The sequence below is a fragment of the Flavobacterium sp. genome, from assembly GCF_044357305.1.
Lineage (GTDB): Bacteria > Bacteroidota > Bacteroidia > Flavobacteriales > Flavobacteriaceae > Flavobacterium.
The window spans coordinates 115,344-346,029 of record NZ_JBIKPS010000001.1; the positions used below are offsets into that span (position 1 = coordinate 115,344).

Genomic DNA, 230,686 nt, shown 5'->3' on the forward strand with positions numbered 1-230,686 from the left:
CAATATGAAATTCTAAACAGACTTTATATTTATGGTTTCGGATGTTATTTTCGGTTAAATCGTAGTTGCAAGTTCGCAGTGGATACAACTCTTTAATCAATTCTAAAATGGTATTCACCGTCTTGAAACTGGTGTAAGGCCCGAAGTATTCCGACCCGTCTTTTACCATTCTTCTGGTTGGGAAAATTCTTGAAAAAGGTTCTTTTTTGATGCAAATCCAAGGATAGGTTTTATCATCACGCAACAAGACATTATAACGTGGTTGTAGTTTTTTTATCAGATTGTTTTCCAACAACAAGGCATCCTGCTCAGAGGAAACTACAATGTGTTTTATCTCGACTATTTTGCGAACCAGCACATTGGTTTTGGCGTTGTCATGGACTTTATTGAAATAAGAAGAGACTCGTTTCTTTAGATTTTTGGCTTTTCCTACATATAAAATTTTTCCCTCTTTATCATAATACTGGTACACCCCGGGATTATCGGGTAAGGTTTGTATTTGAAGTTCGAGAGAAGGGTTGTTCATTAAGGTTCTGGGTTTTAGGTTCTGGGTTCTGGGTACACCCGATAGCGCTATCTATGTCCCTAGGAATCCCAATAAACTTTCTGTAATAAATGAGTTTCCTATGGACTGAAAAGTTTAAAAATTAGTAGTATCCCGTTTCACTTTTTGTTTCCAATTAAAATAACCCAAAACAAAAATCCCCATCAGGATAAATCCAATGGCTCTTATGTAAAAATTAGAAGTAGCAATTTGTTGCATAAAAGGCTTTTCTTTTATTTCAAAAAGCACATTGAAAGCCGTCATAAAAACACCCCAAAGGCCACCCGATTTTATCTGGTATTTCCATCTTTCACTCATCTTAATCCAGTTTGTCCGTTAGTTTTTTAAATACAGCTTTAGCATCTTTTCCTTCGTATAAAATGGCATAAACAGCATCTATAATTGGGGTTTGTGCTTTGTACTCTTGGTTTAATTTATAAGCACTTTTCACGGCATAATATCCTTCGGCAACCATGCTCATTTCCATCATGGCTGATTTTACTGTATAGCCTTTCCCAATCATATTTCCAAACATTCTATTTCTAGAAAAAACAGAATAACCCGTAACCAATAAATCGCCTAAATAAGCCGAATTATTAATGTTACGCTTCATTTTATGCACTTTTCGGATGAACTTTTTCATCTCCCGGATGGCATTACTCATAATCACCGACTGGAAGTTGTCTCCATAACCCAATCCGTGAGCAATTCCGGCTGCAATAGCATAAATGTTTTTCAACATCGCAGCATATTCGGTGCCGATAATGTCATCGGATATTTTAGTTTTAATGTAATTTCCGGCAAGAACTTTAGCTACTACTTTCGCTTTTGCTGAATCTCCACAAGCAATGGTTAGATACGAAAGTCGTTCCAAAGCCACTTCTTCGGCATGGCAAGGACCCGTAATTACTCCGATATTTTCAAAAGGAATATCAAATTTTTTATTAAAATGTTCGCCAACAATTAGGAATGTTTCAGGTACAATTCCTTTAATGGCGGAGAAAATCACTTTGTCTTGTAAACTAACGGTTAGTTTTTCTAATTCAGCACTCAGGAAGGCGGATGGAATCGCGAAAATGAGGTAATCGGCATACGCCACTGCTTCATTAATATCGGCAGTAAGCCTAAGTTTGTTAGTATCAAATTCTACCGAACTCAAATAATTAGGATTGTGTTTTTGTGTTTTTATATGGTCAATAGCCGATTGGTTTCGCATGTACCAGGCAATTTCGTCAAGGTTCACACACAGCATTTTGGCAATTGCAGTAGCCCAACTTCCTCCACCTATTACGGCAAACTTTGGAATAGTATTCATTTCTATATTGTTTGAAAAATCAAAAATACTCTTTTTTTATGGCATTCCCAAAAGCGAGTGGGTTCTTAATGTAATATTAGGACAAAATCATTTTAACTTAAATTTATGACAATCAACACAATAACAAAAAGCATTGTCCGTTATTATTACAGAAAGATTGTTAGATTGTCTTTCTAAAAAGGGTTTAATACATTTGTTTTAAAAAAGGCGTTCCAGAAATAATTTCCGGAACGCCTTTTGATTTTTTGATTCTAATCACTAAAAACTAATAACTCATCTCTACAATTTCTCTAACCTTTTCTAAAGTGATATTTTGTTTTTCGCCCATTGCCAACCAGCCTCTTTCTTGGAATCGATTTACAATAAAATCGGCAGTTTCTTTATAGTTTTCTGTGTTTTCAGATAACTTGGTTTTCATTCCCATAGTATGGAAAAATTCGACTGTTTTTTCAATGGCTTGGTTCGCAATAGCGTCTGTAGAATCTCCTGTAAGGTTCCAAACACGTTGTCCGTATTGTGCTAGTTTTTCTTTTTTAGTTTCAAAAAGCACTCTATATAAATTTGGCCCTATAATTGCCAGGGTTCTCGCATGGTCAATTTCGTACAAAGCCGTCAATTCGTGACCAATCATGTGGGTTGCCCAATCACTCGGAACTCCTTTTTGAATCAATCCGTTTAACGCCATGGTAGCACTCCAAACAAAATTGGAAGCCAATTTATAATCGGAAGGATTTTCAACCACACTTGGTCCAACTTCAATTAGGGTTTGCAAAATGCTTTCTGCCAATCGGTCTTGCAACAAGGCATCGTGCTTGTAAGTCATGTATTGTTCCATTACATGGGTAAAGGCATCAACCACGCCGTTTTGCAATTGTCTTTTTGGTAAAGAAACAATTACGGTTGGATCTACAATAGAGAATTTAGGAAACAAGGCACTTCCGCCAAGGGTAAGTTTTTCTTGAGTTGCTCCAATAGTTACTACCGCACCCGAGTTCATTTCGGATCCAGTTGCTGGCAAGGTTAGTACTGTTCCAAACGGAATAACTTTGGATAAATCGGTGAATAGAATTCGTTTTTTAAGAATATCGACTTCTTCTCCTTCAAAGTTAACGGCAGCCGAAATAAATTTCACGCCATCAATAACGCTTCCACCACCAACGGCTATAATGAAAGTAATTTTTTGTTCGCGAATAATTTGTATGGCTTTCATCAAGGTTTCAAATCTTGGATTTGGCTCAATACCTCCAAATTCTATAAAATCAAATCCTGCTAAAGCCGTTTTAACTTGGTCGTAAACACTATTTTTAAAGATACTTCCGCCACCATATGCCACTAAAATTTTGGCATCTTTGGGTACTAAAGTAGTTAGTTTTTCTGTTTGTCCTTTGCCAAAAATATAATTGACTGGATTGTATAATTCGAAGTTGTTCATTGTAATTTATTTTAGAATACAAAATTACAAAAGGTTTATTGGAACGAGTGGTAAAGGAATGTTAAGTTTACTTCTTATAAAAATTATTGTGATCTACATATTCCCAAACTTTTTCAGACAATAGCGGACGAATATTTTTCTTGTTTTTGATGTTTTCCCGAATAAAAGTAGAAGATATTTCTACAATAGGTGCATCAACTTTATGAATTCGAGGATGATTTTTCAAATCTAAATTTTCACCTTCTTCTGAAATTCTTGGGTAAATATAAATATCGTGATTTTCAAGTATGTAATCGTGATTTTTCCATTTATGTAACGATTTCAAGTTGTCTTCACCCATAATTAAGGAAAATTCGTGCTGCGGATAATTATCTTTTAAATGCGCTAACGTATTTACAGTATAATTGGGCTGTGGCAATTTGAATTCAATATCCGAAGGTTTAATTTTAGGATACTCTTCAGTTGCTAATCGCACCAAATGCAAGCGATGGTAATCGTCTAACAAGGTGTTTTTTTGCTTGTGCGGATTGTGTGGAGTAACCACCATCCAAATTTGTTCCAAATCAGAATATTCCGCCAGATGATTAGCAATAATCAGGTGGCCCACATGAATGGGGTTAAAGGTTCCAAAATAGAGTCCGATTTTCATGGATTGAGTATTTATTGACTAGTAAAAGTAATACATAAATAGTGATTGGTGTGAAAATAATCGATGGTATTGTGAAATTAAAAACTGATTAGTGATCTCTGACCATTGAACAATATTACAACTCCTTTAAAGCATCCTCACTTATCCAACCTGTGGTTTCATCGGTTAGTTGGATTTTTTTCCAATTGGCGATGCTTTCTAAAACATATACTTTCGTTCCTTCGTGAAGTAAAATAGTTTCTGGGCTAGTTGCTTTGGGCTCTCCTTTAACCGAAGCGGTTTCTGCAAAAATGATTGCTGGTTTTTCAGAGGAAATTCTGTTTTTTTCGTAAATTCCAGATGCAACGCTTATTACAATTCCAAGAAAAATAAAAAACATTCCAGAGAAGAAAATTCGTTTTTTAAAGGCCGTTCCCGATAAGTAATATCCTGCAAAAAAGGTTAAAAATACGAATGCCAAAACCACGGCTATCCAGGCCCAAGTATCGTAATAATAACTGGAAGTAAAGTCTTCTATCCATTTGCTAAAGCCAACTTTAGGAACCACTTTTATGTCGTCAATAGTCATTTTTCGCGCAAAATCGAGATTGGTTCTTATTTCATCGTCGTTCGGATTTAATTGTACTGCCTTTTCGTAATTATAAACCGCAGGGGCCACTTTATGCAATTTATAATAGCAGTTTCCGAGGTTGAAATACAGGTCGGCAGAATGTTTTCCGGAAGCAAGAACACTTTCGTAATTGTTGATGGCTTCGGTATAGTTTTCTTTTTGATATAATTGATTTCCTTTTTCAAAAGCCGTTTGAGCGGATGAAAATTGGAAGATTAAAATTAAGATAATAATATATTTTTTCATTTTTTAAACCATTAAGGAATTAAGATGCATTAAGTTTTATCTTTTGTCTAAGAAATTTGCTTTTCCAAACTGGATATAATTTCGACGGCCTTATCGTAATCTTGCTGAATGGCAACGCTTGTAGAAGGCGCATATCGAGCCAATTCGCAACTTTCGGTAAGGGTGATAAATTCTTTTACAGTAGCGGCATCGGCATTTCGCGTAAGCAAAATTTCAGATATTTTATCCTTACTCATTTCCGAAGTTTCAATGCTTAATTTGGCTTTTAAGAAATTGTGCATTGCTTTTTCAAGTGCAATATAAAATGGCTCTTTGTGTTGGATTTGTTTTTGGGCTTCCGATAAATATTTCTTGGCCAACGCATTGGTTTTTCTTTTCTTGTTTCCAACCACATCGGCATCTTCTGCTTCTTTTCTTTTTCTAAAAAGAATTAAAGCCGGAATTCCTAAAAATGGCAAAATTAGTAAAGTATAAAACAATCCCGAACCTAAGAAATCCTCCGATTGTATTGGCTTTAAGGTGGTTTTTTGTTTAATATAAGCAAATGCTTTGTTGGCGGTAACTGCCACTTTGGAAGATCCAGATGGTGTAGTTGCAGCAGAATTAGCAATTCCTGGACCGTCTAAAACATTCAACACGATTTCGGGAGAGGAAATGGTTTTATAACTTCTAGTACCTAAATCAAAATAGGTGAAACGCATCGATTTTATTGGAAAATTGCCTTTCGCTTGCGGAATAATAGTGTATTTATCGGCTATGCTTCCAGTCATTCCAGAAAGTGGAGTCGTAACATTTTCACTGTGTTGTGGATCGTACATTTCTAATGTGGAAGGCACCACAGGTTTTGGCAAACTAAATAATTTTAGATTCCCAGTTCCTGTAACGGAAACATCCAAATCAAGAGATTCTCCAAATTTTAATCCGGTTCTAGAAGGCGTAACTTTAAAATTAAATTTCCCTACTGCGCCCGAAAAATCTTCTGGTTTTCCTGCTTCTGGCAAGGCCTTTACGGTAATCACATTACTTCCTGCAGAAACACGTTTGCTGTCTTCTACTAACTGCACTTGCCCAAAAAAGTTAGGTCTTCCTTTTGGAACTTGGCAATCAATATCTAAAGAAAGTGGTTCAATCTCTAGTTTACCTGATTTTTGAGGATACAGAACGGTTTTTCGCAATACAACATAGCGATATCGTTGACCTTTAAACATTCCTTCTTCGGCAACTAATTGTTTAATGTCGATGTTCTGACTCCAAAAATCGTTGTATTTAGGTTTGTTCAATTCGCGCCAATTGGTAATTCCGATGTTGAAACTAAAATACAATTTGTACACCACCGTAATGGGTTCGTTTACATAGGGATTGGTTTTAGAAATATCGGCAACCAAATACAGATTATCATCCGCCTTTACCGCTGCTGGCTCATTAGGATCATTCGGTTGTTGGACTGCATTGGTTACGTTGATTTTAATAGGCAATGTTTTGTAAATTTGCCCGTTAATTTCAATTACCGCTTGACGGATAACCAAATTTCCTTTCTGCAAAGGCAATAAAATATAGGTGTACGATTTTTGAAAGGAACTTCTACCATTAATCCAAGATTGGCTGATGGATTGACTTGGCCCGCCGACCACTCTAAAACCAGAGGCTTCAAAATTAGGTGGCACAAAATTATCGCCATCTTCGTTCATAGAAAATTCGATGCGCACTCGTTCATTTAATCCCAAGGTGTTTTTACTCACGTTGGCTTCAAATTTTACTTGAGCAAACAGAGAGTTGGCGGCTATTAATAATAAGATTAAATATCGTTTCATTTTTGTACTTCGTAATTTTTTATTCGTAATTAATTACCAGTCTTTCTCTGGTTTTTTAGGATTGGCTTGCACTTTTTGGGCGTTTACCTTTTGTTGCACTTTTTTCTCTTCATTGTTCACCGCATCCAAAAGATTGTCAATTCGTTGTTTAGATGCTCCGCTTGGCTTTGGTTGTGGTTTATCGCCATCGCCTTTGTCTTGCTTATCTTTTTTGTCGTTGCCGTCTTTGTTATCCTTGTCTTTGTTATCGCCTTTATCTTTTTTGTCGTCTTTTTTATCTTTGTTCGGATCTTTCTTATCGTCCTTTTTATCCTTGTCTTTGTTCTTATCTTTATTTTTGTCCTTGTCTTTATCCTTGTTTTTGTCTTTTGGTGGCGGATTATCCTTCAGCATTTTTTTTGCTAAAGCATAATTGTAACGCGTTTCCTCATCGGATGGATCGTTTCGCAAGGCATTTTTATAGGCTTCTATTGCATTAGTGTAATCCTTTTCTTTCATCAAAGAATTGCCAATATTGTGGTACGCCTGGTGTTTCTCAGGTTTGGTTTTAGCGTCTTTTATTGCTTTTTCAAATTGGTATTTTGCCTCGGCGGGTTGGTTTTGTTTGTAAATGGTGGTTCCTAAATTATAGGAAGCAATAGATTTCTTTTTGAACTTGGCTTGCGACAAACGGTAGTCCGCTTCCGCATCCACGTAGTTTTTGTCGGCAAATTTTTCATTGCCTTGTGGCAAAAATTTATCCTTCTCTTGGGCTTTCACCACAAAAGAAATTAGAATTAAACAATAGGTTATAAATTTTTTCATTTTATATTTTATTCTAGACGCGATGAATCGCGTCTCTACGAATTATTTTTTTTCTTCATTAAACAAATTCATTTTTCGAACCCATTTGGTTTTTCTTTCGGTTAAGAAAATGTCCAAAAACAAGCAGAAAAATCCAAACCCTAAAAACCATTGGAATTGCGATTTATAATCGGCCATCATCGTTCCTTCAAATTCGGTTTTTTGGGTGTTATCCAATACTTTTTTTACGTAATCTAAAACGGTTTTGGTAGAATTTCCATCTACATAACCACCCCCTTTAGTGCTTTTGGCAATAGCCGCCAAAACGGAAGCATTTCTTTTGGTAATCACCACTTGGTTGTCTTGGTCTTTTTGAAAACTTTCTACAACGCCATTTCTTTTTAATGGAATCGGACCGCCATTTTCGGTTCCAACACCAACGGTAATTATTTTTAATCCTAATTTTTGCGCGTCTTCCGCAGCGTTTTGCGCATTATCCGAATGGTCTTCCCCATCGGATATAATCACTAACAACTTATTGGTTTTGTCTTTTTTATCAAAGAAATTATTGGCTGCCAAATCAATTGCTTGATCAATAGAAGTCCCTTGGGAAGATATCATTCCGGGATTCATCGTTTGCAAAAACATCTTAGCCACAGCATAATCGGAAGTCATTGGCAATACCGGAAAAGCACTCCCCGAATAGGCAATAATTCCTATTCTGTCGCTTCCCAATTGGTTGATTAATTGCGAAACGATCTGTTTACTTTTTTCTAAACGGTTGGGCGCAACGTCTTCGGCCAACATACTTTTAGAAACGTCAATGGCAAAAACAATATCAATTCCCTGACGTTTTACTTTTTCCATTTTGGTTCCCATTTTTGGGTTAACCAATGCCAAAATTAAAAAGGTCAATCCCAATACAACCAATGCAAATTTTAAGGTTGGCTTGAACAACGATTTCTCCGGACTTAATTTTTTAATCAAATCCAAATCGCCAAATGCTGCCTGTTTTTTACGTTTCCAATATTGTACATACAGAAACAGTAGCGCCAATAGTGGCACAACAAATAACAGATACAAATATCCTTTTTCTTCTAACTCGTACATAATTAAATTCCAATATTTTAAATTCCAAATTCCAATATTTTTATTCCATCATTTTGGAATTTGGAATTTTATTTTTGGTATTTCCCCCTTTATATAAAACTTCTAAAAATGGTGTTTCGCAATACAACTTCCAATAACAATAAAATCCCTGCAATCCATACAAATAGTCTAAATTTTTCATCGTAATCGTAGAATTTAAGCTCCTCTATTTCGGTGGTTTCTAATTTGTTTATTTCGTTGTAAATACTTTCTAACTTGCTGTTGCTATTGGCTCTAAAATATTTCCCGCCAGTATTTCTAGCGATGGTTTTCATTAATTTTTCGTCAATTTCAACGGGCATCATTTTGTATAAAAAATCCCTTCCGTTAGGTGCATACGCATACGGAAACTGGGCCATCCCGTTAGTTCCTATTCCGATAGTGTATACTTTAATGCCGTATTCTTTTGCAATTTCCGAGGCAGTTTCTGGTTCAATAAATCCCGAATTATTTACACCATCCGTAAGCAAAATGATAATCTTGCTTTTGGCTTTACTATCTTTTAATCGGTTTACGGCAGTGGTCAATCCCATACCAATTCCGGTTCCGTCTTGCAGCACATTGTCGTATTTAATATCTCGAATAGCCTCTTTAACAATGGCTTTATCGCTGGTCACAGGAGTTTTGGTATAGGCTTCGGCAGCATAAACTACAACACCTATCCTATCATTTGGTCTAGCATCCACAAAATTAGAAGCCACTTCCTTCAAGGCTTCCATGCGGTTTGGTCGTAAATCTTTGGCCAACATACTGCTGGAAAGGTCAATTGCCATCACAATATCAATTCCTTTGGTGGTTTTAGTTTGGTTGCTAATATCCACCGTTCTTGGACGTGCTAAGGCAATTATCAAGGAGCTTAAAGCCACAATTCTTAAAACATTTAAATAAGGTTTTAATTTTGCCAAAGTCGATTTGGAGGTTTTAAAACCGCTAACCGAACTTATTTTTAAGGTTGCCGATTGTTGCTTGCGTTTGAAGAAAAGCCATGCTATTGCAAATGGAAGGACCAAAAACAACCAAAAAAATTCTGGATTTAAAAAAGTTACTTTATCCATTATTCCCTGTCGTTTTTAAGTTCCACCGAATTGATAATTCGCTCCAGAATCTTTTTCCCATACTCGTCGCCTTCTTTATATGAAATCACTATTTCCTGCAACCCGCCATCTTGTTTGAACAACAAAATTTCGTAATACAATTTTTGACTTTTATTTTGGATTTTATCCAACATCACCATCGTGCCGTATGCTTTAACTCCGGTAATGCCTTTTACCGTATTGAAATCTTCTTGTTTGAAGATGATATTTTGACCACCCATTGCTTCCCAAGATTTGGTGTTTCCTTCTAAAACGGTGTCAAAATTTACTTCCGTTTCCGTTTTATATTTTACTGTGGAAACTACTATATTAAAGGATTCCATCATACTTCCGTAGCCAAACATTTGCATTTCTTTCAAAACGGCATAAGCATCTTTAGGAAGGATTTTTGTAGCATCCATTCGTTTCAAAACTTTAGGCGTTTCAATTTTCACTCCTGGATTTCCGTATTCGCTAAACACCCATTCGCCTTCCGCCAATTCTTTTGTAGGATGACCAATAAAATTGTTTTTTACATAATCCCATCCTTTAAAATAAATTAAAGCCAACAACGACAGCAATACTACGGTGATAACAATTCCAATCGTGGTAATAATTCGAACTTGTTTTTGTTTTTTTAACTTTTGAATTCTAGCCAATTCGCGCTGTTGTTCGTTCCATGCTTCCAATTCATCGTTTTGTTCCACCACCGTTGGAATGGCTTTATGAATAGTAACTATAGAACTAGAAATACGTTTTTTGTCTTCTTCAATTTCAAAATCTAATGGTTTTACTTTTGCAAATTTTACTAAATCGGCTTGCATCAAAACCTTTTCTAGATTCTCAAGAGTTTCCTTGGAAAGTTTCAGTTTTTTTTGATTTGCTACTCTTCGCAAACCTGCAATAAGTTCGGAAGTTGTGCTTTCCATTGCGGGAATTTCAATTTCTTCTTCGATATAATTTCGAGCGATATTGGTAAGTTCTGAATAATAGGATTTCACTTCTCCTTTTTGCCAAAGTTCTTTCGTTTCTAATAGTTGCAACAGCGAAGTCGCTTTTTCAATTGGCGATGTGTAAATTGGTTCTTCTTCTTGTGGGCGGTTTTGGTATTTTTTAATTAACCAATACGCCAAGGCTGCAATTCCTACTAAAAGTAAAATTCCTAATAGATATTTCCACCAATTGCTAGACGTTTCTACTTGTGCAACGTCTTTTATATCGTACATTTTTTGCTTTAAAGTATCCACTTTTACATTGAAAACCTCCACTTTTAAACTATCCGAAAAAGTTGGTTTCCCATTGATTAGTATGGCAATTCTAGGAATAGTGAATTTACCAGAATCGAATTGGGTTACCCCGTATTTCTTAATCAACTCCCATCGATTGTTGGTTTTTACCGTGTCGATTGTATAGGAATTTATTACTTCTAGAGCCCCAAAGTTTTTTGCTTTCGGAAAAACCACTTTGTCTTTATTTGTAACCGATGCTTTCAAGGTTATCTTGAACTCGGCTCCAATTTTATTTCGAGTCGTATCAATAGAAGTCGTGACTTTTTGGGCAAAAAGCGACGTTGTTATCAGAAAGAATACTATGTATAATTTGAATTTCATTTTTGTTTTTCTTAACCGCAAGGAACGCAAAGGTTTCCGCAATGGCCGCAAGGTTTATTTTAATTTTACTTGTCTTTTTCTTAAGCGCTTGAAACGCTAGTTTAAATTTGATTCTAATGCTTTGCTAACGTAGCGCCTTCTTAGCGTGCTTTGCGGTTAACTATTATCTTGATTTAAAATATCCCAATAATTTGGTTACATAACTTTCGTCCACACGAGTATTTACAGTTCCTGAACCACATTTAGAAAATATCTCTTTGAAATACGTTACTTTTTCGTGGTAGTTTTTTTCATAGTTCATTCGAACACTTTTGGAACTCGTATCTACCACTAGAATTTCACCCGTTTCGGCATCTTCCATTTCTACCATCCCTATGTTTGGCATTTTTTCTTCACGAATATCGTACACTCGAATTCCGGTGATGTCGTGTTTTTTACCTGCAATTTTCAATGTTTTCTCATAATCTTCTTCCACCATAAAATCGGAAATCAGAAATACAATTGCTTTTTTCTTTTGCGTTGCCGATAAAAATTTAAGGGCTTGCGTTAAATCGGTTTTCTTGCTTTTTGGTTGGAATTCAATCAATTCGCGGATGATTCGCAACACGTGGGATTTTCCTTTTTTGGGCGGAATATACAATTCGATGCCATCGGAAAACAAAATCAAACCTATTTTATCGTTGTTTTGGGTTGCCGAAAATGCCATTGTTGCAGCAATTTCAGTAACTATTTCGCTTTTGAGTTGGTTTTTAGTTCCGAAACTTTCCGATCCCGAAATATCTACCATTAACATCATGGTAAGTTCGCGTTCTTCTTCAAAAACTTTTACGTGGGCTTCGTTATAGCGTGCCGTAACATTCCAATCGATAGCACGAATATCATCTCCAAACTGGTATTGGCGCACTTCCGAAAAGGTCATACCGCGTCCTTTAAAAGATGTGTGGTATTCCCCCGAGAAGATGTGATCGCTCAATCGTCGGGTTTTGATTTCTATTTTACGAACTTTACTAAGTAGGTCTTTCGTCTCCATTTTTATGAGTGCTCAGTGTTCAGTATTCGGTGCTCAGTCTGATTACTGAACACGGAACACTGCCAACTAAATTTAAGGAACCTCTATTTCGTTTACGATTTTGTTGATAATATCAACCGAAGTGATGTTTTCGGCTTCAGCTTCATAAGTGATTCCGATTCTATGACGTAAAACATCGTGCACGACAGCACGAACATCTTCTGGAATTACATACCCACGACGTTTAATAAAGGCATAACATTTAGCAGCAGTTGCTAAGTTGATGCTTCCACGTGGAGAAGATCCAAAACTTATTAAAGGTTTAAGACTTTCCAATTTGTATTTTTCTGGATAACGCGTTGCGAAAATAATATCTAAAATATATTTTTCAATTTTTTCATCCATATAAACTTCACGTACGGCTTCTTGCGCGCGTAAGATTTGATCTACTGAAACTACTTGGTTTACTTTTTCGTAGGCACCTTTCAGGTTTTGACGAACCACCATTCGTTCTTCTTCCATTTTAGGATAGTCGATAACGGTTTTTAGCATGAAACGATCCACTTGGGCTTCTGGTAAAGGATAAGTCCCTTCTTGCTCAATTGGATTTTGAGTTGCCAATACTAAAAATGGTCGATCTAATTTAAAAGTAGTGTCGCCAATAGTGACTTGTTTTTCTTGCATGGCTTCCAACAAAGCCGATTGTACTTTGGCTGGCGCACGATTGATCTCATCGGCAAGGACGAAATTTGCAAAAATTGGTCCTTTTTTTATAGAGAATTCATTGGCTTTAATATTGTAAATCATCGTACCAATAACATCGGCAGGCAATAAATCGGGAGTAAATTGGATTCTACTAAAACTTCCGTGGATGGCCTGCGACAAGGTGTTTATGGCTAAGGTCTTTGCTAGTCCGGGAACTCCTTCCAGCAGTATATGTCCTTGACCTAAAAGCCCAATTAACAATCGTTCTACCATGTGTTTTTGACCCACAATTACTTTGTTCATTTCCATGGTAAGTAAGTCGATAAAAGCACTTTCTCTTTCAATTTTTTCATTGATTGCTCTAATGTCTAAAGCAGCAACATTTTCTTCCATAAATTCTATTTTTATAGTATTTTAAAGGTCCTAAATTTTAACATTTCAAAATTGAAAATTTTTATAGTAAGACAATGTTAATAATGCGTTAAAACTTACTTTGAAATGTTAGTTTTAAGGATGATTTATGATTTTCTTTTAGTAATTTTAAACTTTTTAATAGAAACCCCAGAAAGAATCTTCTTACAAGTTGAGGGTTTTAAAAAAATAAAAGAACTTACTTTTTTAATCACCAAGAAATAAAATAGCAATGGACAAAATGACAAATCCTACAAGCACCAACCAAAAACTCTCTCCTATAATTGCCGGAACAATGAATTGGGGCGTTTGGGATAAAAAATTAAGTACTACCGAAATGGTGCATTTGATAAACATTTGTATCGAAAATAAAATCACCACTTTTGACCATGCCGATATTTATGGCGATTATACTACCGAAGCGCAATTTGGAAAAGCATTTGGCGAAAGCAAAATCGCAAGAGATCGATTGCAATTAATTTCCAAATGTGGCATCCAACATACCAATGGAAGAGCGAACACTATCAAACATTATGATTATTCGAAAGAATATATCATTTGGTCGGTGGAAAATTCACTTAAAAATCTTCAAACCGATTATTTGGATGTTTTGCTTTTGCACCGCCCAAGTCCTTTGATGGTTGCCGATGAAATTGCCGAAGCAGTAGAAAAACTTAAACAAGAAGGGAAAATTAAGTCGTTTGGATTATCCAATTTTACCGCATCGCAAAGCGAATTAATTCGAAGTAAAACCGAAATTAGTTACAATCAAATTCAGTTTTCAGCAACGCACCACGAGGCGATGTTGGACGGCAGTTTAGATTATATGCAACTACACAACATTACACCAATGTCATGGAATCCGCTAGGAACTGTTTTTAGAGAAGATATTGACCAAACCCGAAGATTGAAAAAACTTTTGGTACAATTGGTAGAAAAATATGGCGTAGGCTCGGATACTATTCTTTTAGCGTGGATTTTAAAACATCCTTCTCACGTGCATCCGGTTGCAGGAACGGTAAATATTGCTCGAATTCAATCGTTGATGAAAGCAGTAGAATTACCGCTTGACAATTTGGATTGGTTTGCAATTTGGTCGGAAAGTATGGGGAATAGAGTTCCTTAAATAAGTAGGCAGTGTTCGGTGTTCAGTAGGCAGTTACTGAAAACCGGGCACTGAAAACTGAACACTAAAATTATGCTCAACAAACGCCTTCTTATTAAAAACTTACTTGCTCACAATGATGAGAGCAGTTTTTATGATAAGAAACGGCAGTTGAATTTGCATTCTAAAGAAGGTAAAGCCAAGTTTTTGAAACACATTTGTGCCTTATCCAATTCCAATCCTTCTAACAATTCTTATATTGTGGTTGGGGTGGAAGATCAGGATAACGAAATTACGGGCGATGATTTTTTTGACGACAGTCGCATTCAGAATTTAGTGAATGCCTATTTAGAAAATCCACCTAAGATTCAATACGAAAATGTGCCTTTTCCTAATTTGCCAAAGGATAAAGTGGTTGGCTTGGTAACTATCAAACCCAAATCGAAAACTTCTTCTTTCAAGAAAAACATTCATACCATTCTTGCCCATACGGTTTTTGTTCGTCGGGGCAGCAATTCTACTCCCACAGAAGATAAAATTCCGTATTCCAAACAAAATATTGAAACGGTAATTAGCATTGAAAATAACTCTCGGAATAGCATTGCTCATACGTTGGACGGTGTTATTGATTTTGTAAATAATCGGCACAAAGACATGCCGTCAAAATATAAAGTTTTCAAAGAATTATTTGTGATTTGTTGGTCGGGAATTCCTAAAAAAGTACGCGATAAAACCTTCTTTTCCAGAGTAGATATCGAACTCATCAACGAGCAAGTAAAACTGTTTTATTCGGCACAAGATGAAGTAGAAATATTTTATGATGAAAATACATTTACCATTATTGAATACGTGCCACTAGGGTTGAACGACAAAACAAGTTATTACCCATTAGAGCAACAAAAGATTTCTTTTTATGATAATGGTTATTATAAAATTGAGACCGAAATGCTCTTTGAGCCTCCGCAATACAACCGAAAAGTATTGTTTCATATTTATAATTCTACTTTGAGTTTGCTAAATAAATTACAAAAAGGATTTGAACTTACAGATCGGGAAGAACTAGATTTGGTAAATGTTGCGTCCACCTTAATGCTCTGCTACCTCAACGGATTTGAAGATGCCAAACAAAAATTAATTGATGCCAAATCTTTATTAAAACAGCATGAAAATAGAACAGTTTATGTCAATTTCAAAGAAGTGATGCGCGTTTTAAGGAAAATGAAGTATGGTGGAAAATAATAATTGATGCTATTTGAGTTACTTTTGCAACAGATTTTAAAATAAAAATGAACAGAACATTAGTAATAGGCGACATTCATGGCGGTTTGCGGGCAATACACCAAATTATGGAGCGCGCAATTGTAACTAGCAAGGATACTTTAATCTTTCTAGGAGATTATGTAGATGGTTGGAGTCAATCGCCACAAGTGCTAGATTTTTTAATGGATATAGGAACGAAACAAAATTGCATCTTCCTTCGGGGTAATCACGATGAATTGTTGTTGGATTGGTTAACTGGAAATACCGAAAATATTAACGAAACCATGTGGTTTAAACATGGTGGGGAAGCAACAGTAACTGCATATGCAACTGTTTCGGAAGCCAAGAAAAAAGAACATATTATTTTTTTAAAATCCTTGCAAAATTATTATCACGACGAGCAAAACCGCTTGTTTATTCATGCTGGTTTTACCAATATGAATGGTGTTACGTATGAATATTTTCCGAAATTGTTTTATTGGGATCGAACCTTGTGGGAAACTGCTTTGGCATTAAACGAAGATTTAGATAAAGACAGTTTCTTTTATCCAAAACGATTTACTTTATACGATGAAATTTATATTGGGCATACTCCTGTAACCAGAATAGAACAAGTAACACCAATAAAAAAAGCATGTATCTGGAATATAGATACTGGTGCTGCATTTAAAGGCCCATTGACCATTATGGATATTGAAACTAAAGAATTTTGGCAAAGCGAACCGCTTCCTCAGTTATATCCAACGGAAAAAGGGAGAAATTAATGGGGTTCTAGGTCTTAGGTTCTAGGTCTTGGGTTCTAGGTCTTGGGTTCTGGGTTTTGGGTATTGAGGTTTTGTTTTTAATATTGAGATTGATTTTTAATATTGAGATTGATATTGAATTGAATTTCTATATTTGTATTATTAAAATTAAAAAAAAATGAAAAAAATTATTATTCTATCGTTTATCTTAATTTCCTCTTTTGCCAATGCTCAAGCTTATAAGGGTAAAGGAGATGTAAAATTTCAGGTTGGAGCCAATCTTCAAAAATGGGGTTCTGGTATTTCGGTTTCTACCGATTTTGGAATAGGTGAAAACATGTCTTATGGATTTTTGGCATCCTATTTATTAAATACCACCGATATTTATGGAACGCCTAAATTTGGCGACAGAGTGGATATAAAAGCACGTTTTAATGCCAATTTAGGTAATGTCTTTAAAATTAGTGATAAGGCAGATATTTACCCTGGTTTGGATTTAGGATTGCGTAATTTTGGTGCACATCTTGGTGCGCGCTATTTCTTTACCGATGGTTTTGGCGTTTATTCTGAAGCTGGATTTCCTATCGCAAAATATAATACAAATCCAAGTGGATACGATTATTTAAACAATCAATTTGTTTTTACTATTGGTGCTTCCTTTAATTTATAATTAAATAAAAAAACAAAATGAGTGTGGTTACAGAAAAAAGATTGAAAGACAGAAGTGGTTCTAAATGTGAAATCAGCGGAAGCGATGAAAATTTGGTACTTTATATAGTGGCTCCAAAAACCGAAGCAACTCCAGAAAACTGTATTTTGATTACAAAGTCGTTAAAAGATCAAATTGAAAATCCAGAAACTACTTTTGCCAATGACTGGCGTGGTTTGAGTGACAGCATGTGGAATGAGAATCTTCCGGTGCAAATTGTTTCTTGGAGAATGCATGCTCGATTGAAAAATATGGATATGTTAGAAATGATGTATCTGGATGAAGATGCTTTGGAATGGGCAAAAGCCACTGGTGAAGCAGATGATGATGAAGGAAAAATTGTTCACAAAGATTCTAACGGAAACACTCTTTTAGACGGGGATTCTGTGGTATTAATTAAAGATTTAGATGTTAAAGGCGCTACTTTCACTGCTAAACGTGGTGCTGCCGTTCATAATATTAAATTAGTTTGGGACGATGCTACTCTTATTGAAGGACGCGTGGAAGGACAACATATTTTTATTTTAACGCAATACGTTAAGAAAACGAAGTAAGGTTTAGACACGAATTGCACGAATTTTCACAAATGGAAATAGGTTGTGATTACACAAATAAAAAGCGTCCTGAGATTCAGGACGCTTTTTCTATACACTATGTTCTTATAAGTTTTAGACACGAATTGCACGAATTTTCACAAATGGAAATAGGTTGTGATTACACAAATAAAAAGCGTCCTGAGATTCAGGACGCTTTTTCTATACTCTATTTTCTATACTCTATTTTCTCTAAAATCTACAAATCAAATTTTATTCCTTGTGCTAAAGGTAAACTTGTAGTATAATTAATCGTGTTGGTTTGTCTTCTCATATAGGCTTTCCAAGCATCTGAACCGGACTCACGGCCACCACCAGTTTCTTTTTCGCCACCAAAAGCACCACCAATTTCAGCACCAGAAGTTCCGATGTTTACGTTTGCAATTCCACAATCAGATCCTGCAACTGATAAAAAGGCTTCTGCTTCCCGCAAATTGTTGGTCATAATTGCAGAAGATAAGCCTTGTGCAACACCGTTTTGAATGGCAATAGCATCGTGCACATCACCAGAATATTTTATGAAATATAATACCGGTGCAAAAGTTTCGTGTTGTACGATTTCGAAGTCATTTTTTGCTTCGGCAATGGCTGGTTTTACATAACAACCACTTTCGTATCCTGCTCCCGAAAGAACGCCACCTTCTACAAGGATTTTTCCACCTTCAGCAACTACTTTTTCTAATGCTTGATTGTACATTGCAACGGCATGGGTATCAATAAGTGGTCCAACGTGGTTGTTTTGATCTAACGGGTTTCCAATTCGTAACTGTCCGTAAGCGCCAACAATAGCGTCTCTTACTTTATCGTATATACTTTCGTGAATGATTAATCTTCGGGTTGAAGTACAACGTTGTCCTGCAGTTCCTACTGCTCCAAATACTGCTCCGATAACCGTCATTTTAATGTCGGCATCTGGGGTTACAATAATAGCGTTGTTTCCACCTAATTCTAACAGGGAGTTTCCTAAACGAGCCGCACATGCTTGGGCTACAATTTTACCCATTCGGGTAGAACCTGTAGCAGAAACTAAAGGAACACGCTTATCGTTAGTCATTAATTCTCCTACTTTATAATCGCCATTGATTAGGCAAGAAATTCCTTCTGGAAGGTTGTTTTCTTTTAATACTTCGGCAATAATATTTTGACAGGCAATTCCGCAAAGAGGTGTTTTTTCGGATGGTTTCCAAACGCAAACATCTCCACAAATCCAAGCCAATGCAGTGTTCCAAGCCCAAACGGCTACTGGGAAGTTAAATGCCGAAATAATTCCGACTACTCCTAACGAATGGTATTGTTCGTACATACGGTGTCCTGGGCGCTCCGAGTGCATGGTTAAACCGTGCAATTGACGCGAAAGACCTACTGCGAAATCGCAGATGTCGATCATTTCTTGTACTTCACCATAGCCTTCTTGAAGGGATTTACCCATTTCGTAAGAAACAAGTTTTCCTAGGGCTTCTTTGTTTTTACGTAATTTATCTCCAAACTGACGCACAATTTCTCCACGTTGTGGCGCTGGCATTAGTTTGAAGGTTTTAAATGCTTCGGTAGCGGTTTGCATTACTTTTTCGTAATCTTCGGGTGTAGTAGTTTTTACTTTTCCTATTAATTGACCGTCTACTGGAGAGTAACTTTCAATAATAGGGCCATTAGAAAAATGATTGTTTCCGGTTGAAGTTCCTTCGTTAATGGCTTTTACGCCTAAAGTTGCTAGTGCTTCCACCATTCCGAATTGTTGTGCAATTGTTGCCATTGTATATTTTTTTAGTTTTGTTCTTTAGATTTTAAGCAAAAATAGTAGATTATTTTGAATAATTGATAATTTAGGTGGTATCTTGATTAAGTAAACGTTTAGACACTAATTGCACGAATTTGCACGAATTGGGTTGGTGGTGAAATTTCACAAATTGTGTCTAGGCAAGGTAAGATTGGGGTTTTCATTTCTATTCTTCTCCTGCAAGGTCTTTTTTGGACCTTGTAGGTGTTAGAATACTTTGAAATTATATACCTACAAGGTTTTGGAAACCTTGCAGGAATTACAAAGGCATTTCTCTTTTCATAGATAATAATGGGGATGTTTTGATAAAAAAAGTTGACACGAATGGCACTAATTTGCACTAATTGGGTTGGTGGTGAAATTTCACAAATTGTGTCTAGGCAAGCTAAGATTGGGGTTTTCATTTCTATTCTTCTCCTGCAAGGTCTTTTTTGGACCTTGTAGGTGTTAGAATACTTTGAAATTATATACCTACAAGGTTTTGGAAACCTTGCAGGAATTACAAAGACATTTCTCTTTTCATAGATAATAATGGAGATGTTTTGAAAAAAAAGTTGACACGAATGGCACTAATTTGCACTAATTGGGTTAGTGGTGAAATTTCACAAATTGTGTCTAGGCAAGGTAAGATTGGGGTTTTCATTTCTATTCTTCTCCTGCAAGGTCTTTTTTGGACCTTGTAGGTGTTAGAATACTTTAAAATTATATACCTACAAGGTTTTGGAAACCTTGCAGGAATTGGAAAACTATTAAGATTTATGGTTGTTTTATTTCGAATGGTTGTTTTAGCCCAGATGGAAATGGAAAGCCCGGAACAAAAAAAGCAAGGATTTCTTGTTTTAAAAAAGCGACCAACGGAAGCTCTTTTTACAACAATAGAAATACTGCTTTTTTTGTGAGGACTTGGAATGTACAGCTGGATTGGCTTCTAAAAACTATCTTTATCTACAAATTTTGGGTTGGTTTCCATGATGGTGCCGCAACTTTTGCAGGTTCGTTTTTCAAGGGAATTATAGTATTCTTTGAAATGAGGAAGGAAATCTGTTTCTATATCGTGCAATTCAAAGTAGGCTTCGTGGAGTTTGTGGTTGCAGTTTTCGCAAAACCACAATAAGCCATCGGTGAATCCTTTTCCGGCTCGCTTTCTTTCTATGACTAGGCCAATGGAGTTTTCGGTTCTACTTGGTGAATGGGGGACTTTGGCAGGTAAGAGAAACATATCACCCGCAGATAAGTGTATGGCTTTTTTTTGTCCGTCTTCTTGTATATAAACGGTAATGTCACCTTCGAGTTGGTAGAATAATTCTTCCGTTTCATTGTAATGGTAGTCTTTTCGGGCATTAGGACCTGCAACGACCATAACGATGTAATCGCCTGAATCCACATAAAGATTTTTGTTTCCAACTGGGGGAAGCAACAGATGACGGTTTTGTTCTATCCATTGGGGTAGGTTGAACGGTTTTGGAATTGCCATGCTTATTATTTTTTTACGAATTTACTAAAAATAAAAAAGGTTAGCTTGCACTAACCTTTAAAATATTTTTTATTTTGTTTGTTTTATAAGGTAGATATATACCGGAAAGTGGTCGCTAAAACCCACCTCATTAATGGAGTGTCGCAGCGGATAGCCTTTATACTGCCCGGTGGTTTGTATCATATAGGGTTTGTTGTAAATTCCGGCTTTCCAATATCTAAAAGAGGAATAATCTGGATTAACAAATTGTTGGGAAACCATGATTTGATCGAATATATCTCCGGCATCTCTATAAAACAAAGAGGCATTTCCTTCTTTTGCCATTTGTTCAAATGGGTTGTAGATGTCGCCTGCTTCTTTTAATTCGGTTTTTTTAAGCTTAGCTCCAATGCCAACTTTAACGCTTCGGTTGTAAGACCCGTCGTTCAAGTCGCCCATAGTAAGAATTTTAGCATTTGGGTTAATTTTTACTAAGGAATCAATGATTTTTCTATTTAAAGCTCCGGCGGCTTCACGAAAAGGAGAACTTCTCTTCTCACCACCTGAACGAGAAGGCCAATGGTTTACAATTATATTAATTTCTTCGCCGTCTAGAAAACCAGTAACTAATAATTGGTCGCGGGTGTATACCCTTTCGGAAGTAAGTTCAACTTCGGATTTGTCATCTGAAGCATCGTCGGTTTCGTGCTTTCTTTTTGCTGTAGCATCTAGCTGTTTTCTATAAATAATCAGAGGAACATTTATAGAACTAGTTACTTTAAAATGTTTTTTTTGGTATAACAACGCCACATCAATACCTCTTTTATCTGGAGAGTCAAAATGCACAATACCATAATCATTGAGGAGCATTTTTGGTTGTTTTACTAAATCTTCAAGAACGCCACGATTTTCAATTTCGCAGCCTGCAATTAATACTGGGGCTTTTGGATTATCGGTAGTTCCTATTTCAGTAAGTACTCTGGATAAATTTTCTAGTTTTTGGTGGTATTTATTGGACGTCCAGTTTTGAGCACCGTCAGGCAGCCATTCTTCATCAATATTTGCATTATTGATGGTGTCAAACAAATTCTCAAAATTATAAAAAGCTACTGTGTGCACAATATAGCTTTTTGTTTGTGCATTAATCTTAGTTATTGCTATTAAAGTAAGGAAAAGAAGAATTAGGTTTTTAATTTTCATAGGTTGTATATTATTTTAATATCAAGTTTTTACAAACTTTGCACCAAAAGTAGTATTTTTATTAAAATAATGTACATTTGCAGGCTGTTAAGTTTTTATTAACATTTCAGTAATACGAAAAATTAATTTAAATCAATTTATGAAAAAGCATGTCATTAGTTTGTTATTTATGATGCAAGTTTGTTTTGTTTTTGCACAAACGGGAACTGGTTTCTCTGGGAAAGTGGTAGATTCAAAGACACAAAAACCATTACAAAATGTTGTCGCATCGTTACAAAACAGTAATTTAACTCAAATTACAGATGTCGAAGGTAAATTTATTTTTAATTCTGTTGCTGTAGGAAGCCAATTGTTGGTTGTGAAAAGCACGGGATTTAAAGATTTATTATTGTCCGTAGAAGTTACAAATGGAAAAATCTTAGATTTAGGGGTAGTTGTTTTAGAAGAAGACATTACCCAAGAACAACAATTAAGTTTAATTACCATTACCGATAATGATCTTGGTGATGACAATAGTGGTTCCGAGAGTACCTCGGGATTATTACAAGCGTCTAGAGATGCTTTTCAACAAGCTGCAGCTTTCAATTGGGGGCAAGCAAGATTTAGAATTCGTGGTTTAGATAATGAATATGGTACTACGATGCTGAACGGTATTTCGATGAATAAAATTTATGATGGAAGACCTCAATGGGGAAACTGGGGTGGATTAAACGATGCCACACGTAACCAGGAGTTCACAATGGGTTCTGCCGCTTCTGATTATACTTTCGGTGGAATACTTGGAACACAAGAAATCAATACAAGAGCTTCTATTTATAGAAAAGGTTCTAGAATTTCATTTTCTGGAACTAATACCAATTACAATTGGAGAACAATGGGAACTCATGTTTCGGGAATCAATTCTAAAGGATGGGCATTTGTGGTTTCAGCTTCAAGAAGATGGGCACAAGAAGGCTATTTTGAAGGAACAGACTACTCTGCAAACTCTTTGTTTGCTAGTGTTGAGAAAAAAATTAATGAGCACCATTCGTTAAATTTTACTTCTATTTATGCACAAAATTATAGAGGTAAAAATTCGCCAAACACACAAGAGGTTACCGATATTGCAGGTATAAAATATAATTCCTATTGGGGTTATCAAGATGGAGAACAAAGAAATTCAAGAGTTAAAAATCTAGTAGAGCCTATCAATATGTTAAGCCATTACTGGAAAATTACTCCTAAAACTAATTTAAATACTAATGTTGCTTATCAAACTGGTTCTATTGGAAATAGTCGTTTAGATTATCAAGGTCAAGACAATCCAGATCCAACTTATTATAGAAGTTTACCAAGTTACTACACTACCCTATTTGACGATAATGGGGTTTATATTGGAAATAGCCCATTAAATATTACAGAATCTAAACAAGCGAAATTCCTTACAAACAGACAGTTAAACTGGAATGAATTGTACGACATCAATAGAAATAGTACTAATGGAAATAGCTATTATACTTTGTATGAAGATAGAACTGACGACAAACTTTTCACTGCCAACTCTATTTTATCTTCGCAATTAGCCGATAATATTATTGTGAATGCAAGTGTGAATTTCAAAAAGTTAAATTCTCATAATTTTCAAAATTTATTAGATTTATTAGGTGGTAACTACTTTTTAGATATTGATACTTTTGGAGCTGGTAGCCAACAACAAACCGACTTAAACAATCCTAACAGAACTGTTGGAGAAGGAGATAAATTTGGATACAATTACAAACTATTAGCTACTACTTTAGACGCATTTACACAATTTAAATTTACTTATAAAAAAGTTGATTTTTATGTAGCGCAAAGCTATACTCGAACAGATTATCAAAGAGATGGATTGTATAAAAATGGATATTACCCAACTAATTCATTTGGAAAAAGTAATAAAGTGGAATTTGATAACTTCGGTTTTAAAGGAGGTTTAACTTACAAAATAACTGGTAGAAATTTTATTGACTTTAATGGTTATTATGCTACTAAAGCTCCAAGTATGAAAAATACCTTTCCTAATGCTAGAATCAACAACAATGTATTCCCTTCATTAAAAAGTGAAACCATTGCAAGTTTAGATGCAAGTTACATCATTAAAACGCCAAACTTAAAAGCTAGAATTACAGGATTTTATTCTTATATAACTGGATCAACAGAAACTTCATTTTTCTTTGCAGACGCAATTGACGATGGAGACGCTACTAATTTAGACAGTTCCTTTGTTGCAGAAACAATTAACGGTTTAAACAAGAAAAACCTTGGTTTAGAAATTGGATTAGAATACCAAGTTACTAAAACCATTAAAGCAACATTTGCAGGTTCTTATGGAGAATATACTTATGATAGCAACCCAACAGTTCAATTAAATATTGATAGCCAAGCTAGTGCAACCAATACTTTTCCAGTAAGAGATTATGGTGTTGCTAACTTGAAAAATTACAAACAACCTGGAATGCCACAAACTGCTGCTGCAGTAGGAATTGAATATAGAGATCCAAAATATTGGTGGATTGGTGCAAATGCAAATTATTTAGGAAATAGTTATATTGATGTTGCGCCAATTTTAAGAACACAAGCGTTTTTAGTTGACCAATCTTTTGGGAATGGTTCAACTCCTTTTTATGAAGCAACTCAAGAAAGAGTGGATGCATTGTTAAAACAAGAAAAATTTGACCCTTTCACACTAATTAATTTAACGGGAGGAAAATCTTGGAAAGTAGGCGATCAAACTTTTGGCTTCTTTGCAAGTGTTAATAATGTATTTGATGTAACCTATAAAACAGGAGGTTTTGAACAAGCAAGAAACTCAAGTTTCCGACAGTTGAATCAAGACTCAGGACATATTGACACTACAACTAATCAGTATGTATCGCATACACCTTCCTTTGGACCTAAATATTTTTATGGTTTTGGAAGAACTTATTTCTTAAACTTATACATTAACTTTTAATTTAAAAACATGAAAAAAACAGCATTATATACGTTTTTAGTTATTGCAGGTCTTACAACTTTAACAAATTGTACGAGTGATAACGATGTTGAAAACGCAAGAGTTAAAACTACATTATTTGTAGAAAACTTTACAGACAATACCGACGGGACAATATTGAATACTACTGGCTGGACTAATTTTGCTCAAGTAGGAACTAAAAAATTCACCGAAGAAGTGTACTCAGGAAATGGTTATGCTGAATTTACTTCCTATGGATCAAGTCAAGCCTCTAATATTGCTTGGCTAATTTCCCCAGGATTTGATATGAATAAACAAGATGGTGAAAAATTAGTTTTTCAAGCAGCTCATGCTTATTTAACTTCTGTAGATAATTCTTTAGAGTTAATGGTTTCAACCGATTATGATGGAAACATAGCCAACTTTAACCAATCCAACTGGTTGAGTTTGCCTGTTACTACTCCAACACCAAGTAATGATTTTTACGAATATGTAAATTCTGGAGAAGTTGATTTATCAAAATACAACGGAACTCTATACTTTGCATTTAAAGTTAAAGGTTCTGGAACTAACACGGCACTAGACGCAACCTATCAAATTGATAACATAAGACTTTATTACTAAAACTATGAAAAAAATAATCTCCTCAGTAGCCATCCTTGCGCTTGTATTTAGTTTTACAAGTTGTGTAGAAGATGACACCAATATGGACAACACCGATACTGGTATTGTTACTTATGAACTTACTGCAACCAAAACAGTTCAGCAAATTGTAACCTTTAACAACACTTCTTTACCAGTTGCTTATACTGCAGATGATGTAATTGAAGCTTATGTTACCTCTTCAGATGAAACAGGTTCTTTTTATAACACAATTTGCTTTCAAGACATTGCAACTAACACATCGCAAGCTGTTGGCTTAAGTGTAAGTGCTAATTTTTCTTCTTATGCTAAAGGATTTACGCCAGGAAGAAAAGCTTACATAAAACTAAAAGGTTTGTATACCGCTGTAGTGGATGGTTCCCTAAAAATAGGAACGTTATACAATGGATCCATCGGTAGAATTTCGGAAAACGAATGGCAAAACTACCTTTTCCCTTCGGCTACTAAAGTTTCGGAAAACAATATGGCAAGAACAGTTTCATTAACAACTGCTGCAACTAATGCAAACTTGAATACATTAATTGAAGTTGATAATGTACAATTTGCTGATGGTTCATTAGCTCGCACTTATTTTGATGTTGATTCAGGTGGAGGCGCAACTAACCACAATATTATTGATATCACTGGAGGTACCACAAGATATTTTAGAGTTAGTAAATATGCTCTTTTTGCTTACCAAAATGTCCCATCCGGAAGAGGTAAAATTAGAGGTGTAATGACAAAATATGGTGCCGATTTTCAGTTTGTTGTAAGACATCAAAATGATGTTAAATTAACTGGTGCGAGAAGTTATACTCACGTTGGAAGTTTATCAGAAAATTTTGAAAGTGCTGCTGTAAACCAAAAAGGTTTTGCAAACTATTTAAATTTTGCGACTTCTGGAACTAAAGATTGGATTGTTAAATCGGTAAACGGAAGTAAATGTATACAAATGTCTGCTTATGGTGGCGCACAAGAAAGCAATAAATCCTATTTTATTGTTCCAGTAGATTTCACAGCCGCTAATGCTTTGACATTTCAAGTTGATGCTGATTTCTTTAGTACTGCTTTTGGTTTAAAAGTTTACAGAACAACTAATTATGTTCCTGGAGAAAAACTTTCCAATGCAACCTTATATGAAATTTCATCTAGCTTTACTTTTCCAACAGCTAGTACTACGTCTTTCACATCTGCAGGAACTTACACTATTCCAACAACTGTTCAAGGAAATGGTTATTTCGTTTTTGAATATACCGGAAGTAACATAGCTGGTTCTAGTTTACAAACTACTAATTGTAATATTGATACTATTGTAATTAACTAGTACTAATTACTTTATTCGATTATAAAAAAGGGCTTCTAATATTGGAAGCCCTTTTTATGTTTTTTATAAATTAACAAACACCTTTATTGTGATGAAAAACTAAAAAATACGATTGGATTTATTGAAAAATTAAACCAATTATATTCAAAAAACTAACGTTTACTAATCCTATAAGTACGTTTACTAATTCATTACAATTTAATTAATTTCAATTGTGTACTTTTATCCTATGATAAAAACCATTATAGTTGATGATGAGTATAATGCTCGAGAGTTTTTAGAACAACTTTTGCTGCGGTATTTCCCGGGGAAATTTTTAGTACTAGAAAAATGCGAAAGCGTAGATGCTGCAGAAATAGCAATTGAAAATTTCAATCCTGAGTTGGTTTTCTTAGATATTCAAATGCCTAATAAAAATGGCTTTGAGTTATTAAAATCCTTAAAAAATATAAATTTTGAAGTGATATTCACAACAGCACATTCCGAGTTTGGAATCCAAGCTGTAAAAGCAAGTGCTTTAGATTATCTTTTAAAACCCATTGGACACCTTGATTTGTTAGAATCAGTAAAAAAATACGAAAACAAGCTAAATAAAGCTTCCCAACAAGATCGATTATTATTACTTATAGAGAACATAGGTTTTGGAAGTTCGGAGTACCATAAAATAGCTTTCCCTACAGACAAAGGGTTTGAATTTGTAAAGGTAAACTCTATTCTATATTGTGAAGCCGAAAGCAATTATACCAAAGTTGTACTTTTAGAAGGAAACATAATTACACTCTCCAAAACCCTAAAAGCGGTTGAAGAACTTTTACCTACTACTATTTTTAATAGAATTCATAGAAGTTACTTAGTGAACAAAAACTACATAAAGCGATTTAATAAAACAAATGATTATTTTGTAGAATTAACCAATGGCGAATCGTTACCTGTTTCGGTCCGAAAAAAAGAAGACTTCATTCATGATATTACCCAAAAAAAATAGTTTTCTTTTTGTTGTACTATTTATTATTACTACAGCAATTGCTCAAAACATTCCAAGTAAGAACATTACTATAAATCATGGTTTGCCAAGCAATGGAATAAAATGTTTTTTTAAGGATAGCCGAGGATTGATGTGGATAGGAACCGAAGCAGGATTGTGTTGCTTTGATGGAACAAATTATAAGATATACAACGAAACCAACGGATTAAAATATAGTGAGGTTTGGGCTATTGCCGAAGATAATGAAAACAACTTATGGTTATCTATTTACGGAAATGGACTTGCCAAATTTGATGGAAAAAAGTTCACCTACTACGATAAAAAGGACGGGTTAATTAATAACTGCATCCGAAAAATTGTCTATTCTAAAAAACATAATTGTTTAATTTTAGGAACCGAAAACGGACTAAGTCTTTTTGATGGTAAACACTTTAAATCTTTTCTTAAAAAAACAAAAAAAGATAATACCCAATTTCAAGTAGTTGGAATAACAGAGGTGGATGATAAAATTCTAATAACTACTTCATTCGATAATGCATATCGCATCTGTTTCAATAAAAATATCCAAAAGGCAAGTTTAAAGTTGGAATTTAAACCAGTTGCAACTTACTCTGCTTTTTATTTTAATAAGGGTTTTTACGGAGGTATTGGGCAATTTAATATAAAAAATTTAAATACTACTACTGAAAAAAGTTATCCTTGCCCCGTTATTTGGGATTATGCCAAAGACGACACAAATACTATATATGCAGCTACTTGGAATGTAACCGACCCAAGCGGGGGCTTGTTTCAATTTTACAATAATCAGTTAACCGATATTACCCAACGAGCCAATATAACCTCCACTGGTTTATGGTGTTTGTATTATGACAAACAAACCAAGCAACTATGGGTTGGCTCTATTGATAAAGGAATTTTTATAGTAGATTTAAGTAGGCAAAAAATGACCTTGGAGCCTAATTTTTTTGGATTAAAAAACCTTGAAATTCAATGTTTTTTCAACGATTCTTTAAATAATACTTGGATTGGAGCTAGAGACAACATCATCATCTTACATAAAGATTTAAGCTTTACTAAATTTAATTCCAAACAACTTTGGAATAAAATCGATACCTATTTCCAGCATTACGGACTTGCTCCCCTTACCATAGAATACTATAATCGCTATAGAAAAAGGAATAGTTTTACCTGTTTTAATATTGTTTCCGATAGGGAAGGATATATTTGGGTAACCTCCACCTTTGGAATATTCTGTTTCGACAAAAATTACACCCTTCGCTATTTTAATTTTACCGATGGAGGACACATTGCTTTTGACGCAAAAGACCAACTCATCTATGGGCGAATGTATACCGACATTTATTTAATTCCTAAAAAATTTGATAAATTAAATTATTTACAGCTATCCATTAAAGATGAAAACATACCAACGGATATTATCAAAATTGTTAGAGATGGTGAAAAATTATGGTATGCCTCCTATTCTAGCGGTGTCTTTCTTTATGAGAGGGATACGTTTTATTCGTTAAACCTTCATAAGCAATTTGATGAAAAATGTATTAAAGACATTAGTATTAATGATAAAGGAGAGTTAGTTATTGGCACCAACAGTGGCAGGGTTTACATTTGCAAATGGGCAAACCAAAAATTACAAATTCTTCACAGTTACCAACCAATTAAAGACCTCTACGGAACCTCTATTTCATTTATAGAACAATCTAATGGGTGTTATTTTATCGGAACCAATAAGGGCATAAATATTATCAAAGATCATAAATTCATAAAACTCATCAACCAGTCAGAAGGAATTAACGACATACAATTTATAGATTGTAACAAAGATAAAAATGGCGATTTATACATTGCAACTAGCAACAGTTTGCTTTTTTTAAAGGTAAAAGAATTACTTGCGAAAGAAAACACACCGACGTCTATTACAATAACCAACATCAAAGTAAACGGGACAAATTACCGCAACAATACTACCGATTATATTTGGGGAAATTACATTCCAAATAAACTAAAACTAGATTATGATCAAAATGATGTAGAACTGATATTCAATAATTACAATCTACTAAATGCAGGTAAAAATGTATTTCGGTATAAAATTGTAGGGCTAGCTGATTATTGGAGTAACTTTGATAGTGCTAATAAAATTCAATTAAGGGGAATTCCAAATGGAAAATTCCAACTACTTATTACAGGCAAAAACACTGGTACTGGAGTACAGTTTCAAACCAAAACACTTACCATAATTATTACACCACCCTTCTGGAAAACGTGGTGGTTCAGTATTAGCTGCATCCTAATAACTCTAATCCTAGGTTTTATAAGTTATAAAAAAAGGATTCAATACATTGCGCAACAAGAGCATAATAAAAGTGAAGTTCAAAGACGTTTGTCTGAAACTAAAATGGAAGCTCTGCAAAGCCAAATGAATCCGCATTTTATATTCAATGCAATGAATTCGATTCAGAATTTTATCATAAAAAACAATGTAGATGAAGCCTTGAGTTATATGTCTGAATTTTCTAAATTAATCCGACAAACATTAGACAATTCATCCCAACCCCGAATTAGCCTTGAGAAAGAAATACACTATTTAAAAACCTACATCCAATTAGAAAACATGCGATTTAAGGTAGCTATTGCATTCCGTCTTAATATAGCTGAAGAAATAGACACTTACGCTATAAAAATTTCCCCAATGCTATTACAGCCCTTTATAGAAAATGTATTTGTACATGCTTTCGATTCATATTCAAAAAACCCAACTTTAGAGGTCACTTTTCAAATAAAAGACACCCTATTACTTTGTGAAATTAAAGACAATGGAAAAGGAATCTCCAAAGAAAACCTAAACCTCCTTCATGCTTCCAAAGGCATAGCATTGGTAAAAGAACGCTTGGGTTTATTGCAACACAATGCGACAGAACCTATCACTATTAGTTCCACTCCAAACCAAGGAACTATCATTATCCTAAAGTTAGAATTAGATAATTAATTACGCTTACTTGCCAAATTACTACGCTAACTAATTCATGGATTTGAATTGTTTTATTTGATTTAGTTTTGGGGTTAATCTTACAAACTAAATCAAAAATGAAAAATAAACATTTATCATTTCTAGTTATAACACTAATTATACTAATGTCATTTACAAGAATTAGTACTACTTATCAAACCGAATGTGTTTCAATACAATCCGATGGGTATATCACTATAAAGATTTGGGATACTAAAGCTGGGAAATCCTACAAACCAGAACAATCAAGAAAAGATGCTGTTCATGCACTATTATTTTCAGGAATTTCAGGAAGTAAAGGCTGTACTACACAAGAACCTTTATTGAAAAAATCAGATGATATTGAAAATTTTCAAAAAATTGAAAAAGAGTTTTTTAGCAAAAATGGCATATGGGTACTATACACAAGAAGTTCCTCAACCGAAACAACATTGCCTGAAGTCATTGGCGAAAAAAACTGGAAAGTATTTCAAGTAGCTATTTCTAGAGATGCATTAAAAAAATATCTTGAAGAACAAAAAATAATTAAATCACTAAATACTGGATTTTAAAATGAAAAAAAATATAACCCTTTTAGCTATTATTTGCTTTTGCGTAAATTCATTTAACACTCATGCGCAAGCAAAAAAACCAACATTAATCATTCTTCCTAGTGATAACTGGTGCACACAACGTTATTTCATGACTGAATTTGATAACCAAGGAACAAAACAAAAAGTTCCAAATTACAAACAAGCTTTCCAAGAGGATACTGAGATTGGACAAGTAATTTCTAAAATTGGTGGTCTTCTTGCAAAAGATTTTCCCTTAAAAAAAGCGGAGGATGAACTAAGTAATATTGAATCTAGGGCTGCCGAAGACAATATGACTACCAATAAATCAACTGGTTCCTATATAGCAGAAAGCCAATATGATAAACTTCGAAAAAAAGCAAAAGCAGATATTATTATAAAAATTTGGTGGAAAGTAAATCCATCTAGTTCTGGAAAAATTATTGCTTTTGATATTGAAGCCATTGACGCATACACTAGTAAACAAATAGCGGCATCATCAGGATTTAGCGAACCTAATAGTACCGATATAGTTCCAGTAATATTAGAAAAGGCAATCTTAAATCATATTGAGCCTTTTAAAGCGCAGTTGCAAAACCATTTTGATGACATGTTTGCCAATGGAAGAGAAATTTTAATTACTATTAAACGTTGGAATTCTTGGGATAAAACTTTAGAAACAGAAATAGATGGAGAAGAGATTACAGACTATATTAATAAATGGATGCACAAAAATACAGTGCAAGATAGATTTAATATGTCGGATGCTACTGAAGATGAAATCCGTTTTGAACAAGTGAGAATCCCTCTTTATAATACAGAAAATCAATCTATAGATGCAAGAGAATTCACTAAAGCATTACAAAAATATTTGAAAGCATCACCATTTAACTTTGAAGTCAAATTGATGACAAGAGGATTAGGAGAAGCAATATTAGTTCTTGGAGAAAAATAAAAATCGAATTATGAAAAAATTATTGTTTACGATATTAATTGCTTTACATATAACAAATAGTAACGCTCAAGAAGTTATTAAATTAGATGATTTCGGTAGAATTGCATTAAATACATATGTAAGTAATGATCTAAAAATTCCGCTTGAAGCAAAAAACCAATTAGAAATAAAATTAAAACAAATTGCTAGTAAATACGGTATGGCAGGAACTGCCGCTAATCCTCGTTTTATCTTAACAGCATCTGTTTCAATTACAACCAAAGACATTGTTGCTGGTCCTCCACAAATGATTGCTCAAAATATGGACATAACATTATTTGTAGGTGATGCCATTGAAAATAAAGTTTTTGCTAATACCATAATTACTTCAAAAGGAGTTGGTACAAATGAGAACAAAGCTTTTATAGATGCTATAAAACAGATTAATGTTCAAAGTAAAGACCTCAAAGCTTTTTTAGAAGAAGCAAAAACAAAAATTGTTTCTTACTATGCAACACAATGTGATTTTATAATTAACAAAGCGGAAGCTTTAAAAGGGCAAGAAGCCTATAATGAAGCTTTATACAATTTAGCGTTAGTACCAGATATTTGTAAAGATTGTTATTTTAAATGCTTAAATGAAATGAGCATTGTCTACGACTTAAAAATTAATAGTGAAGGCAAAAAACTGTTAGATAAAGCTATAACAACTTGGGCTGCAAACCCAAATCAAGAAGGAGCAAATGAAGCTACCGAATTTATAAAACAAATTAACCCCAAATCGAAATGTATTCCTGATGCTTCTAAACTACTCAAAAGCATTAATTCCAAACTAATTGCAGATGAAAAAGAAAGAGTAAGAAAACAAGAAGAATACGAAAAACGCCAACAAAAAATTGATGCAGAAAACGCAAAACTACAAGCTGCTTTAGAAAAAGAAAGAATCAATGCCTACCGCCAAATTGCAGTGGAATATGCTAAAAACCAACCAGCAGTTATTTATAGAAATATTTATTGGTATTAAATAAAATAATAAAATATGAAAACACTACAACAAAAAAAAGACTGCATCAAAAACGTGTTAAGTACTTATCAAAATCAATTGTCAGAACAAATTGAAAGCTTAAACGAAGTTTCAGACCAAGATGAATATGACAATTTTATTACAGAAATAACTACGCTACTAGCTAAATCGCATAAGGATTTATTAGCAAAAATACAGCTGTGTCAAAACACAAATGGCCCTTCTGAAATTCAAGAGTCAAACATTAATTAAAAATCAACAATGAGAAAAATTATTTATATACTATTATTGCTATCTTTTTTCACCTATGCAAAAGCAGGTGATAACAAAACCGTTACATTGATTGTATCCGGTCAAGGAAAAACTCAAGACCAAGCAAAACAAAGTGCATTACGCAATGCTATTGAACAAGCTTTTGGAGCGTTTATTTCATCTCACACAGAAATCGTTAATGACAATTTGATTAAGGATGAAATTATATCTGTTAGCAATGGCAATATTCAAAAGTATGAAATTATTTCAGAAGCAGAATTACCTGATAATTTGGGTTATACTTCAACTCTAAAAGCAACAGTTTCTATTTCTAAATTAACCAGTTTTTGTGAAAGCAAAGGAATGCAAATTGAAATAAAAGGTTCACTATTTGCTTTTAATATAATTCAAAAACAACTTTCCGCCTCTAACGAAGCTAAAACATTGGATGAATTAGTCTCAATTGCTATAAATATTGCTCCTAAAATGTTTGATTATTCTATAGTATCTTTTGAACCATATAAGATAAAAAACCCTTATAATTCATATGAAAGAAGATATTTCGAATTTGAAGAAAACAAAAAACAATATTGTTTGCCAATAAAGATAAATGTTTCAATAAATAAGAATTGGGATGAGTATTGTAAATTATTAGAAAAAACTTTATTGGGTTTGGCTATGAGTAAATCAGAATTAGAGGATTGTAAGAAATTAAATATTTCTTATTACCCTTTCGATATATTAATAAATAAAAAAAATTATGCTGGGAAATATACATTTTATAATAATGTAATATTAGAAGATAATAGCCAAGATAAATTATCACAGGATGTCTATGATGGAATTGTTTGGGAAGAATTAAACGAAGCGAATACTCGTGATTATGATAATTTTTACAAAAGTAACCGTTATGCTATTTTAGCTAATGGATTTGAAAAGGGTAATTATGATCTAAACCAAGCATATTTTAGAACTAATATTAAAGACATATTAAATAGAATTAATCGTTTTATTAATAGTGAGGCATTTAATTACATTATTCACAACCAAACATCTAATAAAATAAATGCAAAAAATTGGAAAGTTCTATTTTCTCCAATAAGCTTAATAAATTTAAATGAAATGGGGTACAATAAATTAGTTGATAAATTCATTTCGTATGATAATAAAGATTTTAGAAAAAGGCGTGATATGTATGCTCCTGTTTCTTATGTTAATATACTAAACGAAAATTCAATTATTATACAACATATAAAACCAGATACTATTATTGGTTTTGCGTATTGCAGTCCTTTGTTTAATTTAGATGAAATAAAAGAATTAAATAAATTAGAAGTAAAACATAAATAATTTGACAAGATTAAAAAATATAAATTCTTAAATAATTACAGAACATGTGTGAAAAGCTAATATTAATCTTAAAAGACAAACTAGAAAATTTAACTATTGAATTGTATGGTCACGTAACAATTGTCGAAAGTGTTAGGATGATTTCTGCCAGTTTAGATAATCTTTTAATAAGATTAATCCAAAACAATTGTTTGACTGATGAACAAGAAAATGAGTTAAGATTACTAATTAATGAACTAAATAGAGCAGTTTTTCTTGAAAATTTCTCTACAATTAATTTCACAGAACAACAAATTAGAAAAATACTATAAATTTTAAAAACCAGAATTAATATGAAAAAAATATTGATTATTACTATATTTTCTATTTGCAACTTAATTGTTTATGGGCAAAAAGAAAAACAGAACGAGATTTCATTAACAGTTATAGGTGAAGGCAAAACAAAAGAAGATGCAAAAATGAATGGTTTAAGAAATGCTATTGAGGGAGCGTTTGGTACTTTTATTTCATCAAATACAAGTGTATTAAATGATGAGCTGATGAAAGATGAAATATCTTCGATTTCAAGTGGAAATATAAAAAAATATGATATAATTTCAGAAACTCAAATGCCAAATGGATATTATAATAGTGTTATAAAAGCAATTGTTTCTTTAAATAAACTAAACACTTTTTGTAAAAATAAAGGGATAGAAGTTGAATTTAATGGTAATTTATTTAATTCAAATGTTAAGATTCGTGAATTAAATAAAAAAAATGAAGAACATGTTATTGAAAATTTATGTGAAATAATAAGTAACGCATCAAATAAAATTTTCGACTTTAGTATTGATGTTTCTGAACCAATAAAATATAATAAAACTTCAGGACGTGATCCAGATGATCTATGGATAGTTCCGATGTTAGTTACTTGCAAGGCAAATAAAAATATTCTTAACGTTGAAAAACTTTTATATAAAACAATACAAGAAATTTCTTTAACCGAGGATGAAGCATCTGATATTAAAAAACAAGGTTTAGATGTTAAAGCAATAATGTTAGGCAAAGAAAGTAACGCTTATTACTTAAGAAGTGAACATTCTTTTACACTACTCCAGAATTTATTTACTAAAATTATTCCTGTAAAATCACTTAATTTTCAAATATCAAATGGAATTAGAAATTATAGTGCATTAGAAATTCTTAGCTCTTTAAAAACTAAGACTACCTATTCTCAAAGGAATGATTTTAATACCACAAATAAATTTCAATCAAATCCCAATAATGATAATTTTATGGATATAAATTATCCAATTTTTAATATAATACCCATTGGCAATTTGGAGTTCTCAAGTGGTGTTTATAAAAGCCATCTAGAACAAGAACAAAGATCTTTGTTGTATAGTATACAGAGCAGTATTAAAAATATTACAAATAAAGATATATCAATGCTTCCAAGCTCAATTGATGATAGCCATGAAAGTGAATATGCTAAACATATTTTAATAATTGATTTTAAAGATGCTTTAAAAACAGAGTATAAATTTGGATTGAACAATAGATTAACTATTGAACAATTAGGTAAAATCACAAAATATAAAATTGAACCAGTAAATCAAAAAAAAAATGAATAACATTGATGTATTTAATAGTTTTTGGAATGATTATGAAATTTTATTTAGAGATATTTGGAATCGAAATTCTGATGATGAAATTTTAGAAAAATTAATATATGATTCAAAAGATATTTTTATTAAAAATACGATACAGATAACAGGTGTAGAATTTACATTAGTAGAAGTAGAAGAGATTAACGAAATAGTCGAAGAATTTTTTAAATCTTAAAACTGTATGAAATCAATTTCTAAATTAATTGTCTTTATTTTATTTCTAAATATTTCTTTTCATTCCTATGCACAAGGATATAATGAAGACAAAACTTCAATGACAAATTTTTTAAAAAGGATGTACACTAATGCTCCATTTGAAGGAGTTAAAGTTGTAGAAGATTATGATAATAAATATTTCATATCAGTTATTTCTTTAGAAAAAGCAAAATATACCAGTCAAAGCATTATGATGAGAGTAGCACAGGTAAAAGGGCAATCTCAGGCAAATACATTTTTTAATGGTTCCACTATTTCATCTGATTTGGTTATTAAAACCACAGAAGAAAAGCAAAAAGGAGCTACCGAGTCAAAATCAACTGTAGAAACAATTGAAACCATAAAAGAAAACTCAATTGGATTTGTTAGAGCCATGGAATTACTCACAAACTTTGAAATAGAAGATGGGAAAAGGGTTCTTTTTATTTATTTTAAAGAATTGAAAAATGAATGATTAACATTTATTTTATTGTCCCAGATTACTATAAAATTATTTAAATACTATAACGTCGGATTAATTTATTTTATTCGGAATTAATTCTTCATAAATTTACTACCCGCTGTTCCTTTATCCGAAGTAACTTTTATAAAATAAGTTCCTGTTTTTAAACTCGAAACATCTATTGAATTGTTGTTTCCAGTAGCTATCAATACCAATTGACCTAGCGTATTATAGATGCTTATAGAACTTATAGCGCTTCCCTTTTTGGATTTAATGTTTATTATTCCGTTAGTTGGGTTAGGGTACAAACTAAAATAATCCTTAAAATCAAAGTCGTTAGTTGCCAATGACTGAATAGTTGTAGATGCAGTATTGGTTATTATAGGAAAATTATAATCAAAATAGATATTGGCCTTGTTGGTAAAGGTATCCCCAAGAACTAAACTAGGTAACGTCTTAATTTTATACGCTACATACCCATCGTTAGAATTGTTTTCAAATGGCAAATTGATGTTTTCAAATATAAATTCTACTTTGTTATTTGCCGATATTCTGGTTACAAATGGATGGCTGGCAGTAACAGGTGTTAAACTGCTAACATCAAATTTAGATAAATCAATTAGATCTTTTACCACTACATTTTCTGCAGGAAAGGTTCCTGTATTTTCAAATCGGATGATGTAATGTACATACTTTCCGATGGCAGCTGGTTCCACCGCAGGGCCCTCAGCACAGATTTTATCATTTGGATCTAAAGAATTGACTACTAATTGTTTTAAGTCTTGATTATTATCATAAGGAAGTTCGTCGTTTACAATAGGAAAAACAGTAGCTCTATAACCTAAATAATCCCCAGAATTAATTGGCGGGGTTTGTATTGGTGAATTTATTTGTACGACAAAAACTATAGATCTAGATTCCGAAGGTAGTAAATTAACATAATTCCAAGTGATAAGACTGGAAGCTTGATTGGAAAAATCGGGCACTGAAGCAACAAAATTGGATTTATTATCGTCAAATGCCATTTCTACATATCCCGATTGCGGTGTAGTTCCTTTGTTTTTATAAATTATTTTATAGCTGGCGTTAAACCCAGGTCTTGCTGGAGTTATCGGAAAAATACTGACCTCTATATCGGTATGACTTCCGTTTGCTGTAGTGCAAAAGTTTTGAAGGAACGGACTAGTTGCATCCGGAAATATTACAGAACTACTTGTAGGAGAAATGTTGAAATAACTCGAGTTTTCAACCAATGGTGTTATAGTGTAAGTCCCTTCAATAACAGGCAAAGAATAATCTCCTAAATTATTAGATATCACAATACTTGTATTGGTTCCATCGGTGATTGAAAAGGATTTAAAAGCACTGTTTAAATCGTTGGTGCCACAACCATTTGCATCCGCATCATATTTACTATTTCCTTGAATGGAGAAGAAATTTCCTCCTGGACTGAACGAGCAATACGAATTTAGATTGCAGTTAGTATAACTATATTGGGTGATTTGATTTTGAATGCTGTTGATCATTCCTTCATCGGCACAGATGAAACGTAAATTAGGACAACTTCCAAAAACCAAGCTACTGTTGGGAGCACTATTTTTTAAATTCAAGAAAGTAAGTTGCGGACAATTGTAACAATTAAAAGACCCTAATGCTGGAAATTCAGAAACATCCAAACTCGTTATTAGATTTCCATAGCAAGAAAAAGTGTTAACTTCGTTGTGTCCTGATAGATTCATCGAAGTAATGTCGTTGCCTCCTATATATACGTCTCGAATACTGATTGCGCCATAAAAATCAAAGGTACTTAAGGCATTATCACTGATGTATAAACCAAAAAGGTATAAGCCGGTTAAATTTATAGCATTGGATGTAATCTGATTACTATTTAAGTTCAAATTATTCAGATAAATATTGCTTGTAAAATTGACAGAGGTCAACTGATTACTAAGCGCTCTGAGCACTCTTAATTCTGTAAAAGCTTCAATACCCGTAAGATTCGTGATGCCACAATTGGATAGTTCTAATCCTCCAACAGCTGCAGCTTCGTTCACTTCAATTTCACCATTAAGATTAGTATCTATTTTAATATAACTCCCACTAATGTTTGTAGCAACATTTACATATTGAGAAGCCTGAAGTAGCCTGTTTTTAAACTGCACATCGGGAATGGCAACAATTTGAGAATAACCAATATTAAAAAGGAAACTTAATGCAATTAGAAAATAAATTTTTTTCATTAGTTTATTATTTGAGGTAAAATGTAATATTTCTTTTTGGGTGTTAATTTTAAGTTGTTTATTCAAAAGAGTATTGTTTTTTCAATTCAATTTTTTTCAATTGAATTGAAAAAGCATCTATTAGTTTTTAATAAACTTGCTACTAGTAGTTCCAATATTGGATACAATTTTTATAAAATAACTCCCTGTTTTTAAGCTAGAGACATCTATAGAATTGCGATCGCCCGTTGAAATAAGTACCAATTGTCCTATAGTATTATAAATGCTTGTGGAACTAATTGCAATATCTTTTTGGGTTTTAATATTCAAAACGCTATCCGTTGGATTCGGATACAAACTAAAATAATCCTTAAAATCAAAATCGGAAGTTGCCAAAGCTTGTATCGTGGTAGAGGCCAAATTGGTTATGATTGGAAAATTATAATCAAAATAAATATTGGCTTTATTGGTAAAGGTGTCCCCCAAAACCAAACTTGGCAATGTTTTTATTTTAAATGCTACATAGCCATCATTAGTAGCATCTAAAAAAGGCAAATTGATGTTTTCAAATATGAATTCTACGTTATTATTTGCTGAGATTCGAGTCACAAATGGATGGCTGGAACTTACAGGTGTTAAAGTTGTAATATCAAATTTAGATAGGTCTATTAGGTCTTTTACCACTACATTTTCTGCTGGATAGGTTCCAGTATTTTCAAATCGGATGATGTAATGCACATACTTTCCGACACTTTCTGGTCCAACGAAAGGTCCTTCTGCACAGGTTTTGTCATTTGGATCTAAAGAATTAACCACTATTTGTTTTAAATCTTGATTATTGTCATAAGGAAGCTCATCGTTTACAACAGGAAAAACAGTTGCTCTATAACCTAAATAATCACCAGAATTAATTGGCGGGGTTTGTGTAGGTGAATTTACCTGTACCACAAAAACAATTTCACGCGATTCAAGAGGCAACAAATTGGAGTAATTCCAAGTTATAAAACCGTTACTCTGACTTGAAAGTAATGGAAATGAAGTGACAAAATTGGATTTATTATCGTCAAATGTCATTTCTAAATGTCCAGATTGTGTGGTTGTCCCTTTGTTTTTATATACTATTTTATAACTAGCATTAAACCCTGGTCTTGCAGGACTGATTGGAAAAAGGCTAACTTCCAAATCGTTGTGGATTCCATTTGGAGCAAGACAAAAATTTTGAACGAACGGACTTGCAGTTGCAGGAAAACTAACCTGAACCATTGGGGGTGTACTATTGAAATAGGCTGCGTTTTCTAATACAGGAGTTACTGTATGGGTTCCTTCTGCCATATATATAGAATAATTGCCGGAAGCATCAGGAATAATGATTGAAGAAATACTGCCATTGGATATAATAAATTTCTGATTTGGAAATGCCATATCGGATGCATCACAACCATTAGCATTTTCATCAAAAGTATTGGTGCCTTGAATAACATAAGATACGCCGCCCGGACTAAAACTACAATAAGCATTTACATGACAATCCGTATAGCCATATTGAGTGATTTTATTTTGAACAGAAACCGCTTCACTTTCATCAGAACAAATATATTTCAAAAGTGGTGTGTTAGAAAAATCAAGATTGCTCTCAAAAGCACCATTTTTTAAATTTATAGTATTCAAATTAGGATTGTTACTACAATTTAAGGTCCCCAATGCTCCATATGCGCTTACATCTAAAGTAGTTATCAAATTATTGGAACAATTTAAATTCATAATCCCTACTATATTGGTCAAATTTAAAGTTGTTATTTGATTGTTTTGTAGCGATAAAAGATTTACAAAAGTTAACCCAAACTGACTAATATTAGTAATAAAATTGCTATTTAATCCCAACCCTGTAAGGTGTAAACCAGAAAGATTTAACGAATTGGAAGTAATTAAATTATTCGTTAGAGATAAATTTCTTAAAAACAATAAATCACTAAAATCAGCAGTACTAATTTGATTTCCAGTTGCACTAAAGGTATTGATATTGGTAAAACTTTTTATGCCAGTTACATCCAAAATGGATGAATTACTGACATTTAAAGAATACACAGCGTTGGCTTCGCTTTGTTGAATTTGTCCATCTTGGTTTGCATCTACCCTTATATAGCTGCCACTGCTATTAGTTGCAATACTTACAAACGGAGTGGAACTAAGTATTTTATTTTTAAATTGCACATCGGGTATGGTAACAATTTGCGAATAAGCGCTAGTAAACAGAAAGCTTAGCACAAATAAGAAGTATTTTTTTTTCATAATGTTGAAATTCGAGGTCAAATGTAAGAATTTCAAGATAATAATAGGTTTATTTCACTTCATAACTATTATTCTCCGGCTTTACATCGGCCATTAAACCGCTTGGATCAATAATAATTTTCTTGATTTTATCTTTCGATTTATTAATTTCAAAAGTATAATTTGGATTTCCCCAGGCCCAATCTTTCAATACAGTTCTTGCAATTTCGGGGGTTGGGTTTTCTTTTTCAAAACTCATCATCCGCAACGGAATGTAAAAACTTTCTTTGCTGCCATCAGTATATTCCACCAAAATATCTATTGGCATGGGGGTTCTTCCGATGCGCTCTAAAGAAATCCCTGTTTTCGGAACACCATCGGTTGCGCCTTCTACGGCTTTAATGCCATAATCAATTGTATTTAGGGTTTCCGTCCAATCGGTTAAATACCAATCGAGATTTGCTCCTGAAACACGTTCTGCCGTGCGTTTAATGTCATTTGGAGTTGGATGTTTGAATCTGAATTCAGAATAATAACGTTTTACTGTTTTCATTAAATTTTCTTTTCCGATGAGGTACTGTATTTGTGCCAAAAATACTTCACCTTTACTGTAAGAAGCTATGCTATAACTTCTGTTTTCGTCATATCGATCAGCATGAGTAGAAAGAGGTTGTTCTTTTCCTGAATTAGCCAAATTAATGTATGATTTATAAGAACCTGCAAATGGATTTTCAGCTTTTTTATCAGCTAATTCGTTTAATCCTAAATCTTCAATAAATGATGTAAAGCCTTCGTCCATCCATGAATGTTTGCTTTCGTTAGTGGCTAAAATGTGTTGGAACCAAGAATGTCCCATTTCATGAGCAATTACACCAACCAATCCATCAAATGTTCCTTCTCCTAGAATTAAGGTACACATGGCATATTCCATTCCGCCATCGCCCCCTTGAATAACCGAATACTGTTGGTAAGGATATTTGCCTACAATTTTATTGTAGTATTCCATCAACTGCACCGTTTTAGGTTCGGCTTGTTTCCAGTTTTCAATGATCTTTGGATTGTTTTTGTAGATAAAATGCAAAGTCGTCCCAAAATTGGTAGGAACCACATCGTGAAGATAATTTTTATCGGCAGCCCAAGTAAAATCGTGCACATTTGGTGCAATAAAATGCCAAGTCAAGGTCTTTTGCTTTTTAGGAACGGTTACCACCACGTCTTTATCTTGGTAGTTAAATCCGATTTCGTTGCCATTTTGCAAATAGCCAGATCCGCCCAAAAGGTAGTTTTTATCGATGGTGATTTTTACATCAAAATTTCCCCAAACGCCATGAAATTCTCTAGCAATATAAGCATCAGCATGCCATCCTTCAAAATCAAATTCGGCCATTTTTGGATACCATTGCGCCATAGAAAGCTCTACCCCTTCTTTGTTATTTCTCCCCGATCTACGAATTTGAACCGGAACTTGCCCAGCAAAATCCAATGTAAAAGTGGTTGATTTTCCTGGAAGAATTGGTTTAGCAAGCGTAACTTCTAGAATGGTTTCTACTTCTTTTGCAACGGCAGTAACGTCATCTTGCTTGAAATTAGAAACGTGTAAATACCCAATTTCGTTAGGTTGCAATTTGGCAATTCTACTTTCTTTTATTTCTTTATCGCCAACTTTGGTTTTGGTAACCATACGGCCATCAGGATCTTTTATGGTTTGCAAACGCATATCCATTTCACTTCCGGGTTGGAAGGCATTGTTATACAAATGGTAAAAAACACGACGCAAGGTATCGGCAGAATTGTTGGTATAAACCAATTCTTGTTTGCCATGGTATTGGTAGGTTTTTACATCCATAGTAACCTCCATTTTATAGTCAACATGTTGCTGCCAATAGCCGGTGCTTTGTGCTACTAGTTTAGGAGTTCCTATTCCGATAAGGAGAAATAAAAGAGTCTTTTTCATATTTTTAAAAGAAAAAAGGAAGGGGTTAACCTTCCTTTCGGTGTGAATTAGTATTATTTTTTGCCTTTTTTAACTTTCGTTTTCACAGACATCTTTTCGGCCATAAGTAAAGCGTTGTAGGCATTTACAATTTTACCAGAAACACACGTAGTAGCAAATGGCATGGAGATTTTGGTTTCATCCACCGTTACGGTTTCCGTAATAGTAGTTCCAGAATCCATCAAAATGTGTTTCACTTGAGAGGCGGTAAGTTTTGGATAATACGAACGAACTAATGCTGCAACACCTGCTGCATTTGGAGCTGCCATAGAAGTTCCTTGCTCGTATTTGTAATCGTTGTTGGGAACCGTAGCATAAATTTCTACTCCAGGAGCAAAAACATCTACATTCTTAGCACCATAATTAGAAAAATCGGCTACTAATTCACTGCCATATTTATTATTTAAGGCTCCAATTGTTAGTAAATTATCAGAGATTTCTTTTCCGTTCATTTCATCCGTTGGAAAGTTTGGTTTGGCATCTACACTTTTAGCATCGTTTCCTGCTGCGTGAACAATTAAAACGTCTTTGCTAGCCGCATATTTAATAGCATCCCAAACCCATTCTTTGTGAGGAGAATAATCTTTACCGAAACTTCCGTTGATTACTTTAGCACCATTATCTACCGCATAACGAATAGCAAGAGCAATATCTTTGTCGTATTCATCGCCATTTGGCACCGCACGAACGGCCAAGATTTCTACATTATCCGCCACTACACCATCGCCACCTTTATCGTTTCCACGAATTTGAGCAATAATTCCCGCAACGTGGGTTCCGTGAAGGGCATCTTCTACATTTGGACCTTTCACATTTCCGTTTCCGTAATGGGTTTCTTTCATGTCTTCTGGATTATCACCTACTTTTCTACCTGAAAAATCTACATTCAAATTGAAATTTAATTGGTCATAAACATAATCCGAATAGGATTTTATTTCGTCTTGAAAACCTTCCCCCGCTTGAGAAGCAATACTCGACATAATCATTTTACTTCGAGACAAACCAGCATCGGTAGTAACAATCGCTTTAAGTTCCTCTATACTGTATTTGTCTTTTTTCAATTCTTCGCGAATGGCTTTGTCTGCCGCAACAATCATATCCACTTGCTTTTTCTGAGGCGTTAAACCCTCTAATTTTTTGTCTAATTCTGCTTTCGCAGATTTGTAAATTTCTGATCCGTCGTCCCCTTTTTTCACGATACGAGTCAACTCTAAATTTTCGTTAGTTGCTTCGCCAAGAAAGTTCCATCCGTGAACGTCGTCTACAAATCCATTTTTGTCATCGTCAATATTATTACCCGGAATTTCTTTGGTATTGGTCCAGATTTTACCTTTTAAATCTTCGTGATCAATATCCAATCCGGAATCTACAACACCCACAATAATTTTGGTTCCTTTTTTGTTTTTCAAAAGCTCCGCATAAGCTTTATCCACACTCATTCCAGGGATGGAGTCTTTTTTTAAATCCAAATCACTCCAACGTTGCTTTTGAAGTTCGGTTAATTCGGTTTTTTTAGCAATAAAAGTGTTGGTGCTTTGTTGTGCATTTATAGACGCACTGGCCATAAGGGCTATAGCCGAAATGTAGAATGGGTTAAGTTTCATTTTGTTAATTTTATTTGATAATTGCGATAAAAATATTGTCTTTAAATAGAATTTCCGAAAGGATTAACACTAAATTAAGAGGTCTTCACAACGGAAAACTTCTTTTAGTCGAACCCCTTTTTCTGTTTTTTCTACAGTAATGATTTCGTTATGGGCATCGTGTTCTAGAAAAAGATAGAAATTTAGCTCTGCTGCTTGGGTAAGAAATTTTGTTTTTTCGGGCATGGTTAGCAAGGGTCTTGTGTCGTATCCCATTACATAAGGAATTGGCACATGCCCTGCAGTGGGCAATAAATCGGCTGGGAAACAAATGGTTTTCCCTTGGAAATCAATGTAAGGCACCATCATTTTTTCGGTATGCCCGTCTACAAAGAAAATACCAAAACCTAATTCTGATTTTTCTACAAAATCGCCTTCGGTTCTTTTGATAAAATTAAGATGTCCGCTTTCTTGCATCGGAATAATATTCTCGTGCAAAAACGATGCTTTTTCCCTTGGGTTTGGTTTGGTTGCCCATTCCCAATGGTTTTCGTTGGTCCAATAGTTAGCATTTTTAAAAGCGACTTCGTAACCGGTTTTGTCTTTATTCCAATTTACGCTACCGCCACAATGGTCGAAATGCAAATGGGTCATAAAAACATCAGTAACATCGTCCCGATGGAAACCATATTTAGCCAAAGATTTGTCTAACGAATTCGTTCCCCACAACGAATAATAGCTAAAAAATTTATCCGACTGTTTGTTCCCCATTCCAGTATCAATAAGGATTAAACGGTTCCCCTCTTCAATTAAAAGGCAACGCGCAGCAATATCGATAAGGTTATTTTCGTCTGCCGGATTGGTTTTATTCCAGATGGTTTTTGGCACCACACCAAACATTGCTCCACCATCTAATTTAAAATTTCCTGCTTCTATTGGGTATAGTTTCATTTGTTAAAAAGTTTTGTTTATGTGTAAAATGCCTTCGATTATTCTTTTTTTAATTTTAGATAATGCAATTGGTTTTTTTAGAATTGGAGGATCTATATTGGGATCAATATCGCCAAAATATTCTAAGCCTTTTAAAGCAATTAATTTATTACTATTAGGGTATTTTATTTGATAAAAGTTTAGCATTTGGTTTACCGAAAAATGTTCTAGAAGATAATAAATATCAATAAAATCTTTTAATCTTTTGCCCGATCCAACTATTGCATTTAATTTCATGGCTGCAATATCTTCAAGTGAAAGATAGGTTATTCCTTCTTCGGTAATAGGCTCTTTAACAAATGGATAATCGTGTTTAATAAAATCTGTTTTAATCGTGTTTATAAAACACATCAAAGTGTTTTTTCTTTCGAAAGATTTGCTAAAAGTATTGTTTGGAGATACTATTTCTTCAATTTCTTGAGTTGAAAAATCATTTTGGGTAAACAAATCAATATCGATAGAATTTCGATGACCTAATTTCAAAGCAAGAGCGGTTCCTCCAACCAAATAAAACTCTTTCAAAACATCCAAAGATTGTAATTCTTGAATTAAGGTAAAAGTTTCAGGTTTAATAATAAAGGGATCTTTACACAGCATTGAAATAATCGGATTTTAAAAACAATTTGCTAAAATTTTTATCTCTTTCTTGAAGTTGAGCAGACCAATCAATAGTTTCTAAAATTTTTTCGATGGGGTAGTAAGAAACAATTTCTTTCCAATTTTCCATAGTCCCTCTTTCTAATACCCTTTCAATAACAATCTTATAGGACTTGTCATAGTTGAAGGTTTTTAAATCGTATTCCCAAAGGAGAAAGGCTGGAATGTTGGGTTTATGCTTCATGGTTTTTCAAAATTGCAATAAAAATACAAAAAATGTGACATAAATCAATTTTTTCTATCGAATCATACGTTATAAAAATGTTATTGCTTGTGGGAAAAAAGGATATTTGTAGTAACTTTGTCCTTTATTTAGACAAAATCAAAATAAGGAACCAAAAGAGTTTTCAAAGAAACCATAATTAAATAGAGTGTTTCTTTGCGAATTTCAGAACTCCTTTTAAAATAAATAACAATAATGTTATGATAAAAGTATCCGATACTGCAAGCAAAAAAATTATCGATATGATGCAAGACGACGGTTTTAACCCATCTCAAGATTACGTTCGTGTGGGCGTAAAAAGCGGTGGTTGTTCGGGCTTGTCTTACGAATTGAAATTCGATAAAGAATTGGGTGAAAACGATAAGGTTTTTGAAGATAATCACGTAAAAATTGCTGTTGAAAAAAAATCGTTTTTGTATTTAGCCGGAACGGTTTTAGAATTTTCTGGCGGTTTGAACGGAAAAGGATTTGTATTTAATAATCCTAACGCAAGCAGAACTTGCGGCTGTGGGGAAAGTTTTTCACTATAAAAATTCCAGAAATTAATTATTTGAACCATTAAGAAATTAAGAAAATTAAGACTTAATGAAACTTAATATCTTAATGGTTTTAAAAAAAATATAATGTCAAAATATACAGAAGACGATTTAAAAATCGAATTGGAAACTAAAGAATACGAATACGGATTCTACACCGAATTAGATTCGGAGACCTTTCCTATTGGGTTAAATGAAGATATTGTTCGTGCTATTTCTTTGAAAAAAGAAGAGCCGCAATGGATGACCGATTGGCGTATTGAGGCTTTTCGGGCTTGGGAGCAAATGATTGAGCCAGAATGGGCAAACGTGCATTATGAAAAACCAGATTTTCAGGCGATTTCCTATTATTCAGCACCTAAAAAAGCAGATCCAAATAAAACATTGGACGATGTTGATCCAGACCTTTTGGAAATGTACAAAAAACTAGGAATATCGATCGACGAACAAAAAATGATGAACAATGTCGCAATGGATATTGTAGTCGATTCGGTTTCGGTTGCTACTACTTTCAAAAAAACATTGGCTGAAAAAGGTATTATTTTCATGAGTATTTCGGAAGCGATTCGCGAATATCCAGAATTGGTTCAGAAATATTTAGGAACAGTCGTTCCGCAAAAAGATAATTTTTATGCCGCATTAAATTCGGCTGTTTTCTCTGACGGAAGTTTCTGTTACATTCCTAAAGGCGTTCGTTGCCCAATGGAATTATCTACGTATTTCCGAATCAATCAAGCCGGTACAGGTCAATTTGAAAGAACGCTTTTAATTGCGGATGCTGGTAGTTATGTTTCGTATCTTGAAGGTTGTACTGCGCCAAGCAGAGATGAAAATCAATTGCATGCTGCCGTGGTAGAATTAGTTGCCATGGAAGATGCAGAAATTAAATATTCAACGGTACAAAACTGGTACCCAGGAAATAAAGAAGGTAAAGGCGGAGTTTTTAATTTCGTTACTAAAAGAGGAATTTGCGAAAAAAATGCAAAAATATCTTGGACGCAAGTCGAAACTGGGTCTGCAGTAACCTGGAAATATCCATCGGTTGTTTTGAAAGGCGATAATTCTATTGGCGAATTTTACTCGATTGCGGTAACCAATAATTTCCAACAAGCCGACACCGGAACCAAGATGGTACATTTGGGAAAAAATACCAGATCAACTATTATTTCTAAAGGAATTTCGGCAGGAAGATCGCAAAATAGTTATAGAGGTTTGGTTCGAATTAGTGCCAATGCCGAAAACGCCCGTAATTTTTCGCAATGCGATTCGCTTTTAATGGGAAATAATTGTGGCGCACACACGTTTCCGTACATCGAAAGTAAAAATGCTTCCGCAAAAATTGAGCACGAAGCCACAACTTCTAAAATTGGAGAAGACCAAGTTTTTTATTGCAACCAACGAGGCATTCCAACTGAAAAAGCTATTGCTTTAATCGTAAACGGTTTTAGTAAAGAAGTATTGAATAAATTACCAATGGAATTTGCTGTAGAGGCTCAGAAATTATTGGAAATTTCGTTGGAAGGAAGTGTTGGGTAAAGTTTGTATATTTGAATTAAAATTTATAAAATGAGAGCAATTGAAATAAAAACGCACACCAATCAATTTGGTGATCTAAAACTTAATTACTCATTGAAACAAAAAAATCAAAATGTCCGTGTGATAATTTTGGTGGAAGAAGAAAATAAAGAAAAATTGTGGATGGAAGGTATTGCTTCAAATCCTGCTTTTAATTTTTTGAAGGAAGAAGCAGAAATATATTCAATAAACGACGGAGAACCTATTAAAAATGAAAAATAGTATCGTTTTAGTCCCTTTTCCATTTGATGATTTTTCATCTGTAAAAGTTAGACCAGCGCTTTTTAATGCTAGAATTGTTGAGAAAAAACTTTTAAAATTGTTCGAAATAAAGCATGCAGAATAAATAAATTATAATTTCAAACATTAATATTATGGAATTAATTTTAAAAAACGTTAAGAAAAAAGATTTTCCATTGTTGAAATCATTGGCAAAATCATTGGGTTTTGAAATCGTTAAAGACGAAGAAAAACCATATAATCCGGAGTTTGTAAAAGAAATTTTGGAGGCAGAGCAAAGCATTAAGGAAGGGAAAGGAGTAAAAATAAAATTGGAAGATTTGTGGAAGTAATTTATTCTGAAAAAGCCCAAAGAGACAGGGAATACTGGAAAAAATCTGGCAATAAAGCAATTATGAATAAAATTACTGCTTTAATTAATGATATCCAATTGCACCCATTTGAAGGAATTGGAAAACCAGAACCTTTAAAATATAGTTTATCTGGCCGATGGTCTAGAAGAATAAATCAAGAACACCGAATAATTTATAGAGTTACAGAAGAAGAAACCATAGAAATATTAAATATTTTGTCTTTAAAAGGGCATTACGAATAAAAAGAACCATAAATGTTATCAATAAAAAACTTACACGCTTCCATCGAAGATAAAGAAATATTAAAAGGAATCAACCTGCAAGTAAATGCTGGAGAAGTTCATGCCATAATGGGACCAAATGGTGCTGGAAAAAGCACACTTTCTTCCATTATTGCCGGAAATGAAAATTATACGGTTACTCAAGGTGAAATCCTTTTGGAAGGGGATGACATTTCTGAATTGGCTCCTGAGGAAAGAGCACATAAAGGGGTTTTCTTGTCGTTTCAATATCCCGTAGAAATTCCTGGAGTTTCGGTTACCAATTTCATTAAAACAGCCATTAATGAAAAACGTAAGGCCAACAAGCAAGAAGAAATGCCGGCCAACGAAATGCTGAAATTAATTCGTGAAAAATCGGAATTGTTAGAAATGGATCGTAAGTTTTTATCCCGTTCGTTAAACGAAGGTTTCTCAGGTGGTGAAAAAAAACGTAACGAAATTTTTCAAATGGCAATGTTAGAACCAAAATTAGCCATCCTAGACGAAACCGATTCTGGTTTGGATATTGATGCGCTTCGTATCGTTGCTAACGGCGTAAACAAACTTAAAAACGAAAATAACGCGGTGTTAGTAATCACGCACTACCAACGTTTGTTAGATTATATTATTCCGGACTTTGTTCACGTTTTGATGGATGGAAAAATAGTAAAATCAGGCGGAAAAGAATTGGCTTACGAGTTGGAAGAAAAAGGATACGATTGGATTAAAAGTGAATTAGTCTAACTGTTTGTAGTTTATTGTTTATGGTTCTTACAACCATAAACTAAAAACCATAAACCATAAACAAATAAAATGGATTTAAAAGAAAAATTAGTATCGTCTTTCATGGCATTTGAAGAGCAAATTGATGTGACTTCTCAGTTGCATGATGTTCGTACTTTAGCAATAAAAAACTTCGAAAATAAAGGCTTTCCAAGCAAAAAAGAGGAGGCTTGGAAATATACTTCGCTGAATTCCATTTTGAAAAATGATTATTCGGTGTTTCCAAAACACGAAAATTCTATTGAATTTGCAGAAGTAAAAAAATACTTTTTGCACGAAATAGATACTTTTAAAGTGATTTTTGTGGATGGAAAATTCTCTTCGTTTTTATCCTCTACTTCCCACGATGGATTGGATGTTTGCTTAATGTCTTCGGCATTGACCAAACCAAAATACAAGATGATTATTGATGAATATTTCAACAAAATTGCCAGCAAAGAAGAGAGTTTAACTTCACTAAATACCGCTTTCGCAAATGAAGGAGCCTATATAAATATCCCAAAAAGCAAGGTAGTTGAAAAACCAATTGAGATCATTTATTTTTCTACCGGAGTGGAAGATGCCTTGATGGTGCAACCACGAAACTTGGTAATTGTGGGAGAAAATGCTCATGTTCAAATTATAGAAAGACATCAAAGTTTGAATGAAAATCCTGTGTTGACGAATTCCGTTACCGAGATTTTTGCTCAAAAACGCGCTATCGTAGATTACTATAAAATTCAAAATGATTTGCAATCGGCAAACTTGGTGGATAACACCTATATTTCTCAAAAACAAGAAAGTAGAGTTTCGGTTCATACGTTTTCTTTTGGTGGAAACATCACTCGAAACAACCTGAATTTCTATCATTTTGGCGAACGAATTGATTCGACTTTAAAAGGAATTACCATCATTGGTGACAAGCAACACGTAGATCATTACACTTTGGTAAATCACGCTACACCCAATTGTGAAAGCCATCAAAACTATAAAACGATTCTTGCCGATAATTCTACAGGGGTTTTCAACGGAAAAATTTATGTTGAAAGAGAAGCCCAAAAAACGAATGCTTTTCAAAAAAATAATAACATTTTATTAGGTGATAAAGCAACTATAAATGCAAAACCACAATTGGAAATCTTTGCAGATGATGTAAAATGTTCGCACGGTTGCACTATCGGTCAATTGGACGAAAGCGCTATGTTTTATATGCAACAACGCGGAATTCCGAAGAAAGAAGCCAAGGCATTATTGATGTATGCCTTTTCTAACGAAGTCATCGAAAGCATTAAAATACCCGAATTAAAACAACGAATTACTAAAATTATTGCTACTAAATTAGGGGTTAGTTTAGGATTTGATTTATAAAATAAGACCGATAAATTTATCAAAAGAGCGCAAGATTTTATTCTTTGCGCTCTTTTTTGTTTTTATCTTAGTTCTTTTTTGATAAACTTCCAGTAACCCCACTTAAAAACCTATTGAAGTCAAATTTTTCACTCAAGCCAAGATGTACAATTACTAAATCCCGACTTGGGAAAATTGCAACCATTTGCCCTTGGTATCCGCTGGCATAATACATTTCTCTTGGTACATCTGGAAAATGACCTCCTGCGTTTAACCAAAATTGTGCGCCATATCTCCCATTGGAAGTATTGGTAGGTGTTGCCACATAGTTAGCCCAACTTTCGTCAAACAATTGCTCGCCATTCCAGTTGCCTTTATGGAGGTATAATAAACCAAATTTTCCCCAATCTCTCGCAGTTGCCCATCCATAAGAGGAACCTACAAAATTTCCAGCCATATCGGTTTCAACCAGCGCCGAATTCATCCCGATTTTGTCTAACAAATTAGTGTACCAAAAATCTAAATATTCTTGATGGGTTTTGAATTGATTTCTTAAAATCCCAGATAATAAATTGGTAGTTCCCGAGGAATAATTCCAATGGGTGTTGGGTGCGAATGCAAGGGGTTTTTCCAATTGTGCTCGGCTCATGTTTTCGGCTTGAAAAAGCATTTTGGTAGCATCACAAATTTTATCGTATTTCTCTTCCCATTCCAAGCCAGAGTTCATGTGCAGTAAATCATTTAGAGTGATTTTAGCACGATTATCCTTTTTCCATTCGGTAATTGGCGCAGGTTTTGTAACATCTATTTTACCTTGTTTTTGCAAAATACCAAACATAGTAGCCGTGATACTTTTAGTCATCGACCAGCCTAAAAGTCTAGAATTTTTATTGAAATTAGTGTCGTATTTTTCGGCAATAATTTTGTCTTTATATATTACTAAAATAGCCCGAGTTCGCTTTGATTTTTCACCTTTTTTATCAAATGCATTTGCTACAGTAGCATTTAATTTTTTGTAATCGATATTGGTAAAAACCGTGTCTTTTGGCTCGTTATTTCCATACGGAAAAGGTAAATTGTTCTCTAATTTTTTTCTTTTTGGAACATTATAAGGTTTTGAAACGTCAAAATCGTCGTTGATTAAAGTTGCGCCAAGTCCTTCACGATATATGGCTTTACGTTCTTTTAAACCATAAACTGTTGCTGTTACATATTTTTCAGTAGCATCAATTGTGTTTTTTGCCCAATCAATTTTCGGAATATCGTTATCTCCCTGTTGGATGGTTTCCAATGATCGATTATCCAAAAAATGACCCGAAGCCACGCTTTTGGATGCAAATCCAGATATTAAATCGAGTTGTGGATAAATTGCTGTTCGAAGATAAACTAAAAGCAAGAAAAGTAAAACAGCAAAGATTTTAAAGAATTTTTTCATTTGAAACATTTTTCATGCAATTTATAAAAAAAAGCGAAACTATTTACTTTACACTTGTGTCAGATTAAGTTCAATAAGCTTTTAAAGCTTGATTTTTTATAATTCTTTCACGGTTTAATTTATTAACAAACGTTTGAGAAAATTCAACTTCAAAATGTGTACTTTTGTATTTAGAATTTTTATAAATAAGGATGTTAGATATAAATAAAATAAGAGCCGATTTTCCGATACTTTCACAAAAAGTAAACGGAAAACCCTTGGTATATTTCGATAACGGTGCTACTTCACAAAAACCAAAAGTTGTGATTGACGCCATTACAAAGTATTACGAAGAAATTAATGCCAACATTCATCGTGGCGTTCACACATTAAGCCAATTAGCTACAGATGCTTACGAAATTTCTCGTGGTAAAATTCAAACTCATATTAGCGCAAAATTTCCTTATGAAGTGATTTTCACATCGGGAACAACCCACGGAATTAATGCTATTGCCAATGGTTTTGCTTCGATATTAAAATCGGGCGATGAGGTATTGGTTTCGGCTTTAGAACACCACAGTAATATTGTTCCTTGGCAAATGTTGTGCGAACGAACAGGTGCTGTTTTGAAGGTAATTCCGATGAACGAAAATGGGGAATTAATCCTTTCTGAATTTGATAAATTACTTTCTGATAAAACTAAAATTGTTACTGTCAATCATATTTCTAATGCGTTAGGAACTTTAAATCCAGTAAAATATATTATTGACAAAGCACATCAAGTTGGAGCAGCTGTTTTAATCGATGGTGCCCAAGCTGTACCACATTTAAAACCAAATGTTCAAGAACTGGATTGCGATTTTTATGTGTTTTCTGGTCACAAAATATGCGGTCCAACAGGAGTTGGAATTTTGTACGGAAAAGAAGAATGGCTTAGAAAATTACCTCCTTATCAAGGTGGTGGAGAAATGATAGCAACGGTTTCGTTCGAGAAAACTACCTATGCCGATTTACCACATAAATTTGAAGCAGGTACTCCAAATATAGAAGCAGGAATTGTGCTTGGAACTGCAATAGATTATCTTAATGAAATTGGTTTTGATGACATTGCTGCACACGAACATGAATTGTTGGTTTATGCAACTGAAAAATTACTACAAATAGAAGGTTTAAAAATCTTCGGAACCGCTAAAGAAAAAACATCGGTAATTTCGTTTAACATTGATGGAATTCATCCGTATGATATTGGCACGATTATCGATAAATTAGGAATAGCAGTACGAACCGGACATCATTGCGCGCAACCAATCATGGATTACTTTAAAATTCCGGGAACGATAAGAGCAAGTTTTGCCTTTTATAATACCAAAGAAGAAATTGATATCTTTGTAGAAGGAGTAAAAAAAGCTCAAATGATGTTGTCTTAAAAAATAAATTTATGAAAACAATTGCACTATTATTTATCACTCTTTTTATGGCAAAAGGGTGTTCGCAAGAATCTCAAAATGACCTTGCTACTGCGGAAATTGTATACACCGCTAATACTAGAGGTTTTTATCAAAAAATAACGATTCAAAATCACGAAGTATTTATCAATAAAACTCGTGGAGAGGAAAGCAAAGGAAATGCAACTAAGATTTCAGATGCCGATTGGAATGCGTTAGTTGGTCTTTTTAAATTAGTGAAATTAGATAGCTTAGCAACCTTTAAAGACCCTACACAAAAACGATTTTACGATGGCGCTGCTATTGCCAACTTAAAAGTTTCCTATAAAGAAAAAGAGTACCAAACCTTAGATTTTGATCATGGAGTTCCTCCAGTAGAAATAGAAAAAATTGTAAATAAAATAGTGTTGTTGGCTAATCCAAAATAATTCCAAATATCCCCAGATGACCATTACAGAATTAAAAGCAGAAATAGTTGACGAATTTTCATTATTTGACGATTGGATGCAACGCTACGAATATATTATCGACTTAGGGAAATCGTTGCCATTGATCGACGAACAATACAAAACGGAAGATAATATCATTAAAGGATGCCAATCTAAAGTGTGGGTTCATGGCCAATTAATGGAAGACAAAATAGTCTTTACTGCCGATAGTGATGCCATACTTACCAAAGGAATTATTGCTATATTGATACGTGTTTTTTCTAACCAAAAAGCCACTGATATTTTAGATGCTAATACCGATTTTATTGATGCCATTGGTTTGAAAGAACACCTTTCTCCAACACGTGCCAACGGATTAGTCTCGATGATCAAACAAATAAAAATGTACGCTTTGGCATTTAATGCTAAAAATTAAAAACAAAAACTAACGTGAGATTTTTAAGGTCTCGCAATGCAATAATTATGGAAGAATTTAAAGACGAAATTAATTTAGGAGAATCGGTTGTAAAAGTTTTAAAAAGCATTTACGATCCAGAGATTCCAGTAGATATTTACGAATTAGGATTGATTTACGATGTAATGATTAATGAAGAAAATGAAGTAAAAGTTTTGATGACCTTAACTTCTCCTAATTGTCCAGTTGCTGAAACTTTGCCACGTGAAGTGGAAGAAAAAGTAACTAAAATAGACACTATTAAATCTTGCGAAGTGGAGATTACTTTTGATCCACCTTGGAGCAAAGATTTAATGAGCGAAGAAGCAAAGTTGGAGTTAGGGATGCTTTAAAAAAGTGTTCAGTGTTCAGAAAGCAGAAAGCAGAATTTAGTGCTCAGTATTCTGCAATCCGTCTATAAGACCAAAAAATGAAAATTGAGTCTAAAAGACTGAAAATTGTGGTAACAAGAGTGAAATTTCAGGTTAATAACATGAATTTTCACTCTTTTAATATGAATTTTGAGGCTCCGAATCTGAGCACTGACGGGACAGATCACTGAGCACTGCTCACTGCTCACTGACCACTAAAAACTAAACCTTCTTCTTCAAATCCATAAACCAATTCGATAAAACCGGCAGCATAAACTCCGAGGTTTTTAAAATCGGATTAAAAAACATAGATTTAGCCTGTGTTTCTTTGGAAACTAAAGTATTGTTGATGTTTACTTTTTGAAATAAACTCAAAATCACGCCCAAGAACAAAGCTGTTCTTAAAGTTCCAAAAACAGCACCGCCTATTTTGTTTAATCCTCCCAACAACATAGCGCTAGCAATTTTAGAAAGGGCCTTTGCTAGTAAGTGAATTCCAATAATGACGACTATTAATATGATTACAAAAGCAGTTACTTTAGCCGTTTTGCTATCTCCAAGTACCGAAGAAAATTTTACTGCTAAATAAATTCCTACGAAAAACGAAATCAACGAAGCAAATTCCACAATAAGTCCGTTTCGTAAACCACGAATCAATCCAAAAACCAATAATGCACCTAAAACAATATCTATAAAGCCCATAATTTCTCTAAAAATGAATTGCAAAGATAACAGAAAAGAATATAGATAATAGAACAAAGAGAAAAGACTCTAAATGTGATATATTTGCAATCTAATAGAAATTTTTAGGGAAACGATCTATTTTAGCTTCGCTCTGTTCGGCAAGCCTAGGGTCTTTTCTCTATTTTCTTTCCTCTAAAAAATAAAAATGTCAAGAGATATACAACTAAAAGAACGCTGGGAAAATGTCGTGTCCATCCTTTCCAATCAATTTTCGCAAGGCGAGGATTTAGATTTGGATGCCATAATTTACCTTATCGGAGTGCAAGAATTTGGCAGGTTCCAACAATTATTTAAAAAAGACGAAAAACTAAACCTCATGCACATCGCCATTTGCCGATTGCTAGAGCCTTATGGCTATTACCAATTTGATTATGTAGATAAAGAAGGCTGGCCCCATTACATCATAAAAGAGGAACTTCCGCCTTTAAAAGCAGGAGAACAATCGGTTTTAATGAAAGAAGCCATTGTGAATTATTTTATCGAAAAAGAACTAATTGATTAACGATTGTGGATTAATGATGGTTGATTGTAGAATATTTTAAAAAAACCTACAACCTACAGCCTACAACCTACAACCTTTTTACTTAAATTTGCACCTTCAAAGAAATCCCGATGATAGACAAGATTAAACAACATATCGAAGAGGCTAAAGCATTCAATGACAAAAACAAAGAATCTTTAGAGCAATTCCGCATCAAATATTTAGGAAGTAAAGGCTTGCTGAAAGAACTTTTCACCGAGTTCAAAAACATTCCTAACGACCAGAAAAAAGACTTCGGGCAAGTAATCAATACCCTAAAAGCGGTTGCCGAAGAAAAAGTAAAATCCATTCAGGAAGAACTAGAAAGCAAAGAAGAAATAAAAGGATTCTATGGCGATTTAACCCGCCCGAGCGAACCTATTTCTATTGGCTCTCGTCACCCTATTTCTATAGTTAAAAACCAAATCATCGACATATTTTCTACCATCGGATTCAACGTTTCCGAAGGACCAGAAATTGAAGACGATTGGCATAATTTCACCGCATTAAACCTGCCAGAATACCATCCGGCACGCGACATGCAAGACACTTTTTTCATCCAAACCAATCCCGACGTTTTGTTGCGCACCCACACCTCATCCGTGCAAGTACGTTACATGGAAAACAACAAACCGCCTATCCGAACCATTTCTCCAGGAAGAGTATTCCGCAACGAAGCGGTTTCCTCGCGGTCGCACTGTATTTTCCACCAAGTCGAAGGTTTGTATATTGACAAAGACGTTTCTTTTGCCGATTTAAAACAAACTCTTTTGTATTTTACCAAAGAAATGTTCGGAAAATCTAAAATTCGTTTGCGCCCAAGTTATTTCCCTTTCACCGAGCCAAGTGCCGAAATTGATATTTACTGGGGACTAAAAACCGAAACCGATTACCGCATCACCAAAGGTACCGGTTGGTTAGAAATTGGCGGTTGCGGCATGGTAGATCCAAACGTATTGAAAAACTGCGGCATCAACCCCGAAGACTACAACGGATTTGCATTCGGAATGGGAATTGAACGCATCGCAATGTTATTATACCAAATTGGCGACATCCGTATGTTCTACGAAAATGACATCCGATTCTTAGAGCAATTCAAAGCGTCAATCTAGTCATTACGAGGCACTAATCAATCTAGTAATTTTCAGAAGCGAAAGTTTCGGGCATTTTAGTAAAGGTAATTCCTGCTTTCCGTTTCAATCTGTCATTGCGAGGAACGAAGCAATCCAATACCACTTTAGTTTATCGCAATGCCAGGATTTCCTCTCCAATCAGGGCTATTTGGCAATGATTGTCGAGTGAAAATAATACTACTAAGCAACACCATCTTAATAAACCACGGCTGAGTTAAGAAAAAAACCTTCGAGACTTAGTGTATTAGTGGCAAAACAACAACAATCATGAAAGCAGACATCACCATCCCCGAAGTAGAAAACGTATTCCTAGCAGCCATTTCCGAATGGAGCGATGACTTTATGGAAAAAGTTTGGAACGTCTATCTAGTTAACGACTCCGACTTCAATTTAGACGGCGTAATGGTCGTTTCCAAAGCCTTTGGCACATTAGATGGCGAAATGAAAAAAACGGCACTCTTGCGTCACGCCTACGTGCAAGTGCCATCGGTTTCAGTAGTAAAAGTAGAAATGATAGAAAAGAGTGTGCTAGCACTCAACAATGAGTTTATGGTGACCTACTTCATAGGAAACACCTTATACGACAAAAAATTCATCTTCCGAAAAAATACCATTAACGAAGAAACCACCGAAGAAGTGCCAATTTTGTTTGTTGAAGGTGTTATAGTAAGGTAGTTCCCGCCCAGTTTGTAATTCCGTAGGACACGAGCGAGCGCGTTGGTGTTTGTGGCTACGAGGCCATAGAATGCAGAGCGTAAAGTTACTGAAGAACTCTTCGGGGAGCGGGTATTTAGTAATAAATTTTCTATTATTTTTCGGTTTGATAGCCGTATTTATTTCCTTAAATTCATTATTAAATTCTGCATTTCTACTTTATTTTTAACAAAGGCATTATGACCTAAATAACCTAATTTATTTTCATTTCTTATAATATTTAAGTCATTAAAATTAGTAATATTTGAATTTAGTTCTTTGTTGATTTGTTCAATATTAAACGTTATTCTTATTCCTTTTTCAATATTTGATTCAAATGGCCAAATTCCAAAAATTGTTTTATTAAGTTTAACGTTTAAGTTTGTGATATTAAAAGATATATTTGCTCCAATTTGTTTGCAGTATTTAATAAACATTTCAAACTCTTCTGATTTATTAATGGTTTTAAAAATCCCTTCAACTTCTTTTAAATTTAACTTGTCTTTTCTTTTAGGTGCTGTATTTTTAAATTCTGGAAATTCAATTTGTGAGTCAGGTTTAGTCTTAATGTTAACAGACTTGTTTTTATATAAAGTTTTACCATTTTTATTTTTCCAAACAATAATTTCAGCATTAAAAAACCATTCTTTTTGTCTTTCTTCGATTACTTTAATTAATAATTTTAAAGCATTTTCAGAAATTCTATTTGCAACTATTAATGCGTTTGGGATTTTATCTTTGGTATAAAAACTTGAAATAGAGTTATAAATTCTTGCATCCTCTTTTCTGTAAATTTGCTTTAAAACTTGACCTATTTTTTTCTCAATAGACGAACCTTTACTATTCTTATACAAGACCATACCTTTACTTATATTGTCTTTGAACTCAATTAAAATAAGTTCGTTTTCAATGTATCCTGCACTATCAAAAGGGTCACTTCCTGAAGTGTCGGAATCTTCAAAAAGTTCAATATAGTTTCTCGTTTTTATTAACCAATGAATAAACTCATTAGTTAATAATATTTCCTTATGTGAGATATTGTCATTCATTCTTATATGGCTACCAAATCTTATATGTATGATAAAGTTGGACCAATCTACCCAATATAGGGTGGCTTTGTATGACAACAGTTCAACTTTATTTCTTTTCAAATATAGATTTTAAATGAATAAATACTACTATCCTGGCTAAATTTATAATCAACAAGGTTACAGCCGCCATAAAATTACTTTTTGCTGCCATCTACAAACTTATTGCTACTCTAATTATCTAATTATATGCTAACGTAATATATATATTTGCCATAAAATTAGATGTAGATGCCATCTACAATGTTGCCGATGGCATAATTATGTATGAATATGCCATCTACAACTTTGACGATGGCATAATTATGTCTGACGATGCCATCTACAACAATGACGATGGCATAATCATTTACTATTAGTTGGCCAAAAGACAAATCGGGAACCTAACAATTATCATATTTTAAGCACTTGTCTTCGAGTAGTTTTGAGGAAATTTTCAAACTATGATTTACTGGAAAAAATTATCCAAAGAAGAACGAAATAACAAGGTACAAAAGGCATTGAACGCTAACGTGAATTTTGCCAAAGACACCTCTTTGGGTTATCCTGCCTCCAAATTGGACGATAAAGTATTTTATGATGCTGATTTTTTAAAGGATGCTCCCGTTTTACAAACGTTTGTTGCCAACCCCAATCACATTGGATGCCACACTTTAGGCGATTCGGAAAGTGCTTTTAAAGGAACGCACGTATTGGAAAAAGAAGTGTTGGATGTTTTGGCTGTAGATGTTTTTAAAGCAAATCCCAACGGATATGATGGTTATATTTCTCCGGGTGGAACCGAAGCCAACATTCAAGCCATTTGGATGTATCGGAATTTATTCCAATATAAAAACCAAGCAATGCTGGCAGAAATTGTAATTCTGACATCGGAAGACACGCATTATTCTATACCAAAAGCGGCAAATGTATTGCAATTGGATTGGTTGAAAATTCCGGTGGCATTTGAAAACAGAGAAATTAATGCACTGGCATTAGAAGCAATTATTGTTACTGCCAAAGAAAACGGAAAAAAATACTTTATCGTGGTTTCCAATATGGGAACGACCATGTTTGGCTCGGTAGACAATCCCGAAGTTTATACCACTATTTTAGAAAAATACAATTTAGAATATAAACTCCACATTGATGGTGCTTATGGCGGATTTGTATATCCGTTTAGCAATGAAAAATCGATAATCAATTTCAGTAATCCGAAAATTAGTTCGATTACTATTGACGCGCATAAAATGCTGCAAGCACCTTATGGCACTGGCGTTTTCATTTGCCGCAAAGGCTTAATTGAAAATGTACTAACCAAAGAAGCGCAATATGTAGAAGGAATGGATTTAACCCTTTGCGGAAGTCGCTCTGGTGCTAATGCGGTTGCCGTTTGGATGATTTTATTTACTTACGGACCACACGAGTGGTTTGAAAAAGTGAGTGTTTTGCAAATGCGAACCCAATATTTATGCTCCGAATTGGATAATTTAGGCATCCGCTATTTTAGAGAACCGCACATGAATATTGTAACTATTCACTCCGAATTTATTCCGAAAAGCATAGCCGAAAAATACGATTTAGTTCCAGAAACCCACAATGCGGAAAATAAATGGTATAAAATTGTGCTGATGAATCACGTTGAAGTCCAACATTTGACTATTTTTATAGACGAATTGAAGGAAACACTTTTATGTTTAAAAGAGAACTAAGAAAAAAATATAAAGAATTACGGCACGAATTATCTTCAGAAGAAGTGGAAGAATGGAGTTTGGCAATTGCCAATCGGTTGCTTTCATTGGATATTTGGGATAAATCCTACTATCATTTATTTGTAACTATTGCCGAACAAAAAGAAATTGATACCGAGTTCCTCCTGCATATTTTAGCGGGAAAAGATAAAGAAATTGTAGTTTCCAAAAGTGATTTTGCAACATTGGGAATGACACATTACATTTTAACGGACAATACCAAATTCCAAAAAAACGCTTATAATATTCCAGAACCTATTGATGGCTTGGAAGTTCCTGTGGTTAAAATAGAGGTGGTTTTTGTGCCGCTTTTAGCATTTGATGTAAAAGGAAATCGAGTGGGTTATGGGAAAGGATTTTACGATATATTTTTATCGGAATGCAAGCCCGAAACCATAAAAATAGGGTTATCTTTCTTTGATGCAGAAGAAATCATAGAAGATGCTTCTGAAAAGGACATCCAACTAGATTATTGCGTAACTCCAAATAGGATTTATAAATTCTAAAGTGTTGTATTAATTAGAATGTGCGAAAGCTTTTTTGTTGAAGAAAATCAAGATTCCAACTCCGGTAGAAATAGCAAAATCGGCAACATTAAAAATAGCATTGAAGAACGTAATTTGTTTTCCGCCAAGAAAAGGAACCCAACTAGGCATTAAATAATCTTCAATAAAAGGGAAGTAAAACATATCTACCACTTTACCATGAAACAAAGTTCCGTAAGGAGTTTTTGGGAAAAATGTGGCTAGATGGTGGTGGCTATCGTCAAACATTACGCCATAAAAAACCGAATCAATAATGTTTCCGAATGCTCCTGCAAAAATCAAACAAATAGCAACTATTAAATAGCGCGATCTGTTTTTTCTAGTAGCATCCCAAAGCCAATATCCGATGGCACCAACAGCGAAAATTCGGAAAATCGTTAAAAACAACTTGCCATATTCCCCAGGAATAACAGTTCCCCAAGCCATTCCTTCATTTTCAATAAACAAAATTTTAAACCATCTAAAAACTTCTACTTGTTCGCCTAAAACAAAATTCGTTTTTACAAACATCTTTGAATATTGATCTATAACTAATATCAAAAAGATAATAAATGCCGAATTGCGTAGTTTCATGTTTTTCTGGATTTGCTGACTGCAAAAGTAGTATTATTTTTCTAAAAAAAACGCCCCTAAAAAGGAGCGTTTTGAATTGTATATAAAAAGAGGTTTTATCGTTGCAAGTTTTTCGCTTCGATACTCATAGTTGCATGAGGAACGATTTTCAATCGTTCTTTACCAATTAACTTTCCAGTTACTTTACAAACCCCGTAGGTTTTGTTTTCTACACGGAAAAGCGCATTTTTTAAATCGCGAATGAACTTCTCTTGACGAATTGCCAATTGCGAGTTTGCCTCTTTACTCATGGTTTCGCTTCCTTCTTCAAATGCTTTAAAAGTAGGCGATGTATCGTCGGTACCATTATTTAAATCATTCATATAAGCACTTTTGATTAATTCTAAATCGGTTTGTGCTTTTTCAATTTTGTTAAGGATAATTTCTTTGAACTCGGCTAAATCAGCTTCGGAGTATTTCATTATTTCATCAATCATCTGTATTCTATTTTGAGATTAATATTTTAGTTTTTATATCGTCGAACTCAATTTCTATGCCATTTGGTACTTCTTCTACAAAAAGTAATTCCTTGGTTAAGGTTTCCGACATAATATATTCTTCATTATTTTTTATTGCTGGTTCCAATTCCACATGGTGTTGAATTTGAACTTTTATTTTGTCTGTAACTTCAAATCCAGAATCTTTACGAATGTTTTGAATTCTATTTACCAGTTCTCTTGCTATTCCTTCCTGCTTTAATTCTTCAGAAATGTTTATGTCTAAAGCCACTGTAATTCCGTTGGCACTTGCAACTAACCATCCCGGTATATCCTGTGAAGTAATTTCTACATCTTGGGAGGTTAAAATTACACTATTTCCTGAAATAACAAGTGACAGTTCACCTTTGGCTTCCAACTCATTGATTTGTTCCGCCGTTAAACCTTGTATCTCTTTAGCAATCAGATTCATATCTTTCCCAAATCGAGGTCCGAGGGCTTTGAAATTAGGCTTAATTTGCTTCACTAATACTCCCGATGCATCGTCTAAAAGTTCAATTTCTTTGACGTTTACTTCTGCTTTTATCAACTCAGAAACTGCCTCAATTTCAGCACGTTGGTTCTCGTCAAGTATCGGAATCATTACCCTTTGCAAAGGTTGTCGCACCTTAATCATTTCCTTTTTTCGAAGGGATAATACTAATGAAGAAACCGTCTGAGCTTTCATCATTCTGCTCTCCAACGATTTATCAACAAAGTTTTCAACCGAACTTGGAAACTTTGCCAAATGTACACTGTCAAATTCTTCTGATTGTGTTGCCTGCGTTAAATCTCTGTAAAGTTTGTCCATGAAAAAAGGAGCAATTGGTGCCGAAAGTTTCGCTACGTTTAACAAACACGTGTATAATGTTTGGTAGGCAGCAATTTTATCGGTGCCATATTCGCCTTTCCAGAAACGTCTTCTGCACAGTCTAACGTACCAGTTACTAAGGTTTTCTTGCACAAAATTAGATATGGCTCTTGCTGCTTTAGTTGGCTCGTATTCTTCATAAAAATCATCTACTTCTTGTATTAAAGTATGCAATTCGGATAAAATCCAACGGTCAATTTCTGGTCTTTCGTTTAACGGAATTTCTGCTTCAGCATAGGTAAAACCATCGATATTAGCATACAAACTAAAGAACGAATAGGTGTTGTATAAAGTTCCGAAGAATTTTCTACGAACCTCAGCAATTCCTTCTAAATCAAATTTTAAATTGTCCCACGGATTGGCATTAGAAATCATGTACCAACGTGTAGCATCCGGACCATATTCTGCTAAAGTTTCAAATGGATCTGCAGCATTTCCTAGACGTTTGGACATTTTTTGTCCGTTTTTATCCAATACTAATCCATTAGAAACTACATTTTTATAAGCAATTTTATCAAAAACCAACGTTGCAATAGCGTGTAAAGTATAGAACCATCCACGAGTTTGATCCACTCCTTCCGCAATAAAATCGGCTGGGAATGCTTTATTTTCGTCAATTAAATCTTTGTTTTCAAATGGATAATGCCATTGCGCATAAGGCATCGCACCCGAATCGAACCAAACATCAATCAAATCGGATTCCCGTTTCATTTCCTTTCCGGAAGGGGAAATCAACACAATTCCATCGACTACATTTTTATGTAAATCGACTAAATCGTAGTTTTCTTCGCTCATGTTTCCAACTTCAAACCCTTGAAACGGATTTTCTTTTTGGAAACCTGCTGCGATAGATTTCTCAATTTCCGAACATAATTCTGCAACCGATCCAACTAATAATTCTTCCGTTCCGTCTTCGGTTCTCCATATTGGCAATGGAATTCCCCAATATCTGGAACGCGATAAGTTCCAATCGTTGGCATTTTTTAACCAATTTCCAAAACGTCCTTCACCAGTTGCTTTTGGCTTCCAGTTGATGGTATCGTTCAGGTCGAACATTCTATCTTTGATTTCGGTTACTTTGATGAACCAAGAATCTAACGGATAATATAATATTGGCTTGTCGGTTCTCCAACAATGTGGGTAACTATGTACGTATTTTTCGACTTTAAAAGCCTTGTTTTCTTCTTTTAATTGGATGGCAATTTCCACATCGGCAGAACGTTCGGGGGCTTCCCCATCGTTGTAATATTCGTTTTTAACGTATTTGCCAGAATATTCTCCCAAACCTTGAATAAATTTACCTTGTAAATCTACTAAAGGAACTGGATTTCCGTTTTCATCCAAAACTAACATTGGCGGCACTTCTGGAGTTGCTTCTTTGGCAACTTTAGCATCATCTGCTCCAAAAGTTGGTGCAGTATGTACAATTCCAGTTCCGTCTTCGGTGGTAACAAAATCTCCAGCAATTACTCTAAACGCATTTTCTGGATTTTGATACGGCAACGCTAATGGCATCAATTGCTCGTAACGAATTCCAACTAAATCAGCGCCTTTGCATTCGGCTAGAATTTGAAATGGAATCTTTTTATCTCCTTCTTTAAAATTTTCAAAATCAGAAGGTTCGTTAGATTCAAAAAATCCTTTTCCGAATTGTTTTCCAACAAGGTTTTTAGCCAAAATAACTTTCGCAGGACGGAAGGTATATTGGTTGAACGTTTCTACCAAAACATAATCAATTCTTGGTCCAACGGTTAATGCTGTATTACTTGGTAAAGTCCAAGGTGTGGTGGTCCAAGCAAGGAAATATAAATCCCCTCCCCGACCCTCCCCAAAGGGGAGGGAGGAAAGACGAAATGCTTTTAAGACATCGTTTGCAGTTCCCCCTTCGGGGGTTAGGGGGCTTTTAAATTGTGCGACTACGGTGGTATCCGTTACATCTCTATAACTTCCGGGTTGGTTTACTTCGTGAGAAGATAATCCTGTTCCGGCTTTTGGAGAATAGGGTTGTATTGTGTAGCCTTTGTATAGTAAATCTTTGTTGTAAATTTGCTTTAGCAACCACCAAACGGTTTCCATGTATTTGGATTTGTAGGTCACATACGGATCTTCCATATCTACCCAATAACCCATTTTTTCGGTAAGGTCGTTCCAAACATCCGTATAGCGCATTACGGTTTTCTTACACGCTTCGTTGTATTCTTCTACCGAAATGGTTTTCCCGATGTCTTCTTTAGTGATGCCTAATTCTTTCTCGGTTCCTAATTCTACTGGCAAACCATGAGTGTCCCAGCCGGCTTTACGCTTCACTTGGAACCCTTTTTGCGTTTTATAACGACAAAAAATATCTTTAATAGCACGCGCCATTACGTGGTGAATACCAGGCAATCCGTTAGCAGAAGGTGGTCCTTCAAAAAAAACGAATGGGGTATTTCCTTCTCGTGAAGTTACTGATTGTTCAAAGATGTTCTTTTCTTTCCAAAATTTTAGAACTTCTGACGCTACCGTTGGCAAGTCAAGTCCTTTGTATTCCGTGAATTTTGTGCTCATTTTGCCTTTTATATAAACGATTTGCGAAAGTAATAAATTTATGCCGAAATCAAAAGTTGAAAGTCAAAAGTTGAGGTTTTGATTTGAAATGAAGTGTTTAAGAGGATTTTTTACTTCTTTTCAAGGATTTTTTTGGAAATAGTTTCCACTTCATTTAATAATAAAGGGTAGGCTGGTTCGGCCATTCCGGAATGGTCAAATCCTTGCAATTCATATAATCGGATATCTTTATTGTTGTTCAATTTCATCATTCGTAAGAAATAGGCATTTTCTTCGTAACGCCCTAATAATTCCATTTCGCGATCGCCAGTTATGAGCAAAATTGGAGGGGTATCTGCGCTAACGTAAAAAATTGGAGCATACTTATCAATTGTTGGTTGCGTGCTTTTAATTCCTTGCTCTTTTCGGATGGTAAAATGTGTAATGGCTTGTCCGCTAAAAGAAATTAGTCCGGCTATTTCCATAGGATCGATGCTGTATTTTGCCAAATACGACTTGTCCATAGTTATGATTGTTCCCAAATAAGCACCTGCAGAATGTCCGGAAATAAAAATTAATTTTTTGTTACCTCCATATTTTTCAATAGTATTAAATACCCAGGAAACTGCTGCTGCAGCATCTTCAATATAGGCTGGCGCAGTAACATTAGGAGAAAGTCGATATTCCACACCGATTACGGCATAGCCTTTATCCTTCAGGGCTTTAGGGATTTGTTTTTTCCCTTTTGTTAGTCCGCCAACGTGAAACCAAATGATTGTTGCAAAATCCTTTTTATTTTCGGGATAATAAAAATCCAGAGTACATTGAGAATTTATATACGGATCTTTTTTATTAGTGTTTTCGTCATAATAATGGATGTCCGTTTCCGTAATGTATTTCTGTTGTGCATTTGCGAAAAATGCATTTGCAAAAAATAAAAGGATGAATACTTTCTTCATTTGGGGTAAATTAAGATGGAATGAAAATTAAAAAATTAAACACTACAACTTTCTAAAATAGGTTTAGCCCATTGATTGATGTCTGAATAAAATCTTTCAAGTTTCCCGTTTTTAGTTCTAAAAAGAAGTTTTGGTCTAAACGTTTCCATTTATTTGCTGGTTTTGTCTTTGGATTGCTTTTTCAATTTGAAGTTTTTGAAGTTTCTTAAATTTTATTTCCGCAGTTTTTGCTCTTGATTTTACGTCTTTCAATACATCTTTCATCAATAAGTTCAATTCATTGTCTGTAGGTTCAGTATCAAATTTGAAACGATAATTAGAGTTCATAAATCAGATTTTTATTTATACAAATATAATAAAATTAAAGTTCAAGTAGTTAAAAAGCTACTTAACTAAAAACTTCTTTTAAAACCTCTAGTGATTTTGGTTTTTTAAATCCGTCGAGGTGAATGGTATAATATTCCAAAAGAATTTTTAGTAGTATTTGACGTTCAATTCCTGCAAATACTTTTTGGTCGGAGTCAAATTTTAAAGCAATTAGTTTTTGAAACAAAAAAGTTTCGTGTTCCGAGAGGCAACTAATTCCTTGAAAAGGAGTGAAAAATCCTTCATTCATAACGAAAAATTTAGCATCAACATCGGAAATGTCTGGGTAAAAGCCTAGAAATTTGGTAGTTTCTAAAAGTAAAATCAAATGAAAATTGGAAGTTTCTTCGTGGGTATCGAGCCAAGTTAAAGCCGTTTCCAAAAAAGTGAATAAATCTTCATTTTTTTCTTCTTCTTGAATACTATGGTGGAGCATTTCCGAAAGGAACATCACCATGGTACTCTTAACCACATCGGTATTTATGGTTTGAAAGGCCGTGGCAAGTTTGATATCTTTAAAATGTTCTAAAGTGCCTTTATTCTTATGACTGGCTTCAATTTCTAGAATAGTTAATGGCTGAAAATAAGCAATTTTTTGATTGGATTTTTTTCCAGAATAAGCACTCGGAACGAAATAACTTTTTAGCCCATCCGACAGCGTAAAGCATTTTACAATCAAACTTTTTTCTTGGTATCTTAAGGAGGAAAGAACAATCGCTTTGGTTTTTACCAACATTATTTGTGGTTTATAGTTTATGGTTTGTGGTTTATAGTTTGTGGTTTATAGTTTGTGGTTTATAGTTTGTGGTCGTTAAACCACAAACTATAAACAACAAACTTTTATCTAATTATCATTACTTTTTTAATAGTTGTCTCAATACCATCTTGGGCGGAAACTAAAATCATGTACACTCCAGAGGCTACTTTATATTTGCCAAAAGCAGTAGTATCCCATTCAATAGTACCACCTTCGGAAGTGGTTTCGTAAACCAAATTTCCTTCAATATCGGTAATTTTAACGGTAGCTTTATTGGTTAAATTGGCAATTTTTACCGTTCCGATATATTCTGGTCGTACTGGGTTTGGATAAGCATATACACTATTCAAATCGCCACTTGCAGCAGTTGAAGTTCCTTTAAAAGAAACCAATCCTTTGTCGGTAGCAAAAAACACTTCGCCAGTAACACCATCTATTTCTATATCGTTGATGTTATTAGAAGGCAAAGGAGAATTTTCTTTGGTGAAATGGTAAATGGTTTCTTGCCCATTAGACGATACAAGGTACACTCCCGAATCGGCAATAGCAACCCATTTTCTGTTGGCGCCATCTACAGCAATATCAATAATAAATTGATCGTAAAATAATTCTTGTGCTAAATCATTTTCTAGAATAATGATTGCTTTGGTTTGAATGTCGGTTTCGGTAACAAAGGAATCCACGGAAGGGATGATTCGCAAGCCACGAATAGTGCCTATCCAAAGTTGGTTTTTGTTATCTACTGCTACACATCGAACACTAATAGAAGGTAGGTTTCCATCCGAACCTGTTTTAATTCTTAAAAATTTATTACTGTATTTTTCATTAAATGCCATTAATCCGTTGGATCGAAATGCAGGCACCCATTTGGTATCGTTTTTATCAATTGCCATTTTCCCGTAACTCTCATAATAAGGATTTTCCATCAAGCTAGCAAAATCATACGTTTGCCATTGCGCTGTAGATTTTAATTCTTTAAGAGGCTTATTTACAAGAGCATTAGATATCCATAGATTGTTTTTACTATCAAATGCTGCTCCATTCATTCTTACCGAAATATAATTTGGAATTACAGGAACCCATTGTTGGCTTTCGGGACCGTTTGGCGGAGAACTCAACTCATTGTAAATGGAAGTAACCCCATTTTTAATTTTTAACAAACCACTTTGAAAAGAACAAACATAAACTTCATTTTCATCTTTAGGGTTGGGAACAACATCCGTGAGCGATTGTGCTCCGAATAATTGACTAAACGGAATAACGCTCCAGCCTGTTTGAGCATTGAAGGTACTAATAGGTTTTTGAGAATAATCTGGAGTGGGAACAAATGAATTGTCATAAGCTCCATAAGTCACCCATAACTTACTCGGAGCTTTTTTTACCCTAAAAATTTTATTTGCAATTGGTCCGTTTGGAAGTAAAACCGACAGGGTTGTAGGGTTGGAAATACTAGAGGTAATCACCCCGTTTTCGGTGGTACCAATGTAAACTTCATTATTGATGACCGTTGCGCAAGTAAAGGTTGGTGAAATGTTGGGTATTTGCGTGTTTTGAATATGATACACTTGAATCATAGTAGCATCGTAAACAAAAACTTCATTGAGTGTGGCAACAATTAAGTAGTTGTTGTAAGTTCTAATGTCAACTATTTTTTGCGAATATTGTGCTATTTGAACTAAAGAAATTCCATCGTATTTCATTAATTTATTATCCGTTCTCGCGGCAAAAACCAAGTTATTAAAAGTGGCAATTCCATCCCAATAGTATCCAGAAATATCCACCCATTGGTTGTAATCGTTTAAAAACGGATTGGTATAACTCACTTTTCTAATACCACTTCCGGCGGAATTTCCTTGGGTAGCAGCATAAATAAATCCGTTGTTGATACAGGTTTGTTGCACGGATATATAAGTTCCTTGTGGCCCCATATAATACGTATCGCCAAATTCGAAAGTGTTTAAATCAAAAACAGAAATACCATAATTGGTAGAAATATAAAGTTTATTGTTGTATTCTAAAAAATGATTGATTTGTTTTATTCCGGCTGGAACTGGAACCTCATCACGAATTCCCGCTTTGTATAAAATGGTTCCGTCTTGGTTTACTATTAACAACAACCCATTGCTGTTACCTACAAAGGTTTTATTTACTGTTTCACTATGATAAAAAGCAGTAATAGTTTCGGCTTCCAATCCGTCTACTGACGTGAAGGTTTTAATATCATTAGTGCCTAGATTCTTAGAGAAAAAAGCATTCTCCGAAGAAGCAAAAATATTTTGAGAAGATTCTGAAATATCTGTAATTTGATTGAATGAAAAATAGCCTTGCCACTTTGGATTATTTTGAGAAAAACCAAAGGCAAAATTGAATAAAACTAGGATGTATGAAATTCTCTTGAGCATTATTTTCTATAGATTACAATTGCAAATATACTATAAAACGCAATTATATCTATTTTCATATAACGCAATAAAAAAACCTTCTTTCCGAACAGAAAGAAGGTTAGTATATAAGTTTTAAGGTTGTTATTACACGATACCTTGAGCAAGCATTGCATCGGCAACTTTAACAAAACCTGCAATATTAGCACCTTTCACATAGTCAACATAACCAGTTGCATCCGAACCATATTTTACACAAGCTGCGTGAATATTTGCCATAATTGCTTTAAGTCTATCGTCAACTTCTTCTGAAGTCCAACTTAAACGTAAAGAGTTTTGTGACATTTCAAGACCAGAGGTAGCAACACCACCCGCATTAGAAGCTTTTCCTGGAGCAAATAATATTTTTGCGTTTTGGAAAGCAATAACTGCTTCTGGAGTAGAAGGCATATTAGCACCTTCGGCCACACAGATACATCCGTTTGCAACTAATGTTTTAGCTTCTTCTTCGTTTAACTCATTTTGAGTAGCACAAGGAAGTGCAATATCACATTTAACTTCCCAAGGACGTTTACCAGCAACGAATTTTGCATTAGGGAATTTAGTTACATAATCTGAAATTCTTCCGTAGTTAATGTTTTTAATTTCCATTACATAAGCTAATTTCTCAGCTGTAATTCCGTCTGCATCGTAGATATATCCTGAAGAATCGGACATTGTTACTACTTTACCACCCAATTGCGTAGCTTTTTCAGTTGCATATTGCGCAACATTTCCAGATCCAGAAACTACTACAGTTTTTCCTGAAAAGCTATCTCCTTTAGTTGCAAGCATGCTTTGTGCAAAATACACATCACCATATCCTGTAGCTTCTGGACGTATTAATGAACCTCCAAAAGAGATTCCTTTTCCAGTTAAAACTCCAGTAAATTCATTTCTTAATCTTTTATATTGACCAAACATGTAGCCAACTTCTCTTCCACCAACACCAATATCTCCAGCAGGAACGTCGGTATCAGCACCAATATGTTTAGATAATTCGGTCATGAAAGCTTGACAAAATTTCATGATTTCAATATCTGATTTTCCTTTTGGATCAAAATCAGCTCCACCTTTTCCTCCACCCATTGGCAAAGTGGTTAAGCTATTTTTGAAAGTTTGCTCGAAAGCAAGGAATTTCAAAATACTTAAATTAACCGATGGATGAAAACGAATTCCTCCTTTGTAAGGTCCGATGGCAGAGTTCATTTGAATTCTGTAACCTCTGTTAACTTGAGTTTCGCCTTTGTCGTTAATCCATGTTACACGGAACATGATAACTCGTTCTGGTTCAACCATTCTTTCCAAAAGCATTTTGCCTTCGTACTTTTTATTTTCTTCGATAAATGGGATTACTGTTTCGGCAACTTCCTTAACTGCTTGTAGAAATTCAGACTCGTTAGGGTTTTTTTTAGCAACCGCTTCAATAAAGTTGTGGATACTTTGTGACATAAAATTATAATATTAATGTTTAAGAAAACGTTTTCGTAATATTTGACAAATATACATTTTATTAAAATAACGGCACAATTTTTTTTATATTCTCATAATTATTATATTTTCTCTAGTAATATTTGATGATAATTAAAATAATCTCCTTTTTTTAATTCCTTTCTAACTTTTTTTCACACTTATTTAAGTATTTTTTTTATTTTATTTCATTACTAATGATGTTTTCATATATTTGACGATTATATAATTAAAAAAAAAATTATGCTTAAAAAAGCAATTCTTTTTATTACCATTTTAACAATTACATTTTCTGCTTATTCTCAAAATGGATTTGGCGGCAGTTATACTGAAGTTGGAGTTTTTACTGGTCCCGTCTTTTTTAAGTCCGATTATGGGGAGAGGGGAAATTTTGAAAATTTTGAAAAAAATAGTGGATTCTCTATAGGTGCATCCTATTATTTGTCAACAATAAATAATTTTAAAGGTCTTCAAGATAATTTTAAATTAAGGCTGGAAATATCTTACACCAAAGCTGATTTTAAACATTATGGTAAATATGTTGACGCATCTAGCACCTCGGTATTTACTAATCAACTTAGAGGCATGTACGGATCAACTTCTTATAGTTCTTTGGGATTTCAAGTTGAATATTACCCATTTAAAACAGATGATTATAACAGAGGCTATAGTTTCAGTCCTTATATAAGTTTTGGACCTCATGTTAATTATGTGAGTGTAACTAGTAGATCGACCTTAGGAGAATTAGGAACCTCTGTAACCACCCCTAGAAAATATATGGGAGGCTATAAAAATGGTGGAATGACTGTGGCATCAGTAACAGGGGCAATTGGAACCCGATATAAATTATCTGACTACCATTCACTTTTTGCAGAAGTAAGAGGACAATATTTCTTTTCTGACTGGGTAGATGGATTAAATCCTAACAAAGCTCTTTACAAAGAAAACAAAAGTAATGACTGGTGTGTTGGTTTAAATTTAGGGTATATATATTACTTTAATTAATACATAAACTCTAGTTGTATTTGTTATTTACTTTATAAGTTCAGCTGGGATTTTGAAACACAAAATATTTACCAATAAATTAAAACCATTAAGATATTAAGCTTTTCATAACTATGAATGAATCTTAATATCTTAACGGTTTTAAAAATAAATGAATGTTCACACATTATCGGCAATACCTTTTATCTAAATGCCTGTTCTAAATCGGAAATTAAATCGGAAATATCTTCCACTCCTACACTCAATCTTACTAAGTCATCGGTAATTCCAACTTCCAATCGTTTATCTTCTGGAATGGATGCGTGTGTCATTAATGCCGGATGATTCGCTAACGATTCAACTCCGCCTAGAGATTCTGCTAAAGTGAATACTTTTAGTTTTTCTAAAAAGGAAATGGCGTCTGCTTTTTTTTCCGATTTGAAAGTAAAAGAAACCATTCCACCAAAACCACTCATTTGTTTTTCAGCAATATCATGGTGCGGATGATCTGGCAAACCAGGATAATATACCCGTTCTACTTCCGGATGGTTGCTCAAAAATTCGGCAACTTTCATTCCGTTTTCACAATGTCTTTGCACGCGTAAATGCAAGGTTTTAATTCCTCTCAAAACCAAATAGCTATCCATTGGCCCTAGAGTTCCTCCAGTTGCGAATTGCTTGAAATGCAATTCTTCACCCAAAGTTTTATCTTTAATTATTAGTGCTCCAGCAATAACATCGCTATGACCACCAAGGTATTTGGTTGCCGAATGCATTACAATATCAGCACCTAAATCTAGTGGCTTTTGCAGATAAGGCGTTGCAAACGTATTGTCTACTGCAAAAAGCAGCTTGTGTTTTTTCGTAATTTTGGCAATTTCTTGAATGTCTGCCAATTTCATTAACGGATTGGTTGGCGTTTCTACCCATACCAATTTGGTGTTTTCGTTGATTAAAGATTGGAATTTATCCAAATCGTTCATATCCACAAAATGGAATTTGATGCCGCTATCTTTGTATAATCTAGTGAATAATCGATAGGTTCCACCATATAAATCATCCATTGCAATGATTTCGTCTCCTGCTTTAAACATGCGTAGCAAACAATCAGTAGCTGCTAAACCAGAAGCGAATGCCAATCCTCGAGCACCATTTTCTATCGCTGCTAAAGCATCTTCTAATGCTTGACGTGTAGGATTAGCAGCACGGCTGTATTCGTAATCTCCCACAGGTTGCCCCGGACTAGTTTGTGCATAAGTGGAGGTTTGAAAAACGGGAGTCATTACTGCTCCAGTTACTTTATCGTGGTGTTGTCCACCGTGAATTACTTTAGTATTAAATTTCATTTTAGTTTGTTTTTAGCAAAGGTACTAAGTTTATATAAATTTTCTAATTTGCATCATAATTCCGAGGTGAAGCGCCTCATGGTAGTTGTTAAATTCAATGGCATCCGTTGCAGATTTCATGGTAAAACCCGACATCGAGGTGAATTCATTATAGTTTTGAAATAGCTTTTCGCTAAAATCTTTTTTAGTTTTTTCTAAAGTAGAAAACAATAACGCCTTCATTTCGTTTACTTCTATTTGGCTTACAGAATGTTCTGGTTTGCTTCCTCTTTTATATTTATCTGCCATTTCGTCGTAAATCATCATAGGTAAATCGGATAGTTTATAGACCAACATTTGTTGCACTACAATACAATGACCAATATTCCAAATAAGGTTGTTACTAAAACCCTCAGGAATAGCATTCAATTGTTCTAAAGAATGATTTTCTAAAAAATTGCGAAGTACCGTTCTGCTGGTTTGGTTAATGTTAAAACTGGTTTCCATAGTGATTTTTTTAAATTATAATAATATGAAATCGTCTGTTTTCGGTATGGAATTCATCACATCCAATGCCAGTTTAGGCGTTGGAATTGCTAGCTTCCGCAAATGCGTATCCATCCAAGCACCGTCAATAGTGATAACCGCGCAAAGGGTGTTTTTGTCGTCGCGCAATTCATGCACGATGGTCCATCGAGAAGCATCGGCTTTCATTTTTCCAATTTTGGTACTAATAGTGATTTGATCTTCCAAATGAATTTCTTTTCTAAAAACACATTCCTCCCGAAAAGCAATGGGCCCAAAATGCTGTTCTTTCATGACTTGCATCGTTAAGCCTTGTTGTGCTAGAATTTCTATACGATGTTGTGCTCCAAAATCATAATAAGCCGTGTGACGCATATGAAAATTGGGGTCTAGATCTGCCCAACGAATGGATATCGTTTTAGTAAATGTACTCATTATTATAATTTTTCTCAAAATTAATCAGAATAATCCTAGCAACCTTACACTATAGCTAAATTAATAGTTTCTTAACTCATTTATTTTAAAGGTTTGAATTGGAAGACCTCAATATTCAGTTCAAAATCCTACTTTTGCAAAAAGAAATTCCAATGACAAACAAAATATATTATTTAGCCTCCTGCGATACTTGCAGGAAAATCATAAAATCACTTCCTAATTCGGATAGATTGGAATTTCACGACATTCGTCAAAATCCAATTACCGAACAAGAACTAGAAGAACTACATTCTTTATCCGGAAGTTATGAGGCTTTGTTCAGCAAGAAAGCACAATTGTATAAGTCCTTGGATTTGAAAAATAAAACCTTGACGGAAGACGATTATAAAAAATATCTTTTACAACATTATACCTTTTTGAGTCGCCCTGTTATCCTTCTTAATGGTGAAATTTTTATTGGAAACACGCAACCCAATATTTTGAAATTAACTAAAGCCATGGCAAGTGTCTAAAAGAAAATGGGCTTTACTAGCCGCAACTTTAGTGTCTATAATTTATGGAGTGACGTTTACCATTGCCAAAGATGTAATGCCAAAATACGTAGAACCCTTTGGATTTATTGCCATGCGGGTAGGTGGTGCCGTTATTTTATTTTGGTTAGTTTCCTTTTTCGGACCAAAAGAAAAAATTGCAATGGGGGATTTTCCTCGAATTATTGCTGCTGCTTTCTTTGGAGTAGCTTTAAACATGCTTTCTTTTTTTAAAGGATTGAGTTATACTTCGCCAATTATGGGAGCCGTTTTAATGGTTACCACGCCAATGATAGTTTTAATTCTTTCGGCTTTTATTATAAAAGAACGAATGAGAAAACGAAAAGTTATTGGGATACTTTTAGGGTTGGCCGGAACCATAACTTTAATCCTTTACGGAAAATCTATGGTGAATGCTCCAAATGCTACTTTAGGAAATTTATTAGTTTTTACCAATGCCTTTTCTTATGGAATTTACCTTGTAATCGTTAAGAAATTGATGGATAAATACAACGCATTCACTTTCGTAAAATGGATTTATACCTTCGGATTTATCATGGTTTTACCTTTCGGATGGAATGAATTCCAGGCCGTACAATGGGCTATTATCCCGATGGATATCCTTTGGAAAATTGGATTTGTAGTAGTATTTTCTACCTTTATTACGTATTTATTCAACTTGCTTTCCATGAGAGAGTTAAACCCCACAACAATTGCGGTTTTTGTTTATTTGCAACCTTTTTTTGCAACTATTTTCGCTGTAGGATTAGGTAAAGACGAACTGAGTTGGATAAAATTACTATCGGCATTATTAATTTTTGTGGGAGTTTATTTAGTAACTCAGAAGAAAGTGAGTAGTGATCAGTAATCAGTGCTCCATATTCAGTATTCAGTAGCATGTCCTTATAAAACTGAGCAGTGAACACTGAACACTGAACACTTTTTTATATATTTGAAGTCAATTAAAATAATAGAATGATACAATCCATGACCGGTTTTGGAAAAGCATCTTTGCAATTACCTACCAAAAAGATTACCGTAGAATTAAAATCACTAAACAGTAAAGGTTTAGACTTAAATACTCGAATGCCTTCTATTTATAGAGAAATGGAATTGGGTTTACGCAACCAGTTATCCCAACGATTGGAACGCGGAAAAATTGATTTCTCTTTGTATATTGAAGTTACTGGAGAAGACACTTCTTCTAAAATCAACGTGCCTATTATTAAGGGATATATTGCCCAAATGAAAGCCATTATGCCTCTTGCAGATGAAGTAGAATTAATGAAAATGGCAATTAGAATGCCGGATGCATTAAAAACAGAACGCGAAGAAATTGATGAAAACGAATGGAAGGAAATCCAGAAAGTGATTGATCAAGCGCTAGAAAACATGGCGCAATTCCGAAAAGATGAAGGTGTTTCTTTAGAAAAAGAATTTTTACACCGTATCGCCAACATCATGACGTTAATGAATGATGCTGTTGCCTACGATGCCGAACGTGTGGAAACCGTAAAAAACAGATTGCGAACTGCCATTGAAGACTTGCAACTTGCTGTTGACGAAAGCCGTTTTGAACAAGAGTTGATTTTCTATTTAGAAAAATACGATATTACCGAAGAGAAAGTTCGTTTGGAAAACCACTTGAATTATTTCATCGAAACCCTTGCTGGAACGGAAGCCAACGGAAGAAAATTAGGTTTTATCACCCAAGAAATGGGCCGCGAAATCAATACCATGGGATCTAAATCCAACCACACCGAAATGCAAAAATTGGTGGTGATGATGAAAGACGAATTGGAGAAAATTAAAGAGCAAGTGCTTAATGTTCTTTAACATCCTGCAAGGTTTTTTAACCTTGTAGGTATTAATTTTACAAAATAAATGAGGATGAGATTGCTTCGTGCCTCGCAATGACAAAATAATGAATAAAGGAAAATTATTAGTATTCTCAGCGCCATCGGGCTCCGGAAAAACGACCATAGTAAGGCATTTGCTTACCAAAGAAGATTTGAATTTGGAGTTTTCCATTTCGGCTGCAACACGGGAACCTCGTGGGCAAGAAGTAGATGGAAAAGACTATTATTTCATGTCGATTGAGGAGTTTAAAAAACACATCAAAGCCGATGATTTTATAGAATGGGAAGAAGTCTACCGTGATAATTTTTACGGAACTTTAAAAAGTGAAGTGGAACGTATCTGGGCAAAAGGCAAAAACGTGATATTTGATATTGATGTTGCTGGCGGATTGCGAATTAAATCGAAATTTCCAGAAGAAACCTTAGCAGTTTTTGTTAAACCACCAAGTGTGGACGAACTAAAACGAAGACTAAAAGAACGTTCTACCGAAAGTGATGATAAAATCAATATGCGAATTGCTAAAGCCCACGTGGAATTGGCAACGGCTCCACAATTTGATAAAATCATTAAAAATTATGATTTGGATGTGGCCAAGGAAGACGCCTATCAATTGGTGAAGGGGTTTGTGAATAGTAATTTGTAAATATGTACTTCAGCTAAAAGTGAAAACTATAACATGGACGAAATAATAAATAAAGTTGCCAATTCTTCCCTTCAAGTTTTTGACTTAGAAGATCACTATCCAATTGGAATTCGAACACAAATTGATATTTCAAATTGGCTAATTGAAGGTTTTCTTTTGAAAGAAAAAGACTTTAGAGAAGCATTAAAAAATCATGATTGGAGACAATATCAAGATCATTTTGTTGCCCTTCATTGTTCTACAGATGCTATAATTCCTGCATGGGCAAGTATTTTAGTAACTGTTTATGTTTCTCCATTTGCTAAAAAAGTTGTTTTAGGTAGTATAACGGATCTTGAAACTTCGTTATTTCAAGATGTTCTTTCTAAAATTAATTATAATACCTACCAAGATAAAGCTGTTATCTTGAAAGGCTGTTCTAAAAAATCTGTTCCAGAAAGTGCTTATATTTTCGCAATTCAGCATTTGCAACCATTTGCCAAAAGCATTATGTATGGAGAAGCTTGTTCTGCCGTACCACTATATAAAAAACGGTAAAACCACATTTTACACAACCAAAAATAGTGCTTATTAACGAATATTGGAGTTATTCGTCGAAAAAAAATTATGCGTTTCCCCTTTATTATTTTGGAAAAGTTAAATAGTTTTTAATTATAAACTATTAATTTTTAGATAGTTAAGTACTACATATACAAAATTTTCATTCTGTATTTTAATGCTTTTATTTGCCGTTTATAATTTTCTTGATTTTGGAAGGATTATGTTTTTAAATACCTTTGCAAATCAATAAAAAACAAAGAGTATATGAATAAAATTATTTACACAATTACGTTTCTCTTTAGCGTTACTTTTCTATTTGCACAAACAGCAGAAAAAGAAAATTTAAAGCAAAACGAAGCTGCAGCAGCCAGGAAAACGGAAGAGTTGCCTAACGGATGGAAAAAAACCGGGAAGATCAACTTTTTATTTAATCAATCGGCATTTAATAATGCTTGGATGGCTGGAGGAACCTCAAGTATTGCTGGAAATATTGGATTAAACTACGATTGTAATTATAAAAAAGAAACTATAGTTTGGGATAATAAATTTATTGCTGCTTATGGTTTAACCAAATTAAAAGGTGCAGAACGAAATACTAAAACGGATGATCGATTAGAATGGAATTCTCTTTTCGGAAAAAAAGCTTCGGGGTATTGGTATTATTCTGCATTCTTAAATTTTAAAACCCAAATGGATAGTGGTTTTGATCCAACAGGTGCTACTAGAATTTCGCATTTCTTTTCACCCGCATATTTACAAGTAGGACCTGGAATGTTATGGAAAAAAAGTGATAATTTAAAAGTAAACATTGCACCAGCAACATCAAGATTAATAATTGTAGATGGGCAGTTTACAAAGTTAGGCACTTCTTTTGGTGTAGAACAAGGAAAGACGATTCGATACGAATTTGGAGCTAGTGTTTCTGGATATTATAAATTGAATTTGATGGAAAATATATCTATGGAGAATATTTTGAATTTATATTCAAATTATTTAGATAAACCAGAAAATATTGATGTAGATTATCAAATGAATTTAGTAATGAAAGTTAACAAATATATGTCGGCCAATGTTTCTTTTCAAGCTATCTATGACGACAATGCCAATCCGGTTAAATCGGAAGTGCAAATTAGAGAAGTGTTTGGTTTGGGTGTAAATTTCGGATTCTAAAATCAAACTATTCTAAATCAAAAAGACCTTTTAATTAAATTTTAAAAGGTCTTTTTGATTTAAAATTATTCTTTATCTTCCTCTGCATCTGCATAATCGGGATATAAGAATTTATTGTAAGGAAAACGAGTGATATGAATCTTTCGTACCGCTTCGTAAACTGTTTTTCTGAATTCTTCAAAGTTTTCTTTATTGGTTGCCGAAATAAACAAAGCTTTGTTTTCTCCCATGGTGTGCATCCAAGTTTGTTTCCATTCTTCTAGGGTATAATGTTTTTTGGTCCGTTCGGTAATTAAATCGTCGTCTTCAATGGTTAAATGTTTGTAGGCGTCAATTTTATTGAAAACCATGATTATTGGTTTGTCATTACTTTTAATATCTAATAAAATTTTATTAACCGCTTCTATATGATCTTCAAATTCAGCATGCGAAATATCTACAACATGCAGTAATAAATCAGCTTCTCGAACTTCATCCAAAGTACTTTTAAAAGACTCAATCAATTGCGTAGGTAATTTCCTAATAAAACCAACGGTGTCCGAAAGTAGAAATGGCATATTTTTTATCACCACTTTTCTGACGGTGGTATCTAAAGTAGCAAATAATTTATTTTCTACAAACACATCACTTTTCCCAATAGCATTCATAAGCGTAGATTTTCCAACATTGGTATATCCTACTAATGCTACTCGAACCATTGCGCCACGATTACCTCTTTGAACGGACATTTGTCTATCAATAGTTTTTATTTTTTCCTTTAATAAGGCAATTCTATCTCGAACAATACGTCTATCAGTTTCAATCTCAGTTTCTCCAGGTCCACGCATTCCAATACCCCCTTTTTGTCGTTCTAAGTGGGTCCACATTCCGGATAATCTAGGAAGCAGATAGATACATTGCGCCAATTCTACCTGAGTTCTTGCATAGGAAGTTTCAGCTCTTTGTGCGAAAATATCTAGTATTAGATGGGTTCTATCTAGAATTTTGCAATCAATTATTTTAGAAATATTTTTTTGTTGGGAAGGAGAAAGTTCATCATCAAATACAATAGTCGAAATTTCATTCTCTTTTACATAAAGATTGATTTCTTCTATTTTTCCTGTTCCTAAAAAAGTTTTAGGGTTCGGTTTATCCATTTTTTGCCAAAATCTTTTTACCACTTCACCACCAGCCGTATAGGTTAAAAATTCTAGTTCGTCTAGATATTCTACCAACTTCTCCTCGGTTTGGTTTTGGGTTACAATTCCAACAATTATGGTTTTTTCAAAATTTATTTTTTCTTTTTCTATCATAATAATTTATCTGCAACAAATTTAAGCAATTGATGTTGTTTTTGATTAAAATCACACGTTAAAGAAATAAAAAATAATAATATTTCACTATTTAATGATATTTTCTGTCGAAATTTAATATTTTTTTTTAAATTTGGAAATTATAACAATTTACCTTTTACCCAAATTTATTAAAATAAATTAATAATAATGAGAAAAATTACCTTTTTACTATTCGCTTTATTGTTTTCTTTTATTGGTTATTCCCAATTTCCAACCCCAGGAATAGAGGGATTTGAAAACACTACAGGACCTGCTATTGCAACTCCAATAGCTTCCTCGCCTTGGAATTTAGGCACTGGTGCCACAGGAAATCAATGGGCAGTATTTGACAATGGAGTTCCAGCACCAGTAGCAGGACAAATAAGATGGAATAGAGCTCTGACTAATTTTTATTCAGGCACACAAGCAGCTTTTATAAATAGAAAGCAAATTGGAATTGGTAATACCTCAGCAGATTATTTAGCAACTCCTTTAGTTACTGTACCATCAAATGGGCAGTTACTTTTTTATACAAGAACTGGACTTAATAATACGAATGCCGTTAATTATTTAATAAAGGTAAACACTATTACAACTGCAGCTTCTCAAACCATTGTTGCCAACTACACTAATACGGTACAAACGTGGAATGAAACCACAATAGCAGCTGTATATAACGTATATGAATTAAAAACTGTAGACCTATCGGCTTATGCTGGTCAACAAGTATATATTGCATTTGTTAAAGAATATACGCAACCAACTGCTACATTAGCAGGAAATAGTTGGTACATAGACGAGGTTAAATTAGTTCAACAATGTATTGCGCCAACAAGTACTTCATTAACTGCAACAAATATTACAACAACTTCTGCTGATTTATCATGGTCAGCTAATGGCAACACTTCTTGGGAAATTGAAGTAGTTCCTGCAATAGGAACTCCTACAGGAGTTGGGGTTACTTATAATGGAGCATTACCTTATCCTGCTACTGGATTAACTCCTGCTACTGGATATGTATTTTACGTAAGGTCAAAATGTTCTAACAGTGATAGCGTCTGGGTTGGTCCATTTAACTTCACAACATTAACGCCTGGATTAACATGTCCAACAGCAATAATAATTCCACCTGCATTGCCTTATAGCACATCCGATACGACTGCAAATTATGCAGACACTTATGATGTAACACAGCCAGCGCTTTGTGCAGGAACTGCTACAAACTATATGACAGGTAATGATGTATTTTACACCTTTACGGCTGCAACAACTGGAGCTGTCAGCATTACTATGACTCCAGGGAGTCCGGCGGCTACTAATTCAGGTATATTTGTATACCAAGGTTGTGCTAATGTTGGGGTAACTTGTTTGGCTGGAGTTGCAAATGCAACTGCGGGAGTAAGAGAAATTACTAGTTTGAATGTTACCGCTGGACAAACCTATATTATTGTACTGTCTTCGACTTCTGCTACACAAACGTATCCTTACACCTTATTAATACAACAATTAAATTGTGCACAACCAACTGCTTTAGCAGTACCTACGGTAACTCCAACGGGAGCTCAATTATCTTGGACAAGTCCAGCTGCTATTTCATGGCAATATATAGTTCAACCTGCAGGGGGAACAGTACCAATAGTTCCAGGAACTACTACTGCTTCAAGTACTAATACAATGGTTTCTGGTTTAAGTCCAGACACTGCCTACCAATATTGGGTTAGAGCAGATTGTGATGGTGGTGGCACAACATTTAGTGCATGGGCAGGTCCTTTCTTGTTTACTACTGCAGTAGCTCCCCCAGCATGTGGTGGGCAATTCGTTGATGATGGAGGTCAAGCAGGTAATTATCCAAATAATTCAACCAATGTCATTAATACAATTTGTCCTACAGCAGGAAATCAAGTTACGGTAACTTTTACAGCATTTAATACAGAATTAAATAATGATACTTTAAAAGTATATGATGGGAACGGAATAACAGGGACTTTATTGGCAACCTATTCCGGTACAACAATTCCTGCACCTATTACTTCATCCTCACCCGATGGTTGTTTAACTTTTGTTTTTAATTCCAATGGTACTATCGCTTCTACAGGATGGGTAGCTGATGTAACATGTGCGCCAGCACCAAGTTGCCAAAAACCAATTTTATTAAACATCCCATTTGGGACAGTAGTATATGATTCGGTAACTCTTGCATGGACACAACCAGCTAATCCAGATGGCAATGCGCCTTCAGCATGGGATATTATAGCTTTGCCATGTGGTTCGCCTGCTCCAACAGCGGGTACGACAGCAGATGTAATGGTTTTTGAAAACCCATATATATATACTGGATTATCTCCTTTAACATGTTATGATTTTTATATTAGAGCGGTGTGTGAGAATAATAGTGATTGGGTAGGCCCCGTTAATGCTACAACTCCTATTGCACCACCAATTTGCGGAGGTAATTTTGTAGATACTGGAGGGCCTTCAGCAAGTTATGCAAATAATGCCAATTATTCTTCTACGATTTGCCCAACGAATGCCGGGGATCAAGTAACAGTTACTTTTACAGCTTTTAATACACAATTAAATACCGATATATTAAAAGTTTACGATGGAAGTGGAACAACGGGTACCTTATTAGGTACTTATTCAGGACCTACTCTTCCGCCAGTTATTACCTCATCTTCACCTGATGGTTGTTTGACTTTTGTATTTACATCAAACGCGACTACAATAGCATCAGGTTGGTTGGCGAATGTAACTTGTGCGCCAGCGCCACCTTGTCAAAAACCAATCGTATTAAATATACCAGCCGCAACTGTATTATACAATTCAGTTTTAGTAGCATGGACACAACCAGCAAGTCCTGATACTTCTATAGCTTCAGCATGGGAAGTAATTGCTTTGCCATGTGGTTCACCTGTGCCTTCTGCTACTGCAACTGGCGTTATCACTGCGGCAACGAATCCATTTACGGTAACGGGATTAACTCCGTTAACGTGTTATGATTTTTATGTAAGAGCAGTTTGTGATGCTACTAATACTAGTTCTTGGACTGGACCTGTTAGCGCAACAACACCAATTGCTCCACCAATATGTGGTGGGAATTTTGTAGATCCGGGAGGAATTGCAGGAAACTACGGTAATAATATTACTGCTCTTAATGGTGGAACTACAATAATAAATCCAGTAAATGCTGGAGATCAAGTAACCGTAACTTTCTCAGCATTTAATACACAATTAAATACGGATATATTACAAGTATATGATGGAGTAGGAACTTCAGGAATTCTATTAGCAACGTATTCGGGACCTTTTATTCCTCAACCAATTACATCTTCCTCTCCAGAAGGATCTTTAACTTTTGTATTCACCTCTAATGGAAGTACAGTAGCTTCTGGATGGTTAGCAACTGTTACTTGCGCACCAGCGCCACCTTGTCAAAAACCAATTGTATTAAATATACCTCCAGTAACTGTATTATATAATTCAGTTTTAGTAGCTTGGACACAACCAGCAAACCCTGATACTTCTATTGCTTCTGCATGGGAAGTAATTGCTTTGCCATGTGGTTCAATAGCACCTTCCGCTTCTGCAACAGGAGTTATTACTGCAGCAACTAATCCATTTACAGTAACAGGATTAATACCTTTAACTTGTTATGATTTTTATGTAAGAGCAGTTTGTGATGCTACTAATTCTAGTTCTTGGTCAGGACCAATTTCTGCAACAACTCCAATTGCGCCACCAATATGTGGTGGTAATTTTGTAGATCCAGGAGGAATTGCAGGAAACTATGGTAATAATATTACTGCACTTAATGGTGGAACTACAGTAATAAACCCTGTTAATCCTGGTGATCAAGTAACAGTAACATTTACTGCATTTAATACACAATTAAACACCGATATATTACAAGTATACGATGGTATTGGAACTTCAGGTATCTTATTAGCAACTTATTCAGGTACTACAATTCCTCAAGCAATTACTTCATCCTCTCCAAACGGATCTTTAACATTTGTATTTACTACTAATGGCACTACAGTTGCTTCAGGATGGTTAGCAAGTGTTACTTGCGCTCCTGCACCACCTTGTCAGAAACCAATAGTTTTGACCACACCGTCTGCAACAGTATTATATAATTCCATTTCATTAGGCTGGACGCAACCTGCAAATCCCGATGGATCTATTGCTTCAGCATGGGAAGTAATTGCTATACCATGTGGCTCACCAGCACCTTCAGATACAGCAACAGGTGTTATTGTTGCAGCAACTAATCCAATAACAATTTCAGGATTAAATTCTGCAACTTGTTATGACTTTTATGTAAGAGCAGTATGTTCTTCAACAAGTTCTAGTTCTTGGGCAGGTCCAAAAACAACTAGCACGGCAACATGTTCTGTTCCTACTTTAGTTTTAAGTGGGTCCGACTCTTTAACTACTGCTACAGTTTCTTGGACGGAAACAGGAAGCGCAACACAATGGGAAATTATTTATTTACCTCAAGGATCTCCAGCCCCAGGACCAGGTTCAATTGGAACAATTGTGAATACAAATCCTACAACTATTACTGGATTAAGTGTTGGATTATTTTATGATGTTTATGTTAGATCTATTTGTACATCTAACAGCGAAAGTGGATGGTCAGTACCTTCTAACTTATATGTTAACCCACCATTACCAGAATGTGCTGGAGTAGATTTAAATTTAACAACTACTAGTCCTGGTCAATTAGATATTTGTCCAGATAACAACTGCGTGAATTTAGCAGCTACCTATACCGATTCTTACGATACTACTTCGTATGATGTGTTTTCAGCACCTTATTTGCCAGCATTTCCTTTTACAGGCGGAACACAAGTTTCTGTAAATATAGATGACGTTTGGTCTGGAGATTTACCAATTCCATTTAAATTCTGTTTTTATGGCGTGCCTTACAATGCCTTAAATATCGGTTCTAATGGTGTAGTAACGTTTAATACTCATGCTGCAGGATCAAATTGTCCTTGGGCATATACAGCTCAAATACCAAGTACTACCTTCCCAATTTTAAATGCTATTTATGCACCTTATCAAGATACTAATCCAAGTATTTTAACTCCTCCAGCGGTACCAAATATTAATTACCAAGTGTTAGGTATAGCTCCTTGTAGAGTTTTTGTAATAAATTTTAGTAAAGAGGCTCAATTTAGTTGTGCAAATAGTGTTGGTCTTCAAACAAGCCAATTGGTTTTATATGAAACTTCTAATGTTATTGATATTTATATTCAAGACAGAACTGCATGTACAACTTGGAACTCTGGAAGTGGCGTAATCGGAATTCAAAATGCAACTGGTACTAATGCTGTTGTTCCTCCTGGAAGAAATACTGGAACTTGGGAAGCACATAATGAAGCTTGGAGATTTTTACCAAGTGGCGCTTCCAATGTTACTTTTCAATGGCTTCAAAATGGAGCGCCTTATACTCCAAATTTAAATGCTAATGTGTGTATTACACAGGACACTAATATGACCGCACAAGCTACCTATACTGCTTGTGATGGAACCCAAGTTATTAAATCAGAAAATGTATTGTTACACCTATTAACACCTGTAACTCCAACATTTACACAAATTCAACCATTATGTCAAGGAGTTACTGCGCCGATTTTGCCAACAACTTCTACAAATACTCCTGGTATAACTGGAGTTTGGTCTCCAGCAACAATTGACACTTCAGCAACAGGAACTGTAACATATACATTTACACCTACAGCTGGACAGTGTGCGGAACCAACAACAATGAACGTAACAGTGACTAATAGTATTACACCAATATTTACTACTCCTGCTCCAATTTGTTCTGGAACGCCGGCACCAGTGCTTCCTACTTCTTCTAGTAATGTGCCTCCAATAACAGGGGTTTGGTCTCCAGCAACAGTAAGTAATACTGCCTCTGGGACTTACACATTTACACCAGATACAGGACAATGTGCTGTTTCTACTACGCTAGATGTTACGGTTAATAGTAGCTGTGCTTTGGGTAGTAATGCAAGTGCCGTATGGTTAACCAATTGTGCAACTTCTAATTTCTTTAACACGATAGGTTCTGGAACCGATATTATCGGGCCAATTGGAAATGTGTTTACTAACTCAAATTTAGGAACCTATGTTCAAAACTCTAATACCTTTATATTAAGAGGCGCAGAAGTAAAAACATTCAAATCTCCTACTGCAAATGTTTGTAGTGCTCGTTTAAACTATAGAGTTTATCCTGCTGCTACAACACCAAGTGCTTTCCAAATTATGGATTTACCTTTGTTCGAAAGTTGTACAGGAAGTACCTACCCAACGGGAGGACCATGTATGACAGGAGATCAAAAATGGCAAAGAGTAGTTGCGAATGGAACTACTACACCATACTCTCCAGTAAATTTAACAGCTTACGCTCCCGGAAATTATGTTTTACAAGTATATTATGATATTTCAGGAAGCGCATCAAGCACAACCGGCTGTGATCAAAATATATTAATTGATAATAATGGAGCCTATTTTACCGCTACCTTTACTATTCAAGCGGAACCAGTTTATGTAAGTACAAACCCTACTACTTGTGGTGGAACAAATGGTACTATTACCATATCTGGTATGGCTCCAAGTACTACTTATGGGGTATCTTACCAACAAGGATCTACTGCTGTTGGTCCATTAAATTTAACTTCGGATAATTCTGGAGTAATAGTAATTAACGGATTAAATGCAGCAACTTATTCTAATTTCTCTATAACATTAAATGGTTGTATATATCCATATGCTACTCCAATTGTTTTAGTTGACCCTATTAATCCAACGGTTTTAGTAAATAGTCCTACCGTTTGTGCTAATCAAACTGCAACTGTAACTGCTACACCAGGTTTTACTGGAAATTACAGTTATGCTTGGACTGTTCCAGTAGGAGCAACCCCTCCTGGGAACGTTGCTACTTTTACAGCTACAATTGCTGGGGCATATAGTGTTATTATTACAAATAATGTTACTGCTTGTTCAAGTACAAGTGCTTCAGGAACGGTGACTTTTAATGCTCTACCAACTGTAACAGTTAATAGTCCTACCGCATGTCAAGGGCAACCTGCAATCGTAACAGCTACGCCATCACCTACCGGAACTTATTCTTATGTTTGGACTTATCCGGTTGGGGCAACCAATCCAGGAAACGTCTCAACTTTCAATGCTACAGTAAGTGGAATATATTCAGTAATTGCTACTAATACTGTTACAGGATGTTATAGTATTAGTGTATCCTCTACCGTATCTATCAATCCTGTGCCAGTTGTAACTGTAAATAGTCCAACAATTTGTGGAGGAGTAGCAACCGTTACAGCTACTGTTACTACCCCTGGTATTTATACTTATACATGGACAGTTCCTGCAGGAGTAACTAATCCTGGAAATGTAGCTAGTTTTACAACTACCGTTTCAGGACTTTATACTGTTGTAGTAAATAATGTAAGTAGTTTATGTAATACTGGATTTGATGACCCTATAGGGGTTCCTACAGGTGGATCATTAATGGTTAATCAATCTGTTTTTGCTTGTTGGAAAACAACTGCATCTGATGGAATGATTGAAGTATGGTCTTCAGGTAATGAATCCACACCTTCTTATTCAGGAACTCAATTTATTGAATTAAATGCTAATCTAGTTTCTACTCTTTATCAAGACATCAGTATTTTACCAGGTTCGACAGTAAATATTTCTTTTGCTCATAGAGGTCGTTTCAGTGGAACAGATGTAATGCGAGTAGAAATAGGACCTATAGGTGGGCCTTATGTTAGTTTAGGAGATTTCTCAGCTACACCTGCTGCTTGGGTTTATAATACTGTAGCTTATACTTTCCCTACAAATAGTAATTTTAATTATTCCCTTCGTTTTGTATCCGTAAGTGCTGGAACATCCCAATTATCAGTTGGTAATTTTATAGATGCTATTTCAATGACAACGGCTAACTGCCCTGCAACCGCATCTGGTACGGTGACTATTAATACTATAGTAACACCAACCTTTACAGCTATTGCACCAATATGTTCAGGTTCAATTGCACCATTGTTACCAACCACTTCACTAAATTCAATTGTTGGAGTTTGGTCACCTGCGGTTATAAATACAACTGTTGCAGGAACTACACCATACACATTCACGCCTAACGCAGGAGAATGTGCGGACCCATTAACAATCAATGTAACTATTAATTCAGTTCCAGATCCAACTGTTGTAGTAATAACTCAACCTTCTTGTGCAACACCAACAGGAACTATACAAGTTACTTCGCCTATTTCAAGTCCAGGTACTTTATTGCCTACGGATTTATTTATATCTGAAGCAACTGATTCTAATTCTGGATCTTTATCTTATATTGAGTTATACAATGGAACAGGTGCTTCAATTAATTTATCGAATTATTCTATAAAAACCGCTAATAATGGTGGTGCTTACGGATTTACATTACCATTAAGTAATATAACTATTGCTTCCGGAGCATCTTATGTTGTAGCTTTAGGAACAGGAGGAGCAAGTGTATGTACTTCAATACTTGGTGGCGATGGTTCATTAGGAGCACAAAGTAATGGTTCAGGTTCGGTTAATTTCTCAGCTGGTGGAAATGATCATTATGGTCTATTTAATGGCGCAACTCTTATAGATAGTTGGGGCATTTTTGGAGACGGTAATTGGGCTCCAACTAGTATTGGTACTGAAGGTGCAGATTTTAGAAGAAAAAATACTATTTCTCCTTTACCAAATCCTACTTATAATAATAACGATTGGAATGTATTAGATTATGCAGGAAGTCAAATTTGTGCTAACAACGATTATTCTAATATTGGATTATATACTCTAAACACAACAGCTACAAACTATCAATATAGTGTAGATGGAGGCTCTTACCAATCTAGTCCGATTTTTAGCGGATTAACTCCTGGTGTGCATACCATTACTGTTCAAGATGTACTAACTGGATGTATTTCAATAACTGTAAATGTTACTTTAACATCGCCTATACTTAATCCTTCGGTAAGTACATTTAGTTATACTTCACCAGTTTGTATAGATGTAGCTTCAACATTAACTCCAGATACTTCTGCTGTAGGATTTACAACGGGGGGAACTTATACGTTAACTTCTGGAACAGGTTTAAGTGTAAATGCATCTACAGGTGTAGTTAATTTAGCAACTGCTTTACCAGGAACTTACCAAATTACTTATGCAGTCCTTGCTAATCTAGCTTTATGCCAAGATGCTAGCTCTACTACTACTACTTTGGTGATAAATACAAAACCAACGGTGACTGTAAATAGCCCAACCGTTTGTTTAGGACAAAATGCTGTGGTAACTGCAACTTCAGGATCAGCAGGAACTTACTCTTATGTATGGACTGTGCCAACTGGTGCAACTAATCCAGGTAACTTAGCTACTTTTAATGCAACAGTTTCTGGTGTATATAGTGTAATTATTACTAACACAATAACAGGATGTACTAGTATTTCTGCTTCAGGAACTGCTAATTTAAATTCTGTTCCAACTGTTACAGTTAATAGTCCAACTGTTTGCGCTGGAACAAATGCAGTAGTTACGGCCACTCCAGGAGTTGCAGGAACTTATACTTATACTTGGACTGTGCCAACTGGAGCAGCTAACCCAGGAAATGTAGCTTCATTTACTGCTACTGTATCTGGAACCTATACTGTTTCCATATCTTCGGGTGCGGGCTGTACGAGTACCATTGCAACTAGCACCGTAACAATTAACGCTGAACCTACTGTTACATTAAATAGTCCAACCGTTTGTGATGGACAAAATGCAACTGTTACAGCTACCCCAGGAACAACAAGTACTTATACTTATGTATGGACAGTGCCAACTGGAGCAATTAATCCAGGTAATGTTTCTACATTTAATGCAACAGTTTCAGGAATATATACAGTTATTATTACAAGCACATTAACTGGATGTATTAGTGTTTCTGCATCAAGTACTGTCACTATTAATCCTATACCAACTGTTACGGTTACTAATACAACTGTTTGTACTGGTATAAATGCTGTGGTTACAGCTACCCCAGGAGTTGCAGGAACTTATACCTATACATGGACAGTACCATCTGGAACAACTAACCCAGGGAATGTAGCTTCATTTACTGCAACAGTATCTGGAAACTACTCTGTAACAATTACATCTGCTGCAGGTTGTACAAGTTTACCTGCTTCTAGTACAGTAATTATTAATGTACTTCCTGTCGTTTCTGTTTCTAATGCTACTATTTGTCAAGGCGCGACTGCAACTATAAATGCTACGCCATCTACTACAGGAAACTATACTTATGCATGGTCTGGCCCTGTTGGGTCTAACCCAGGAACTTCTGCAACAGTTACTACAACAATAGCAGGAACTTATTCTGTGATTATTACCAATACAGTAACAGGTTGTGTTAGCACAAGTGCTTCTGGAACAGTTAGTTTTAGTCCAGCATTTGATTTTACTCTTTTAGGTCAATGTGTAGACAATAAATTTACTTTAGAAGTAATTCCTTCTGGAAATTCATTTGATTTGAATTCAGCTACTTTTAATTGGACTTTAAATACAAATAACATTGGAACTAATCCTACATTTGATGCTACCACTTATATTGGCGGACTAACACCTCCTGCTTCATTTCCTCTAACTTTCTATGCGACTGTAACTGTTAACTCTTGTGTTCAAACACATAGCATATTAGTAGATAGGGTTTATTGTGACATCCAAAAAGGTATCTCTCCAAATAATGACAATTTAAATGACTTCTTCGATTTACGATTGATGAATGTGCAACAATTGGAAATCTTTAATAGATACGGAACGAAAGTTTATACTAAAATGGATTATACAAACGAATGGATTGGACAATCTAATACTGGAAATGAACTTCCTGACGGAACCTATTACTATGTGATTGATTTTAAAAACAATCAACCTAGCACTACAGGATGGATTTATATAAACAGAGATTCTAAATAATTAGCAAAGTAAAATGAAAAATCTTCATAAAATGAAAAAAACATATTTCCTAATTGCATTAGCATTGTTGACCTTTGTCGATGTAAAAGCGCAACAAGATCCACAGTACACACAATACATGTACAACATGAGTATAATGAATCCAGCTTATGCAGGTTCTAAGGAAAACATGACTGGTGGAGTTCTTTACAGAAAACAATGGCTGGATATTGAAGGTGCTCCTACAACAGGAACTTTCTTTATAAACAGTCCTGTTGGTAAAAATGTTGGATTAGGTTTGTCTGCAATCAATGATAAAATTGGTCCTGTGGAAGAAACTAACCTTTATGCCGACTTCTCTTATACCTTAAATCTTGGTGGTGATCGTAGATTAGCATTCGGTATTAAAGGTGGTGGAACTTTTCATAAAGTGGGACTTTTCTCTCAAATCGGAGATGGTCACGTTCCTGATTTGAATGACCCTGCATTCCAACAAAACTCAAGTAAATCCTTTTTAAACATGGGTACGGGTTTCTTTTATTATACAAATAAGTATTATGTTGCTGTATCCGTTCCTAACATGTTAAAATCTAGTTACCTAGATTATAGCGGAAGACGTTTTGGAACAGAAACCCTTCATTATTTCGTTACTGGTGGTTATGTTTTCGATATTAATCCAGACCTTAAATTCAAACCTTCTACTATGATTAAGTCTGCTCTAAATGCTCCTGTTTCAGTTGATTTATCTGCTAACTTCTTGTTTAACGATAAATTTGAAGTAGGTGGAACCTTTAGAATTCAAGACTCCTTTGGCGCTATGGTAAACTATGCGGTAACTCCTAATTTAAGAGTTGGATATGCTTACGACCATATCGTTTCCGATTTAAATATAACAACTCCATCATCTCACGAGATTATGATTTTATTTAATTTAAATTTCCCGAAAAAAGTATCCCAATCCCCAAGGTATTTCTAACATAAACCATAGTATTAAAATGAAAAATCTATATATAGTATTAAGTTTTTTTGCAATTAGTAATTCAATTATTGCTCAAAATCAGGACACCAAAATTGCCGATAAATTATTCCAACGATACGAATACGTTAAAGCGATTAAGGAATATCAAAAATTGGTGGATAATGGAAAATCGGATAGCTATGTCTTTAAGCAATTAGCCGACACCTATTATAACATGTTTAATACCGCAGATGCGGTTAAATGGTATGCAAAAGCAACTTTAACACCTCAAGATGCAGAGACGTATTTTAGATACGCACAGATGCTAAAATCTACAGGGAAATATGAAGAGTCTAACAAACAAATGAACAAGTTTGCTTCTATGGTACCTAATGATTTGAGAGCTAAAGCATTTAAAGAAAATCCTAATTATGTTCCTAAATTAGTGCAAGGAGTTACTTATACGGTTACTTCTTTACCTATTAGTTCGGATAAATCTGATTTTGGAGCGGTTATGTATGACAAAACGTTATATTTTACAAGTGCTAGAAATGGTTCTAGAAAGAATTATGGTGGAAGTGGAGAACCGTTTTTAGATGTGTATACTTCAATTAAAGGAGATTCAGGTACATTTTCTGAGCCAACCCCATTAACTTCTATTAATCACAAACGCCATGATGGTCCGGTAACCATTAGCACAGACGGAAATACAATGTATTTTTCTAGTGATAGTTTTAGAGATGGCGTTTTCGAAAAAGATAAAGAAAACCATCTTAAATTAGGTAGAAACAATTTATATGTTGCTACGAAAGCTGGAGATGCTTGGACTAATATTAAACCTTTACCTTTTAACAGTAAAGATTTTTCTTTAAGTAACCCAAGTTTGAGTAGAGATGGTAAAACTCTATACTTTTCTTCTAACATGCCAGGAAGTATTGGTGGTGTAGATATCTGGAAAGTTTCCGTTACCGGAAGTGAATTTGGAAAACCAGAAAATTTAGGAGCAAAAATAAATACCGAAGGAAATGAAAGTTTCCCATTTATTGCCGATGACAATACTACTTTATATTTTGCATCAACTGGGAAACCTGGTTTAGGTGGTTTGGATATTTTCAAAATTGAGTTGGCAAAAGGAGCGGAAGCTGTGAACATGGGTAAACCTTTAAACACAGAAAATGACGATTTTGACTTTACATTTAACAAAGCACAAAACATAGGTTTTCTTTCTAGTAACAGAAATGGTAACGATGACTTCTTTTTAGTTACACCATTATGTGCTGTTGACTTATTAGTAGTAGTTACTAATGCTAAAACAGGTGCTATATTAGCAGATGCTAAAGTTGCAATATTAGATTCTAAAAATAATATTATTGCAACAGAAACTTCTAATTCTAATGGAGAAGTTAATTTCAAAATTGAATGTGAAACACCATATTCTATCCAAGCTTCTAAAGAAGGTTTTGAAGGAAACGTATTTGCTGTTGCAAAAAGCAAAGGACCTACTGCTAAATTACCTGCGCCATTACAACCTATTGATGTAATTATTACACCTACGGCTATTATATTACAACCAATATACTTTGATTACGATAAAAGTAACATTACACAACAAGGAGCTTTCGAGTTAGACAAATTAGTTGAAGTAATGAAAAGCAATGATAAGTTAGTAATCTTTGCTAAATCGCATACGGATAGTAGAGGTAGTGATGCCTATAACTTATCTTTATCAGACAGAAGAGCTCAAGCAACAGTTCAGTATGTAATTTCAAAAGGAATTCCTGCTGAACGTATTACAGGAAAAGGATTTGGAGAAAGCGAACCAGTAGTTCCTTGTAATCCTTGTAACGAAGAAGAATATGCTAAAAACAGACGTTCAGAATTCTTGATCGTTAAATAAAGAGCTTCTTTTAATACAAAACGCCTTGTTATAAATAACAAGGCGTTTTTGCTTTAAGCTAAAATATTTAAACAAAGAGTTTTATTTAATAGTTATTTCTTAATAAAACAAGCTGATTTTTTAAAACGAAATACTATCGAATTCAAATAAATCAATGGAATTAACGTTCTCTAAAAGAAGGTTAATTTTTTTTGGAATAGAATTTGTAGTTTTACACCCGATTAAATCTTATTTATGAAATCATTACGTTATTTATTGCTTTTAACTGTTTTGTTTTGTGGTTTTCAAAGAACTACAGCTCAAGTGTACCGTTTTAAAACCAGAAGCTTAAGTGTTATGGACAAAAACGACAAGGGCGCTTGGAACAAATGGTCGGAATTTAAAAAAGCTGAAATTGTAATTACTTTAGATGGTAAAAAAGACCGGTTTATTGTAAATTCTAAAGAGTTACAATTGTATAAAATTGATTCCTATTTGGAAAAAGTTTCTACTGAAAATGACGATACTATGGGTTTCAATTGTACCGATAATGATGGCGCTAAGTGTGTTATTCTTATTGTTACCCGAAAAAAAGAAGCTAATAGAATGCAGTTTTACATCAATTATAACGATTTGAAAATGGTGTATAACATTTATAACACAAAATAATTTTGATTGAGAATAAAGATTTTAAGTATTCTAAAGAAGAAAAGTTAAAAAGCAGGAAGATTATAGATTTGCTATTTTCAGAAGGAAAATCAGTCTCTAAATTTCCCTTGCGATTAGTATACGCCCCTATCGAAGGAGTAGATGAAAAATTATTGTTTGGCGTTTCAGTATCTAAAAGAAATTTTAAAAATGCCGTAGATAGAAATTATTTTAAACGAATTTTAAGAGAATGTTATCGGTTGAATAAACATTTATTGCACGAAAATCTAGACAAGCCATACGCTATGATGTTTTTTTATCAAACCAAAGAACGATTAAGTTACATAGAAATACAAGAAAAAACCATTCAATTATTTGAAAAATGGATTGTTACCAAAAATCAACAAACCGTAACTTGATAAAAAATCTTAAGGTTTTTTTAAAAAATTAGTTTATTAAAGGTTAAATAGTATATTTGAATATTACATTCGATAGCAAAATTAGAAAAAAAACACCATGCTTACCTACTTTAAAAAAAGATATATTATTCCGGTTGTCGCTTCTGGATTTTTGTTTTTTGCAGCTAGTTTCAAAGACGATTTTTTTGAAATAGCAAAACAAATCGAAATCTTTACAACGCTTTTCAAAACCGTCAATCAGAATTATGTGGATGAAGTGAATCCGGCTGAATTAATGGATAAAGCTATTAAAAGCATGCTTGCCGATTTAGACCCTTATACCAACTATTTCAACGAACAAGATGTTGTAAAATTTAAAATCAACAATACGGGTGAATACACTGGAGTTGGTGCAATAATGACGCGTAAAGAAGATAAATTAATTGTAAAAGAAATATATAAGGGGTTTCCTGCAGACAAAGCTAATTTGAAGGCAGGAGATGCAATTATTCAAATTGGGGATGTCGTACTTGCCGATTTTAAAGATGATGCTACTCAATTGCTTAAAGGCGCTAAAAACACCAAGGTAGATGTGAAATACATCCGTCAAGGAAAAACCCTTACTGCCCAAATTGTTTTGGATGAAGTAGAAATTAAAGCAGTGCCTTTTTTCTCTAAAATAGATGACAAAACGGGTTATATAGCACTTACCGCTTTCAACCGAAAAACAACGCAAGAAACCAAAGAAGCTCTTGAAAAACTAAAAGAAGATGGTGCCGAAAAAATTATTTTAGACCTAAGAGGAAATCCCGGGGGATTGTTAAACGAAGCAGTAAACGTGTGCAATCTTTTTGTGCCTAAAGGCGAAATAATTGTTACAACAAAATCTAAAAATGCTAAATACAACAACATTTACAAAACAACTAACGAACCTGTAGATTTAGAAATTCCGTTGGTAATTATTGTAAATGGAAAAAGCGCCTCGGCTTCGGAAATTGTTTCTGGAGCATTACAAGATTTAGATAGAGCGGTAATTTTGGGCAGTCGTAGTTTTGGAAAAGGATTGGTGCAACGCCCAATTGACATGACCTATGGCACGCAAGTAAAAGTAACAATTTCTCGTTATTACACACCTGCCGGAAGATGTATTCAAGCCTTAGATTACTGGCATAAAGACAAGGATGGGAAGGCCGTAAGAACGGATGCGTCTAAATACAATGCCTTTAAAACTAAGAAAGGAAGAACGGTTTATGATGGTGGTGGAATTCAACCCGATGTAGAATTAGCCGATTCTAAAACAAGTACTATTGCTGAAGTTTTGCAAAAAAATGATGGGATTTTTAATTACGTAACCTACTATTATTTTAAAAACCCAAATCTTGGCGATAAAATACCAACGTTTACGGATGGGGATTATACCGACTTTAAAGCGTTTTTGAAAAGAGAGAAGATAAGTTTTGATACCGAAACCGAATTGGCATTAAAAGCCACTCTGGAAAAAGCTAAAAAAGAAAAAATTGACGATACTATTCAAACCCAATACGATCAATTAATGGCTGCTTTGCAAAAAAGTGAAGAGGCCTTATTGGATAAAAACCAAAAAGAAATTAAGAAATTAATTTTAGAGGAAATCATTAAACGCTACCAATACAAAGAAGGGCTGTACCAATATTACCTAAAAAACAATGTTGAAATTGCCAAAGCGACTTCTATTTTATCTAACCCTGTAGAATATACAAAAATATTACAGTAATGCTCCGATTTTTAAAATTTTTGCCCCTACTTTTTATAGGTTTTACTTATGCTCAGGAAGAAGCTGTGAAATCAGTTTATTTTGAATTTGACAAATATTCCTTAGACGACAAACAAGCTAACGAAGTTGTAGAATTCATTAAAAATACCGATTCTACACGAATTGAATCGGTTGAAATTTTTGGATATACCGATGATATCGGAAAAGATGATTATAACTTTATATTGTCTACCAATAGAGCAAATACCATTCAATGTAAACTAACCGAAAATGGTATTAAAAGTAAAATTATTGTTACCATTGAAGGAAAAGGAAAAATACTTATTGATGATGATATTTTAGACAATCTTCCAGAAAAGCGATCTAAAAATAGACGTGTAGATATTGTAATGAATCTTAAAGAGTTGCCAAAATTAGTATTGCCCGGAGTTTACGATATGTTACAAAAAGATCATGTTGTGGGGGATCATATTTATTTGGAAAACATTTTATTTGACAAAGGAAGTAGCCATTTATTATCTAAAGCAAAAACGGAATTGGATAAAGTAGCACTATTATCCTTACGTTATAAAAATCTAGAATTTGAAATACAAGGGCATGTATGTTGCACACCACCAAATCAAAAAGAGGCAATAGACAAAGACACTAAAAAAAGACAATTGTCTATCAATAGAGCGCAATCTGTATATAAATATTTAGCCTTCCGACGGGTACCTAAAAACCGAATGACTTTTAAAGGATATGGTAACACGGTTCCGCTAGGGAAAGAGCCAGAATATGACAGACGGGTAGAATTAGTGATAACTAAGATATAATGAATAAAACTTTAATTTTACTTGTGCTTTTATCAAATTTATTGTTTGCTCAAAACACAAATGAAACTATTACCGTTTTTTTTGATTCTAATGATTTTACTTTACAATCGGAACAAAAAGAGAAGTTAATTTCCTTTTTTTCTGTCGAGAATACTATTGTAAAATCCATTTCTATTGAAGGTTTTTGTGACGACATTGGATCCTCTGAAGACAATTATATTCTATCCAAAAAACGGGCTGTTTCTGTTGAAAATTTCATACAAAAAGAGTTCAATGCAACTATTAAAATTGTGGAGGGTAAAGGCGAAATAGCTTTGTCGAATACTATTCCTATAGAACAAGAACGAAAGAATAATCGGAAAGTTACCATCGAAATCACATATACAAAAATGGATAAAGATTCGGTTATTTCAAAAAAAACTATAAAAGATATTTATTCCAATTATAAATCTTTTTCAGATGATTTGAAAGTTGGAGATAAAGTAATTATCAAAAAACTTTTTTTTAAAGGGGGGTCAACTATCTTTGATGAGGCAGAAGAAGCCGAAGCAGAATTAAAAAAAATTGTGGACTTCTTAGTAATAAATCCTAATGTATCTATAGAAATTCAAGGACATGTTTGTTGTATTCCTCAACAATATAAAGATGCTTTTGATAGGGTTTCAGGTAAAACCAATTTATCGGAAACACGATCTCAAAAAATATATGATTATCTAATTGAAAAAGGAATTTCAAGCGAACGAATGACCCATAATGGATATGGAAGACGATTTCCTATTCTAGGTGCTGATGAGCAGTTTAACAAAAGAGTTGAAATTCTGATAACGAAGATTTAACTATCCTCGTTTCATTTCAATATGCGGAATATCGTCTTCTAGATACATTTCGCTCGTTTGCACAAAATTATGACTTTCGTAGAATTTCTTGAGGTATAACTGAGCCGAAATAGTGATTTGATTCGTATTGAAATGGCTTTCAATCCCCGTGATGGCGTGTTGCATCATTTGGTGTCCCCATTTTTTATCTCGAGCGTCGGGATGAATTACCACTCGTCCAATAGAGGCGTTTTCAAAATAATCTCCTGCTTTAAATAATCGGGCGTAAGCCACAATTTCGTTATTAAACTCCCCAAGTAGGTGTAATGCTTTTTCATCTTTGCCATCAATGTCTTGATAAACGCAATTTTGCTCCACCACAAAGACATGCGAACGAAGTTTTAATAATGAATACAGTTCTTGTAGAGAAAGCTCGTTAAATCGCTTTATTTTCCATTTAATGGTTTCCTGCATGATACTTATGATTGGGATTTATTTCTTTTTTAAAAATTGTACCGATTTGATAATGGCTTCCAATTCAAACATTAAATCTCTTTTTTGTTTGGATGGTGCATAACAAAATCCTTCTATAACTAAAATTCTATGGTTGGGTTGGTCCACAATAGCATAATTAATAAACGGCCCACTCATAAAATCGTTTAGCAATTCCCAATTTCCTTTAGTCTCAAAAGTGGGTTTATTGTAAATTTTGGTTTTAGAAAGGTACGGCGAAAATGCGGGCTCGGTAACCATTCTAGTTCTAGGAACGGCACCATGGATGTATTTTCTACCAATAGAATCCCGGATGTGAGTAATTCTCTTAACCGCATTGTTGTTGTCTTTGATACTGCTAAATGGTATTTGATAAAAAATCAAACTCAAATTGCCGCTTGTGATTTCTTTTTTAAGCCAAATGAATTTTTTGCCGTGCAAAACCATTTTGTATTTAATAGGAATATTAAGCCGCACGTTGAATTTCTCTCTAATCTTAGCAACATCCAAAAGCGAATCGCGTTTTATTTTTTCTTGGTATACTTTAATTTCCGATTCTTTAATTTTGGCAATAATCAACGAATCGTTATTTTGAATAGTATCTAAAATTTCTTGAACTGTTTCTCCAGAAATATGCACCACGACTTGCGGATTGGCATATTCGTTAGTCTCAATTCGGAATTGGCTTTTGGCTTCTTTTTTAACCATGATAATGTTTCTACTATTGGTCATAAAACCTTCCAATAGCTTAACAGGATATTGATTTAAAGTGAAAACGGGTTCTTCTTGCGGAAGTCCTAAAACTGGAGATGCGAATTTATTTCTCATGCTATCGCCCACTTCTCCGTTCCAAAGTTGGTCGTCAATAATAACCGAAACCTCATTGGTTTTACCAGAAGTTTCGTTCACCGGTTTCCTTTCTTTAGTAGTACAAGAAGTAAATACAATTGCAGTGAATAGCAATAAAAAATGGGCTTTATTCATAATATGAAATAAAGCCCAAATTTATAGAAGATTTTTGTATTATCCGTTTATTTTTAATTTCATTCCGGGTTTTATGCTTTCGCCCTTAATATTGTTCCATTTTTTAATGTCGGCAATAGTAATTCCGGGGAATTTTTGCGTTATTTTAAGCAACGTATCGCCTTTTCTAACTCGGTATAAACTTTCTTTTACTTTTTTATCTTTAGATGCGTATGCCTCTTTAGAAGAAATTTTTACTTTATCATTGGATACTTCTTCTTTTCCAACAATAAGTTTGTCCCCAAGTTTTATGTTGGTATCCGATAAGGAATTCCATTCTAATAAATTATTTATAGTAACATTGTATTTTCTAGCAATAGTTCCTAAATATTCGCCTTTCTCCACAACGTGTTCTACATTTTTAAGCTCGGTTTTAGGTTTTTCTTCTTCTTTGGATTCCGCCAAGCTAACATTAGAAACTATTAATTGAGAACCTACTTTTACATTATTGTCGATAATAGTGTTCCACTCTCTTAAGTTGGCAACACTAATGTTATTCTTTTTTGCAATAATATATAAATTATCTCCTTTGGCAACTACATAATAGTTTTCGGATTTAGAAGTAGTTTCTGTTTTCTCTTCTTTTTTGCCTTTTTCGGTTTTAGGAGCTTTATGATCTACTGCCGCAATCTCTTCTTTACGTTCTGCAATTGGTTGTTTTATTTCTTTTCTAACGATACTGGTTACTTTCTCGGTTTTGATAATTTTAATTTTATCGCCAAGACCAATATTGTCGCCTTTTAATTTGTTCCATTTTTTAAGCTCTGCAACCGAAACATCATATTTAGAAGCAATTACTCCTAAATTATCGCCACTTTTTACTTTATGTGTTTTGGTTACTTCTTTATTAGTAACCACTTTTTCAGTTTTGAATACTTTCTCCAATTTAGGTTCTGAAGAAGCAACTGCCTTGACTTTGTCTTTAGTTTCTAAAGTTTGTTTTACTGAAGTATCAGCAACTATTTCTTTAGTTTCTTTGTATTCAATACGTTCAGTTGTAACTATTTTCAAACTCCTTCCTTTAGGAGCGTAACTCGACCTTAAGTGATTCCATTTTTTTAAATTGGCTACAGAAACATTGTATTGGTTGGCAATTTCATTTAAACTATCCCCTTTGCGGACTCTATGAAATTTAGTTCTGGTTACAAATTCTTTTTCTTTGTAGGAAGTATTGGTGGAATCATTTCTTTTAACAGAAGCTAATCTATCGTTTGGTCGCTCCCTTTTGCTTTCTTGATGATTTAAATAAGCATATATTTTATCTTCATTGGAAGTGAAAATCGCAATTTTGTTTTTTGGCAAACGAAGGAAATTAGTTCGACCGGTAATATGTGGAATTTCATTTCTTTTAAACGACGGATTAAAAAACTGAATTTCAGAAACTGAAACATCCAATAAATCAGATACTTGTTTGAAAGTCATGTGGCTTCTCACTCCTACGGTATCGGTTGCAAAAAGATTGGCAACGGCTTTGTTTGGAACAATTCCGTGTTCTTTATGGTATTCAAAAATATACATGGTTGCTAAAAAAGCAGGCAGGTAATTTTGTGTTTCTTTCGGAAGATTTTTTCGAATATTCCAATAGTTTTGTTGACCGCCAGAACGTCTTATTGCTTTGGCAACATTTCCCGGACCTGAATTATAAGCCGCTAGAACCAAATCCCAATCGCCAAAAATTTTATACATGTTATTCATATACTGCGATGCTGCCTGGCTTGCTTTTAAAGGCTCACTTCGTTCGTCTACATACGAATCAATATTTAAACCATATTGTTTTCCGGTTTGGTACATAAATTGCCATAAACCAGTTGCTCCAACACGTGAAACTGCTCTGGGATTCAAAGCTGATTCTACTACAGCAAGATATTTTATCTCTAGTGGAATATTATTTTTGGCTAATTCGTCTTCAAAAAGAGGAAAGTAATATTGCGAAACCCCTAGTAATCTTTCAAATGCTTTCTTTCGGTTTTTCAAGAACGATTTGATGACATTTTCCAAACCAATGTTGTACTCGATATTGAATGGCGATTTCTCGTCCATTTTTTTCAAACGCTCTTTTAGTAATTCGGTTGGTAATTCAAAATCAACTTTCTGATCTACATTTACGTTTTTAATATCCGAAGACATTTCATCATAAACATCCAGTGTTGTAAGTTCTTTCATCCAAAGACTGTCTATACAAGTAGCCATTTCATCGGACACGAAAGTGGATTTTATAGAGTCAAGATAGGAGATTTTTATTTCTTTTTTTACAATAGAATCCTGAGCGTTAGCAGCGTCTTGTCCATAAAATGAAGCAGAGGCCACCAATAGGATGGTTGTAATTTTGTGTTTTATATTCATATTTAATTTTTTCAATAATTACAGAACAGTAAGAATTGCTTAATTGCAAACTTACTGATATATAACGTATTAAAATGTTTAATTATTGTTAAAGTCAATAATTTAATCTAAAATTGCTTGAATTCCAGGTAAAACTCTACCTTCTAACATTTCCAACATAGCACCTCCGCCAGTAGAAACATAACTCATTTTATCTTCCAAGCCAAACTGTTTAACCGCTGCAACTGAGTCGCCACCTCCTACTAAAGAGAAGGCCCCGTTAGCAGTAGATTCAGCAATATAGTTTCCTAAAGTAATGGTTCCGTTGGCGAAATTTTCCATTTCAAAAACGCCTAAAGGTCCGTTCCAAAGAATGGTTTTAGATTCCATTATTATTTTTTTGAAATTTTCTAACGATTTTGGTCCGGCGTCTAAACCTTGCCATCCGTCCGGAATTTCTCTTACATCTACAATTTGAGTTTGCGCATCATTTGAAAAAGCATTAGCAGCAACCACATCCACAGGAATATGAATATGAACATTTTTCTCTTTTGCTTTATGCAAAATTTCAATTGCTAAATCCATTTTATCGTCTTCACAAATAGAATCTCCAATCTTTCCGCCCAAGGCTTTGATGAACGTAAATGTCATTCCACCACCAATAATCATGTGGTCTACTTTATCTAAAATATTTTCGATAACCGTAATTTTAGAAGATACTTTAGATCCTCCAAGAATAGCCGTAACTGGTTTTACTGAATTATTTAAAACACGATTCAAACTTTCAATTTCTTTTGCTAAAAGCAATCCGAAACATTTATGATTTGGGAAAAATTGTGCGATAATAGTGGTTGAAGCATGCGCTCTATGTGCAGTTCCAAAAGCATCGTTTACGTAAATATCTCCAAGAGATGCTAATTCTTTTGCGAAAGCAACATCCCCTGCTTCTTCTTCGGCATAAAAACGAAGGTTTTCTAGAAGCAAAACTTGACCTGGTTGTAAAGCTGCAGCAGCCTTTTGAGCAACATCACCTCTACAATCGGAAGCAAAATGAACGGGTACTCCTAGAACTTCAGAAACCGAAGCGACAATATGTTTTAAGGAATATTTTTCTTCTTTTCCTTTTGGTCTTCCTAGGTGCGACATTAAAATTACGCTTCCGCCATCGGCAAGAATTTTATCAATAGTAGGCTTTGCAGCTTCTATTCTGTTAGCATCGGTTACCTTGAAATTTTCATCCAAAGGAACGTTAAAATCTACACGAATTAAAGCTTTTTTGTTATTGAAATTAAAGTCTAGAAGAGTTTTCATAGGATTAGTGCGGAGTTAATTAATAATGAAATGCAAATATAGACATTTTGTTATTTTTATGCTAGGCTGCCTTTTATAAGTTTAAAAATTATGCTTGCTAAGGGGTGAAATTTTATGTTAGTTGCATTTTTATAGTATCTTTGCTTATGCTTTTTTCAGAAATATTAGGTCACGAACACATTAAAAATCACTTGATAAAGAGTGCTAGTCAAGGCAGAATTCCTCATGCGCAACTATTTGTTGGTCCTGAAGGTTCTGGAACTTTGCCTATGGCGATTGCCTATGCACAATATATTGTTTGTCAGAATTTAGGAAATGAAAATTCGGGTGAAAATGAATCTTGTAATTTAAAATTTAATCATTTAGCCCATCCCGATTTGCATTTTGTGTATCCTACAGTGACAACCGAAGATGTAAAATCAAAGCCAAAAAGTATTGATTTCATCCAAGATTGGAGACAGTTTATTAACGAAAATCCTTACGGAGGTTTGTTCGATTGGTACAAAATGCTGGGCGTTCAAAACAAACAAGGCGAAATTCGTGTAGATGATGCTACCGAAATTCTAAAATCGTTAGCCCTAAAATCTCATGAAGGAGGGCATAAAATTATGATTATTTGGATGGCCGATAAAATGAATATTGCCGCTTCCAATAAACTTTTAAAACTTTTGGAAGAACCTACAGACAAAACGGTTTTTATTTTAATTTCGGAAAATGAGGAAGATATTATTCAAACCATTCGTTCCCGTTGTCAAGTGCTTCATTTTAATGGATTACCAGAAAGTGTAATCACCCAAGCCTTGATTTCTCGAGAAAATGTGGAGGAGAAAATGGCGTTTAAAATGGCACACCAAGCACAAGGAAATTACAATAAAGCCTTGCACATTCTTAAAGAAGATAACGACGAATTGCCTTTTGAAAAATGGTTTGTAGATTGGGTTCGAGCCGCATTTAGAGCCAAAGGAAATGCCGCCGCAATTCAGGATTTAATTGCTTGGAGTGACCAAATTGCAGGCTTAGGACGAGAAGCGCAAAAGAAATTTTTAAATTATTGTATCGATATGTTTCGTCAGGCATTATTGCTGAATTATCAAGCGGAAAAGTTGGTATACATGGAGCCAACGGTAGAAAAATTTAAATTAGAAAACTTTGCTCCTTTTGTAAACGGAAACAATATTTCGGATATTTTTAAAGAACTTTCGGATGCCTCTTATCACATAGAGCGCAACGGAAATGCCAAAATAATTTTAACCGATTTATCTATAAAATTGACTCGATTAATTCATAAAAAATAACTCATGAACAACGCGACTTCTATACTAGTACTCATTTTTCTTGCTATTACTTTTATCATGTCTTCTCACGAGAAACTCTTCCACTGGAAAGATACAATGGCATGGTTAATTCCAGTTTTTGAAAAAACTTTTCTAAAAAACATGGTGCCTTTAGCAACCGGAATTTTATTATTTTTAGAACTCATAGCCGGAATTTTGTGTGTTTTAGGATGCTTAGAACTTTACATTAATGGCGGGAGAGAATTTGGTTTTTATGGCGCTGTTTTTTCTTGTGTTTCACTACTTTTAATGCTTTTCGGACAACGATTAGTAAAAGATTATGAAGGCGCTAAAACCATTGCAATTTATTATGTTCCCGCAGTTTTGGGAGTTTATTTGTTGGGGTAGATTAAAAATTCAGCAAAATTAATTAATTTTACATTTTAATTTAAAAAATGAAACTCTCTAATAATCAAATTGATACTATCCAAAATTTTTTTTCAAAGCAACCTGTTTTGAAAGCATATCTTTTTGGATCTTATGTTCGTGGTGAAGAAACCGAAAATAGCGACATTGATTTATTGGTAGAATTAGATTACTCCCAACCTATTGGTTTGGAGTTTATTCAGATGCAAATTGACCTTCAAAAATTGCTTTCTAAAAAAGTAGATTTAGTTTCTGCTAGAGGTCTTTCTAAATATTTAAAACCTATTTTAGATAAAGAAAAACAACTAATTTATGCACGATAGATTAGGAAATAAAGTGCGATTGCTTCACATTATTGATGCAATAAATGAAATTGAAACTTACATTGAAAACACTGATTTAGATGCTTTTGTAAAAAATTCAATGATGTTTAATGCTACTTTACGTCAATTAGAAATTATTGGGGAAGCGAGTAATCGATTGACAGAAGATTTGTTGCAAAAGAATTCTGATATTCCATGGGCAAGAATTATTAGACTACGAAATTTGGTAATACATGAATATTTTGGAATTGATGATTTTACAATTTGGAACGTTATCAAAATCAATTTACCTGCTTTAAAAACTAAAATAGAACAACTTGTTTTAGAGCTTGATTAACTGTTCAAACTCGCTTTAAACATTCGTAATTCTTCCCAAGAAAAGGTATCGCCAAGTTGTTCTTTCATTGGACTTAATGATTCTTCTTTATAGCCATAAAATGCCTTGGTTAATGCTTCTATTTTATCTTCGGGCATAATATCATTAATGCTAACGGCCTTATCTTGAATTAGTTTTGTAAAGTGCGACAAAATCGTCCCAACAGTTAATTTTCGTAAATTGGCTATTTCTTCTATAGAATTTTTATCAACCCAATATTCGTAAGTTATCTGAATAGTCGATTTTTTAGGAGTCTTTTCAGTATTCTTTTTCTTAGGTTCGTAATAACTTACATCTTCTTTATCGGCAATTAAATTCTGGTTATTTCGCTTGAAATCTTCAACTACTCGTTCTATTTTATTGGCTTTGTAATTGGTAATTTCTGGAGAATTAAGGCTTTCCTTGCTAATTGTTTTTTGATGGATAATGGCTTCGGTCATTCGTTTGGCTTTCATCAATCGTAAGATTGCCTTAGTTTGCAATTCTTCTAAAACCAACAATTCATCATAAAATTGTTTTACTTGTTTGACCCTTTTTATTTCTTCAATTTTATATAAAATTTCATATTCTAATTTATCTAATTTATCATAAAAATAGCCATAAGCCGCTTGAATTCTGTCGTTTATAAAGGCGTAATCAATAGTTTCTGTAGCGAATAATTTATTAAGTTGCGCCATGAATTTACTTGCGGGGTCTAGAAGCAATTCACAAAATTCCATTTGCTGTGTTGCCCATTTGCCGTGTTTGGATTTAATCGATTTATCGCTATCCAAATAACTAAATTTATGATTGCGCCATTCTTGCGCAAGATCCACCCAATGGAAACTGTTTTTTAAATAACTGTGGATAAACTCTTTGGTTTCATTTTTTAATTCCAATTCCAATGTTTCGGTAGATGCTTTATTGGAAGCATAATCCATAACATCATCATCGTTAGAAATACCATTCATTCGCAACGGAGTAAGTAAAACAAGCCCATTTAACGAACGTAAACGCGATAAAGCTACATAGGCTTGACCAGGAGCAAAAACTTGCGATACATCGAGCGCTGCTTTGTCAAACGTTAATCCCTGACTTTTATGAACGGTAATAGCCCACGCCAATTTTATTGGATAGTGCACAAAGGATCCCAAAACCTCTTCTTCAATTTCTTTGGTGTTTTCATTTACAAAATACCGAATGTTTTGCCATTCGTAGCGTTCTACTTCTATAGATTTGTTTTCTTCTGGAAAATGAATCCATATTTCCTCTGTGGAAATAGATTTCACAAAACCCATCTTACCGTTGAAATAATTTTTTTCGGGAGACAAATCGTTTTTAATAAACATAATTTGTGCCCCAATTTTTAATTCTAGAGTTTCCTCTAAAGGATATATTTTTTCAGGGAAATCTCCCGTTACTTTTGCTTGGTATCGAGTAGCACTTCCGTTTAAATCATTAATAGACTGCAAATTAATAGTATCTGCTTTGGCATTATGCGTGGTCAAAGTGATATAGCCTTTATTGGCTTTTAAATCAAAATTCGGCTGTACATATTGGTTTAGAAAACTAATGTTTTCCGAAGTTATTTTATTGTTTCTTAAGTTATTAAGCAATTCAATAAACGTTTCATCCGACTGCCGAAAAATCTTAGATAATTCAATATAAAGCGGTGGATTTTGCTGAATTACATGCGAATGAAAGAAGAATTTTCCTTTGTAATATTGTCGTAAAGTGCGCCATTCTTCGTCGCGAATTACGGGAGGAAGTTGTAATAAATCTCCAATAAAAAGTACCTGAACTCCACCAAAAGGAGTTCTTTTTTTGCGAACACTTTGCAGCATAAAATCAATAGCATCCATTAAATCCGAACGCAACATACTGACTTCGTCAATGATAAGTAATTCCATGTTTTGAATCACTTGACGCTTTAAAGCACTCATTCTAAAATGACGTCGAAGCGTATCTTTACTTTCAAATTTTAAAGAATCGGAGAAATGTGCCTCCACATTATTGGCAGGAATAAATCCGCCAAAAGGCAATTGAAACATCGAATGAATGGTAACTCCGCCAGCATTTAAAGCCGCAATTCCCGTTGGAGCAACTACAACCGTATTTTTATGGGTGGATCTAATTATTTCCTTAAGAAGCGTGGTTTTTCCTGTACCGGCCTTACCTGTAAGGAAAAGCGATTTGTTAGTTTGGTTAATAAATTGCAAAACATAATTTGCTTCAGCAGATATTGCTTCCATAAGTTAGCGTAATTGATTAAATCAAAAATAAAATATTGAAATTAAATTACAAATAAAAATCCAAACTCCAAAACGTTTGTTTTAGAATTTGGATTTTTTTTAAATTAAATTTAAAACTATTTTTTTGCTGCTGTTTTCTCTTCTTTTTTAGCTTCCAATTTGTATTTATCGTTAACTATTTTTATGAGATCTTTGGTGATGTCGTATTGGTCCTTGGCAAACAGAACAGTTACTGCTTCTCCTGTTCCAAAAACATAATCAAATCCTTTGTCTTTTCCGTAATCCTTGAAAATCTTTTTATATTTTACTACTACAGAATCCATTTCAACACCATGTTGCCCTTGAATTTGTTGTGCCAATCCTTGTTGTGTATATTGCAATTGTTGTTCTCTTTGTTGCAATTCACCGTATTTTTGCTGTGCCCAAGCTTGACCGTTTTTTTGTGCATTGGCTTGGAAAGCATTTTTTTCCGCTTCTAATTTATCCACTTCTACTTTCAATCTTGCGCCTTTTTCTTCTGCGATTGCTTCGTATTTAGCTTTTATATCTTTAGCTTCGGTAGATTCTTCTAATAATTTATTAGTATCTACATAAGCTGTTTTAAAATCTTTTGCTTCTGTTGTTTTGTTACAAGAAACAATTGCAACCAACATTGCAATACCTACTAAAACTTTTTTCATTCTATTTTGTATTTAATTTTTCTATTTGCCAAAAGTATAAAAATTTAATCTGAAAAGATAAAAAGTTATAAAAATGACTCGATTTTACTTGTATAAGGGTTTACTATTGTTAATCTATTCAATATAATCATTCTCTATTAAAATCTGCTTTATATAAATCGATTTAAGAAAGCTTCTCTTTTTAGCTATATATATTTATGTTTTTGTGGTTTGAAGACTTAAAAAGATATTTATTTTACTTTTTAGAGTTTTTTAGAACATAAATATGGGAAGAATATTCTAAATTTTGACTTCCTTTCCAATTGGACTTACATCCGACGAAAAAAGCCTTGATAAAATTCATTTTTCCGGTTTTATATTTTTCGGATAATAAACTAACATAAAAACTATCAAATTTCATTGGAAGCACTTCTTTCAATTCTAAATTTTCTTTAGCAAATAATTTCTTTATTGCTGTTTTAGAAAAATGCCATAAGTGAATTGGAATATCATAAGCTGCCCAAAATTTTCCATAATATTCTGCATCGTACGATTTAAAATTAGGAACGGCAATGATTACAGTTCCTGTTGGTTTTATTAATCGTTTTAATTCTTTAATTTGATTTTCTAAATCTGGAACGTGTTCTAGAACATGCCACATGGTGATTACATCAAAAGAATTACTCTCTAATTCGGATAAACTTTCTACAAAAGAAACGCCTTTGTTTTTAGCAATTGCTTTGGCCTTATCACTTGGTTCGATTCCGATAGTTTCCCAACCGTCATTTTTGGCAACAGTTAAAAAATCTCCTACTCCTGCTCCAATATCTAAAATCCTCCCTTTGGCAGATTGTGAATTGATAAGTTTTAATTTATTTTTCAATGCAATAGTTTTGACAAACTGGTACATTTTTTCAAATACCGATTTGTTTCCATCGGTATGCGAAATATAGTCCACGCTTTCATAATAACCTGGAAGTTTTTCTAAAGACGGTTGTGGATGTGTAATCAACATATCCAATTCTTCGTCGTGCAATAACTCGAAAGTTTCTTGGGAAACAGAATAATCTTTTACGTTTAAAAAATGTTTGGTGTTGGAAAAATTCATTAAAATATCTTTATTAATAGGTGTTGGCAAAGCTTGTTTCACGTGGAACAAATTAATATTAGATTTTAAATATTAGATATCTAATATTTAAAATCTAATATTTTTATCTACCCATGTGGATTAATAATACGGAAATATCGCTTGGTGAAACTCCGCTTATTCTAGATGCTTGTGAAATAGTTATTGGTTGAATCTTGGTTAACTTTTGTTTTGCCTCTATTGACATCGATTTGATTTGATTGTAATCAAAATCAGCCGGAATCTTCATGTCTTCTAAGCGGGTTAATTTATCTGCATTACTTCGTTCTTTTTCAATATAACCCGAATATTTAACTTGAATTTCTGCTTGTTCTAGAATCTCTCTATCTAAATTGTTTTCGGCAACATAAGCAGCAACTTTTTCGAATTTTAAGAAATCTTCTAAATCAATTTGTGGGCGAGAAAACACTTTAAACATTTTATCTGCTTGTACAATTGGAGCACTTCCTTTTTCTTCAAGTATAGGATTGGTCTCAGCAACGGTTAAACTAGTTTCTTTAAAAAAGGAAACCATAGCATCACTAGCAGCAAATTTCTGCTCCATTCTGCGCATTCTTTTCTCAGATACTAAACCTAATTCAAAAGCTTTTGGTGTTAATCTAGAGTCAGCATTATCTTGTCTTAGCAGCGTTCTGTATTCTGCTCGAGAAGTAAACATACGGTAAGGCTCTTCTGTGCCTTTAGTGATTAAATCGTCGATTAAAACGCCAATATACGCTTCGTCTCGTTTCAAAATCATTGGCTCTCTTTCTTGAACTTTCAAGGCGGCATTAATTCCAGCCATTAAACCTTGGGATGCTGCTTCTTCATAACCTGTTGTGCCGTTAATTTGACCAGCAAAATACAACCCATCCACTAATTTAGTTTCTAAGGTGTGTTTCAATTGCGTTGGTGGGAAATAATCGTATTCAATTGCATAACCGGGACGGAAGAATTTTACGTTTTCAAAACCAACTACTGAACGTAGCGCTTTAAATTGAATATCTTCTGGCAAGGAAGTGGAAAAACCATTTACATAAACCTCGCAGGTATTCCATCCCTCTGGTTCTATAAATAATTGGTGTCTTTCTTTGTCAGCAAAGCGGTTTATTTTATCTTCTATAGAAGGGCAATATCGAGGTCCAAGTGATTTAATTCTGCCATTAAACATGGGGGATCTATCGAATCCTTCTCGTAATATATCGTGAACATCCAAAGAAGTATAGGTCATATGACACAACCTTTGATGAACTAATGGTTTGGTTTCATCGGAATACGAAAACTTATCCGGGCGCACATCACCAGCTTCTTCATTCATTTTAGAATAATCTAAAGAACGACCATCTACCCTTGGTGGTGTTCCTGTTTTCATTCGTCCTGCTTCGAAACCTACTTTGATCAAATCTTCAGTAATTCCGTAAGCAGCGCTTTCGCCTGCGCGACCTCCACCGAATTGTTTATCGCCAATATGAATAAGGCCGTTAAGGAAAGTTCCATTAGTTAGAACAACGGACTTGGCTTTAATTTCAATTCCAAGTGAAGTTCTAATTCCTTCTACTTTACCGTTATTGATTATTAAACCAGAAACCATTTCTTGATAGAAATCTAGGTTAGGGGTTCGCTCTAACATTAAACGCCATTCTTCAGAAAAACGCATTCTATCCGACTGAACTCTTGGCGACCACATAGCAGGACCTTTGGACTTATTAAGCATCTTGAATTGAATAGCAGTTTTATCGGAAACAATTCCCGAATACCCGCCAAGCGCATCAATTTCTCGAACGATTTGACCTTTAGCAATTCCGCCCATTGCAGGATTGCAGGACATTTGCGCTATGTTTTGCAAACTCATTGTAACCAATAAAGTTTGCGAACCTAAATTGGCTGCCGCAGCCGCCGCTTCGCAACCTGCGTGTCCTGCTCCTACTACAATTACATCGTATGTGTTAAACATTTATTTTAATTTCGTTTATAGTTTAGGGATTCGGGAAGCCGAAAACTCAACTTTAATTTAGTGTTCCACGTGGAACATTTACAAAAATTCAATACAGCTAACTTAATAGCCCTGACCGAATGGAAATCCTTGCCTTTTTGGCAAGATTGAAATGAGGGCAGGAATTACCATTACTGATAATACCCAAACCATTCGCTCCTAAAAAAATTAATGTTCCACGTGAAACATTTTGATTTTTTCATCTTCCTTGCTGCGCATTAACTGCTCGTCAGCTTCTGATTTATCTTTATATCCGCAATAATGCAACACACCATGAACAAGAACTCTTTGCAGCTCCTCTTCAAAAGTTACTTTAAAATCGGCTGCGTTCTCTAAAACACGTTCAGTTGATATAAAAATATCTCCATGTAGCTCATTTCCAATAGAATAATCAAAGGAAATGATGTCCGTTAAGGTATCGTGATCTAAATATTGTTCGTTTAAATTAAGTAAATACTCATCGTCACAAAAAATGTAGTTAATTTCGCCTTCTTTCTTGTTTTCGGACAAAATAACGTGGGAGATCCAAGTTACTATTTGATCTTCGTTAGGTAATTCAAACTCGTTTTCGTAATTAAAACTAATCATTTATTTAAAATATTCTTGAACCTTTTGGTTAAAATTGGAGCGCAAAGGTAAGGTTTGTCTATTTAAAATCTCTACGCTATTTAAATATTCTTGTAAGCGCACAGGCAAAGCGTTGGAACTATTAGAGAATTCCTTTTTGGAGGTTTCCGACTGGCGTTTCTTTTCCTCTCCTTGTTGTTGGACTGCTTTTTCTAATTTAAGCATTTCATATTTTACATTTAAAATCTTTTGTAAAATATCATTATTAAACCCTTTGTTTAATAATTGCTTTTCAATTTGCTTCATTTGCTCCAAGGCATTTTGGCCTTGTCCGCCGATGCCTTGTTTGTTTAATTCGTTTTGTAAAGCTTCACGAAGTTGCTGCTGTTCTTTATAAATTTCCATGATGGCTTTAGCATCTCCTTCTCCATCTTGTCCATTTTCTCCTTCAGAATTTCCTTGACCAGAACCTCCAGAACCAGATTTTCCATCCTTACCTTGTTTTCCTTTGCCGTCTTTACCGCCTTCTTTTTGACCGTCTTTTCCATCTTTCCCGTCTTTTCCATCACCAGGTTTTTCCCCAGGTTTATCTCCCGGCTTGCTACCAGGTTTACTTCCAGGCTTCATACCATCTTTCATTTTATCGCCAAGTTCTCCTTGTTTTTTTATGATGTCTGGTAATTGCGAATCTCCTCCGGAACCTTTACCTGGCGAAGGTTTTCCTTTTCCTTTTCCGGACCCAGACATTTGCATGGACATTTGCATATTAAATAAAATGGAGGCTAACATATCAGCCAATTTATTAGAAGCGCTAGTTGCAAACTGCTGGTGGGAAACGCCTTTGGAAACATCGGCATCCGCCAAGGATTCAATTGCTTTATCAACGTTATACTGAACATTTCCTATTTCGGCAGTTACACCTTCGGACATCTTTGGATTACGAAGAGAAAGCGCAAATAAACTATCGTCTACATGTTTGAATTCCTGTTTTAAATCTTGTTGGATTTTGAGGTTTTTATTAAAAGAAGGAGACCCTCTTTTCAAACCTTTGAATTGTCCCATCACCGATTCTTGAGAAAAGGAATAGGCTAAAAGGTTATCTAAAATTTGTCGCAACATAGCAACATCTTCTTCCATTTGTTCCTGCTCTCCTGACTGCATTTCCGATTGCATGTCTTGACTCATTTGCTTCATTTTCTTAGAAGCACTTTTTTGTTTTGGTTTGGCTCCCGCTTTAGAAGCTTTTTTAAGTTCGTCGGATGCTTTCTTCAAATCCTCGTCAATACTTTTTTCTTTTGGAGCAGAATCAGGAAGTTCCACTGGAGTTTTTAATTCCTTATTGTCTTTATCCAATTCTTTTAATTCTTCTTGAATTTTATCGAATTCTTTATTTATTTCTTCTTGCTTTTCGGTAGAATTTTCCTTTTCGTTTTCCGATAATTTATCTTGTTTTTCTGAGAGCTTATCTAACTTATCGGCAATTTGTTCGGCTTTCTTTTCAACATAATATTTCTTAGTAAGTTCCACCAACTGTTGCAAACTTTTAGTTTGGTTTTTGCTTTGCTGTTTCAGTTTATCCATTTTGTCAAACAACTCTTCTTTCTGTAATTTTTCGTTAAGCTTTTGCAGTTCATCTAAAAGTTTTTTATTCTTTTCGATGTCCTTATCTACTTTATCCAAACGGTCTTTCAAAAGTTCTTTCACTTCGTCTTTCTTTTCCGTTTTAATTTTATCCAAATTCTCCTTCATTTTCTCAGCAAAATTTTTCATCAACTCATCTTGCTGCTTCTGTTTGTTTAAAAAGTCGTTGACTTTTTGTTGTTCTTTAAATTCAAGATTGTCTTTCTCTTTACCCATTTTTTGCAACTTCTCCATCTCGTTCAATTGCTTGTCTTGGGTTTTAAGCGATTTTTCTAACGAATTTATATTGTCATTTTGTTGCTGTAAAACCTGATCTTCTTTTTCAGATTCAGTAGCAATTCTGTTAGAGAACGTAGAAGATTTTGTGCTCTTAAAATTATGAAGTGCATCGTTATCAAAAATTTCAAAATAGTATTCATATGAAACGCCTTCTTCTACTGGAAGGTTACTTGGAAAAGCAAATACAAATTGATCGTAAACATCTCGCTTAACGGCAATAGTTGCGCGCTTGGCATTAGCCAATTTATCCTTAGGATAATAAACTATTTGCAATTTAGAGAGCCCATAATCATCTGAAACTTGCCCTAAAAGATAATTTTTTTCAATTTTAAGGCTATCTGGAGCATTACCCACTGCAATAGTTGGAAATTGATCTTTTACTACTGAGATTTGATAATTTAACTTCTCGTAATTTTGTATCTTAGCATTAGAAGTAACTATTTGATAATCGGTATTTTGAACTATATTTTTAGTCAATAAAAATTGATTGTCTTGTTTAACAAAAGGATATTTGGCACTAGCATCAAGCCATTCTACCTTTTGAGTTGCAAAAGTATTCATGCGCCAAGTTACTCGAGTGCCTTCTGGAAGGACAGCGTTACCGGTTCCTTTGATTACTTCCGCTTTTTTATTTAAATATGCGGGAAAATTCAAGACCATTTCGAAATTAGCTATTGAAGGAACAGTAACCACATTCAATTGGTAATCTTTAGAAGAAACATTATTGGCCTCAATATGAAACTCTAAATTTTCTTTGGGTTTCGGAATCACAAATTGAAATTCGCCAGCCTTAGAAGTTTCCATGAAATAACTTTCTTCACCAATAAAAATCATGGCATTTTCTGGAACAACCTTGCCAACGGTTTTTACTTTTAAAAGAAAATCTTGGTTTTGTTCCGTTTGTAAATTTTTATTTGAAACTTGAAATTCAAATGGTGCAGGTGGTAAAAATTGCTCTTTGTAATGCACCACACGATTCAAACTTTGTGAAATAAGATTGCTGTTTCCTGATAAATAAAAGAACATCAAAAACAATATTGGGATGATCGCCAAGGGCAAAAACTTTTTATTGCTTCCAAAATTAATTGCATTGCCAAAAGGAATCGGCTGCAAGGTATTTGCTTTTTGATCAATGGAAGCCAAAAGCAATTCCGATCGGTTGGTGTCTTGTGCTAGTTGTAAAAAATTAGTGAGCTTATCGCCTACTTCGCTAAAATGGTTTCCGATAATTTTGGAAGCCTCGTCATAATTGATCCCTTTTTGAAGTTTGAACAACTTAAAAAGTGGAAACAAAATAAACCGCAACAGCAAGAAAAGTTCTACGAAAATGAAGGTCCAGAACAAAATAGTTCTTGCTTTTGGCTTTAACCAAAGAAAATATTCTACAAAAAGCGTGAAAAGAAAATACAACAAACCAATTCCAACGAAGAAAATGGTTCCACGTAATAATTCGTTGGTGTAAAACTTCTTAATAAACTGTTCGAGTTTACTATAAATTAGATTCTGATTTTCCAAAATTGTTAATACATTGTTTATAACCGATAAAAGTAATAATTTCTGGTTAGAATAAAAGTTAATTCTTTATTAAAGACAGAAAAAGGTTGTTGTATCCTAATCTGTTTCAGATTTTTTGTATTTTTACCCTATCAATCTTAATCCAAAAATGGAAAAATTACTTGATTTACTTTCCAAGTTCAATGCTATTTCAATACCGCTTTCGTTGGAAGAAGAGCAACAAATGCTCTATGAATATGTATTTACCACAAATAAATTGGAAGGAAATCAGTTGACCTTGATTCAAACCACCGAACTTTTTAAAAGTGATACCCTTTCGGGAAACAACATTAGAACCTCGGATATCTTAGAACAAAAAGGGATGTATAAAGCATTGAAAAGAATGCTTTTGGCAATTAAAAACAACGAAGAATTATCCAATAATTTGCTTTTAGAATTGAATTGGTTGTGCATTGGAAGCCTTTGGAATGAAGATTATTATCTGGATGCTAAAGAAAAAGGTCAAGAAAAAGGAACGTTCAAGATAAGTCCAAATGTGATTTCAATTAAGAAAAACGCTATTGAAATTGAAAAAATAACGCCCTTGAGTACTCCTGAAAATGTTCTTGAAAACATGACGGCACTTGTGGAACAAATCAATTCGAGTACTAAAAACATATTGGATAAAGCCGTATTTATAGCCCAAGAAATTTGGCTGCACCAGCCCTTTGTTGATGGAAATAAAAGAACGGGGAGGTTGCTGATTAACTTTCTATTGATGAAAGAAGGCTTCCCATTGTTTTCCTACAACAATAAAAAATGGAATTATAATAGTCTGTTGGTGGAACAATATTATGATCAAAAACCAGATTTGATTAAAAATTATATTGTTGAAACGTTAACTGCCAAACTAGAAGCTGCAATAGAATTGAATTCAAAAATAAAGAAAAACGGAAACGGATTTCGATTGTTGTTGTAAAATCGAATGTTTTTAGAATTTGGAATTTCTTCTTTTGTAATTTGAAACCGTATCTTTGCATCAAATTTTACTACAATGTCAAAACAAGTTCGTGTGCGTTTTGCACCAAGTCCAACTGGACCTTTACATATTGGTGGTGTTAGAACTGCCCTATTCAATTATTTATTTGCTAAAAAAAATAATGGCGTTTTCTATTTAAGGATTGAAGATACCGATCAAAATCGTTTTGTACCTGGTGCCGAAGCCTATATTATGGAAGCCTTGGAATGGTTGGGTATTGCGCCAAGCGAAACCGTTGACAAAAACGAAAAATTTGGACCTTACCGTCAATCGGAACGAAAAGAAATTTACAAACAATATGCCGACCAATTGATTCATTCGGGTTGGGCATATTATGCTTTTGATACTGCCGAAGCTTTGGATGCGCATAGAAAACAGCACGAAGCCGAAGGAAAAACCTTCATTTACAACTGGCACAATCGAGAAAAATTGGATACTTCATTAGTAATTTCTAAAGAAGCAACCGATAAACGAATTGCCGCTGGCGAAGATTATGTCATCCGATTTAAGACTCCGGTTAATGAAACCTTGCATTTGCACGACATCATTCGTGGCGATATAAAATTTGAAACAAATTTGTTAGACGATAAGGTTTTATTCAAGTCGGATGGCATGCCAACCTATCATTTGGCGAATATTGTAGACGATCATTTAATGGAAACTTCGCATGTAATTCGTGGCGAAGAATGGTTGCCATCGATGCCGTTGCACAGTTTGTTATACAAAGCATTTAATTGGGAAGCGCCAGAATTCGCTCATTTACCTTTGATTTTAAAACCTATCGGAAACGGAAAATTATCCAAACGCGATGGTGATAAAATGGGGTTTCCAGTCTTTCCTTTGGAATGGAAAGATGCTTCCAGCATGACAATTTCGTCAGGTTATAGAGAAAAAGGGTTTTTCCCAGAAGCCGTAGTGAATTTCTTAGCTTTATTGGGATGGAATGACGGAACCGAACAAGAGATATTTACCTTGGAAGAATTGTGTGAAAAATTTGATTTGAATCGAGTGCATAAAGCAGGAGCAAAATTTGATCCAGAAAAAAATAAATGGTTCAACCACAATTATTTACAAGAACAAAGCGATGAAAGTCTGACAAAAGCCTTCGCTCCTATTTTGATTGAAAAAGAAATTTCGACGCAACTCGATGTTAAAAAAATAGTTTCCTTAATAAAAGAACGTGCCAACTTTGTTTCTGAATTTTGGGAATTATCCGATTATTTCTTTGTTGCTCCAACATCGTATGATGAAAAGGCTGCTAAAAATTGGAAAGAAGAAACGCCTAATTTAATGCAGCAATTAATTTCGGTATTAGAAAATATTGGAGATTTCACTTCGATAACTATTGAAACAATCGTTAAAGATTGGATGACCAAAAACGAAATTGGGATGGGAAAAGTAATGCAACCTTTTCGATTAAGTTTGGTTGGAGCGCTAAAGGGTCCTCACCTATTTGATATTATTGAAGTCATTGGAAAAGACGAAACCATAAAAAGATTGGAAAAAGCGATTACTAGTTTATAGCAAAAGGAATATCTGTAAATTAATATTGTAACTTTTATAGATAACTAACGTATAATCTATACTAATACTTAATTAAATTATATGGGACCTTTTCTTATTTTTTTATTAGTCTTCGGACTTATTATTCTATTCTCTTCTTTCTTTACTGTTAAACAACAAACTGCTGTAGTTATAGAACGATTCGGCAAATTTACAAGTATCCGAAATTCTGGTTTACAGCTTAAAATTCCAATTATTGACCGAATTGCAGGTAGAGTAAATTTAAGAATTCAACAACTGGATGTGTTAATTGAAACCAAAACTAAGGATAACGTGTTTATCAAAATGAAAGTTTCTGTTCAATTTAAAGTAATTCAAGACAAGGTTTATGAAGCTTTTTACAAATTAGAATATCCTCATGATCAAATTACGGCTTATGTGTTTGACGTAGTTCGTGCTGAAGTTCCAAAATTGATTTTGGACGACGTTTTTGTGAGAAAAGACGATATTGCAATTGCTGTAAAACGTGAGTTGAATGAAGCCATGACCACTTATGGATATGATATTATCAATACGTTAGTTACTGATATTGATCCAGATATTCAAGTTAAAAATGCGATGAATAGAATTAATGCCGCCGATAGAGAAAAAACGGCAGCTGAATTCGAATCAGAAGCTCAAAGAATTAGAATTGTAGCTAAAGCTAAAGCGGAGGCTGAAAGTAAAAAACTGCAAGGTCAAGGTATTGCAGATCAAAGAAGAGAAATTGCCCGCGGATTAGTAGAAAGTGTAGAAGTTTTAAATTCGGTTGGAATTAACTCGCAAGAAGCATCAGCATTGATTGTAGTAACACAACACTATGATACTTTACAGGCAATTGGTGCTGACACAAATTCTAATTTAATATTGCTACCAAATTCACCACAAGCCGGAAGTGATATGTTGAACAATATGGTAGCAAGTTTTTCTGCGAGTAACCAAATTGGGGAAACAATGAAGAATCAACCAAAAAGAGCAAAGAAAAAAAACGACCATACTGCAGCAGATTACAATCCATCGGATACTTCTAATCCAACAGAAGAAATATAAATTTATATATTAAGACAAAAAAAAGAGGCCTAATTGCCTCTTTTTCTGTTTATATACCAATTGACAACATACGGAATGGCTATCTTTAAAATAGTGCCATAAGTGCCCGAAAAGACCTTTTGATAAATCGTTCCAAGAAAAGAAATTGATCTTGACGGAAAAATACTTTCTTTCGTTTTATCAATACTCAAAAGCGTCTTTTGATAATAAATTTCACGTTCCAATTTCAGAATTTCTAAATCTTCTTCAATTTGTTGATAGGATGAATATTTTTTGGTTTCCATAATTAGTCGTTAAAAAATATTTCGGAGAATTTTTCTAATATTGGACCTTCCACAATTTTATCTTTTACTAAAAATAAAAGGAATGCCAACACTACATAAATTCCTGCAACAATTAAAAAGCCCAAAGCGTAACTGTCCAACAAATTGCCAATTGCCAAGGAACCGGCAACGGAAACAAAAAGCAAAACAATCATCAAACAAATAGAAATCAAGAAAAACTTAAGCATCAAAGTAGTTGACTTCATCGCTACCTTAAAACCCCAAAGTTTATAGTAAGCAATACTGCTTTCTATATAGGCCTTGGTATTTTCCTGAACGGCTTGGGTATTTTCTTTTAGTTCTTCAAATGCCATTATTTCTGTAATTTGGCGTTTTCTCTTTTAAGTTCAGCTAATTTTTCTTCCAAAAAAGAAATTGCTTCTTCGGCTTTATAGCTAGTATCCGAAAGTAAATTTTCAACTGTTTCTTTCAAATCGTCTTTAGTTCTAGAAAATTTTTCTTTGGTGTCTTCTTCCAAAGTTTCCCATTTGTCACGCGCTTGATTTTTGAAGTCATCCAAGCCGTCTTTAATTTTTTTTCTAGTTTTAGATCCTTTATCGGGTGCAAATAAAATTCCCAACCCTGCTCCTATTGCAGCTCCTGCCAAAAGGGCAATTACACTGCTACTTGTTTTACTTGACATAACTTTATTATTTTTAATTATACTAAAATTACAAAATTAAATAACATCGTGCTGTTAATATGTCGTTAAAGAAATAATACTTATTTGGAAGCTAATTAATCAGCCAAAACAACAAAGAGGTAAACAAAGTGGTCGAAATAAAGAAAGTGGATTAAACGCCATTTATGAAGGTCGATTTTAATTGTAATTATCTATAGAAAACGAATGCTCATAGGTTTTTCTAATAATAAGAAAAACCCACTGTCAAGTGAGTTTTTGATATAAAAAATCTATTTGAATAAAATTTAGATTGTTTTCAATAATTCTAAAACTTTTTCATTTTTTTCAGAATTTTTTAATTCAGAAAGTTGAACTTGAAAATTATTTAAATTCACCGAATCTTCTTTTAAATTTTCCAAAACTAAAATCCGAACCGAAACCAATTGACTTTTTAAAGACATGGTGTACAATTTAGTTAAAGGTTCCATTTCAATATCTTTAGCAGCAACTTTATCAGAATACTTTAAAATCAAATTTGCAAACAATAAAGCGTTGTTGTCGTTCTTGATATTCTTAACAGTTGTGTTGATGATTAAACTATAATTATCAATACTTTTAATATTATCTACAATTGGTTTTAGGATGATTTCGGCGGCAGTTTCGTCTTTTTCTTTTACATATTTATTGATTTCCTTTAGGGTATTCATCAATAAATTTTCTTCTTTTTTGCCTTTTTCTTCCCAAGCATCTTTTAGTCCAACGGTTTTGTTAAATACTAATTTAGAAGCTGTGGTGTCTTTATCAACATTAAAATAACCCAATCGTTGGAACTGAAATTTATCATTAGATTTTACGTCGGCAAGGCTTGGTTCTACAAATCCTTTCACTATTTCTAACGAAGTAGTATTCATAAAATCTAAGAAGTTTTTCTCTTTGTGCGAATCGGGTGCTTCGTCAATAAACAATCGATCATAAAGTCGAACTTCTGCTTCAATTGCGTGCGAAATAGAAACCCAATGCAAGGTTCCAGCCACTTTTCTTTGACTAGCTTCACTTCCACTTCCGGAACGCGAATCTTCATCATAAGTGACTTGAATTTCGGTGATAACGCCATTGGCATCTTTAGTAACGGATTCCCCTTTAATGATGTATCCATTTTTAAGACGTACTTCGTTTCCGATACTTAATCTGAAAAATTTAGCAGGTGCCACTTCAAGAAAGTCTTCTCTTTCAATATATAATTCGCGAGAAAACGGTACTTTTCTAAAACCTGCAGCTTCATCTTCTTGGTTATTTTCGGCTTCCAACCACTCTTCTTTTCCTTCCGGATAATTGGTAATTACCAACTTCACAGGATCTAAGACAGCCATAACTCTTGGAGCCGTTTTGTTTAAATCTTCTCGTAAACAAAACTCCAAAAGCGAAACATCAATTACGTTTTCTCGTTTAGCAACTCCTATCGTTTCACAGAAATTACGAATCGATTTAGCCGTATAACCACGACGACGCAAACCAGAAATAGTTGGCATTCTTGGGTCATCCCAACCGTTTACAATATTTTCTTGAACCAATTGTAATAATTTTCGTTTGCTCATAACGGTGTAATTCAAGTTCAAACGAGCAAATTCGTATTGGTTTGGACGCACTTTCGTGTCATCAGAAATTTGATCTAAAAACCAATTGTATAATTCGCGGTGCATTACAAATTCTAAGGTGCAAATAGAGTGCGAAATTTGTTCTATATAATCACTTTCGCCGTGTGCGTAATCATACATTGGGTAGATTTTCCAATCGTTTCCTGTACGATGATGATGACGGTGCAAAACCCGATACATTAACGGATCGCGCAGCAACATATTCTTAGAAGTCATGTCAATTTTAGCTCTCAAAACGTGGCTTCCTTCTGGAAAATCACCGTTTTTCATAGCTTCAAATAAAGTCAAATTCTCTTCAATAGAACGATTTCTATAAGGGCCATCCACTCCTGGTTGGGTTGGTGTTCCTTTTTGAGCCGCCATATCTTCCGAAGATTGACTATCCACATAGGCTTTACCATTTTTAATCAGCAACACAGCCCAGTCGTACAACTGTTGGAAATAATCAGAAGCATAACGTTCTTCGGCCCAGTTGAAGCCTAACCAAAGTAAATCTTCTTTAATAGCATCTACATATTCTTGCTCTTCTTTGGCAGGATTGGTATCATCAAAACGCAAATTTACTGGTGCGTTGTAACGTAATCCTAGTCCGAAATTCAAACAAATAGATTTGGCATGACCAATATGCAAATAACCATTGGGCTCAGGCGGAAAACGAAAGCGCAATTTATCTTGTTGAAAACCGCTTGCTAAACTGTCTTCTATGATTTGTTCTATAAAATTTAAAGACTTTTCTTCTGTTGGCATTTTGAATTAATTAGATTACAAAGATAAAGAAAGAGATTAGAAAATAAATATTTAAAAAATATGTTTCCAAAAGCATTAAAAATATTTTGTATTTTTGTATAAATATATATGACCATGAGACAATTAACTGTAACAATTCCTGATGAGTTTTATGATTCCTTTATTGAGTTTTTTAAGCATATTCCAGATGTGTCGATTAAGGAAAAGGAAAAAAACGAAGTACCTTTATGGCAACAGGAAATCGTTTTAGAAAGATTAAAAAATTCAAAACCAGAAGATTATATTGACGCTGGAATTGCCTTAAAAAATTTGAAGGTAAAATATGGAGTTTAATGTTACTATTCTAAAACGTGCCGATTTAGAAATAGAAGAGGCCTATTTGTATTATGAAAGTATTCAAAACGGTTTAGGAGAAAGATTTATTACTGAATATGAAAATCATTTAAATACATTATACAACGTTCCTTTTTTTGAACAAAAATATGACGTTATTAGAATATTACCATTAAAAAAGTTTCCCTATTCAATTCATTTTACGGTTGATGAAATTAACAAAATAGTTAATATTCAAGCCGTAATTTGTAATTATCAAAATCCATTAGTAACAAGAATAAAAATATAATTATGGGAACGATTAAATTACAAAATATAAGAACTTTTTCCTTTCACGGATGCTTGGAAGAAGAGGGAAAAATTGGATCAGACTACAGAGTAGATCTAGAAATTAAAACCGATTTACGTAAATCTTCACTATCAGACGATATAAAAGATACGGTAGATTATGTGCTTTTAAATCAGATTGTGGTGGACGAAATGGACATTCGATCTAAATTATTGGAACATGTTGCCAACAGAATCATTGTTAGAATCTTTAAAGAAATACCATCGGTTTCCCGAATTATACTTTCGGTTTCTAAACTAAATCCTCCTATTGGTGGTGATGTTGAAGCGGTTACTATTGAAATGGAAGAATATAGAACCTAAAAATTTTAATTTTTAAAATTCCAAATTCCAACTTTAAAAAGTATATTTTTCTAAATGGAATTTGGAATTTGCATTTTGGAATTTTTATATTATATTTGCAATCCAATAAATAATTGGCGTCGTGGCCGAGCGGCTAGGCTGGGCTCTGCAAAAGCTCCTACTCCGGTTCGAATCCGGACGATGCCTCTGAAAAGAGTTACAGAAATGTAGCTCTTTTTTTGTTTCAAATTTTTAGAAAAAATTAATTAAAGTTATGTTCGAATCTGGACGATGCCTCTGAAACCTTCAAGGAAACTTTAGGGTTTTTATATTGTAAATTTTTAGTAAAAATTAATTAAAGTAAGGTTCGAATCCGGACGATGCCTCTTCTTAAAATCCTCTCAATCGAGAGGATTTTTTTATTTTAAATTTTTAGAAAAAATTAATTAAAGTTATCTTCGAATCCGGACGATGCCTCTTCTTAAAATCCTCTCAATCGAGAGGATTTTTTTATTTTAAATTTTTAGAAAAAATTAATTAAAGTTATGTTCGAATCCGGACGATGCCTATTAAAACTTCAAGGAAGCTTGTGGGTTTTTTGTTTCAAATTTTTAGAAAAAATTAATTAAAGTTAGGTTCAAATCACAAAGAATATTCGCAAAGTTGTCATTCCGTAGGAATCTCATCTTAATGTTACTAATATTAAAATAAAGAATAAGTAAAGAGAAAAGTTTATCTGTTGTTTTCTATATCCTCAGCGGCTTTAGTAACTATCTGTTTGTCTTTAGGTAACAAACCTTGTGAGAGAATAAAAACTCCCGAAATTATCAAAACAATACTTATGAATTTTTTAATAAGGAGAATATTTTTAGGGTTTAATTTAGTTCGTAATTGTTTGGCAGCTATAATTTTAAAAATATCAGTAATAAAATAAGTAATAACCATGGTAGCTAAAAAAGTAGACATTCGAGTTGGATCTAATTTTAATCTTGGACCTATTGTAATTAAAATTAATAACCAATATCCAAGAACGCCAACATTGATAAAATTTAAGAAAAACCCTTTAATAAATAAGGAAAAATAATTATTTTTAGCTAATTCTGTTGGATCTTCTTCGTCAATATTTTTCTCGGCTTTTTTATTTTTTATTAGCGAAATTATACCGTAAGTGAGCATTACTAATCCTCCGAAAATAAATAATGCTGGATCATCTTTAATGCTTTGAATTAATCTATAACTACTAAAATAAGCAATTAATATAAAGATAATATCTGCAAGAACTACTCCTAAATCAAATACAATTGCCGCTTTAAAACCTTTAACAACACTAGTTTCCAGTAATACAAAGAAAACTGGACCAATCATAAAACTTAAAATAATACCTGGGATAATAGCAGCAGCAATATCTTGTAACATACTTATTTTTTAACGTAAATTATTCTGCAAATTAGCATTTATTAATTAGAAATTAAAATAAAATCTAATTTGCTTCTTTAATTGTTCCGCCTGCAACTATCTTTTGGTTGATTTGTTTTGGCTTTCCGTAAATAATAATATCTCCTCCAGCACGTACCTTAGCCTCCACTAAATCGGTAGCATAAACATCCGATTCTCCACCCGCGTTAACCGTAATAACCGATTGATTAGTAACTAGTTTTTGGGCTTCATAAATCCCACCTGAATTCACTAAAACCTCTTGATTTTTAGCGGTTCCTGAAAGGTTAATTGTAGATCCATTAGCAACTCTTACAGTTAATCTATCTACTTGAAGTTTTATTTTTATTTGAGAACCTTCTTTGGCTTTTATATCAAATGAAGTAGCTGTAAATGTTGCTTCACTTGCTATTCTAGAACCTTCATTGGCTTCAACAGCATCAATTTTTTTATAATAAACCGTTGCCGAAACATTATCACCGTCTAACAATCTAGTTAGAGGCATTCTGATTTTTAATTCGCCATTTTTGTTAACTAACTCAACTTCTTCAGAACCACTTCCAGTCAGTAGAACCTTATTCTCTTTTCCAGGAATTAAGGTAACATCTATTTGGTCAAAAGCGGTTACTTTATTAAAATCGCCAACATTTTTCTCGGTTTGAGAAAAGGCTATAGAACTGATTAATAATAAACTATAAACTATTTTTTTCATCTTAAATTATTTTAAATTATTTAATCATTCCACCCCAAATAAAATTTTGGAAGGAAACATTGTTTTTCCCAAGTACAAAACCTTTTTTAATATTTACATTTTTAGCAAGGTTCATCATTTTTCTATAATCAATTTCTTGCGCAGTTTCTTTTACTTCAAAAGCAATTTCTTTGTTTATAATAAAATCAATTTCTTGACCTGTTTTTAATTGATAATAACTCACTTCTCCAAAATGATGTAATTGATTAAAAATGGCATTTTCAAACTTAGAACCACTACTTAATTCTGCAAATTGTGATGCAATTCCATTATCAAGAAAATATACTTTTCTTGCTTTAACTATTTCTCTATCTGCATTTAATGAATATACCGGGATGGTTTTAATAAAATACGTGTTTTCTAATAAATAAATATAATTTTCAACAGTTGGGCGAGATAAATTTACCGTATTTGCTATCTTGGATATGTCTAATTTAGATCCTATTCTAGTTGCTAAAAGTTTGATAATATGTCGTAATTCTGGAATCTTCTTAATATCCGCAATTTGAATTAAATCAATATTAATATAAGAACTTAAAATATCTTGTAATAAATCTTTTTTTTCTGAAATATCATTTGTTACTACTACTTCTGGAAATCCACCAAAAGAGCAATAATCTTCATAATGTTTTTGAAGCTCTTCAGTAACAGATAGAGTGTTTTCTAATAATAGTAGATTTTCAGTCGATTTATAGTTATATTTTTTAAAAGTTAAATAATCGCCAAAATCTAAAGGGAAAATTTCAAAAATTCTCTTTCGTCCGGCCATTGATTCTTGAAACTTATTTTTAATATAATAAGAACTTGAACCGGTTACAATAAATTTAATATCATAATGATCGTATAAATATTTAATTACACTCGGAATATTTAATAATAATTGAATTTCATCAATACAAATCATTACTTTTCTTGAAAAATCTATTCCTTCTTCGCTTAATCTTGTTATAATTAAGTCGTAATTTCTTATATCAAATCGGTCTCTATCTTCTAGTTTTTCTAAATCAAAAAAAAGTTTTTGTTCAATATTTGACGCTTCCATTAGTTGTTTTACTAATGTGGTTTTCCCTGTTCGTCGCATTCCAGTTAGAACTGTAACTTGTTTCTTTGATAAATGTTTTTCTAAATCACTGAATATCTTTCTTTTAAAATTCATTATTATCTAATTTAATATTACAAAAGTAATAAAAAATAATAGTATACTTTACAAATAGTATTACTATTTGCTAAGTTAGCTTTACAAATAGTAACACTATTTGCTAACCATATAATAAAATAATGTTTTTCTTATTCGTTTTTTCTTAAAAAAGAAAAATCCAATTGTTTTTTAACTAAGTCCGCATTCTTTACTTTAACGTAAACTTCGTCGCCTAATTGTAATAATTGTTTAGAAATTTCTCCAACTAAAGCATATTGTTTTTCATCAAAAGTGTAATAATCGTCTTTAATTTCACGGATTCTACACATTCCTTCGCATTTATTTTCTACAATTTCAACATAAATTCCCCATTCGGTAACACCTGAAATAACACCAAGGAATTCTTGATCTTTATGATCTTGCATGTATTTAATTTGCATGTACTTGATAGAATCGCGTTCGGCATTGGTTGCTAAACTTTCCATATTGGAGGAATGCACACATTTTTCTTCATAAACTTCGGCATCGGCGCTTTTTCCTTCATCCAAATAGTATTGCAGTAAACGATGTACCATAACATCCGGATAACGTCTAATTGGCGAGGTAAAATGGCTGTAGTAATCAAAAGCCAAACCATAGTGACCAATATTTTCTGTCGAATATTTGGCTTTACTCATGGTTCTAATGGCTAACGTATCAATAAGATTTTGCTCTTTCTTTCCGTTAACGTCTGACATTAATTGGTTTAACGATTTAGAAATATCTTTTTTATCGCGTAAATCGATTTTATATCCAAATTTAGAAATCAAAGCCTGCATAGCAAATAACTTATCTTCGTTTGGCTCATCGTGAATTCTATAAATGAAGGTTTTCTTTTGTTTTCCGATGTATTCTGCAACTTTTCTATTGGCTAAAAGCATGAATTCTTCTATCAAATGATTGGCATCTTTAGAAACTTTAAAGTAAACACCTTCCGGTTCGCCGTTTTCATCTAAATTGAATTTAACTTCTACTTTATCAAACGATATTGCGCCATTATTCATTCTATTTCTTCGAAGAATTTTTGCTAATTCATCTAGTTTTAAAGTCGCTTCGGTGATCTCATCAGAAGCTTTATATTCTTTTCCTGTCAATGAAATTTCTGCTGGAATTGTAGAAGATTTTGTTTCAATAATAACTTGTGCTTCTTCATACGAAAAACGTTGATCGGAATTAATTACCGTTCTACCGAACCATTGGTTTATAACAGTTGCTTTATGATCTATTTCGAAAATAGAAGAAAAGGTATATTTTTCTTCATTCGGACGAAGCGAACAAGCAAAATTAGACAAAACTTCGGGCAACATTGGCACCACTCGATCTACTAAATAAACCGAAGTTCCTCTGTTGTAGGCTTCATCATCCAGGATAGTTCCTTCTTGTAAATAATGCGAAACATCAGCAATATGAATTCCAATTTCGTAATTTCCATTTTCTAATTTTTTAAACGATAAAGCATCATCAAAATCTTTAGCATCTTTTGGATCTATAGTATACGTCAAGGTATCGCGCATATCGCGACGTTTAGCAATTTCTTCTGGATGAATAGCAGTATCTATTTTTTGTGCAAAAACTTCTACTTCCACAGGGAAATCATAAGGTAAACCATATTCGGCTAAAATTGCATGAATTTCGGTATCGTGTTCCCCTGGTTTTCCTAAAACTTTTAGTACAGTTCCAAAAGGAGAATCGGCTTTTTTAGGCCAATCTTCAATTTTTACAACCACCACATCGCCTTGTTCTGCTCCGTTGTATTTATCTTTCGAAATAAAAATATCGGTATACATTTTAGCATTAGCAGTAGATACAAAAGCAAAATTCTTTTGAATATCAATAACGCCAACGAATTCGGTTTTAGCTCTTTCTAAAATTTCTATAACTTCCCCTTCTGGCTTTTTTCCTTTACGACGGTTATAAACATAAACTCTAACTTTATCTTTATCTAACGCATGGTTTAAATTATTGGTAGGAATAAAAACATCGGTTTCAAATTCAGGGCAGATGAAATAGGCAGTTCTTCTAGAAGTCATGTCAATCGTTCCTTCGTAGTAATCTTGACTTACTGCTTTCACTAAATAATTTCCAGGATCTATTTCAATAATAACTTTTTGAGCAGCAAGAATTTTTAAATCTTTAATGATTTCGTTTCTGCTTTTAGTATCGGTCAATTCAAGAACAGCACATATTTGTTTGTAATTGAAGGGTTTATTTGCGTTTTGTGATAGTATTTTTAATATCTTTTCAGAGAATGTTTTCTCTTTACTTCCAAATTTTTTCGGTATTTTACTCATAATCTTTTTCTTAATAAGGTTTAAAATTACGAAGAAGTATTAAGATTAAAGAATTAAGTATTAAGATTTATCGAAAATATAACTTTTATAAAAGTTAACAAGGTATAGAATTAGTAAAGTTTAGTTTAAATTTGAATTAAATTTTAAAAACTAAATTAACCAAAATGGTAGAATTCGAAACTATTGCAATCTTTAATTTTCCACATGAAATACTGGTTCTTAAATCTATTTTAGATAATGAAGGAATTCCGTATTTATTTCAAAATGAAAATTTAGTTTCAGTGAATCCATTGGCAAGTTACGCTTTTGGCGGAATTCAATTAAAAGTACATCCCAAAGATTTTGAAATAGTTCAAGAAATTTTAAATGACTTGAATACTAATTTAGAAATTGTATAGAATACCATTTTGTCATTCCGTAGGAATCTGTTCTTTTTAGTCTCTAATAAATTTGAAAGTTTTCAACATCTATTAAAAACAACAAAAAGAAATTTTAAATTTAAATTAATTTATGATGGTTATTATAGCATGTTAATTAGTACAATAACTTTAATTTAATTTTCTTTATTTTATGGTTATACTTTTTTATACCTATTTATTAACATAGTTTTAAGAAGATAAAGCATTCATTTTGAACTAAATTTTAAAAGTAATAAACAGTTGTTAACAAGTGAAAAATTATAGTTTTTGTAAATAACTTTAGTTGTTTATTTCTGTTGAAAAAGTACTTTTTATTATGGATAACTTTTATAAAAAAACACCAAACTAAATTAGATTTTCTCAATCCTATTTTGGATTACAAATTTTACCAATACAAGCACTAAAAACTTCTTATTTTCTTTCCTAAGTTATCAACAAAAGTTATTAATTTAAAGTTAACTGAATATCAACGAATTGTAAACCGCTATTAACAATTTAAAAAATTAACATTTGAATTAAATAATATGTAATGATTACCAGTTACTTAAATAGATTTCTCAGTAATCTAAAAACCTTATTACAAGTAAATCAAGTAGTTATATTTTTACCAAATTGAAATCGATTTACTAATAAGAATTGCTAAATTTGTATTTGTTATTTAATAAATATGTTAGAAGATAATAAACCCAATTTAGAGTATAAAATTTGGATAAACGAACTAAAAAATCAAGTTCGTTCGGTTCAAATAAAAGCTGCGATTTCAGTTAATTCTGCACTAATAGAATTTTATTGGGAATTAGGTAAAATGATTTCTGAAAAGCAAGAATTTTATAATTGGGGAGATAAATTAATTGACAAAATTTCATTAGATTTAAAAGAGGAATTTCCTGAAATAAAAGGTTTTTCCATTAGAAATTTAAAATACATTCGAAATTTTCATTCTTTTTATAATAATTCTATAATTAGGCAACAGCTTGTTGCCCAAATTCCTTGGGGACATAACATATTGATTTTCAGTAAATCAAAAGACATTAAGGAAGCTCATTTTTATATTCAACAAACTATTGAAAACAATTGGAGTAGAGATATTTTAGCACTTCAAATAAAAACAAACTTGTTTGAAAGAAAAGGAAAAGCTATTACTAATTTCAAAAATACATTACCCGAACCTTTTTCTGATTTAGCAGAACAAACTTTAAAAGATCCATATATTTTTGACTTTTTAACAATAGCAACAAGGGCTAAAGAAAAAGATATTGAAAATCAGTTAATTCAACATTTAAAGAAATTTTTATTAGAATTAGGAAAAGGTTTTGCTTTTGTAGCACAACAATATCGTTTTGCTATTGCAGAAAACGATTATTCTATTGATTTACTTTTTTATCACATAAGATTAAAATGTTACATGGTTATTGAATTAAAAAACACCAAGTTTATACCAGAATATGCTGGCAAAATAAATTTTTATTTATCTGCCATTGATACTTTATTAAAAACAAACGAAGATAAACCTACTATTGGATTATTGTTGTGCAGAGATAAGGATAACATTGAAGCAGAATTTGCCTTACGAGATTTAAATAAACCAATTGGAATTAGTGAATTTCAATTAACAGAAATTCTACCAGAGGAATTTAAAAGCAGTTTACCAACAATTGAAGAAATAGAAAACGAATTAAAAAATAAAAACGAATGAAAATCTCCATCGGAAACGACCACGCAGGACCAGATTATAAAAAAGCAATTGTTGCCTTTTTAACCTCTAAAGGACATGAAGTTATTAACTACGGAACCGATACAGAAGATAGTGTAGATTATCCCGATTTTGGGCATCCGGTTGCTACCGATGTAGCATCTGGAAAAGCCGATTTAGGAATTGTAATTTGTGGTTCTGGAAACGGAATAGCTATGACAGCCAACAAACACCAAGGAATTCGTGCGGCACTTTGTTGGACCAAAGAAATTTCGGCGCTAGCGCGCCAGCATAATAATGCAAACGTGGTAAGTATTCCGGCGCGATTTACTTCAATACCGCAAGCAATAGAAATTGTAGATACTTTTTTAAACACCAATTTTGAAGGAGGAAGACATGCAACAAGGGTAGATAAAATAAGTCGTTCTTAATTTATTTGGATTAAACATGCGATGTTAATTGACTGAATTTACATTAATTTAGTCAACATACTGACTAAATTTACATTAATTTAGTCAACACACTGACTAAATTTACATTTTTTTATTACATTTGTATTTGAATTCTAAAGAAATTGAAATGTTAAATTACTATAAAAGAGCCGTTTTAGCAGAATTTCACAAAAAGGTGTTACCAAACAAAGTATTGATTTTATTAGGGGCTAGACGTGTTGGAAAAACGGATTTGATTAAAAATTATCTCAAGTCAATCCCAACAGAAACGTATTTGCAATTAAATGGAGAAGATAAAAACAATGTGAATCTGCTAAAAGAACGATCGGTTAGTAACTACAAACGTCTTTTGGCAAACGTAAATTTGTTAGTTATTGATGAAGCTCAAAACATTCCAGATATAGGAATGGTTTTGAAATTGATTGTCGATTCAATTGAGGGTATAAAAATTATTGCAACAGGATCATCAGTTTTTGATCTATCCAACAATTTAGGCGAGCCTTTAGTAGGAAGAAAAAATACCATGTATTTATTTCCATTAGCACAAATGGAGTTTTGTGAAAAAGAAAATTATAAAGAAACCATTGAAAATCTTGAGCAAAGATTACTATTTGGAAGTTATCCCGAACTTGAACAGTATGATGATTGGGAAAGTAAGGAAGATTATATAGCCGAAATTATAAACTCCTATTTATTAAAAGATATCTTAATTTTTGAAGGCATCAAACATTCTAATAAAGTCTATGATTTATTGCGTTTAATTGCATTTCAAATCGGGCAAGAAGTTTCATTACTAGAACTAGCAACACAATTGCAAATTTCCAAAAACACCGTTGCTAATTATTTAGACTTACTTGCTAAAGTTTTTGTTTTGTTTAAAGTAGAAGGTTTTAGCCGTAATCTTCGAAAAGAGGTGGTAAAATCCTCTCGATGGTATTTCTACGACAATGGCATTAGAAATGGTATTATAAATAATTTTAATAAAATTGAAAACCGCAACGACATAGGCGGACTTTGGGAAAATTATTTAGCCTCAGAAAGAATAAAAAAACAGCATTACGAAAAAACAAGAACCAACAATTATTTTTGGCGCACCTACGATCAACAAGAATTGGATTGGTTGGAAGAAAAAGGCGATAACTTGGCAGGTTTTGAATTCAAATGGAATGAAAACCGAAAAGTTAAAATCCCTACCGCTTTTGCAAAAGCGTATCCAGAAGCCACTTTTGAAATTATTAATAAGCAGAATTATTTAGAATTTATAACGTAAACACATTGGAAACAAATGTTTTGACACAAATGTCGTAAACATGTCGTAAAAAAACCGTAAAACAAAATATTTAATGCTATCTAATTTTGAAGAAATTTTAAAAACTATATTATGGAAACTATTGGATCAAAAATTTCAAAAATTAGAAAGCAAAAAGGAATGACTCAAGAAGAGCTTTCAGATTTATCAAAAATCAATTTAAGAACATTACAACGAATTGAAAAAGACGAAAATGAACCAAGAGGAAATACATTAAAACAAATTTGTGAGGCACTAAAAATCCCAATTGAAGAGCTTGTTGATTATGGAAAAATTGAAGATTCTTTCTATTTATTTTTTTTACATTTTTCAGTACTTTCTGTGATAATTATCCCTCTCGGAAATATCATTTTTCCTTTAATTCTATGGATTAATAAAAAAGATAGTATTTATGATGTTAACAAACAAGGAAAGAATATTCTTAATTTTCAAATAGTATTTTCTTTTGTTAATACTTTTATTTTTGGTATTTCAATGTATTACGCTTTTACTTCTCACAAACCAGAAATTTTATTTATTATTTACTTCTCATTAATTATATTAAATGTAATCTTTGCTTTATTTTGTGCAATTTCAGTATTAAAAAGAAAAATCAAATTATTTTACCCAAATCCAATAAAGTTTGTTAAATAATAAATCATTAAAGAAATATAAAATTATTAATAAAAATGACCAACATAAATTTCATCCAAACCCAAGTAAACACAACACCTAAAAACATTGAAGCAACTTTAAAATTGCTAAATGAAGATTGTACTATTCCGTTTATTTCTCGTTATAGAAAAGACCAAACAGGCAATTTGGATGAGGTTCAAATTGAAAACATTTCCAAACTTTCCAAGCAATTTGCAGAAATAGAAAAACGCAAAGAAAGCATTCTGAAAACTATTGAAGAACAAGGGCAACTTTCACCAGAATTAAAGGCAAGAATTGAGAAAAGTTTTGATTTGCAGGAAATAGAAGATTTGTATTTGCCGTATAAAAAGAAGAAAAAAACCCGTGCCGACGTTGCACGTGAAAACGGATTAGAACCTTTGGCAAATTTAATTTTATTACAAAGAAATGACGATGTAGATTTCTTGGCAACCCAATATATAAACAAAAACGTTAGTAACGAAGACGGAGCCCTACAAGGTGCAAGAGACATTGTTGCCGAATGGATTAATGAGAATATTGCAGTTCGTCAAAGTTTGCGAAGATTATATACTAGAAAAGCAATTATAGAAGTTAAAGTTGTAAAAAAGAAAGCCGAAGAAGAAGCCGCTCAAAAATTCTCTCAATATTTTGATTGGGCCGAACCATTAGCCAAAGCACCTTCCCATAGATTATTAGCAATGCTTCGTGCAGAAAACGAAGGTTTTGTTAAAATTAAAATCGAAATAGATCTTGAAGAAACCTACGATTTAATTGATGGAATTGTCATCAAAAACAGCAACAGTCCATCCATTTCGCATGTGCAACTTGCTATTGAAGACAGCTATAAACGACTGCTTCACCCAGCTATTTCTAATGAAACGCTGCAAGAAGCCAAAGCCAAAGCAGATAAAACCGCTATTGATGTTTTTGCCAGTAATTTAGGTCAATTATTGTTGGCACCACCCTTGGGAGAAAAACGAATTTTAGCCATCGATCCTGGTTTTAGAAGTGGTTGCAAAATAGTTTGCCTTGACGAAAAAGGCGATTTATTATACAACGAAACCATCTATCCGCACCAGCCACAGAACGAAAATTCTATGGCAATGAAGAAAATAAAATCGATGGTAAATGCTTACAACATTGAAGCGATTTCCATCGGAAACGGAACGGCCTCAAGAGAAACCGAATTTTTTATTAAAAAAATCTCCTTTGACAAACCCGTTCAAGTTTTTGTGGTTTCCGAAGCAGGAGCCTCGGTATATTCGGCAAGTAAAATTGCGCGCGATGAATTCCCAAATTACGATGTAACCGTTCGAGGTTCGGTTTCTATTGGAAGACGACTTTCCGACCCATTGGCAGAGTTAGTAAAAATTGACGCTAAGTCAATAGGAGTGGGGCAATACCAACACGATGTAGACCAAACTAAATTGAAAGAAGAACTAGATACCGTGGTGGTTCGCTGTGTGAATTCGGTGGGAATAAATATCAATACGGCTAGTAAATCGTTGTTGAGTTATGTGAGTGGAATAGGGGAGAAGACCGCCGAAAATATAGTTTTATTTCGTTCCGAAAATGGTCCGTTTGAAGATCGAAAACAATTAAAAAAAGTGCCGCGTTTAGGAGATAAAGCCTACCAACAGGCGGCAGCATTTATCCGAATTAAAGATGGAAAAAATCCGCTAGACAATTCGGCAGTGCATCCAGAAGCGTATCCTGTCATAGAAAAAATGGCTATGAATTTAAAAATTTCCGTTAACGAATTGATTGCCAATAAAGAGAAAATCACTTTATTACAACCTGAAAATTACGTTACCGAAACCATCGGAATATTAGGAATAAAAGACATTTTAAAAGAATTAGTAAAACCGGGATTAGACCCAAGAAAAGCAGCCAAAGTTTTTGAATTTGATCCCAATGTAAAGACGATAAAAGACGTTCGAACCGGCATGATTTTACCAGGAATTGTAAACAACATTACAGCCTTTGGATGTTTTGTAGATATAGGTGTAAAAGAAAGTGGCTTAGTTCATATTTCACAACTCAAAGCCGGTTTTGTTTCCGATGTGAATGAAGTGGTGAAATTACACCAACACGTTCAAGTAAAAGTAGTTGCCGTAGATGAAGAGAGGAAACGAATTCAGTTGACGATGGTGTTATAACTTATAACGCAACTGCAATAACAATCTATTTTCGGTAAAACTATTTTGAGTTTTAAACGACTGGGTATTATCGTATTTATTTACGAAAACTAAATTGTTTGATTTTCCGGAACTGAAATTTATTCCTACCGAAATATGTTTTGTAAGTTCATGGTGCAATTCGACCAAATAACCAACTTGTATGGCTTGTGCTTTGTAAATTTGAGTTTCATCAAGCGATAAAGGCAAACTTCCAGACGAGCCTTTGAAAGCTGCTTTGTAATTGCTAACACTAGCAAACAATCCTATTGAAGGTGTAAATTTCTTTATTTTGTAATAGAATTGAATTGGAATTTGCATTTGAAAATGTTTGTTTTCAACAGATTGAAATAGTTTTGGTTGATTATTTTCTGTAAAATAATAACCATTCAGAGCGCTATCATTTTGCGAAGCATCAAACGAAAACGGACTTGTAAAATACAATCCGTCAAAACCAAATCCAACGAAAAAATTAGGATTAAAAAGTTGCTTCTTAATCCAAATTCCTAAACCAGAACCTATGTTTGTTGGCGCATTTAATTCTTTAAACAAACTATTATTTGCTATTCCGAGCAGTAATTTTCCGCCAAAAAACCAACTTTTTATATGTTCTTTCGGTTTTATTTTTGGCAAAATAATATTGGTTGAATCCACTTGAATTTGAATTTTCTTGCCGTTTTTCGTTATTTCTAATTTATCCTTTTCGTTATTTTCGCCTTTTGTAAAAATAACATTTTCGAGTTTTAGTTCATTTAGAGATTTTTCAATATAAATCGTGTCGTGAACAATGACTTCTTCATAAACATAAACGGTGTCCACTTTTTTTTCTTGAGAAAAAGCAACACTTGTAAACAATAAAAAAAGAAGCAAAATTTTATTTGGTAACATAAATAGTATCGCGTTTTATAATTTGTTTTTTGATAACAATAACTTTAGGTTTTTCGGCTTTTACCGAATCCTTTTTCACTGCTACAATTGCTTTTTTATCTTCTTTTGAAATGCGATTTTGAATAGTGTTTTTGTCTTTTTTAGTTGAAATTATTCTGTTGGAAATAACTTTTTCAGCAACTTTTTTTTGTGATACCAATTCGGTTTTAATGGAATCAATTTTTGTTGTAATTGATGGATTAGTATTGTTTTCTAATTTATTTTCAATTACAATTTCATTTAGCTTTTGTGTTGAATTATTGGTTTTTGAATCAGTAATAAAAAAATAAAATCCAATACCAAACGAAGCAATAAAACCAACACTAAATACTAAAATTTTATAAATTGAAACTGTTTTTGGTAAACCAACAAATTGATTAGGAACAGCCACTTTTTTTGGTAACAGCGAAAGTGGTTTTTGAGTTACAATTTCAAAATCTAAAAATTTAGATTTGAAGAAATTAGCAAACATTCTATTTTCAAGACCAAAAAATAATAAGAAAGCAATGCGACGTTTCTTTTTTTCATCAAAGGTTTTTTCTTTTAATTTTTCAAATAAATAAACTTGAATGGCTTTTCTAGCTCTAGACAAATTAGACTTTGAAGTTCCAACCGAAATGGCCAATATTTGAGAAATTTCGTTATGCGAAAATTGATCAATAACATACATATTGAAAACCGATTTATGATGTTCAGGCAAACTATCAATAGCTTCCAAAATATCGTTTCGGTCGATATCGGATGCCAAAATAGCACTTTTATTATCTAGTTCTAATGTGTTCATAAGTGTTGAATTATCAACCAAATCAAAATCTGAAGTTGAGAAATTTATTTTTTTTGTTTCTTTAAGATAATGAATCGCCATATTAATCACGATTCTGCTCAACCAACCATTTAAAGCATTGGCATCTTTAAGTGTATTTTCTTTTTGAATGGCAACAATAAAAGAATCTTGCACAATATCTTCGGCAGCGGCATTATCTTTAATATACCTACGACAAATCCCCAAGAGTTTTGGGGAAATGTTGGTATAAGTTTCGTTCCAGTTTATGGTGCTCATAGATTAGTTTTGGACGACTGTAATGGTATTAAATTTTCCATCACTTATAAAAACTTGCAAAGAATTTACATCATTAATGTATAAAATATCAGTTGTTCCAAAATCTCCCTCACTTTTTAGTATATATTTATTATCATTTAAAACTACAAAATCTTTATAAAACGAAAAAAATGATGATGAATTGATAACGGTATTATTTTTATAAATATTTGAACCGTCTGAAATATATAAATTATCATTATCGAAAAGCAACTTAAAAGCATTTGAAATAGATGTGATGTTTGATTCTGTTCCGGTAGTTAGATTTTTGTAATAAACAGAATTTGTGGTATAATTTGTTCCATAAACATATACTTGATTATCTTTTACTGTAATATCTTTTAACAGAACCCCAACTGGAACAGTTTGAAAAACCCCATTAACAAAAACCCCATGGCAATTATTAAAACAATTAGATTTATTTCCAATAACATAAACATTATTGTTTACAACCTTGATTTTTGATTTAAATGTTGGATTTGTTGCAATGTCAATCACTGTTTTATTTCCATTTTTCCAATAAACTAAATCATAAATTTCAGCAGTAATTAATGGATTTTTTGTATATCCGACAAAATACACATCGTCTCCAACTACGTCCATTCCTGTTATAGTTCTTACAAATTGTGCAGGAGTATTAAATGTTTCAGTCAAGTTTGTAGCTACATTATTTTTCCAGTGCATAAACTGTGTTGTCCAATTGTCCAATTGCTTTTTACCAAAAACATGAATATTTCCATTTGAAACCATTAATGTATCGGCTTCACAACCAATACCATTATTTAATAATACTTCTTGATTATTCTTCCAATAAGCTGCTTGACTGTTTTTCTGCCCAACAACATAAACATCAACGGGATTTGCTGTTGGAGTGTTGTCTAAAATGTCAGAACTACACGAAATTTGTATAAAGGTTATTAGCGCTAATAGGGCAATTATGATCTTTTTCATAACAATAAAAGTTTTGGTTAATATACTTCATTTTATAATAAGAGCCAAAAAAGCAAAAAGGTTGCAGTAAAAAGCAAAAAAAATCCAAACATGATAATTATTGAAATTTGTATCAACATCAAAAAGCAATAAAACGACGCAATTATATTAATTTCCGTCAACAAACTGACGCAATTATATTAATTTCCGTCATTATGTTGACGGAAATAAATTTTTTATTTATATTTGCTTAAATATTTTTACTTATGGAAATAGCTAGAGTTGCATTAGAATTGATTAATAAAAAGTTACAACCGAACAAAGTTGTGGTGCTTTTGGGTGCAAGACGAGTTGGAAAAACAATATTAATTGAAAAAGTAATCGAAAGTTTAAATGAAAAATATCTTTTCCTTAATGGCGACGATGTTGAATCTCATAATTTATTAGAATCACAAAGCACGGCGAATTTTAATAGACTACTTGGCGATACAAGATTTTTAATTATAGACGAAGCGCAAGAAATACCAAATATTGGCAAGAAATTAAAATTAATGGTTGATACTATTCCTGATCTAAAGGTTTTAGTAACGGGATCATCGGCATTTGAAATTAATAATCAAATAGGTGAACCATTAGTGGGTAGAATGAAAACTATAAATTTATATCCAATTGCTCAAATAGAATTTTCAAAAACAGAAAATTATCTAGAAACCAGGAACAATCTAGAAGATAGATTGATTTTTGGAAGTTATCCAGAATTGAGCAAAATGGTTAATAGAGAAGATAAAATTAGTTACCTAAAAGAAATTGTAAACACGCAATTATTAAGAGATATATTTGCGTTTGAAGGCATAAAAAAAAGAGATAAAATTATTGCTTTGCTTCAAATTATTGCTTTTAGAACAGGAAGTGAAATATCCTTGGAAAGTATTGGCCGCGATTTACAAATTAGTAAAAATACTGTAGAAAAATACCTTGATTTATTTAGTAAAGTATTTATAATTTACAGTGTATCAGGATTTAGCAAAAACAGAGATAATGAAATAACTAAAATGAAAAAGTGGTATTTTGTTGATAACGGAATTAGAAATGCAATTATCAATTCATTTAATCCATTGAATATGAGAGAAGATGTAGGTAAGTTGTGGGAAAATTATCTAAATTCGGAAAGAATAAAAAAGCTAAGTTACCAAGAAAATCAAGTTTTAGATTATTTTTGGAGAACACACACCAGACAAGAAATGGATAGATTAGAAGTTAAAAATGAACAAATAGCAGCATTTGAATATAAATACGGAAAATCAAAATCAAAAATACCAACAGAATTTGCAAAATCTTATCCAGATGCAACTTTTGAAATTATCAATCAAGATAATTACTTAGATTATATTTTATAAAAAAAAATAAAATTCCAAACTCCAAATAGTATATCTTGGAATTTGGAATTTTAAAATTGGAATTTAAAGAAAACTTATTCTTTAGTTTCTTCTTCTTTTTTAGAATTTGCAGGTTGCTCGTCTTTAGAAGCGTTTTTAAATTCTTTAAGACCAGTTCCTAAACCTTTCATTAATTCTGGAATTTTTTTACCTCCAAAAAGAAGTAAAACCACCGCCAATATTAGTAAAATATGTCCTGGAGTAAGTTCTAAAAATATGGTTAAAAAGTTCATAATGTTACTTATTAAAAGTTATAATATGCAAATGTAGAAAATATTTAATTAGTGTAACAACTATTTAGCGTTAAAGAACAGTAAAAACACAAGTTTGGTTTAGAACTAATTTCTATATTTGTATAATAATCAAAAATATGTCAGATAATCGTCTAAAGAAAGAGCAATTAAAGAAGCAACTTTTCACCAAGAATCGTTTGGTTATTTTGAACGAAGATACTTTTGAAGAAATATTTTCGTTGAAACTTACTTTAATGAATGTTTTTGTAGTCGCATCCATTGGCGCTATTTTGATTATCACAGTGACCACTTTCATTATTGCTTTCACGCCGTTACGCGAGTACATTCCGGGATATACTTCCACAAAACTTAAAAAAGACGCTACCGAATTAGCTCTAAAATCCGACTCTCTAGAATTTGCTATCAAGAAAAACGAAATCTATTTACAATCCATCCAAAAGGTTTTAAACGGAAATTTACAATACGCCAAAGTCAATAAAGATTCTATTTTGGCACTATCGGTAGACACTTTGCCTGATTTGCAATTGACCGCCACCGAATCGGAATTAAAACTAAGAAAAGAAGTTACCGACGAAGAAAACAAGGCCAAAGAAAAATCGAAACCATCCAAACCAAAAAAATAAACTTTGCGACTTAGCGTCTTTGTAGCAAAACTAGCGTCTTATTTCTATGTCAATAAAATCCTTTGCAGCCCAACTATTTGCAAAAATAATTCACCACAAAACCCAAAAATGGGCCTCCAATCCTGTTGCCACGCAGCAAAAAGTTTTGGAAGATTTAATTGGTCAAGCAAAAAACACGCAGTTTGGACAAGACCATCATTTTTCAGAAATAAAAACTGCAGAAAATTTTGCAAAGCAAGTACCAATTCGGGATTACGAAGAACTAAAGCCGTATGTAGACCGCGTGGTGCAAGGAGAAGAAAACGTTCTCTGGAAAGGAAAACCAATTTATTTTGCTAAAACCTCCGGGACCACTTCGGGCGCCAAATACATCCCACTTACTAAAGAATCGATGCCGTTTCATATTCAAGCCGCTAGAAACGCCATCTTAAATTACATTCACGAAACCGGCAAAGCCGATTTTGTAAACGGCAAAATGATTTTCCTACAAGGAAGTCCCATTTTAGAAGAAAAAAATGGCATTCAACTCGGGAGACTTTCCGGAATTGTAGCCCATTTTGTACCTAAATATTTGCAAAAAAATCGCTTACCAAGTTGGGAAACCAATTGTATTGAAGATTGGGAAACCAAGGTCGATGCCATTGTAGAAGAAACCATCCACGAAGATATGGCTGTGATTTCGGGAATTCCGTCCTGGGTACAAATGTATTTTGAAAAACTGCAACAAAAAGGAGGGAAGCCGGTTGGAGAAATCTTCCAAAACTTTAATTTGTTTATTTACGGAGGCGTAAATTTTGAACCCTACCGTTCCAAATTTGAAAATCTTATTGGCCGCAAAGTAGATGCTATAGAATTATTTCCTGCATCCGAAGGATTTTTCGCTTACCAAGATTCCCAAAAAGAGAAAGGAATGTTATTGCTTTTAAACTCCGGAATTTTCTATGAATTTGTAAAGTCCGACGAGTTTTTCAACCCAAACCCCAAACGCTATACCATTGGCGAAGTAGAATTAAATGTCAATTATGTTTTAATAATTTCTACCAACGCCGGACTTTGGGCTTATAACATTGGCGACACGGTGCAATTTACCAGTTTGAAACCCTATCGGGTTATTGTTTCGGGCAGAATCAAGCACTACATTTCTGCTTTTGGCGAGCACGTTATTGGCAAAGAAGTCGAGCACGCATTGCAAGAAGCCATGATCGACACCACTATTCGCGTAAACGAATTTACGGTGGCACCACAAATTGCCCCCAAAACCGGATTGCCCTACCACGAATGGTTCATAGAATTTGAAAACGAACCCAATAATTTGGACGAATTTGCGTTAGCCATTGACGATGCTATGCGAAAACAAAATGTATATTACGACGATTTAATTGTAGGAAAAGTATTACAAACAGTAAAAATCACCAAAGTTTCCAAAAACGGATTTCAAGAATACATGAAATCCATCGGAAAATTAGGCGGACAAAATAAATTACCACGATTATCTAATGATAGAACAATTGCAGATCAATTATCCTAAAAGGTTTTTTTAAACCTGTTAGGTATAAATAATAAATAAAATTAGAAGCGAATGGCTAGGGCATTTTCGATAATCGCAATTCCTGCTTTCCGTTACAATCTTTTTCAACTCCGACAGAGTTCAAAACTCTGTCGGAGTTAAAAAAGGATTTCCACTGCAATCAGGGCTATTTAGTAAACTTTAAACAAGAAATGAAAATTACAATCACGCTTTTATTAGTATTCACTAATCTACTTTCTGCCCAAATAAAAGGCGTCGTTAAAGACAGCATTACCGGGAAACCAATTCCGTATGCTAACATTTGGGTAGAAAACGAAAACATCGGCGCAAGCACCGAAGAAAACGGGGAGTTTGTTATTAACGCAAATCCAAACAAAAATTTGATTTTCTCGGCCTTGGGATATCAAAAGAAAACCCTAAAAGCATCCCAAGCACAAGAAGTGAAGTTGGCTTCCAAATCCTATCAACTGGATGATGTGGTTATTTTAAAAAAATTTGAAAGCAAAATAATTGAAATCGGCAAAAGTAAAAATGCCATTTACCAAGCATTTGATAATGGCCCAAGAATTGACGTGAAATATTTCCCGTATTTTATTCGATACAAAAAAACCAAATTCATTAAGCAAGTTACTGTGGAAACCGATAGTAAAATAGAGGCTGCCACGGTTAAAATTCATTTTTATAGTGTAGATGCTAATGGCTTCCCGGGAGAGGAATTACTAACCAAAGATTTTGTGGTTACGGTGCCCAACGGAGTAGTAAAAAATATTTTTAATGTATCCGACTTTAATTTGCGAATGCCCAAAAAAGGACTTTTTGTAGGCTTTGAAAAACTAATCATCGAAAAAAATAAATCGGAAACTACCATTACGAATTACAATACCAATGTAACTTCTACCAAAAAATCCTATTCGCCATTTGTGCTATACAATTTAGAAGAACGAGATTTTCTTTTCACCTTTTCTGGCGGAAAATGGAACAAAGAAATCCACTATGATAGTGCGAATGTCCCAATAAAAAGGATGGTTTATGAACCAGCAATAAACCTTATTCTAACCAATTAAACTAGAAATGCCTATATTTGCAGGTTAGATAATAAAAACAAATGAAAGAAATCAAAAACATTTCGCGTTCTAGAGCGCAAGAATCGTCGGCGGCTATCGAACGATTGTACATTACCATGAGACATTTATTCAACAGAGGTTTTTACAAACCAATGGGTGTTTCTGGAGAAACTTTAAGAGAAGCATTATTAGCGCTTCGACCAGAAATTTATGGCAGTATTGCCGAAGAAAAAGTAGAACTTAGTGGGCTATTGTATGTAATAGAGCGACTTCCGGTAGGAATTGAAGAATGTCGTTATATCAATCTAACTTCGGATGAAGGCTACTCAAAATCGCATTTTCAAGCAATTATTCCTCCTAAAAGAAGAAGAAATTGTTACCGTATAGACGAAGAACAAATGAATGTAGAAATCACCCGCGGGCGATCCGACATTTATGATATTTTAACCCATTTAACCTTTATTTTTATTGAATCCCATAAAATTAAAGACCGCGTTTTACTGGACGAAAGCAATGAAGTAACTCGCGATTGGTTGAAATTAGAACAAGCAGCTTTACAAACAAAGAAGCTTACTCAAATAGATAAAGAAAAAGCAATATCGCATACTTCTAATGTATTGGGAAGAAGTTTTTCGGAAGTTTTAGATATTTACGATGCCTTTGGAACTACCGAAAAACCAGACCGCTTTTTACATGTAATTTATTGGTTAGGAAAATTAGCAATCGAAGAAGCATTAGATAATAATAAACGAACCATCACTTTTAGTCCTATTTTAAGAGAACGACTAGGGCACCATATTCATGGAGAGATTTGGGCAACCAACATCAAAGAAGTGTTAAGTGAAAACAATTTACTAGAAAGACCTATTCACGTTATCAGCGCCAACATGCACTCGGTGATGAATTCTATTTTTGCAACCCAGGTTTTAGGAGTAAAATACAAAGGAAAATCGGAATATGATATTTATGAAGATTTAAGCGCATCGGGAAATAAAGAGTTGCGAAATAAAGTAGAAACCTTTGCTTTACAACACGGAATGATTTCTTTGCCAGACCAATCCGGAACCAATATTGACGTTCAAATATTTGATACCGCCAAAATTGACTGGGCAAAATCGAGTTTTTCTAAAGCACAAATAAAAGGTGAAAACCCTGTTATTATTGTAATGGATTATGCCTTTGGAGAACAAGCGTATGAAACTATTGACGAACTTTTGAAGCCGTTTAAAAAAGATAAAAACACTTTTTTTATAAATGTAGAATCGGTTTCCATTATGGGAAAAGCTGGAATTCTTCAAGGAGGAAAAGGCGATATTATGATTCCTAATGCACATATAAATGAAGGAACTGCCGATAATTATTCTTTTGAAAACGAACTAACTGCTATAATGTTCGACGGAAACGATATTCCAGTTTTTGCAGGACCAATGGTTACCGTTTTAGGAACATCCCTACAAAATAAAGATTTGTTGAAATTCTTCCACGAATCTACTTGGGGAGCAATCGGACTTGAAATGGAAGGGTCTTATTATCAAAAAGCAATTCAAAGTGCTTCTAAAATTAGAAAAAGCATCAATCCAAATGTGAAAGTTAGATATGCATACTATGCTTCGGATAATCCTTTAGAAACCGGAAGCACTTTAGCTTCTGGAGGACTAGGAACCACAGGTGTAAAACCAACGTATTTAATTACAATTAAAATATTAGAGCAAATTTTTAACGTAAAATAATTTATTTGATGAGTACAAATTCTCAACCCAATAACGAAAATCAAGAAATTGATTTATCCCAAATTTCTAAAAAATTTAGCGGTTTTTTTGAAAAAATTGCTATTAAAACATTTAATGGAATTCTCTTTATTAGAAGAAATTCAATAACAATTGCAGCCTTGTTTATTTTAGGTATTGTTTTAGGATATTTTATGGATAAATCCGAAAAAAGGTACGACAACCAAATAATTGTCACGCCTAACTTTTCAACTTCCGATTATTTATATTCTAAAATAGATTTAATTAATTCAAAAGTTAATGAAGAAGATACTTTATTTTTAAAAAATGTTGTAGGAATAAAGGACGCGAAAAAATTCACAGGCATAAAAATTGAACCAATAACGGATATTTATACTTTTATTGGAGGAAATCCAGTGAATTTTGAATTTGTTAAATTGTTAGCAGAAGGCGGAGATCTTAAAAAAATAGTTGATGATAAATTAACTAGTAAAAATTATTTGTATCACAACATTTCTTATATTACAACTCGTCCAACAGATGAGAAAAAAACAGTGAAACCTATTTTGGATTTTTTAAATAATTCAGAATATTATAAAAAAATACAGAAAGAGTATATTAATAATATTAAAATAAAAATAGTAGAAAATGATTCCACTATCACCCAAATTAATGGAGTTTTAAACAGTTTTTCTAGTACTTTAAATGGAGCTCAGAAAAGTGATAAGTTGGTATATTATAATGATAACACGCAGTTAAACGAAGTAATAAAAACTAAAAATGAGTTAATTTTAGAGCAAGGAGTTCATAAAATTGAATTATTAAATTTAGATAAAATTATTAAAGAAAGCAGTGCAACTTTAAATATTAAAAATACGAAAGGACTTAACGGAAAAATGAAATTAGTCTTACCGTTTTTATTTGTTTTTATCTTTTTCCTTTTTGGATTTTTTAGATCCTATTATAAAAACCAATTAGCAAAAACCCAAAAATAATTAGTTATGAAAGGAATTATTTTAGCAGGAGGTTCTGGCACCAGATTGCATCCGTTAACAATAGCCGTTAGTAAACAATTGATGCCAATATATAATAAACCAATGATTTATTATCCGTTGGCAACTTTAATGTGGGCAGGAATTAAAGAAATATTAATTATTTCTACTCCCCACGATTTACCTCTTTTTAGAACGTTACTTGGTGACGGGAAAAAATATGGTTGCCGATTCGAATATGAAGTGCAAGAAAACCCAAACGGACTTGCAGAAGCTTTTATTATCGGAAAAGAATTTATCGGAAAAGATAAAGTTGCGCTGGTATTAGGCGATAATATCTTTTACGGAACAGGCTTAGCCGATTTACTTCAAGCCAATAACGACCCGGATGGCGGAATTATTTATGCCTACCACGTGCACGATCCAGAACGTTATGGCGTAGTAGATTTTGACAAGCATGGTAAAGTGCTTTCTATTGAAGAAAAACCAGCCGCGCCAAAATCTAATTATGCGGTTCCTGGAATTTATTTTTATGATAATGATGTGGTAGAAATTGCATCTAATATAAAACCAAGTCATCGTGGAGAAATAGAAATCACCGATGTTAACAAAGAATATTTACTAAGAGGCAAACTTAAAGTGAGTATTTTAGATAGAGGAACCGCTTGGTTTGACACGGGAACTTTTAATTCTTTAATGCAAGCATCACAGTTTGTTCAAGTTATTGAAGAACGACAAGGTTTAAAAATAGGTTCCATAGAAGAAGCCGCTTTTAGAATGGGCTTTATTGATAACGCACAACTTAAAGCGCTTGCTGAACCATTATTAAAAAGTGGTTACGGCACCCAATTAATAGATATTTCAAACGAAGAATAGTATTTTAGTTTTTTTTATATGAAGTTTATACCCACCAAACTAGAAGGATGTTTTATTATAGAGCCCAAAATTATCCAAGATGATAGAGGGTATTTCATGGAAAGTTTCAATGAAAACACTTTTCAAAACGGCATAGGAAAACAGGTCCATTTTGTTCAAGATAACCAATCTTTTTCTTCCAAAGGAGTTTTGCGAGGATTGCACTACCAAACTGGGGAACACGCTCAGGCAAAATTGGTTCGTGTTTTACAAGGAGAAGTTTTAGATATTGCTGTGGATATCCGGCCAGGTTCTAGTACTTATGGCCAACATGTTTCGGTAGTACTGACGGGAGAAAATCAAACCCAATTCTTTGTTCCAAAAGGATTTGCTCACGGATTTTTAGTATTGAGTGAAACGGCAACCTTCTTTTACAAATGCGATAATTTTTATAATAAAGAAAGTGAAGGTGGATTGATGTACAATGATCCAACATTAAATATAGATTGGCAATTTCCAACTTCCGAATTGCTAATTTCAGAAAAAGATCAAGTATTACCAACCCTAGAAAACGCTAAAAAAGTATGGTAGTTTTAGTAACAGGAGCTAGCGGACAATTAGGTCAAGCTATTCAATTTATTTCTGGAAATTATCCTCAAATAGATTTTGTTTTTTGTTCTTCTTCCGATTTAGAGATAACCAATAAAGAAAATTGCAAAGAAGTTTTTGCTAAATTTCAACCTAATTTTTGCATTAACGCAGCGGCTTATACAGCAGTTGACAAAGCAGAAAGCGAACCCGAAAAAGCACATTTAATAAATGTAGTAGGAGCAAGGAATCTTGCCGAAGTTTGTAAAGAAACCAATGCAACGTTACTTCATGTTTCTACTGATTTTGTTTTTGACGGAAACAATACGAAACCATATAACGAAGAAGACCTTCCAAATCCAACAGGAGTTTACGGACAAACTAAATTAGATGGTGAAAAAGCCATTCAAGAAATTTTAGAACAGCATTTTATCTTAAGAACCTCTTGGGTATATTCGCAATTTGCCAATAATTTTATGAAAACCATGTTGCGATTGGCTTCCGAAAGGGATACATTATCGGTAGTAAACGACCAAATAGGCACGCCAACTAACGCAGTAGATTTGGCGGAAGCACTAATTACAATGTTAATCAAAACCTACAACCTACAATCTACAACCCACAACCTTTTCGGGATTTACAACTTCTCTAACGAAGGCCAATGTAGTTGGTACGATTTTGCCGCTAAAATTTTTGAATTAAATAAAATTTCTATAAATTTAGTACCCATTCCTTCCACAAGTTTTCCTACACCAGCAAAAAGACCCGCTTATAGTGTTTTGGATAAAAGCAAAATAAAAGCTGCTTTTGGTATAGACATTAAAGGTTGGGAAGAAAGCTTAAATAAAACAAAATAATTTAACAGATTGTAGTTAAATTCTTTATAATCTTTATTATTGAAAACTAAAAACCATTACGTTTACCGCTTTAAATAATTAAAAGACTTCTACTTGAAAAATCAAATTATTCTTATTGGATTTCTACTTTTCAATTTTGCTCTTGCTTTCAGTCAAAAGACAAGCAAGATTGTAATTGAAAATTCTGATTTTGCAGGCATTAATGAAATAGAAATGCCCAATGCAACATTACTAACTGGGAATGTTAGAGTTAGTCATGATGGTGTTGTAATGACGTGCAATAAAGCCTATTATTTTAAAGATGAAAACTATATAAAAGCATTTGGAGAAGTAGAAATGGTGCAAGGCGACACCTTATATTTGAATAGCAAATATGCCGAATACAATGGGAATGTTAAGAAAGCCTTTGCATCAGGAAATGTGGTAATGCATTCTCCAGAATCTACCATGTCAACCGATACCATTAATTTTGACAGAAACACCCAAGAAGCTTTTTTTACCAATCATGGTACCATTATCAACAAGAATAATACGTTAAAAAGTAAAGCCGGAAAATATTTTGTAAAAGAAAAAAAATACCAATTTTTAACTTCGGTAGTATTAACCAATCCAGAATATACTATAAAATCCAATCATCTAGATTATTATACCGCTCAAGGTGATTCTTATTTGAAAGGACCATCTACGATAACGGGAAAAGACAACTTTATTTATACCGAAAACGGCTATTATAACAGTAAGAAGAACAGTGGTAATTTTAAAAAGAAATCCTATATAAAATACAAAGACCGATTGATAGAAGGAGACAGTTTGTATTACGACCGAAAAAAAGAATTTGCATCAGGAACCAACAATGTAAAAATCACCGATTCCATTAATAAGGCAATAATTAAAGGGCATTATGGTGAGGTTTATAAAAATAAAGATTCATTATACATTACCAAACACGCCTCTATTCGATATAAAATTGAAAACGATTCGATGTTTATTTCTGCTAAAAAAATTATAGTTACCGGAAAAACAGGAGAAAGATTAGTTATAGGCCAAAAAAATGTAAGATTTTTTAAAACCGATTTAAGCGGAAAATGCGATTCTATTCATTCCGATCAAAAGGTTGCGCTTACCAAACTGATTGGAAAACCCATTCTTTGGAATTTTGAAAGCCAAATGACTGGGGATGTCATGCACCTTATCGGAAACAACAAAACCGAAAAACTGGACTCCCTCAAGATCCTCAATAACACTTTTATAATATCCAAAGACACTATTGGAACTGGCTACAATCAAATAAAGGGTTTAAATCTTTACGGAAAATTTAAAGAAAATAAACTTTATGAAGCCGATGTTGTAAAAAATACGGAAGTAGTTTATTTTATGCGAAACGACAAGAACGAACTAATAGGCATCAATAAAAACGTCAGTAGTCGCATCAACATGACTATGGACGACAAGAGTAAAGTAGACACTATTACTTTTTTTGATACGGTAGATGGCGATATTTATCCCGATAAAGATTTGCCTGAAAATGCCCGAAAACTTCGAGGTTTTGTTTGGCGCGGTGACGAACGAATAAAAAGCAAAGAAGAAATATATCCACCCGATGAGGTAGAATTAGATAAAAAAATTGTCGAGTCCGGCCAAAAGGAGTATCAAGACAGTAAATTAAAACAAGAAGAAGCCCAAGCAAGGTTAGATATTTCGGGAATTAAGATTAAAGACAAAACAAATGGTAATGGATTTGCAAGTAATTTAGAAATATTTGAAAATAAAGACAATGTTATAAAAGTCTCTGGATGGGCCTATTTCAGAAATCAATCACCAGATCAAACAAGGATAATTTTATACTTAATTAAAGATGGGGTAACTACAATACTTCAAGTTCAAAAGGTGGTTAGACCCGATGTCACTTCTTATTTTAAATTAGATTATAATGTGGACAACTGTGGTTATGATGCCACTTTGAATATTAAAAATCTAAAAAAAGGCCTCTATAAATTAGGAGTTTTCCTTAAAAATGACACCACAGGTAAAGAAGGATTACTGATAACCGATAAAACAATAGTTAAATAAAATTTATTTTTATAATTTTACAATCCCTTTTCTCATACAAATTTCCCTACACCAAATAAAAGTTTTTTATAGATTATTTATAATAAGCAAAATATAAAATGTTTAGCATTGAAGTTTTAGGGTAAGAAGAAAGTTTAAATAAAATTAAAAAATGGATATATCAGAATTTTCGAGATTAGAAAATAAAAGTAATTACAATAGGCATCCCTGGGAAACTTCACGAAAGAATGTTTTACATACTTTTTTAAAAAAATCTGGAATAAAATTTCCTATTGATAGAGTGGTTGATATAGGAAGCGGAGACTCCTACGTTATTCATACTTTATTAGAAAAAGACTACGCAAAAGAATATTTTGCTATTGATACGGCATATACTTCCGAAGTAATTGCACAGTTAAAAAGCAATAACAAGAATAGCAGTGTTATTTATCTTCAAAGTTTAAAAGAATATGAAGAAAATTATCCAACAGATAAAGCAACACTTTTTTTATGTATGGATGTTTTAGAACATGTTGAAGACGAAAAAATAATTTTAGATTTTCTTAAACCAAGTCCAACCAATAACAATTATTATTTTTTTGCTGTACCAGCTTTCCAGTCTGTATTTTCTAGCCACGATGTTTTGTTGGGACATTATAGAAGATATACCCTCCCACAATTAAATAGTTTATTGGTACAAAATCAATTTAGTATTATTGACAAAGGTTATTATTTTACAACATTATTGTTTTTTAGAAGGGTAGAAAAATTTTTAAAGAAAGATAAAGAAGCATCCATAGATAATTGGGAAGCCGGAAAATTCAAAACCGCATTAATCAACACAATGTTAAAAGTTGATTTTCAAATAAGTCTATTTTTTAATAAACTTGGAATTACTATTCCAGGACTTTCATGTTATTGTTTATGCAAAAAGTAGCCATTATCATTCCATGTTATAATGAAGCAAAACGGCTAGATTATAAAAATATAGAACCGTTACTTTTAAATTCCGATATGGATGTTTATTTTGCTAATGATGGAAGCAAAGACACTACAGTTGACATTATCAACTCCATTATTAAAAACCATCCACAACGATTACATTTAATTAATTTTACTGAAAATTCTGGTAAAGCTAGCACTATTTTTAAAGCAATAAATCAGATTCACCAGCAAGATAAATACGATTTTATAGGTTATTTTGACGCCGATTTTTCAACACCATCTTATGAAATCATTAGATTAGTAGATGAAATAATCAAGCGAAAATGTGAATTTTTGATTGGTTCTAGAATATTATTACTGAATTCAGGAATACAACGAAAATACTACCGACACGTCATAGGAAGGGTAATAATCACATTAATCAACTTAAAATTTAAGTTAGGAATTTATGACACCCAATGTGGATCCAAACTATTTTCTAAAAAAATAATACCAAAAGTATTTAATAAACCATTTCATACTTCATGGATTTTTGACGTTGAAATTTTTATTAGACTTCAAAAGCAAAATCTATTAATTCACGGAATTGAAATTCCAATTTATAATTGGAAAGATGTTGATGGTTCCAAATTAGGATGGAAAACAGGATTTAAGATTTTAAAAGAATTATATTTATTAAATAAAAAATATTAAAAAATGAAGTTATTTAATTGGTTGAAAGAGAATAAAATTTTAATGATTTTAATTTTTATAGGAACGGTTCTTCGTTTTTATAAAATAGATTTTCAAAGCCCATGGATTGATGAAATTTTTACTTTAACCAACACAGGTAAAGAAAAATCATTTAAAGAAATTTATTATTTCTTAAAAGAAAATGATCCACATCCTCCATTATATTATTACATAATACATATTGTTAATCTATTTTTTGATACTACTTCCTTAGTAGCAAGAGCAGTTTCTGCTGTATTTGGCGTTGCTGGGCTATTCGCAATTTACTATTTGGCTCAAGAATTATTCAATAAAAAAGTTGGTATTATAGCAGTTGCATTATTATCTATAAATTACTTCCACATTTATTATTCACAAGAGGCAAGGATGTATTCTTTGTTGTTTTTAACAACAACACTTTCCTTTTATTTTTTAATAAAATTCATAAAAAAGCCAACCATTAAAGCGGTTATCCTCCATGCTATTTTTGCGTTATTAATGATTTACTCTCACTTTTTCGCGCTCTTTACCTTGTTTTCTCAATACATTATATTATTAATTTTTATTGTAAAGCCCTTTAATGTTGAAAGAAAAAAAATGTTGATTTATTCTATTATTTCAGGAATAATAACTTTGCTGCTTTATATACCATCAGTTAGTATTTTTATTAAAAACACCAAAAGGACCTCTACTTGGATTCCATTGCCAACTGTAGATGTTTATACTCAAATATTCAAAGAATTTTTCGGACAATCAGAGGTTATTATTTTCTTTGTTTTGATACTATTCATGTACTACTTGTTTATACTTTTCGATAAAAAGAGTAAAATAAATTTAGAAATTAATCCAAACGAAGAAAAGCAAATTTTTAGTTTTTTAGTTTTATTTATCTGGATAATAATTACACTTATACTTCCGCTAATAAGTTCGTATGTAAAATTACCCATGTTAATAAGCAGGTATTTCATTAATATTCTTCCGGCAATAATACTATTAATAGCAATTGGAATTTATTACATAAAAAGTAACATAGTAAAATTATCTATCCTTTCCATTTTCTTTATTTTTTCAGTAACAGACGTTATAATTGTAAAAAGCTATTATAGTAATGTAAATAAATCCCAATTTAGAGAGGCAACTAATTTCATTATAAAAAATAATAAAAACAAAGAAAAAGTGGTAACTAGTTTAGGTTTATACATGTCCTATTTTCTTAATAATGGCAACAACCACTATGATGTCATTGAAAAGCCATTAGATGTTTATATTTCTGAAATTCAACAAGATACTATTCACCTAAAACCATTTTGGTATATTGATGGATTTGGAAACGATTATAAACCAAACGATGCCTCAACAAGTTTCATCAATAAATATTATTATATTGATAATAACTATGACGGCTTTCAAGCTTGGACAAAACATTTTGTTTTATTAAAAGAGGTACCCACCACAATTGATATATCAAAATTTAAAAACATTCAACAATATAATGGGGATGGATTTAAGTTTAATGTAGAGAGTTTCGAGAATAAAGATAATAAACTAAATTTATCTGGCTGGGCCTATTTTGATAAGCAAGAAGCATCCAATTCCGAAATTGCAATAATATTAATTAAGGACGGGAAAGGAACTAAATTAATGTCCCAAAAAGTGAATAGGCCAGATGTAACTACTTATTTTAATAGTGAATTTAACCTAGAAAATTCAGGTTTTTCATCTACTTATGATTTGTCTAAATTAGAGCCTGGAAAATACCAACTTGGTATTTACATGATTAATAAAGCAACAAATAAAGAGGGATTATGTTTGACGGATAAAACAATTGAACATTAACAATCTAAAAAGCTTATTTTTGTATTTTAAAATTAATAAATAAAAAATATTTAATAATGATATTAAGGCTACAAATTATAATTAATTTGTAGCTTTTTGTTTAGGATTAATGATATGATTAAATCAATAGTACTATTTTTTAAAAATAACAAGCCACTCAATAACCTTATTGTATATGGTGTTGGGCAAGGCTTTAATTTAATTACGCCACTATTGGTAGTGCCTTATATTGTGTCTATTTGCGGAGTTGCCAATTATGGAAAAGTAAGTATTGCAATGGCTATTTTCTTTTTTCTAATGGTTTTTATAGATTATGGATCGGATATTATTGGGGTTAAAGAAATAGCCGTTAATAGAGAAAATCCAAAACAATTAGAAAAAATATTCATTACCACTTTTAGCACCAAATTCTTATTACTACTATTAACTTTATCTGTTTCGGCATTGTTGTTTTATTTCGTTCCATTTTTTAATTCCGAAAAGACGTTATTTTTTCTTGGATTACCAATTTTAGTAGGACAATTCATCAACCCAACATGGTATTTACAAGGCATAGAGAATTTTAAATGGATAACTATACTAACCATAGTTTCCAAGTTAATATACCTATTTGGAATTTTATTTTTTATTCATCAAAAAGCCGATTATATTTTCATAAATCTTTTCTGGGGAATTGGAGCCATAGTAGCTAATGGAATCACTTTTATTTATCTAGTTAAAAAGAATTCTTTTTCTTTTCAAAACACAATAAATGAAGATGTTGTTTCGCTATTAAAAAGTAATTTTTCGCTATTTTCCTCTCAAATATTTGTATCGCTGCAAATGTACGCGCCAATAATGCTAATAGGGGTTTTAGGAAATAATTTAATGGCAGGACACTATAAAATTGTAGAGCAAATCATTGTAATTTTTAAAACCTACATTTATTTATTCTTCAACTTTGTATATCCAAGAATCTGTTATTTATTAGGTAATAATATCCAAAAAGGATTACGTTTTTGGAAAACCTACAACGGATTGAATTTTATTTTCATCCTCCTATCAATGATTGTATTGTTTTTATCTTCCGTTCAAGTGGTATCCTATTTTTCAAAATCGGATGTTGTAGAAATTAGCAATCTATTACAACTTGCCGTATTAATTCCAATTTTATTAGCTATTTCTATTCCATTCAAACAACTAGTTTTAGGGTTTAACCACCAAAAATCCTATATAAGAATTACTATGGTTATGGTAGTAGTAAATCTTTTAGCTATGATGATTGTGATTCCTTATTTCAAAATAGTTGGAGTTTTTTTAACCTTAATTGTAACAGAATTAGTTACCATTTGCATTTATTATTTTAACGTTAAGGGGAAATTCCATTTAAATAAGGCTATATAATTTTCGGAATATCTTTTAAAATTGTATTTTTGAAATCAATTCAACCAGAAACAAAAGAAATCTTTTTCTATAAACTAATCCTAATGATAAAGAATCTATTTCAAAAGTTATTAAATAAGTCTGGGAAAAGTTATAAAATAGACTCCAGCATCCCCTCAAAACTTATTGCATTACTATTAGTTAAAAGAGCCAGTATGTTGTTAAGAGGTTTTTTAAAAACAGGAAAAAAAGTCTTTATTGGCAATAACACTAAAATTCAAAATCCCAAAAACATTGTTTTTGGTAAAAGCGTTACTATTGATAAAAATTGCACCATTGATGGATATTCTTCAGAAAAAATTATTGTTGGTGATTGTGTTAAAATAGGAGCATATTCAACACTAAGTTCTACAAGTCACTTATCAAAATACGGAAAAGGCTTAAAAATAGGAAACAACTCAGCAGTTGGACAATTCACAGAATTTGGCGCCGCAGGAGGAATTGAAATTGGCAATGATGTTATTATGGGGTCCTATGTAAGTTTTCATTCGGAAAACCACGTATTTGGAGACAGCACTAAACTTATTCGAGAGCAAGGAGTTACTTCCAAAGGAATAAAAATCGGCAATAATATTTGGGTTGGAGCCAAAGTAACCTTTTTAGATGGATGTGAAGTTGGAAACAATTCAGTAGTTGCAGCGGGATCTGTTGTAAACGGAATTTATCCAGAAAATTCAATTATCGGTGGCGTTCCTGCTAAAGTTTTAAAATCAATAACAGAATGAAAGTAGTTATTAGTAAAGCAACCCTAAATCAAATACTTTTTATTATCTGTGTTGTAGTTCCTTTTTTTAATATTTACGAGCTTTCTTTCACCGTTTGGATGGCAGCAATAGCAATTACTTTAAAGAACAATTATTCTATAGAATTTGTAAAGTACATTAGTATTTTTATAATTATTTTTTTACTTGCTATTACAGTCGGTTTTTTTTATGATTATAGTTTGTATTTTACTATTAGAGATATTACCTATTTACTCAAACCTATTACAGGATTATTACTAGGCTATCAATTATTTAATAAGCACATTAAAAACCCTTTTCAGTTTGTTGTATATGCAGGGGTTTCTATTGCTGTTTATCATTTAATTTTAGTTGGCTATGGCTTTATTGCTGGAGCTAAAAATGTTAGAGAAATTAGAGAATATGGGGGTTATTTTAATGATTTCGAAGTTTACACTTTGGTCATTTTACTCTTTAGTAACCAATTTAATTTACAATTTTCAAAAAAAAGGAACACGATATTTTTATTAATTCTTGCTGTTTCAAGTTTCTTTTATTTGGCAAGAACTAACTTTATTCAATTTATTATTTTAGTAATAGCTTTAAAGGGAATTTTTGTTTTAAATAAAAGAGCTATTAAAGTTGTTGGAACCACTTTGATATTGGTAGCGGCAGGCTATGCAGCCGTATTTTACTACAATCCTGTAAGAAATGGGAAAGGTTTAGACGAATTTTTATATAAAATTAAAATGGCTCCAGCTGAAGCGTTTAGCACTAAAATCAATAGAGACGATTGGAAACAATTTAACGATAATTATCGTTCTTATGAAAATATTAGAACGGTAGAACAGTTATCCTATAATGAATCATTTCTCTTTGGAGAAGGTATTGGTTCGCAAGTAGATTTAAAACAAAAAGTATATTTGGGCGATATGGAATTGCGATACATTTCTATTTTGCATAATGGCTACATGACCGTATTATTAAAAACAGGTTTACTGGGTTTAGGAATTTATTTATTTTCCATATTTTTCTTTTTTAGAAAAAATAATGAACCAACCGAAGCTTTAAAAAACATTCACTATTTATTTATTGGCACAGGTGTTTTTCTTATTATTTCCAATTGGGTTTTTATGGGTTTTTATAATTTAATTGACACTAAAACTTTATTGATAGGGTTTTTATTTGCCTACAAAAACGATTTAAAAAAACAGATTAAGTAATGAAAAACATCCTTTTCATCCACCAATCAGCAGAGTTGTATGGTTCGGATAAAACTTTGCTATTATTATTAAAAAATTTAGACAAAACTCTATACCATCCTGTTGTTGTTCTCCCAAATGAAGGACCACTAATTCAGGAACTTGAAAAAGAAAACATTAAAGTTGTTATTGCGCCAGTTTTAAAACTTTATCGTAAAATATTTTCACCCAAAAACCTCTTCCATTTTTTATTAGATATTAAAAAAGGAATTTCTATACTTGACAATCTTAATAAACAATACCATTTTGATTTAATATATTCCAATACCTTGGCAGTATTACTTGGGATGCTTTTTGCTAAAAAAAGAAAAATAAAACACCTTTGGCACGTACACGAAATTATAGTACATCCAAAAATTATCGCTTCTACATTTCCAAAATTATTAAATAAATACGCCGATTTAATTGTTTGTAATTCTCTTGCAACCAAAAAGAATTTAGTAGATAGAAAAAAGGAGCTTGCCAATAAAACAACAGTAATTTACAACGGAATTAATGAGACTATTTCAGAAATGTCCCTTGCAAAAAAAGAAGATTTTGGATTCACTAATAAAGACATTATTATTACTTTAGTTGGAAGAATTAGCAGACTAAAAGGGCATAAATGGTTACTAACTACTCTAGTAAAACACTTTAGTTCTAACACTAATATAAAAGTCGTTTTTGTTGGATCACCTGTTCCAGGGCAAGAATATTATGCCAGCGAAATAGATCAATTTATTACAGAAAACCAACTCCAGAAAACTGTTAAAATTCTTCCTTTCACCAAAAATTTATCTCCAATATGGGATATAACCGACATTGCACTAATGCCCTCAACCGAAGCTGAGTCTTTTGGACTTGTTGCCGCAGAAGCCATGCTTGCCAAAAAACCAGTAATTGCATCCAATCACGGCGGATTAACGGAAATAGTACTCCATAATCAAACTGGGCTTTTGGTTGAACCAAACAATGTCGAAGCGCTTTCGGAGGCATTAAAAAAGTTAATTACAAATCCACAATTGAGAAAAGAATTTGGCGAAAACGGCTACCAAAGAGCTATTAAAGAATTTTCAATAGAAAAATATGTACAAAATTTTGAAGTAGTTTTCTCTAAACTAATTCCTTAAGATTAATAAGAAATTTGCTGAAAATTTGTTATTTTTGCATTCTGAAAAAAATAATTAATTTTCTATGAAAATAGCCATTTTAGGAACTCGAGGAATTCCAAACCATTATTCTGGTTTTGAACAATTTGCCGAATTTTTTTCAGTATATCTGGTAAACCAAGGTCATGAAGTGTATGTATATAATTCCCACGACCACCTTTACCAAGAAAAAACTTTTCATGGCGTAAATATTCTACATCAATTTGATCCAGAATATAAACTAGGAACTTTCGGACAATTTATTTACGATTTCAATTGTATTATAGATTCCCGTAAAAGAAATTTTGACATTATTCTTCAATTAGGATATACCAGCAATTCCATTTGGCATTTTCTTTTGCCAAAAAAACCAATTATTGTCACCAATATGGATGGCTTGGAATGGAAACGAACCAAATATTCTAAACCAGTTCAAAACTTTCTAAAATACGCCGAAAAACTTGCCGTTAAGAGTAGTCATTATTTGATAGCAGACTCTATTGGGATACAAAATTTTCTAAAAGAAAAATATTCTAAAGATTCAACTTACATTGCTTATGGCGCTCATGTCTTTGAAAACCCTAACGAAGAAGTTCTTAATGAATATCAAGTAGGAAAATACCAATACAACATGATTATGGCTCGTTTTGAGCCAGAAAACAACATAGAAACTGTTCTTGACGGAATGGTTTTAAACCAAGAAAAAACTACCGTATTAGTGGTTGGAAATCACAATACCAAATACGGTACTTATTTAAAAGATAAATTCAGTGCTTTCAAAAACATTCGTTTCGTTGGAGCTATTTTTAATTTACAGATTTTAAATAATTTAAGATATTTCTCTAACTTATATTTTCACGGGCATTCCGTTGGCGGAACCAATCCGTCACTATTGGAAGCCATGGCCTCACGAGCATTTATTATTGCCCATAACAACCCATTTAATAAAGCAATTTTACAACAAAACGCCTACTATTTTTCAGATGCTGCTGAGGTGAAAAATATTTTGAATACTATTAAAAGAAATGATAACTTGCAGTTGATTCAAAATAATTTTGAAGCAATTGAAAACCACTTTAATTGGAATAAAATAAATGGGCAATACCTACAATTATTGGAAGAATGTTTGGCAAAAGGAAAAGGCGTCTCTGCTATCTAACCCTTTAGTAGCGTTAATTGCATTAGTTTTAATCACCATTCCGTTGCATTATCGATACAGTAATATTTCCATAATGTTATTCGTAGCCTATTCCTTAGTGAAATTCAAACCTAAAAATTTTACTTTCCAAAAAGCATTGGTTTTGCCTATTTTGCTTTATGTTTTAATGGCACTATCCTTGTTTTGGTCTATTGATTTTAAAGAATCCTTACACGCACTATCCAAAGAAATTGCTTTCGTTTTACTACCACTTTGTTTTCTTATCAATCCTTTATTAACTAAAGCAGAAAAAGATAAAATTCTATGCTATTTTTCTTATGCATATTTTGGATATACCATCTTTTACCTAATAAAAGCAGTATTCCGTTATAGTATTACTAAAGATTCTTCGGTTTTTTTCTACCACGAATTAGTAACATTTGACGTAAATGCAATCCACATGTCGGTTTATATTTCGGTTGCCTTTTTTTATTTTTTTATAAAGAAAGAAAAGAGCATTTTAGCCAAATTGGCTATTGCTTTATTGCTGTTTTTCCTGGTGTTATTATCTTCTAAAAATATCATTATTGTTTTTCTAGGTCTATTGTTTTTCGCCAGCTTTTTTATTTCAAAAACACAATGGAATGCCAACAAAATTTTGCTTTTATTTTTATCATTTTTTGTTTTTGGATTTGTTTTTTACGGCAAATTAAAAGACCGTTTTTTATTGGAAATAATTTCAAATACCACAGAAAACACAAATACACAAGCACCAGGATTAGTGCACAACGTTTCAGTATTCGATGCTTGGAATAAAGAGCAATTTCAAACCAATGACTTTTTTGCAGGAACAGCATTGCGGGTGTATCAAGCCAGAATTTTTAAAGAAATGCTATATACCGATAAGGTGTATGTAACAGGTTATGGATTAAATGCCACAAATCAAAAAATAAAACAAAAACGAATAGAACACCATCTATATGAAGGATACGATAAATTTAATTTTCACAACCAATACCTACAGTTTTTTGCAGAGCTTGGAATATTTGGCGTCCTACTTTTCTTGTTAATTGTGTTAATAAACATAAAAAACACTATAAAATCTAAAAATTTTGTTGCTATTACTTTCGGTATTCTAATGATAAGTTTATTTTTGACGGAATCTTTATTGAGTAGGCAAAGAGGAATTGTTTTTTTTGTTATGCTGTATTGTGTTTTTAATTCCAAAACACATTCCATAATAGATAAAAAAACGAACAACCAAGTATAACGCAGCGATTAATTTTTAGATATAAATAAAAAGTTAATTTTTTTATAATAATAACATAATTTTCTCGTTATAAATAAATCAAAAAGAAAAAATGAAAAGAATTTTAATAACGGGAGCGGCTGGATTTTTAGGCTCGCATCTTTGTGATCGTTTTATTGCTGAAGGGTATCATGTTATAGGAATGGACAATCTAATTACTGGAGATTTAAAAAACATTGCCCATTTATTTAAATTAGAACATTTTGAATTTTATCATCACGATATCACGAAGTTTGTTTTTGTCCCAGGAGAACTAGACTACATCCTTCATTTTGCTTCCCCTGCAAGCCCAATTGACTATTTAAAAATACCAATACAAACCCTAAAAGTAGGTTCTTTAGGAACGCATAATTTACTTGGTTTGGCTAGAGTGAAAAATGCTAGAATATTAATTGCATCCACATCCGAAATTTACGGAGATCCATTGGTACATCCTCAAACCGAAGAATATTATGGCAACGTTAACACCATAGGACCAAGAGGGGTTTACGATGAAGCTAAACGTTTTCAAGAATCGATTACTATGGCTTACCATACTTTTCATGGTTTGGAGACCCGAATTGTGCGAATTTTCAATACCTATGGACCTAGAATGCGACTTAATGATGGTCGTGTCATTCCTGCTTTTATTGGACAGGCTTTGCGTGGCGAAGACTTAACTATCTTTGGCGACGGAATGCAAACCCGATCATTTTGTTACATTGACGATCAAGTTGAGGGAATTTTTAGGTTATTACATTCCGATTATTCTTTGCCAGTTAATATTGGAAATCCAGATGAGATTACCATTAAAGATTTTGCCGAGGAAATCATTAAATTAACCGGAACCAAACAAAAAGTTGTTTACCACCCACTGCCAATAAACGATCCATTACAACGTCAACCAGATACTACTAAAGCAAAAACAATTTTGGGTTGGGAAGCTAAAGTTTCTAGAGAAGAAGGCATGAAAATCACCTACGATTATTTTAAATCCCTGTCTACCGAAGAATTGTTAAAGGAGGAGCACAAAGACTTTACAGGATTTATACACTAATATGACGGCAGCCCACACAGTTAGATATTCCAAATATATTAGACCAATAAGTATTATTTTTGACTTATTGGTTATTTCTACTTTGTGCCTATTTTTTTTCAAAGATTTAAATTTAAACAACTTTTATTACATTCTATATCAAACAATTACTTGGGCTATTATTGCTTTTTTTGTTAAATTTTACGAAATTTTTAGATTCACAACTCCAGTCGAAATTGCCTCTAAATTAGTTAAACAAAGTATATTGGTTTTGTTAGTGATTATTGCTTTTTTTCCCTTTTCTAAACAAGCAATATTTAGTGGTAGAGCAATAGTTTCTTTTGTATTCTATAGTTTTATATTAATCACAATTTTTAAAATACTTTTATTTTATTATTTAAAAAAATATAGAATTATAACAGGAAGTAATTACCGAAATGCAGTAATTATAGGTTATACTCCCGAAGCAATTCGTCTAAAAAAACTTTTTGAGGATAGAAGTGATTACGGATATCGTTTTTTAGGTTATTTTTCTAACAAAAAAAACCATCCGGAAATATTAGGAACAATAGAAAATATTAAGTCGTTTGTAATTGAAAAAGAGGTAGATGAAATATATTGTTCTTTGAATGAACTATCCAATGAAAAACTAAAAGATTTAATTGATTTTGCGGATGAAAACAAAAAAATAATAAAATTTATTCCAGATTCTAAAGAAATTTTTTCTAAAAACTTAAGAATAGATTATTATGAAATGTTTCCAGTTTTATCCTTAAAAAAAACCATTTTACATGAACCCTCTACCAAAATCTTCAAAAGAATTTTCGATATAATATTTTCTCTAATTGTAATTATAGGAATATTATCTTGGTTGGTTCCAATCTTGGCGATACTTATAAAATTAGAATCTAAAGGCCCCATATTCTTTAAACAAGGTCGACCAGGTCTAGATGAAAACGAATTTTTTTGTTACAAATTCCGTTCTATGAAAATGAACGAAACCACAGAAAAAGAAGCGTCTAAAAACGACCCGAGAGTTACAAAAATTGGTAAGTTTATGCGAAAAACTAGTATGGATGAATTGCCGCAGTTTTTAAATGTATTGTTAGGCGATATGTCTGTCGTTGGGCCAAGACCCCATCTATGGTCGCAAAATAAAGCCTATGGCAACCGAATTAAAAAATACATGGTTAGGCATTATGTAAAACCAGGAATTACTGGTTTGGCACAAGTAAAAGGATTTAGAGGCGAAATAGAAACGGATGACGACATGATAAATCGTATAAAATTTGATGTTTTTTATATTGAAAACTGGTCGTTAATTTTAGACATTAAAATAATAGTACAAACTGTCATCAATATTTATTTAGGCGAAGATAAAGCTTACTAAAAAACAGCTTCTGTTAATAAATGTTTCATTTGTTCGTCTAAATCAAATATAGAATTTGAGGTTTCCCAGACACTTTTCTTCATGTTTTCTAAATCCAATCTGGTAAACTCGGAAATGGTTTTAAGTTTGGAATTTAAATCAGAATAATCTCCAACGCTTGCAACCCAACCCAAATTATTTTCTTCTACAATAGTTTCGCCTTCGCCTCCACCAAAATAAAGAATTGGGAATCCAAGAGCACCATATTCAAATATTTTAGAAGGTACTGAGCCATAAATTCTAACCTTCAATGGTACAATAGCAATATCGAACGTTTTTAATTTTTCATGTAAATCGTTGCGCTCCATCATGCCATGAAAGAAGATTTTTCTTTCATTTGCAGATGAAATTAAAGCCTCTACCGATTTTTTTTCAGCTCCTTCGCCAAATAGATGTAATTCAATATTCAGTCCTTCTAAATCAATTTTTTGACACAATTCTAAAACACCTTGAGCAATTCCAAGAAGTCCTGCATAAAATAGTTTTATCGGTTGATTTTCTATAGTTTCTAATTCCATTTCAGCAACTTTATGATCAGGAAAATTGCGATATAAATAACATCTCTTTTCAGGAAAAACAGAATGAATGTGCGTAATTATTTCGTTAGATTGACCAATAATCAGTGTTGCTTTTTTATAAATACAGCGCTCCATAAACAAGGAGAATTTATGCGAAAAGGAATTTTTTTTAATGGCATTCAATTCAATTGCTGCCAAGGGCCATAAATCGGAAACATTCAAAATTATTTTTTTCTTCTTCCAAGAAAGCACTAAAACTGAAATAAAGGAAAGTAACAATGGTGGCGATTGAACCACCACTTTATGCGGTGTTTTTTTTAATAATAAATAGAAAAATAAACTCAAGGAAAAAGACAAAACCGAAATTAATCTAACCAAAAGATTCTTGCTCACACTAGGATAAATCCACAACCTTTTTACGGTTATTCCTTCCCGATTTTCGGTAACCGAAAACTTCCCTTTGTATTCGGGAAACAATTCGCCTTTAGGATAATTTCCTAATGGGCAAAGAACCGAAACTTTGTAATTATTCTGCTTCAATTTCAAAGCCAACTGCTCTATTCTATTAGCAGCAGCCCCTTTTTCAGGAGGATAATAATTGGATATGATTACTATTTCTTTCATTTTCTTTAGACACAAATTTCACGAATTCACACAAATTCTCGAAAATCAATTATCCCACAAATTAGTGAAATTTCCAACTATTTTTGTTTCGTGCAAATTACTGCAATTCGTGTTAGTTTTTTTTATTTAGCAAAATAGCAATAATTCGTTCGGATGCTTTTCCGTCCCAAAGCTCTGGGATTCCTCTCTTAGACAAACCATTTTGTAGAAATTTTGTAAATTCTAAAGTCAAAACTTCAATGGAATTCCCCACTAATCTATTGGTTCCAATTTCAATTGTTTCGGGTCTTTCGGTAGAAGTACGCATAGTGAAACAAGGAATTCCCAAAACCGTTGTTTCTTCAGAAATACCTCCAGAATCCGTAATAACGGCAAAACTATTTTTTATCAAATACATAAAATTCAAATAACCTTGCGGTTCTACGAAAATAATATTTTTCAAATTTAGATTGGTTTCTCCTAAAATTGCTTTGGTTCTAGGATGGATAGGGAAGATTATTTTTTTGTCTCCAACCATCCTATCGATACCTTGAAGTAATTTTAATAGCGATTTTTCTTCATCTACATTGGATGGTCGATGCAATGTCAAAATGATATAATTACCAGTTTCTAAACTAAATTCCTTCCAAAAATTAGGCGCATAAATTCGATCTAAATTTTGATATAAAGTATCGATCATCACGTTTCCAACAAAGTGAATGGCATCCATTTCGGCACCATATTTTAATAAATTTTTGGTTGCCCAAGTTGAGGTGGTAAAAAAATAATCGGTAATGCTGTCGGTTACAATTCGGTTGATTTCTTCAGGCATCATAAGATCGCCCGAACGAATTCCTGCTTCTACATGAGCAACTTTTTTATTCATTTTTTTTGCCACAATTGCACATGCCATCGTGGAATTGACATCGCCAACAACCAAAACTAAATCGCAGGGATTTTCAATTAATTCTTTTTCAAATGCTACCATGATTGCAGCAGTTTGCTCCGCCTGCGAGCCACTTTTCACTTCCAAATTAGAATTTGGATGCGGAATATTCAATTCTTCAAAAAAAGTAGCGCTAAGATTATTATCGTAATGTTGACCAGTATGCACCAGTCTATAGGAAATATCCGCACCTTCCAATTGCTTTTTTTCAATTGCTTGGATAATGGGAGCGATTTTAATAAAATTAGGTCTTGCACCTGCTATTAGGGTTATTTTCATATATTGTTATTGCGAGGAACGAAGCAATCTTCTCCTTCAATTATCTTAATTTTTTTCAGAAGAGCAATTTATTTCACCAAAGAAACAAACTGCTTCAACTTTCCGCTTCTACTTCGTTCTAATTTTTCTTTTCGAATGAATGTGAAATTCAAACCACTTTCTAAATAAGTTGTAATTGCCTTTTCAATATTTTGAATTTGTACGGTGGTTAATTCTAATTCACTTACATATTCTACTTCAAAAGTATCGATTTTGATTTGTTTTATAACAAATTCTTTTACATTTCCGTCGTCTTCAATTATGCTTTTGGTTACATAGTAAAAGGTCAATCCTGGTGCTTTTTTTCCGCTTGGCAAAAGGGCAATATCATTGGTTCTTCCAATTAATTTTTTTAAAATTGGTTTTTTAAAAGTACTTTTCTCGTCTAAAATTCCAATATCGCCAATAGCGTATCTAATAAAAGGATGGGCTTTATTATACAAGGAAGTAATCACAATTCGACCTTCTTTCCCGTTTGGTAAAACGTTATTTTCTTCATCTAAAATTTCTATAAATAAGGTTTCCGAATTTACTTGCCATTCGTTATTGGTGTTTTGAAATGCTATTAAATCCAATTCGGATGCACCATATTCATTGATAATTGGTACTCCAAATTGTTTTTCCATTAAAATTTTATCTTCTTCAAATAATATTTCGGAAGTTACTACGCAACATTTTAAATTTGGACAAATAGAGGTTAAAACAATGTTTTTTTTCTGAAGAAATTTAGCAAATAAAACTATCGAAGAAGTATAACCATTGATGTAATAAAACTTTTTATTTTGAAATTTCACTAATACGGTTTCCAAAAAAGCATCCGATAAATCGAATATAGGAAAACGGTAACGGTGACTTAAAAAATCCTTGATACGTTCTTTGGTATTCCCAATAAAATCCAAGGGGATTCCATAAAACCGAGCCTGCAGCGAAGAATTAAAATCAATTCCAAACCAACTAAATCGGTTAAAAATTGTGGCCCAAGTTAAGGCATGACAATATCTATCTTTAGCAAAAACAAAAGGATCTCCGCTAGAACCAGATGTTTTGTTGATGTAAACATTTTTTAAAGTACATCCTTTGGAAAGTCTTTCGGTTAAAGGTTTTTGAAAATCTTTTTTAGTCATTATTGGAAGATCTTCCCAATTTTCAAACTCTGGATTTCCAACAAACTCAAGATACGATTTGTTGTTTTGTAAATGAAATGCAACAATATCTTTTCTTTTTTGAATAACATAATTTTCAAAATCGACTTCTGGAATTGCTTGTATTTTTTCAAAATCAGCAATGGCACCCTTTATAGGGAATCCATTTATTTGCAGAGATAAATTAAAAATTGAAATCATAGGATAAATAAAAAAGGGCTAACAATTGTCAGCCCTTAAAAATACTATTTATTTAGAATTAATTTTTTATAATTTTCGTTGTTTCTGATTTGTCATCAGAAATGAATGTTAAAAAATAAGCACCGCTATTTAAATTTGAAATATCAATTGTGTTTTCCATTCCACTATATTGTTTTTCAAATATTACTTTACCTAGCATGTCTATCATTTTCAATTTATAAGAATCTACATTGTTTACAGAAACAGTAATATTATTATTAGCAGGATTTGGATAAACTTTCAAGAAATTATTTTTTGAAAAATCTACATTCGCCAAAGCACCGCTAAATTTATAAATACCATCTGTAAATGGATCAGCACTATATCCACCGCACCATCCTGTAGTAGGATTTATAAATGCGTTCACACCTCTTTGTGCGATAGCACTTTCTACTGTAGTCCAAGTTACACCATTATTAGTGCTAACTGCAGTTCCTGTACCAGTAGTAGTATTTGCTGAAGTTGCAACAATAATAGAAGTTCCAGGGATATAAGACAATAAACTAAAACCAGTATAAGTAACACCTGCTGACCAAGTTGTACCACCATTTGTAGTAGTGTATAATTTGGTTGAAGTTAACGTTGCTGTAGTTGATGAATTACTCCAAGTGTATCCAATAAGTATTCCATTATTTGCATCACTAAAAATTATACGACCAGACGACGTAGTTCCTTGATGTCCAAAATCAGTGATTGGAGTATTTAGTTTTAACCAAGTAACTCCCATATCTGTTGTTCTGTATAGTTTTCCTTTATTGGTCGTAAACCAAAAAGATCCACCTGCAGCAACTGGTTCACTGTTATAGCCATATTCTCCAGATGCTGGATTTGGCATATTAGCAGCTGCAACTGGACTCCATGAGTCACCTCCATTCGAGGATGTATAAATTTCAAATTCCGTTCCTAAAGGATCGCCATAAGAAACGCCATTATTAGCATTAAAAAAATAGACACCATTTAAAAATGACGAACCAGTTGTTTGAAATCCAGTTGCATTTTGTTGATTCCAGGTTAGTCCTGCATCTGTTGTTTTGTAAATAACTCCATTACCATCAGCAGGAATAAGAGCACTTACCCAAGCGGTTGTTGCATTAACTGGGCAAATACTATTAATTTCCAATAGAGCATTGCCCATTTCAATAATTCCTGGCGTCCAAGTAGTTCCACCATTTGTAGTTCTTGTAAATTCTTGCACAACTGCTCCACCACCAGAACCATCAAACGCTAAACCCCATACAGTGTTTGCATCAATAATATGAATTTCGCTAATCCCTCTAGAAGCATCTGCAAAACCTGTAGCTTGAGAATTCCAACTCTGGGCGTTTGCTAATGAGCCTATTAAAGTTAAAGTAAGTAATAATTTTTTCATAATTTTTTTTTTATAATTTAAAGCAAAGTTAAACAAAAAATGAATTATCAAAACAAAATAGGTTATAATTTTAGTTAAAGCATTAAATTTGCAAAATATACATATACAACACAATGACAATTTTACTACTTGGTTCTGGCGGAAGAGAACATGCTTTGGCATGGAAAATGATTCAAAGTTCTAAATGTTCTAAATTATTTGTAGCACCTGGAAATGCAGGAACTGCTGCTATTGCTAATAATATATCCTTAAATATTTTGGATTTTGATGCTTTAAAAACTTTTGCGCTTCAAGAAAAAGTAGATATGGTTGTTGTAGGTCCCGAAGATCCTTTGGTCTTAGGGATTTACGATTTCTTCCAAAAGGATGCTGCTTTAAATCATATTCCAGTTATTGGCCCTTCCAAAGTGGGAGCACAATTAGAAGGTAGTAAAGAATTTGCCAAAGAGTTTCTCATCAAACATAAAATCCCTACAGCTGCTTACGATAGTTTTACTAAAGAAACAGTTGAAAAAGGATGCCGATTTTTAGAAACATTACAACCACCTTATGTTTTAAAAGCAGATGGATTGGCAGCAGGAAAAGGCGTTTTGATTATTCAAAATTTAGAAGAAGCGAAAACTGAATTGCGCAATATGTTGGTTCATGCTAAATTTGGAACTGCAAGCGCTAAAGTGGTTATTGAAGAATTTCTTGACGGAATTGAACTTAGTTGTTTTGTTTTAACAGATGGTAAAAATTATAAAATTCTTCCAACCGCTAAAGATTACAAACGAATAGGAGAAGGAGATACTGGATTGAATACTGGCGGAATGGGAGCTGTTTCTCCAGTGCCATTTGCAGATGCTGTTTTGTTAGAAAAAATTGAAACTCGAATTGTAAAACCAACCATTGCTGGTTTACAACAAGATGGAATTGAATATAAAGGGTTTGTTTTTATAGGATTAATAAATGTAAAAGGCGAACCAATTGTAATTGAATACAATGTTAGAATGGGAGATCCGGAAACCGAAGTGGTAATTCCGAGATTGAAAACGGATTTAGTAGAATTATTTCAAGCAGTTGGTAATCAAACCTTAGACCAAGTTGCTCTAGAAATTGACCAAAGAAGTGCAACTACAATAATGCTAGTTTCAGGGGGGTATCCTGAAGATTACGAAAAAGGATTTGAAATTTCGGGACTTGAAAATATAGAAGATTCGATAGCTTTTCATGCCGGAACGAAATTAGAAAACGGAAAAGTAGTAACTAATGGGGGTCGTGTAATAGCAATTACCTCATTTGGCGAAAGCTTTCCAGAAGCCATAAAAAAATCTTATCAAAACATAGACAAGCTACATTTTGATAAGATGTATTTTAGAAAAGATATTGGCTTTGACTTATTTTAAGAAAGAATGTGCCGTTGTATCTTGGTTTTCTTCATTGTTTTTTTGATGAAGAGATAATTGTTTACACCAGTAAATAACGTATCTAGCACACACCGCCATTAAGGTCCAGCTAACAATATTTGCTAACCACCAATTATCTAACTCTAATGCACGTAACCAATCTAGTGGTTTAAATAAAAAATCTACAAAAAGTGATTGAATTGCTTCGAAAAATGCTTTCATTTTTAAACAAGTGTTATATTTACATTCGCAAAAGTATAAAATATCCTCATGATAACAAGCATTTTTAAAAAATCTACACCAATTAATTATTCTCTGATGGGAATTTTAATGCTTTTGTTCTTTTTTATCTACCAATTTAGCAGCACAACTGGGATTCATTCGTTTGCAGATGTGTTGAAAACGAGCGGATTATTAGGTGTTTTGTATGCTTCGCTTTTCTTTTCTAATTTTATTGTTAAAAAAAACGGATTGACCAAAGACAGCTCTTATACGATCCTTTTTTATTTTATTTTCTTATTGTTTTTCCCAAAAATATTTAACAACATCAATTTATTACTTGCTAATTTTTTTATATTATTATCTATGAGAAGATTGTTCTCTTTGCAAACCCTAAAAGCTCCAAAGGAAAAAATATTTGATGCCTCCTTGTGGATATTTGTAGCAAGTTTGTTTCATTTTTGGGCAATTATTTTTCTAGTACTAGTTTATATTTCTATAATTTTTCATGTTTCTAGAGATTATAGAAATTGGTTAATTCCTTTTGTAGCTGCATTTGTAGTTGCTACACTATTCGTTTTATACGACCTAATTCTAGATAAAGCTGCCATAAACAACTATTTGCAAACAGAGGTAATGAATTACAACTTGGATTATTTTACCAATCAATTACAAAATATAGCTTTCTCTATTTTTGCGGTTTTCTTGGTGTTTTTTATATTTCCGTTTGCTTTTTCAATAAATAACAAACCTTTAAATCTTCAAGCATCCTACAAAAAAGTATTGTTTGCAGCATTATTTGGTATTATAATTTTCTTGATTTCAACTAATAAAAGCAGTGAAATGCTAGTATTTACTTTTCTTCCAATGGCAATAATTGCTACAAGTACTATAGAATATTTGCAAAATAAAATGCAGCAAGAAATAATATTGTTTGTTTCTATAGCCTGCGGATTGTTTTGTTTCTTTTCGCAATTATAATTTACTTCCGTAGGCTAAATCGCCAGCATCTCCTAGACCCGGAATAATGTAGTTTTTTTCATTCAATTTATCATCTAAAGCAGCAACCCAAAGATGGCAATTGTTCGGAAGGTTTTCTTCTAAATAGGCAATTCCTTCTGGAGCAGCAATGACAACTGCAATGTGAATTTCCTTCGGTTTTTGTTCCAAATGCAATTTATTTAAAACAGCTACGATGGATTGACCAGTGGCAAGCATAGGATCAATTAAAATAAGATTTTTGTTTTCAAAAGAAGGAGCCGCTTGATATTCCACCAAAATCTCAAAGAAATCATCATTATTTGGATGGTGACGATACGCTGATACAAACCCATTTTCGGCATTGTCAAAAATGTTCATAAAACCAGTGTGTAAAGCCAATCCAGCGCGAAGAATGGAACACAAAACTACATTATCGGCAATGGTTGTAGTGTGTTTAATGCCAAGTGGCGTTTGCACATCAATTGCTTTGTATTCTAGTGTTTTGCTCAATTCATACGCCATTATTTCACCAATGCGTTCAATGTTTTTTCTAAATCGCATGCTGTCTTTTTGGATGTTTACATCTCTAATTTGAGCCAAAAAATGATTAAGAATACTATTGTTTTCAGAAATATAATGAATTTGCATAAAAGTGATAATTTAGTATGTTTATGTAAAAGTATAAAAACTATCTTTGCACCCAAGACCTTTTGGTCAAATTGTATGAAATAAAATAAAATTTATAATTATGTTTTCAAAATTTGCCTATTCTATATTTGAACAAAGTATCCAGGATTATCACGTTCACGACAATGTAAACCAACCCATTAACAACCCGTATCCAAGCGATAAAATCGAACATTTATTGTATTTTAAAAACTGGGTAGACACTGTGCAATGGCATTATGAAGATATTATTCGGGATCCAAATATTGATCCAGTTGCCGCACTAACTTTAAAAAGAAAGATTGATGCTTCCAACCAAGAACGTACCGATATGGTAGAATATATTGACAGTTATTTCTTACAAAAATATGCTCATGTTACCGTTAATGAATCTGCTAAAATCAATTCAGAATCCCCAGCATGGACTATTGATAGATTGTCTATTTTGGCATTAAAAATTTACCACATGAACGAAGAAGCAACTCGCGCAGCGGCTTCACCAGAGCATAGAGCTAAATGCCAAGAAAAACTAAACGTACTTTTAGAACAACGTTCCGATTTATCTACAGCCATCGACGATTTATTGACCGATATTGAAAACGGAGATAAATTCATGAAGGTGTACAAACAAATGAAAATGTACAACGACGACGATTTGAATCCTGTTTTATATCAAAACAAAAAATAAATTTATATAACTTTAAACCATTAAGGTATTGAGATAATTAAGAAAAACTTAATGAAACTTAATACCTTAAAGGTTTTTAAAATAGTACCATTGTCCCACCACCACCCAAATATCGCAATTATAAGACTCTCGGCAATGGGCGACGTTGCCATGACAGTACCTGTTATTTTGGCATTGACGGCACAACATCCGGAAGTTAGAATAACGGTTGTTTCCAGACCTTTTTTTAAACCAATTTTCAAAAATATATCTAATGTAAAATTTCTTTCAGTCCATACTCATCATGAACATAATGGGCTTTTAGGAATTTTTAAATTATATAGAGATTTAAAAGCTCTTCGAGTTACTGAAATTGCCGATTTGCACAATGTGTTGCGGTCTAAAGTGTTGCGATTTTTATTTGCTTTAAGCGGAAAAAAAGTGGCATTTACTGATAAAGGTAGAGCCGAAAAGGCAGCCTTAACTAGTCTTACCCACAAGAAATTCCTTCCCTTAACAACAATGGTAGATAGGCATTTGGAAACTTTTAAAAAGTTGGGATATACTATTAATTTAGACACTCCTTATTTATTAAAACAAAATGTGATTCCTTTAAAAGCCATTGAAATTATTGGAGAAAAAAAGGAAAAATGGATTGGCATTGCGCCTTTTGCTCATTACTCTGGAAAAACCTATCCAATAGATTTAATGGAAAAAGTGATAGAAGAATTATCTAATAAAGAGGGGATTAAAATACTGCTTTTTGGGGGAGATTCGGATTTGGAACGCTTAGATACTTTGGTGAATCGAAAATCGAACGTTTTGAATTTTGCTAAAAAAATTTCCTTTAAAGAAGAACTGCACCTTATTTCTAATTTAGATGTAATGCTTTCTATGGACTCCGGAAATGCCCATCTTGCTGCTATTTATGGAGTGAAAACCATAACACTTTGGGGAGCAACCCATCCCTATGCCGGATTTGCACCTTATAATCAACCTTCCGAAAATTGTTTGGTTGCCGATAGAGAACACTATCCGTTGTTGCCCACTTCGGTTTATGGCAATAAAAAAGTTGCTGGATATGAAGATGCTATGCGAACTATTCCGGTAGAAAAAATAGTGTCTAGAGTACTATCGCAATTGGAGGATTAGAAATAAATTCGTTCTTCTCTACAACGATCATCAAGGTATTTTTTCAAATTTAAAACCGCATTTCTGTAATCGGGCGCTTCGTAATCAAATCGTTCGTGTTCGAGTTGTTGCTTTTGAATATCCTGACAAGAATTAGAAATTTCGCGAATAATTTCCAACAAAACTTTTTCCTTGCTTTTTCCTTTTTCAAATTTGAATTCCACAATTTCGTCTTGCAACTCTTCGCAATAGGCAATAAGTTGCTCTACTTCTGGCTCTTCCAAAAGATAGTCTTTGTCTTTAAATAATTGTCGGATGTTTTTCATATTCAAAAATCAATAGCAATAGCAAAATTCAATGGCAATATCAAAAGTCAATAGTAACAATCAATTTCAACCTAAAACTCACAACTCACAACTAAACATTATCAAAATCCACCAAAATCTCGCTAGAAGTTGGATGTGCTTGACAGGTTAAAATTAAACCTTCGGCTACTTCTTTATCGGTAAGGATGGAGTTCTTTTTCATTTCGGCTGTCCCTTTAGAGATACGGGCCAAACAACTGCTGCAAATTCCGCCTTGACAAGAATAGGGAGCATCGATACCTTGTTTTAAAGCAGCCTCCAAAATGGTTTGTTTCTGACTCATTTCAAATGTAGTTTCCTCGTCGTCTACCAAAATCGTAATTTTTGTATGCCCTTCGTGGGAACTTGCTTCGGCATTTTCGGTTCCGGAAGCAGTAAATAATTCAAATTTTATATTTTTATCAGCAACGTTGTGTTCTTTTAAAATGGTAGTTGCCATGTTGATCATTTCTTCTGGACCACACAAATAGAACTTGTCAAATTCTTTTTCTTTGTGTTTGTTGTTCAAAATAAAATTAAGATTCGACTTGTCAATTCTTCCAAAAAGTTCGTTTTCTACTTTGGCTTGACTGAATACATAATGCACAAAAAAGCGCCCAACATATTTTAATTGCAATTCGTGCAATTGATTATAAAAAATAGTTTCTTCGGGAGTTTTATTGCCATAAAGCAAAACGAAAGAACTCTTTGGTTCGTTTTCTAAAACCGATTGCAATATTGCCATCACTGGCGTAATACCACTTCCAGCCACTAGTGCAGCGTAGTTTTTATGTCTTTCGGCATTGGGTTCAAAAGTAAAGTTTCCTTCGGGTTGACCAACTTCTAATAGATCGCCAACGCTAAGATTTTCGTTAGCAAATTTTGAAAAAAGACCATTTTTAACTGCCTTAATTGCAATGCGTAATTCGCCACTATTGGGAGACGAACAAATGGAATAGGCGCGACGAATTTCGGTTCCGTCAAGCGTTAATTTCAAATTAATATATTGACCTGCAGTGAATTGGTAAGCAGATTGTAATTCGGTAGGAACATTAAAAACCACAGAAACTGCGCTAGGGGTTTCCCGTTTTATTTCTTTGATTTGTAATTTATAAAAAGATGCCATTGGGTTTTATTTTTTGCAAAGGTAAGAAACCAAATAGTTTTGTAAAAAAATAAATAATACATAAGAATACTATGTGTATAAATAACTTATGTATATTTGTACTTTAAAAAGAGATTGCTTCGTGCCTCACAATAACAAAAAAATGAAAAATTCGCAATTATATAAAGGAAGTTTGAACACCATAGTGATGAAACTTTTAGAAGAAAACGGCAGGATGTACGGCTATGAAATTACCCAAAAGGTAAAGGAAATTACTAGTGGAGAATTAAAAATAACCGAAGGCGCTTTGTATCCCGCTTTGCATAAATTGGAAGCCGAAGGAGTGCTAGAAGTGGAGGTTGAAAATGTAGACAATAGATTACGTAAGTATTATAAACTTACCGAAAAAGGCAGCCAAGAAACCATAAACCGATTGGCTGAATTGGAAGATTTTATTAGAAACATGCAAAGTTTAGTAAGTCCAAAATTTGACACAATATGAAACTTTCAAAAAAAAATATTTCATTGTTAGAGAATACCCTTATCAATAAATTTGGAGTTGTTTATTTAGACATACGTATAGAAATACTGGATCATTTAGCAATTGAATTGGAAGAAATTGATGGCGAGTTTGAAGATATTTTCCCAAATTTTATTGAAAGTAAAAAGGAGTTTATAAAGAAAACATATATTTCGTTAAATCAACAAAATTCTAGAACAGGGGCTAAACTGTTACTAAAAAATATTTTTTCAATAAAATTTATTTTATGTTTTATAGTGATGACGCTTTGTGTATCGCAGCTGGTAAATATAAAAGGGAAATTATGGTTTCTAGAAAATTTTGATGTTCTACCAATAATATTACCTGCACCAATTACATTTCTTATTCTGCTTAAGATGTTTTCTATTAAAAGAAAATCCTTCACAATATCTTTTTTCGGAATTACAAATTCTGTTTTTATGTCTTATATTTTTTTATTTATTCACCTGGTCAGAAAAGTAGATAATTTTTATTGGATTCCTATTTATTCTTTTTTCATCACGCTTTCAATTATTTACTATTACATGTATTTCGTTTACATAAAACACAATCAGAAGTCTATTTTATATTAAAAGAACATTTCCATACCTATGAAATTATCCAAAGAACAAATTGCAACAATAGAGGAAACGTTAGTTTTGAACGGAGTAGTCTATGACGACATAAAATTAGAATTGATAGATCATATAGCCTCGGATATAGAAGAAATAATAACGAAGCAAGGGGTTGTTTTTGAAATAGCACTAATCCATGCTTTTGATAAATGGGAAGTTCAGTTAAGACCAACGTCAAACCCTCTTTGGGCGCCTTCTTGGTTAAACGGGCCAAAATTGTTTATTGATAAATGGGTTAAAGAATCTAAACAGCAAATAGTATATTGGTTATTGTTAAGTGTTGTTATTTCTTTATTAACTGCTTGGATAATAATGAAAAATAAATCAAGTATGTTTTTAGTTCAAATAGAAAAAGGATATGAAATACTTGTAATTGTGTTACTTGTATTTTTATTTATTGGGAGGTATTTTATTTTCAAATCTGCAACGAAAACAATTTTCAGTTACATGTTTAAAGTTCATTGTTTAGCTTCGGTAATTATATTGACAATTCTATTATTTAGTATAGAATTCGACTCGTATTTTATTTTTGCAGAGAATCAAAAGTTCATTATGAGACGTTTATTTTTCTCGGTTTGGATTAATATTTGGTATGTTGTTTATTCAATTTATTCGTTTTATTTTTTGATCAATCATTTTCAATTCGAAAGAAAATTTGCTAAAGTTTAAACTATGAAACTAACAAAAGATGACATTGTATTTATTGACACTTATTTAATTAAAAATGAAGTGATTTATGTAGATATCCGTCTGGAAGTGCTAGACCATATTGCCTTAGCAGTAGAGCAAAAAATGGAAGTAGACAACCAAGATTTTTATGATGCTTTTAAAGATTTTATGGTACAACATAAAAAAGAAATTTTAAGAAACAATAAAACTCATTCAGGCTTTAATTTGCATGCTGCCCAAAATTTTTTACTTTTTTTAATAAAACCATATTGGTTGGTTTTTGTAGTGGTTTTGTTTCTTTTTTTTAAATATGTAAAGGTGAATTCTTACTTTTCTCAGAATTTCACATTTGGTAATTTAATTTTTGTAATGATTGCTTCTATTGCACTTTTTCAATTTGTTTATTTTTATGTTTATTTAAAAAAGCGATTTTATTCTATTGAAAAATCTGGTGCTGTTTTAGCTATTATATATTTTGCACAAATTTTCTTTTTACCCATTGTTGGTAAAGAAAATGTTCCAACAATTACCATTACAATTTTTTCTTTTCTCCTTTTTGGTTATGTTGTTTTCTTTATCAAGGAAATTATAAAATTCAATAAGCACCAATTTAATTACATTTAAGATGAAATTATCATCCGATCAAATCCAACAATTATACACTTTCACACAACAACATTATGTGGAATACTACGATTTGCAAAACGAATTGGTAGATCATTTAGCCAATTCTATTGAAGAACAATGGAAAGAAAATCCAAAACGTTCTTTGGAGGAAGCACTGCAAATGGAGTTCAAAAAATTTGGAATATTTGGGTTTAGTGATATTGTTGAACAACGCCAAAAAGCTATGAACAAAAAATACAATACCTTGATTTGGAAACATTTTAAAGAATTTTTTATACTTCCAAGAATTATTGCTACAGCATTAGTTTTTGTTCTTATTTATAAAATTACATCCATTACAAAATACCAAGAGGTATTTATTTTTGGCTTACTATCAATTTTGATGTTGAGTGTTTTCATTAATTTAATTATTTCTCACAATAAACTCAAAGCCAAATTTGTTGCAACCCAAAAGAAGTGGCTCTTTGAAGACGTAATTTATAGATGTGGAAATGTTATGGCTTTTGTTCAATTGCCGTTGCAATTTTTAATCCGCATAGGAGGGATGAGTGAATCTAATAAAATGACCCCTTTACATTTAGCGCTCTTTAGTTTGATTACCGGTTTGCTTTTTATTATAGCCTACATCATTCAATTTGTGATTCCCTCCAAAGCATCCGAATATCTTAAACAAACCTATCCGGAATACGATTTGCTTTCCTAATTTGTAACAAATTCCTATATTTATAAACTAATAAATAAACTTTAATTCCGTAATATATGTTCAAACATTTTATCGTTCTAGAATGGAAATCCTTTTTTCGTTCGGCATCTTTTGGAACCAATGTAGTGCTCAAGGTTTTCATGGTACTCTTGGCTTTATATTTTATGGCAATGTTTCTTGGCTTGGGTTTCGGGATTTTTCCGATTCTTGAAGATATGGGATTGAATCCGTTTACCACCGTAAATAAATACCTGATTTATTATTTTGTTTTCGACTTGGTAATTCGTTTTTTCCTGCAAAAAATGCCGGTAATGAACATCCGACCTTTATTGGCTTTGCCCATAAAACGGAATACCATAGTGCATTTTGCTTTAGCAAAAACCTCAATTTCGTTCTTCAATTTGTTGCATTCGTTTTTCTTTATTCCGTTTTCAATCATGTTGGTGCTCAATCATTATTCGCTTCCGAGTGTAATTCTTTGGCATTTGGGCATCTTCGGAATTATCTATGCCAACAACTTTATTAATGTTTTACTCAACAATAAAGACAGCATTTTTTATCCTATTGTGGGCTTAGTTGTTGGTTGCGGAATTGCACAATATTACAAAGTATTTGACATTACCATTTACACGGCTCCTTTTTTTGAAGGGTTTTACAAAACCAGTTATTTAGCTATATTGCCATTAGTAATTGCAGTAGCATGGTATTATTTTGCGTTTAAATTTTTCAAAAATAACTTAAATTTAGATGAAGGTTTGGCTACCAAAAGTGCCGTTGCCAAAACCGAAAATTTCAATTGGTTAAATCGATTCGGAACCTTAGGAACGTTCTTAAAAAACGATATTAAAATGATAAAAAGAAACAAGCGTTCTAGAACTACTGTTTTAATGAGTTTTCTGTTCTTGTTTTATGGTTTTATATTCTTTAATAACCCTACCCAACCGGCTGTGATGGGAATTTTTGCAGGAATTTTTGTTTCAGGTGGTTTTCTTTTCACTTTCGGACAATTTGTACCAAGTTGGGATAGTGCCTATTACCAATTAATGATGAGTCAGAACATTCAATACAAAGAATATTTAAGTTCCAAATGGTGGTTGGTGGTTATTGCTACAGCAATTTCTACATTATTGGCTTCTTTTTATCTCTTTTTCGGATGGCATACCTACCTCTTAGTTTTAGTTGGAGCTGTTTATAATATTGGAGTAAATTCGCATTTGGTTTTGCTTGGAGGTGCCTTTGTAAAAACCCCAATAGATCTTTCCACTGCCACAAAAGCATTTGGCGACAAGCAAGCCTTTAATATGAAAACAATGCTTTTAACAATTCCTAAATTATTGCTTCCAATTTTACTTTACGGACTTGGAAAATCATTTTTTAATGATACTATAGGGCTTTTATTCGTTGCTGTTGCAGGAGTTTTAGGATTTGCTTTTAGAGGGAAAGTCTTTAATTGGATTGAAAAAATCTATAAAACAGAAAAATACGCAACCATCGCTGCCTATAAACAGAAAAATTAGTGCTCAGTAATTGCATCCACTAAACTTATAAACTCATAAACTTCTAATCTAAAAAAGATGATACAAGTAAACAATCTTACCAAAACTTATAACAACGGAGTTAAAGTATTACATATTTCTAATTTGGAAATTCCAAAAGGGCAAAGTTTTGGCCTTGTCGGAAATAACGGTGCCGGAAAAACCACCTTTTTCAGTTTGTTGTTAGATTTAATTCAGCCTACTTCGGGCTTTATAAAAAACAACGACATCCAAGTAAATACGAGTGAAGCATGGAAACCTTTCACATCCGCATTTATCGACGAAAGTTTTTTAATTAGCTATTTAACCGCCGAAGAATATTTTTATTTTATTGGCGATTTACGCAATCAAAATAAAGCCGATGTAGACGCTTTGCTTAATAAACACAAAGAATTTTTTAATGATGAAATTCTAAACAGTAAAAAATATTTGAGAGATTTATCTAAAGGAAACATGAAAAAAGTAGGAATAATCGCTGCTTTAATTGGAAATCCAGAAGTGATAATTCTTGACGAACCTTTTGCAAATTTAGATCCAACAACTGTAAACCGATTAAAAAAAATAATCAAAGAATTGTCAGAAAATCCAGACGTTACCGTTTTGGTTTCTAGCCACGATTTAGTGCACACTGTTGAGGTTTGCGAACGGATAGTTGCTTTAAATAAAGGAGAAGTGGTAAAAGACATTGTAACATCGGGAGAAACTTTAAAAGAATTAGAAGCATTTTTTGCAGTATAATTTTCTTTTGAATTATTAAAAAATCTACAGAATATTTTAATGTTCTGTAGATTTCTTGTTTAAAAAAATGCCTTATTTATTTTAAGGTATCAAAAAGAAACGTAATTTTACCAGTTAGTTATACTAAAATCGACTTTTTTAAGTTAATGATTAAAACGCTTTGCAATTGAAAACTAGTACTCTTACATACACCATCTTAAGCACAATAGCACTTTTTTTTGTAGCCTGTTCTACTAAAAAAAACACTTTTGTTTCCCGAAATTATAATGCTTTAACTACTAAAGACAATGTTCTTTACAATGGAAACCTTGCATTGGATAAAGGAATTATTGATTTGAAATCCCAGTATAAAGATAATTTTTGGGAAATCCTTCCGGTAGAGCGCATGCAAATTTCGGAAGAGCAAATGACGCCCGGCCAAGCCAAAAACCCTAATTTTGAAAAAGCCGAAACCAAAGCAACCAAGGCAATTCAAAAACATTCGATGAATATTGAAGGGTCAGAAAAAAACCCTCAAATGGACGAGGCGCATCTATTGTTAGGAAAAACAAGATATTACGACCAACGATTTGTTCCGGCATTAGAAGCATTTAATTATGTGTTGTATAAATATCCTACAAGTGATAAAATTCATGAAGTGAAAATTTGGAGAGAAAAAACCAACATGCGAATGGATAATGATGCCGCAGCAGTTGTAAATCTTAAAAAATTATTGACCGAAATAAAATTTAAAGATCAAATTTTTGCCGATGCCAATGCCACTATAGCGCAAGCTTATGTTAACTTGGAGGAGAATAAAAATGCCTTAGCCAAGTTGAAAATTGCTACACAATTTACAAAATCTAGCGAAGAAAAAGCACGTTACCGATTTATTGAAGCCCAAATTTACGAGCGATTGGGGTACAAAGACAGTGCCTATGCCAAATATCAAGAAGTTATTGATATGAAACGCAAATCGGCAAGACAGTATGTTATTCAGGCACATGCTCGTCAAGCATCCCAATTTGATTTTAAAAAAGGAGATACTTTGGCATTTTTAGAAAAATACGATAAATTATTAAAAGACAGAGAAAACCGTCCGTTTCTAGATGTGTTGAACCACCAGATGGCATTGTTTTATGACAAACAAAACAAACCAGAAACCGCTGTTGTTTATTATAACAAGTCGCTAAGGAAAAAATCGGATGACAGTTATTTAATCGCATCCAACTTTAGAAACCTTGCCGATATTTATTTCAATAAAGCAAAATATGTTTTAGCAGGCAAATATTTTGATAGTACGCTAACGGTTTTAAATTCTAAAACTAGAGAATTTAAATTGATTACTAAAAAAAGAGAAAATCTAGAAGATGTAATTAAATTTGAAGGTATTGCCCAACGTAACGATAGTATTTTAAAAATTGCTTCTTTATCTAAAGAGGGAAAAGAAAAATATTTTAAAGAGCACATCGAAACTTTAAAAAAGGAAGATGCCAAAAAATTAGAACTTGCTAAAAAAGCTGCAAAAGACAATGCAATTGCTGACGCAAATAAAGATTCGAATGGCAAAGATTCTGCAGCAGACAATGCTCCAGCAACTAAACCAATAGCGCCAATTGCTTTAAATTCCGATTCGGGAAGCACTTTTTATTTTTATAATCCTTCCACTGTTGCTTTTGGAGTTGTAGAATTTAAGAAAAAATGGGGTGATCGTGCGCATGTTCTCAATTGGAGATTGGCTAAAGAAGGAGTAAAAGACGACCAAAACCCAGAGGACGCGAAAGATGCAATAACATCAGATGGTGACCAATCGAAAGAACTAAACGAAAAATATTCTACTAATTTTTATCTAAAACAAATTCCATCCTCCACTAAAATTTTGGATAGTATTGGAAAAGAACGAAATTTTGCCTACTACCAATTGGGAGTTATTTATAAAGAAAAATTTAAAGAATACCAAAGAGCCGCGGATAAGTTGGAAAAATTATTAGACAACAAGCCCGAAGAGCGTCTTGTATTGCCAGCGATGTATAACTTATACAAAATTTATGAAATTATAGATAAGGAAAAAGCGCTTGCTATGAAATCTAAAATTTTAGCACAATATCCGGATTCTCGTTATGCACAAATTTTAAGCAATTCGGGAGGCGGAAATTTAGCTAGTTCTACACCAGAAATTGCTTACGATGCCTTGTATAAAGAGCACGAAAAGGAGAAATATCGAGAAATACTCCCTAAAATTGAAGCTGCAATTGAACAATTTACAGGAGAAGATATGTTGCCTAAATTTGAATTATTAAAAGCCAATGTTATAGGAAAACTAAAAGGGGTAGCCGAATTTAAAAAAGCCTTGAACTATGTAGCCTTGACCTATCCAAATAGTGAAGAAGGAAAATCTACCGAAGTTTTTATTGCTACTAAAATTCCGTATTTGGAATCGTTGTCTTTTAATTCAGAATTTCCATTGTCTTGGAATATTTTATACAAAGCAGACGATTTGAATTCTAAAAACTCCAAAGATATTTTAGCAAAAATCACAAAATTTGCCAAAGAAAGAACAATAGAAAGGTTAACCGTATCAACGGATCTTTATACTATTGATAAAAACTTTTTGGTAATTCACGGAATTAAAACCGCCGAAAGTGCCAAAGGAATTGAGCAGGTTTTGAAAGAATACAAAGAATACAAAATTTCCGAACCAGGAATTGTTATCTCTAGCGAAAACTATAAAGTGGTTCAGGTTAAGAAGAATATCGATGATTATGTTGCTGGAGATTGGTTAAACAAACCTATAGTTCCTATTCAGCGGGACATTGCGGTTCCAGAAACTAAATCGATAAACAATAAAAAGGAAAAAGGAAAGCCAAACGAGGAAGTCGAAGGTTCACCAGACGCAAATGAACCTCCTGCGTTTAATGGAAAACAAAAAATGGACACTAATCCAACGGATAATAATTTGGATATGGAAACCCCAAAATCAGAAAATCTTGGTTTCCCCAAAAAACCATAATATATGTTTGATAAAAAACCAAAATCCTATACCGACTTGTTGGGAAAAACCAACCGAATTGTAGAGGGAACTACTATTAAAGGAGATATTTCTTCCCCAGCCGATTTTAGATTGGATGGCCATTTAGTTGGAAATTTTGAATCGAAAGGAAAACTAGTAATTGGTCCTGCAGGAAGTGTAACGGGCGATATTGTTTGTAAAAATTGTGATATTGAAGGAAAATTTAACGGAAAAATTCAAGTTACCGAACTGCTAAACTTAAAATTAAAAGCCAGTGTTCATGGCGAAGTAGTATGTGGAAAACTTTCGGTAGAACCTGGAGCAGAGTTCAGCGCTAGTTGCATAATGCGTCCACATACTAAAAATAACCCATTAAATGAAATCCCAGTTGCCGAAAAAAAAGCCTAACAAATGGCTCGCATTAATCAATATTCCTATTCAAATGGGAGTGGTGATTTTTTTATTTTCACGTCTCGGAAATTGGCTAGATGAAAAATACCCCAATCCCAACACTTTATTTGTAAAAATTTTCACCATTCTTGGAGTGGCACTCGCTTTTTACAACATTAACCGACAATTAAAAGAAATCAACGAAGCGGATGATTAATACTTCCAAAATAAAACAATACCAACCCATTTTAGAAATCTTGATTGCTTCTATAAGTGCTTTTATAATTCATAAAGTAGCTTTCTTTTTTTTGAATTATCTAACTATTGAAAACACGTTCCAGTATCCGCTTTTTCAAGTTTATCTGTTTTTTTTAATTTGCTCTATTAGCATTGTTTTTATATTAATTCAAGTTAAAAAAAGAGACCTAAATAATGTAGGTAATGGCTTTCTTTTGCTTACACTTCTTAAAATAGGGATTGCTTTTCTATTTGCAAATCCAATTGTATCCTCTGCTAGTATGTTTAAAGAAATAGAACGGATGGATTTTTTCATAGTATTTGCTATATTTTTAACAATAGAAACCATAGTAACTATTAGAATATTAAATAATAAGCAATGAAATTGAGTTAAATCAACAATTCCGGCAAAAAATTCCCAATTATACTTTTGCATATTAATAAAAAATGTACCTTTGCACCAAATTTCAAAGTAGAATTTAAGATAATATTCAGTTATGGTGTTTTCAAAAAAATCGATTCCGTTTTTTATAGCAATTCTAATAGCATTTTTGCCATTAAATGGTAAAGCCACTACACAAGATACTGTAGCAGTAAAAAAAGAAGTTATTGTAGTTGAAAAGAAAGAAGTAAAAGACGAAGCTGCCGAAAAGCAAGAAAAAATTGATGAGGTTATTGGGCATCACGTTCTAGACGGGCACAGTTTTACATTATTTGCAGACGAAGCTGAAAAAGCACACTATGGTTTTTCTTTACCAATTATTATTTGGGATAATGGAATTCAATTATTTTCTTCTTCTAAATTCCACAATGGAGAATCCGTTGCCGAATCTAACGGAAACTACTACTTCTTACACCACGAAAAAATATACAAAACCGATGCTGCAGGAAAACTAAACACCGAATTAGTTGAAGGAGAAGAGCATGTTACTAACGCACAACCATTAGATTTTTCTATAACTAAAGGAGTACTAACTATTATAGTAGTAGCATTATTAATGTTATTGTTGTTTGTTAGTTTGGCAAAATCGTATGCTAAAAACGGAGGAATTTCTTCTGGAGTTGGACGCTTTTTTGAACCAATTGTTTTGTACGTTCGTGATGAAATTGCAATTCCGAATATTGGTGAAAAACACTATAAAAAATACATGAGCTTTTTATTAACCATCTTCTTTTTTATATGGTTTTTAAATATTTTCGGATTAACTCCACTAGGAATTAACGTAACCGGAAACATAGCAGTAACAGCAGGATTGGCAATTATTACCTATTTAATAACTACCTTCACTGCCAAGAAAGATTATTGGATGCATATTTTTTGGATGCCTGGAGTACCAGTTCCAATGAAAATTATTTTAGCACCAATTGAATTATTAGGAACTATCATCAAACCATTTTCACTTATGATACGTTTGTATGCCAACATTTTTGCTGGACATATTGTATTAATGAGTTTAGTTGCCTTGATGTTTATTTTCCACAATTGGGTAGGAAGTAGCATGTCGTTCTTATTGTCCTTTGCAATTTCATTAATTGAAATTCTAGTGGCATTATTACAAGCTTACATATTTACCATGTTATCTGCTTTATATTTTGGAGCTGCTTCAGAAGAGCACCACCACGAAGAAGCACACCATTAAAATGTTTGTTGTTTGTTGTTAAGTGTTTGTTGTTTTCAACAAGTAATTTTAAACTACAAACCATAAACCCAACAAAGAATGTTTAATTAAATATATATACATTATGGAAGGAAATCTTCACCTTATTGGAGCTGGATTAGTAGTAATCGGAGCAGGTTTAGGTATCGGTAGAATCGGTGGATCTGCAATGGACGCTATTGCTCGTCAACCAGAAGCTACTGGAAAAATTCAAACAGCTATGCTTATTGCAGCAGCTCTTATTGAAGGAATTGGTTTTGCTGCATTGTTCGCAGTAAAATAAAAAAAATTAAAAGCCATAACGGTTGGTTATGGCTTTTATTTAAAATTTTAAAATTAAAGAATAATTATATACTATGGATAAGTTAATAAATGATTTTTCGTTTGGATTGTTTATCTGGCAAACAGTAATCTTTTTAGGTTTGATTTTCCTTTTGAAAAAGTTTGCATGGAAACCAATTTTGGATGCAGTTAACGAAAGAGAAGAAGGAATTAAAAATGCGTTACTATCTGCAGAAAGCGCTAAAAAAGAAATGCAAAATCTTAAATCGGATAATCAAAAATTATTAGCCGAAGCAAGAGCAGAACGCGATTCATTAATGAAAGAAGCTCGTGAAATCAAAGACAAAATGATTAACGACGCTAAAACCGAAGCGCAAGCAGCTGGTGAAAAAATGATTGCACAAGCAAAAGCAGCTATTGAAAGCGAAAAAAATGCAGCAATGACCGACTTGAAAAACCAAGTTTCTTCATTGTCTTTAGAAATTGCTGAGAAAGTATTAAGAGACGAATTATCTAACAAAGATTCTCAAACTAAATTAGTAGAGAAAATGTTGGGTGACGCTAAATTAAACTAATCATTATGTCTAGAGCAGCGATTAGATACGCCAAAGCAATATTAGACATTGCGCAAACTTCTGGAAAAGCAGATGCTGTAAATAACGATATGAAATCTATTGTTACTGCAGTATCCGAAAGTGCAGATTTAAAAGATTTTCTAACCAGTCCTATTATTAAAATAGAGGTTAAAAAATCAGCCTTGTCTGAAATATTTTCAAATGTTGAAAAAGAAACGAATAGTTTGTTTCATTTGTTATTTGAAAACAAAAGATTTGAAATACTAGAAGCAATAGCAATTCAATACAATAAATTGTTTGACGAAAGTAACGGAATAGAAGTTGCCAAAGTAACTACAGCATTCCCAATTACTGCCGAATTAGAAACTAAAGTATTGGCTAAAATTGCTGAGTTTTCCAATAAGAAAATTACCATTCAAAATATAATAGATCCTACAATTATTGGTGGATTTATATTAAGAGTAGGAGACCAACAATACAATGCTTCTGTAGCAAGCAAATTAAGTGAATTAAAAAGAGAGTTTAGCAATTAGAATTCCATTAAAGATATATCAAAATGGCAGAAATTAAACCAGCTGAAATTACAGCAATATTAAAAAAACAATTATCTGGTTTTGAATCAGGTGCAAGTTTAGAAGAAGTAGGAACTGTACTTCAAGTGGGTGACGGTATCGCTCGTGTTTACGGTTTATCCAATGCTCAATATGGTGAGTTAGTACAATTCGACAACGGATTGGAAGCTATCGTATTGAACTTAGAAGAAGACAACGTTGGGGTGGTACTTTTAGGACCATCTACTGGAATCAGAGAAGGTTCAACAGTAAAAAGAACACAACGTATTGCTTCTTTAAAAGTTGGAGAACAAATTGTTGGTCGTGTTGTAAATACACTAGGAGAACCAATTGATGGTAAAGGACCAATCGGTGGCGAACTATACGAAATGCCATTAGAAAGAAAAGCTCCTGGAGTTATCTTTCGTCAACCAGTAACTGAACCATTACAAACTGGTATCAAAGCAGTAGATGCTATGATTCCTGTAGGTCGTGGACAACGTGAGTTGGTTATTGGTGACCGTCAAACAGGTAAATCAACGGTTTGTATTGACACTATCTTAAATCAAAAAGAATTTTACGACGCTGGAAAACCAGTATTTTGTATCTATGTTGCTATCGGACAAAAAGCTTCGACAGTGGCAGGAATTGCAAAAATGTTAGAAGAAAAAGGAGCAATGGCTTATACCGTAATTGTAGCAGCTAATGCATCTGATCCTGCACCAATGCAAGTATACGCACCAATGGCCGGAGCTGCAATCGGAGAATATTTCCGTGATTCAGGTCGTCCAGCTTTAATTGTTTATGATGATTTATCTAAACAAGCAGTAGCTTACCGTGAGGTATCTCTATTATTAAGAAGACCTCCAGGTCGTGAGGCTTATCCTGGTGACGTTTTTTACTTACACTCTCGTTTATTAGAAAGAGCTTGTAAAGTAATTGCCGATGATGATATTGCTAAAAATATGAACGACTTACCAGATACTTTAAAAGGTATCGTAAAAGGTGGTGGATCCTTAACAGCTTTACCAATTATTGAAACACAAGCGGGTGACGTTTCTGCATACATCCCAACCAACGTAATTTCGATTACTGACGGACAAATCTTCTTAGATGGAGATTTATTCAACTCTGGAGTTCGTCCTGCAATTAACGTAGGTATTTCAGTATCTCGTGTTGGAGGTAATGCACAAATTAAATCTATGAAAAAAGTAGCAGGTACTTTAAAATTAGACCAAGCACAATACCGTGAGTTAGAAGCTTTCGCAAAATTTGGTTCTGATTTAGATGCTGTAACTTTAAACGTAATTGAAAAAGGAAAAAGAAATGTTGAGATTTTAAAACAAAACCTTAACGACCCTTATACCGTTGAAGATCAAGTAGCTATTATTTATGCAGGTTCTAAAAATTTATTGAGAAATGTTCCAGTAAATAAAGTAAAAGAATTTGAAAAAGATTTCTTAGAATATTTGAACAATACGCATAAAGATACATTGAATGCTTTAAAAGCTGGAAAATTGGACGATACCATTACAGATGTTATTGAAAAAGCAGCTAAAGAAATTTCAGCAAAATATAATTAAGAAGGAAGTTAGAAGCTGGAAGTAGGAAGTTAAATTCTTACTTCCAACTTCCGTCTTCAAACTCCTAACTTTTACAAAAAAATGGCAAACTTAAAGGAAATCCGTAATAGAATAACTTCCGTTTCATCTACGATGCAGATTACTTCTGCGATGAAAATGGTTTCTGCTGCAAAGTTGAAAAAAGCACAAGATGCAATTACAGCAATGCGCCCTTATGCCGAAAAATTAACGGAATTATTACAAAGTTTAAGCGCAACAATGGATGGTGAAGTAGGCGGAAGCTTTACTGCACAACGTGAAATAAACAAAGTTTTGATTGTAGCCATAACTTCGAACAGAGGATTGTGTGGTGCTTTTAATTCGAATGTTATCAAACAAGCTAAATTAATTGCAGATACTTATCCTGGAAAACAAGTTGATGTTTTTGCAATTGGTAAAAAAGGAAATGATGCTTTAGTAAAAACAAATACTATTGTTGGAAATAAAAGCGAAATTTTTGATGATTTAACTTTTGATAATGTTGCTAAAATAGCTCAAATCTTAACCGATAAGTTCATTTCTGGCGATTATGATACCATTCAAATCGTTTATAACGAATTTAAAAATGCTGCGACTCAAATAGTTCAAACGGAACAATTTTTACCATTAGCTCCAGTAAAATCAGATATTCCAGTAACTGCTGGTGATTATCTTTTTGAACCATCTAAAGAGGAAATTGTATTAACATTGATACCAAAATCGTTAAAAACACAATTGTACAAAGCAATTCGCGATTCATTTGCTTCCGAGCATGGAGCACGTATGACAGCAATGCACAAAGCAACCGATAATGCTACAGAATTAAGAGATCAATTAAAATTAACTTATAACAAAGCACGTCAAGCAGCAATTACTAACGAAATCCTTGAGATTGTTGGTGGAGCAGAAGCATTAAAAGGATAAAACCCCTTAGCCCCCGAAGGGTAAATAGAATAAAAAGCCAGCAAAATTTGTTGGCTTTTTTGTTTTTTATTCAAAATACTAATTACAATTCATTAAATTTGTTTTTTAATAAATACGGAGATGGGAATAGTTACAAATTTTTCGGATTTAGATTTAACCAAAACGTATAGTTATGCTGACTATTTGTTGTGGCAATTTCAGGATCGTGTAGAATTGATAAAAGGATTTATTCAAAAAATGAGTCCTGCTCCTGGGATGGTACATCAAAGAATATCAAATAACCTCTCCTTTGAACTAAACAATTACTTTAAACGAAAAGACTGCGATGTTTTTGTAGCTCCTTTTGATGTCCGATTACCAATTCCATCAACTAAAAAAGACACTACTGTAGTTCAACCTGATTTGTGTATTATTTGTGATGAACGTAAGCTAGATGCAAGAGGTTGTAATGGAACACCAGATTTGATGGTTGAAATAATATCCCAAAACAATAGTACACACGACGTGCATACCAAGTTTAATTTATATCAAGAAGCAGGTGTAAAAGAATATTGGATTATTGAACCGATTGATAAAATTATTTTTGTTTACACTTTAATCAATAATGAATTCATTGGTTTGAAACCACAAGTCGAAGGAGAAAATATAAAAAGCCCTTTGTTTCCAGAATTAGTTATTGCTTTAGAAGATGTTTTTTATAAGGTATAGAGAACAAAAAAGACATACATAAAAGCACGTCAAGCTGCAATTACTAACGAAATCCTTGAGATTGTTGGTGGAGCAGAAGCGTTAAAAGGATAATTTTAAATTAAAATAAATTCAAAAGAGAGTCAACAATTTTTGGCTCTTTTTTTATTACAACGATTTTATAACTATTTTTGTTTTCTCATTAAAGAAATATACCTTGAGTTTATATAAAAACCTTTTCAAACAAACACTTATTTATGGGCTGGCAACAGTTTTTCCTAGAATAATCAGTTTTATTTTAAACCCGTTGTTTGTTTATTATTTGCCGGATAAAAGCAAAATGGGAGAAGTGTCGGTAATATTTTCCTATCTAGTTTTCTTTAATGTTGTTTTATCTTACGGAATGGAAACTTCTTTCTTCCGATTTTATAATTCAGAGGAGAATAAAAAAGGTGTAATTTCTACTACCACAATTTCGTTGCTTTGGTCTTCTTTGGTTTTCTTAGTAGTAGCACTTCTTTTTAGAAATTCCTTAGCAACCTGGTCAGACATTAGTGTGGAATACATCACCTATACTATTTTTATTTTGACTTTAGATGCATTGGCAATCATTCCGTTTTCCAAATTAAGAGCCGAGAAAAGACCTATGCGATATGCCACAATAAAAATGGCAAATGTTACCATCAATCTATTGTTGAACATTTTCTTTTTGGCATTATTGCCTAAAATGGTGGCTAGTAATCCAAACGGATTTTTAAGCACAATCTATTTTGATAATTTTCAAATTGGCTATATTTTTGTTTCCAATTTAGCCGCAAGTTTGTTAACTTTAATTGTCTTATCCCCTAATTATTTTTCTATTTCCTGGAAATTTGATAAAATATTGTGGATGAAAATGATGCAATATGGACTTCCAATTTTAATTTCAGGTATTGCCTTTGCGATCAATGAACACTTTGATAAAATTTTACTCGATTGGATGCACGTTCCAATGTCGGACATTGGAGCCTATTCGGCGTGTTATAAAATAGGGATGTTTATGGTTTTGTTTCGAACTGCCTATACCTTGGGAATTGAACCTTTTTTCTTTAGTCATTCGAGTAATGAAAATGCACAACAAACCTATGCAACGATTACTAAATATTTTGTGATTTTTGGCTCCTTCATTTGCCTTTTTGTAATTGTTTTTATTGATTTATTAAAAAGACCTTTGGTGCCAAATGCCAATTATTGGGATGCTATAAAAGTGGTTCCGCTAATTGTTCTAGCCAATTTCTTCCTCGGAATTTATACCAACTTATCTGTTTGGTACAAGTTAATAGATAAAACAAAAATAGGTGCTTACATATCTTTAATTGGCGCGGCTGTAACGTTGGCTCTAAATTACTTATTAATTCCAACTATGAGTTATTACGGCTCCGCAATTGCAACTATTGCAGCCTATGGAACCATGATGATCATTTCCTATAAGATGGGGCAAAAAAGTTACCCAATTCCGTATGATATGAATAAGATATTTAGTTATCTTGGACTCACAATTGTTTTCTCGGCAGTTTCGTTTTATATCCCTTCCATTAGAGAAAATTATTATGTGAAAACAGTATTACTAGCAGTATTTTTATACTTCATATATTACAGTGAAAAGGAAACATTACTTCGAATACTAAAAAGAAAAGCAAAATAAATCGGAGGAAAGAGATTGCTTCGTTCCTCGCAATGACAAAAAAATGACCATAAAAATAATAAACAGATCCCATCGCGATTTACCCAACTACGAAACTATTGCTTCGGCAGGAATGGATTTACGTGCCAATATTTCGGAATCCATAACCTTAAAATCTTTAGAAAGAACGATTGTAAAAACGGGTCTTTTTATAGAGTTACCTATAGGATATGAAGCACAAGTTAGACCAAGAAGCGGACTGGCTGCCAAAAAAGGAATTACCGTTCTTAATTCACCAGGAACAGTTGATGCCGATTATCGTGGCGAAATTGGAGTAATTTTAGTAAATTTATCCAATGAAGATTTTGTAATTGAAAATGGCGAACGAATTGCTCAATTAATCATTGCTAAACACGAACGTGCCGAATGGGTTGAAGTACCAGAATTGTCAGAAACTTCGCGAGGTGAAGGTGGTTTTGGTAGCACAGGAGTGAAGTAAAAAAGAAAAAAGATGGAAAATCAAGACATTCGATGGAAACAAAGATTTTCAAATTTTGAAAAAGCATTGTTAAAACTTTCTGAAGTTATAGAAAAAAAAGAAATCCTTTCCGATTTAGAAAAAGAAGGGCTTATTCAACGATTTGAATTTACACACGAACTCTCTTGGCAAGTAATGAAAGATTTTCTTATTTATGATGGAATTCAAAATATAATTGGTTCTAGAAGCGCAGTAAGAGAGGCTTTTAATAAAGGAATTATTTCGAATGGCGAAATTTGGATGGAAATGATAGAAAGTAGAAATAGAACTTCACATACTTATTTAGAAAGCATTTTAGAATCGGAATACAATAAAATAACCAAAAATTATTATCCTTTATTTATTGAATTTCAAACCAAAATGAAATCATTATTATGAAATTTGGATTAACTGAAAAAACTATAAATAAAATAAATTCTATTTTTGAAAAAATCCCGGAAATAGACGAGGTAATTATATATGGTTCAAGAGCAAAAGGAAATTTTAGGGAAGGTTCGGATATTGATATTACATTAAAAGGTAATGCTATTTCATCTAATTATTTGTCTAAAATAAATCAAGAAATCGATGAATTAAATACACCTTATTTATTTGATATTTCTATTTTTGACAAATTAGAATCTCAAGAATTGATAGAACATATTAATAGAGTAGGACAAACATTTTATATAAAAAACACATGAAAATAATAGTACCAATGGCAGGACGTGGTTCCAGATTACGTCCCCACACATTAACCATTCCAAAACCATTAATTCCAATTGCAGGAAAACCAATCGTACACCGATTAGTGGAAGATATTGCGGGAGTTTTAAACCAAGATATTGATGAAGTTGCTTTTATCATCCACGAAAGTTTTGGAAAAAAAGTAGAAGAAGAATTAATTGCAATTGCTCAAAAATTAGGTGCTAGAGGAACCATTTATTATCAAAATGAAGCTCTAGGAACTGGTCATGCCATTATGTGTGCCAAAGAATCCTTGAGCGGACCAGCAGTTATTGCGTATGCAGATACGTTAATCCGTGCTGATTTCGATTTGGATACAACTGCCGACAGTGTTATTTGGGTAAAACAAGTAGACCAACCAGAAGCTTTCGGGGTAATTAACCTAAATGAAAACAACGAGATAATAGAGTTAGTAGAGAAACCAAAAGAATTTGTTTCAGACCTTGCAGTTATTGGTATATACTATTTTAAAGATGTTGCCGTTTTAAAGAACGAACTACAATTGGTTTTAGACAACAACATTATTCATGGTGGCGAATACCAAATTAATGACGGAATTAAACAAATGATGGCAAAGGGCATGAAATTTGTACCAGGTAAAGTAGACGAGTGGATGGATTGCGGAAATAAGGACGTTACGGTAGATACAAACAATAGAATGCTGAACTTCTTGCACAACGATGGCGAACATTTAATTGATTACGATGTACAACAAGAAAATTCAACAATCATTCCGCCATGTTATATTGGCAAAAATGTTGTATTAATTAACGCAACTGTTGGTCCAAATGTTTCCCTAGGAGATGGATGTCATGTAAGTAATAGTACTATTAAAAACAGTTTGGTACAAACCCATACGCATATTAAAAATGCTCGTTTAGACAATGCTATGATAGGAAATCATGCAAGTTTTGATGGCGATTTTACAAGCATTAGCATCGGCGATTATTCGGTTTTAGAATAAAAGCCATAATTAGCAAAGGAACATTTATTAAAAATTAAAAAAATATGATAGAAATAATTTTTAAAAACAAGATTAATAAGCACAAAATGGAAACATTATTGGAATTATTAAAATCGTGGAATGTTGATGCTGAAGTAAAAGAATCTAAAGAAAACAAGAGAACAACCAACTCTAATTTTACCTTATCTAAAGGGATGTGGAAAGATTTTGATATAGATGCAAACCAGTTAAGAAAAGAGGCATGGAAACTAAGAACCTATTCTTTGTGATACAAATATTATAATTGAAGTTTATAAAGGAAACGATAAAGTAATAAATGTTTTAGAAAAAATAGGTCAAAACAATATTGCTATTTCGGATGTTACATGTGCTGAATTATTATATGGTGCAAGAAACAAAAAGGAGCTTCAGATGATAAAAAAAGATTTAAAAAAATTACTAGTTTTTTCTATTAATGAAGCAATATCATCTAAAGCTATTAACTTAATTGAAAAGTTTACTTTATCCAATCATCTTAATCTGCCGGACGCATTAATTGCTGCAACAGCTACATATTATGATTTAAATTTGTATACTTTAAGTGTAAAAGATTTTAAATATATTGAAGAGATACATATATTTTCAAACGATTAAAATAAATGAAAAAAATAGTTTTATATAGTTTCCTTTTCGGAATCTTTTTTGTTCCTAATTATCTTCTGGCACAAGGTGAGCCTAAGGATACTTTGGCTTTGGCCGAAAATAAATTTGAAGATTCTTTCTATGAATCGTTGAAACAAAAAGGAATCGAAAATTACGACAAAGCTATTGAAGCATTAGAAAAATGCCAAACTCTTCAATCAGAAAATGGGATTGTTTATTTCGAATTTGGAAAAAATTATCTGTCGCTTAAAAAGTATAAAGACGCTTACGATAATTTTGAAAAAGCAACTAAGATAGATCCCAAAAATCGTTGGGCTTGGGTTGGCATGTATGATGCTTGTTATGATACTCAAGATTACAACCAGGCAATTATAATAGTTCAAAAATTAATTGAATTTAAACCCGAATATAGAGAGGATTTGGTTTCACTTTACATGAATACTCAACAATTTGACAAAGCACTAGATTTAATAAATGAACTGAATCAAACGGTTGGAAAATCGGATAAAAGAGAATTATATAAAGCCCAAATTCTGAAAGATGCTAAATTTCAAGGTTCAGAAAAATCTAATTTAATAGATAAAATAAAACAATACCCTAAAGACGAGGCTAATTATATTGCGTTAATCTACTTGTATTCGCAAAGCAATCAAGAAGATAAAGCGCTGGAAATTGCCAAGCAACTAGAAAAAGAAATCCCAACTTCCGATTGGGCGCAGGTGAGTTTGTTTAAATTTCATTTGAATAATAACGATGGCGAAAAAGCAGTTAAAGCCATGAATATTGTTTTGGCAAGTGATAAAATCGACAAGAAAATCAAGCATCGGATGTTAAATGAGTTCTTAATTTTCACCAAATCCAATCCACAATTTGATAAAGATTTAGACCATGCCATAGGTTATTTTGATAACGATAAAGAAGTGCAAGTGGCTAAAGAAATTGGTAAGTTTTATCAAAATAAAAAAGATTGGAGCAAAGCAATTCATTATTACGAAATGCATTTGAAAACTACCAATGACGACATGCAAACTATTTTGCTTTTGATGCAGGCATATACCGAAAATTTGCAATTTGATAAATTAAACAAAGCTTCCGAAGAGCAAATGCAATTGTTTCCATCCCAGCCGCAATTGTATTATTTTAACGGATTGGCGAATAATCAATTGAAAAATTATAAAAAAGCCAAAGATATTTTAGAATCAGGGGTTGATTTTATTATAGACGATACCTCTCTAGAAATTAATTTTAACCTGCAATTAGGTGAAGCCTATAATGGTTTGGGAGATTTTAAAAAGAAAGACATTTATTTTTCAAAGGCTAATGATTTAATTGAAAAACAGAAACACAAAAAATAACACCCTAACATTTAGGACTACAAATGAAAAAATACCTTACCATATTACTTTTAATTTTATTAGCATCTTGCAAATCAAAAGCGATTTTGGCAGAAGGAAATGCAAGCAATACGCTATCGGCAGATAAAATTATTACCAGCTACGATAACAATAAAATTGATTTTTCTACATTATATATAAAAGCTAATGCAAAATACCAAGACGATAAGCAATCGCAAAATGTACAAGCAGAAATCAAAATAAAAAAGAACGAAAAAATATTAATTAGCATTCGGATTTTGGGTTTTACAGTAGCTAAGGCTTTGATTACACCAACTTCAGTTCAGTATTACGAAAAGATAGGAAGCAAATATTTTGAAGGAGATTATGCAGTATTAAGCCAATGGCTAGGCACTGATTTAGATTTCCAAAAAGTACAGAATATGTTTTTAGGTAAAACTCTAGACGATTTACACAAAGGAAAATATGCAGTTTCCATTTTAGAAAAATTATATAAATTGCAATCCAATCCAGACGCAAAAACCGATAAATCTTTTTTCTTTGAAAGCGATAATTTCTTAGTAAAAAGACAAGAAATCAATCAAATGTTACTAGATAGAACGTTGCAAATTGCATATCCAGATTATAAAAAATACGATGCAATGATTTTACCATTATCTTTGGCGATCGATGCTCGACAAAAAGAAAGTAAAACCAACATCGACATCGAATATAAAAACATTTCCTTTAATGAGGATCTTTCTTTTCCGTACAGTGTTCCCGAAGGATATGAAAGAATTTACATAGACAAGATATAATTATTATGCAAAAAAGAATAGTTACTTTACTCTTCATCTTATTAACTTCATTGGCTTGGAGCCAACAAACGCAAGAAGAATTAGAGCAAAGAAAAAATAAAATTCAGCAAGAAATTCAGGAGAAAGAGCGTATGCTCCAAGAAGTAAGAGGCAAAGAAAAGTCTGTAGGGAAACTATTACAAATCCAAAAGGAGAAAATCGGATTAAAACAAAAATTAATAAATACCACCGAAAAACAAACAAAGTTGCTAAGCAACGATATGTATATTAATCAGGTGCAGATTAATAAATTAAAAAAAGACTTAGTCGTATTAAAGGATGACTATGCTAGAATGATATTAAAATCCTACAAAAGTCGCTCGCAGCAGAGCCGGGCCATGTTTTTGTTGTCTTCCGAAAATTTTTCGCAAGCTTACAAACGATTACAATACATGAAGCAATATTCTAGTTATAGAAAAATGCAAGGCGATGAAATTAAAGATAAAACTACTAAACTAGCCGATTATAACGCGAAATTGAGCGGACAAAAAACAGACAAAGAAAAACTCTTAGCCGAACAAGAACAGCAACGTGCAGATCTTGAAAAAGAAAAGCAAGAGCAAGAAAAAATTGCCAATAGTTTAAAGAAAGACAAAAAGCAAATTATTGCCGAAATCAAGAAAAAGCAGCAGGAATCTAGGAAAATTGATGCACAAATTCAAAAAATGATTCGCGATGCGATTGCTGAAGCCAACAGAAAAGCAGCAGCAGCCAGAGTCAAAGCCAATCCTAAAACTACTACCGTAGCCGAAACTAAAAAGATTGAAGAATCTACCAAAATAGTTTTAACTCCCGAAGGGCAATTAATATCTAATAATTTCAAAGCAAATAAGGGAAGTTTGAATTGGCCAGTTGAAAAAGGAGCAATCACTTTAGGATATGGCGATCAACCGCACCCGGTATACAAATCATTAATAATTCATAACAGTGGGGTAGAAATCACTACCGAATCCGGTTCGGCTGCAAGAGCCGTTTTTAGCGGAGAAGTAACCAAAGTAATCATAATATCACCATTAACTAAGTTGGTGTGTGTACAGCACGGAGATTTCTTTACGGTGTATCAAAATTTAGGCTCTGTAAGTGTAAGCGCAGGAGATCGTGTTTCTGCCAAGCAAAGCCTAGGAAAAATTAGAACCAATGCAGAAGGTAAAACGATTTTAAAATTTACCATTTCTCAAAATGCCACTTTTGTGAATCCAACACAGTGGTTGAAAAGATAATTTTTCACTAAAAGGCATTTTAAGTATAAAAAACACATCCGAATTTTTTCAGTATATCCATATTATTTCAGGGATAAAGAATCACATTCTAATCCATAAAAACAATATGGATATATTGCTTTTTAGGTTTAACAATTTGTCCCTCCTTTGGATACGGTGCAACGCCAATTGATTGTATCTTTGTAGGAAAATAAGCAGCAAACCATTTGAAGTTTTCTTCTTTGTTTTTCGAATTAAAAGTCAAGGTTTTTTCTTCCAAAAACTTTTTATCTTTATAAACTTCAACAACAACAGAAACTTCGCCAGCCCAGATACAAGTAACTCCTTTTGGACATCTTGAATCATCAAAAACAGATTGCAATCTTAAATGATATCCAAATTTAGGAATACATTTTTTAGTAGTGATTTTAAATTCGCTTTGCGCAAAAAGAGAAAAACTAAAAACTAAAAAAGAGAGTAAAACTAATTTTTTCATGTTCAAACAGTAAGCGTGTTATCCTAAAGCAACATCCAAAGTCATCATTACAATAAACCCACCAATTAAACCAAGGGTTGCAATATCCGTATTTTTATCTTGTTGCGTTTCAGGAATTACTTCTTCAACCACTACAAATATCATTGCTCCAGCTGCAAAAGCTAAAGCATAAGGCAAAAGCGGTGTAAAAAAAGTTACAGCTACAGCGCCCAAAACTCCAGCAACGGGTTCTACCAAAGCAGATGCTTGTCCGTACATAAAACTCTTCCAACGACTCATCCCCATTCTTCTTAAAGGCATGGAAACCGCAATTCCTTCAGGAAAATTTTGAATTCCAATTCCAATTGCTAAAGTTACAGCTCCAGCAATGGATGCTTCTGGAATTCCCGCAGCAACGCCACCAAAAAGAACTCCAACCGCCAAACCTTCAGGAATATTGTGTAATGTAATGGCCAAAACCAATAAAGTTGTTCGTTGCCATGGCGATTTTACTCCTTCGGTTTCTTGAAAATTTATGTGTAAATGAGGTAGAAGTTTGTCTAAACCAAAAATAAATAAAGCTCCTAATCCAAACCCAACTGCTGCTGGAATTACTTTGACAAATCCTTCGCCTTTACTCATTTCTATGGCCGGTGCAAGCAAACTCCAAAAACTAGCTGCTATCATTACACCTCCTGTAAAACCCAACATTCCGTCCAGAACTACTCGATTCATATTCTTAAAAAAGAACACAAATGAAGCTCCAAACGCAGTTAAAAACCAAGTAAACAAAGTGGCATACAAAGCCGCCAAAATTGGATCAATACTTTCGAAATAATCTAAAATGGATTGAAACATATTATTTTATGTATAAATTATTAGCAATTTTATTAGATAAAGTCATTTCTCTTGAATCAATTTCAACAAGTAAAGTGTCGTCAAAACTTTCTTTTTCTTTGATAGTAATTTTAGATCCCAAAGCAATTTTTTGTTTGTCTAAATATTGTAAAAATTCGGATGAAGAATCTTTCACACCAACACATTGATATTCTTTATTTAATTGGGAATCCGACAATAACAATTTATTTATTTTCTTTATTTCACCATCTGCATTCGGAATTGGATCTCCATGCGGATCAAAAGTTGGAAAATCGAGGAACGCATCCAATTTATTAATTAAAACTTCCGATTTTATATGTTCCAATTCTTCTGCAATTTCATGAACCTCATCCCAAGAAAAATTCAATTTATCCACCAAAAAAACTTCCCACAAACGGTGTTTTCTTACAATCATTTTAGCAGAATGAAACCCTTTTTCGGTCAACGTTACACCTTGATATTTTTGATACGCAACCAACTCTTTATCTGATAATTTCTTCATCATATCGGTTACAGAAGATGCTTTGGTATTTAACATTCCAGCAATCGCGTTGGTATTTATACCTTTTGGAGAAACCAAAGATAAATGGTAAATTACTTTGAGGTAATTTTCTTCTGAAATAGTCATTTTAAAATTAATTTTGACAAATATATTAATTTTTATGTGCTAATAAATATTTTTTTAGACAAAACTAAAAATTTAAAATTTGGATTTAAAATTTGGATTTAATTATCTTTGAGCAATGCAACACCATCACTACATTTTCACAGGTTCCGGATTATCGGCTTTGATGACCGTTTACGAAATGATTTTATCTGGAAAATTTCAAGATAAATCGATTTTGTTATTGGATGCAAATCCTAAAAAAACCAACGATAGAACGTGGTGCTTTTGGGATACCAAAGATAGTTTCCAAAACTTAGCCCATACCCAATGGGATGCGGCTTGGTTTAAAACGGATACTTTCGAAAGAAAATTAGATCTTAAGCCCTACCAATACAACATGATTAAAGGATTGGATTTTTACAATCTGGTTTTTGATTTAATTTCCAAACAAGAAAATATTCATTTTGTAAATCAAAAAGTACTTGATTTTGAAGAATTGGGAGACCATTGCATCGTGAAAACAGCATCTGAAAATTATACTTGCAACAAAATTTTCAACTCCATTTTCAACTCGGAATTGGTGAAAAGTCAAACCAAATATCCCTTATTGCAACAGCATTTTGTAGGTTGGTTTATCAAATCCAAAGAGGAAGTTTTCAATAAAGATGTTGCGACTTTCATGGATTTTTCGGTAGAACAAAAAGGCAACACTCGATTTATGTATGTTTTGCCGACTTCATCCAATGAAGCTTTGTTGGAATACACCTTGTTTTCAAAAGAGTTACTTTCCAAATCCGAATACGAAAACGAAATTCAAAAGTATATTCAAAAACTCGGAATTACCGAATATGAAATTGTAGAAAAAGAACAAGGAAACATCCCGATGACGTGTTATCCGTTTTGGAAACACAATACCAAAAACATATTAAATATTGGCTCCGTTGGAGGATGGACCAAAGCCAGCACGGGTTATACTTTCAAAAATACTACTAAAAAAGCGAAACAATTGGTGCAGTTTTTGGCTGCCGATTCCGACTTTAGAAAATTCCATAAAAGAGATAAATTTTGGTTATATGATTTATTACTTTTGGATATTTTAGATACGAAAAACCATTTAGGATCCACTATTTTTTCTTCCATGTTTCAAAAAGGGAATGCAACCGTAATTTTCAAGTTTTTAGATGAAGAAACTTCTTTTTTAGAAGACTTACAAGTGATTTGGAAATGCCCAAAAATGCTTTTTGTTAAGGCGTTGTTCAGCCGACTATTCCGATTTTAAATTTTCTATCCCACGATAACAAATCTTTATGATTAGAATCATTCTAAAGATTAGAATTCTGATTATCTTTGCAATGATTTTTTAATCAAAATTCAGAAATCAACAATCTTAAATCATAAATAATTATGTATCCAGAAGAAATGGTAAAACCAATGAGAGCAGAACTTTCTGACGCTGGTTTTCAAGATTTATATAATGCAGAAGCAGTAGAAAACGCTTTAAAACTAGAAGGAAGTACCCTAGTAGTAATCAATTCGGTTTGTGGATGTGCTGCAAGAAATGCGCGTCCGGGAGCAAAAATGAGTTTGGACGGCGCAAAAAAACCAGACCATTTGGTAACGGTTTTTGCAGGTGTGGATAAAGATGCCGTAGATGCTGCGCGCCAACACATGTTTCCTTTTCCTCCATCATCGCCTTGTATGGCGTTGTTCAAAAACGGAGAATTGGTGCACATGCTAGAGCGTCACCATATTGAAGGTCGTCCTGCTGAAATGATTGCAGAAAACTTGAAAGACGCTTACGCGGAATTCTGTTAACTGATTAACCGCAAAGATCGCAAGGGATTACGCTAAGTTCGCAAAGAATTTATTTTACCGCAGATTCACAGATTTTATTATTAATCTGTGAATCTGTGGCTATTTTTTTAATTTACAACCCTGTCAGAGTTTTGAACTCTGACAGGGTTTTTTTAATAAATTATTTTTACCTTTACACCTGAATTCTTCCATTTAGAACTCAACATATTTCTGTACAGACGCAATTAATTGCGTCTCTAACCTTAAAACGTTTATAGCATGCAACTGTATAACACCTTAAGCGCAGAAGAAAGAGCCGAACTTATAGACCAAGCCGGTAAACAACGCCTTACGTTGTCTTTCTATGCGTATGCCAAAATTGAAAATCCTAAAAAATTTCGCGACGATTTATTCATTGCTTGGAACCAACTCGATGCCCTAGGCAGAACGTATGTTGCCAAAGAAGGAATCAATGCACAAATGAGTATTCCTGCTGAGAATTTTGAAGCCTTTCGGGAAACTTTAGAAGTCTATGACTTCATGCAAAACATTCGTTTGAATGTTGCCGTTGAACACGATGATCATTCGTTTTTAAAACTAACCGTTAAAGTTCGTGACAAAATTGTAGCCGACGGATTGAACGACGAAACTTTTGATGTAACCAATATTGGTGTGCACTTAAAAGCAGCCGAATTCAATCAGATTTTAGAAGATCCAAATACTATTGTGGTTGATTTTAGAAACCATTACGAAAGTGAAATTGGTCATTTTAAAGGAGCCATTACTCCCGATGTAGAAACGTTTCGCGAATCGTTACCCATCATCAACGAGCAATTAAAAGATTTTAAAGAAGATAAAAATCTAGTGATGTATTGCACCGGAGGAATCCGATGCGAAAAAGCCTCGGCCTATTTTAAACACCAAGGATTTAAAAATGTGTTCCAATTGGAAGGCGGAATTATCAATTATGCCAAACAAATCAAGGAAGAAAACATTGAAAGTAAATTCATCGGGAAAAATTTCGTTTTTGACCATAGACTTGGCGAACGGATTACCAACGACATAGTTTCCCAATGCCACCAATGCGGAAAACCTTGCGACAACCACACCAATTGTGAAAACGATGGTTGCCATTTGTTATTCATTCAATGTGACGAATGCAAAGCTGCGATGGAAAATTGCTGTTCGGTAGAATGTTTAGACACCATACATTTGCCATTAGTAGAACAAGTAAAACTAAGAAGAGGACTTCAAGTAGGAAACAAAGTCTTCCGAAAAGGAAAATCGGATAAATTGTTGTTCAAACATTCGGGAGAACTATCCGATAAATCTTTGGCTGTAGCCGAAAATATCGAACAAAAACCAAAAGACATTCGTCAAAAAATTAAAATCAAAAAAGTACTTCTTGGCAAAGTAGAACATTATTATGTAAAAGCACAGGTCGGACTTTTTAGCATCGAAAATAACGAACTAAACGTTGGAGATAAACTCTTAATTTCTGGCCCAACAACGGGTGCCGAAGAGTATATTTTAGAAAAAATGCTCGTTAACGGAAAAGAAAACACCTCGGCACAACCAGGTGATAAAGTAACTTTTGAAGTGCCATTTAGAGTACGATTATCCGATACTTTATTTAAAATTGTAAGTTAAATTAACTGAAAATATTTAAACCAATCCCAAATTCCAAGCGTTAATTTTAGCATTGGTTTTTGGGATTTTTTTATTGGAATATATTTTATAAAAATACTATCTTTACAAATTAATCGTTTTATGAACTTAAATTGCTTTTTTAGCAATACTACTATATAATTATGGCATGTACAAGTTGTTCAACTTCAGATGGTGGTGCACCAAAGGGTTGTAAAAATAATGGGACTTGCGGCACCGATAGCTGCAATAAATTAACCGTTTTCGATTGGCTTTCTAATATGAGTTTGCCCAATGGCGAAACCCCGTTTGATTGTGTGGAAGTTCGTTTTAAAAACGGAAGAAAAGAATTCTACAGAAACACCGAAAAACTTACGTTAAGCATTGGCGATGTTGTTGCTACAGAGGCTTCACCGGGTCATGATGTTGGAATTGTAACTCTTACAGGCGAATTGGTTAAGATTCAAATGAAGAAAAAAGGGGTCAATCACACTAGTGCCGAAATTGCAAAAATATACCGAAAAGCATCCCAAAAAGACATTGATATTTGGAGCGATGCCCGCGACAAAGAAGAGGCCATGAAGATTAAAGCGCGCGAAATTGCAATTGCTTTAAAACTTCAAATGAAAATCTCCGATATTGAATTTCAAGGGGATGGCTCGAAAGCAATTTTTTATTATACTGCCGAAGATCGTGTAGATTTTCGTCAATTAATTAAAGAATTTGCACAAGTTTTTAAATCTAGAATCGAAATGAAACAAGTGGGCTTTCGTCAAGAAGCGGCTCGCCTTGGCGGAATTGGATCTTGCGGTAGAGAGTTGTGTTGTTCTACATGGTTAACCGATTTTAGAAGCGTAAATACCTCGGCAGCGAGATACCAACAATTGTCCCTAAACCCACAAAAATTGGCAGGTCAATGTGGAAAATTAAAGTGTTGTTTGAATTACGAATTAGATACTTATCTAGATGCTCTTAAGGATTTTCCGGAATTTGAAACCAAATTACACACCGAAAAAGGAGATGCAATTTGCCAAAAACAAGACATTTTCAAAGGTCTAATGTGGTTTGCTTATACCGATAATTTTTCAAGTTGGCACATTCTAAAAATCGATCAGGTTAAAGAAATTATTGCTCAAAATAAAGAGAAAAAACGAGTTTCGTCGTTAGAAGATTTTGCTATCGAAATTGTAGTAGAGCAAGAAGCCAACTTCAATAACGCCATGGGACAAGAGAGTTTAACCCGTTTTGACCAACCAAAAAGAAGTAAAAACAAGTCCAAAAATAAAGCGCCAAATTCGAATCCAAATCAAAATCCGAATGCGAAGCAAAACCCAAATTCTAAACAAGGACAAGGGCAACAACAAGGTCAAAATCAAAATCAAAACCCAAAACCAGAAGTTAAAAGACCCGTAATTATTATTAAGAAAAATGAAGATAAAAAATAGCCTTCTATTTATTTTAATGGTGTTTCTTGTTATTTCTTGCGACAAAAAACTCGTTTTCGACGAATACAAATCTATTGGAAATTCTTGGCATCAAGACAGTATTCTTACTTTCAAATTACCAAAATTAGAAAGTGAAAAAAGATACAATCTGTTTGTAAACGTTAGAGACAACAACGATTATCCATTTGATAATTTATTTTTAATTGTATCCTTAGAACAACCCAATAAAAAAGTGGTCGTGGATACTTTAGAATACAAAATGGCAAATCCTGACGGAACCCTTATGGGCGATGGGTTTACAGACGTAAAAGAAAGCAAACTTTTTTACAAAGAAAACGTGCCTTTCAGCCAAAAAGGAGAATACAAAATACACATCCAACAAGCCGTTAGACAAACTGGTAAAATTGCTGGCGTTACGGAATTAAAAGGAATTACAGAAATAGGTTTTCGAGTAGAATCTACAAATTAAAAAATATGGCCCTTAAAAATAATACTAAAAAAATTACGCCGGTTAAAGACATTAAATACTACCAAAAGAAATTTTGGAAAGTCTTTTTCTACAGCATTGGAGGTATCTTCTTGTTTTTCTTATTTGCATCGTGGGGTCTTTTTGGAAAAATGCCTTCTTTTGATGATTTAGAAAATCCAAATTCCAATTTAGCCACTGAAATTATTTCTTCGGATGGAGTTACTTTGGGAAAATTCTACAATGAAAATAGAACCGCTATCAAATACAAAGATTTACCAAAATCCCTTGTTGACGCTCTAGTTTCAACGGAAGATGAGCGTTTTTACGAGCACTCTGGTATTGATGCCCGACGTACTTTTGGCGCTGCAGCCAAATTAGGATCTAATGGCGGTGCTAGTACCATTACCCAACAATTAGCCAAACTTTTATTTCATGGTGAAGGATCTAAATTTATACTTTTTCGTTTAATTCAAAAAGCTAAAGAATGGATTATTGCCGTACGTTTAGAAAGACAATATACTAAAAATGAAATTATTGCTTTGTATTTCAATCAAGTAGATTTTGTAAATGGTGCGGTCGGAATTCGTTCGGCAGCCAAAGTATATTTCAACAAAGAACCCCGTGATTTAAATGTAGAAGAAAGCGCTTTGTTAGTAGGAATGCTTACAAATCCTTCTCTTTTTAACCCGGTTCGTCGTCCAGAAAAAGCTATCAAAAGAAGAAATGTAGTTCTGGGCCAATTGGTAAGAAACAATCATTTAGAAGAATCTGCTAAAAAAATATTAGAGAAAAAACCAATCGTTTTAGACTTCCATCCTGAAAGTCATCTTGACGGAACCGCTACTTATTTTAGAGAATACCTTCGCGATTACATGAAAAATTGGGTTAAAGAAAATAAAAAACCCGATGGAGAAGAATATGATATTTATGGTGATGGATTAAAAATTTATGTAACACTAGATTCTAAAATTCAAGAACATGCAGAAGAAGCTGTGCAAGAGCATATAAAAAATTTGCAGGAAGAATTTTTTAACCAACAAAAAGATAATAAAAATGCTCCTTTTGTGAATCTTTCTGAAATTGAAGTTGATAAAATTTTCAAACAAGCCATGAAGAATTCCGAAAGATGGCGCATACTAAAAGCAGACGATAAAACGGATGAAGAAATTATCGCTTCTTTTAAAGTTAAAACCAAAATGACGGTTTTCTCTTGGAAAGGAGATCGCGATACCATCATGACGCCACTCGATTCTATTCGTTATTACAAACATTTCTTGCAAGCAGGATTAATGTCTATGGAGCCGCAAACTGGGCAAATTAAAGCCTGGGTTGGCGGAATTAATTACAAATATTTTCAATACGACCACGTAGGCCAAGGTGCCCGTCAAGTAGGTTCCACTTTCAAGCCTTTTGTATATGCAACTGCCATCGAACAATTAGGAATGTCGCCTTGTGATACCTTGCTAGATGCACCTTTCATGATTCGCAAAGGCCGTCACCACGTTACCGAAGATTGGGAACCTAGAAATTCCGACAATAAATACCGAGGAATGATGACTTTGAAAAGAGCATTAGCCAATTCGGTAAATATCATTTCTGCTAAATTAATAGACCGTACTGGTCCTGAAGCCGTGGTTGAACTAACAAAAAAATTAGGAGTTACATCCGAAATTCCAGTGCAACCATCCATCGCTCTTGGCGCCGTAGATATCACCGTACAAGACATGGTGGCTGCTTATAGCACTTTTGCCAACCAAGGCGTTTACATCAAACCGCAATTTATTTCCAGAATTGAAGATAAAAACGGAGCCGTAGTTTTCGAACCCGTTCCTGAATCGCACGATGTATTGAGCAAAGACGTTTCCTTTGCCGTGATAAAATTACTAGAAGGCGTTACCGAAGGGGGATCTGGTGAAAGACTAAGAACCGAAGGTGGCGGTAGCGGTGACAACCGTTGGACAGGTTATCCGTACGTATTTAAAAACCCAATTGCAGGTAAAACAGGAACTTCCCAAAACCAATCTGATGGTTGGTTTATCGGTATGGTGCCTAATCTAGTAACTGGCGTTTGGGTTGGTTGCGAAGACCGTTCGGCGCATTTCAAAAGCATCACTTATGGCCAAGGAGCAACCGCTGCCTTACCAATTTGGGGGTATTTTATGAAAAAATGTTACGAAGATCCCGACCTTCAAATCTCTAAAGACGAATTTGAAAGACCCGAAAATTTCTCGATAAAAGTAGATTGTTATTCTGCACCAAAACACGTTGCCAAAGATTCCACCGATACCGAAGAACAGAATCCAGACGAATTTGGCCTTTAGTTTTTTTTAGGAGCTAATCCTGCTATCCGCTCTATCTTTATCTTTTTAAAGAAAAAAGATAAAGGATGCCGCTGCTATCAGGGCTAAGCTATCGGGAAGATTGAGAATCCAATAAACAGTATTCAAATAAATAAAACTTCTAGTTTTACTATGATAAATAAAAAAGTACACTCGGTTCAAGATGCGCTTCAAGGTATTGAAGACAACATGACCATAATGTTAGGAGGATTTGGCTTGTGCGGAATTCCAGAAAACAGCATTGCAGAATTAGTAAAAAAACAAACCAAAAATCTAACTTGTATTTCCAACAATGCAGGGGTTGATGATTTCGGACTTGGATTACTATTGCAACAAAAGCAAATCCAAAAAATGATTTCGTCTTATGTTGGTGAAAATGCCGAATTTGAACGCCAAATGCTTTCTGGAGAATTAGACGTCGAACTTATCCCACAAGGAACTTTAGCAGAACGTTGTCGTGCAGCCCAAGCCGGAATTCCAGCATTTTTTACCCCAGCGGGTTACGGAACCGAGGTTGCCATTGGCAAAGAAGTTCGCGAATTCAACGGAAAAATGCACGTTATGGAGCACGCCTTCAAAGCCGATTTCTCCATAGTTAAAGCCTGGAAAGGTGACGAAGCAGGAAACCTAATCTTTAAAGGAACGGCAAGAAACTTCAATCCTTGCATGTGTGGTGCGGCCAAAATTACCATTGCCGAAGTAGAAGAATTAGTTCCAGCCGGAACCCTAGATCCTAATCAAGTACATATTCCCGGAATCTTAATCCAACGTATTTTCCAAGGAGAAAAATTTGAAAAACGAATTGAGCAACGTACGGTGAGGAAAAAATAGTGTTCAGTGATCAGTGTTCAGTGTTCAGTACTTCGATATTCAGAACTCTACGTTAGAAAAACAGAACCACACCACTTTTCTTAATGAAACTTAATACCTTAATGGTTTAAAAATAAAAAACTTAATAGTTTAAAAAATATTTTATGTTAACAAAAGAAGACATAGCAAAACGAATTGCCAAAGAAGTAAAAGACGGTTACTACGTAAACCTAGGAATTGGTATACCAACTTTAGTTGCCAACTATGTTCGCACCGATATTTCTGTGGAATTTCAAAGTGAAAATGGCGTTCTAGGCATGGGGCCTTTCCCATTTGAAGGAGAAGAAGACGCCGACTTAATAAATGCAGGAAAACAAACCATCACTACCTTACCAGGAGCAAGTTTTTTTGATTCTGCTTTTAGTTTCGGGATGATTCGTGGGCAACACGTAGATTTAACCATTCTTGGTGCTATGGAAGTGTCCGAAAATGGCGACATTGCCAACTGGAAAATTCCAGGAAAAATGGTAAAAGGTATGGGTGGCGCTATGGATTTAGTTGCATCTGCCGAAAATATCATCGTAGCCATGATGCATGTCAACAAAGCCGGAGAGAGCAAAATTCTTAAAAAATGTAGTTTGCCCTTAACAGGAGTTGGCTGCGTGAAAAAAGTAGTTACCGAATTAGCCGTTCTAGAAATCACTCCAAAAGGATTTAAACTAATAGAACGTGCTCCAGGAGTTACGGTAGAACACATCATTGCATCTACCGAGGCCGAACTAATTATTGAGGGAGAAATCCCAGAAATGGTTATTGACTAACTAATTTTTATTCCCTGCCAAATACTCCAAAATTACAGGAGAAGCATGTGCAAACGAAGGAGCCTTTTGTGAAATACTAACGGCTCTTTTTTTATTTAATTTATAGACCAAATCCATTTCGGTGGTAAACAACAAAGCCGAAAAAAACGGGTTATTTAAATAGGTTTTCAATATATCACGAGTAGCCACAATAGAATGAATTTCAATCAATTCTTCTTCTTGGTGCTTGAACTTCAACTCCAATTGCAAAACGCCTTCTTCCAAAATCGGACGAACATAAATGTTTTTCAAATCGGTATTTCCAATGGTTTTTGCCATGGTTAATTTAGCAAAAGTTCCATCCGCCAAACTACTTTGAACGGTGCTATAAAATTCATTAAAGGTTTCTGTAAAAGGCATATACTTAATTTTTATAGCCACTGATTCACAGATTTATTTATTAAAATCTGTGAATCAGTGGCTAATATTTTTTTATAAATTCGCAAAGAAATCGTTTCCTTTGTCGTCGGTAATGATAAAAGCCGGGAAGTTTTTTACGGTAATTTTACGAACCGCTTCCATTCCTAATTCTTCAAAATCTACTACTTCTACTTTCAAGATATTATCTTGAGCCAATATCGCAGCAGGACCTCCAATAGAACCTAGATAGAATCCGCCATATTTATTGCACGCTTCCATCACTTCTTTGGTTCGGTTTCCTTTAGCAAGCATAATCATGCTTCCACCCGCTTTTTGAAACTCCTCTACATAAACGTCCATTCTTCCTGCAGTGGTTGGACCAAAACTACCCGATGGCATTCCGTCTGGTGTTTTTGCAGGACCAGCATAATACACTGGGTGGTTTTTAAAGTATTCTGGCATTGGTTTTCCAGCATCCAAAAGTTCTTTAATTTTAGCATGAGCAATGTCTCTAGCAACAATTAAAGTTCCGTTTAACTTTAAACGCGTTTTAATTGGATATTTAGACAATTCTGCTAAGATTTCTTTCATCGGACGGTTCAAATCTACCTCAACTGCAGGCTCCAAATGTGGTGGCGTTGCAGGCAAAAACTGCTGCGGATTTACTTCCAATTGTTCTAAGAAAATTCCGTCTTTAGTGATTTTTCCTTTGATATTTCTATCGGCAGAACACGAAACTCCCAACCCAACTGGGCAAGAAGCAGCATGACGTGGCAAACGAATAACTCGAACATCATGCGCAAAATATTTTCCTCCAAATTGTGCTCCAATGGCACTTTCTTGGCAATATAATAGTACTTTTTTCTCCCATTCTAAATCTCGAAATGCTTGACCTGACATATTTCCAGAAGTAGGAAGATTGTCAAAATAACCTGCCGATGCTTTTTTCACTGCCGATAGATTTGCTTCCGCAGAAGTCCCTCCAATTACCAACGCTAAATGGTAGGGCGGACAAGCAGAAGTTCCTAAATCTTTGATTTTATCCCGTACAAATTCCTCCATCGATTTGTCGTTCAACAACGATTTTGTTTTTTGATATAAGAATGTTTTGTTGGCAGAACCACCGCCTTTTGTAAGAAATAAAAACTCATAGGAAGCTCCTTTTTTGGCATAAATATCAATTTGTGCGGGCAAATTGGATCCAGAGTTTTTTTCTTCAAACATCGAAATCGGGACGATTTGCGAATAGCGAAGATTTTTATTTTGAAATGTATTGAAAATTCCTTTAGACAACCATTCGGCATCCTCCACTCCAGTGAAAACACTTTCGCCTTTTTTAGCCATTACAATTGCTGTTCCTGTATCTTGACAAGAAGGCAACTGACCTTCAACAGCCACTGAAGCATTTTGCAATAAATTATAAGCTACGAATCTATCGTTATCAGTAGCTTCTGGATCGGTTAAAATAGTATTTAACTTTTGTAAATGTGCTGTTCGCAACATAAAGGATACATCATTCATGGCTTCTTGCGCCAACAATTCAAGTCCTTTTGGATCTATCGTTAGAATCTCTCTATCGCCAAATTGCTCTACTTTTACAAAATCAGAAGTAAGTTTTTTGTATTGCGTATCGTCTTTTAAAATCGGATACGGGTCTTGGTATATAAAGTCCATTTTAAAATATTTTTGATGTGTAAAGTTACGGAAAGTTGAGGAAATTTAAAGGAGTTTTTACTTCTTTTCCTGCAAGGTTTTAAAAACCTTGTAGGTATTATTTTCCTCACTACAATTTCAAAAAAAATATAGTATTGAAATTAAAGAGGTTCTCCTGCAAGGTTTCCAAAACCTTGTAGGTGTTTATTTATAACTATAAGTTCAAAAAAATATAAGATTGAAATGAAAGAGATTCTCCTGCAAGGTTTCCAAAACCTTGTAGGTGTTTATTTATTTAATACCTACAAGGTCAAAAAAAGACCTTGCAGGAAGGAAGATAGGCTATTCGAACGTGAATTTTTCTGATAAAATTTCATTTTTAAAATCATGACAATAGATAAAATTATCAATGCTATCAAAATAACTCAATACTTCTTCTCTTGCTAATTTGGTTTCTTTATCTGAAATTAATGCCTGAAAAGAGGAATACTTATACGTTTTGTAATTTAAATCCAAATGATTTTTAGGATTTAGATGAACATATTGAATTATGTTTCTCAAATAATTTTCGTCTTGAATCACAATTCTTTTAAAATGTTTTTCAAATAAACTTCCGGTTCTATCATTTTGTTTATTAAAAGCCTTGGCATAAGAGTTAAATAAATTCGATAAAGATTGTGTTACAATTTTTTCTTCTTCTGTAACCTTAATAACAATATGAAAATGATTGTCCATTAAGCAATATGCATAAATAGCAATTTTTCCAATCATGTATTTTGAAAATAATTTTAAAAAATATAATTTGTTGTCATTTGAAAGGAAAATAGGCTCACTGTTTATTCCTCTATTGTAAATATGATAGAAATGATCTTTTGCTAAGATTTCAAGTTTCATTTAATATATATTTATCTCCTTCAAGGTTTCCAAAACTTGAAGGTGTGTTAGATTAGAAGTACCTATAAGGTTTCGAAAACCTTGTGGGACTAGTTTAAAAAAACCAACTAGCTACAAAAATCGCAGTTATAACACATATAACATCAACTACTAGCATCGTTCCTAGTGCGTATCGGGTGTTTTTAATATTCACAGATCCGAAGTAAACCGCAATAACATAAAAAGTGCTTTCGGCGCTGCATTGAAAAATACTGCTTAATCTTCCCGTTAAGGAATCGGCACCAAAAGTATTCATCGAATCAATTAAAAAGCCTCGTGATCCTGCAGAACTGAATGGGCGAAGCATGGCGACTGGTAGTGCATCGGTAATTTCTTTACTCACTCCCATATTGGAGAAACCAAAAGCAATCCAATTGCTAATAATTTCAAATAAACCGCTGTTTCTAAATAACGAAATGGCAACTAACATTCCTAAAACATAAGGAAAAATAGTAACGCCAGTTTTAACTCCATTATTGGCTCCAACTACAAATGCTTCATAAACGGTGGTGTTTGCTTCTGTAAATTTCTTTTCTTTTACGAACGATAATATCAATGTGAAAACAATTATTACAACCAAAATCAAAGCGGAAAGATTAGAAGTAAAATAATTTTTACCAATTAAATCCAAATGATTTACATACATCAATAAACCAATAATTGCGCCTATCAACCCCATTAATCCTGCAACCAAAGACGCACTTTTAAAGTTGATTTTTTGTTTTATTCCTACAATTAAAAACGCAGCTATGGTTCCAATAAAAGAGGTAATTATACAAGGTAACATCACATCAGCTGGATTTGCCGAACCGGCAGCAGCACGATATCCTATGATTGAAGTTGCAATTAAGGTAAGCCCAGAAGCATGTAAACACATGAACATGATTTGTGCATCGCTGGCTTTGTCTTTTTCGGGATTTATTTCTTGCAAACTCTCCATGGCTTTTAATCCAAATGGTGTAGCAGCCGAATCCAATCCTAAGAAATTTGCTGCAAAGTTTAGGGTCATGTAAGAAATAGACGGGTGATTTTTAGGGACTGTTGGAAAGACTTTGACAAATACCGGGCTTAATAATTTAGCCAATTTTTCTGAGGCTCCAGAAATAATTAAAAGTTCCATCAATCCACAGAAAAAGGCCAAATAAGCCATAAGTGGCAAGATCAAATCTAGTAAAGTGCTTTTGCAAGTTGGTAAAAGGCCGTCTGATTTTTGAACCCCGCTATAAATTTTTACTACTTTGTTTTTAAAAACATAAGTGGTATCTGAATTTAGGGTATCCCGATTGATAGTAAAGGTTTTATCTTCTGATTTTGTAATGCTGTCTTTGATAAAAGCAGGAATCTGATGAATATATTTTTCAGAAATTAAAATAGGATCGTCTTTTTTTCCATTTAAAACATGGTCAATTGTATAACTGTTACCAGAAAATAAACTGAAAATCACAAATGCAATGGACGAAATGAAAATTACCAACCAAAATCTACTTAATACCATGGGTTATTTTTTGTAAATATAATAAATCAAATACAATGTCAAAAATCAATTACAATTTCAAAAATCAATTCCAAAAATCAATTTCAATTTCAATTTCAATTTCAAAAACTTGACTTTTGAATTATTAATTATTTTTGTTAATTATCATTTTAGATGCAATAGCTATTAATTCTTCAACTTCAATTAGAAGAAGAGTTCTAACATCTTGGCTACCTTCATTTATATAATGTAATATTTTTAAGGAATTCCTAGATTCTTTTAGCTCTTTGACAACTAATGTTAGCTTGAATATCAAATCTTTATCAGTTACTGTTCCTTGAGATTCGCCAAAATTTAAAGACGAACTTCCTGATGAACGGATAGGTTGATTTTTATAATATTCGTTTTCGTAGCTTTTATCCAATTTTCGTGTAAAGAAAATACATTCTCCGGCAAAACGAATTAATCTGTCATCAAAATTAAAAATTTTCTCACTAAAAGGATTTAATACAATCATAATAAATTGATTTTTGAAGTTGATTTTTGAAGTTGATTTTTTTTACACGTGAATAATCTCCTCTTCAATTAACAAATCTTCTTTTCTAAATCGAAGGAAGACTTGAGCAACGGCAATGACATCTTTTTCGCAATAGGTTACGATGCGATCGATGTCTTTTTCTACATAAAAAACATGGCCTACTTGACTGCCGTCAATATCGCCTTTAGGGGAAGGAATTCCGAGGATTTTAGTTAGTAATTTTAAAGACGTGAAATGCTTGTAATCGCCAAATTTCCATAATTCTAAAGTGTCTAAATGTGCTATTTCCCAAGGTTTTTTTCCAAATAAATTGAGTTTGTTTGGGATAGAAACTTGATTGATAATCATTCTTCGAGCAATAAATGGAAAGTCGAATTCTTTGGCATTATGTCCACACAGAATGTTTTGTGGCGCATTGAAATGGTTGTTTAACAAATTATTAAAGTCTAATAAAATCTTTTTTTCTTCACCAAAAAAGGAGGTAACTCTAAAGTTTCGAATGTCGCCTTTGGTGGTAAAATAACCTACAGAGATGCAAACTATTTTTCCGAATTCGGCCCAAATGCCGGCACGTTCATAAAAATCTTCGGCGGTGAAATCGTCTTTCCGTTGGTATTGGGTTTTATGCTCCCAAAGGGATTTCATTTCGTCATCCAAAGAATTAAAATGTTCCTCTTGCGGAACGGTTTCTATGTCTAGAAATAAAATGTTATTAAGGTTGATTTTTTCAATCATAATTTAGACTTCTTAGATTTTTAGACTTCTTAGAATATCAGATTTTAAACATTAAAGGCTAAAAATAAATTTAAAAAAATCTAAGATAGTTTAAAAAAATCTAATATTCTAAGAAGTCTAGCCTAAAATAAACTTTGTTGACGAGTCGGATTTTCGTGTTCTAAAAGCCACTTTTTTCGTCCTAATCCACCAGCGTAACCGGTTAAGGAGCCATCGGTTCCTATAACTCTGTGGCAAGGAACGACAATCCAAAGTGGGTTTTTGCCATTGGCTGCTGCTACGGCACGGATGGCTCTTACATCACCTAGTTTTTTGGACAATTCTAAATAGGAGAGGGTTTTTCCGAATGGGATATTAAGTAATTCTTGCCAAACTCTTTGTTGGAATTCGGTGCCTTTGGGATTTAATTTTAAATTGAAATGGGTTCGTTTTCCTTCAAAATATTCTTGCATTTGGATAACGGCTTGTTTCAATTCTTTTGGAATAGAGACAGAAACTTCGCCTTCGTCGGAAACGGAAATCTCGGAAATGCCATTCGCATCACCCACAATTTTGGCGATTCCTAAGGGACTTTTTAAGAACGCGATTTGTGTCATATAGGTTTTTTAGTAAACTTTAAATATAAAAAAAATCACAAAGCCGAAAAGAAAAAATCTCAACTTTGTGATTCTAACAAAACATGAACGTTTATTCGCCTTCGCTTTGGATATATTGTTCTAGAGATTGCAACTCTTCGTCGGAAAATGTTTTTGTAAGTGCAAAATTAGCTTTCATTACTTCGTATTGGGTTGGATCTACAATTGGTTCTCCTTCTCCTTTTAGAAAAGTTACAATATTGGCATTTTTCTCTTCGTATATCTTTGCAATATCTTGTATACTGGGCCCAACTAGTTTAACATCGGATTTATGACAGGTAGCACAAGTGCCTTTCCCTTCAAAGATTTCTTTCCCTTTTTCGGCTAATGGGAAGGCATCCTCATCCTGCTCTTTGGTTTCTATAGTTTCTTTTTTACCGAAATCTTGTTCGTCATTTTTGCCTCCACAACTGGCAGCAAAAACAAATAGAATTGTGAATAAAAGGGATTTTATAAAGTTCTTCATTTTTGTATTTTTTTTAAATCTTATTCAAAGGTACTAGTGAATTTTGGCACCAAATATGATTTTTATCAGCAAAACAAGTATTCATTACAAAAACTTTTTAGCCCTGATGCAAGGGAAAAGCCTCGCCTTTTTTGGCGAGCTTTGGAAAGGCAGCAGGAAAATGAATTGCTGATAAATCCCGAGCCATTCGCTCCTACTTATTAAGAATAATCGCGGCTTCTTTGGCAAAATAAGTCGAAATTAGGCTTGCTCCTGCGCGTTTGATGCACATTAATTGCTCCATCATGATTTTGTCGTGGTCGAGCCAACCTCTTTCTGCAGCGGCTTTTATCATGGCGTATTCGCCTGAAACGTGGAAAACGGTCACGGGAACATTTACGGCATTTTTTACTTCGCGAACGATGTCGAGATAGGCAATTCCAGGTTTTACCATGACCATGTCGGCACCTTCTTCGACGTCCATAAGGGCTTCTCGGATGGCTTCTAGGCGGTTGGCATAGTCCATTTGATAGGTTTTTTTGTCTTTTGGAATTTCTGCATTATCCACTGGGGCGCTGTCGAGAGCATCGCGAAACGGACCGTAAAATGCCGAGGCATATTTGGCGGAATAACTCATGATGCCCACATTTTGGAAGCCTGCTGCGTCTAAACCTTGGCGCAATCTTAGAACTCGGCCATCCATCATGTCGCTGGGTGCTACAAAATCGGCTCCTGCTTGTGCATGGGAAACTGCCATTTTTACTAGGGCTTCGTTGGTGGCATCGTTGGCAATGTCGCCATTTTCGATGATTCCGTCGTGACCATAAATGGAATAGGGATCTAGAGCCACATCGGGCATGACAATCATTTCGGGACAAGCGGTTTTTATGGCTTGGATGGCGCGTTGCATCAATCCGTTGGGATTCCAGGCTTCTTTTCCGGTGTTGTCTTTTAGGGATTCGTCGACTTTTACGTAAATGTTTACGGCACGGATTCCTAAAGCGAATAATTCCTTAACTTCTTGAACGGTTAGGTCTATAGAGCGACGGAAAATTCCGGGCATGGAAGGGATTTCTAGTTGGTAATTTTCGCCTTCGGCAATGAACATTGGGAACATGAAATCGGAAGGGCTTAAGGTGGTTTCGCGAACTAAACTTCTTATGGATTCGTTAACGCGTAATCTTCTAGGTCTTTGTAATGGGAACATACTATTTTGTTTTTTCTCGCGAAGGCGCAAAGGCGCAAAGCGAAGTTGTTATTACTATTTTTTGAACCATTAAGGTATTAAGTTTAATTAAGAATTAGACTTAATTTTCTTAATGGTTTAATTTATCCAGTCAATAGGTGATTCTAATACTTGAATTAATTTTTCTTCTTCACTTCCTGCTGCTGGATGGTGGTCGTAATGCCATTGCACATGGGGTGGTAAGGACATTAAAATACTTTCTATTCGGCCGTTGGTTTTTAGTCCGAAAAGGGTGCCTTTGTCGTGTACTAAATTGAATTCGACGTAACGTCCTCGTCGGATTTCTTGCCAAGTTCGTTGTTCTGGTGTGTAGGGTAAATCTTTTCTTCGTTCTAAAATTGGAGCATAGGCTTCTAGGAAACTATCGCCAACTTCGGTTACAAAATTAAACCAATCTTCCATTTTCATGGCTTCGGTTGCTTTGCAATAATCAAAGAATAATCCGCCAAGGCCTCGGGCTTCATTTCTGTGAGCGTTCCAAAAATAGGCGTCGCATTGCTTTTTGTATTTTGGGTAAAACTCTGGATTGTGTTTGTCACAAGCGGTTTTACAGGTTTGATGAAAATGGACCCCGTCTTCTTCAAATAAATAATAAGGGGTTAGATCTTGTCCGCCACCAAACCAGGAATTGATTACGTTTCCGTTGTCGTCGTACATTTCGAAATACCGCCAATTGGCATGAACCGTTGGTCCCATTGGGTTTTTAGGATGGATTACCAAACTCAATCCGCAGGCAAAGAAATCGGCTTCACCAACGTTGAAGAGTTTTTGCATGGAGTCGGGTAATTTTCCGTGTACTGCCGAGATGTTTACGCCTCCTTTTTCGATGGCATTTCCGTTTTCAATTACTCGTGTTCGTCCGCCACCGCCTTCTGGTCGCTCCCAAATATCTTCACGAAATTTGGCACCACCATCAATCTCTTCTAGTTTAGAAGTGATTTGGTCTTGGAGGTTTAGTATGTATTTGTAGAATTTGTCTTTCATTTAAAATAATACATTTTTTAGTTTCAGTCGGTTATAATTTGTAACCGTTTAGAAATCGAATTTGTTTTGATAAATCATTTCAACTGTCCGATTTTTTCGGACAACTCAAATAATTTAATTGCGGTTTCTTTAGTCATAAAATTTATTTTTAAAATTTAATCATAAAATCAATTTCATCAAGTTTTGAGGTGATTTGGTTTGGAGGTTTATATGTATTTGTAGAATTTGTCTTTCATTTAAATAAGCATTATAAATACCATAATTACTATTAAAGCAAAAAAAGGGATTGAAATAAATTCATAATCTGTATAATATTTCTTTTTTGAAAACAAATTAATAATTGCAATTAATAATAATGCAATCAAAGAAAAAACAAAAGTAAAAATGGGTAAGCCAATCATCATGTATCCTGCACCGCATGGAGTTTCTTTTGAAAAAGAAATTATCTGAAAAAAGAAAAAATACAATACAAATCCTATCCACGTTAAATATAGAGAAATTGGAATAATATTTAATTTATTACTAATTTTAATTTTCATCAATTTTTTGCTTTCATCTTATTGGTTATACTCTTTCACCGCTTCCACAAATGCCTTGGCGTGATCTACAGGAATGTTTGGTAAAATTCCGTGACCAAGATTTACTATATAATTGTCTTTTCCGAATTCGTCTATCATTTCATGAACCATTTTTTTGATGGTTGGAATTGGAGAAAGCAAACGGCTTGGATCGAAATTTCCTTGTAAGGTGATTTTTCCACCTGTTAAATAACGAGCATTTCTTGGAGAACATGTCCAATCTACACCAAGTGCTGCGGCTTTAGATTGTGCCATTTCACCAAGAGCAAACCAACATCCTTTTCCGAAAACAATTACTTTGGTTTTTGACGACTTTTCAGTTTTTTGCCCAAGGTCGTCAAGAACCGACTTTTTTTCAGCGGAAAAAGAATTTTTAGTGTCGGTTTCATCGGCTATTGCTTCAATAATTTGGTTGATGTAGTTCCAAGAGAATTCTTGGTAATCTACTGGCGATAACATACCGCCCCAAGAATCGAAAATCTGGATGGCGTTGCAACCTGCTTTTACTTTTTCTTTTAAATATAAAATCGTTGTATCCGTAATTTTTTGCAATAAAGTGTGTGCTGCAATTGGGTTTGAAAAACAAAATCCCTTGGCAGTATCAAAACTTTTAGATCCTTTTCCTTCCACTGCGTAACAGAAGATAGTCCAAGGAGAACCTGCAAAACCAATGAGTGGTACCTCATCGTTTAGCATTTCTTTGGTTAATTTGATGGCGTCAAAAACGTACCCTAAAGTTTCGTGAACATCTGGAACAAAAACTTGGTTGACTTGTTCCATCGTCCGAATTGGATTGGGAATGATTGGCCCTAAATTGTCTTTCAACTCGACGTGAATTCCCATAGCGCGAGGTACTACCAAAATATCGGAAAATAAAATTGCCGCATCTGGTTTTACAATTCGAATGGGTTGCACGGTGATTTCAGCTGCTAATTCTGGGGTTTCGCAACGGGTGAAAAAATCGTATTTGTCTCTTAAGGCTCTGAATTCGGGTAAATATCTTCCGGCTTGGCGCATCATCCAAACGGGTGGACGTTCTACAGTTTCGTTGTTTAAGGCTCTTAGGAAAAGGTCGTTCTTGATCATTTTGTTGTGATTTTTTTTCACGAATTTTGTCGAATTTGACGAAGTATTTCTCGCAAAGTCACAAATTCGCGAAGTATTAATGGTTGTAATATTCTATAACTTCTGCAATTACATTTTCAACCGATGGTTTGTCTGCAATTATAATGTTTTTTACTTTTTTATTTTCTAATGCTTCTGCGGTGGTTTCGCCAATACAGAAACACATTTCCTCTTTTATGGTATTCGATTTAAAATAACTTTCTACTCCCGATGGACTGAAAAACAAGATGCCATCTAGTTTAGAGGTGGCTTTCTTGGAGGTTATATTCGTCTCGTAAACTTCAATTTCGTTGAAGGTTATTCCGTTTTCTTTTAAGGTGTCGGGCAATACATCGCGACGTAAATTTCCGCTGAAGAAGGTGAACGAATCCGACGAATACACTAAGGAAATTATCTCTGCCAAATCGGAGGCGTAGCCGGTATAGGCAACAACATCAAATCCGTTTTCAGTTAGTAAATCTTTGGTTTTCATGCCAACAGAGAAAACACTTTTTGTTTTTAATTCGTTGCATTTTGGATGTTGTAAAATACTTTGTACGGCGTTTTGACTGGTGAAAATTATGTTGTCATAAACTTTAGAAAGTTCAAAATTCTTGATTTTGGTTTCGATGAAATCTTCTTCCGTTACCGATATAGCAGCATCTATCAATAGTTGCTTTTGGTTTGGTAGAAGTTTTTTGGTGGATAATATGTTGGGTTTTTTAGCCATTGTTCCAAATGCTTTTAAATTGTTCTGAAGTTGGCAATTTACCAATAAATTCCTTAGGTAACTGTTTGCTTAATACATATTCGGAAACTCCAATTGGTTTATTTACGCTTTTTAAAGCATACTCCACTTCTATTTGAAATATCGTAATATTGTGTTTCCAAGGTGTGTTTAAAACCAGTGTTTTAATATAATCTAAATGTGAAACCGCTGGTTTCACATTTGAAATTTCTAAATGTGAAGCAGCTTGATTCACATTTGAATACTCTAAAACTAATTGTCTCATAAATTGAAGATTACGAGTAGACCAACTAATTCCTTCTCCAATTAAGTTGGGTAAATCTTTACTTAATGATTCTATAACTGAATTTCCCCAACCAAATTCTTGTTGTTTTTTTATAATGAGTTCTCCAATATTCCAATATAATTGATTAGAAATTGTTTGTACCGATTGCACGGCTTGAATACGATGACTTTGAACCAAACCAGCAACTTCAACTAATAAATGTTGGTATTGGGATGGTTCTATTTTGTCTTTGGTATTCATAATTTTATGTAATTCGTTTACTGTCTAGCCCCGATTGCAGAGGAAATCCTTTTTTAACTCCGACAGAGTTTTAAACTCTGTCGGAGTTGAAAAAGATTGAAACGGAAAGCGGGAAAATGGTTTACTAAAATGCCCGAACCATTCGCTCCTATTTTTTTAACTGCTCTTTAATTTGACGCATCAATTCGGCACCACCATTATTTAAAATTTCTTGTGCGGCATGGAATCCTAGTTTTTTCCATTCGGAAATATCTACCAATTTCTCGGTTTCTAATTTTTGTTTTCCGTCGATGGAAAGCAAAACTCCTTTGAAATGGATGGTGTCTTCTTTCTCGTTGTATTGTGCAATGGCGCCAATTGGTGCGGTGCATCCGCCTTCGAGGGTTTTTAGAAATTGTCTTTCTATATAGGTGCAAATTTCGGTTTCGATGTGGTTAAGCTGTGCAAGAGCGTCTAGTGTAAAGGCGTCTTCTGCCATGGCAACAACCACCATTGCGCCTTGTGCTGGTGCGGGAATCATCCAATCGAGAGCCTCGTTGGTTTCGGGTTTTAGGTTTAAACGTTCTAATCCTGCTGCTGCAAATACGGCTCCGTTCCAGGTGTTGTCTTCGAGTTTTTGCAAACGGGTATTTACATTTCCGCGTAAATCAACAACCGTGTGGTTTGGGTATTTGTTCCACCATTGGGCTTGACGGCGTAGACTTCCGGTGGCAATGGTTGCATTTGTTTTTAGAAAATCGGTAGATCCTTTGTGGACCAAAATGTCTAAAACGTTTGCTCTTTCTAAAACTGCGGCTTGTACAATTCCGATTGGCAAAGCGGTTGGAACGTCTTTCATGGAATGGACGGCAATATCGACCTGGCCATTTATCATGGCAATGTCTAAAGTTTTGGTGAAAATTCCGGTGATTCCGAGTTCGTAAAGCGGTTTTTCTAGGAGGAGGTCGCCCTGAGATTTTACGGCTACGATTTCGGTTTTATAACCTAAATCGTTTAATTGTTTTTGAACCGTGTGTGCTTGCCAAAGTGCTAATTCACTATCTCGGGTTCCTATTCTTATTGGCCCCCTAGCCCCCGAAGGGTGAATAGTTGCGGCGTTATCTTTGTAACTCATTGAACTCTTTTATTAAAATTCCCGCTTCCGGGGCTAGGGGGCTTATTTGGAATACTTTCTCAATCCATTCAATTCCTTCGTCCATCGATTCACCATCTTTTAAATGGTTAACGAAATGGTTGGTGATTTTTTGGATGATTCTATTGCTTATTAATTCCGCTTGCTCTTCGTCAAAATTAGATAATTTTTTGCGTTGGAAGTTCAATTCGCCATCTTTAATAGAATTAAATTTTTCTTTTAGAGCGTGAATGGTTGGTGCGAATTTTCGGTTTTTGTTCCAAGAAATGAATTCGGCTTGAATTTCTTCAATGATAGCCTCGGCAGCCGGGATATGTAGTTTTCTTCTTTCTAAAGTTTCATCCGTCATTTGCGACAAATGATCCATGTGAACTAAAGTAACTCCTGGAATGTCTTTGACGTTTTCATTTACATTTTTAGGAATTGACAAATCTAAAATAAGAAGTGGTTTTTTAAGATTCAAAAGGGTTTTGTCTATTGTTGGGTTTTGCGCTCCAGTGGCAACTACAATTACATCTGCTTTTTGAATTTCCAATTGTAAATCGGCGTAATCTTTTACAATTACATTCAGTTTTTGCGCTAATTTTTCGGCTTTATCTTTGGTTCTATTAATAAGCGTAATTTGTTCGTGTTTGGTGTGTTTTACCAAATTTTCGCAAGTGTTTCTTCCTATTTTTCCGGTTCCGAAAAGCAAAATGTTTTTATTGGCAATGTCTTCTACATTTTTAAAAATGTATTGCACAGAGGCAAAAGAAACGGAGGTGGCTCCAGAAGAAATCTCGGTTTCGTTTTTTATTTTTTTACTCGATTGAATTACGGCATTCACCAATCGTTCCATGAAAGCATTGGCTAAAAACTTTGCTTTACTTTCGGCAAAAGCGATTTTTAATTGACTAATAATTTCAAAATCACCAAGAATCTGGCTATCTAAACCTGTTCCTACGCGAAACATGTGGTGGATTGCTTCTTGTTTTTTATACACAAAGGCTACTTTTTGAAATTCTTCCACCGTGCCCTGGCTATTTTCGCAAAGTAATTTTATTAATTGAAAAGGATGTTGAGCAAAACCATAAATTTCGGTTCTATTACAAGTAGAAGTAACGATTAACGATTCCACACCTTCGTTTTTGGCTTGCTCCAATAAATTGGTTTTGGCTTTAGCATCTAAACTAAATTTCCCTCGCATTTCGGCATCCGCTTTCTTGTAGCTCAATCCAACAGAGTAGAAAGTAGTAGACTTAGATGTGTTTTCGTTTTCCATATTTGGCTTTTACCTAAAAGTTAGGCAAATTTATTACTAACCCTTTTACAAAAGTAACGCCAGAAGTACTTTTTGTGTCGCTGTGAGAATTTATTCCAATAAAATGTATTTTTATCGTTATTTATTTTAAATTTGTAGGGAAATCAAGTAGTTTCAATCTTACTATATAGATTAATTCTAAATAGAAATAAGGGTAAATTATTGATTTCCAATAAAAAAACATCGCTATGGGTTCACAAGAAGAAATTAAAATTGAAAATGATTTTATTTTAATTCGATTTCAAAATGATGGAAACGAAAATTATCATGTAAAACGACATGTCAATCAAGGACTTATCCAATTTCATTTTGGAATTAAAGGGAAAGCAAAATTCGTATTTAACGAAGGAGGTTATGCATTGGATTTAAAAGATGAAAAAGCGCTTTTGTTTTACAATCCACAAAAAGAATTACCGTTAAATTTAGAACTCGCTCCTACTACTTGGGTGATTTCTGTTATTATTTCCATTCAAAAATTTCATGCCTTATTTTCTAATGAAACTGGCAGTATTCCGTTTTTAAGTGCCGAAAATAAAGACCGAAAATACTATACCGAAAGCGATATCAGCCCTTCTATGGCTATTGTTTTAAGTCAGTTATTTCATTATAATTTAAATCCATCTATAAAAAATCTTTACTATAAAGGTAAAGGATACGAATTGTTGAGTTTGTATTTCAACCGTTCGGAAGACCCAGATGCTGAGCAATGCCCTTTTTTGATTGATGAAGAAAATGTAATGAAAATTAAAAAGGCGAAAGAAATTATCATTACCAATATGGCCGAACCTCCTGGATTGGAAGAATTGGCAGAGCAGGTAGGATTGAGTTTGAAAAAACTAAAAATGGGTTTCAAACAAATTTACGGCGATACCGTTTATGGTTTTCTTTTGGATTATAAAATGGATTATGCCCGTCAACTATTAGACAGCGGATCTTATAACGTAAATGAAGTGGGTTTGAAAATTGGCTACAGCACCGGAAGTCATTTTATTGCTGCCTTCAAGAAAAAATTTGCAACTACGCCAAAAAAATATTTAATGTCAATAAATCCGAATACGTAATTCGATCAATTTCCTATATCAAACAATAAATAAAAAATTGTTAATCACAAACATAAAAAAGTAAGAATAATTACTTTTAGCAAAAATTAAATCATACTATGAAAGGAGTATTACTAGTAAATCTTGGTTCGCCAGAAAGCCCAACGGCTAAAGATGTTAAGCCGTATTTAGATGAATTTTTAATGGACAAATACGTTATTGACGTTCCATTTTTATTAAGAGCTTTATTGGTTCGTGGAATTATTTTACAAACACGTCCCAAAAAATCAGCCGAAGCTTATGCTCGAATTTGGACTAGCGATGGCTCACCATTGATTGTTTTTTCAAAAAAAATGCACCAGAAAGTACAGCAATTAGTTGACATTCCTGTTGCGTTATCGATGCGTTATGGCACCATGACCATTCTAAAAGGATTGCAAGAATTGAAAGATAAAGGAGTATCCGAAGTAATGCTGATGCCATTATATCCGCAGCATGCTATGGCTTCTACAACCACCATCGTGGTTTTGGCAGAAGAATTGCGTCAGAAACATTTTCCAGAAATGAAATTCACCAATGTTCCTGCTTTTTACAACAAACCCGATTATATTCAGGCTTTAGCCAATTCGATAAAAAGACATTTGGTAGGATTTGATTATGATCATTTATTGTTTTCTTACCATGGTATTCCGAAGCGTCATATTCGCAAAACAGACATAACCAAATCCCATTGTAAAATTGATGGTTCTTGTTGTAATGCGCCTTCGCCAGCACATGAATTTTGTTACCGTCATCAATGTTATGAAACTACAAAACAAGTGGTTAAATTACTCGGAATTCCAGAAGGAAAATACAGCCAAACATTCCAATCTCGATTAGCAGGCGACAAATGGTTAACGCCTTATACGGATGTGGAAGTAAACAAAATGCCAGAACAAGGGATTAAGAAATTAGCGGTTGTAACTCCAGCTTTCGTTGCCGACTGTTTAGAAACTTTGGAAGAAATTGCTATGGAAGCCAACGAACAATTTATGCATCATGGCGGTAAAGAATTTATGGCCATTCCGTGTATGAATGATGAAGACGAATGGTGCGGCGTTGTGGCGAGTTGGGTAAAGGAGTTTCAAAGAGTTTCAAAGAGAATAGAAAAAAGAGAATAGAAAAAAGAGAATAGAAAAAAGAGAATAGAAATAGACAAATAAAGAGAGGACTATAATATAAATGTAATGAAAAAGATTTTAGAAAATATTATTGAACTTATCGGTTGGGTTCAAATAATGATCTCTCCAATACTAATAAGTTCTTTTATTGGTTTTATAATTTATTATAATTTTCAAAACACATTAGGATTAGTAATTTCTTTAATTGTAATTGCGGTAGGTTTATATTTAGGGATAAGACTTGCTAATAAAAAATACAAATCTACTGGAACGATAAATTTTCTTTCTAGAATTCATTCTTCACCCGAACTTGACAAAAAAGACAATGGAAATAAAAAATAATTTAATTTCTTAAATGGAAATGGAACTCTACAACTACCTAAAATCCCTTCACCTCATCTTTGTAGTAACTTGGTTTGCAGGGTTGTTTTACATCGTTCGGTTGTTTGTTTATCAAATAGAAGCCAACGACAAACCATCGCCAGAAAAGGAAATTTTGCTAAAGCAATACAAAATAATGACGTACCGACTTTGGTATATTATTTCCTGGCCAAGCGCCATTTTAGCAAGTATTTTTGCATTTTGGATGTTGTTTTTTACCAACTTAGGAAATGCTTGGTTGCACATGCCTTGGATGCATGTCAAACTAGGATTTGTATTTCTATTGTATTTATACCATTGGAAATGCCATTTAATTTACAAGCAATTACAAAACGATCAATTCAACTATACTTCCAATTTTATGCGCCTTTGGAATGAAGGTGCTACTATTATTTTATTTGCAGTAGTTTTTTTAGTAATTTTAAAAAATGCTTTCAATTGGATTTATGGCGTAATCGGAATTGTTTTATTTTCAGTTTTGATAATGCTTGGATTTAAATTTTATAAGAGAATACGAGAGAAAAAATAGTGTTCAGTGCTCAGTGCTCAGTTAAACTGAGCACTGAACACTGAGCACTGAACACTGAACACTGAACACTGAAAACCGAACACTATGTTTAACGGCTTCAAAATGTCTATGCTTTCCCTTCGAATTAGGATTTTCCTATCGATGA

At 33.4% G+C, this 230,686-nt stretch carries 220 protein-coding genes, 1 tRNA gene and 1 pseudogene (2 of these 222 only partly in view); 135 read left to right on the top strand and 87 right to left on the bottom strand.

Going from position 1 to position 230,686, the window contains the following annotated elements; all coding sequences use genetic code 11:
• The 13 genes from uvrC to ACIQ2J_RS00570 form a co-directional block, all read right to left on the bottom strand.
• Positions 1 to 526 carry the start of an excinuclease ABC subunit UvrC gene (uvrC, locus tag ACIQ2J_RS00510; RefSeq protein WP_396165400.1) on the bottom strand. The gene continues 1,274 nt to the left of window position 1, outside the view, so only the first 526 of its 1,800 coding nucleotides appear in the window; its start codon is at positions 524 to 526; its stop codon lies beyond the left edge, outside the window.
• Between the two features lie 114 nt (positions 527 to 640).
• On the bottom strand, positions 641 to 862 hold the full coding sequence (locus ACIQ2J_RS00515) for a hypothetical protein (RefSeq protein ID WP_396165402.1): 222 nt from the start codon (positions 860 to 862) through the stop codon (positions 641 to 643).
• A gap of 1 nt (position 863) precedes the next feature.
• Positions 864 to 1,859 (bottom strand): NAD(P)H-dependent glycerol-3-phosphate dehydrogenase, encoded by a 996-nt coding sequence (locus tag ACIQ2J_RS00520; protein WP_396165404.1) that lies wholly within the window; start codon positions 1,857 to 1,859, stop codon positions 864 to 866.
• A 265-nt stretch (positions 1,860 to 2,124) separates the two neighbouring features.
• The gene (locus ACIQ2J_RS00525) at positions 2,125 to 3,291 is read right to left on the bottom strand and encodes an iron-containing alcohol dehydrogenase (protein WP_396165406.1); all 1,167 of its coding nucleotides are present in this window, start codon (positions 3,289 to 3,291) and stop codon (positions 2,125 to 2,127) included.
• Between the two features lie 67 nt (positions 3,292 to 3,358).
• The gene (nadD, locus tag ACIQ2J_RS00530) at positions 3,359 to 3,940 is read right to left on the bottom strand and encodes a nicotinate (nicotinamide) nucleotide adenylyltransferase (protein WP_396165408.1); all 582 of its coding nucleotides are present in this window, start codon (positions 3,938 to 3,940) and stop codon (positions 3,359 to 3,361) included.
• A 115-nt stretch (positions 3,941 to 4,055) separates the two neighbouring features.
• Entirely contained in the window at positions 4,056 to 4,796 is a 741-nt protein-coding gene (locus ACIQ2J_RS00535; RefSeq protein WP_396165410.1) for a tetratricopeptide repeat protein, read from the bottom strand.
• Between the two features lie 47 nt (positions 4,797 to 4,843).
• Positions 4,844 to 6,607: a BatD family protein gene (locus ACIQ2J_RS00540; protein WP_396165413.1), complete on the bottom strand. Its 1,764-nt coding sequence runs from the start codon at positions 6,605 to 6,607 to the stop codon at positions 4,844 to 4,846.
• A 33-nt stretch (positions 6,608 to 6,640) separates the two neighbouring features.
• Complete coding sequence (locus tag ACIQ2J_RS00545) at positions 6,641 to 7,411, bottom strand: tetratricopeptide repeat protein (protein WP_396165415.1); 771 nt, start codon at positions 7,409 to 7,411, stop codon at positions 6,641 to 6,643.
• 42 nt (positions 7,412 to 7,453) lie between these two features.
• Positions 7,454 to 8,500: a VWA domain-containing protein gene (locus ACIQ2J_RS00550; protein WP_396165417.1), complete on the bottom strand. Its 1,047-nt coding sequence runs from the start codon at positions 8,498 to 8,500 to the stop codon at positions 7,454 to 7,456.
• An 89-nt stretch (positions 8,501 to 8,589) separates the two neighbouring features.
• Positions 8,590 to 9,594: a VWA domain-containing protein gene (locus tag ACIQ2J_RS00555; RefSeq protein WP_396165419.1), complete on the bottom strand. Its 1,005-nt coding sequence runs from the start codon at positions 9,592 to 9,594 to the stop codon at positions 8,590 to 8,592.
• Positions 9,594 to 11,222 (bottom strand): BatD family protein, encoded by a 1,629-nt coding sequence (locus tag ACIQ2J_RS00560; RefSeq protein WP_396165422.1) that lies wholly within the window; start codon positions 11,220 to 11,222, stop codon positions 9,594 to 9,596. The genes ACIQ2J_RS00555 and ACIQ2J_RS00560 overlap by 1 nt, the downstream gene beginning before the upstream one ends.
• 163 nt (positions 11,223 to 11,385) lie before the next feature.
• Positions 11,386 to 12,252 carry a DUF58 domain-containing protein gene (locus ACIQ2J_RS00565; RefSeq protein WP_396165424.1) on the bottom strand — a complete coding sequence of 289 codons (867 nt, stop codon included), beginning with the start codon at positions 12,250 to 12,252 and terminating at the stop codon, positions 11,386 to 11,388.
• A gap of 72 nt (positions 12,253 to 12,324) precedes the next feature.
• On the bottom strand, positions 12,325 to 13,329 hold the full coding sequence (locus tag ACIQ2J_RS00570; protein WP_396165426.1) for an AAA family ATPase: 1,005 nt from the start codon (positions 13,327 to 13,329) through the stop codon (positions 12,325 to 12,327).
• Between the two features lie 250 nt (positions 13,330 to 13,579).
• Here ACIQ2J_RS00570 and ACIQ2J_RS00575 point away from each other — a divergent pair, with 250 nt between their 5' ends.
• From ACIQ2J_RS00575 to ACIQ2J_RS00595, 5 genes are all read left to right on the top strand, one after another.
• On the top strand, positions 13,580 to 14,473 hold the full coding sequence (locus tag ACIQ2J_RS00575; RefSeq protein WP_396165427.1) for an aldo/keto reductase family oxidoreductase: 894 nt from the start codon (positions 13,580 to 13,582) through the stop codon (positions 14,471 to 14,473).
• A gap of 72 nt (positions 14,474 to 14,545) precedes the next feature.
• On the top strand, positions 14,546 to 15,691 hold the full coding sequence (locus ACIQ2J_RS00580) for an ATP-binding protein (RefSeq protein WP_396165429.1): 1,146 nt from the start codon (positions 14,546 to 14,548) through the stop codon (positions 15,689 to 15,691).
• 47 nt (positions 15,692 to 15,738) lie between these two features.
• Complete coding sequence (locus ACIQ2J_RS00585; RefSeq protein WP_396165432.1) at positions 15,739 to 16,476, top strand: metallophosphoesterase; 738 nt, start codon at positions 15,739 to 15,741, stop codon at positions 16,474 to 16,476.
• Between the two features lie 157 nt (positions 16,477 to 16,633).
• Positions 16,634 to 17,125 carry a DUF6646 family protein gene (locus ACIQ2J_RS00590; protein ID WP_396165434.1) on the top strand — a complete coding sequence of 164 codons (492 nt, stop codon included), beginning with the start codon at positions 16,634 to 16,636 and terminating at the stop codon, positions 17,123 to 17,125.
• A gap of 17 nt (positions 17,126 to 17,142) precedes the next feature.
• Positions 17,143 to 17,718 (top strand): PhnA domain-containing protein, encoded by a 576-nt coding sequence (locus ACIQ2J_RS00595; protein WP_396165437.1) that lies wholly within the window; start codon positions 17,143 to 17,145, stop codon positions 17,716 to 17,718.
• Between the two features lie 238 nt (positions 17,719 to 17,956).
• Here ACIQ2J_RS00595 and ACIQ2J_RS00600 read toward each other — a convergent pair whose 3' ends face one another.
• The 3 genes from ACIQ2J_RS00600 to ACIQ2J_RS00610 form a co-directional block, all read right to left on the bottom strand.
• Positions 17,957 to 19,510, bottom strand: a complete 1,554-nt coding sequence (locus ACIQ2J_RS00600; RefSeq protein WP_396165439.1) for an aldehyde dehydrogenase family protein — start codon at positions 19,508 to 19,510, stop codon at positions 17,957 to 17,959.
• A gap of 952 nt (positions 19,511 to 20,462) precedes the next feature.
• On the bottom strand, positions 20,463 to 21,008 hold the full coding sequence (locus ACIQ2J_RS00605) for a 3-hydroxyanthranilate 3,4-dioxygenase (RefSeq protein WP_396165442.1): 546 nt from the start codon (positions 21,006 to 21,008) through the stop codon (positions 20,463 to 20,465).
• Between the two features lie 69 nt (positions 21,009 to 21,077).
• Positions 21,078 to 22,187 (bottom strand): endonuclease/exonuclease/phosphatase family protein, encoded by a 1,110-nt coding sequence (locus ACIQ2J_RS00610; protein ID WP_396165444.1) that lies wholly within the window; start codon positions 22,185 to 22,187, stop codon positions 21,078 to 21,080.
• 139 nt (positions 22,188 to 22,326) lie between these two features.
• On the opposite strand from ACIQ2J_RS00610, the gene ACIQ2J_RS00615 reads away from it, so the two are divergent.
• The 14 genes from ACIQ2J_RS00615 (at position 22,327) to ACIQ2J_RS00680 (ending at position 37,567) form a co-directional block, all read left to right on the top strand.
• The gene (locus ACIQ2J_RS00615; RefSeq protein WP_396165447.1) at positions 22,327 to 25,158 is read left to right on the top strand and encodes a carboxypeptidase-like regulatory domain-containing protein; all 2,832 of its coding nucleotides are present in this window, start codon (positions 22,327 to 22,329) and stop codon (positions 25,156 to 25,158) included.
• Positions 25,159 to 25,167: 9 nt separating this feature from the next.
• Entirely contained in the window at positions 25,168 to 25,782 is a 615-nt protein-coding gene (locus ACIQ2J_RS00620) for a choice-of-anchor J domain-containing protein (RefSeq protein WP_396165449.1), read from the top strand.
• A gap of 4 nt (positions 25,783 to 25,786) precedes the next feature.
• Positions 25,787 to 27,124 carry a DUF5689 domain-containing protein gene (locus ACIQ2J_RS00625; protein WP_396165452.1) on the top strand — a complete coding sequence of 446 codons (1,338 nt, stop codon included), beginning with the start codon at positions 25,787 to 25,789 and terminating at the stop codon, positions 27,122 to 27,124.
• Positions 27,125 to 27,353: 229 nt separating this feature from the next.
• The gene (locus ACIQ2J_RS00630; RefSeq protein WP_396165454.1) at positions 27,354 to 28,109 is read left to right on the top strand and encodes a LytR/AlgR family response regulator transcription factor; all 756 of its coding nucleotides are present in this window, start codon (positions 27,354 to 27,356) and stop codon (positions 28,107 to 28,109) included.
• A complete protein-coding gene (locus tag ACIQ2J_RS00635; RefSeq protein ID WP_396165456.1) occupies positions 28,087 to 31,116 on the top strand; it encodes a sensor histidine kinase in 3,030 nt (1,009 codons plus the stop codon). The genes ACIQ2J_RS00630 and ACIQ2J_RS00635 overlap by 23 nt, the downstream gene beginning before the upstream one ends.
• Positions 31,117 to 31,214: 98 nt before the next feature.
• Positions 31,215 to 31,688, top strand: coding sequence for a hypothetical protein (locus ACIQ2J_RS00640; protein WP_396165458.1), 474 nt, complete (start codon positions 31,215 to 31,217; stop codon positions 31,686 to 31,688).
• 1 nt (position 31,689) lies between these two features.
• Complete coding sequence (locus tag ACIQ2J_RS00645; RefSeq protein ID WP_396165460.1) at positions 31,690 to 32,643, top strand: DUF6175 family protein; 954 nt, start codon at positions 31,690 to 31,692, stop codon at positions 32,641 to 32,643.
• Between the two features lie 10 nt (positions 32,644 to 32,653).
• The gene (locus ACIQ2J_RS00650; protein ID WP_396165462.1) at positions 32,654 to 33,646 is read left to right on the top strand and encodes a hypothetical protein; all 993 of its coding nucleotides are present in this window, start codon (positions 32,654 to 32,656) and stop codon (positions 33,644 to 33,646) included.
• Between the two features lie 15 nt (positions 33,647 to 33,661).
• Positions 33,662 to 33,898 carry a hypothetical protein gene (locus ACIQ2J_RS00655; protein ID WP_396165464.1) on the top strand — a complete coding sequence of 79 codons (237 nt, stop codon included), beginning with the start codon at positions 33,662 to 33,664 and terminating at the stop codon, positions 33,896 to 33,898.
• 9 nt (positions 33,899 to 33,907) lie between these two features.
• Positions 33,908 to 35,248: a hypothetical protein gene (locus ACIQ2J_RS00660; protein WP_396165466.1), complete on the top strand. Its 1,341-nt coding sequence runs from the start codon at positions 33,908 to 33,910 to the stop codon at positions 35,246 to 35,248.
• Positions 35,249 to 35,292: 44 nt separating this feature from the next.
• On the top strand, positions 35,293 to 35,559 hold the full coding sequence (locus ACIQ2J_RS00665) for a hypothetical protein (RefSeq protein WP_396165468.1): 267 nt from the start codon (positions 35,293 to 35,295) through the stop codon (positions 35,557 to 35,559).
• 21 nt (positions 35,560 to 35,580) lie between these two features.
• The gene (locus ACIQ2J_RS00670) at positions 35,581 to 36,861 is read left to right on the top strand and encodes a hypothetical protein (RefSeq protein WP_396165470.1); all 1,281 of its coding nucleotides are present in this window, start codon (positions 35,581 to 35,583) and stop codon (positions 36,859 to 36,861) included.
• Complete coding sequence (locus ACIQ2J_RS00675) at positions 36,854 to 37,072, top strand: hypothetical protein (RefSeq protein ID WP_396165472.1); 219 nt, start codon at positions 36,854 to 36,856, stop codon at positions 37,070 to 37,072. The genes ACIQ2J_RS00670 and ACIQ2J_RS00675 overlap by 8 nt, the downstream gene beginning before the upstream one ends.
• Positions 37,073 to 37,078: 6 nt before the next feature.
• Complete coding sequence (locus ACIQ2J_RS00680) at positions 37,079 to 37,567, top strand: hypothetical protein (RefSeq protein ID WP_396165474.1); 489 nt, start codon at positions 37,079 to 37,081, stop codon at positions 37,565 to 37,567.
• 80 nt (positions 37,568 to 37,647) lie between these two features.
• Here ACIQ2J_RS00680 and ACIQ2J_RS00685 read toward each other — a convergent pair whose 3' ends face one another.
• The 7 genes from ACIQ2J_RS00685 to ACIQ2J_RS00715 form a co-directional block, all read right to left on the bottom strand.
• Positions 37,648 to 39,795 carry a T9SS type A sorting domain-containing protein gene (locus tag ACIQ2J_RS00685; RefSeq protein ID WP_396165477.1) on the bottom strand — a complete coding sequence of 716 codons (2,148 nt, stop codon included), beginning with the start codon at positions 39,793 to 39,795 and terminating at the stop codon, positions 37,648 to 37,650.
• A 120-nt stretch (positions 39,796 to 39,915) separates the two neighbouring features.
• Complete coding sequence (locus ACIQ2J_RS00690) at positions 39,916 to 42,063, bottom strand: T9SS type A sorting domain-containing protein (protein ID WP_396165479.1); 2,148 nt, start codon at positions 42,061 to 42,063, stop codon at positions 39,916 to 39,918.
• 49 nt (positions 42,064 to 42,112) lie between these two features.
• The gene (locus ACIQ2J_RS00695; RefSeq protein ID WP_396165482.1) at positions 42,113 to 43,996 is read right to left on the bottom strand and encodes a M1 family metallopeptidase; all 1,884 of its coding nucleotides are present in this window, start codon (positions 43,994 to 43,996) and stop codon (positions 42,113 to 42,115) included.
• A 53-nt stretch (positions 43,997 to 44,049) separates the two neighbouring features.
• Positions 44,050 to 45,639, bottom strand: coding sequence for a S8 family peptidase (locus ACIQ2J_RS00700; protein ID WP_396165484.1), 1,590 nt, complete (start codon positions 45,637 to 45,639; stop codon positions 44,050 to 44,052).
• A gap of 69 nt (positions 45,640 to 45,708) precedes the next feature.
• Complete coding sequence (locus ACIQ2J_RS00705) at positions 45,709 to 46,569, bottom strand: MBL fold metallo-hydrolase (RefSeq protein ID WP_396165487.1); 861 nt, start codon at positions 46,567 to 46,569, stop codon at positions 45,709 to 45,711.
• Positions 46,570 to 46,572: 3 nt separating this feature from the next.
• The gene (locus ACIQ2J_RS00710; protein ID WP_396165489.1) at positions 46,573 to 47,205 is read right to left on the bottom strand and encodes a nucleotidyl transferase AbiEii/AbiGii toxin family protein; all 633 of its coding nucleotides are present in this window, start codon (positions 47,203 to 47,205) and stop codon (positions 46,573 to 46,575) included.
• Entirely contained in the window at positions 47,195 to 47,449 is a 255-nt protein-coding gene (locus ACIQ2J_RS00715) for a DUF6922 domain-containing protein (RefSeq protein WP_396165491.1), read from the bottom strand. Before ACIQ2J_RS00715 ends, ACIQ2J_RS00710 begins: the two co-directional genes overlap by 11 nt.
• A gap of 239 nt (positions 47,450 to 47,688) precedes the next feature.
• On the opposite strand from ACIQ2J_RS00715, the gene ACIQ2J_RS00720 reads away from it, so the two are divergent.
• From ACIQ2J_RS00720 to sufD, 8 genes are all read left to right on the top strand, one after another.
• On the top strand, positions 47,689 to 48,018 hold the full coding sequence (locus tag ACIQ2J_RS00720; RefSeq protein ID WP_396165493.1) for a HesB/IscA family protein: 330 nt from the start codon (positions 47,689 to 47,691) through the stop codon (positions 48,016 to 48,018).
• A 93-nt stretch (positions 48,019 to 48,111) separates the two neighbouring features.
• Positions 48,112 to 49,560 carry a Fe-S cluster assembly protein SufB gene (gene sufB, locus ACIQ2J_RS00725; protein ID WP_396165496.1) on the top strand — a complete coding sequence of 483 codons (1,449 nt, stop codon included), beginning with the start codon at positions 48,112 to 48,114 and terminating at the stop codon, positions 49,558 to 49,560.
• 30 nt (positions 49,561 to 49,590) lie between these two features.
• On the top strand, positions 49,591 to 49,821 hold the full coding sequence (locus ACIQ2J_RS00730; protein ID WP_396165498.1) for a hypothetical protein: 231 nt from the start codon (positions 49,591 to 49,593) through the stop codon (positions 49,819 to 49,821).
• Positions 49,811 to 49,945, top strand: coding sequence for a hypothetical protein (locus tag ACIQ2J_RS00735; RefSeq protein WP_396165501.1), 135 nt, complete (start codon positions 49,811 to 49,813; stop codon positions 49,943 to 49,945). The genes ACIQ2J_RS00730 and ACIQ2J_RS00735 overlap by 11 nt, the downstream gene beginning before the upstream one ends.
• Before the next feature lie 28 nt (positions 49,946 to 49,973).
• The gene (locus ACIQ2J_RS00740; RefSeq protein WP_396165503.1) at positions 49,974 to 50,171 is read left to right on the top strand and encodes a DUF2683 family protein; all 198 of its coding nucleotides are present in this window, start codon (positions 49,974 to 49,976) and stop codon (positions 50,169 to 50,171) included.
• Positions 50,162 to 50,434, top strand: a complete 273-nt coding sequence (locus ACIQ2J_RS00745) for a Txe/YoeB family addiction module toxin (protein ID WP_396165504.1) — start codon at positions 50,162 to 50,164, stop codon at positions 50,432 to 50,434. The genes ACIQ2J_RS00740 and ACIQ2J_RS00745 overlap by 10 nt, the downstream gene beginning before the upstream one ends.
• A 12-nt stretch (positions 50,435 to 50,446) precedes the next feature.
• Positions 50,447 to 51,196, top strand: coding sequence for a Fe-S cluster assembly ATPase SufC (sufC, locus tag ACIQ2J_RS00750; protein WP_396165506.1), 750 nt, complete (start codon positions 50,447 to 50,449; stop codon positions 51,194 to 51,196).
• Positions 51,197 to 51,265: 69 nt separating this feature from the next.
• Positions 51,266 to 52,582, top strand: coding sequence for a Fe-S cluster assembly protein SufD (sufD, locus tag ACIQ2J_RS00755; RefSeq protein ID WP_396165508.1), 1,317 nt, complete (start codon positions 51,266 to 51,268; stop codon positions 52,580 to 52,582).
• 67 nt (positions 52,583 to 52,649) lie between these two features.
• Here sufD and ACIQ2J_RS00760 read toward each other — a convergent pair whose 3' ends face one another.
• Positions 52,650 to 53,996, bottom strand: a complete 1,347-nt coding sequence (locus ACIQ2J_RS00760) for a serine hydrolase domain-containing protein (RefSeq protein WP_396165511.1) — start codon at positions 53,994 to 53,996, stop codon at positions 52,650 to 52,652.
• Positions 53,997 to 54,187: 191 nt separating this feature from the next.
• Between ACIQ2J_RS00760 and ACIQ2J_RS00765 the strand changes: the two genes are divergently transcribed.
• From ACIQ2J_RS00765 to ACIQ2J_RS00780, 4 genes are read left to right on the top strand one after another with little or no spacing between them, the layout of a single operon-like run.
• Positions 54,188 to 55,402, top strand: a complete 1,215-nt coding sequence (locus ACIQ2J_RS00765; protein WP_396165513.1) for an aminotransferase class V-fold PLP-dependent enzyme — start codon at positions 54,188 to 54,190, stop codon at positions 55,400 to 55,402.
• An 11-nt stretch (positions 55,403 to 55,413) separates the two neighbouring features.
• A complete protein-coding gene (locus ACIQ2J_RS00770) occupies positions 55,414 to 55,848 on the top strand; it encodes a hypothetical protein (protein WP_396165515.1) in 435 nt (144 codons plus the stop codon).
• A gap of 16 nt (positions 55,849 to 55,864) precedes the next feature.
• The gene (locus tag ACIQ2J_RS00775) at positions 55,865 to 56,284 is read left to right on the top strand and encodes a SufE family protein (RefSeq protein ID WP_396165517.1); all 420 of its coding nucleotides are present in this window, start codon (positions 55,865 to 55,867) and stop codon (positions 56,282 to 56,284) included.
• A gap of 47 nt (positions 56,285 to 56,331) precedes the next feature.
• Positions 56,332 to 56,655 carry an SUF system Fe-S cluster assembly protein gene (locus ACIQ2J_RS00780; RefSeq protein ID WP_396165519.1) on the top strand — a complete coding sequence of 108 codons (324 nt, stop codon included), beginning with the start codon at positions 56,332 to 56,334 and terminating at the stop codon, positions 56,653 to 56,655.
• Between the two features lie 240 nt (positions 56,656 to 56,895).
• Here the strand turns inward: ACIQ2J_RS00780 and ACIQ2J_RS00785 are convergent, their stop codons facing one another.
• Positions 56,896 to 57,375: a CvpA family protein gene (locus tag ACIQ2J_RS00785; protein ID WP_396165521.1), complete on the bottom strand. Its 480-nt coding sequence runs from the start codon at positions 57,373 to 57,375 to the stop codon at positions 56,896 to 56,898.
• 187 nt (positions 57,376 to 57,562) lie between these two features.
• Here ACIQ2J_RS00785 and ACIQ2J_RS00790 point away from each other — a divergent pair, with 187 nt between their 5' ends.
• From ACIQ2J_RS00790 to ACIQ2J_RS00800, 3 genes are all read left to right on the top strand, one after another.
• Complete coding sequence (locus ACIQ2J_RS00790; RefSeq protein ID WP_396165523.1) at positions 57,563 to 57,919, top strand: hypothetical protein; 357 nt, start codon at positions 57,563 to 57,565, stop codon at positions 57,917 to 57,919.
• A 110-nt stretch (positions 57,920 to 58,029) separates the two neighbouring features.
• Positions 58,030 to 59,049: a phenylalanine--tRNA ligase subunit alpha gene (locus tag ACIQ2J_RS00795; RefSeq protein WP_396165525.1), complete on the top strand. Its 1,020-nt coding sequence runs from the start codon at positions 58,030 to 58,032 to the stop codon at positions 59,047 to 59,049.
• A gap of 288 nt (positions 59,050 to 59,337) precedes the next feature.
• Positions 59,338 to 59,745 (top strand): hypothetical protein, encoded by a 408-nt coding sequence (locus tag ACIQ2J_RS00800; RefSeq protein WP_396165528.1) that lies wholly within the window; start codon positions 59,338 to 59,340, stop codon positions 59,743 to 59,745.
• Between the two features lie 158 nt (positions 59,746 to 59,903).
• On the opposite strand, the gene ACIQ2J_RS00805 is transcribed toward ACIQ2J_RS00800, so the two are convergent.
• Entirely contained in the window at positions 59,904 to 60,812 is a 909-nt protein-coding gene (locus tag ACIQ2J_RS00805; RefSeq protein ID WP_396165530.1) for a hypothetical protein, read from the bottom strand.
• Between the two features lie 482 nt (positions 60,813 to 61,294).
• On the opposite strand from ACIQ2J_RS00805, the gene ACIQ2J_RS00810 reads away from it, so the two are divergent.
• Positions 61,295 to 62,542, top strand: coding sequence for a pyridoxal-dependent decarboxylase (locus ACIQ2J_RS00810; RefSeq protein WP_396165532.1), 1,248 nt, complete (start codon positions 61,295 to 61,297; stop codon positions 62,540 to 62,542).
• Complete coding sequence (locus tag ACIQ2J_RS00815; protein ID WP_396165534.1) at positions 62,524 to 63,087, top strand: 5-formyltetrahydrofolate cyclo-ligase; 564 nt, start codon at positions 62,524 to 62,526, stop codon at positions 63,085 to 63,087. Before ACIQ2J_RS00810 ends, ACIQ2J_RS00815 begins: the two co-directional genes overlap by 19 nt.
• Before the next feature lie 9 nt (positions 63,088 to 63,096).
• Here ACIQ2J_RS00815 and ACIQ2J_RS00820 read toward each other — a convergent pair whose 3' ends face one another.
• From ACIQ2J_RS00820 to gdhA, 8 genes are all read right to left on the bottom strand, one after another.
• Positions 63,097 to 63,699, bottom strand: coding sequence for a lipoprotein signal peptidase (locus ACIQ2J_RS00820; protein ID WP_396165536.1), 603 nt, complete (start codon positions 63,697 to 63,699; stop codon positions 63,097 to 63,099).
• A 95-nt stretch (positions 63,700 to 63,794) separates the two neighbouring features.
• On the bottom strand, positions 63,795 to 64,175 hold the full coding sequence (locus tag ACIQ2J_RS00825; RefSeq protein ID WP_396165538.1) for a TraR/DksA family transcriptional regulator: 381 nt from the start codon (positions 64,173 to 64,175) through the stop codon (positions 63,795 to 63,797).
• 7 nt (positions 64,176 to 64,182) lie between these two features.
• On the bottom strand, positions 64,183 to 67,632 hold the full coding sequence (gene ileS, locus ACIQ2J_RS00830) for an isoleucine--tRNA ligase (RefSeq protein WP_396165541.1): 3,450 nt from the start codon (positions 67,630 to 67,632) through the stop codon (positions 64,183 to 64,185).
• Positions 67,633 to 67,742: 110 nt separating this feature from the next.
• Positions 67,743 to 68,570, bottom strand: a complete 828-nt coding sequence (locus ACIQ2J_RS00835; RefSeq protein ID WP_396165543.1) for an alpha/beta hydrolase — start codon at positions 68,568 to 68,570, stop codon at positions 67,743 to 67,745.
• Between the two features lie 135 nt (positions 68,571 to 68,705).
• On the bottom strand, positions 68,706 to 68,897 hold the full coding sequence (locus tag ACIQ2J_RS00840; protein ID WP_396165545.1) for a hypothetical protein: 192 nt from the start codon (positions 68,895 to 68,897) through the stop codon (positions 68,706 to 68,708).
• Between the two features lie 61 nt (positions 68,898 to 68,958).
• Positions 68,959 to 69,672 carry a DNA repair protein RecO gene (recO, locus tag ACIQ2J_RS00845; RefSeq protein ID WP_396165547.1) on the bottom strand — a complete coding sequence of 238 codons (714 nt, stop codon included), beginning with the start codon at positions 69,670 to 69,672 and terminating at the stop codon, positions 68,959 to 68,961.
• A 104-nt stretch (positions 69,673 to 69,776) separates the two neighbouring features.
• The gene (locus tag ACIQ2J_RS00850; RefSeq protein ID WP_396165549.1) at positions 69,777 to 72,095 is read right to left on the bottom strand and encodes a T9SS type A sorting domain-containing protein; all 2,319 of its coding nucleotides are present in this window, start codon (positions 72,093 to 72,095) and stop codon (positions 69,777 to 69,779) included.
• Positions 72,096 to 72,221: 126 nt separating this feature from the next.
• Positions 72,222 to 73,565 carry an NADP-specific glutamate dehydrogenase gene (gene gdhA / locus ACIQ2J_RS00855; protein WP_396165551.1) on the bottom strand — a complete coding sequence of 448 codons (1,344 nt, stop codon included), beginning with the start codon at positions 73,563 to 73,565 and terminating at the stop codon, positions 72,222 to 72,224.
• Positions 73,566 to 73,826: 261 nt separating this feature from the next.
• On the opposite strand from gdhA, the gene ACIQ2J_RS00860 reads away from it, so the two are divergent.
• On the top strand, positions 73,827 to 74,588 hold the full coding sequence (locus ACIQ2J_RS00860; RefSeq protein ID WP_396165553.1) for a THC0290_0291 family protein: 762 nt from the start codon (positions 73,827 to 73,829) through the stop codon (positions 74,586 to 74,588).
• Between the two features lie 182 nt (positions 74,589 to 74,770).
• Here the strand turns inward: ACIQ2J_RS00860 and ACIQ2J_RS00865 are convergent, their stop codons facing one another.
• The 3 genes from ACIQ2J_RS00865 to ACIQ2J_RS00875 are packed head-to-tail and all read right to left on the bottom strand — an operon-like array spanning position 74,771 to position 76,852.
• Complete coding sequence (locus ACIQ2J_RS00865) at positions 74,771 to 75,913, bottom strand: cystathionine gamma-synthase (protein ID WP_396165554.1); 1,143 nt, start codon at positions 75,911 to 75,913, stop codon at positions 74,771 to 74,773.
• Positions 75,914 to 75,943: 30 nt separating this feature from the next.
• The gene (locus ACIQ2J_RS00870) at positions 75,944 to 76,399 is read right to left on the bottom strand and encodes a DinB family protein (RefSeq protein ID WP_396165556.1); all 456 of its coding nucleotides are present in this window, start codon (positions 76,397 to 76,399) and stop codon (positions 75,944 to 75,946) included.
• Between the two features lie 15 nt (positions 76,400 to 76,414).
• Complete coding sequence (locus ACIQ2J_RS00875; protein WP_396165558.1) at positions 76,415 to 76,852, bottom strand: acyl-CoA thioesterase; 438 nt, start codon at positions 76,850 to 76,852, stop codon at positions 76,415 to 76,417.
• Positions 76,853 to 77,004: 152 nt separating this feature from the next.
• Here ACIQ2J_RS00875 and ACIQ2J_RS00880 point away from each other — a divergent pair, with 152 nt between their 5' ends.
• From ACIQ2J_RS00880 to ACIQ2J_RS00905, 6 genes are all read left to right on the top strand, one after another.
• On the top strand, positions 77,005 to 77,364 hold the full coding sequence (locus ACIQ2J_RS00880; protein WP_396165560.1) for an arsenate reductase family protein: 360 nt from the start codon (positions 77,005 to 77,007) through the stop codon (positions 77,362 to 77,364).
• A complete protein-coding gene (locus ACIQ2J_RS00885) occupies positions 77,357 to 78,250 on the top strand; it encodes a DMT family transporter (protein WP_396165563.1) in 894 nt (297 codons plus the stop codon). The genes ACIQ2J_RS00880 and ACIQ2J_RS00885 overlap by 8 nt, the downstream gene beginning before the upstream one ends.
• Positions 78,251 to 78,357: 107 nt before the next feature.
• Positions 78,358 to 79,218 carry a YicC/YloC family endoribonuclease gene (locus ACIQ2J_RS00890; protein ID WP_396165565.1) on the top strand — a complete coding sequence of 287 codons (861 nt, stop codon included), beginning with the start codon at positions 78,358 to 78,360 and terminating at the stop codon, positions 79,216 to 79,218.
• 88 nt (positions 79,219 to 79,306) lie between these two features.
• A complete protein-coding gene (gmk, locus tag ACIQ2J_RS00895; RefSeq protein WP_396165567.1) occupies positions 79,307 to 79,885 on the top strand; it encodes a guanylate kinase in 579 nt (192 codons plus the stop codon).
• 33 nt (positions 79,886 to 79,918) lie between these two features.
• Positions 79,919 to 80,422, top strand: coding sequence for a DUF2480 family protein (locus tag ACIQ2J_RS00900; protein WP_396165569.1), 504 nt, complete (start codon positions 79,919 to 79,921; stop codon positions 80,420 to 80,422).
• A gap of 267 nt (positions 80,423 to 80,689) precedes the next feature.
• Complete coding sequence (locus ACIQ2J_RS00905) at positions 80,690 to 81,595, top strand: DUF3078 domain-containing protein (protein WP_396165571.1); 906 nt, start codon at positions 80,690 to 80,692, stop codon at positions 81,593 to 81,595.
• A 65-nt stretch (positions 81,596 to 81,660) separates the two neighbouring features.
• Here ACIQ2J_RS00905 and hflX read toward each other — a convergent pair whose 3' ends face one another.
• A complete protein-coding gene (hflX, locus tag ACIQ2J_RS00910; RefSeq protein WP_396165573.1) occupies positions 81,661 to 82,887 on the bottom strand; it encodes a GTPase HflX in 1,227 nt (408 codons plus the stop codon).
• 189 nt (positions 82,888 to 83,076) lie between these two features.
• Between hflX and ACIQ2J_RS00915 the strand changes: the two genes are divergently transcribed.
• From ACIQ2J_RS00915 to ACIQ2J_RS00950, 8 genes are all read left to right on the top strand, one after another.
• Positions 83,077 to 93,930 carry a fibronectin type III domain-containing protein gene (locus tag ACIQ2J_RS00915; protein ID WP_396165574.1) on the top strand — a complete coding sequence of 3,618 codons (10,854 nt, stop codon included), beginning with the start codon at positions 83,077 to 83,079 and terminating at the stop codon, positions 93,928 to 93,930.
• Positions 93,931 to 93,961: 31 nt separating this feature from the next.
• A complete protein-coding gene (locus ACIQ2J_RS00920; protein ID WP_396165576.1) occupies positions 93,962 to 94,885 on the top strand; it encodes a type IX secretion system membrane protein PorP/SprF in 924 nt (307 codons plus the stop codon).
• Between the two features lie 19 nt (positions 94,886 to 94,904).
• Entirely contained in the window at positions 94,905 to 96,764 is a 1,860-nt protein-coding gene (locus tag ACIQ2J_RS00925; protein ID WP_396165578.1) for an OmpA family protein, read from the top strand.
• 234 nt (positions 96,765 to 96,998) lie between these two features.
• Entirely contained in the window at positions 96,999 to 97,412 is a 414-nt protein-coding gene (locus ACIQ2J_RS00930; protein ID WP_396165580.1) for a hypothetical protein, read from the top strand.
• A 5-nt stretch (positions 97,413 to 97,417) separates the two neighbouring features.
• The gene (rnpA, locus tag ACIQ2J_RS00935) at positions 97,418 to 97,810 is read left to right on the top strand and encodes a ribonuclease P protein component (protein ID WP_396166013.1); all 393 of its coding nucleotides are present in this window, start codon (positions 97,418 to 97,420) and stop codon (positions 97,808 to 97,810) included.
• A 97-nt stretch (positions 97,811 to 97,907) separates the two neighbouring features.
• Positions 97,908 to 99,542 (top strand): S41 family peptidase, encoded by a 1,635-nt coding sequence (locus ACIQ2J_RS00940; protein WP_396165583.1) that lies wholly within the window; start codon positions 97,908 to 97,910, stop codon positions 99,540 to 99,542.
• Positions 99,542 to 100,357, top strand: a complete 816-nt coding sequence (locus ACIQ2J_RS00945; protein WP_396165586.1) for an OmpA family protein — start codon at positions 99,542 to 99,544, stop codon at positions 100,355 to 100,357. Before ACIQ2J_RS00940 ends, ACIQ2J_RS00945 begins: the two co-directional genes overlap by 1 nt.
• On the top strand, positions 100,357 to 101,193 hold the full coding sequence (locus ACIQ2J_RS00950; RefSeq protein WP_396165589.1) for an OmpA family protein: 837 nt from the start codon (positions 100,357 to 100,359) through the stop codon (positions 101,191 to 101,193). The genes ACIQ2J_RS00945 and ACIQ2J_RS00950 overlap by 1 nt, the downstream gene beginning before the upstream one ends.
• Here ACIQ2J_RS00950 and ACIQ2J_RS00955 read toward each other — a convergent pair whose 3' ends face one another.
• From ACIQ2J_RS00955 to ACIQ2J_RS00970, 4 genes are all read right to left on the bottom strand, one after another.
• Positions 101,194 to 101,646: a GNAT family N-acetyltransferase gene (locus ACIQ2J_RS00955; RefSeq protein WP_396165591.1), complete on the bottom strand. Its 453-nt coding sequence runs from the start codon at positions 101,644 to 101,646 to the stop codon at positions 101,194 to 101,196.
• Between the two features lie 18 nt (positions 101,647 to 101,664).
• Positions 101,665 to 102,648 carry a DUF4837 family protein gene (locus tag ACIQ2J_RS00960; protein ID WP_396165593.1) on the bottom strand — a complete coding sequence of 328 codons (984 nt, stop codon included), beginning with the start codon at positions 102,646 to 102,648 and terminating at the stop codon, positions 101,665 to 101,667.
• Between the two features lie 39 nt (positions 102,649 to 102,687).
• Positions 102,688 to 105,030 carry a LysM peptidoglycan-binding domain-containing protein gene (locus ACIQ2J_RS00965; protein ID WP_396165595.1) on the bottom strand — a complete coding sequence of 781 codons (2,343 nt, stop codon included), beginning with the start codon at positions 105,028 to 105,030 and terminating at the stop codon, positions 102,688 to 102,690.
• 102 nt (positions 105,031 to 105,132) lie between these two features.
• Complete coding sequence (locus ACIQ2J_RS00970; RefSeq protein ID WP_396165596.1) at positions 105,133 to 106,320, bottom strand: phosphoglycerate kinase; 1,188 nt, start codon at positions 106,318 to 106,320, stop codon at positions 105,133 to 105,135.
• Positions 106,321 to 106,466: 146 nt separating this feature from the next.
• Here ACIQ2J_RS00970 and ACIQ2J_RS00975 point away from each other — a divergent pair, with 146 nt between their 5' ends.
• From ACIQ2J_RS00975 to ACIQ2J_RS00990, 4 genes are read left to right on the top strand one after another with little or no spacing between them, the layout of a single operon-like run.
• Complete coding sequence (locus tag ACIQ2J_RS00975; protein WP_396165598.1) at positions 106,467 to 107,615, top strand: ATP-binding protein; 1,149 nt, start codon at positions 106,467 to 106,469, stop codon at positions 107,613 to 107,615.
• Between the two features lie 3 nt (positions 107,616 to 107,618).
• A complete protein-coding gene (locus tag ACIQ2J_RS00980; RefSeq protein ID WP_396165600.1) occupies positions 107,619 to 108,002 on the top strand; it encodes a DoxX family protein in 384 nt (127 codons plus the stop codon).
• 47 nt (positions 108,003 to 108,049) lie between these two features.
• On the top strand, positions 108,050 to 108,343 hold the full coding sequence (locus ACIQ2J_RS00985) for a nucleotidyltransferase family protein (protein ID WP_396165602.1): 294 nt from the start codon (positions 108,050 to 108,052) through the stop codon (positions 108,341 to 108,343).
• On the top strand, positions 108,333 to 108,680 hold the full coding sequence (locus tag ACIQ2J_RS00990) for a DUF86 domain-containing protein (RefSeq protein ID WP_396165604.1): 348 nt from the start codon (positions 108,333 to 108,335) through the stop codon (positions 108,678 to 108,680). The genes ACIQ2J_RS00985 and ACIQ2J_RS00990 overlap by 11 nt, the downstream gene beginning before the upstream one ends.
• On the opposite strand, the gene ACIQ2J_RS00995 is transcribed toward ACIQ2J_RS00990, so the two are convergent.
• The 6 genes from ACIQ2J_RS00995 to ACIQ2J_RS01020 all read right to left on the bottom strand — a co-directional run bounded on the left by ACIQ2J_RS00995 (position 108,677) and on the right by ACIQ2J_RS01020 (position 118,730).
• Positions 108,677 to 110,950: a helix-turn-helix domain-containing protein gene (locus tag ACIQ2J_RS00995; RefSeq protein ID WP_396165608.1), complete on the bottom strand. Its 2,274-nt coding sequence runs from the start codon at positions 110,948 to 110,950 to the stop codon at positions 108,677 to 108,679. The two genes, ACIQ2J_RS00990 and ACIQ2J_RS00995, sit on opposite strands and share 4 nt — an antisense overlap.
• Positions 110,951 to 111,066: 116 nt before the next feature.
• Positions 111,067 to 111,630, bottom strand: coding sequence for an OmpH family outer membrane protein (locus ACIQ2J_RS01000; RefSeq protein ID WP_396165611.1), 564 nt, complete (start codon positions 111,628 to 111,630; stop codon positions 111,067 to 111,069).
• Positions 111,631 to 111,865: 235 nt separating this feature from the next.
• Positions 111,866 to 112,717: a class I SAM-dependent methyltransferase gene (locus tag ACIQ2J_RS01005; protein ID WP_396165613.1), complete on the bottom strand. Its 852-nt coding sequence runs from the start codon at positions 112,715 to 112,717 to the stop codon at positions 111,866 to 111,868.
• Between the two features lie 103 nt (positions 112,718 to 112,820).
• Positions 112,821 to 114,689 (bottom strand): tRNA uridine-5-carboxymethylaminomethyl(34) synthesis enzyme MnmG, encoded by a 1,869-nt coding sequence (gene mnmG, locus ACIQ2J_RS01010; protein ID WP_396165615.1) that lies wholly within the window; start codon positions 114,687 to 114,689, stop codon positions 112,821 to 112,823.
• 207 nt (positions 114,690 to 114,896) lie between these two features.
• Positions 114,897 to 115,316, bottom strand: a complete 420-nt coding sequence (gene ybeY / locus ACIQ2J_RS01015) for an rRNA maturation RNase YbeY (protein ID WP_396165617.1) — start codon at positions 115,314 to 115,316, stop codon at positions 114,897 to 114,899.
• Positions 115,317 to 118,730: a hypothetical protein gene (locus tag ACIQ2J_RS01020; protein ID WP_396165620.1), complete on the bottom strand. Its 3,414-nt coding sequence runs from the start codon at positions 118,728 to 118,730 to the stop codon at positions 115,317 to 115,319. It abuts the gene before it with no gap.
• A gap of 148 nt (positions 118,731 to 118,878) precedes the next feature.
• Here ACIQ2J_RS01020 and ACIQ2J_RS01025 point away from each other — a divergent pair, with 148 nt between their 5' ends.
• The 3 genes from ACIQ2J_RS01025 (at position 118,879) to ACIQ2J_RS01035 (ending at position 122,340) form a co-directional block, all read left to right on the top strand.
• Positions 118,879 to 119,688: a Fic family protein gene (locus tag ACIQ2J_RS01025; protein ID WP_396165621.1), complete on the top strand. Its 810-nt coding sequence runs from the start codon at positions 118,879 to 118,881 to the stop codon at positions 119,686 to 119,688.
• A gap of 75 nt (positions 119,689 to 119,763) precedes the next feature.
• Positions 119,764 to 121,272, top strand: a complete 1,509-nt coding sequence (gene gltX / locus ACIQ2J_RS01030) for a glutamate--tRNA ligase (RefSeq protein ID WP_396165624.1) — start codon at positions 119,764 to 119,766, stop codon at positions 121,270 to 121,272.
• An 81-nt stretch (positions 121,273 to 121,353) separates the two neighbouring features.
• Positions 121,354 to 122,340, top strand: coding sequence for an SPFH domain-containing protein (locus tag ACIQ2J_RS01035; RefSeq protein ID WP_396165626.1), 987 nt, complete (start codon positions 121,354 to 121,356; stop codon positions 122,338 to 122,340).
• Between the two features lie 29 nt (positions 122,341 to 122,369).
• Here the strand turns inward: ACIQ2J_RS01035 and ACIQ2J_RS01040 are convergent, their stop codons facing one another.
• From ACIQ2J_RS01040 to ACIQ2J_RS01055, 4 genes are all read right to left on the bottom strand, one after another.
• Positions 122,370 to 122,624 (bottom strand): DUF6327 family protein, encoded by a 255-nt coding sequence (locus ACIQ2J_RS01040; RefSeq protein WP_396165628.1) that lies wholly within the window; start codon positions 122,622 to 122,624, stop codon positions 122,370 to 122,372.
• A 2-nt stretch (positions 122,625 to 122,626) separates the two neighbouring features.
• Positions 122,627 to 122,977 carry a competence protein gene (locus tag ACIQ2J_RS01045; RefSeq protein WP_396165630.1) on the bottom strand — a complete coding sequence of 117 codons (351 nt, stop codon included), beginning with the start codon at positions 122,975 to 122,977 and terminating at the stop codon, positions 122,627 to 122,629.
• Positions 122,977 to 123,306 carry a YtxH domain-containing protein gene (locus ACIQ2J_RS01050; protein ID WP_396165632.1) on the bottom strand — a complete coding sequence of 110 codons (330 nt, stop codon included), beginning with the start codon at positions 123,304 to 123,306 and terminating at the stop codon, positions 122,977 to 122,979. The genes ACIQ2J_RS01045 and ACIQ2J_RS01050 overlap by 1 nt, the downstream gene beginning before the upstream one ends.
• Positions 123,307 to 123,590: 284 nt before the next feature.
• Positions 123,591 to 125,687 carry a glutamine--tRNA ligase/YqeY domain fusion protein gene (locus ACIQ2J_RS01055; RefSeq protein ID WP_396165635.1) on the bottom strand — a complete coding sequence of 699 codons (2,097 nt, stop codon included), beginning with the start codon at positions 125,685 to 125,687 and terminating at the stop codon, positions 123,591 to 123,593.
• A 114-nt stretch (positions 125,688 to 125,801) separates the two neighbouring features.
• On the opposite strand from ACIQ2J_RS01055, the gene ACIQ2J_RS01060 reads away from it, so the two are divergent.
• The 4 genes from ACIQ2J_RS01060 to ACIQ2J_RS01075 all read left to right on the top strand — a co-directional run bounded on the left by ACIQ2J_RS01060 (position 125,802) and on the right by ACIQ2J_RS01075 (position 126,857).
• Positions 125,802 to 126,020: a hypothetical protein gene (locus tag ACIQ2J_RS01060; protein WP_396165637.1), complete on the top strand. Its 219-nt coding sequence runs from the start codon at positions 125,802 to 125,804 to the stop codon at positions 126,018 to 126,020.
• Complete coding sequence (locus tag ACIQ2J_RS01065) at positions 126,010 to 126,309, top strand: hypothetical protein (RefSeq protein WP_396165639.1); 300 nt, start codon at positions 126,010 to 126,012, stop codon at positions 126,307 to 126,309. The genes ACIQ2J_RS01060 and ACIQ2J_RS01065 overlap by 11 nt, the downstream gene beginning before the upstream one ends.
• Positions 126,310 to 126,311: 2 nt before the next feature.
• Complete coding sequence (gene folB / locus ACIQ2J_RS01070) at positions 126,312 to 126,671, top strand: dihydroneopterin aldolase (protein WP_396165641.1); 360 nt, start codon at positions 126,312 to 126,314, stop codon at positions 126,669 to 126,671.
• A 115-nt stretch (positions 126,672 to 126,786) separates the two neighbouring features.
• Positions 126,787 to 126,857, top strand: a tRNA-Cys gene (locus ACIQ2J_RS01075).
• A 525-nt stretch (positions 126,858 to 127,382) separates the two neighbouring features.
• Here the strand turns inward: ACIQ2J_RS01075 and ACIQ2J_RS01080 are convergent.
• From ACIQ2J_RS01080 to rnr, 4 genes are all read right to left on the bottom strand, one after another.
• Positions 127,383 to 128,066 (bottom strand): LysE family translocator, encoded by a 684-nt coding sequence (locus tag ACIQ2J_RS01080; RefSeq protein WP_396165645.1) that lies wholly within the window; start codon positions 128,064 to 128,066, stop codon positions 127,383 to 127,385.
• A 64-nt stretch (positions 128,067 to 128,130) separates the two neighbouring features.
• Complete coding sequence (locus tag ACIQ2J_RS01085; protein ID WP_396165647.1) at positions 128,131 to 128,796, bottom strand: head GIN domain-containing protein; 666 nt, start codon at positions 128,794 to 128,796, stop codon at positions 128,131 to 128,133.
• Between the two features lie 16 nt (positions 128,797 to 128,812).
• Positions 128,813 to 129,991 carry an ATP-binding protein gene (locus ACIQ2J_RS01090; RefSeq protein WP_396165650.1) on the bottom strand — a complete coding sequence of 393 codons (1,179 nt, stop codon included), beginning with the start codon at positions 129,989 to 129,991 and terminating at the stop codon, positions 128,813 to 128,815.
• Positions 129,992 to 130,122: 131 nt separating this feature from the next.
• Positions 130,123 to 132,303, bottom strand: coding sequence for a ribonuclease R (rnr, locus tag ACIQ2J_RS01095; RefSeq protein WP_396165652.1), 2,181 nt, complete (start codon positions 132,301 to 132,303; stop codon positions 130,123 to 130,125).
• A 164-nt stretch (positions 132,304 to 132,467) separates the two neighbouring features.
• Here rnr and ACIQ2J_RS01100 point away from each other — a divergent pair, with 164 nt between their 5' ends.
• The 6 genes from ACIQ2J_RS01100 (at position 132,468) to ACIQ2J_RS01125 (ending at position 138,971) form a co-directional block, all read left to right on the top strand.
• A complete protein-coding gene (locus ACIQ2J_RS01100; protein ID WP_396165655.1) occupies positions 132,468 to 132,701 on the top strand; it encodes a DUF2007 domain-containing protein in 234 nt (77 codons plus the stop codon).
• A 688-nt stretch (positions 132,702 to 133,389) separates the two neighbouring features.
• Positions 133,390 to 134,418, top strand: coding sequence for a YhcG family protein (locus tag ACIQ2J_RS01105; protein ID WP_396165658.1), 1,029 nt, complete (start codon positions 133,390 to 133,392; stop codon positions 134,416 to 134,418).
• On the top strand, positions 134,415 to 134,846 hold the full coding sequence (gene rpiB / locus ACIQ2J_RS01110) for a ribose 5-phosphate isomerase B (protein ID WP_396165661.1): 432 nt from the start codon (positions 134,415 to 134,417) through the stop codon (positions 134,844 to 134,846). The genes ACIQ2J_RS01105 and rpiB overlap by 4 nt, the downstream gene beginning before the upstream one ends.
• 148 nt (positions 134,847 to 134,994) lie before the next feature.
• Positions 134,995 to 136,137: an ATP-binding protein gene (locus tag ACIQ2J_RS01115; RefSeq protein WP_396165664.1), complete on the top strand. Its 1,143-nt coding sequence runs from the start codon at positions 134,995 to 134,997 to the stop codon at positions 136,135 to 136,137.
• A 111-nt stretch (positions 136,138 to 136,248) separates the two neighbouring features.
• Positions 136,249 to 136,809 carry a DUF4870 domain-containing protein gene (locus ACIQ2J_RS01120; RefSeq protein WP_396165668.1) on the top strand — a complete coding sequence of 187 codons (561 nt, stop codon included), beginning with the start codon at positions 136,249 to 136,251 and terminating at the stop codon, positions 136,807 to 136,809.
• 35 nt (positions 136,810 to 136,844) lie between these two features.
• Complete coding sequence (locus ACIQ2J_RS01125) at positions 136,845 to 138,971, top strand: Tex family protein (protein ID WP_396165670.1); 2,127 nt, start codon at positions 136,845 to 136,847, stop codon at positions 138,969 to 138,971.
• On the opposite strand, the gene ACIQ2J_RS01130 is transcribed toward ACIQ2J_RS01125, so the two are convergent.
• The 3 genes from ACIQ2J_RS01130 to ACIQ2J_RS01140 are packed head-to-tail and all read right to left on the bottom strand — an operon-like array spanning position 138,966 to position 141,966.
• Positions 138,966 to 139,877 (bottom strand): hypothetical protein, encoded by a 912-nt coding sequence (locus tag ACIQ2J_RS01130; RefSeq protein WP_396165672.1) that lies wholly within the window; start codon positions 139,875 to 139,877, stop codon positions 138,966 to 138,968. The two genes, ACIQ2J_RS01125 and ACIQ2J_RS01130, sit on opposite strands and share 6 nt — an antisense overlap.
• Positions 139,864 to 140,976 (bottom strand): RNA polymerase sigma factor, encoded by a 1,113-nt coding sequence (locus ACIQ2J_RS01135; protein ID WP_396165674.1) that lies wholly within the window; start codon positions 140,974 to 140,976, stop codon positions 139,864 to 139,866. The genes ACIQ2J_RS01130 and ACIQ2J_RS01135 overlap by 14 nt, the downstream gene beginning before the upstream one ends.
• A 3-nt stretch (positions 140,977 to 140,979) precedes the next feature.
• Positions 140,980 to 141,966, bottom strand: a complete 987-nt coding sequence (locus ACIQ2J_RS01140) for a hypothetical protein (protein WP_396165676.1) — start codon at positions 141,964 to 141,966, stop codon at positions 140,980 to 140,982.
• 245 nt (positions 141,967 to 142,211) lie between these two features.
• Here ACIQ2J_RS01140 and ACIQ2J_RS01145 point away from each other — a divergent pair, with 245 nt between their 5' ends.
• A complete protein-coding gene (locus ACIQ2J_RS01145; RefSeq protein WP_396165679.1) occupies positions 142,212 to 143,342 on the top strand; it encodes an ATP-binding protein in 1,131 nt (376 codons plus the stop codon).
• Positions 143,343 to 143,416: 74 nt separating this feature from the next.
• On the opposite strand, the gene tatA is transcribed toward ACIQ2J_RS01145, so the two are convergent.
• Entirely contained in the window at positions 143,417 to 143,614 is a 198-nt protein-coding gene (gene tatA / locus ACIQ2J_RS01150) for a twin-arginine translocase TatA/TatE family subunit (protein ID WP_396165682.1), read from the bottom strand.
• Between the two features lie 137 nt (positions 143,615 to 143,751).
• Here tatA and ACIQ2J_RS01155 point away from each other — a divergent pair, with 137 nt between their 5' ends.
• The 20 genes from ACIQ2J_RS01155 to ACIQ2J_RS01250 all read left to right on the top strand — a co-directional run bounded on the left by ACIQ2J_RS01155 (position 143,752) and on the right by ACIQ2J_RS01250 (position 166,795).
• On the top strand, positions 143,752 to 144,258 hold the full coding sequence (locus tag ACIQ2J_RS01155) for a peptidase (protein WP_396165684.1): 507 nt from the start codon (positions 143,752 to 143,754) through the stop codon (positions 144,256 to 144,258).
• A 46-nt stretch (positions 144,259 to 144,304) separates the two neighbouring features.
• Positions 144,305 to 145,786 (top strand): GH3 auxin-responsive promoter family protein, encoded by a 1,482-nt coding sequence (locus ACIQ2J_RS01160; RefSeq protein WP_396165686.1) that lies wholly within the window; start codon positions 144,305 to 144,307, stop codon positions 145,784 to 145,786.
• Positions 145,787 to 145,977: 191 nt separating this feature from the next.
• Positions 145,978 to 146,850, top strand: a complete 873-nt coding sequence (locus ACIQ2J_RS01165; RefSeq protein ID WP_396165689.1) for a carboxypeptidase-like regulatory domain-containing protein — start codon at positions 145,978 to 145,980, stop codon at positions 146,848 to 146,850.
• A 41-nt stretch (positions 146,851 to 146,891) separates the two neighbouring features.
• Positions 146,892 to 148,580 carry a DUF6909 family protein gene (locus ACIQ2J_RS01170; protein WP_396165691.1) on the top strand — a complete coding sequence of 563 codons (1,689 nt, stop codon included), beginning with the start codon at positions 146,892 to 146,894 and terminating at the stop codon, positions 148,578 to 148,580.
• A gap of 8 nt (positions 148,581 to 148,588) precedes the next feature.
• Positions 148,589 to 149,572, top strand: coding sequence for a hypothetical protein (locus ACIQ2J_RS01175; RefSeq protein WP_396165693.1), 984 nt, complete (start codon positions 148,589 to 148,591; stop codon positions 149,570 to 149,572).
• A 6-nt stretch (positions 149,573 to 149,578) separates the two neighbouring features.
• Entirely contained in the window at positions 149,579 to 150,445 is an 867-nt protein-coding gene (rfbA, locus tag ACIQ2J_RS01180) for a glucose-1-phosphate thymidylyltransferase RfbA (RefSeq protein ID WP_396165695.1), read from the top strand.
• An 18-nt stretch (positions 150,446 to 150,463) separates the two neighbouring features.
• A complete protein-coding gene (rfbC, locus tag ACIQ2J_RS01185) occupies positions 150,464 to 151,015 on the top strand; it encodes a dTDP-4-dehydrorhamnose 3,5-epimerase (RefSeq protein WP_396165698.1) in 552 nt (183 codons plus the stop codon).
• Positions 151,009 to 151,869, top strand: coding sequence for a dTDP-4-dehydrorhamnose reductase (gene rfbD, locus ACIQ2J_RS01190; RefSeq protein WP_396165700.1), 861 nt, complete (start codon positions 151,009 to 151,011; stop codon positions 151,867 to 151,869). Before rfbC ends, rfbD begins: the two co-directional genes overlap by 7 nt.
• A gap of 93 nt (positions 151,870 to 151,962) precedes the next feature.
• On the top strand, positions 151,963 to 153,939 hold the full coding sequence (locus ACIQ2J_RS01195; protein ID WP_396165702.1) for an OstA-like protein: 1,977 nt from the start codon (positions 151,963 to 151,965) through the stop codon (positions 153,937 to 153,939).
• 151 nt (positions 153,940 to 154,090) lie between these two features.
• Positions 154,091 to 154,855 carry a hypothetical protein gene (locus tag ACIQ2J_RS01200; protein WP_396165704.1) on the top strand — a complete coding sequence of 255 codons (765 nt, stop codon included), beginning with the start codon at positions 154,091 to 154,093 and terminating at the stop codon, positions 154,853 to 154,855.
• On the top strand, positions 154,843 to 155,556 hold the full coding sequence (locus ACIQ2J_RS01205; protein WP_396165706.1) for a glycosyltransferase: 714 nt from the start codon (positions 154,843 to 154,845) through the stop codon (positions 155,554 to 155,556). The genes ACIQ2J_RS01200 and ACIQ2J_RS01205 overlap by 13 nt, the downstream gene beginning before the upstream one ends.
• 3 nt (positions 155,557 to 155,559) lie before the next feature.
• The gene (locus tag ACIQ2J_RS01210; RefSeq protein ID WP_396165708.1) at positions 155,560 to 157,410 is read left to right on the top strand and encodes a glycosyltransferase family 39 protein; all 1,851 of its coding nucleotides are present in this window, start codon (positions 155,560 to 155,562) and stop codon (positions 157,408 to 157,410) included.
• A 114-nt stretch (positions 157,411 to 157,524) separates the two neighbouring features.
• Positions 157,525 to 158,793: an oligosaccharide flippase family protein gene (locus tag ACIQ2J_RS01215; protein ID WP_396165710.1), complete on the top strand. Its 1,269-nt coding sequence runs from the start codon at positions 157,525 to 157,527 to the stop codon at positions 158,791 to 158,793.
• Positions 158,794 to 158,876: 83 nt separating this feature from the next.
• The gene (locus tag ACIQ2J_RS01220; RefSeq protein WP_396165713.1) at positions 158,877 to 159,557 is read left to right on the top strand and encodes an acyltransferase; all 681 of its coding nucleotides are present in this window, start codon (positions 158,877 to 158,879) and stop codon (positions 159,555 to 159,557) included.
• Positions 159,554 to 160,777: an O-antigen ligase family protein gene (locus tag ACIQ2J_RS01225; RefSeq protein WP_396165715.1), complete on the top strand. Its 1,224-nt coding sequence runs from the start codon at positions 159,554 to 159,556 to the stop codon at positions 160,775 to 160,777. Before ACIQ2J_RS01220 ends, ACIQ2J_RS01225 begins: the two co-directional genes overlap by 4 nt.
• Positions 160,777 to 161,925: a glycosyltransferase family 4 protein gene (locus tag ACIQ2J_RS01230; RefSeq protein ID WP_396165717.1), complete on the top strand. Its 1,149-nt coding sequence runs from the start codon at positions 160,777 to 160,779 to the stop codon at positions 161,923 to 161,925. Before ACIQ2J_RS01225 ends, ACIQ2J_RS01230 begins: the two co-directional genes overlap by 1 nt.
• Before the next feature lie 64 nt (positions 161,926 to 161,989).
• Complete coding sequence (locus ACIQ2J_RS01235; protein ID WP_396165719.1) at positions 161,990 to 163,102, top strand: DUF1972 domain-containing protein; 1,113 nt, start codon at positions 161,990 to 161,992, stop codon at positions 163,100 to 163,102.
• Positions 163,038 to 164,351, top strand: coding sequence for an O-antigen ligase family protein (locus tag ACIQ2J_RS01240; protein WP_396165722.1), 1,314 nt, complete (start codon positions 163,038 to 163,040; stop codon positions 164,349 to 164,351). Before ACIQ2J_RS01235 ends, ACIQ2J_RS01240 begins: the two co-directional genes overlap by 65 nt.
• A gap of 91 nt (positions 164,352 to 164,442) precedes the next feature.
• Entirely contained in the window at positions 164,443 to 165,426 is a 984-nt protein-coding gene (locus tag ACIQ2J_RS01245; protein ID WP_396165725.1) for a UDP-glucuronic acid decarboxylase family protein, read from the top strand.
• Position 165,427: 1 nt separating this feature from the next.
• Positions 165,428 to 166,795, top strand: a complete 1,368-nt coding sequence (locus tag ACIQ2J_RS01250; RefSeq protein ID WP_396165727.1) for an undecaprenyl-phosphate glucose phosphotransferase — start codon at positions 165,428 to 165,430, stop codon at positions 166,793 to 166,795.
• On the opposite strand, the gene ACIQ2J_RS01255 is transcribed toward ACIQ2J_RS01250, so the two are convergent.
• The 4 genes from ACIQ2J_RS01255 to ACIQ2J_RS01270 form a co-directional block, all read right to left on the bottom strand.
• Positions 166,792 to 167,976: a glycosyltransferase family 4 protein gene (locus tag ACIQ2J_RS01255; RefSeq protein ID WP_396165729.1), complete on the bottom strand. Its 1,185-nt coding sequence runs from the start codon at positions 167,974 to 167,976 to the stop codon at positions 166,792 to 166,794. The genes ACIQ2J_RS01250 and ACIQ2J_RS01255 overlap by 4 nt on opposite strands.
• Positions 167,977 to 168,088: 112 nt before the next feature.
• Positions 168,089 to 169,180 carry a non-hydrolyzing UDP-N-acetylglucosamine 2-epimerase gene (gene wecB, locus ACIQ2J_RS01260; protein ID WP_396165731.1) on the bottom strand — a complete coding sequence of 364 codons (1,092 nt, stop codon included), beginning with the start codon at positions 169,178 to 169,180 and terminating at the stop codon, positions 168,089 to 168,091.
• A gap of 68 nt (positions 169,181 to 169,248) precedes the next feature.
• On the bottom strand, positions 169,249 to 170,562 hold the full coding sequence (locus ACIQ2J_RS01265) for a phenylacetate--CoA ligase family protein (RefSeq protein ID WP_396165734.1): 1,314 nt from the start codon (positions 170,560 to 170,562) through the stop codon (positions 169,249 to 169,251).
• Between the two features lie 58 nt (positions 170,563 to 170,620).
• The gene (locus ACIQ2J_RS01270; protein ID WP_396165737.1) at positions 170,621 to 171,970 is read right to left on the bottom strand and encodes a T9SS type A sorting domain-containing protein; all 1,350 of its coding nucleotides are present in this window, start codon (positions 171,968 to 171,970) and stop codon (positions 170,621 to 170,623) included.
• Between the two features lie 113 nt (positions 171,971 to 172,083).
• Between ACIQ2J_RS01270 and purD the strand changes: the two genes are divergently transcribed.
• Positions 172,084 to 173,358, top strand: a complete 1,275-nt coding sequence (gene purD / locus ACIQ2J_RS01275) for a phosphoribosylamine--glycine ligase (protein WP_396165739.1) — start codon at positions 172,084 to 172,086, stop codon at positions 173,356 to 173,358.
• Here purD and ACIQ2J_RS01280 read toward each other — a convergent pair.
• The gene (locus ACIQ2J_RS01280; protein WP_396165741.1) at positions 173,350 to 173,580 is read right to left on the bottom strand and encodes a uracil phosphoribosyltransferase; all 231 of its coding nucleotides are present in this window, start codon (positions 173,578 to 173,580) and stop codon (positions 173,350 to 173,352) included. The genes purD and ACIQ2J_RS01280 overlap by 9 nt on opposite strands.
• A 48-nt stretch (positions 173,581 to 173,628) precedes the next feature.
• Here ACIQ2J_RS01280 and ACIQ2J_RS01285 point away from each other — a divergent pair, with 48 nt between their 5' ends.
• Positions 173,629 to 174,558, top strand: coding sequence for a DUF6427 family protein (locus tag ACIQ2J_RS01285; RefSeq protein ID WP_396165743.1), 930 nt, complete (start codon positions 173,629 to 173,631; stop codon positions 174,556 to 174,558).
• On the opposite strand, the gene upp is transcribed toward ACIQ2J_RS01285, so the two are convergent.
• The gene (gene upp / locus ACIQ2J_RS01290; protein ID WP_396165745.1) at positions 174,553 to 175,206 is read right to left on the bottom strand and encodes a uracil phosphoribosyltransferase; all 654 of its coding nucleotides are present in this window, start codon (positions 175,204 to 175,206) and stop codon (positions 174,553 to 174,555) included. The two genes, ACIQ2J_RS01285 and upp, sit on opposite strands and share 6 nt — an antisense overlap.
• Before the next feature lie 100 nt (positions 175,207 to 175,306).
• On the opposite strand from upp, the gene ACIQ2J_RS01295 reads away from it, so the two are divergent.
• Together ACIQ2J_RS01295 and ACIQ2J_RS01300 are read left to right on the top strand one after the other, a co-directional pair.
• On the top strand, positions 175,307 to 175,912 hold the full coding sequence (locus ACIQ2J_RS01295) for a DUF4254 domain-containing protein (protein WP_396165747.1): 606 nt from the start codon (positions 175,307 to 175,309) through the stop codon (positions 175,910 to 175,912).
• Between the two features lie 51 nt (positions 175,913 to 175,963).
• A complete protein-coding gene (locus ACIQ2J_RS01300) occupies positions 175,964 to 177,043 on the top strand; it encodes a glycosyltransferase family 9 protein (RefSeq protein ID WP_396165749.1) in 1,080 nt (359 codons plus the stop codon).
• On the opposite strand, the gene ACIQ2J_RS01305 is transcribed toward ACIQ2J_RS01300, so the two are convergent.
• Positions 177,040 to 177,348, bottom strand: coding sequence for a hypothetical protein (locus ACIQ2J_RS01305; protein WP_396165752.1), 309 nt, complete (start codon positions 177,346 to 177,348; stop codon positions 177,040 to 177,042). The genes ACIQ2J_RS01300 and ACIQ2J_RS01305 overlap by 4 nt on opposite strands.
• Positions 177,349 to 177,439: 91 nt before the next feature.
• Complete coding sequence (locus ACIQ2J_RS01310) at positions 177,440 to 178,492, bottom strand: 2Fe-2S iron-sulfur cluster-binding protein (RefSeq protein ID WP_396165754.1); 1,053 nt, start codon at positions 178,490 to 178,492, stop codon at positions 177,440 to 177,442.
• Between the two features lie 142 nt (positions 178,493 to 178,634).
• Between ACIQ2J_RS01310 and ACIQ2J_RS01315 the strand changes: the two genes are divergently transcribed.
• The 29 genes and pseudogenes from ACIQ2J_RS01315 (at position 178,635) to ACIQ2J_RS01455 (ending at position 201,736) form a co-directional block, all read left to right on the top strand.
• Positions 178,635 to 178,973: a PadR family transcriptional regulator gene (locus ACIQ2J_RS01315; RefSeq protein WP_396165757.1), complete on the top strand. Its 339-nt coding sequence runs from the start codon at positions 178,635 to 178,637 to the stop codon at positions 178,971 to 178,973.
• Positions 178,970 to 179,584, top strand: a complete 615-nt coding sequence (locus ACIQ2J_RS01320; RefSeq protein ID WP_396165761.1) for a hypothetical protein — start codon at positions 178,970 to 178,972, stop codon at positions 179,582 to 179,584. Before ACIQ2J_RS01315 ends, ACIQ2J_RS01320 begins: the two co-directional genes overlap by 4 nt.
• Positions 179,585 to 179,602: 18 nt before the next feature.
• Positions 179,603 to 180,295 (top strand): hypothetical protein, encoded by a 693-nt coding sequence (locus ACIQ2J_RS01325; RefSeq protein WP_396165763.1) that lies wholly within the window; start codon positions 179,603 to 179,605, stop codon positions 180,293 to 180,295.
• 3 nt (positions 180,296 to 180,298) lie between these two features.
• Positions 180,299 to 180,919: a hypothetical protein gene (locus ACIQ2J_RS01330; RefSeq protein ID WP_396165765.1), complete on the top strand. Its 621-nt coding sequence runs from the start codon at positions 180,299 to 180,301 to the stop codon at positions 180,917 to 180,919.
• A gap of 1 nt (position 180,920) precedes the next feature.
• Positions 180,921 to 181,625, top strand: a complete 705-nt coding sequence (locus ACIQ2J_RS01335; protein ID WP_396165768.1) for a hypothetical protein — start codon at positions 180,921 to 180,923, stop codon at positions 181,623 to 181,625.
• Positions 181,626 to 181,681: 56 nt separating this feature from the next.
• On the top strand, positions 181,682 to 183,142 hold the full coding sequence (locus ACIQ2J_RS01340) for a DUF5687 family protein (RefSeq protein WP_396165771.1): 1,461 nt from the start codon (positions 181,682 to 181,684) through the stop codon (positions 183,140 to 183,142).
• A gap of 57 nt (positions 183,143 to 183,199) precedes the next feature.
• The gene (locus ACIQ2J_RS01345) at positions 183,200 to 183,898 is read left to right on the top strand and encodes an ABC transporter ATP-binding protein (protein WP_396165773.1); all 699 of its coding nucleotides are present in this window, start codon (positions 183,200 to 183,202) and stop codon (positions 183,896 to 183,898) included.
• 166 nt (positions 183,899 to 184,064) lie between these two features.
• Entirely contained in the window at positions 184,065 to 186,887 is a 2,823-nt protein-coding gene (locus ACIQ2J_RS01350; RefSeq protein WP_396165776.1) for a gliding motility protein, read from the top strand.
• Between the two features lie 3 nt (positions 186,888 to 186,890).
• Entirely contained in the window at positions 186,891 to 187,295 is a 405-nt protein-coding gene (locus ACIQ2J_RS01355) for a polymer-forming cytoskeletal protein (protein ID WP_396165778.1), read from the top strand.
• Complete coding sequence (locus ACIQ2J_RS01360; protein ID WP_396165779.1) at positions 187,264 to 187,494, top strand: AtpZ/AtpI family protein; 231 nt, start codon at positions 187,264 to 187,266, stop codon at positions 187,492 to 187,494. The genes ACIQ2J_RS01355 and ACIQ2J_RS01360 overlap by 32 nt, the downstream gene beginning before the upstream one ends.
• Complete coding sequence (locus ACIQ2J_RS01365) at positions 187,487 to 187,897, top strand: hypothetical protein (protein ID WP_396165782.1); 411 nt, start codon at positions 187,487 to 187,489, stop codon at positions 187,895 to 187,897. Before ACIQ2J_RS01360 ends, ACIQ2J_RS01365 begins: the two co-directional genes overlap by 8 nt.
• A gap of 114 nt (positions 187,898 to 188,011) precedes the next feature.
• Entirely contained in the window at positions 188,012 to 189,154 is a 1,143-nt protein-coding gene (gene atpB, locus ACIQ2J_RS01370; protein ID WP_396165785.1) for a F0F1 ATP synthase subunit A, read from the top strand.
• A gap of 103 nt (positions 189,155 to 189,257) precedes the next feature.
• A complete protein-coding gene (gene atpE, locus ACIQ2J_RS01375) occupies positions 189,258 to 189,455 on the top strand; it encodes an ATP synthase F0 subunit C (protein ID WP_396165786.1) in 198 nt (65 codons plus the stop codon).
• A gap of 73 nt (positions 189,456 to 189,528) precedes the next feature.
• Positions 189,529 to 190,029: a F0F1 ATP synthase subunit B gene (locus tag ACIQ2J_RS01380; RefSeq protein ID WP_396165788.1), complete on the top strand. Its 501-nt coding sequence runs from the start codon at positions 189,529 to 189,531 to the stop codon at positions 190,027 to 190,029.
• Positions 190,029 to 190,562, top strand: coding sequence for an ATP synthase F1 subunit delta (atpH, locus tag ACIQ2J_RS01385; protein WP_396166015.1), 534 nt, complete (start codon positions 190,029 to 190,031; stop codon positions 190,560 to 190,562). Before ACIQ2J_RS01380 ends, atpH begins: the two co-directional genes overlap by 1 nt.
• Before the next feature lie 23 nt (positions 190,563 to 190,585).
• Positions 190,586 to 192,163 carry a F0F1 ATP synthase subunit alpha gene (gene atpA, locus ACIQ2J_RS01390; protein ID WP_396165792.1) on the top strand — a complete coding sequence of 526 codons (1,578 nt, stop codon included), beginning with the start codon at positions 190,586 to 190,588 and terminating at the stop codon, positions 192,161 to 192,163.
• Positions 192,164 to 192,244: 81 nt separating this feature from the next.
• Complete coding sequence (gene atpG / locus ACIQ2J_RS01395) at positions 192,245 to 193,105, top strand: ATP synthase F1 subunit gamma (RefSeq protein WP_396165794.1); 861 nt, start codon at positions 192,245 to 192,247, stop codon at positions 193,103 to 193,105.
• Positions 193,106 to 193,225: 120 nt separating this feature from the next.
• Complete coding sequence (locus ACIQ2J_RS01400; RefSeq protein ID WP_396165796.1) at positions 193,226 to 193,813, top strand: Uma2 family endonuclease; 588 nt, start codon at positions 193,226 to 193,228, stop codon at positions 193,811 to 193,813.
• 6 nt (positions 193,814 to 193,819) lie between these two features.
• Positions 193,820 to 193,906: pseudogene (locus ACIQ2J_RS01405) on the top strand (F0F1 ATP synthase subunit gamma); the annotation flags it as partial.
• A gap of 103 nt (positions 193,907 to 194,009) precedes the next feature.
• Positions 194,010 to 195,476, top strand: coding sequence for a polysaccharide biosynthesis C-terminal domain-containing protein (locus ACIQ2J_RS01410; RefSeq protein WP_396165799.1), 1,467 nt, complete (start codon positions 194,010 to 194,012; stop codon positions 195,474 to 195,476).
• A gap of 43 nt (positions 195,477 to 195,519) precedes the next feature.
• The gene (dut, locus tag ACIQ2J_RS01415) at positions 195,520 to 195,954 is read left to right on the top strand and encodes a dUTP diphosphatase (RefSeq protein WP_396165801.1); all 435 of its coding nucleotides are present in this window, start codon (positions 195,520 to 195,522) and stop codon (positions 195,952 to 195,954) included.
• Between the two features lie 12 nt (positions 195,955 to 195,966).
• Positions 195,967 to 196,371, top strand: a complete 405-nt coding sequence (locus tag ACIQ2J_RS01420; protein ID WP_396165803.1) for a nucleotidyltransferase substrate binding protein — start codon at positions 195,967 to 195,969, stop codon at positions 196,369 to 196,371.
• Positions 196,368 to 196,676, top strand: a complete 309-nt coding sequence (locus ACIQ2J_RS01425; protein ID WP_396165806.1) for a nucleotidyltransferase domain-containing protein — start codon at positions 196,368 to 196,370, stop codon at positions 196,674 to 196,676. The genes ACIQ2J_RS01420 and ACIQ2J_RS01425 overlap by 4 nt, the downstream gene beginning before the upstream one ends.
• The gene (locus ACIQ2J_RS01430; protein WP_396165808.1) at positions 196,673 to 197,683 is read left to right on the top strand and encodes a sugar phosphate nucleotidyltransferase; all 1,011 of its coding nucleotides are present in this window, start codon (positions 196,673 to 196,675) and stop codon (positions 197,681 to 197,683) included. Before ACIQ2J_RS01425 ends, ACIQ2J_RS01430 begins: the two co-directional genes overlap by 4 nt.
• 86 nt (positions 197,684 to 197,769) lie before the next feature.
• On the top strand, positions 197,770 to 197,952 hold the full coding sequence (locus ACIQ2J_RS01435) for a hypothetical protein (RefSeq protein ID WP_396165810.1): 183 nt from the start codon (positions 197,770 to 197,772) through the stop codon (positions 197,950 to 197,952).
• A gap of 43 nt (positions 197,953 to 197,995) precedes the next feature.
• Entirely contained in the window at positions 197,996 to 198,316 is a 321-nt protein-coding gene (locus ACIQ2J_RS01440; protein WP_396166017.1) for a type II toxin-antitoxin system VapC family toxin, read from the top strand.
• Between the two features lie 5 nt (positions 198,317 to 198,321).
• Positions 198,322 to 199,680 carry a tetratricopeptide repeat protein gene (locus tag ACIQ2J_RS01445; protein ID WP_396165812.1) on the top strand — a complete coding sequence of 453 codons (1,359 nt, stop codon included), beginning with the start codon at positions 198,322 to 198,324 and terminating at the stop codon, positions 199,678 to 199,680.
• Between the two features lie 23 nt (positions 199,681 to 199,703).
• Positions 199,704 to 200,477: a DUF4292 domain-containing protein gene (locus tag ACIQ2J_RS01450; protein WP_396165816.1), complete on the top strand. Its 774-nt coding sequence runs from the start codon at positions 199,704 to 199,706 to the stop codon at positions 200,475 to 200,477.
• 5 nt (positions 200,478 to 200,482) lie between these two features.
• Entirely contained in the window at positions 200,483 to 201,736 is a 1,254-nt protein-coding gene (locus tag ACIQ2J_RS01455; protein WP_396165818.1) for a murein hydrolase activator EnvC family protein, read from the top strand.
• An 88-nt stretch (positions 201,737 to 201,824) separates the two neighbouring features.
• On the opposite strand, the gene ACIQ2J_RS01460 is transcribed toward ACIQ2J_RS01455, so the two are convergent.
• The 3 genes from ACIQ2J_RS01460 to ACIQ2J_RS01470 are packed head-to-tail and all read right to left on the bottom strand — an operon-like array spanning position 201,825 to position 203,697.
• Entirely contained in the window at positions 201,825 to 202,211 is a 387-nt protein-coding gene (locus tag ACIQ2J_RS01460; protein WP_396165820.1) for a hypothetical protein, read from the bottom strand.
• 18 nt (positions 202,212 to 202,229) lie between these two features.
• Entirely contained in the window at positions 202,230 to 203,048 is an 819-nt protein-coding gene (locus ACIQ2J_RS01465; RefSeq protein WP_396165822.1) for a ZIP family metal transporter, read from the bottom strand.
• A gap of 1 nt (position 203,049) precedes the next feature.
• Complete coding sequence (locus ACIQ2J_RS01470; protein WP_396165825.1) at positions 203,050 to 203,697, bottom strand: metal-dependent transcriptional regulator; 648 nt, start codon at positions 203,695 to 203,697, stop codon at positions 203,050 to 203,052.
• A gap of 115 nt (positions 203,698 to 203,812) precedes the next feature.
• Between ACIQ2J_RS01470 and ACIQ2J_RS01475 the strand changes: the two genes are divergently transcribed.
• The 8 genes from ACIQ2J_RS01475 (at position 203,813) to ACIQ2J_RS01510 (ending at position 213,001) form a co-directional block, all read left to right on the top strand.
• Entirely contained in the window at positions 203,813 to 204,955 is a 1,143-nt protein-coding gene (locus ACIQ2J_RS01475; protein WP_396165827.1) for a lycopene cyclase family protein, read from the top strand.
• A 125-nt stretch (positions 204,956 to 205,080) separates the two neighbouring features.
• Positions 205,081 to 205,491, top strand: coding sequence for a BrxA/BrxB family bacilliredoxin (locus ACIQ2J_RS01480; RefSeq protein WP_396165828.1), 411 nt, complete (start codon positions 205,081 to 205,083; stop codon positions 205,489 to 205,491).
• Positions 205,492 to 205,749: 258 nt separating this feature from the next.
• Positions 205,750 to 207,120, top strand: a complete 1,371-nt coding sequence (locus ACIQ2J_RS01485; protein WP_396165830.1) for a rhodanese-related sulfurtransferase — start codon at positions 205,750 to 205,752, stop codon at positions 207,118 to 207,120.
• Between the two features lie 161 nt (positions 207,121 to 207,281).
• A complete protein-coding gene (locus ACIQ2J_RS01490; protein WP_396165832.1) occupies positions 207,282 to 208,562 on the top strand; it encodes a stage 0 sporulation family protein in 1,281 nt (426 codons plus the stop codon).
• A complete protein-coding gene (locus tag ACIQ2J_RS01495) occupies positions 208,546 to 209,031 on the top strand; it encodes a gliding motility lipoprotein GldH (RefSeq protein WP_396165834.1) in 486 nt (161 codons plus the stop codon). Before ACIQ2J_RS01490 ends, ACIQ2J_RS01495 begins: the two co-directional genes overlap by 17 nt.
• A 5-nt stretch (positions 209,032 to 209,036) precedes the next feature.
• Positions 209,037 to 211,352, top strand: coding sequence for a penicillin-binding protein 1A (locus ACIQ2J_RS01500; protein WP_396165835.1), 2,316 nt, complete (start codon positions 209,037 to 209,039; stop codon positions 211,350 to 211,352).
• A gap of 150 nt (positions 211,353 to 211,502) precedes the next feature.
• Positions 211,503 to 212,201, top strand: a complete 699-nt coding sequence (locus tag ACIQ2J_RS01505) for a CoA transferase subunit A (RefSeq protein WP_396165836.1) — start codon at positions 211,503 to 211,505, stop codon at positions 212,199 to 212,201.
• 143 nt (positions 212,202 to 212,344) lie between these two features.
• Positions 212,345 to 213,001, top strand: a complete 657-nt coding sequence (locus ACIQ2J_RS01510; RefSeq protein ID WP_396165838.1) for a CoA transferase subunit B — start codon at positions 212,345 to 212,347, stop codon at positions 212,999 to 213,001.
• Here ACIQ2J_RS01510 and ACIQ2J_RS01515 read toward each other — a convergent pair whose 3' ends face one another.
• The 16 genes from ACIQ2J_RS01515 to hemA form a co-directional block, all read right to left on the bottom strand.
• On the bottom strand, positions 213,002 to 213,400 hold the full coding sequence (locus tag ACIQ2J_RS01515; RefSeq protein WP_396165841.1) for a hypothetical protein: 399 nt from the start codon (positions 213,398 to 213,400) through the stop codon (positions 213,002 to 213,004).
• 72 nt (positions 213,401 to 213,472) lie between these two features.
• Positions 213,473 to 215,074 carry a fumarate hydratase gene (locus tag ACIQ2J_RS01520; RefSeq protein WP_396165843.1) on the bottom strand — a complete coding sequence of 534 codons (1,602 nt, stop codon included), beginning with the start codon at positions 215,072 to 215,074 and terminating at the stop codon, positions 213,473 to 213,475.
• Between the two features lie 321 nt (positions 215,075 to 215,395).
• Complete coding sequence (locus tag ACIQ2J_RS01525) at positions 215,396 to 215,947, bottom strand: transposase (protein ID WP_396165845.1); 552 nt, start codon at positions 215,945 to 215,947, stop codon at positions 215,396 to 215,398.
• A 94-nt stretch (positions 215,948 to 216,041) separates the two neighbouring features.
• The gene (locus tag ACIQ2J_RS01530) at positions 216,042 to 217,481 is read right to left on the bottom strand and encodes a nucleoside recognition domain-containing protein (RefSeq protein ID WP_396165848.1); all 1,440 of its coding nucleotides are present in this window, start codon (positions 217,479 to 217,481) and stop codon (positions 216,042 to 216,044) included.
• Between the two features lie 124 nt (positions 217,482 to 217,605).
• Positions 217,606 to 217,977: a four helix bundle protein gene (locus ACIQ2J_RS01535; protein WP_396165852.1), complete on the bottom strand. Its 372-nt coding sequence runs from the start codon at positions 217,975 to 217,977 to the stop codon at positions 217,606 to 217,608.
• Between the two features lie 42 nt (positions 217,978 to 218,019).
• Complete coding sequence (locus tag ACIQ2J_RS01540) at positions 218,020 to 218,733, bottom strand: 3'-5' exonuclease (protein WP_396165855.1); 714 nt, start codon at positions 218,731 to 218,733, stop codon at positions 218,020 to 218,022.
• A gap of 122 nt (positions 218,734 to 218,855) precedes the next feature.
• Positions 218,856 to 219,329, bottom strand: coding sequence for a methylated-DNA--[protein]-cysteine S-methyltransferase (locus ACIQ2J_RS01545; protein WP_396165857.1), 474 nt, complete (start codon positions 219,327 to 219,329; stop codon positions 218,856 to 218,858).
• A gap of 91 nt (positions 219,330 to 219,420) precedes the next feature.
• A complete protein-coding gene (locus tag ACIQ2J_RS01550; RefSeq protein WP_396165859.1) occupies positions 219,421 to 219,834 on the bottom strand; it encodes a c-type cytochrome in 414 nt (137 codons plus the stop codon).
• A gap of 193 nt (positions 219,835 to 220,027) precedes the next feature.
• Positions 220,028 to 221,020, bottom strand: coding sequence for a porphobilinogen synthase (hemB, locus tag ACIQ2J_RS01555; RefSeq protein ID WP_396165862.1), 993 nt, complete (start codon positions 221,018 to 221,020; stop codon positions 220,028 to 220,030).
• 117 nt (positions 221,021 to 221,137) lie between these two features.
• A complete protein-coding gene (gene hemF / locus ACIQ2J_RS01560) occupies positions 221,138 to 222,043 on the bottom strand; it encodes an oxygen-dependent coproporphyrinogen oxidase (protein WP_396165865.1) in 906 nt (301 codons plus the stop codon).
• A 236-nt stretch (positions 222,044 to 222,279) separates the two neighbouring features.
• Positions 222,280 to 222,582 (bottom strand): hypothetical protein, encoded by a 303-nt coding sequence (locus ACIQ2J_RS01565; RefSeq protein WP_396165867.1) that lies wholly within the window; start codon positions 222,580 to 222,582, stop codon positions 222,280 to 222,282.
• Positions 222,583 to 222,600: 18 nt separating this feature from the next.
• Positions 222,601 to 223,707 (bottom strand): uroporphyrinogen decarboxylase, encoded by a 1,107-nt coding sequence (hemE, locus tag ACIQ2J_RS01570; protein WP_396165870.1) that lies wholly within the window; start codon positions 223,705 to 223,707, stop codon positions 222,601 to 222,603.
• Positions 223,708 to 223,783: 76 nt separating this feature from the next.
• On the bottom strand, positions 223,784 to 224,455 hold the full coding sequence (locus ACIQ2J_RS01575) for a uroporphyrinogen-III synthase (protein WP_396165872.1): 672 nt from the start codon (positions 224,453 to 224,455) through the stop codon (positions 223,784 to 223,786).
• Positions 224,448 to 224,999: a DUF1016 N-terminal domain-containing protein gene (locus tag ACIQ2J_RS01580; protein ID WP_396165875.1), complete on the bottom strand. Its 552-nt coding sequence runs from the start codon at positions 224,997 to 224,999 to the stop codon at positions 224,448 to 224,450. The genes ACIQ2J_RS01575 and ACIQ2J_RS01580 overlap by 8 nt, the downstream gene beginning before the upstream one ends.
• 148 nt (positions 225,000 to 225,147) lie before the next feature.
• Entirely contained in the window at positions 225,148 to 226,113 is a 966-nt protein-coding gene (hemC, locus tag ACIQ2J_RS01585; RefSeq protein ID WP_396165878.1) for a hydroxymethylbilane synthase, read from the bottom strand.
• Complete coding sequence (gene hemA, locus ACIQ2J_RS01590; protein ID WP_396165881.1) at positions 226,097 to 227,392, bottom strand: glutamyl-tRNA reductase; 1,296 nt, start codon at positions 227,390 to 227,392, stop codon at positions 226,097 to 226,099. Before hemA ends, hemC begins: the two co-directional genes overlap by 17 nt.
• Positions 227,393 to 227,619: 227 nt before the next feature.
• On the opposite strand from hemA, the gene ACIQ2J_RS01595 reads away from it, so the two are divergent.
• The 5 genes from ACIQ2J_RS01595 to ACIQ2J_RS01615 form a co-directional block, all read left to right on the top strand.
• Positions 227,620 to 228,492 carry a helix-turn-helix transcriptional regulator gene (locus ACIQ2J_RS01595; protein WP_396165883.1) on the top strand — a complete coding sequence of 291 codons (873 nt, stop codon included), beginning with the start codon at positions 227,620 to 227,622 and terminating at the stop codon, positions 228,490 to 228,492.
• A 98-nt stretch (positions 228,493 to 228,590) separates the two neighbouring features.
• Positions 228,591 to 229,631 (top strand): ferrochelatase, encoded by a 1,041-nt coding sequence (gene hemH / locus ACIQ2J_RS01600; protein WP_396165887.1) that lies wholly within the window; start codon positions 228,591 to 228,593, stop codon positions 229,629 to 229,631.
• Between the two features lie 66 nt (positions 229,632 to 229,697).
• The gene (locus ACIQ2J_RS01605) at positions 229,698 to 229,973 is read left to right on the top strand and encodes a hypothetical protein (RefSeq protein ID WP_396165889.1); all 276 of its coding nucleotides are present in this window, start codon (positions 229,698 to 229,700) and stop codon (positions 229,971 to 229,973) included.
• Positions 229,974 to 229,992: 19 nt separating this feature from the next.
• Entirely contained in the window at positions 229,993 to 230,541 is a 549-nt protein-coding gene (locus tag ACIQ2J_RS01610) for a CopD family protein (protein ID WP_396166021.1), read from the top strand.
• 84 nt (positions 230,542 to 230,625) lie between these two features.
• Positions 230,626 to 230,686, top strand: the start of a protein-coding gene (locus ACIQ2J_RS01615) for a sensor histidine kinase (protein ID WP_396165891.1). The gene runs 1,406 nt beyond the window's last position; only the first 61 of its 1,467 coding nucleotides appear in the window; its start codon is at positions 230,626 to 230,628; the stop codon falls past the right edge of the window.

Bases quoted from the DNA above. Each gene is read 5' to 3' on its own strand.
- ACIQ2J_RS01500 (WP_396165835.1), top strand. From the start codon at position 209,037: ATGGCCCTTAAAAATAATACTAAAAAAATTACGCCGGTTAAAGACATT.
- ACIQ2J_RS00865 (WP_396165554.1), bottom strand. From the start codon at position 75,913: ATGAAATTTAATACTAAAGTAATTCACGGTGGACAACACCACGATAAA.
- ACIQ2J_RS00640 (WP_396165458.1), top strand. From the start codon at position 31,215: ATGAAAAATAAACATTTATCATTTCTAGTTATAACACTAATTATACTA.
- ACIQ2J_RS00925 (WP_396165578.1), top strand. From the start codon at position 94,905: ATGAAAAATCTATATATAGTATTAAGTTTTTTTGCAATTAGTAATTCA.
- ACIQ2J_RS01175 (WP_396165693.1), top strand. From the start codon at position 148,589: ATGAGTACAAATTCTCAACCCAATAACGAAAATCAAGAAATTGATTTA.
- ACIQ2J_RS01520 (WP_396165843.1), bottom strand. From the start codon at position 215,074: ATGGACTTTATATACCAAGACCCGTATCCGATTTTAAAAGACGATACG.
- ACIQ2J_RS00815 (WP_396165534.1), top strand. From the start codon at position 62,524: ATGTTTAAAAGAGAACTAAGAAAAAAATATAAAGAATTACGGCACGAA.
- ACIQ2J_RS00730 (WP_396165498.1), top strand. From the start codon at position 49,591: ATGAGAGCAATTGAAATAAAAACGCACACCAATCAATTTGGTGATCTA.
- ACIQ2J_RS01355 (WP_396165778.1), top strand. From the start codon at position 186,891: ATGTTTGATAAAAAACCAAAATCCTATACCGACTTGTTGGGAAAAACC.
- ACIQ2J_RS01505 (WP_396165836.1), top strand. From the start codon at position 211,503: ATGATAAATAAAAAAGTACACTCGGTTCAAGATGCGCTTCAAGGTATT.
- wecB (WP_396165731.1), bottom strand. From the start codon at position 169,180: ATGAAAATAACCCTAATAGCAGGTGCAAGACCTAATTTTATTAAAATC.
- sufC (WP_396165506.1), top strand. From the start codon at position 50,447: ATGTTATCAATAAAAAACTTACACGCTTCCATCGAAGATAAAGAAATA.
- ACIQ2J_RS01490 (WP_396165832.1), top strand. From the start codon at position 207,282: ATGGCATGTACAAGTTGTTCAACTTCAGATGGTGGTGCACCAAAGGGT.
- ACIQ2J_RS01450 (WP_396165816.1), top strand. From the start codon at position 199,704: ATGAAAAAATACCTTACCATATTACTTTTAATTTTATTAGCATCTTGC.
- ACIQ2J_RS01325 (WP_396165763.1), top strand. From the start codon at position 179,603: ATGAAATTATCCAAAGAACAAATTGCAACAATAGAGGAAACGTTAGTT.
- dut (WP_396165801.1), top strand. From the start codon at position 195,520: ATGACCATAAAAATAATAAACAGATCCCATCGCGATTTACCCAACTAC.
- ACIQ2J_RS01050 (WP_396165632.1), bottom strand. From the start codon at position 123,306: ATGTCAAGTAAAACAAGTAGCAGTGTAATTGCCCTTTTGGCAGGAGCT.
- ACIQ2J_RS01205 (WP_396165706.1), top strand. From the start codon at position 154,843: ATGCAAAAAGTAGCCATTATCATTCCATGTTATAATGAAGCAAAACGG.
- ACIQ2J_RS01280 (WP_396165741.1), bottom strand. From the start codon at position 173,580: ATGAAAGCATTTTTCGAAGCAATTCAATCACTTTTTGTAGATTTTTTA.
- ACIQ2J_RS00555 (WP_396165419.1), bottom strand. From the start codon at position 9,594: ATGGATAAAGTAACTTTTTTAAATCCAGAATTTTTTTGGTTGTTTTTG.
- ACIQ2J_RS01515 (WP_396165841.1), bottom strand. From the start codon at position 213,400: ATGCCTTTTACAGAAACCTTTAATGAATTTTATAGCACCGTTCAAAGT.
- ACIQ2J_RS00610 (WP_396165444.1), bottom strand. From the start codon at position 22,187: ATGAAAATTAAAAACCTAATTCTTCTTTTCCTTACTTTAATAGCAATA.
- ACIQ2J_RS01345 (WP_396165773.1), top strand. From the start codon at position 183,200: ATGATACAAGTAAACAATCTTACCAAAACTTATAACAACGGAGTTAAA.
- gltX (WP_396165624.1), top strand. From the start codon at position 119,764: ATGTCAAAACAAGTTCGTGTGCGTTTTGCACCAAGTCCAACTGGACCT.
- ACIQ2J_RS00955 (WP_396165591.1), bottom strand. From the start codon at position 101,646: ATGCAGGAAACCATTAAATGGAAAATAAAGCGATTTAACGAGCTTTCT.
- ACIQ2J_RS00665 (WP_396165468.1), top strand. From the start codon at position 35,293: ATGTGTGAAAAGCTAATATTAATCTTAAAAGACAAACTAGAAAATTTA.
- ACIQ2J_RS00525 (WP_396165406.1), bottom strand. From the start codon at position 3,291: ATGAACAACTTCGAATTATACAATCCAGTCAATTATATTTTTGGCAAA.
- ACIQ2J_RS01080 (WP_396165645.1), bottom strand. From the start codon at position 128,066: ATGTTACAAGATATTGCTGCTGCTATTATCCCAGGTATTATTTTAAGT.
- ACIQ2J_RS00705 (WP_396165487.1), bottom strand. From the start codon at position 46,569: ATGAAACTATACCCAATAGAAGCAGGAAATTTTAAATTAGATGGTGGA.
- sufD (WP_396165508.1), top strand. From the start codon at position 51,266: ATGGATTTAAAAGAAAAATTAGTATCGTCTTTCATGGCATTTGAAGAG.
- ACIQ2J_RS00945 (WP_396165586.1), top strand. From the start codon at position 99,542: ATGCTCCGATTTTTAAAATTTTTGCCCCTACTTTTTATAGGTTTTACT.
- ACIQ2J_RS00870 (WP_396165556.1), bottom strand. From the start codon at position 76,399: ATGGAAACCAGTTTTAACATTAACCAAACCAGCAGAACGGTACTTCGC.
- ACIQ2J_RS00825 (WP_396165538.1), bottom strand. From the start codon at position 64,175: ATGATTGATGAAATAATGAAATACTCCGAAGCTGATTTAGCCGAGTTC.
- ACIQ2J_RS00715 (WP_396165491.1), bottom strand. From the start codon at position 47,449: ATGAAGCATAAACCCAACATTCCAGCCTTTCTCCTTTGGGAATACGAT.
- rpiB (WP_396165661.1), top strand. From the start codon at position 134,415: ATGAAAATCTCCATCGGAAACGACCACGCAGGACCAGATTATAAAAAA.
- ACIQ2J_RS01330 (WP_396165765.1), top strand. From the start codon at position 180,299: ATGAAACTAACAAAAGATGACATTGTATTTATTGACACTTATTTAATT.
- ACIQ2J_RS00850 (WP_396165549.1), bottom strand. From the start codon at position 72,095: ATGCTCAAGAGAATTTCATACATCCTAGTTTTATTCAATTTTGCCTTT.
- ACIQ2J_RS01235 (WP_396165719.1), top strand. From the start codon at position 161,990: ATGAAAATAGCCATTTTAGGAACTCGAGGAATTCCAAACCATTATTCT.
- atpG (WP_396165794.1), top strand. From the start codon at position 192,245: ATGGCAAACTTAAAGGAAATCCGTAATAGAATAACTTCCGTTTCATCT.
- ACIQ2J_RS01510 (WP_396165838.1), top strand. From the start codon at position 212,345: ATGTTAACAAAAGAAGACATAGCAAAACGAATTGCCAAAGAAGTAAAA.
- ACIQ2J_RS01130 (WP_396165672.1), bottom strand. From the start codon at position 139,877: ATGTTACCAAATAAAATTTTGCTTCTTTTTTTATTGTTTACAAGTGTT.
- ACIQ2J_RS00630 (WP_396165454.1), top strand. From the start codon at position 27,354: ATGATAAAAACCATTATAGTTGATGATGAGTATAATGCTCGAGAGTTT.
- ACIQ2J_RS01475 (WP_396165827.1), top strand. From the start codon at position 203,813: ATGCAACACCATCACTACATTTTCACAGGTTCCGGATTATCGGCTTTG.
- ACIQ2J_RS01595 (WP_396165883.1), top strand. From the start codon at position 227,620: ATGGGTTCACAAGAAGAAATTAAAATTGAAAATGATTTTATTTTAATT.
- ACIQ2J_RS00615 (WP_396165447.1), top strand. From the start codon at position 22,327: ATGAAAAAGCATGTCATTAGTTTGTTATTTATGATGCAAGTTTGTTTT.
- ACIQ2J_RS00695 (WP_396165482.1), bottom strand. From the start codon at position 43,996: ATGAAAAAGACTCTTTTATTTCTCCTTATCGGAATAGGAACTCCTAAA.
- ACIQ2J_RS00540 (WP_396165413.1), bottom strand. From the start codon at position 6,607: ATGAAACGATATTTAATCTTATTATTAATAGCCGCCAACTCTCTGTTT.
- ACIQ2J_RS00580 (WP_396165429.1), top strand. From the start codon at position 14,546: ATGCTCAACAAACGCCTTCTTATTAAAAACTTACTTGCTCACAATGAT.
- atpE (WP_396165786.1), top strand. From the start codon at position 189,258: ATGGAAGGAAATCTTCACCTTATTGGAGCTGGATTAGTAGTAATCGGA.
- hflX (WP_396165573.1), bottom strand. From the start codon at position 82,887: ATGATAGAAAAAGAAAAAATAAATTTTGAAAAAACCATAATTGTTGGA.
- ACIQ2J_RS01245 (WP_396165725.1), top strand. From the start codon at position 164,443: ATGAAAAGAATTTTAATAACGGGAGCGGCTGGATTTTTAGGCTCGCAT.
- ACIQ2J_RS00605 (WP_396165442.1), bottom strand. From the start codon at position 21,008: ATGGCAATTCCAAAACCGTTCAACCTACCCCAATGGATAGAACAAAAC.
- ACIQ2J_RS00720 (WP_396165493.1), top strand. From the start codon at position 47,689: ATGATAAAAGTATCCGATACTGCAAGCAAAAAAATTATCGATATGATG.
- ACIQ2J_RS01420 (WP_396165803.1), top strand. From the start codon at position 195,967: ATGGAAAATCAAGACATTCGATGGAAACAAAGATTTTCAAATTTTGAA.
- rfbD (WP_396165700.1), top strand. From the start codon at position 151,009: ATGGTAGTTTTAGTAACAGGAGCTAGCGGACAATTAGGTCAAGCTATT.
- ACIQ2J_RS01160 (WP_396165686.1), top strand. From the start codon at position 144,305: ATGTCAATAAAATCCTTTGCAGCCCAACTATTTGCAAAAATAATTCAC.
- ACIQ2J_RS01455 (WP_396165818.1), top strand. From the start codon at position 200,483: ATGCAAAAAAGAATAGTTACTTTACTCTTCATCTTATTAACTTCATTG.
- ACIQ2J_RS00765 (WP_396165513.1), top strand. From the start codon at position 54,188: ATGTTAGATATAAATAAAATAAGAGCCGATTTTCCGATACTTTCACAA.
- ACIQ2J_RS00570 (WP_396165426.1), bottom strand. From the start codon at position 13,329: ATGGAAGAAAATGTTGCTGCTTTAGACATTAGAGCAATCAATGAAAAA.
- rfbA (WP_396165695.1), top strand. From the start codon at position 149,579: ATGAAAGGAATTATTTTAGCAGGAGGTTCTGGCACCAGATTGCATCCG.
- ACIQ2J_RS00960 (WP_396165593.1), bottom strand. From the start codon at position 102,648: ATGAATAAAGCCCATTTTTTATTGCTATTCACTGCAATTGTATTTACT.
- ACIQ2J_RS01045 (WP_396165630.1), bottom strand. From the start codon at position 122,977: ATGGCATTTGAAGAACTAAAAGAAAATACCCAAGCCGTTCAGGAAAAT.
- ACIQ2J_RS01285 (WP_396165743.1), top strand. From the start codon at position 173,629: ATGATAACAAGCATTTTTAAAAAATCTACACCAATTAATTATTCTCTG.
- ACIQ2J_RS01580 (WP_396165875.1), bottom strand. From the start codon at position 224,999: ATGAATACCAAAGACAAAATAGAACCATCCCAATACCAACATTTATTA.
- ACIQ2J_RS01140 (WP_396165676.1), bottom strand. From the start codon at position 141,966: ATGAAAAAGATCATAATTGCCCTATTAGCGCTAATAACCTTTATACAA.
- ACIQ2J_RS01300 (WP_396165749.1), top strand. From the start codon at position 175,964: ATGAAACTTAATACCTTAAAGGTTTTTAAAATAGTACCATTGTCCCAC.
- ACIQ2J_RS00860 (WP_396165553.1), top strand. From the start codon at position 73,827: ATGCTTAAAAAAGCAATTCTTTTTATTACCATTTTAACAATTACATTT.
- ACIQ2J_RS00975 (WP_396165598.1), top strand. From the start codon at position 106,467: ATGCTTTTTTCAGAAATATTAGGTCACGAACACATTAAAAATCACTTG.
- ACIQ2J_RS00790 (WP_396165523.1), top strand. From the start codon at position 57,563: ATGTCAAGAGATATACAACTAAAAGAACGCTGGGAAAATGTCGTGTCC.
- ACIQ2J_RS01145 (WP_396165679.1), top strand. From the start codon at position 142,212: ATGGAAATAGCTAGAGTTGCATTAGAATTGATTAATAAAAAGTTACAA.
- ACIQ2J_RS00650 (WP_396165462.1), top strand. From the start codon at position 32,654: ATGAAAAAATTATTGTTTACGATATTAATTGCTTTACATATAACAAAT.
- ACIQ2J_RS00560 (WP_396165422.1), bottom strand. From the start codon at position 11,222: ATGAAATTCAAATTATACATAGTATTCTTTCTGATAACAACGTCGCTT.
- ACIQ2J_RS01340 (WP_396165771.1), top strand. From the start codon at position 181,682: ATGTTCAAACATTTTATCGTTCTAGAATGGAAATCCTTTTTTCGTTCG.
- ACIQ2J_RS01265 (WP_396165734.1), bottom strand. From the start codon at position 170,562: ATGATTTCAATTTTTAATTTATCTCTGCAAATAAATGGATTCCCTATA.
- ACIQ2J_RS01335 (WP_396165768.1), top strand. From the start codon at position 180,921: ATGAAATTATCATCCGATCAAATCCAACAATTATACACTTTCACACAA.
- ACIQ2J_RS01550 (WP_396165859.1), bottom strand. From the start codon at position 219,834: ATGAAGAACTTTATAAAATCCCTTTTATTCACAATTCTATTTGTTTTT.
- ACIQ2J_RS00920 (WP_396165576.1), top strand. From the start codon at position 93,962: ATGAAAAAAACATATTTCCTAATTGCATTAGCATTGTTGACCTTTGTC.
- ACIQ2J_RS01425 (WP_396165806.1), top strand. From the start codon at position 196,368: ATGAAATTTGGATTAACTGAAAAAACTATAAATAAAATAAATTCTATT.
- nadD (WP_396165408.1), bottom strand. From the start codon at position 3,940: ATGAAAATCGGACTCTATTTTGGAACCTTTAACCCCATTCATGTGGGC.
- ACIQ2J_RS00805 (WP_396165530.1), bottom strand. From the start codon at position 60,812: ATGAATGACAATATCTCACATAAGGAAATATTATTAACTAATGAGTTT.
- ACIQ2J_RS01005 (WP_396165613.1), bottom strand. From the start codon at position 112,717: ATGAATTTTTCCAACACCAAACATTTTTTAAACGTAAAAGATTATTCT.
- upp (WP_396165745.1), bottom strand. From the start codon at position 175,206: ATGCAAATTCATTATATTTCTGAAAACAATAGTATTCTTAATCATTTT.
- ACIQ2J_RS01000 (WP_396165611.1), bottom strand. From the start codon at position 111,630: ATGAAAAAAGTTTTAGTAGGTATTGCAATGTTGGTTGCAATTGTTTCT.
- ACIQ2J_RS01380 (WP_396165788.1), top strand. From the start codon at position 189,529: ATGGATAAGTTAATAAATGATTTTTCGTTTGGATTGTTTATCTGGCAA.
- hemH (WP_396165887.1), top strand. From the start codon at position 228,591: ATGAAAGGAGTATTACTAGTAAATCTTGGTTCGCCAGAAAGCCCAACG.
- ACIQ2J_RS00675 (WP_396165472.1), top strand. From the start codon at position 36,854: ATGAATAACATTGATGTATTTAATAGTTTTTGGAATGATTATGAAATT.
- ACIQ2J_RS01360 (WP_396165779.1), top strand. From the start codon at position 187,264: ATGAAATCCCAGTTGCCGAAAAAAAAGCCTAACAAATGGCTCGCATTA.
- ACIQ2J_RS00670 (WP_396165470.1), top strand. From the start codon at position 35,581: ATGAAAAAAATATTGATTATTACTATATTTTCTATTTGCAACTTAATT.
- ACIQ2J_RS00985 (WP_396165602.1), top strand. From the start codon at position 108,050: ATGAAACTCTCTAATAATCAAATTGATACTATCCAAAATTTTTTTTCA.
- ACIQ2J_RS01575 (WP_396165872.1), bottom strand. From the start codon at position 224,455: ATGGCTAAAAAACCCAACATATTATCCACCAAAAAACTTCTACCAAAC.
- ybeY (WP_396165617.1), bottom strand. From the start codon at position 115,316: ATGATTAGTTTTAATTACGAAAACGAGTTTGAATTACCTAACGAAGAT.
- ACIQ2J_RS00600 (WP_396165439.1), bottom strand. From the start codon at position 19,510: ATGGCAACAATTGCACAACAATTCGGAATGGTGGAAGCACTAGCAACT.
- ACIQ2J_RS01215 (WP_396165710.1), top strand. From the start codon at position 157,525: ATGATTAAATCAATAGTACTATTTTTTAAAAATAACAAGCCACTCAAT.
- ACIQ2J_RS01165 (WP_396165689.1), top strand. From the start codon at position 145,978: ATGAAAATTACAATCACGCTTTTATTAGTATTCACTAATCTACTTTCT.
- ACIQ2J_RS00700 (WP_396165484.1), bottom strand. From the start codon at position 45,639: ATGAAACTTAACCCATTCTACATTTCGGCTATAGCCCTTATGGCCAGT.
- ACIQ2J_RS01540 (WP_396165855.1), bottom strand. From the start codon at position 218,733: ATGATTGAAAAAATCAACCTTAATAACATTTTATTTCTAGACATAGAA.
- rfbC (WP_396165698.1), top strand. From the start codon at position 150,464: ATGAAGTTTATACCCACCAAACTAGAAGGATGTTTTATTATAGAGCCC.
- ACIQ2J_RS01125 (WP_396165670.1), top strand. From the start codon at position 136,845: ATGACCAACATAAATTTCATCCAAACCCAAGTAAACACAACACCTAAA.
- ACIQ2J_RS00950 (WP_396165589.1), top strand. From the start codon at position 100,357: ATGAATAAAACTTTAATTTTACTTGTGCTTTTATCAAATTTATTGTTT.
- ACIQ2J_RS00900 (WP_396165569.1), top strand. From the start codon at position 79,919: ATGGACGAAATAATAAATAAAGTTGCCAATTCTTCCCTTCAAGTTTTT.
- hemC (WP_396165878.1), bottom strand. From the start codon at position 226,113: ATGAGTTACAAAGATAACGCCGCAACTATTCACCCTTCGGGGGCTAGG.
- ACIQ2J_RS01435 (WP_396165810.1), top strand. From the start codon at position 197,770: ATGGAAACATTATTGGAATTATTAAAATCGTGGAATGTTGATGCTGAA.
- ACIQ2J_RS00820 (WP_396165536.1), bottom strand. From the start codon at position 63,699: ATGAAACTACGCAATTCGGCATTTATTATCTTTTTGATATTAGTTATA.
- ACIQ2J_RS00995 (WP_396165608.1), bottom strand. From the start codon at position 110,950: ATGGAAGCAATATCTGCTGAAGCAAATTATGTTTTGCAATTTATTAAC.
- ACIQ2J_RS00880 (WP_396165560.1), top strand. From the start codon at position 77,005: ATGACAAACAAAATATATTATTTAGCCTCCTGCGATACTTGCAGGAAA.
- ACIQ2J_RS00685 (WP_396165477.1), bottom strand. From the start codon at position 39,795: ATGAAAAAAATTTATTTTCTAATTGCATTAAGTTTCCTTTTTAATATT.
- ileS (WP_396165541.1), bottom strand. From the start codon at position 67,632: ATGAGCACAAAATTCACGGAATACAAAGGACTTGACTTGCCAACGGTA.
- ACIQ2J_RS01535 (WP_396165852.1), bottom strand. From the start codon at position 217,977: ATGATTGTATTAAATCCTTTTAGTGAGAAAATTTTTAATTTTGATGAC.
- ACIQ2J_RS01320 (WP_396165761.1), top strand. From the start codon at position 178,970: ATGAAACTTTCAAAAAAAAATATTTCATTGTTAGAGAATACCCTTATC.
- ACIQ2J_RS00690 (WP_396165479.1), bottom strand. From the start codon at position 42,063: ATGAAAAAAAAATACTTCTTATTTGTGCTAAGCTTTCTGTTTACTAGC.
- ACIQ2J_RS01040 (WP_396165628.1), bottom strand. From the start codon at position 122,624: ATGGAAACCAAAAAATATTCATCCTATCAACAAATTGAAGAAGATTTA.
- ACIQ2J_RS01270 (WP_396165737.1), bottom strand. From the start codon at position 171,970: ATGAAAAAATTATTACTTACTTTAACTTTAATAGGCTCATTAGCAAAC.
- ACIQ2J_RS00735 (WP_396165501.1), top strand. From the start codon at position 49,811: ATGAAAAATAGTATCGTTTTAGTCCCTTTTCCATTTGATGATTTTTCA.
- ACIQ2J_RS01400 (WP_396165796.1), top strand. From the start codon at position 193,226: ATGGGAATAGTTACAAATTTTTCGGATTTAGATTTAACCAAAACGTAT.
- ACIQ2J_RS01565 (WP_396165867.1), bottom strand. From the start codon at position 222,582: ATGAAAATTAAAATTAGTAATAAATTAAATATTATTCCAATTTCTCTA.
- ACIQ2J_RS01100 (WP_396165655.1), top strand. From the start codon at position 132,468: ATGGTAGAATTCGAAACTATTGCAATCTTTAATTTTCCACATGAAATA.
- ACIQ2J_RS01470 (WP_396165825.1), bottom strand. From the start codon at position 203,697: ATGACTATTTCAGAAGAAAATTACCTCAAAGTAATTTACCATTTATCT.
- ACIQ2J_RS00795 (WP_396165525.1), top strand. From the start codon at position 58,030: ATGATAGACAAGATTAAACAACATATCGAAGAGGCTAAAGCATTCAAT.
- tatA (WP_396165682.1), bottom strand. From the start codon at position 143,614: ATGAACTTTTTAACCATATTTTTAGAACTTACTCCAGGACATATTTTA.
- ACIQ2J_RS01085 (WP_396165647.1), bottom strand. From the start codon at position 128,796: ATGAAAAAAATAGTTTATAGTTTATTATTAATCAGTTCTATAGCCTTT.
- ACIQ2J_RS00535 (WP_396165410.1), bottom strand. From the start codon at position 4,796: ATGAAAAAATATATTATTATCTTAATTTTAATCTTCCAATTTTCATCC.
- ACIQ2J_RS00840 (WP_396165545.1), bottom strand. From the start codon at position 68,897: ATGAACTCTAATTATCGTTTCAAATTTGATACTGAACCTACAGACAAT.
- ACIQ2J_RS01155 (WP_396165684.1), top strand. From the start codon at position 143,752: ATGTCAGATAATCGTCTAAAGAAAGAGCAATTAAAGAAGCAACTTTTC.
- ACIQ2J_RS00810 (WP_396165532.1), top strand. From the start codon at position 61,295: ATGATTTACTGGAAAAAATTATCCAAAGAAGAACGAAATAACAAGGTA.
- ACIQ2J_RS00520 (WP_396165404.1), bottom strand. From the start codon at position 1,859: ATGAATACTATTCCAAAGTTTGCCGTAATAGGTGGAGGAAGTTGGGCT.
- ACIQ2J_RS00940 (WP_396165583.1), top strand. From the start codon at position 97,908: ATGCTTACCTACTTTAAAAAAAGATATATTATTCCGGTTGTCGCTTCT.
- ACIQ2J_RS00515 (WP_396165402.1), bottom strand. From the start codon at position 862: ATGAGTGAAAGATGGAAATACCAGATAAAATCGGGTGGCCTTTGGGGT.
- ACIQ2J_RS00575 (WP_396165427.1), top strand. From the start codon at position 13,580: ATGGACAAAATGACAAATCCTACAAGCACCAACCAAAAACTCTCTCCT.
- ACIQ2J_RS00565 (WP_396165424.1), bottom strand. From the start codon at position 12,252: ATGGAGACGAAAGACCTACTTAGTAAAGTTCGTAAAATAGAAATCAAA.
- hemB (WP_396165862.1), bottom strand. From the start codon at position 221,020: ATGTTCCCATTACAAAGACCTAGAAGATTACGCGTTAACGAATCCATA.
- sufB (WP_396165496.1), top strand. From the start codon at position 48,112: ATGTCAAAATATACAGAAGACGATTTAAAAATCGAATTGGAAACTAAA.
- ACIQ2J_RS01025 (WP_396165621.1), top strand. From the start codon at position 118,879: ATGGAAAAATTACTTGATTTACTTTCCAAGTTCAATGCTATTTCAATA.
- ACIQ2J_RS01315 (WP_396165757.1), top strand. From the start codon at position 178,635: ATGAAAAATTCGCAATTATATAAAGGAAGTTTGAACACCATAGTGATG.
- ACIQ2J_RS01240 (WP_396165722.1), top strand. From the start codon at position 163,038: ATGGGCAATACCTACAATTATTGGAAGAATGTTTGGCAAAAGGAAAAG.
- ACIQ2J_RS00590 (WP_396165434.1), top strand. From the start codon at position 16,634: ATGAAAAAAATTATTATTCTATCGTTTATCTTAATTTCCTCTTTTGCC.
- ACIQ2J_RS01365 (WP_396165782.1), top strand. From the start codon at position 187,487: ATGATTAATACTTCCAAAATAAAACAATACCAACCCATTTTAGAAATC.
- ACIQ2J_RS00990 (WP_396165604.1), top strand. From the start codon at position 108,333: ATGCACGATAGATTAGGAAATAAAGTGCGATTGCTTCACATTATTGAT.
- ACIQ2J_RS01530 (WP_396165848.1), bottom strand. From the start codon at position 217,481: ATGGTATTAAGTAGATTTTGGTTGGTAATTTTCATTTCGTCCATTGCA.
- ACIQ2J_RS01060 (WP_396165637.1), top strand. From the start codon at position 125,802: ATGAGACAATTAACTGTAACAATTCCTGATGAGTTTTATGATTCCTTT.
- ACIQ2J_RS00655 (WP_396165464.1), top strand. From the start codon at position 33,662: ATGAAAACACTACAACAAAAAAAAGACTGCATCAAAAACGTGTTAAGT.
- ACIQ2J_RS01445 (WP_396165812.1), top strand. From the start codon at position 198,322: ATGAAAAAAATAGTTTTATATAGTTTCCTTTTCGGAATCTTTTTTGTT.
- ACIQ2J_RS00890 (WP_396165565.1), top strand. From the start codon at position 78,358: ATGATACAATCCATGACCGGTTTTGGAAAAGCATCTTTGCAATTACCT.
- ACIQ2J_RS00775 (WP_396165517.1), top strand. From the start codon at position 55,865: ATGACCATTACAGAATTAAAAGCAGAAATAGTTGACGAATTTTCATTA.
- gdhA (WP_396165551.1), bottom strand. From the start codon at position 73,565: ATGTCACAAAGTATCCACAACTTTATTGAAGCGGTTGCTAAAAAAAAC.
- ACIQ2J_RS01460 (WP_396165820.1), bottom strand. From the start codon at position 202,211: ATGAAAAAATTAGTTTTACTCTCTTTTTTAGTTTTTAGTTTTTCTCTT.
- ACIQ2J_RS01170 (WP_396165691.1), top strand. From the start codon at position 146,892: ATGAAAGAAATCAAAAACATTTCGCGTTCTAGAGCGCAAGAATCGTCG.
- hemE (WP_396165870.1), bottom strand. From the start codon at position 223,707: ATGATCAAGAACGACCTTTTCCTAAGAGCCTTAAACAACGAAACTGTA.
- ACIQ2J_RS00835 (WP_396165543.1), bottom strand. From the start codon at position 68,570: ATGAAGAAAGTATTCATCCTTTTATTTTTTGCAAATGCATTTTTCGCA.
- ACIQ2J_RS00625 (WP_396165452.1), top strand. From the start codon at position 25,787: ATGAAAAAAATAATCTCCTCAGTAGCCATCCTTGCGCTTGTATTTAGT.
- ACIQ2J_RS01200 (WP_396165704.1), top strand. From the start codon at position 154,091: ATGGATATATCAGAATTTTCGAGATTAGAAAATAAAAGTAATTACAAT.
- ACIQ2J_RS01120 (WP_396165668.1), top strand. From the start codon at position 136,249: ATGGAAACTATTGGATCAAAAATTTCAAAAATTAGAAAGCAAAAAGGA.
- ACIQ2J_RS01495 (WP_396165834.1), top strand. From the start codon at position 208,546: ATGAAGATAAAAAATAGCCTTCTATTTATTTTAATGGTGTTTCTTGTT.
- ACIQ2J_RS00595 (WP_396165437.1), top strand. From the start codon at position 17,143: ATGAGTGTGGTTACAGAAAAAAGATTGAAAGACAGAAGTGGTTCTAAA.
- ACIQ2J_RS00680 (WP_396165474.1), top strand. From the start codon at position 37,079: ATGAAATCAATTTCTAAATTAATTGTCTTTATTTTATTTCTAAATATT.
- ACIQ2J_RS01255 (WP_396165729.1), bottom strand. From the start codon at position 167,976: ATGAAAGAAATAGTAATCATATCCAATTATTATCCTCCTGAAAAAGGG.
- folB (WP_396165641.1), top strand. From the start codon at position 126,312: ATGGGAACGATTAAATTACAAAATATAAGAACTTTTTCCTTTCACGGA.
- ACIQ2J_RS01135 (WP_396165674.1), bottom strand. From the start codon at position 140,976: ATGAGCACCATAAACTGGAACGAAACTTATACCAACATTTCCCCAAAA.
- ACIQ2J_RS01605 (WP_396165889.1), top strand. From the start codon at position 229,698: ATGAAAAAGATTTTAGAAAATATTATTGAACTTATCGGTTGGGTTCAA.
- ACIQ2J_RS01230 (WP_396165717.1), top strand. From the start codon at position 160,777: ATGAAAAACATCCTTTTCATCCACCAATCAGCAGAGTTGTATGGTTCG.
- ACIQ2J_RS00780 (WP_396165519.1), top strand. From the start codon at position 56,332: ATGGAAGAATTTAAAGACGAAATTAATTTAGGAGAATCGGTTGTAAAA.
- ACIQ2J_RS01035 (WP_396165626.1), top strand. From the start codon at position 121,354: ATGGGACCTTTTCTTATTTTTTTATTAGTCTTCGGACTTATTATTCTA.
- hemF (WP_396165865.1), bottom strand. From the start codon at position 222,043: ATGAAAGACAAATTCTACAAATACATACTAAACCTCCAAGACCAAATC.
- atpB (WP_396165785.1), top strand. From the start codon at position 188,012: ATGGTGTTTTCAAAAAAATCGATTCCGTTTTTTATAGCAATTCTAATA.
- ACIQ2J_RS01115 (WP_396165664.1), top strand. From the start codon at position 134,995: ATGTTAAATTACTATAAAAGAGCCGTTTTAGCAGAATTTCACAAAAAG.
- ACIQ2J_RS00740 (WP_396165503.1), top strand. From the start codon at position 49,974: ATGGAATTAATTTTAAAAAACGTTAAGAAAAAAGATTTTCCATTGTTG.
- ACIQ2J_RS01610 (WP_396166021.1), top strand. From the start codon at position 229,993: ATGGAACTCTACAACTACCTAAAATCCCTTCACCTCATCTTTGTAGTA.
- ACIQ2J_RS01210 (WP_396165708.1), top strand. From the start codon at position 155,560: ATGAAGTTATTTAATTGGTTGAAAGAGAATAAAATTTTAATGATTTTA.
- ACIQ2J_RS00970 (WP_396165596.1), bottom strand. From the start codon at position 106,320: ATGAAAACTCTTCTAGACTTTAATTTCAATAACAAAAAAGCTTTAATT.
- ACIQ2J_RS01485 (WP_396165830.1), top strand. From the start codon at position 205,750: ATGCAACTGTATAACACCTTAAGCGCAGAAGAAAGAGCCGAACTTATA.
- purD (WP_396165739.1), top strand. From the start codon at position 172,084: ATGACAATTTTACTACTTGGTTCTGGCGGAAGAGAACATGCTTTGGCA.
- ACIQ2J_RS00760 (WP_396165511.1), bottom strand. From the start codon at position 53,996: ATGAAAAAATTCTTTAAAATCTTTGCTGTTTTACTTTTCTTGCTTTTA.
- ACIQ2J_RS01225 (WP_396165715.1), top strand. From the start codon at position 159,554: ATGAAAGTAGTTATTAGTAAAGCAACCCTAAATCAAATACTTTTTATT.
- ACIQ2J_RS01430 (WP_396165808.1), top strand. From the start codon at position 196,673: ATGAAAATAATAGTACCAATGGCAGGACGTGGTTCCAGATTACGTCCC.
- atpA (WP_396165792.1), top strand. From the start codon at position 190,586: ATGGCAGAAATTAAACCAGCTGAAATTACAGCAATATTAAAAAAACAA.
- ACIQ2J_RS00800 (WP_396165528.1), top strand. From the start codon at position 59,338: ATGAAAGCAGACATCACCATCCCCGAAGTAGAAAACGTATTCCTAGCA.
- ACIQ2J_RS00550 (WP_396165417.1), bottom strand. From the start codon at position 8,500: ATGTACGAGTTAGAAGAAAAAGGATATTTGTATCTGTTATTTGTTGTG.
- ACIQ2J_RS00965 (WP_396165595.1), bottom strand. From the start codon at position 105,030: ATGAATATAAAACACAAAATTACAACCATCCTATTGGTGGCCTCTGCT.
- ACIQ2J_RS01480 (WP_396165828.1), top strand. From the start codon at position 205,081: ATGTATCCAGAAGAAATGGTAAAACCAATGAGAGCAGAACTTTCTGAC.
- hemA (WP_396165881.1), bottom strand. From the start codon at position 227,392: ATGGAAAACGAAAACACATCTAAGTCTACTACTTTCTACTCTGTTGGA.
- recO (WP_396165547.1), bottom strand. From the start codon at position 69,672: ATGTTGGTAAAAACCAAAGCGATTGTTCTTTCCTCCTTAAGATACCAA.
- ACIQ2J_RS00980 (WP_396165600.1), top strand. From the start codon at position 107,619: ATGAACAACGCGACTTCTATACTAGTACTCATTTTTCTTGCTATTACT.
- ACIQ2J_RS00545 (WP_396165415.1), bottom strand. From the start codon at position 7,411: ATGAAAAAATTTATAACCTATTGTTTAATTCTAATTTCTTTTGTGGTG.
- ACIQ2J_RS00620 (WP_396165449.1), top strand. From the start codon at position 25,168: ATGAAAAAAACAGCATTATATACGTTTTTAGTTATTGCAGGTCTTACA.
- ACIQ2J_RS01065 (WP_396165639.1), top strand. From the start codon at position 126,010: ATGGAGTTTAATGTTACTATTCTAAAACGTGCCGATTTAGAAATAGAA.
- ACIQ2J_RS01310 (WP_396165754.1), bottom strand. From the start codon at position 178,492: ATGGCATCTTTTTATAAATTACAAATCAAAGAAATAAAACGGGAAACC.
- ACIQ2J_RS00635 (WP_396165456.1), top strand. From the start codon at position 28,087: ATGATATTACCCAAAAAAAATAGTTTTCTTTTTGTTGTACTATTTATT.
- ACIQ2J_RS01305 (WP_396165752.1), bottom strand. From the start codon at position 177,348: ATGAAAAACATCCGACAATTATTTAAAGACAAAGACTATCTTTTGGAA.
- rnr (WP_396165652.1), bottom strand. From the start codon at position 132,303: ATGAGTAAAATACCGAAAAAATTTGGAAGTAAAGAGAAAACATTCTCT.
- ACIQ2J_RS00660 (WP_396165466.1), top strand. From the start codon at position 33,908: ATGAGAAAAATTATTTATATACTATTATTGCTATCTTTTTTCACCTAT.
- ACIQ2J_RS01105 (WP_396165658.1), top strand. From the start codon at position 133,390: ATGTTAGAAGATAATAAACCCAATTTAGAGTATAAAATTTGGATAAAC.
- ACIQ2J_RS00770 (WP_396165515.1), top strand. From the start codon at position 55,414: ATGAAAACAATTGCACTATTATTTATCACTCTTTTTATGGCAAAAGGG.
- ACIQ2J_RS00645 (WP_396165460.1), top strand. From the start codon at position 31,690: ATGAAAAAAAATATAACCCTTTTAGCTATTATTTGCTTTTGCGTAAAT.
- ACIQ2J_RS00585 (WP_396165432.1), top strand. From the start codon at position 15,739: ATGAACAGAACATTAGTAATAGGCGACATTCATGGCGGTTTGCGGGCA.
- ACIQ2J_RS01295 (WP_396165747.1), top strand. From the start codon at position 175,307: ATGTTTTCAAAATTTGCCTATTCTATATTTGAACAAAGTATCCAGGAT.
- ACIQ2J_RS01220 (WP_396165713.1), top strand. From the start codon at position 158,877: ATGATAAAGAATCTATTTCAAAAGTTATTAAATAAGTCTGGGAAAAGT.
- ACIQ2J_RS01055 (WP_396165635.1), bottom strand. From the start codon at position 125,687: ATGCCAACAGAAGAAAAGTCTTTAAATTTTATAGAACAAATCATAGAA.
- ACIQ2J_RS00930 (WP_396165580.1), top strand. From the start codon at position 96,999: ATGAAATCATTACGTTATTTATTGCTTTTAACTGTTTTGTTTTGTGGT.
- ACIQ2J_RS01525 (WP_396165845.1), bottom strand. From the start codon at position 215,947: ATGAAACTTGAAATCTTAGCAAAAGATCATTTCTATCATATTTACAAT.
- ACIQ2J_RS01465 (WP_396165822.1), bottom strand. From the start codon at position 203,048: ATGTTTCAATCCATTTTAGATTATTTCGAAAGTATTGATCCAATTTTG.
- ACIQ2J_RS00785 (WP_396165521.1), bottom strand. From the start codon at position 57,375: ATGGGCTTTATAGATATTGTTTTAGGTGCATTATTGGTTTTTGGATTG.
- ACIQ2J_RS01250 (WP_396165727.1), top strand. From the start codon at position 165,428: ATGACGGCAGCCCACACAGTTAGATATTCCAAATATATTAGACCAATA.
- ACIQ2J_RS01090 (WP_396165650.1), bottom strand. From the start codon at position 129,991: ATGAATTTTAAAAGAAAGATATTCAGTGATTTAGAAAAACATTTATCA.
- ACIQ2J_RS00915 (WP_396165574.1), top strand. From the start codon at position 83,077: ATGAGAAAAATTACCTTTTTACTATTCGCTTTATTGTTTTCTTTTATT.
- ACIQ2J_RS01545 (WP_396165857.1), bottom strand. From the start codon at position 219,329: ATGACACAAATCGCGTTCTTAAAAAGTCCCTTAGGAATCGCCAAAATT.
- ACIQ2J_RS00710 (WP_396165489.1), bottom strand. From the start codon at position 47,205: ATGCTGTGTAAAGATCCCTTTATTATTAAACCTGAAACTTTTACCTTA.
- mnmG (WP_396165615.1), bottom strand. From the start codon at position 114,689: ATGTTTAACACATACGATGTAATTGTAGTAGGAGCAGGACACGCAGGT.
- ACIQ2J_RS00875 (WP_396165558.1), bottom strand. From the start codon at position 76,852: ATGAGTACATTTACTAAAACGATATCCATTCGTTGGGCAGATCTAGAC.
- gmk (WP_396165567.1), top strand. From the start codon at position 79,307: ATGAATAAAGGAAAATTATTAGTATTCTCAGCGCCATCGGGCTCCGGA.
- ACIQ2J_RS00905 (WP_396165571.1), top strand. From the start codon at position 80,690: ATGAATAAAATTATTTACACAATTACGTTTCTCTTTAGCGTTACTTTT.